Source organism: Streptomyces sp. NPDC020965 (assembly GCF_044333555.1).
Lineage (GTDB): Bacteria > Actinomycetota > Actinomycetes > Streptomycetales > Streptomycetaceae > Streptomyces.
Window position 1 is genome coordinate 113077 of the sequence record NZ_JBIRRE010000002.1, and the last position, 228136, is coordinate 341212.

General features: G+C 70.2%; 207 protein-coding genes, 5 tRNA genes and 3 pseudogenes (2 of these 215 running past the window's edge). 140 read left to right on the forward strand and 75 right to left on the reverse strand.

Translation table 11 applies throughout. The features are described 5' to 3' along the window. The 10 genes and pseudogenes from ACH4S7_RS07360 to ACH4S7_RS07405 all read right to left on the reverse strand — a co-directional run. Positions 1-842: the 5' portion of a cytochrome P450 gene (locus ACH4S7_RS07360; protein WP_398520153.1), read on the reverse strand. The gene continues 367 nt to the left of window position 1, outside the view; only the first 842 of its 1209 coding nucleotides appear in the window; it begins with the start codon at positions 840-842; its stop codon lies beyond the left edge, outside the window. A 215-nt stretch (positions 843-1057) separates the two neighbouring features. Beyond that, positions 1058-1648 (reverse strand): annotated as a pseudogene (locus tag ACH4S7_RS07365) (GTP-binding protein); the annotation flags it as partial. Continuing rightward, positions 1623-2021 (reverse strand): DUF742 domain-containing protein, encoded by a 399-nt coding sequence (locus tag ACH4S7_RS07370; protein WP_398520154.1) that lies wholly within the window; start codon positions 2019-2021, stop codon positions 1623-1625. The pseudogene ACH4S7_RS07365 and the gene ACH4S7_RS07370, both read right to left, overlap by 26 nt. Next, positions 2018-2449 carry a roadblock/LC7 domain-containing protein gene (locus tag ACH4S7_RS07375; RefSeq protein WP_398520155.1) on the reverse strand — a complete coding sequence of 144 codons (432 nt, stop codon included), beginning with the start codon at positions 2447-2449 and terminating at the stop codon, positions 2018-2020. The genes ACH4S7_RS07370 and ACH4S7_RS07375 overlap by 4 nt, the downstream gene beginning before the upstream one ends. Continuing rightward, on the reverse strand, positions 2418-4130 hold the full coding sequence (locus tag ACH4S7_RS07380) for an ATP-binding protein (RefSeq protein WP_398520156.1): 1713 nt from the start codon (positions 4128-4130) through the stop codon (positions 2418-2420). Before ACH4S7_RS07380 ends, ACH4S7_RS07375 begins: the two co-directional genes overlap by 32 nt. A 327-nt stretch (positions 4131-4457) precedes the next feature. Beyond that, a complete protein-coding gene (locus ACH4S7_RS07385) occupies positions 4458-4826 on the reverse strand; it encodes a hypothetical protein (RefSeq protein WP_398520157.1) in 369 nt (122 codons plus the stop codon). A 523-nt stretch (positions 4827-5349) separates the two neighbouring features. After that, positions 5350-5580 (reverse strand): hypothetical protein, encoded by a 231-nt coding sequence (locus ACH4S7_RS07390; protein ID WP_398520158.1) that lies wholly within the window; start codon positions 5578-5580, stop codon positions 5350-5352. Then, complete coding sequence (locus tag ACH4S7_RS07395; RefSeq protein WP_398520159.1) at positions 5580-5753, reverse strand: hypothetical protein; 174 nt, start codon at positions 5751-5753, stop codon at positions 5580-5582. Before ACH4S7_RS07395 ends, ACH4S7_RS07390 begins: the two co-directional genes overlap by 1 nt. After that, positions 5746-5913 carry a hypothetical protein gene (locus ACH4S7_RS07400; RefSeq protein WP_398520160.1) on the reverse strand — a complete coding sequence of 56 codons (168 nt, stop codon included), beginning with the start codon at positions 5911-5913 and terminating at the stop codon, positions 5746-5748. The genes ACH4S7_RS07395 and ACH4S7_RS07400 overlap by 8 nt, the downstream gene beginning before the upstream one ends. A gap of 221 nt (positions 5914-6134) precedes the next feature. Beyond that, the gene (locus ACH4S7_RS07405; RefSeq protein WP_398520161.1) at positions 6135-7340 is read right to left on the reverse strand and encodes a helix-turn-helix domain-containing protein; all 1206 of its coding nucleotides are present in this window, start codon (positions 7338-7340) and stop codon (positions 6135-6137) included. Positions 7341-7422: 82 nt separating this feature from the next. On the opposite strand from ACH4S7_RS07405, the gene ACH4S7_RS07410 reads away from it, so the two are divergent. Then, the gene (locus ACH4S7_RS07410) at positions 7423-7893 is read left to right on the forward strand and encodes an NUDIX domain-containing protein (protein WP_398520162.1); all 471 of its coding nucleotides are present in this window, start codon (positions 7423-7425) and stop codon (positions 7891-7893) included. 40 nt (positions 7894-7933) lie between these two features. After that, positions 7934-8404, forward strand: a complete 471-nt coding sequence (locus ACH4S7_RS07415) for an NUDIX domain-containing protein (protein ID WP_398520163.1) — start codon at positions 7934-7936, stop codon at positions 8402-8404. 31 nt (positions 8405-8435) lie between these two features. On the opposite strand, the gene ACH4S7_RS07420 is transcribed toward ACH4S7_RS07415, so the two are convergent. Together ACH4S7_RS07420 and ACH4S7_RS07425 are read right to left on the reverse strand one after the other, a co-directional pair. Then, positions 8436-11378 (reverse strand): BTAD domain-containing putative transcriptional regulator, encoded by a 2943-nt coding sequence (locus tag ACH4S7_RS07420; RefSeq protein WP_398520164.1) that lies wholly within the window; start codon positions 11376-11378, stop codon positions 8436-8438. A 177-nt stretch (positions 11379-11555) separates the two neighbouring features. Next, positions 11556-12377, reverse strand: a complete 822-nt coding sequence (locus ACH4S7_RS07425) for a polysaccharide deacetylase family protein (protein ID WP_398520165.1) — start codon at positions 12375-12377, stop codon at positions 11556-11558. A gap of 249 nt (positions 12378-12626) precedes the next feature. Between ACH4S7_RS07425 and ACH4S7_RS07430 the strand changes: the two genes are divergently transcribed. The 8 genes from ACH4S7_RS07430 (at position 12627) to ACH4S7_RS07465 (ending at position 22679) form a co-directional block, all read left to right on the forward strand. Next, positions 12627-13847 carry an amidohydrolase family protein gene (locus ACH4S7_RS07430; RefSeq protein ID WP_398520166.1) on the forward strand — a complete coding sequence of 407 codons (1221 nt, stop codon included), beginning with the start codon at positions 12627-12629 and terminating at the stop codon, positions 13845-13847. 50 nt (positions 13848-13897) lie between these two features. Then, positions 13898-14107, forward strand: coding sequence for a pentapeptide repeat-containing protein (locus ACH4S7_RS07435; protein ID WP_398520167.1), 210 nt, complete (start codon positions 13898-13900; stop codon positions 14105-14107). Positions 14108-14321: 214 nt separating this feature from the next. Then, complete coding sequence (locus ACH4S7_RS07440) at positions 14322-15230, forward strand: LLM class F420-dependent oxidoreductase (protein WP_398520693.1); 909 nt, start codon at positions 14322-14324, stop codon at positions 15228-15230. Positions 15231-15283: 53 nt separating this feature from the next. Further along, positions 15284-16069: an SDR family NAD(P)-dependent oxidoreductase gene (locus ACH4S7_RS07445; protein ID WP_398520168.1), complete on the forward strand. Its 786-nt coding sequence runs from the start codon at positions 15284-15286 to the stop codon at positions 16067-16069. Positions 16070-16257: 188 nt separating this feature from the next. Further along, positions 16258-17373, forward strand: a complete 1116-nt coding sequence (locus tag ACH4S7_RS07450; protein ID WP_398520169.1) for an LLM class flavin-dependent oxidoreductase — start codon at positions 16258-16260, stop codon at positions 17371-17373. Positions 17374-17690: 317 nt separating this feature from the next. Next, complete coding sequence (locus ACH4S7_RS07455) at positions 17691-19430, forward strand: amidohydrolase family protein (protein WP_398520170.1); 1740 nt, start codon at positions 17691-17693, stop codon at positions 19428-19430. After that, positions 19427-20878, forward strand: coding sequence for an aldehyde dehydrogenase family protein (locus ACH4S7_RS07460; protein ID WP_398520171.1), 1452 nt, complete (start codon positions 19427-19429; stop codon positions 20876-20878). The genes ACH4S7_RS07455 and ACH4S7_RS07460 overlap by 4 nt, the downstream gene beginning before the upstream one ends. A gap of 247 nt (positions 20879-21125) precedes the next feature. After that, positions 21126-22679: an APC family permease gene (locus ACH4S7_RS07465; RefSeq protein ID WP_398520172.1), complete on the forward strand. Its 1554-nt coding sequence runs from the start codon at positions 21126-21128 to the stop codon at positions 22677-22679. 41 nt (positions 22680-22720) lie between these two features. On the opposite strand, the gene thrC is transcribed toward ACH4S7_RS07465, so the two are convergent. Then, complete coding sequence (gene thrC, locus ACH4S7_RS07470) at positions 22721-23785, reverse strand: threonine synthase (RefSeq protein ID WP_398520173.1); 1065 nt, start codon at positions 23783-23785, stop codon at positions 22721-22723. 65 nt (positions 23786-23850) lie between these two features. Here thrC and ACH4S7_RS07475 point away from each other — a divergent pair, with 65 nt between their 5' ends. After that, entirely contained in the window at positions 23851-24777 is a 927-nt protein-coding gene (locus ACH4S7_RS07475; RefSeq protein WP_398520174.1) for a MurR/RpiR family transcriptional regulator, read from the forward strand. A 236-nt stretch (positions 24778-25013) separates the two neighbouring features. On the opposite strand, the gene ACH4S7_RS07480 is transcribed toward ACH4S7_RS07475, so the two are convergent. Further along, positions 25014-26618, reverse strand: coding sequence for a CehA/McbA family metallohydrolase (locus ACH4S7_RS07480; protein WP_398520694.1), 1605 nt, complete (start codon positions 26616-26618; stop codon positions 25014-25016). Between the two features lie 214 nt (positions 26619-26832). On the opposite strand from ACH4S7_RS07480, the gene ACH4S7_RS07485 reads away from it, so the two are divergent. Continuing rightward, positions 26833-27660, forward strand: coding sequence for a TIGR03619 family F420-dependent LLM class oxidoreductase (locus ACH4S7_RS07485; protein ID WP_398520175.1), 828 nt, complete (start codon positions 26833-26835; stop codon positions 27658-27660). A gap of 126 nt (positions 27661-27786) precedes the next feature. Further along, positions 27787-29109 carry an MFS transporter gene (locus ACH4S7_RS07490; RefSeq protein ID WP_398520176.1) on the forward strand — a complete coding sequence of 441 codons (1323 nt, stop codon included), beginning with the start codon at positions 27787-27789 and terminating at the stop codon, positions 29107-29109. A gap of 146 nt (positions 29110-29255) precedes the next feature. On the opposite strand, the gene ACH4S7_RS07495 is transcribed toward ACH4S7_RS07490, so the two are convergent. Together ACH4S7_RS07495 and ACH4S7_RS07500 are read right to left on the reverse strand one after the other, a co-directional pair. Further along, complete coding sequence (locus tag ACH4S7_RS07495; RefSeq protein WP_398520177.1) at positions 29256-29819, reverse strand: SseB family protein; 564 nt, start codon at positions 29817-29819, stop codon at positions 29256-29258. Positions 29820-29936: 117 nt separating this feature from the next. Beyond that, complete coding sequence (locus ACH4S7_RS07500; protein WP_398520178.1) at positions 29937-30698, reverse strand: hypothetical protein; 762 nt, start codon at positions 30696-30698, stop codon at positions 29937-29939. A gap of 126 nt (positions 30699-30824) precedes the next feature. On the opposite strand from ACH4S7_RS07500, the gene ACH4S7_RS07505 reads away from it, so the two are divergent. The 3 genes from ACH4S7_RS07505 to ACH4S7_RS07515 all read left to right on the forward strand — a co-directional run bounded on the left by ACH4S7_RS07505 (position 30825) and on the right by ACH4S7_RS07515 (position 35737). Continuing rightward, positions 30825-33416, forward strand: a complete 2592-nt coding sequence (locus tag ACH4S7_RS07505; RefSeq protein ID WP_398520179.1) for a bifunctional FO biosynthesis protein CofGH — start codon at positions 30825-30827, stop codon at positions 33414-33416. Positions 33417-34176: 760 nt separating this feature from the next. Then, the gene (locus ACH4S7_RS07510; RefSeq protein ID WP_398520180.1) at positions 34177-35292 is read left to right on the forward strand and encodes an ADP-ribosylglycohydrolase family protein; all 1116 of its coding nucleotides are present in this window, start codon (positions 34177-34179) and stop codon (positions 35290-35292) included. Between the two features lie 76 nt (positions 35293-35368). Continuing rightward, a complete protein-coding gene (locus ACH4S7_RS07515) occupies positions 35369-35737 on the forward strand; it encodes a hypothetical protein (RefSeq protein WP_398520181.1) in 369 nt (122 codons plus the stop codon). Here ACH4S7_RS07515 and ACH4S7_RS07520 read toward each other — a convergent pair. After that, complete coding sequence (locus ACH4S7_RS07520) at positions 35698-36540, reverse strand: SDR family oxidoreductase (RefSeq protein WP_398520182.1); 843 nt, start codon at positions 36538-36540, stop codon at positions 35698-35700. The two genes, ACH4S7_RS07515 and ACH4S7_RS07520, sit on opposite strands and share 40 nt — an antisense overlap. An 84-nt stretch (positions 36541-36624) precedes the next feature. Between ACH4S7_RS07520 and ACH4S7_RS07525 the strand changes: the two genes are divergently transcribed. Further along, entirely contained in the window at positions 36625-37464 is an 840-nt protein-coding gene (locus ACH4S7_RS07525; protein ID WP_398520183.1) for a hypothetical protein, read from the forward strand. Positions 37465-37578: 114 nt separating this feature from the next. Here ACH4S7_RS07525 and ACH4S7_RS07530 read toward each other — a convergent pair whose 3' ends face one another. The 3 genes from ACH4S7_RS07530 to ACH4S7_RS07540 all read right to left on the reverse strand — a co-directional run bounded on the left by ACH4S7_RS07530 (position 37579) and on the right by ACH4S7_RS07540 (position 39912). Next, the gene (locus ACH4S7_RS07530; RefSeq protein ID WP_398520184.1) at positions 37579-37779 is read right to left on the reverse strand and encodes a DUF397 domain-containing protein; all 201 of its coding nucleotides are present in this window, start codon (positions 37777-37779) and stop codon (positions 37579-37581) included. Between the two features lie 212 nt (positions 37780-37991). Continuing rightward, the gene (locus tag ACH4S7_RS07535; protein WP_398520185.1) at positions 37992-38849 is read right to left on the reverse strand and encodes a helix-turn-helix domain-containing protein; all 858 of its coding nucleotides are present in this window, start codon (positions 38847-38849) and stop codon (positions 37992-37994) included. A gap of 334 nt (positions 38850-39183) precedes the next feature. Then, entirely contained in the window at positions 39184-39912 is a 729-nt protein-coding gene (locus tag ACH4S7_RS07540; RefSeq protein WP_398520186.1) for a GPP34 family phosphoprotein, read from the reverse strand. A gap of 212 nt (positions 39913-40124) precedes the next feature. Between ACH4S7_RS07540 and ACH4S7_RS07545 the strand changes: the two genes are divergently transcribed. From ACH4S7_RS07545 to ACH4S7_RS07560, 4 genes are all read left to right on the forward strand, one after another. Next, the gene (locus ACH4S7_RS07545; RefSeq protein ID WP_398520187.1) at positions 40125-42716 is read left to right on the forward strand and encodes a serine hydrolase; all 2592 of its coding nucleotides are present in this window, start codon (positions 40125-40127) and stop codon (positions 42714-42716) included. A 278-nt stretch (positions 42717-42994) separates the two neighbouring features. Then, positions 42995-44926 (forward strand): MFS transporter, encoded by a 1932-nt coding sequence (locus tag ACH4S7_RS07550; RefSeq protein ID WP_398520188.1) that lies wholly within the window; start codon positions 42995-42997, stop codon positions 44924-44926. Between the two features lie 325 nt (positions 44927-45251). Next, a complete protein-coding gene (locus ACH4S7_RS07555; RefSeq protein WP_398520189.1) occupies positions 45252-46379 on the forward strand; it encodes a helix-turn-helix domain-containing protein in 1128 nt (375 codons plus the stop codon). Between the two features lie 40 nt (positions 46380-46419). Further along, complete coding sequence (locus tag ACH4S7_RS07560) at positions 46420-47271, forward strand: hypothetical protein (protein ID WP_398520190.1); 852 nt, start codon at positions 46420-46422, stop codon at positions 47269-47271. Positions 47272-47598: 327 nt separating this feature from the next. Here ACH4S7_RS07560 and ACH4S7_RS07565 read toward each other — a convergent pair whose 3' ends face one another. From ACH4S7_RS07565 to ACH4S7_RS07580, 4 genes and pseudogenes are all read right to left on the reverse strand, one after another. Further along, a complete protein-coding gene (locus tag ACH4S7_RS07565; RefSeq protein ID WP_398520191.1) occupies positions 47599-48480 on the reverse strand; it encodes a geranyl diphosphate 2-C-methyltransferase in 882 nt (293 codons plus the stop codon). A gap of 16 nt (positions 48481-48496) precedes the next feature. Continuing rightward, positions 48497-49704, reverse strand: a pseudogene (locus ACH4S7_RS07570) (family 2 encapsulin nanocompartment cargo protein terpene cyclase); the annotation flags it as partial. 39 nt (positions 49705-49743) lie between these two features. Next, positions 49744-51156, reverse strand: coding sequence for a family 2B encapsulin nanocompartment shell protein (locus ACH4S7_RS07575; protein ID WP_398520192.1), 1413 nt, complete (start codon positions 51154-51156; stop codon positions 49744-49746). A 523-nt stretch (positions 51157-51679) separates the two neighbouring features. Next, complete coding sequence (locus ACH4S7_RS07580) at positions 51680-52204, reverse strand: DUF6879 family protein (protein ID WP_398520193.1); 525 nt, start codon at positions 52202-52204, stop codon at positions 51680-51682. Positions 52205-52442: 238 nt separating this feature from the next. On the opposite strand from ACH4S7_RS07580, the gene ACH4S7_RS07585 reads away from it, so the two are divergent. Beyond that, on the forward strand, positions 52443-52655 hold the full coding sequence (locus tag ACH4S7_RS07585; RefSeq protein ID WP_398520194.1) for a hypothetical protein: 213 nt from the start codon (positions 52443-52445) through the stop codon (positions 52653-52655). Between the two features lie 627 nt (positions 52656-53282). On the opposite strand, the gene ACH4S7_RS07590 is transcribed toward ACH4S7_RS07585, so the two are convergent. From ACH4S7_RS07590 to ACH4S7_RS07605, 4 genes are all read right to left on the reverse strand, one after another. Next, positions 53283-54956, reverse strand: a complete 1674-nt coding sequence (locus tag ACH4S7_RS07590; RefSeq protein ID WP_398520195.1) for an AAA family ATPase — start codon at positions 54954-54956, stop codon at positions 53283-53285. Between the two features lie 49 nt (positions 54957-55005). Further along, entirely contained in the window at positions 55006-55167 is a 162-nt protein-coding gene (locus tag ACH4S7_RS07595) for a hypothetical protein (protein WP_398520196.1), read from the reverse strand. A gap of 128 nt (positions 55168-55295) precedes the next feature. Continuing rightward, positions 55296-55859, reverse strand: coding sequence for a peptide deformylase (locus ACH4S7_RS07600; protein ID WP_398520197.1), 564 nt, complete (start codon positions 55857-55859; stop codon positions 55296-55298). Then, positions 55856-56860 (reverse strand): helix-turn-helix domain-containing protein, encoded by a 1005-nt coding sequence (locus ACH4S7_RS07605; RefSeq protein ID WP_398520198.1) that lies wholly within the window; start codon positions 56858-56860, stop codon positions 55856-55858. The genes ACH4S7_RS07600 and ACH4S7_RS07605 overlap by 4 nt, the downstream gene beginning before the upstream one ends. A 124-nt stretch (positions 56861-56984) precedes the next feature. Between ACH4S7_RS07605 and ACH4S7_RS07610 the strand changes: the two genes are divergently transcribed. From ACH4S7_RS07610 to ACH4S7_RS07630, 5 genes are read left to right on the forward strand one after another with little or no spacing between them, the layout of a single operon-like run. Further along, positions 56985-58142, forward strand: coding sequence for a glycosyltransferase (locus tag ACH4S7_RS07610; protein ID WP_398520199.1), 1158 nt, complete (start codon positions 56985-56987; stop codon positions 58140-58142). Continuing rightward, entirely contained in the window at positions 58139-58840 is a 702-nt protein-coding gene (locus tag ACH4S7_RS07615) for a hypothetical protein (RefSeq protein ID WP_398520200.1), read from the forward strand. The genes ACH4S7_RS07610 and ACH4S7_RS07615 overlap by 4 nt, the downstream gene beginning before the upstream one ends. Continuing rightward, the gene (locus ACH4S7_RS07620; protein WP_398520201.1) at positions 58837-60069 is read left to right on the forward strand and encodes a hypothetical protein; all 1233 of its coding nucleotides are present in this window, start codon (positions 58837-58839) and stop codon (positions 60067-60069) included. Before ACH4S7_RS07615 ends, ACH4S7_RS07620 begins: the two co-directional genes overlap by 4 nt. Next, on the forward strand, positions 60063-60938 hold the full coding sequence (locus tag ACH4S7_RS07625) for a glycosyltransferase family 2 protein (RefSeq protein ID WP_398520202.1): 876 nt from the start codon (positions 60063-60065) through the stop codon (positions 60936-60938). The genes ACH4S7_RS07620 and ACH4S7_RS07625 overlap by 7 nt, the downstream gene beginning before the upstream one ends. A 38-nt stretch (positions 60939-60976) precedes the next feature. After that, positions 60977-61507: an AAA family ATPase gene (locus ACH4S7_RS07630; RefSeq protein WP_398520203.1), complete on the forward strand. Its 531-nt coding sequence runs from the start codon at positions 60977-60979 to the stop codon at positions 61505-61507. Positions 61508-61530: 23 nt separating this feature from the next. Here ACH4S7_RS07630 and ACH4S7_RS07635 read toward each other — a convergent pair whose 3' ends face one another. The 7 genes and pseudogenes from ACH4S7_RS07635 to ACH4S7_RS07665 all read right to left on the reverse strand — a co-directional run bounded on the left by ACH4S7_RS07635 (position 61531) and on the right by ACH4S7_RS07665 (position 69086). After that, positions 61531-63240, reverse strand: coding sequence for a relaxase/mobilization nuclease domain-containing protein (locus ACH4S7_RS07635; RefSeq protein WP_398520204.1), 1710 nt, complete (start codon positions 63238-63240; stop codon positions 61531-61533). Next, a complete protein-coding gene (locus tag ACH4S7_RS07640; RefSeq protein ID WP_398520695.1) occupies positions 63230-63802 on the reverse strand; it encodes a MobC family plasmid mobilization relaxosome protein in 573 nt (190 codons plus the stop codon). The genes ACH4S7_RS07635 and ACH4S7_RS07640 overlap by 11 nt, the downstream gene beginning before the upstream one ends. A gap of 320 nt (positions 63803-64122) precedes the next feature. After that, a pseudogene (locus tag ACH4S7_RS07645) lies at positions 64123-64942 on the reverse strand (DUF3631 domain-containing protein); the annotation flags it as partial. A 6-nt stretch (positions 64943-64948) separates the two neighbouring features. Further along, on the reverse strand, positions 64949-65281 hold the full coding sequence (locus ACH4S7_RS07650) for a hypothetical protein (RefSeq protein WP_398520205.1): 333 nt from the start codon (positions 65279-65281) through the stop codon (positions 64949-64951). 114 nt (positions 65282-65395) lie between these two features. Next, positions 65396-65468, reverse strand: a tRNA-Arg gene (locus tag ACH4S7_RS07655). A gap of 259 nt (positions 65469-65727) precedes the next feature. Next, positions 65728-66954, reverse strand: coding sequence for a fumarylacetoacetase (fahA, locus tag ACH4S7_RS07660; RefSeq protein WP_398520206.1), 1227 nt, complete (start codon positions 66952-66954; stop codon positions 65728-65730). A 71-nt stretch (positions 66955-67025) separates the two neighbouring features. After that, positions 67026-69086 carry a CocE/NonD family hydrolase gene (locus tag ACH4S7_RS07665; protein WP_398520207.1) on the reverse strand — a complete coding sequence of 687 codons (2061 nt, stop codon included), beginning with the start codon at positions 69084-69086 and terminating at the stop codon, positions 67026-67028. Between the two features lie 222 nt (positions 69087-69308). Between ACH4S7_RS07665 and ACH4S7_RS07670 the strand changes: the two genes are divergently transcribed. The 4 genes from ACH4S7_RS07670 to ACH4S7_RS07685 all read left to right on the forward strand — a co-directional run bounded on the left by ACH4S7_RS07670 (position 69309) and on the right by ACH4S7_RS07685 (position 74347). Further along, a complete protein-coding gene (locus ACH4S7_RS07670) occupies positions 69309-70319 on the forward strand; it encodes a polyprenyl synthetase family protein (protein ID WP_398520208.1) in 1011 nt (336 codons plus the stop codon). Positions 70320-70816: 497 nt separating this feature from the next. Further along, complete coding sequence (locus ACH4S7_RS07675; RefSeq protein ID WP_398520209.1) at positions 70817-72073, forward strand: outer membrane lipoprotein carrier protein LolA; 1257 nt, start codon at positions 70817-70819, stop codon at positions 72071-72073. A gap of 425 nt (positions 72074-72498) precedes the next feature. After that, positions 72499-73437 carry an ABC transporter ATP-binding protein gene (locus ACH4S7_RS07680; protein WP_398520210.1) on the forward strand — a complete coding sequence of 313 codons (939 nt, stop codon included), beginning with the start codon at positions 72499-72501 and terminating at the stop codon, positions 73435-73437. Next, complete coding sequence (locus tag ACH4S7_RS07685; protein ID WP_398520211.1) at positions 73424-74347, forward strand: ABC transporter permease; 924 nt, start codon at positions 73424-73426, stop codon at positions 74345-74347. Before ACH4S7_RS07680 ends, ACH4S7_RS07685 begins: the two co-directional genes overlap by 14 nt. Positions 74348-74610: 263 nt before the next feature. Here ACH4S7_RS07685 and ACH4S7_RS07690 read toward each other — a convergent pair whose 3' ends face one another. Both ACH4S7_RS07690 and ACH4S7_RS07695 read right to left on the reverse strand, forming a co-directional pair. Further along, entirely contained in the window at positions 74611-75921 is a 1311-nt protein-coding gene (locus ACH4S7_RS07690) for a M28 family metallopeptidase (RefSeq protein WP_398520212.1), read from the reverse strand. A gap of 371 nt (positions 75922-76292) precedes the next feature. Continuing rightward, on the reverse strand, positions 76293-76742 hold the full coding sequence (locus ACH4S7_RS07695) for a VOC family protein (protein WP_398520213.1): 450 nt from the start codon (positions 76740-76742) through the stop codon (positions 76293-76295). A 21-nt stretch (positions 76743-76763) separates the two neighbouring features. Between ACH4S7_RS07695 and ACH4S7_RS07700 the strand changes: the two genes are divergently transcribed. Next, positions 76764-77477 carry a CGNR zinc finger domain-containing protein gene (locus ACH4S7_RS07700; RefSeq protein WP_398520214.1) on the forward strand — a complete coding sequence of 238 codons (714 nt, stop codon included), beginning with the start codon at positions 76764-76766 and terminating at the stop codon, positions 77475-77477. A gap of 106 nt (positions 77478-77583) precedes the next feature. Here ACH4S7_RS07700 and ACH4S7_RS07705 read toward each other — a convergent pair whose 3' ends face one another. Then, positions 77584-78039 carry a winged helix-turn-helix transcriptional regulator gene (locus ACH4S7_RS07705; protein WP_398520215.1) on the reverse strand — a complete coding sequence of 152 codons (456 nt, stop codon included), beginning with the start codon at positions 78037-78039 and terminating at the stop codon, positions 77584-77586. Positions 78040-78227: 188 nt separating this feature from the next. On the opposite strand from ACH4S7_RS07705, the gene ACH4S7_RS07710 reads away from it, so the two are divergent. After that, a complete protein-coding gene (locus ACH4S7_RS07710; RefSeq protein ID WP_398520216.1) occupies positions 78228-79694 on the forward strand; it encodes an MFS transporter in 1467 nt (488 codons plus the stop codon). Positions 79695-79743: 49 nt separating this feature from the next. Here the strand turns inward: ACH4S7_RS07710 and rarD are convergent, their stop codons facing one another. Further along, positions 79744-80817 (reverse strand): EamA family transporter RarD, encoded by a 1074-nt coding sequence (gene rarD, locus ACH4S7_RS07715; protein ID WP_398520217.1) that lies wholly within the window; start codon positions 80815-80817, stop codon positions 79744-79746. A 295-nt stretch (positions 80818-81112) separates the two neighbouring features. On the opposite strand from rarD, the gene ACH4S7_RS07720 reads away from it, so the two are divergent. From ACH4S7_RS07720 to ACH4S7_RS07735, 4 genes are read left to right on the forward strand one after another with little or no spacing between them, the layout of a single operon-like run. Beyond that, complete coding sequence (locus ACH4S7_RS07720; RefSeq protein ID WP_398520218.1) at positions 81113-81952, forward strand: hypothetical protein; 840 nt, start codon at positions 81113-81115, stop codon at positions 81950-81952. Continuing rightward, positions 81949-84165, forward strand: a complete 2217-nt coding sequence (locus tag ACH4S7_RS07725) for a bifunctional serine/threonine-protein kinase/ABC transporter substrate-binding protein (protein WP_398520219.1) — start codon at positions 81949-81951, stop codon at positions 84163-84165. Before ACH4S7_RS07720 ends, ACH4S7_RS07725 begins: the two co-directional genes overlap by 4 nt. Before the next feature lie 3 nt (positions 84166-84168). Continuing rightward, complete coding sequence (locus tag ACH4S7_RS07730) at positions 84169-84459, forward strand: hypothetical protein (protein WP_398520220.1); 291 nt, start codon at positions 84169-84171, stop codon at positions 84457-84459. Then, on the forward strand, positions 84447-86582 hold the full coding sequence (locus ACH4S7_RS07735; protein ID WP_398520221.1) for a bifunctional serine/threonine-protein kinase/ABC transporter substrate-binding protein: 2136 nt from the start codon (positions 84447-84449) through the stop codon (positions 86580-86582). Before ACH4S7_RS07730 ends, ACH4S7_RS07735 begins: the two co-directional genes overlap by 13 nt. A 157-nt stretch (positions 86583-86739) precedes the next feature. On the opposite strand, the gene ACH4S7_RS07740 is transcribed toward ACH4S7_RS07735, so the two are convergent. The 5 genes from ACH4S7_RS07740 to ACH4S7_RS07760 form a co-directional block, all read right to left on the reverse strand. Further along, positions 86740-87801: a 2-oxoacid:ferredoxin oxidoreductase subunit beta gene (locus ACH4S7_RS07740; RefSeq protein WP_398520222.1), complete on the reverse strand. Its 1062-nt coding sequence runs from the start codon at positions 87799-87801 to the stop codon at positions 86740-86742. Beyond that, positions 87794-89800 carry a 2-oxoacid:acceptor oxidoreductase subunit alpha gene (locus tag ACH4S7_RS07745; protein WP_398520223.1) on the reverse strand — a complete coding sequence of 669 codons (2007 nt, stop codon included), beginning with the start codon at positions 89798-89800 and terminating at the stop codon, positions 87794-87796. Before ACH4S7_RS07745 ends, ACH4S7_RS07740 begins: the two co-directional genes overlap by 8 nt. A gap of 249 nt (positions 89801-90049) precedes the next feature. Further along, entirely contained in the window at positions 90050-90709 is a 660-nt protein-coding gene (locus ACH4S7_RS07750) for a response regulator (protein ID WP_398520696.1), read from the reverse strand. Positions 90710-91247: 538 nt separating this feature from the next. Continuing rightward, a complete protein-coding gene (locus tag ACH4S7_RS07755; protein WP_398520697.1) occupies positions 91248-92579 on the reverse strand; it encodes a sensor histidine kinase in 1332 nt (443 codons plus the stop codon). A 379-nt stretch (positions 92580-92958) separates the two neighbouring features. Continuing rightward, entirely contained in the window at positions 92959-94158 is a 1200-nt protein-coding gene (locus ACH4S7_RS07760) for a sensor histidine kinase (protein ID WP_398520224.1), read from the reverse strand. Between the two features lie 196 nt (positions 94159-94354). On the opposite strand from ACH4S7_RS07760, the gene ACH4S7_RS07765 reads away from it, so the two are divergent. The 13 genes from ACH4S7_RS07765 (at position 94355) to ACH4S7_RS07825 (ending at position 107001) form a co-directional block, all read left to right on the forward strand. Continuing rightward, positions 94355-94753, forward strand: coding sequence for an NADH-quinone oxidoreductase subunit A (locus tag ACH4S7_RS07765; protein ID WP_398520225.1), 399 nt, complete (start codon positions 94355-94357; stop codon positions 94751-94753). Further along, the gene (locus tag ACH4S7_RS07770; protein WP_398520226.1) at positions 94744-95346 is read left to right on the forward strand and encodes an NADH-quinone oxidoreductase subunit B; all 603 of its coding nucleotides are present in this window, start codon (positions 94744-94746) and stop codon (positions 95344-95346) included. Before ACH4S7_RS07765 ends, ACH4S7_RS07770 begins: the two co-directional genes overlap by 10 nt. Next, positions 95343-96866, forward strand: a complete 1524-nt coding sequence (locus ACH4S7_RS07775; RefSeq protein ID WP_398520227.1) for an NADH-quinone oxidoreductase subunit C — start codon at positions 95343-95345, stop codon at positions 96864-96866. The genes ACH4S7_RS07770 and ACH4S7_RS07775 overlap by 4 nt, the downstream gene beginning before the upstream one ends. Next, positions 96863-97831: an NADH-quinone oxidoreductase subunit H gene (locus ACH4S7_RS07780; protein ID WP_398520228.1), complete on the forward strand. Its 969-nt coding sequence runs from the start codon at positions 96863-96865 to the stop codon at positions 97829-97831. Before ACH4S7_RS07775 ends, ACH4S7_RS07780 begins: the two co-directional genes overlap by 4 nt. Continuing rightward, the gene (locus ACH4S7_RS07785) at positions 97831-98436 is read left to right on the forward strand and encodes a NuoI/complex I 23 kDa subunit family protein (RefSeq protein ID WP_398520229.1); all 606 of its coding nucleotides are present in this window, start codon (positions 97831-97833) and stop codon (positions 98434-98436) included. Before ACH4S7_RS07780 ends, ACH4S7_RS07785 begins: the two co-directional genes overlap by 1 nt. After that, positions 98433-99083 (forward strand): NADH-quinone oxidoreductase subunit J, encoded by a 651-nt coding sequence (locus ACH4S7_RS07790; protein ID WP_398520230.1) that lies wholly within the window; start codon positions 98433-98435, stop codon positions 99081-99083. The genes ACH4S7_RS07785 and ACH4S7_RS07790 overlap by 4 nt, the downstream gene beginning before the upstream one ends. After that, positions 99083-99463 (forward strand): NADH-quinone oxidoreductase subunit NuoK, encoded by a 381-nt coding sequence (gene nuoK, locus ACH4S7_RS07795; RefSeq protein ID WP_398520231.1) that lies wholly within the window; start codon positions 99083-99085, stop codon positions 99461-99463. Before ACH4S7_RS07790 ends, nuoK begins: the two co-directional genes overlap by 1 nt. Then, positions 99460-101472, forward strand: a complete 2013-nt coding sequence (locus ACH4S7_RS07800) for an NADH-quinone oxidoreductase subunit L (protein WP_398520232.1) — start codon at positions 99460-99462, stop codon at positions 101470-101472. The genes nuoK and ACH4S7_RS07800 overlap by 4 nt, the downstream gene beginning before the upstream one ends. 3 nt (positions 101473-101475) lie before the next feature. Further along, positions 101476-103071 (forward strand): NuoM family protein, encoded by a 1596-nt coding sequence (locus ACH4S7_RS07805; RefSeq protein WP_398520233.1) that lies wholly within the window; start codon positions 101476-101478, stop codon positions 103069-103071. A gap of 71 nt (positions 103072-103142) precedes the next feature. Next, positions 103143-104753, forward strand: a complete 1611-nt coding sequence (locus tag ACH4S7_RS07810; protein WP_398520698.1) for an NADH-quinone oxidoreductase subunit N — start codon at positions 103143-103145, stop codon at positions 104751-104753. A gap of 147 nt (positions 104754-104900) precedes the next feature. After that, positions 104901-105761: a zinc metalloprotease HtpX gene (gene htpX, locus ACH4S7_RS07815; protein ID WP_398520234.1), complete on the forward strand. Its 861-nt coding sequence runs from the start codon at positions 104901-104903 to the stop codon at positions 105759-105761. After that, positions 105758-106150, forward strand: a complete 393-nt coding sequence (locus tag ACH4S7_RS07820; RefSeq protein ID WP_398520235.1) for a YccF domain-containing protein — start codon at positions 105758-105760, stop codon at positions 106148-106150. Before htpX ends, ACH4S7_RS07820 begins: the two co-directional genes overlap by 4 nt. A gap of 293 nt (positions 106151-106443) precedes the next feature. Further along, positions 106444-107001, forward strand: a complete 558-nt coding sequence (locus ACH4S7_RS07825; protein ID WP_398520236.1) for an SMI1/KNR4 family protein — start codon at positions 106444-106446, stop codon at positions 106999-107001. A 25-nt stretch (positions 107002-107026) separates the two neighbouring features. On the opposite strand, the gene ACH4S7_RS07830 is transcribed toward ACH4S7_RS07825, so the two are convergent. From ACH4S7_RS07830 to ACH4S7_RS07840, 3 genes are all read right to left on the reverse strand, one after another. Next, on the reverse strand, positions 107027-107755 hold the full coding sequence (locus ACH4S7_RS07830) for an alpha-ketoglutarate-dependent dioxygenase AlkB family protein (RefSeq protein WP_398520237.1): 729 nt from the start codon (positions 107753-107755) through the stop codon (positions 107027-107029). Then, positions 107752-108318: a methylated-DNA--[protein]-cysteine S-methyltransferase gene (locus ACH4S7_RS07835; protein ID WP_398520699.1), complete on the reverse strand. Its 567-nt coding sequence runs from the start codon at positions 108316-108318 to the stop codon at positions 107752-107754. Before ACH4S7_RS07835 ends, ACH4S7_RS07830 begins: the two co-directional genes overlap by 4 nt. A gap of 323 nt (positions 108319-108641) precedes the next feature. Then, a complete protein-coding gene (locus tag ACH4S7_RS07840; RefSeq protein ID WP_398520238.1) occupies positions 108642-109130 on the reverse strand; it encodes a YajQ family cyclic di-GMP-binding protein in 489 nt (162 codons plus the stop codon). A 192-nt stretch (positions 109131-109322) separates the two neighbouring features. On the opposite strand from ACH4S7_RS07840, the gene ACH4S7_RS07845 reads away from it, so the two are divergent. Then, positions 109323-109404: transfer RNA gene (locus ACH4S7_RS07845), tRNA-Tyr, on the forward strand. 96 nt (positions 109405-109500) lie between these two features. Here the strand turns inward: ACH4S7_RS07845 and ACH4S7_RS07850 are convergent. The 3 genes from ACH4S7_RS07850 to ACH4S7_RS07860 all read right to left on the reverse strand — a co-directional run bounded on the left by ACH4S7_RS07850 (position 109501) and on the right by ACH4S7_RS07860 (position 112276). Next, positions 109501-110007 (reverse strand): GyrI-like domain-containing protein, encoded by a 507-nt coding sequence (locus ACH4S7_RS07850; RefSeq protein WP_398520239.1) that lies wholly within the window; start codon positions 110005-110007, stop codon positions 109501-109503. Between the two features lie 105 nt (positions 110008-110112). Continuing rightward, positions 110113-110769, reverse strand: a complete 657-nt coding sequence (locus tag ACH4S7_RS07855) for an SDR family oxidoreductase (RefSeq protein WP_398520240.1) — start codon at positions 110767-110769, stop codon at positions 110113-110115. Between the two features lie 286 nt (positions 110770-111055). After that, positions 111056-112276, reverse strand: a complete 1221-nt coding sequence (locus tag ACH4S7_RS07860) for an amidohydrolase family protein (protein WP_398520241.1) — start codon at positions 112274-112276, stop codon at positions 111056-111058. Between the two features lie 323 nt (positions 112277-112599). Here ACH4S7_RS07860 and ACH4S7_RS07865 point away from each other — a divergent pair. From ACH4S7_RS07865 to ACH4S7_RS07890, 6 genes are all read left to right on the forward strand, one after another. Continuing rightward, a tRNA-Thr gene (locus tag ACH4S7_RS07865) sits at positions 112600-112672 on the forward strand. Between the two features lie 46 nt (positions 112673-112718). Beyond that, positions 112719-112791 (forward strand) — tRNA-Met (locus tag ACH4S7_RS07870). A gap of 97 nt (positions 112792-112888) precedes the next feature. Beyond that, complete coding sequence (rpmG, locus tag ACH4S7_RS07875; RefSeq protein ID WP_003956487.1) at positions 112889-113053, forward strand: 50S ribosomal protein L33; 165 nt, start codon at positions 112889-112891, stop codon at positions 113051-113053. 188 nt (positions 113054-113241) lie between these two features. Continuing rightward, complete coding sequence (locus ACH4S7_RS07880) at positions 113242-113694, forward strand: MaoC family dehydratase N-terminal domain-containing protein (protein ID WP_398520242.1); 453 nt, start codon at positions 113242-113244, stop codon at positions 113692-113694. Continuing rightward, complete coding sequence (locus tag ACH4S7_RS07885; protein WP_398520243.1) at positions 113694-114122, forward strand: MaoC family dehydratase; 429 nt, start codon at positions 113694-113696, stop codon at positions 114120-114122. Before ACH4S7_RS07880 ends, ACH4S7_RS07885 begins: the two co-directional genes overlap by 1 nt. Continuing rightward, complete coding sequence (locus ACH4S7_RS07890; RefSeq protein ID WP_398520700.1) at positions 114119-115270, forward strand: UDP-N-acetylmuramate dehydrogenase; 1152 nt, start codon at positions 114119-114121, stop codon at positions 115268-115270. Before ACH4S7_RS07885 ends, ACH4S7_RS07890 begins: the two co-directional genes overlap by 4 nt. Positions 115271-115371: 101 nt before the next feature. On the opposite strand, the gene ACH4S7_RS07895 is transcribed toward ACH4S7_RS07890, so the two are convergent. Further along, positions 115372-116004 (reverse strand): NAD(P)-dependent oxidoreductase, encoded by a 633-nt coding sequence (locus tag ACH4S7_RS07895; RefSeq protein WP_398520244.1) that lies wholly within the window; start codon positions 116002-116004, stop codon positions 115372-115374. A 108-nt stretch (positions 116005-116112) separates the two neighbouring features. Between ACH4S7_RS07895 and ACH4S7_RS07900 the strand changes: the two genes are divergently transcribed. Continuing rightward, entirely contained in the window at positions 116113-116721 is a 609-nt protein-coding gene (locus ACH4S7_RS07900) for a TetR/AcrR family transcriptional regulator (protein ID WP_398520245.1), read from the forward strand. 56 nt (positions 116722-116777) lie between these two features. Here the strand turns inward: ACH4S7_RS07900 and ACH4S7_RS07905 are convergent, their stop codons facing one another. Together ACH4S7_RS07905 and ACH4S7_RS07910 are read right to left on the reverse strand one after the other, a co-directional pair. After that, positions 116778-117797, reverse strand: coding sequence for an adenosine deaminase (locus ACH4S7_RS07905; protein ID WP_398520246.1), 1020 nt, complete (start codon positions 117795-117797; stop codon positions 116778-116780). A gap of 89 nt (positions 117798-117886) precedes the next feature. Beyond that, positions 117887-119113, reverse strand: a complete 1227-nt coding sequence (locus ACH4S7_RS07910) for a pyridoxal phosphate-dependent aminotransferase (RefSeq protein ID WP_398520247.1) — start codon at positions 119111-119113, stop codon at positions 117887-117889. 276 nt (positions 119114-119389) lie between these two features. On the opposite strand from ACH4S7_RS07910, the gene ACH4S7_RS07915 reads away from it, so the two are divergent. The 14 genes from ACH4S7_RS07915 to tuf all read left to right on the forward strand — a co-directional run bounded on the left by ACH4S7_RS07915 (position 119390) and on the right by tuf (position 137589). Next, positions 119390-119462 (forward strand) — tRNA-Trp (locus tag ACH4S7_RS07915). Between the two features lie 107 nt (positions 119463-119569). Beyond that, positions 119570-119851 carry a preprotein translocase subunit SecE gene (gene secE / locus ACH4S7_RS07920; protein WP_398520248.1) on the forward strand — a complete coding sequence of 94 codons (282 nt, stop codon included), beginning with the start codon at positions 119570-119572 and terminating at the stop codon, positions 119849-119851. A gap of 89 nt (positions 119852-119940) precedes the next feature. Beyond that, entirely contained in the window at positions 119941-120876 is a 936-nt protein-coding gene (gene nusG / locus ACH4S7_RS07925) for a transcription termination/antitermination protein NusG (protein ID WP_398520249.1), read from the forward strand. A 186-nt stretch (positions 120877-121062) separates the two neighbouring features. Continuing rightward, entirely contained in the window at positions 121063-121497 is a 435-nt protein-coding gene (gene rplK, locus ACH4S7_RS07930; RefSeq protein ID WP_398520250.1) for a 50S ribosomal protein L11, read from the forward strand. A gap of 81 nt (positions 121498-121578) precedes the next feature. Then, on the forward strand, positions 121579-122301 hold the full coding sequence (gene rplA, locus ACH4S7_RS07935) for a 50S ribosomal protein L1 (RefSeq protein WP_398520251.1): 723 nt from the start codon (positions 121579-121581) through the stop codon (positions 122299-122301). Positions 122302-122465: 164 nt separating this feature from the next. Continuing rightward, positions 122466-123365, forward strand: coding sequence for a hypothetical protein (locus ACH4S7_RS07940; protein ID WP_398520252.1), 900 nt, complete (start codon positions 122466-122468; stop codon positions 123363-123365). Between the two features lie 487 nt (positions 123366-123852). Further along, positions 123853-124383 (forward strand): 50S ribosomal protein L10, encoded by a 531-nt coding sequence (gene rplJ, locus ACH4S7_RS07945; protein WP_398520253.1) that lies wholly within the window; start codon positions 123853-123855, stop codon positions 124381-124383. Between the two features lie 109 nt (positions 124384-124492). Further along, a complete protein-coding gene (gene rplL / locus ACH4S7_RS07950) occupies positions 124493-124876 on the forward strand; it encodes a 50S ribosomal protein L7/L12 (RefSeq protein WP_398520254.1) in 384 nt (127 codons plus the stop codon). Positions 124877-125432: 556 nt separating this feature from the next. After that, entirely contained in the window at positions 125433-128915 is a 3483-nt protein-coding gene (gene rpoB, locus ACH4S7_RS07955) for a DNA-directed RNA polymerase subunit beta (RefSeq protein WP_398520255.1), read from the forward strand. A gap of 97 nt (positions 128916-129012) precedes the next feature. Next, complete coding sequence (locus tag ACH4S7_RS07960; protein WP_398520256.1) at positions 129013-132912, forward strand: DNA-directed RNA polymerase subunit beta'; 3900 nt, start codon at positions 129013-129015, stop codon at positions 132910-132912. A gap of 320 nt (positions 132913-133232) precedes the next feature. Beyond that, positions 133233-133604 carry a 30S ribosomal protein S12 gene (rpsL, locus tag ACH4S7_RS07965; RefSeq protein ID WP_003948652.1) on the forward strand — a complete coding sequence of 124 codons (372 nt, stop codon included), beginning with the start codon at positions 133233-133235 and terminating at the stop codon, positions 133602-133604. A gap of 2 nt (positions 133605-133606) precedes the next feature. Continuing rightward, on the forward strand, positions 133607-134077 hold the full coding sequence (gene rpsG, locus ACH4S7_RS07970; protein WP_398520257.1) for a 30S ribosomal protein S7: 471 nt from the start codon (positions 133607-133609) through the stop codon (positions 134075-134077). A 38-nt stretch (positions 134078-134115) separates the two neighbouring features. Then, positions 134116-136242, forward strand: coding sequence for an elongation factor G (fusA, locus tag ACH4S7_RS07975; RefSeq protein ID WP_398520258.1), 2127 nt, complete (start codon positions 134116-134118; stop codon positions 136240-136242). Positions 136243-136395: 153 nt separating this feature from the next. Beyond that, positions 136396-137589: an elongation factor Tu gene (gene tuf, locus ACH4S7_RS07980; RefSeq protein ID WP_398520259.1), complete on the forward strand. Its 1194-nt coding sequence runs from the start codon at positions 136396-136398 to the stop codon at positions 137587-137589. A gap of 142 nt (positions 137590-137731) precedes the next feature. On the opposite strand, the gene ACH4S7_RS07985 is transcribed toward tuf, so the two are convergent. From ACH4S7_RS07985 to ACH4S7_RS07995, 3 genes are all read right to left on the reverse strand, one after another. Next, complete coding sequence (locus tag ACH4S7_RS07985) at positions 137732-139762, reverse strand: PIG-L family deacetylase (RefSeq protein WP_398520701.1); 2031 nt, start codon at positions 139760-139762, stop codon at positions 137732-137734. A gap of 298 nt (positions 139763-140060) precedes the next feature. Further along, positions 140061-141068, reverse strand: a complete 1008-nt coding sequence (locus ACH4S7_RS07990) for a nuclear transport factor 2 family protein (protein WP_398520260.1) — start codon at positions 141066-141068, stop codon at positions 140061-140063. A gap of 327 nt (positions 141069-141395) precedes the next feature. Continuing rightward, positions 141396-141926, reverse strand: a complete 531-nt coding sequence (locus ACH4S7_RS07995; RefSeq protein WP_398520261.1) for a carbonic anhydrase — start codon at positions 141924-141926, stop codon at positions 141396-141398. Between the two features lie 1273 nt (positions 141927-143199). On the opposite strand from ACH4S7_RS07995, the gene rpsJ reads away from it, so the two are divergent. The 31 genes from rpsJ to truA all read left to right on the forward strand — a co-directional run bounded on the left by rpsJ (position 143200) and on the right by truA (position 161011). Next, positions 143200-143508 carry a 30S ribosomal protein S10 gene (gene rpsJ, locus ACH4S7_RS08000; protein WP_003948644.1) on the forward strand — a complete coding sequence of 103 codons (309 nt, stop codon included), beginning with the start codon at positions 143200-143202 and terminating at the stop codon, positions 143506-143508. 14 nt (positions 143509-143522) lie between these two features. Further along, the gene (gene rplC, locus ACH4S7_RS08005) at positions 143523-144167 is read left to right on the forward strand and encodes a 50S ribosomal protein L3 (RefSeq protein WP_398520262.1); all 645 of its coding nucleotides are present in this window, start codon (positions 143523-143525) and stop codon (positions 144165-144167) included. Between the two features lie 5 nt (positions 144168-144172). Next, positions 144173-144823 (forward strand): 50S ribosomal protein L4, encoded by a 651-nt coding sequence (gene rplD / locus ACH4S7_RS08010; protein WP_398520263.1) that lies wholly within the window; start codon positions 144173-144175, stop codon positions 144821-144823. Beyond that, positions 144823-145161, forward strand: coding sequence for a 50S ribosomal protein L23 (rplW, locus tag ACH4S7_RS08015; protein WP_398520264.1), 339 nt, complete (start codon positions 144823-144825; stop codon positions 145159-145161). The genes rplD and rplW overlap by 1 nt, the downstream gene beginning before the upstream one ends. Before the next feature lie 39 nt (positions 145162-145200). Then, positions 145201-146037: a 50S ribosomal protein L2 gene (gene rplB, locus ACH4S7_RS08020; protein WP_398520265.1), complete on the forward strand. Its 837-nt coding sequence runs from the start codon at positions 145201-145203 to the stop codon at positions 146035-146037. 12 nt (positions 146038-146049) lie between these two features. After that, positions 146050-146331, forward strand: a complete 282-nt coding sequence (gene rpsS / locus ACH4S7_RS08025) for a 30S ribosomal protein S19 (RefSeq protein WP_030351437.1) — start codon at positions 146050-146052, stop codon at positions 146329-146331. Between the two features lie 43 nt (positions 146332-146374). Beyond that, positions 146375-146722, forward strand: coding sequence for a 50S ribosomal protein L22 (rplV, locus tag ACH4S7_RS08030; RefSeq protein WP_398520266.1), 348 nt, complete (start codon positions 146375-146377; stop codon positions 146720-146722). Beyond that, positions 146722-147555, forward strand: coding sequence for a 30S ribosomal protein S3 (gene rpsC, locus ACH4S7_RS08035; RefSeq protein WP_398520267.1), 834 nt, complete (start codon positions 146722-146724; stop codon positions 147553-147555). Before rplV ends, rpsC begins: the two co-directional genes overlap by 1 nt. Before the next feature lie 5 nt (positions 147556-147560). Then, positions 147561-147980, forward strand: coding sequence for a 50S ribosomal protein L16 (gene rplP / locus ACH4S7_RS08040; protein ID WP_072485538.1), 420 nt, complete (start codon positions 147561-147563; stop codon positions 147978-147980). Further along, positions 147980-148204 (forward strand): 50S ribosomal protein L29, encoded by a 225-nt coding sequence (gene rpmC, locus ACH4S7_RS08045; protein WP_323449566.1) that lies wholly within the window; start codon positions 147980-147982, stop codon positions 148202-148204. Before rplP ends, rpmC begins: the two co-directional genes overlap by 1 nt. Further along, on the forward strand, positions 148204-148488 hold the full coding sequence (rpsQ, locus tag ACH4S7_RS08050; RefSeq protein ID WP_398520268.1) for a 30S ribosomal protein S17: 285 nt from the start codon (positions 148204-148206) through the stop codon (positions 148486-148488). Before rpmC ends, rpsQ begins: the two co-directional genes overlap by 1 nt. A 130-nt stretch (positions 148489-148618) precedes the next feature. Then, positions 148619-148987, forward strand: coding sequence for a 50S ribosomal protein L14 (gene rplN, locus ACH4S7_RS08055; RefSeq protein WP_023539336.1), 369 nt, complete (start codon positions 148619-148621; stop codon positions 148985-148987). A gap of 2 nt (positions 148988-148989) precedes the next feature. Then, on the forward strand, positions 148990-149313 hold the full coding sequence (gene rplX / locus ACH4S7_RS08060) for a 50S ribosomal protein L24 (protein ID WP_398520269.1): 324 nt from the start codon (positions 148990-148992) through the stop codon (positions 149311-149313). Continuing rightward, entirely contained in the window at positions 149313-149870 is a 558-nt protein-coding gene (gene rplE, locus ACH4S7_RS08065) for a 50S ribosomal protein L5 (protein ID WP_323449569.1), read from the forward strand. The genes rplX and rplE overlap by 1 nt, the downstream gene beginning before the upstream one ends. Positions 149871-149873: 3 nt before the next feature. Continuing rightward, positions 149874-150059, forward strand: coding sequence for a type Z 30S ribosomal protein S14 (locus ACH4S7_RS08070; protein ID WP_003956452.1), 186 nt, complete (start codon positions 149874-149876; stop codon positions 150057-150059). Positions 150060-150300: 241 nt separating this feature from the next. Beyond that, positions 150301-150699: a 30S ribosomal protein S8 gene (gene rpsH, locus ACH4S7_RS08075; RefSeq protein ID WP_030977958.1), complete on the forward strand. Its 399-nt coding sequence runs from the start codon at positions 150301-150303 to the stop codon at positions 150697-150699. A gap of 21 nt (positions 150700-150720) precedes the next feature. Continuing rightward, positions 150721-151260, forward strand: coding sequence for a 50S ribosomal protein L6 (gene rplF / locus ACH4S7_RS08080; protein ID WP_398520270.1), 540 nt, complete (start codon positions 150721-150723; stop codon positions 151258-151260). Positions 151261-151263: 3 nt separating this feature from the next. Further along, on the forward strand, positions 151264-151647 hold the full coding sequence (rplR, locus tag ACH4S7_RS08085; RefSeq protein ID WP_398520271.1) for a 50S ribosomal protein L18: 384 nt from the start codon (positions 151264-151266) through the stop codon (positions 151645-151647). A 46-nt stretch (positions 151648-151693) separates the two neighbouring features. Next, complete coding sequence (rpsE, locus tag ACH4S7_RS08090) at positions 151694-152299, forward strand: 30S ribosomal protein S5 (protein WP_347727994.1); 606 nt, start codon at positions 151694-151696, stop codon at positions 152297-152299. Next, positions 152299-152481, forward strand: coding sequence for a 50S ribosomal protein L30 (rpmD, locus tag ACH4S7_RS08095; protein ID WP_385309879.1), 183 nt, complete (start codon positions 152299-152301; stop codon positions 152479-152481). The genes rpsE and rpmD overlap by 1 nt, the downstream gene beginning before the upstream one ends. A gap of 1 nt (position 152482) precedes the next feature. Then, the gene (gene rplO, locus ACH4S7_RS08100; RefSeq protein WP_398520272.1) at positions 152483-152938 is read left to right on the forward strand and encodes a 50S ribosomal protein L15; all 456 of its coding nucleotides are present in this window, start codon (positions 152483-152485) and stop codon (positions 152936-152938) included. Between the two features lie 256 nt (positions 152939-153194). Then, positions 153195-154514 carry a preprotein translocase subunit SecY gene (gene secY, locus ACH4S7_RS08105; RefSeq protein ID WP_398520273.1) on the forward strand — a complete coding sequence of 440 codons (1320 nt, stop codon included), beginning with the start codon at positions 153195-153197 and terminating at the stop codon, positions 154512-154514. After that, complete coding sequence (locus ACH4S7_RS08110; RefSeq protein ID WP_398520274.1) at positions 154514-155164, forward strand: adenylate kinase; 651 nt, start codon at positions 154514-154516, stop codon at positions 155162-155164. Before secY ends, ACH4S7_RS08110 begins: the two co-directional genes overlap by 1 nt. 158 nt (positions 155165-155322) lie before the next feature. Then, positions 155323-156165 carry a type I methionyl aminopeptidase gene (map, locus tag ACH4S7_RS08115; protein ID WP_398520702.1) on the forward strand — a complete coding sequence of 281 codons (843 nt, stop codon included), beginning with the start codon at positions 155323-155325 and terminating at the stop codon, positions 156163-156165. A 355-nt stretch (positions 156166-156520) separates the two neighbouring features. Then, a complete protein-coding gene (gene infA, locus ACH4S7_RS08120) occupies positions 156521-156742 on the forward strand; it encodes a translation initiation factor IF-1 (protein WP_003956442.1) in 222 nt (73 codons plus the stop codon). Between the two features lie 56 nt (positions 156743-156798). Then, positions 156799-156912 (forward strand): 50S ribosomal protein L36, encoded by a 114-nt coding sequence (gene rpmJ / locus ACH4S7_RS08125; protein ID WP_003956441.1) that lies wholly within the window; start codon positions 156799-156801, stop codon positions 156910-156912. Between the two features lie 192 nt (positions 156913-157104). Further along, positions 157105-157485 (forward strand): 30S ribosomal protein S13, encoded by a 381-nt coding sequence (gene rpsM / locus ACH4S7_RS08130; protein ID WP_398520275.1) that lies wholly within the window; start codon positions 157105-157107, stop codon positions 157483-157485. A 100-nt stretch (positions 157486-157585) separates the two neighbouring features. Next, positions 157586-157990, forward strand: a complete 405-nt coding sequence (rpsK, locus tag ACH4S7_RS08135; RefSeq protein ID WP_006376016.1) for a 30S ribosomal protein S11 — start codon at positions 157586-157588, stop codon at positions 157988-157990. A gap of 159 nt (positions 157991-158149) precedes the next feature. After that, on the forward strand, positions 158150-159172 hold the full coding sequence (locus ACH4S7_RS08140) for a DNA-directed RNA polymerase subunit alpha (RefSeq protein WP_003956430.1): 1023 nt from the start codon (positions 158150-158152) through the stop codon (positions 159170-159172). A 390-nt stretch (positions 159173-159562) separates the two neighbouring features. Then, complete coding sequence (rplQ, locus tag ACH4S7_RS08145) at positions 159563-160069, forward strand: 50S ribosomal protein L17 (protein ID WP_398520276.1); 507 nt, start codon at positions 159563-159565, stop codon at positions 160067-160069. Between the two features lie 72 nt (positions 160070-160141). Continuing rightward, positions 160142-161011, forward strand: coding sequence for a tRNA pseudouridine(38-40) synthase TruA (truA, locus tag ACH4S7_RS08150; protein WP_398520277.1), 870 nt, complete (start codon positions 160142-160144; stop codon positions 161009-161011). On the opposite strand, the gene ACH4S7_RS08155 is transcribed toward truA, so the two are convergent. Beyond that, positions 160982-161899, reverse strand: a complete 918-nt coding sequence (locus tag ACH4S7_RS08155; RefSeq protein WP_398520278.1) for a hypothetical protein — start codon at positions 161897-161899, stop codon at positions 160982-160984. The genes truA and ACH4S7_RS08155 overlap by 30 nt on opposite strands. 55 nt (positions 161900-161954) lie before the next feature. On the opposite strand from ACH4S7_RS08155, the gene ACH4S7_RS08160 reads away from it, so the two are divergent. The 4 genes from ACH4S7_RS08160 to glmM all read left to right on the forward strand — a co-directional run bounded on the left by ACH4S7_RS08160 (position 161955) and on the right by glmM (position 166650). Beyond that, positions 161955-163577 (forward strand): ABC-F family ATP-binding cassette domain-containing protein, encoded by a 1623-nt coding sequence (locus ACH4S7_RS08160; RefSeq protein ID WP_398520279.1) that lies wholly within the window; start codon positions 161955-161957, stop codon positions 163575-163577. A 469-nt stretch (positions 163578-164046) separates the two neighbouring features. Continuing rightward, complete coding sequence (gene rplM / locus ACH4S7_RS08165) at positions 164047-164490, forward strand: 50S ribosomal protein L13 (RefSeq protein ID WP_398520280.1); 444 nt, start codon at positions 164047-164049, stop codon at positions 164488-164490. A 42-nt stretch (positions 164491-164532) separates the two neighbouring features. Continuing rightward, positions 164533-165051, forward strand: a complete 519-nt coding sequence (gene rpsI / locus ACH4S7_RS08170) for a 30S ribosomal protein S9 (protein ID WP_398520281.1) — start codon at positions 164533-164535, stop codon at positions 165049-165051. Positions 165052-165291: 240 nt separating this feature from the next. Further along, positions 165292-166650 (forward strand): phosphoglucosamine mutase, encoded by a 1359-nt coding sequence (gene glmM, locus ACH4S7_RS08175; RefSeq protein WP_398520282.1) that lies wholly within the window; start codon positions 165292-165294, stop codon positions 166648-166650. Between the two features lie 128 nt (positions 166651-166778). Here the strand turns inward: glmM and ACH4S7_RS08180 are convergent, their stop codons facing one another. Together ACH4S7_RS08180 and coaA are read right to left on the reverse strand one after the other, a co-directional pair. After that, entirely contained in the window at positions 166779-167714 is a 936-nt protein-coding gene (locus ACH4S7_RS08180) for a DUF389 domain-containing protein (protein ID WP_398520283.1), read from the reverse strand. A 71-nt stretch (positions 167715-167785) separates the two neighbouring features. Then, complete coding sequence (coaA, locus tag ACH4S7_RS08185) at positions 167786-168829, reverse strand: type I pantothenate kinase (RefSeq protein ID WP_398520284.1); 1044 nt, start codon at positions 168827-168829, stop codon at positions 167786-167788. 77 nt (positions 168830-168906) lie between these two features. On the opposite strand from coaA, the gene glmS reads away from it, so the two are divergent. After that, positions 168907-170754 carry a glutamine--fructose-6-phosphate transaminase (isomerizing) gene (glmS, locus tag ACH4S7_RS08190; RefSeq protein ID WP_398520285.1) on the forward strand — a complete coding sequence of 616 codons (1848 nt, stop codon included), beginning with the start codon at positions 168907-168909 and terminating at the stop codon, positions 170752-170754. A gap of 206 nt (positions 170755-170960) precedes the next feature. Continuing rightward, on the forward strand, positions 170961-171329 hold the full coding sequence (locus ACH4S7_RS08195) for a holo-ACP synthase (protein ID WP_398520286.1): 369 nt from the start codon (positions 170961-170963) through the stop codon (positions 171327-171329). A 295-nt stretch (positions 171330-171624) separates the two neighbouring features. On the opposite strand, the gene ACH4S7_RS08200 is transcribed toward ACH4S7_RS08195, so the two are convergent. After that, positions 171625-173784, reverse strand: coding sequence for an endoglucanase (locus ACH4S7_RS08200; protein WP_398520287.1), 2160 nt, complete (start codon positions 173782-173784; stop codon positions 171625-171627). 3 nt (positions 173785-173787) lie between these two features. After that, a complete protein-coding gene (locus tag ACH4S7_RS08205) occupies positions 173788-174357 on the reverse strand; it encodes a hypothetical protein (protein WP_398520288.1) in 570 nt (189 codons plus the stop codon). Between the two features lie 229 nt (positions 174358-174586). On the opposite strand from ACH4S7_RS08205, the gene ACH4S7_RS08210 reads away from it, so the two are divergent. The 5 genes from ACH4S7_RS08210 (at position 174587) to ACH4S7_RS08230 (ending at position 179933) form a co-directional block, all read left to right on the forward strand. Continuing rightward, the gene (locus tag ACH4S7_RS08210) at positions 174587-176035 is read left to right on the forward strand and encodes an NAD(P)H-hydrate dehydratase (protein WP_398520289.1); all 1449 of its coding nucleotides are present in this window, start codon (positions 174587-174589) and stop codon (positions 176033-176035) included. A 99-nt stretch (positions 176036-176134) separates the two neighbouring features. Next, a complete protein-coding gene (alr, locus tag ACH4S7_RS08215; RefSeq protein WP_398520290.1) occupies positions 176135-177322 on the forward strand; it encodes an alanine racemase in 1188 nt (395 codons plus the stop codon). A gap of 121 nt (positions 177323-177443) precedes the next feature. Then, positions 177444-178664: an alpha/beta fold hydrolase gene (locus ACH4S7_RS08220; protein ID WP_398520291.1), complete on the forward strand. Its 1221-nt coding sequence runs from the start codon at positions 177444-177446 to the stop codon at positions 178662-178664. Positions 178665-178839: 175 nt separating this feature from the next. Further along, on the forward strand, positions 178840-179385 hold the full coding sequence (gene tsaE, locus ACH4S7_RS08225) for a tRNA (adenosine(37)-N6)-threonylcarbamoyltransferase complex ATPase subunit type 1 TsaE (RefSeq protein WP_398520292.1): 546 nt from the start codon (positions 178840-178842) through the stop codon (positions 179383-179385). A 347-nt stretch (positions 179386-179732) separates the two neighbouring features. Then, positions 179733-179933 (forward strand): hypothetical protein, encoded by a 201-nt coding sequence (locus ACH4S7_RS08230; RefSeq protein WP_398520293.1) that lies wholly within the window; start codon positions 179733-179735, stop codon positions 179931-179933. 282 nt (positions 179934-180215) lie between these two features. On the opposite strand, the gene ACH4S7_RS08235 is transcribed toward ACH4S7_RS08230, so the two are convergent. Beyond that, positions 180216-180767, reverse strand: coding sequence for a hypothetical protein (locus ACH4S7_RS08235; RefSeq protein WP_398520294.1), 552 nt, complete (start codon positions 180765-180767; stop codon positions 180216-180218). A 122-nt stretch (positions 180768-180889) separates the two neighbouring features. Between ACH4S7_RS08235 and tsaB the strand changes: the two genes are divergently transcribed. From tsaB to ACH4S7_RS08255, 4 genes are read left to right on the forward strand one after another with little or no spacing between them, the layout of a single operon-like run. After that, the gene (gene tsaB, locus ACH4S7_RS08240) at positions 180890-181564 is read left to right on the forward strand and encodes a tRNA (adenosine(37)-N6)-threonylcarbamoyltransferase complex dimerization subunit type 1 TsaB (protein ID WP_398520295.1); all 675 of its coding nucleotides are present in this window, start codon (positions 180890-180892) and stop codon (positions 181562-181564) included. A gap of 29 nt (positions 181565-181593) precedes the next feature. Continuing rightward, complete coding sequence (rimI, locus tag ACH4S7_RS08245; RefSeq protein ID WP_398520703.1) at positions 181594-182046, forward strand: ribosomal protein S18-alanine N-acetyltransferase; 453 nt, start codon at positions 181594-181596, stop codon at positions 182044-182046. After that, positions 182046-183197, forward strand: coding sequence for a tRNA (adenosine(37)-N6)-threonylcarbamoyltransferase complex transferase subunit TsaD (gene tsaD, locus ACH4S7_RS08250; RefSeq protein WP_398520296.1), 1152 nt, complete (start codon positions 182046-182048; stop codon positions 183195-183197). The genes rimI and tsaD overlap by 1 nt, the downstream gene beginning before the upstream one ends. Next, on the forward strand, positions 183194-183469 hold the full coding sequence (locus ACH4S7_RS08255; protein WP_398520297.1) for a hypothetical protein: 276 nt from the start codon (positions 183194-183196) through the stop codon (positions 183467-183469). Before tsaD ends, ACH4S7_RS08255 begins: the two co-directional genes overlap by 4 nt. Before the next feature lie 259 nt (positions 183470-183728). Here the strand turns inward: ACH4S7_RS08255 and ACH4S7_RS08260 are convergent, their stop codons facing one another. Then, the gene (locus tag ACH4S7_RS08260) at positions 183729-184451 is read right to left on the reverse strand and encodes a TetR/AcrR family transcriptional regulator (RefSeq protein ID WP_398520298.1); all 723 of its coding nucleotides are present in this window, start codon (positions 184449-184451) and stop codon (positions 183729-183731) included. Between the two features lie 120 nt (positions 184452-184571). Between ACH4S7_RS08260 and ACH4S7_RS08265 the strand changes: the two genes are divergently transcribed. The 3 genes from ACH4S7_RS08265 to ACH4S7_RS08275 all read left to right on the forward strand — a co-directional run bounded on the left by ACH4S7_RS08265 (position 184572) and on the right by ACH4S7_RS08275 (position 187906). Beyond that, on the forward strand, positions 184572-186041 hold the full coding sequence (locus ACH4S7_RS08265; protein WP_398520299.1) for an MFS transporter: 1470 nt from the start codon (positions 184572-184574) through the stop codon (positions 186039-186041). Positions 186042-186089: 48 nt separating this feature from the next. Then, entirely contained in the window at positions 186090-186452 is a 363-nt protein-coding gene (locus tag ACH4S7_RS08270) for a YciI family protein (protein WP_398520300.1), read from the forward strand. 215 nt (positions 186453-186667) lie between these two features. Beyond that, positions 186668-187906, forward strand: a complete 1239-nt coding sequence (locus tag ACH4S7_RS08275; protein ID WP_398520301.1) for an RNA polymerase sigma factor — start codon at positions 186668-186670, stop codon at positions 187904-187906. Positions 187907-187961: 55 nt separating this feature from the next. Here the strand turns inward: ACH4S7_RS08275 and ACH4S7_RS08280 are convergent, their stop codons facing one another. Together ACH4S7_RS08280 and ACH4S7_RS08285 are read right to left on the reverse strand one after the other, a co-directional pair. Beyond that, positions 187962-188240 (reverse strand): hypothetical protein, encoded by a 279-nt coding sequence (locus ACH4S7_RS08280; RefSeq protein WP_398520302.1) that lies wholly within the window; start codon positions 188238-188240, stop codon positions 187962-187964. A 108-nt stretch (positions 188241-188348) separates the two neighbouring features. Then, positions 188349-189566: an SAM-dependent methyltransferase gene (locus tag ACH4S7_RS08285; RefSeq protein WP_398520303.1), complete on the reverse strand. Its 1218-nt coding sequence runs from the start codon at positions 189564-189566 to the stop codon at positions 188349-188351. A 177-nt stretch (positions 189567-189743) separates the two neighbouring features. On the opposite strand from ACH4S7_RS08285, the gene ACH4S7_RS08290 reads away from it, so the two are divergent. From ACH4S7_RS08290 to groL, 3 genes are all read left to right on the forward strand, one after another. Continuing rightward, complete coding sequence (locus ACH4S7_RS08290) at positions 189744-190715, forward strand: polysaccharide deacetylase family protein (protein ID WP_398520304.1); 972 nt, start codon at positions 189744-189746, stop codon at positions 190713-190715. 850 nt (positions 190716-191565) lie between these two features. After that, positions 191566-191874 (forward strand): co-chaperone GroES, encoded by a 309-nt coding sequence (gene groES / locus ACH4S7_RS08295; protein ID WP_398520305.1) that lies wholly within the window; start codon positions 191566-191568, stop codon positions 191872-191874. A gap of 135 nt (positions 191875-192009) precedes the next feature. Further along, positions 192010-193635, forward strand: coding sequence for a chaperonin GroEL (groL, locus tag ACH4S7_RS08300; protein WP_398520306.1), 1626 nt, complete (start codon positions 192010-192012; stop codon positions 193633-193635). Positions 193636-193880: 245 nt separating this feature from the next. On the opposite strand, the gene ACH4S7_RS08305 is transcribed toward groL, so the two are convergent. From ACH4S7_RS08305 to ACH4S7_RS08320, 4 genes are all read right to left on the reverse strand, one after another. After that, positions 193881-194909 (reverse strand): hydroxyacid dehydrogenase, encoded by a 1029-nt coding sequence (locus ACH4S7_RS08305; protein ID WP_398520307.1) that lies wholly within the window; start codon positions 194907-194909, stop codon positions 193881-193883. A 135-nt stretch (positions 194910-195044) separates the two neighbouring features. Then, complete coding sequence (locus tag ACH4S7_RS08310) at positions 195045-195818, reverse strand: SDR family NAD(P)-dependent oxidoreductase (protein ID WP_398520308.1); 774 nt, start codon at positions 195816-195818, stop codon at positions 195045-195047. A 10-nt stretch (positions 195819-195828) separates the two neighbouring features. Then, entirely contained in the window at positions 195829-197340 is a 1512-nt protein-coding gene (locus ACH4S7_RS08315) for a multicopper oxidase family protein (protein ID WP_398520309.1), read from the reverse strand. 93 nt (positions 197341-197433) lie between these two features. Beyond that, positions 197434-198150, reverse strand: a complete 717-nt coding sequence (locus ACH4S7_RS08320) for an MOSC domain-containing protein (RefSeq protein ID WP_398520310.1) — start codon at positions 198148-198150, stop codon at positions 197434-197436. 80 nt (positions 198151-198230) lie between these two features. Between ACH4S7_RS08320 and ACH4S7_RS08325 the strand changes: the two genes are divergently transcribed. Then, positions 198231-199130, forward strand: a complete 900-nt coding sequence (locus tag ACH4S7_RS08325; RefSeq protein ID WP_398520311.1) for a LysR family transcriptional regulator — start codon at positions 198231-198233, stop codon at positions 199128-199130. A gap of 113 nt (positions 199131-199243) precedes the next feature. On the opposite strand, the gene ACH4S7_RS08330 is transcribed toward ACH4S7_RS08325, so the two are convergent. After that, the gene (locus tag ACH4S7_RS08330; protein WP_398520312.1) at positions 199244-199567 is read right to left on the reverse strand and encodes a WhiB family transcriptional regulator; all 324 of its coding nucleotides are present in this window, start codon (positions 199565-199567) and stop codon (positions 199244-199246) included. A 428-nt stretch (positions 199568-199995) separates the two neighbouring features. Between ACH4S7_RS08330 and ACH4S7_RS08335 the strand changes: the two genes are divergently transcribed. The 4 genes from ACH4S7_RS08335 to ACH4S7_RS08350 all read left to right on the forward strand — a co-directional run bounded on the left by ACH4S7_RS08335 (position 199996) and on the right by ACH4S7_RS08350 (position 204682). Beyond that, on the forward strand, positions 199996-200607 hold the full coding sequence (locus tag ACH4S7_RS08335; RefSeq protein WP_003948568.1) for a response regulator transcription factor: 612 nt from the start codon (positions 199996-199998) through the stop codon (positions 200605-200607). A 323-nt stretch (positions 200608-200930) separates the two neighbouring features. Further along, positions 200931-201506: a sigma-70 family RNA polymerase sigma factor gene (locus ACH4S7_RS08340; RefSeq protein ID WP_398520313.1), complete on the forward strand. Its 576-nt coding sequence runs from the start codon at positions 200931-200933 to the stop codon at positions 201504-201506. Positions 201507-201908: 402 nt separating this feature from the next. Next, a complete protein-coding gene (gene guaB / locus ACH4S7_RS08345) occupies positions 201909-203411 on the forward strand; it encodes an IMP dehydrogenase (protein WP_398520314.1) in 1503 nt (500 codons plus the stop codon). 146 nt (positions 203412-203557) lie between these two features. Continuing rightward, positions 203558-204682 (forward strand): GuaB3 family IMP dehydrogenase-related protein, encoded by a 1125-nt coding sequence (locus tag ACH4S7_RS08350; protein ID WP_398520315.1) that lies wholly within the window; start codon positions 203558-203560, stop codon positions 204680-204682. A 121-nt stretch (positions 204683-204803) separates the two neighbouring features. On the opposite strand, the gene ACH4S7_RS08355 is transcribed toward ACH4S7_RS08350, so the two are convergent. Then, a complete protein-coding gene (locus ACH4S7_RS08355) occupies positions 204804-206045 on the reverse strand; it encodes a nucleotide sugar dehydrogenase (protein ID WP_398520316.1) in 1242 nt (413 codons plus the stop codon). 595 nt (positions 206046-206640) lie between these two features. Between ACH4S7_RS08355 and ACH4S7_RS08360 the strand changes: the two genes are divergently transcribed. The 5 genes from ACH4S7_RS08360 (at position 206641) to ACH4S7_RS08380 (ending at position 217966) form a co-directional block, all read left to right on the forward strand. Next, the gene (locus ACH4S7_RS08360; protein ID WP_398520317.1) at positions 206641-208347 is read left to right on the forward strand and encodes a glycerol-3-phosphate dehydrogenase/oxidase; all 1707 of its coding nucleotides are present in this window, start codon (positions 206641-206643) and stop codon (positions 208345-208347) included. A 472-nt stretch (positions 208348-208819) separates the two neighbouring features. After that, on the forward strand, positions 208820-210943 hold the full coding sequence (locus ACH4S7_RS08365) for a serine/threonine-protein kinase (RefSeq protein ID WP_398520318.1): 2124 nt from the start codon (positions 208820-208822) through the stop codon (positions 210941-210943). Positions 210944-211097: 154 nt separating this feature from the next. Next, the gene (locus ACH4S7_RS08370; RefSeq protein ID WP_398520319.1) at positions 211098-213995 is read left to right on the forward strand and encodes a protein kinase; all 2898 of its coding nucleotides are present in this window, start codon (positions 211098-211100) and stop codon (positions 213993-213995) included. A 267-nt stretch (positions 213996-214262) separates the two neighbouring features. After that, complete coding sequence (locus ACH4S7_RS08375) at positions 214263-216002, forward strand: succinic semialdehyde dehydrogenase (RefSeq protein WP_398520320.1); 1740 nt, start codon at positions 214263-214265, stop codon at positions 216000-216002. 119 nt (positions 216003-216121) lie between these two features. Beyond that, positions 216122-217966: a GMC family oxidoreductase N-terminal domain-containing protein gene (locus tag ACH4S7_RS08380; RefSeq protein WP_398520321.1), complete on the forward strand. Its 1845-nt coding sequence runs from the start codon at positions 216122-216124 to the stop codon at positions 217964-217966. An 803-nt stretch (positions 217967-218769) separates the two neighbouring features. On the opposite strand, the gene ACH4S7_RS08385 is transcribed toward ACH4S7_RS08380, so the two are convergent. Beyond that, on the reverse strand, positions 218770-219144 hold the full coding sequence (locus ACH4S7_RS08385) for a chorismate mutase (RefSeq protein WP_398520322.1): 375 nt from the start codon (positions 219142-219144) through the stop codon (positions 218770-218772). Positions 219145-219447: 303 nt separating this feature from the next. On the opposite strand from ACH4S7_RS08385, the gene guaA reads away from it, so the two are divergent. After that, complete coding sequence (guaA, locus tag ACH4S7_RS08390) at positions 219448-221034, forward strand: glutamine-hydrolyzing GMP synthase (RefSeq protein ID WP_398520323.1); 1587 nt, start codon at positions 219448-219450, stop codon at positions 221032-221034. Positions 221035-221310: 276 nt separating this feature from the next. After that, the gene (locus tag ACH4S7_RS08395) at positions 221311-222114 is read left to right on the forward strand and encodes a class II aldolase/adducin family protein (protein ID WP_398520324.1); all 804 of its coding nucleotides are present in this window, start codon (positions 221311-221313) and stop codon (positions 222112-222114) included. A gap of 88 nt (positions 222115-222202) precedes the next feature. On the opposite strand, the gene ACH4S7_RS08400 is transcribed toward ACH4S7_RS08395, so the two are convergent. Beyond that, positions 222203-222508 (reverse strand): hypothetical protein, encoded by a 306-nt coding sequence (locus ACH4S7_RS08400; protein ID WP_398520325.1) that lies wholly within the window; start codon positions 222506-222508, stop codon positions 222203-222205. Then, entirely contained in the window at positions 222495-223712 is a 1218-nt protein-coding gene (locus tag ACH4S7_RS08405) for a PspC domain-containing protein (protein WP_398520326.1), read from the reverse strand. Before ACH4S7_RS08405 ends, ACH4S7_RS08400 begins: the two co-directional genes overlap by 14 nt. Before the next feature lie 453 nt (positions 223713-224165). Here ACH4S7_RS08405 and ACH4S7_RS08410 point away from each other — a divergent pair, with 453 nt between their 5' ends. From ACH4S7_RS08410 to ACH4S7_RS08420, 3 genes are all read left to right on the forward strand, one after another. Next, a complete protein-coding gene (locus ACH4S7_RS08410; protein ID WP_398520327.1) occupies positions 224166-225461 on the forward strand; it encodes a PspC domain-containing protein in 1296 nt (431 codons plus the stop codon). After that, positions 225458-226150, forward strand: a complete 693-nt coding sequence (locus ACH4S7_RS08415) for a LuxR C-terminal-related transcriptional regulator (protein WP_398520328.1) — start codon at positions 225458-225460, stop codon at positions 226148-226150. Before ACH4S7_RS08410 ends, ACH4S7_RS08415 begins: the two co-directional genes overlap by 4 nt. A gap of 227 nt (positions 226151-226377) precedes the next feature. Further along, positions 226378-226638 carry a DUF397 domain-containing protein gene (locus ACH4S7_RS08420; RefSeq protein ID WP_398520329.1) on the forward strand — a complete coding sequence of 87 codons (261 nt, stop codon included), beginning with the start codon at positions 226378-226380 and terminating at the stop codon, positions 226636-226638. 153 nt (positions 226639-226791) lie between these two features. Here ACH4S7_RS08420 and ACH4S7_RS08425 read toward each other — a convergent pair whose 3' ends face one another. Beyond that, on the reverse strand, positions 226792-227841 hold the full coding sequence (locus ACH4S7_RS08425; RefSeq protein ID WP_398520704.1) for an NlpC/P60 family protein: 1050 nt from the start codon (positions 227839-227841) through the stop codon (positions 226792-226794). A gap of 257 nt (positions 227842-228098) precedes the next feature. Between ACH4S7_RS08425 and ACH4S7_RS08430 the strand changes: the two genes are divergently transcribed. Next, on the forward strand, positions 228099-228136 hold the beginning of the coding sequence (locus ACH4S7_RS08430; protein ID WP_398520330.1) for a hypothetical protein. Its footprint extends 316 nt past the window's final position; 38 of the gene's 354 nt are visible here — the first part of the coding sequence; it begins with the start codon at positions 228099-228101; its stop codon lies off the right edge, out of view.

A 228136-nucleotide genomic window follows, 5' to 3' on the forward strand; every position in this document is an offset into this window, starting at 1 on the left:
TACCGCAGCACCTCCACCACCGCCTCCATCACCGGCCGGGCGCCGCGGGTGAGGGTGGAGTAGTAGGACTGGTTGCCGAGGATGCGGGAGAGCGCGTTGGAGACGAGGTTGGCGGTCGGTTCGTGCCCCGCGCCCAGGGTGAGGAAGACCTGCCAGGTCACCTCGTCCGGGGTCAGCTTCAGCGGGTGGTCGAGCAGCCAGCTCGTGAGGTCCGGGCCGCGCCGGGCGGTCTTGGTGGCGATCAGTTCGACCACGTACCTCCCGTACTCGGCCTCGCCGAGCGCCGCCCGCTCACCGCCCTCCATCAGCAGCGCGAGCGCGTCGTCGAGCCGGCCGCTCTCGCTGTCGGGCAGTCCGAACAGATTGTTGAAGATCAGCGCCATCAGCGGGCGGCAGAAGTCGGAGACGAGGTCCGCGTGACCGTGGGGTCCGAACCGGGCCACCAGGATCTCCACGGCGCGGTGCACCCGCTCCCGTAGATCGTGCGGTTCGACCAGGCTGAACGCGTCGACCAGGGTGCGGCGGTAGCGCAGATGGGCCTCGCCGTCGGCGAACAGGGTGTTGGGCCGCCATCGCATCATGCCGAGGATCGGGGGGTCCCCGGCGATCGTCGCCTCCCAGGGGCGCGGATCGTGGGACCAGATCTCCGGATCCTGGAGCAGATCGAGGGCCGCGCGCCGGTCGGTGACGACATACGCGGAGACACCGGGGGCGAGTTCCCCCCAGCCGATCGGGCCCTGGGCCCGCAGGGTGTCGTAGTAGCCGTGCGGGTCGGAGGCGAAGCCGTCCTCCCAGAGCCGGACCGGTTCGGCGAGGGAGTAGACATCCGTGGTGGGGCTCACCGGCCCTCCGCCCCCTGCCGGTCGCCCGGTTCACCGGCCGGTACGTCCACCGGGCTCGCCACCCGACCGCCGTCCACTCGGCCGCCCGACTGGTTGTCCACCCGATCGTCCACCCGATCGTCCGCCCGGCCGTCGACGGGGCCGCCCGACTGGCCGGGAACCCGCTCCTCAGCCGTGGTGGCCGTGGTGCCGGTGGTGGCGGCCGGTACGACGGCCGGGGGCTGCTGGCTGAGCACATGCTGCACCAGCGCGAGCAGCGCGTCGATGGATGCCTGGGTGTCCCGGGCGTCGCAGGCCACCATCGGGGTGCCCGGCTCCAGGTCCAGTGCGGTGCGCAACTGCTCCTCGGTGTAGTCGCGGGCGTCCGGGAAGGTGTTGAGCGCGACGGCGTACGGCAGCCCCGAGTCCTCCACCAGACCGAGGACCTCGAAGGAGTCGTCGATCCGGCGGGTGTCGATCAGTACCAGCGCCCCGAGTGCCCCGTAGGCGATATCCGCCCACAGCGAGCGGAACCGCTCCTGGCCCGGTGTGCCGAACAGATAGAGCACGATCCCCCCGTTCAGGGAGATCCGCCCGAAGTCGATGGCGACGGTGGTCGTGGTCTTCTCCCGCACTCCGGCGAGATCGTCCACGGCCGCTGACGCCTCGGTCAGCTCCTCCTCGGTGTGCAGGGGGCGGATTTCGGACACGGAATCGATCAGAGTGGTCTTGCCGACCCCGAAGGGGCCCGCGACCAGGATCTTCACCAATTCACGGGCGCTGTCCGGCAGGTGCAGGCCGCTAGAGCTTGAGGGCGCGGAGGCCATCGGCGACTCTCTCCAACAGATCGTGATCGGGCTGGACGGCGTACGGAATGGGCGGGCGGGTGCTCACCAGCGCGAGGTCGATCAGTTGCGCGGCGAGCACCCGTACGGCGGAGACGGGCAGTTCCAGCAGGGCCGCCGTCTCCACCACGGTGAGCGAACCGCCGTCCAGGACGCCGAGGACGCACCGCTGGGCGACGGGCAGTTGGGCGGCGGCGTTCAGGGCGTCGGGGGCCCCCGATAAGGAGGGCTCGCTGAGCCCGGTGAGGCCCGTGAGGACCGAGAGCCGCTCCAGGCTGTTGCGGCTCGGCTGTGTCCTGCCGTCCGTGGACACATAGGCGGGGACCAGCGGACGGCCGCCCCGGCTGCCGGTCATGCCGGCGTATGGCCAGCGGCTCCACGAGGCGCCGCCGCCATCGCCTTCTGGCCGAGCCTGGCCACCTGTGAGTGGACTCGATGGGCGAGCAGATCGAGACGTACTTCGGGATCGCCGTAGGCCGCCACACAGGTGCCGTGCGCGGTGGGGGCGACGAGGATGTAGCCGTGGTCGGACTCGATGACCACCTGGCGTACGTCCGCGCAGTCCCGGTCCGCGAAGGCGGCCGCCGCGGTACGGCAGGCACCCTGCACGGTGCTGGCGATGGCGGCGACCCGCTCGGCGGACGGCTGGGAGAGGTGTTCGGAGTACCCGGAGACAAGGCCGTCCCTGGTCAGCAGGACGGCGGCGCGGACGTGGGGGATCTCCAGGATCGGATCGAGCACCCACGCGGTGTCACCGGTGTCGCGGGAGGTGCGGCTGGTCATCGGGGTCGTTCCCTTCGGGGTCGGCGGCGTTGCGTGCGGCTGCGGTCCCGGCCTGCAGCGCGCCGAGCGCTGCGGCGGCTTCTTCGGGGGTGCGTCGCGGGGGGGCCTGGGGCCGGACCTGGACATCAGCGGGATGCGTGGCCGGGCGGACACGGCGACGGCGGCGGGGCAGCGCATCGTCGTCCGGCGCGGACGCGGACTCGTGGGTGATGGTGTCGGAGACGACGGTCGGAGGGACGGGGGTACGGGCGGGGACGGGAGCGCCCTTGGCGGGCGGGGTACGGCGGGCGTCGGCTCCGGGGGAGGGTGTTCCGGAGGGAGACGTCCCGGCGGTGGCCGGGCCCGCGGGGGGCGCTCCCGTACGGGACGACGGGAGGGTCGGCGGCAGGGGCGCCGACCGCGTCGGTTTGCGGGTGGGGAGGGACGGCGTGCGGGTGGGCGCCGGGACAGCGGCCGTACGGGACGGCAGGGTGGGTGCCGTACGGGACGAACGGATCGAGGGAGTACGGGGCGGGGGCGTACGGGACGGGGTGGCCGGGGCCCTCCGGGGGAGCCGGGGCTCCTCCTGCCGTTCCGCCGCCCGTTCCATGAGCGTGGAGCGCGGTGAGGCGGGCGAGGGCGGGTAGGCGGCCGGGTCGAGCCGGGTCAGCAGATGGCTCTTGACCATCAGGACGCCCCGTACACCTCCGTAGGGAGAACGGGAGGACAGGTCCACGGAGAGATCGAACTGCCGGGTGAGCTGTCCGATCGCCGCCAGACCCATCCGCGGGGGGTCGCCCAGCTCGGAGAGGAGGATCGGGTCGGTGCCGGCCACCATCCGCTGGGCGTAGTCGCGTTCCTCCTCGCCCATGCCGACACCCGCGTCGTCCACGGTCACGGTGATGCCGTGGTGCGCGTGGTCCAGGGCGACGCTGACGGTCGCCTCGGCCGCGGAGTGGCGGAGGGCGTTGTCGAGGAGTTCCGCGACGATGATCGCCACCGGTTCGACGGCGTGCGAGATCAGTGCGGTGCCGTCCTCCAGATGGTTGCTGACCTTGACGCGGTGGTAGCCGATCAGGCGTGAACTGCCCCCGACGACGGCGTCCACGACATGGGATTCGTCGCGGGCGAGGCCGACCCATGCACCGCAGACCACTGCGGTGACCTGGGCGCGGCGGAGGGACTGTTCGTTCTCGTGGTCGAGTGCGTAGAGGGTGTGGGACAACTCCGGGTCGTCGTAGCGGTGCTGGAGGCTACGGACGACGTCCTGGAGGCGGTAGAGCCCCGCCTGGATCTCGCGGGTCGCCCCACGCATCCCGGCGCACGCGGCGGCGTCGACGCGGCGGCGTTCACGCACCATCGCCGCGGCGAGGGTGTCGAGCACTCCGTCGAGTGTGGTGTCCAGCGCTCCGTTCACGGCGCCGGGACGCAGCGGGCCCGGTACCTGGAAGTGGGGATGCACGGCGCGGGTCGCCGCGGCGGGCATCCGCTCCCGGGCCAGGTGGATGACCTCCTCGGTGAACATCCGGGAGGCTCGGTCGACTTGTCTGCGGGCGGCCTTGAGCTGGGCCCGCAGGGTGGCGTTCTCCTCGCGCTCGCGCGCCCGCCGTCGCCGCGATCTGAGCAGTCCGCCCCCCATCACGAACGCCGACAGGGTCCCGGCTGCCAGGCCGACGACGGCCGGATCCGGTATATCGATCATCGAATAGACCTCGGGGGAGGGCGGTGGTCGTGGCCGTCCGGGGGACGACCGCCCAAGTACACACCGTCATCAAACGATCGCGGGCTGTTTTGGCCAGAAGGGCTTGTCATATCGGGTCGCCGGTGGATCACATGCGCCCGGCATATCTGATATGCCGTCAGGCGGTGTTTCCGGCGTAGGTGACGTGGTGAGGGGCGCGCGGCGGCCGGACGGTCGGAACGCGCGACGGCCGCGACGGCTCCCCTCCGCGCCGCCGCGGCCGTACCCCTGCGAGTGATGTCCCGATCAGGTCTTCGGGCTCACTTCTCCGTATTCAGGACGTGCGGCTCAGGGCTTGGGAGGCGCCGGAGCGTGATTGTCCTGAGGTGTCGCCACGGCGCTGTCCCGGAGGAACTTCGGCGGCGCGGGCGCGTGATTGTCGTGGGTGACGACCGGGCCATCGCCGAGCAGCCCATTGGGCGGCGGGGCGGGAGCGTGGTTGTCCTGGGTCAGCACGTCCCCGAGGAACCTCGGCGGCGCGGGCGCGTGGTTGTCCGTGGTGCGCACGGCGTCACCGAGAAACCTCGGCGGTGCCGGAGCGTGGTTGTCCTTCGTGATGACAGGGCCGTCGGCGGGGAGACCGTTGGCCTTCGGCGGCAGTGGTACATGGGTGTCCTGGGTCGTGACGTCGGTGTTCGCCGGCTCTGTGTTGTTCATGTTTCCCCCATGAAGTGCGGCTGTGCTGAACTGGTGGAACTCGATGAAACGTGGTGGAACAGAAACGGCCTTCCGCCCGGAGGCTCCCCCGAGGGTCGCCGGACGGAAGGCCGGGGGACCACCACTCGCCCCCCGGAGAGGTGAGGTCCCCATGTGATCCGTCTGCCCCCCGACGCGACGGATCGACTGCATGTGAGAATGCCGAAGAGGCATAAACATTCGATGAACGCGCTGGAAGAATGCCGTCAGTACGGCTCCAGCGTGGCAGAAAACCGCTTCAACGCAACAGATTTGACTCCAGCCCCGCCCGTCCCTCCGCCCTCAGGGGTGCCCCGTGTGGCACGCCAAGCCGAGCCAACCACTGCGGAGGGTGACGCCCTCCGCGACAACGGTCGCCCGCAGTGGATACGTAGCGCGGGCCGCGACGGTTCAGTCCGCTGGCGCGGGGGGCTGGATCTGGTGCATCTGTCCGCTTGCGTCGGGGGGCTCGGGCAGTACGGGCCCCCCGCCGTCGGGGGTTCCGTCAGCCGGGGTGGTGGGTGTCCGGCTCGGGGGTGAGGGCGGCGGTGATTTGGTCGACCGTCTCGGGGCGGAGCATTCCGAGGTCCACGAAGGCGTTTCCGGAGGCGGTGACGACGGGCCGTACCGCCCGCCATACCTGTTCGGGGAGGCCGAGTCCGGCGAGGGCGGTTTGGAGCCCGTCGGCCGATGCCACGGCCCGGGCCCTGCGGTCCTTCCAGATGTGCATTTCCATCAGGCACCGTGTCCGGGGTGTCGGCGGAGCAGGACGTCGCAGTCGGTGACGCGGGACAGGTTTCCGGTACGGGACGCCTGGGTGCGCCGGCGGGCGAGGTCCGCGCAGACCGGGCATCCCGCCACGGGGGTCGGTGGCTCCGGCGGATTCTGAGACGTGGGTACGTCAGTCATGACGCACCTCCGTCGTACGGCACTGGTGGCACGCGCAGGGTGGGTAGGCCAGCGACTCCGGCAGTGTGGTGCCCTCGTCCGGCTCGGTCGTCACTTCCACCGGGACGCCGACGGGGTGTCGTTCCCCGGCCCGGTTCACTCGGTAGACCTTGATGGTCATCAACGGGTCCCCACCCGGCTCCCCGGGGGAAGCGGGTGGGGACACCACCGTAATTCGAGCGCGTGAACGGTAGGGTGACGCATGTCGTCAACTCCAGTCAGTTGATGGCCATACCCCCGGACCGGTCGCACGGTCGCGGGGGACCTACTGACTGTCAGCATGTCGTCATAAAAGGGCCGTGGTGTTCCCGGAAAAGGAACACCACGGCCCTCGGCGGTGATCTACATGCCGACCCACGCCGCGAGCGAAGCCAGCCCCTCGGGGGCTCGGCGCTGGCGGCGGACCAGGATGGCGATGGTCTCCCGCACCATGGGGTGGTATCTCGCCTGCTGCGGGGCGACCTCTCGGGCACGGTGGAGGAACTTCTCTGCCGATTCGGCCCTGCCCATCTGGACGTGGGCCCGGCTCATTTCGATGTAGTAGCGGCCGATCCGTGTCTTGGGGTGGTCGGCGGGGAATCTGAGTCTCCTGGCCGACTTCATCGCGTCGCCCATTCTTCCCAGTTCGACGGAGGCGGCGACATCGAAGTGGGCCACATTCGTCTGACCGAAGGAGGCCCAGTAGATCTGTGGGACATCGCGGCCGATCCGCTCGGCCGTCTTGCCCGCGAGTTCGAGCCGGTCCCGCACATCGTCCGGGTTCTTCGCCTGGGCGGCGGCGATGGCTCCCGCCAGATGCAGCGTCCCAGCCATGGCCAGGGCCGGTACCGATCCCCTGTCGTCGTGCTGGTCGACGAGCTGGTGGGCACGGTCCAGGACCTTCGCGGCCATGAGGCTGTTTCCGCGCCGCAGCAGCATGGCACTCCGGTACCTGAGGCGGAGCGCGAGCAGCAAGGGGTCCTGAGCCTGTTCGGCCATCCAGCCCATGCGTTCCAGCGCGATCGTCGCCAACTGGTGGTAGCCCAATCGGTAGGCGAACTTAAAAGCGACCCAGTAGGCCCAGCTCAGCGAAGCGGTCGCCCGCTGCCGATCCGGTCCTGTCGGCAATAGGTCGTTCAGTGTGATCAGTTCGCTGAGGAGTCCCGGAAGTTTCGTACCGACGCCGTTGTACTCCGTCGCGCAGGTGCTTGCACACAATGCGTCTATATCGGCGGCGATATCGGCGATGGGGCGTGGCGCGATAGCCGGATCGGGTCCGAGATCGTAGAGATCCAGGGCGTCCTGCAAGGGGGTGATCAGTCGATCGAGCCTGTCCTGCCGCATCTCCGACAGATATGGCTGGCCGTTCAGCACGGTCACGTCGACCTCAAGGGCTCGCGCGACGGCCGCCACGACGGCGGGCGAGGCCGGGGAGAGCCCGGCCTCCACCTTGGCGATGGTTCCCCGGGACACGAACGCGCGTTGAGCCAGGCCGGTCTGGGTGAGCTGCCGCAGCTTCCGGTGGTCGGCGATCCTTGCGCCGATGTGGTCATCGTCGTGGTGGGGCATCCTGGGCCTCCATTCTGACCTCGACCCTCAGAACGTACCCTCGGGGCTCGATAATCCGATGGCGAAACGGGAGGGAATGAGCGTGGCACGGACCGAGTTCTACGACGATCCGGACGCTCCCGCGCCGAACAGTCTGGTCGTCGCCGCGTCGGCCGTCGTCACCGACGACCAGGGGCGCGTGCTGCTCCAGCGGCGGCGGGACAACGATCTGTGGGCCCTGCCCGGTGGCGGTATGGACCTCACCGACTCGCTGCCGGGCACCGCCGTGCGCGAGGTCAGGGAGGAGACCGGGCTGCACATCGAGATCACCGGCCTGGTCGGCACGTACACGGACCCGAGGCACATCATCGCCTATACGGACGGCGAGGTACGGCGTCAGTTCAACGTCTGCTTCACCGCCCGTGTCACCGGCGGCGCACTCGCGATCTCCGACGAGTCGACGGAACTCCGCTTCGTGGCCCCGGAGGACATCGACGCGCTGCCGATGCACCACACCCAGCGGCTCCGGCTCCGCCACTACACGGCCCACCGCGCACAGCCATATCTCGGCTGACCTGCACGGTCGCGACCGGATCGGCTCGTAGGCTTGCGCCATGTCTCAGAACGAGCACGAGCGGCGGATGGCCCGGCCGCGCATGGCGGCGGGGGCGGTGTTCTTCGACGCCGGGGGACGCGTGCTGCTGGTCCGTCCTTCGTACAAGCCGCTGTGGGAGATCCCCGGCGGCTATGTCGAGACGGGGGAGTCCCCGCTGGCCGCGTGTTGTCGGGAGACCTGGGAAGAGCTGGGTATCCGGCCGCCCATCGGTCCGCTCCTGGTCGTCGACTGGGCGCCGAGCCCCGCCGAGGGCGACAAGGTGCTGTACGTCTTCGACGGCGGTGAGCTGGGCCCGGAGGTGGTGGCGTCGATCAAGCTCGCGTCCGACGAACTGCTGGCCGCCGAGTTCCATCCGGTGGCGGAGCTCGACCAACTGCTGATCCCCCGGCTCGCCCGTCGCGTGCGGGCGGCCGTCGCGGCGCGGGCGGCCGGGCGGCCCCGGTACCTCGAACACGGCGCGAGGGTCTAGACGGCCGGGACCGTCACCGGTCCCGGCCCGGTCACGCCGCGCTGAGGGGGGCCAGCAGGGCGCGGACCTCGTCCGCCTCGGCGGCGCCGGATGCCTCGTGGAGGGCCAGGGCCTCCAGCCAGCAGGCGCGGGCGCGGCCCGCCTGGCCGAGGGCGGAGAGGGCGCGGCCCAGGGTGATGAGCACGCTCCCCTTCGTACGGTCGCCGCCGATGCAGCCGATCGCCAGGGCCTGTTCGGCGTGCTGGGCGGTGCGGGCCGGGCGGCGGGCCTTCAGATGGGTCTGGGCGATACGGAAGTGGGTGGTGCCCTCCCAGAGCCGCTGACGATTGGCCTCGAAGCCGTCCAGCGCGTCCAGGAGTTGGTCCAGGGCCTCCGTGTGCCGCCCCGCCTCCGTGAGGGCCACTCCGAGGGCGTAGCGGGCGTTGGCGAGGCGGAGGGTGTGTCCGTTGCGGTGGAAGATGTCGAGACCGCGCTGGGCGAAGTCGATCGACTGCTCGGTCCGGCCCATGTTGAGGTTCAGCCGGGAGAGGTTGCAGAGGGCGCTCGCTTCGCCGGGTTCGTTGCCGTCGGCGCGGGAGTCCTCGATGGCCTGCTGGAGGAAGCCCTCGGCCTCGGCGTGACGGCCCTGGAGGAGGGCGATGATGCCCCGGTCGTTGTTGGCCCAGAAGACGGGCGCGCGGTCGTCCGCGGCCGCGGCGAGGAGGGCGGCCTGCTGGGCGTGTTCGTCGGCGTCGTCGTAGCGGCCGGCGACGAGGTGGACATTGGTGAGGGTGGTGTGGGCGCGGCCCTGGGTGCGGGTGTCGCCGACGGCGCGGGCCGCGTCCCGGGCGGTGAGGGCGGCGTACTCGTACTGCTTGGCGTTGGCGCCGGACTCGGCGAGGTCCTTGGCCGCCCACAGCAGGTCGACGGCGCGGTGCAGGCGCTGCCCGGCGGTGGACTGGCGGGCGCAGGCCAGGACGCAGTGGGCCTCGGTGTAGAGCCAGTCGAGGGCTTCCTGGCGGTCGGCGAAGGCGAGGCCCTCGTACTCGGTGCGGGCGAGGTGGTGGGGGAGGCGGTCGCCGGGCCGCTCGATGGCGTACACCCGGGTGGCGGAGGCGAGGTAGAAGTCGAGCAGCCGGGAGAGGGCCGATTCGGTGGCGTCGGGGTGCTCGTCGCGTTCGGCGCAGGCACGCGCGTAGAGCCGGACGAGGTCGTGGTAGCGGTAGCGGCCGGGGGCGGCGGACTCCAGCAGTGAGGTGTCCACGAGGACTTCGAGGAGGTCCTCGGTCGTCTGGAGGGGGAGCGCGAGCGCGGCTGCCGCCGCGTGCAGCGATATGTCGGGCCCGTCGGCGAGGCCGAGCAGCCGGAAGGAGCGGGCCTGCGCGGGCTCCAACTGTCCGTAGCCGAGCTCGAAGGTGGCCTTGACGGCGAGATCGCCCGCCTGGAGCTCGTCCAGTCGGCGGCGCTCGTCGGCGAGCTTCGCGGCGAGGACGGAGACGGTCCAGGTGCGCCGGGCGGCCAGCCGGGAGGCGGCGATCCGGATGGCGAGGGGGAGGAAGCCACAGGCGCCGACGACATCGAGGGCCGACTCGCGCTCGGCGGTGACGCGCTCGACGCCGACGATCCGGGTGAAGAGCTGGAGGGCCTCGTCGGGGGACATCACATCGAGGTCGACCAGATGGGCGCCGGCCAGGTCGACCATCCGGACCCGGCTGGTGACCAGGGCGGCGCAACCGGCGGTGCCGGGGAGCAGTGGGCGGATCTGGGCGGCGTCGCGGGCGTTGTCGAGGAGGACCAGGACCCGGCGCCCGGCCAGGGTGGAGCGGTAGAGCGCGGCCCGCTCGTCCAGTGAGTCCGGGATCGCGGAGTCCGGGGTGCCCAGCGCCCGCAGGAAGGCGCCGAGCACGGCGGCCGGTTCGGCCGAGCGGCTGCCCGCGCCCTGGAGGTCCACGTACAACTGTCCGTCCGGGAAGCGCGGGCAGACCTGGTGGGCGACGTGGACGGCGAGCGTCGTCTTGCCGACCCCGCCGATGCCGGCCAGCGCGGAGACGGCCATCACCGAACCTTCGGCGGCGGCGAGCCGGCCCGCCAGCTCGCGGACGAAGGAGGCCCGGCCGGTGAAGTCGGGGACCGTCGCCGGGAGCTGTGCGGGCTGGGTGACCGGCTGGACGGTGACCTGTTCCTCGCCGGGGTGGGCCAGCTCCTCGTCGGCGCAGAGGATGCGCTGCTGGAGCTGGGAGAGTTCGGCGCGCGGGTCGACACCCAGCTCCTCGGCGAGGAGGCGGCGGGTGTCCGTGTAGACGGCGAGCGCCTCCGCCTGCCGGCCGCTGCGGTACAGCGCCAGCATCAGCAGTTCCCGCAACCGCTCCCGCAGGGGGTGCGCGGCGGTCAGCGCGGTCAGCTCCGAGACCGCCTCCGCGTGGCAGCCCGCCATCAGATCGAGATCGAGGCGGGTCTCCAGCAGTTGGAGCCGCCACTCGTCCAGCCGCGCCCGCTGGGTCTCCGCGTACGGGCCGGGCACATTGGCCAGGGCCTCGCCGTCCCAGAGTCCGAGCGATTTGTTGAGCAGCGCGCGGGCGTGCGGATGGTCGCCGGCCGCCCGCGCCTTCTCGGCCTCGACCGCCAGCTCCTCGGCCACCGCGAGGTCCACGCAGTCGCGCCGGATCCGCATCGCGTAGCCGCCGGACTCGCTGACCAGGGCGTTGGCGCTGAGCGTCTTGCGCAGTCTGGAGGCGTACGTGCGCACCGTGGCCAGCGCCTGGGAGGGCGGGGCCTCGCCCCAGATCGCGTCGATCAGCTCCGATGACGTCGCCGTCCGCCCGTCACGCAACAGCAACGCGGCCAACAGCGCGCGCTGCTGCGGGGAACCGGACGGCAGAGCCTCCCCGTCCCGCCACGCACGCACCGGGCCCAGCACACTGAAACGCAGGTCTACGACGTCACCGGGCACCGGACTTCGCTGCTCCGGTACGCGTGGCCCGCTGTCACGGTCCATTGCTGCCCCCTGCCCGAACTGCCGATTCGCATCCGACAGTCTGCCTTGTGCATGGCGGCCCCGTCAGCAACGGGGCGATTCCTCATCGCCCCTTGCCCCAGCCGGATGGCGGGCTAACCCCGGGTGTCGATCTTCGTCCGACTTCCGCCCACCCCGCACGGGCGGTACGGAGCACGCCTAGGGCTTGTAGACCTCACCCGGGTTGGGCTTTGCGGGTGCGATGAGTTGGGACACAGTAACAAAGGTGTAGCCGCGCTTCTTGAGCTCCGCGACGATGCCCGGGACGGCGGGCACGGTGCCGTCGTAGATGTCATGCAGAAGGATGATGCCGTCGCGGCTCGACTGCTTGAGTATGCGCTTCTTGATCAGTTCGGAGTCGGTGGTCGAGTAGTCCTTGGCGGTGGCGCTCCACAGGATCTGCGCCAGGCCCAGTTCCTTGCTGACCGAGGTGACGTCGTCATTGATCCGGCCCTGCGGCGGGCGCATCAGGGTGGGCTTCTCGCCGGTGATCTTTGCTATGGCGTCCTGGGTGAGCTTCAGTTCCTCGCGTATCTCGGCGCGCTTCAGCTTGTCGAGGCGGGGGTGCGACCAGGTGTGGTTGGCGACCTCGTGGCCCTCGTCGAAGAGACGTTTCACCACGGCCGGGTACTTGACCACATGGTGCTTGCCGAGCAGGAAGAAGGTCGCGGGGACCTTCTCCTTCTGGAGGTGGTCGAGCAGCGCCGGGGTGTCCTTGCCCGGCCCGGCGTCGAAGGTCAGCGCGATGCACTTGGCCTTCTCGCAGTCGACGGGTGGCCCGTCGGGCAGCGCCGAGCGCGCGCCCCCGGGGCGCGGCTGGACGTCGACGAGCTTCTTGCCGGCGGCGATGGCGTCGGCGCGGGCGTCGGCGGGGGCCGTCCGCTCGGGGTAGAGCGCGTAGGCGGCCAGGCCGGCGGTCACCATGACGGCTGCCGTCGCGCTGGCGGCCACGATCTTGGCCTTCCGGGTGAATCTGGGCATGGCGAGGCCCCCCTTACTGATGGCGTGCTGCTGAGCGGATGCCGCGCGGACGCGGACAGGGACGAGGCGCCTGCCCGTGGCCGGTGGGAGGCGCTAGTGACTATACATGCGGTGTATACGCGCTATGCATAGTCGGGTGGAGAGACGCTGGAGGCCGGGTGGAGGTTGCCTGGCGCGGGTGTCGGGTGCGCCGGATTACGTCCCGTACGACTAGCTGACGAACCGTCAGATCAGCGCTACCGTGAACGCATGGAGACCTTCCCGAAGATCATCTCGGTGGACGACCACACGGTGGAGCCCCCTCATGTCTGGCGGGACCGGCTCCCGTCGAAGTACCGGGACGTGGCCCCCCGCGTCGTCCGCGCGCCCCTGCGGGAAATGACCTTCATGGGGGGAAGGTTCGCCCCCGTGATGGGGGCGCCGGGCGATGAGGGCCCCATCGGCGACTGGTGGGTCTACGAGGACCTGCACCGCCCGCTGACCCGGCTGGACACCGCCGTCGGCTACGACCGCGACGAGATCAAGCTGGAGATCATCACCTATGAACAGATGCGGCCCGGCTCCTACAGCGTGCCGGACCGGCTGGCCGATATGGATGTCAACCACGTCCAGTCGGCGCTCTGCTTCCCGACCTTCCCGCGCTTCTGCGGCCAGACCTTCACCGAGGCCAAGGACCGCGAGCTGGGGCTGCTCGGCGTGCGCGCGTACAACGACTGGATGGTCGAGGAGTGGTGCGGCCCCGACGCCCGGGGCCGGCTGATACCCCTCACCCTCGTCCCGCTCTGGGACGCCGGACTCGCCGCCGCCGAGGTGCGCAGGAACGCGGCGCGCGGGGTGCGGGCGGTCGCGTTCTCGGAGATCCCGCCGTTCCTGGGGCTCCCCTCGATCCACGGGGACGAATGGGACCCGTTCCTGCGCGCGTGCGACGAGACGGGGACGGTGATCGCGATGCATATCGGCTCGTCCTCGAAGATGCCCTCCACCTCGGCCGACGCGCCCCCGGCGGTCGGCTCCACCATCACCTTCGCGAACTGCTGCTTCTCGATGGTCGACTGGCTGATGAGCGGCAAGTTCGAGCGCTTCCCGAACCTCCGGATCATGTACGCGGAGGGCCAGATCGGCTGGATCCCGTACATCCTGGAGCGCGCCGACGTGGTCTGGGAGGAGAACCGGGGCTGGGGCGGGGTGGCGGACAAGGTGCTGCGACCCCCGTCGGAGCTGTTCACCGAGCATGTGTACGGCTGCTTCTTCGACGACGCCTTCGGTCTGCGGAACCTGGACGCGATCGGGGTCGGGAACGTGCTGTACGAGACGGACTATCCGCACTCGGACTCCACCTGGCCCAAGTCGCGGGAGGTCGGGGAGGCGCAGATGGGGCATCTCGCGCCGGACGTGGTGGAGCGGATCGTCCGGGGGAACGCGATCGAGTTGCTGGGGCTGACGCCGGACGGGCTCTGGGCGGGGTCCTGACCGGAGGCGACTGGTCGTTCGTCGCGCTCCCGGGCGCCGGCCTGCGGGGCGTGGGCTTCGACGGCGTACGGATGCGGGAGTGCGACCTCACGGCGGCGCGGCTGGAGGGCGCGACGCTGACCGGGGTGGACCTGTCCGGCGCACAGCTCCGCGGCGCCAGGCCCTCCGGCGCGGATCTGTGGGGCGGCGATCTGTCGGCGCTCGACCCGCTGACGGGGAGCTGGCGGGGGCGAGGATCGACCTGGAGCAGGCGGCGGTGATCGCCACGGCGCTGGGGCTCGATGTGACCTGAGGGGCGGGGGTGTGGAGCGGGCGGGGGGCCGGGATCGGACATGAGGCCGTCGGTGGGGGGCGGGACCCCTTGTCTGATGGGGCGTCAGGTATCACCATGAGCCTGCTCTCACCGGTACCACCGACGAGGAGGCCCCCGCCGTGCACACACGGGTACTGCCCGAAGGGCGGCTGTCGTACGGGATGCAACTGCCCGTCCAGTCGCAGAGCACCCTCTACACCGAACCCTGGGAGACCGCCGCCGGGGTCGAGGATCTGGTCGAGGTCGCCAGGGCCGCCGATCGGGGCGGATTCGCCTACATCGCCGTCTGTGATCATGTCGCCATCCCCCGACGGCTCGCCGACACCATGTCCACGGTCTGGTACGACCCCGTCGCCACCCTCTCCTTCCTCGCCGCGGCCACCCGGCGGGTGCGGCTCCTCAGTCATGTCGCCGTTCTCGGGCTGCGGCATCCACTGGTGACCGCCAAGCAGTACGCCACGCTCGACCACCTCTCCGGGGGGCGGCTGATCCTCGGTGTCGGGGCCGGCCATGTGGCGGAGGAGTTCGCCGCCGTCGGGGCCGATTTCACCGGGCGCGGCGGAGTGCTGGACGAGAGCATCGACGCGCTCCGGGCGGCGCTCGGGCCGGACGAGTACCCCGAGTTCGCGGGGGAGCGCTTCACCTTCAGCGGGCTCGGGCAGCGGCCCCGTCCCGCGCAGCACCGGATTCCGGTCTGGGTCGGTGGCTCGTCGCCCGCCGCCGTGCGCCGGGCCGCCGTGCGCGGGGACGGCTGGCTGCCCCAGGGCGACCCGCGCGACAAGCTGCCCGCGCAGATCGCCCGCCTCCAGGCGCTCCGCGAGCGGGCCGGGATCGAAACACCCCTGGAGATCGGCGCCATCGCCGAGCCCCTCTATGTGGGGAAGCCCCGCTGGGAGGTCGGGCGGCGCACCCTGACCGGCCCGGCCGACGCGATCGCCGCCTCCCTCCGGGAGTACACCGGTCTGGGGGTCCACCAGGTCCAGGTGCGCTTCCGCAGCCGGAGCCGTACCGAACTCCTCGATCAGATGGCCGTCTTCGTCACCGATATCGCTCCGCACCTCACCCACTGAGGGCGCCACCCGGACCCGCCCCTCCCGGGGCCCCCGACCAACACGGAGTCACCATGGGAAAGCTCGATGGCCGCGTCGTCCTTGTCACCGGTGCCGCGCGCGGGCAGGGGGAACAGGAGGCCCGGCTCTTTGTCGCCGAGGGCGCCAGGGTCGTCCTCACCGACGTCCTCGACGACCAGGGCGGTGCCCTCGCCAAGGAGCTGGGCGACGACAACGCCCTCTACCGCCGTCTCGATGTGCGCCGTGAGGACGACTGGACCGCGGCCGTGGCCGCCGCGAAGGAGCGCTTCGGGAAGATCGACGGGCTCGTCAACAACGCGGGCATCCTCCGCTTCAACGAGCTGACCGCGACCCCGCTGGAGGAGTTCCAGCTCATCACCCAGATCAACCAGGTCGGCGCCTTCCTCGGCATCCGCACCGTCGCGCCCGAGATCGAGGCGGCGGGTGGCGGCACGATCGTCAACACCGCCTCGTACACCGCCGTGACCGGGATGGCGTACGTCGGCGCCTATGCCGCATCGAAGCACGCCGTCCTCGGGCTCACCCGGGTCGCCGCGGTGGAGCTGGCGTCGAAGGGCATCCGCGTCAACGCCCTCTGCCCCGGCGCGATCGACACCCCGATGACCAACCCCGCCGCGCTCGACCCGGACGCGGACCCGCGGGCGGGGAGGGAGGCCATGGCGGGCCTGTACCGGAAGCTCATACCGCTCGGGCGGGCGGGGGAGCCCGAGGAGGTGGCCAGGCTCGCGCTCTTCCTGAGCTGCGCGGACTCCTCGTACATCACCGGACAGCCGTTCGTCATCGACGGCGGCTGGCTGGCCGGGGTCAATCTGTCCTGAGGGCGGCTCCGGGGGCCCCGGTCCTGCGGGTCGCTCCGGACCGGCCCCGAGGGGCGCGCCGACGTTTTCTGACTGTGCGTCAGCTATTGACGGCGCATCCGCGCGGTGGAACAGTCGTGCGCACCGAGATCTGACGGTGCGTCAGAAAGCCTGTCGGAGACTCAGAGACATAGGGACGGTGACCCCCGGTGGAATTCGGAATCTTCGTGCAGGGATACGTCGGCAAGCGCGCCGAGACCGACCCCCTCGCCGAGCACAAGGCGCTGATGGAGGAGACCGAGTACGTCATCCAGGCGGACAAGTCCGGCTTCAAGTACGCCTGGGCCAGCGAGCACCACTTCCTGGAGGAGTACTCCCACCTCTCCGCCAACGACGTCTTCCTCGGCTACCTCGCGCACGCCACCGACCGCATCCACCTCGGGTCCGGCATCTTCAACCCGCTCGCCCCGGTGAACCACCCCGTCAAGGTCGCCGAGAAGGTCGCCATGCTCGACCACCTCTCCGAGGGCCGCTTCGAATTCGGCTCGGGGCGCGGGGCGGGCAGCCACGAGATCCTCGGGTTCATGCCGGGCGTCACCGATATGAACCACACCAAGGAGATCTGGGAGGAGACCATCGCCGAGTTCCCCAAGATGTGGCTCCAGGACGAGTACGTCGGCTTCCAGGGCAAACACTGGTCGCTGCCGCCGAGGAAGGTCCTGCCGAAGCCGTACGGGAAGTCCCACCCGGCGATGTGGTACGCGGCCGGATCACCGCCGTCGTACGCCATGGCGGGCAAGAAGGGGCTCGGCGTGCTCGGCTTCAGCGTGCAGAAGGTCTCCGACATGGAGTGGGCCGTCGAGGCGTACAAGACGGCGGTGCGGGAGGCCGAGCCGATCGGCGACTTCGTCAACGACAACGTGATGGTGACCTCCACCGCGATCTGCGCGGAGACACATGAGAAGGCGGTCGAGATCGCCGTCGGCGGCGGGCTGAACTACCTCCAGTCGCTGCTCTTCCGCTACCACGACACCTTCCCGCGGCCCGAGGGGATTCCGGAGTGGCCGGAACTGCTGCCCGAGTACAGCGCGGAGATCATCGAACTGCTCATCGCGGAGGAGTTGATGATCTGCGGCGATCCGTCGGAGGTCCTGGCGCAGTGCCGGCGGTGGGAGCGGGCGGGGGCGGATCAGCTCTCGTTCGGGCTGCCGATCGGGATCTCGTACGAGGACACGATGAACTCGATCAGGCTGATCGGGGAGCAGGTGATTCCGGAGATCGACACGGATCCGGTGCATAGGACTTCGCGGTTTCGCGGCGCGTAGCGCCTCCGGCGGGGTTGCGGATGTTGCGGGCCTGGGCCCCCGTCCTGGCGAGCTCCTCCGTTGCGAGGGTCCGTCCTCAAACGCCGGACGGGCTGGTTGGGCTCCTCCGTTGCGGGCTTTGTCCTCAAGCGCCGGACGGGCTGAAATTCAGCCCGTCTGGGGGCACCCCCGGACGGAGTCTGGGGGAGTTTGAGGACGGACCCTTCGGGCGGAGGGGCCGAGGGAGACATGGGGGCTCGGGGCGGAGCAGCCCGTACCGCGCCCAGAAAAGGACCACCGTGGCCACCGTGGCCCGTCGAAGGGAAAGGACCACCCCCATGCTCGACCACCTCATTCGCTCCGCGACCGTCGTGGACGGCACGGGTGCGCCGTCCTATGTCGCCGATGTCGGACTGCGGGACGGGCGGATCGCCGTCATCGGGCCGGCCGGGTCCGTCGCCGAGGAGGCCCGGACGTCGGAGGACGCCCGTGGGCTGATCCTCGCCCCCGGGTTCGTCGATCCGCACACCCACTACGACGCCCAGCTCTTCTGGGACCCGTACGCCACACCGTCCATGAACCACGGCGTCACCACCGTCGCGGGCGGCAACTGCGGGTTCACCCTGGCGCCGCTCAATCCGGCGCGGCCGGAGGACGCCGACTACACCCGGCGGATGATGTCCAAGGTGGAGGGCATGGCGCTGGTGGCCCTTGAGGAGGGCGCCCCCTGGAACTGGCACACCTTCGGCGAGTACCTCGACGCCCTCGAAGGGCGGATCGCCGTCAACGCCGGCTTCATGGTCGGCCACTGTGCCCTCCGCCGCCATGTGATGGGCGCGGAAGCCGTCGGCGGCCGGCCCACCGATGAGCAGCTACGGGGGATGCTCGAACTCTTCCACGACGCCATGCGCGCCGGGGCCTGGGGACTGTCGACCACCCAGTCGTCCACCCACTCCGACGGCGACGGTCAGCCGGTGGCATCCCGGCATGCCGAGCCCGCCGAACTGATCGCGCTCTGCCGTGCGGTCGGCGAACACGAGGGCACCCAGCTCGAAGCGATCGTCGCCGGGTGCCTGGACCAGTTCGACGACGACGAGATCGATCTCCTCGTGGAGATGTCGGCCGCCGCGGGCCGCCCGCTGAACTGGAACGTGCTCACCATCGACGCGGCCGTACCCGAACGGGTGCCCCGCCAACTGCTCGCCAGTGAGCGGGCCCGCGCGGCCGGTGGGCGGATCGTGGCGCTGACGATGCCGATCCTCACCCCCATGAACATGTCCCTGGGCACGTTCTGCGCGCTCAATCTCATCCCCGGCTGGGGCGAGGTCCTCGGGCTTCCGGTGCCGGAGCGGATCGAGCGGCTGCGCGACCCCGCCGTCCGGGCGGAGATGCTGCGCCGCGCCGACTCCAAGGAAGCCGGGGTCTTCCGTCGACTGGCCGACTTCGGCCGCTACGTCATCGGCGACACCTACTCCCCGGAGAACGAAGGTCTCAGCGGCCGGGTGGTGCGGGACATCGCCGCCGGTCGCGGCCAGGACCCCTTCCAGTGCCTGGTCGAGATCTGCTCCAACGACGAGCTGCGTACGGTGCTGTGGCCGATGCCCCCGGACAACGACCCGGCCTCCTGGGAGCTGCGCCGGGCGACCTGGCGGCACGAGGACGTGCTGCTCGGCGGCTCCGACGCGGGCGCTCACCTGGACCGGATGTGCGGCGCCCCGTACACGACCCGGTTCATCGGGGACTGTCTGCGGGGCCGGAAGCTCGTCCCCGTCGAGCAGGCGGTGAAGATGCTCACCGACGATCCGGCCCAGTTGTTCGGGCTGCGGGAGCGGGGCCGGATCGAGCGCGGTTTCCACGCCGACCTGGTCCTCTTCGACCCCGAGCGGATCGAGGCAGGACCGGCCACCCTCGTACACGATCTGCCGGGTGACAGTCCCCGGCTGGACGCGAAGGCGATCGGCGTGGTCTCCGTACGCGTCAATGGAGTGGAGACGATCCGGGACGACGTGGTGACGGGCGCGGTCCCGGGCACGGTGCTGCGGTCCGGCCGGGACACCAGGACGGTGTCGACCAAGTGAAGCGGGGACTCTTCATCGGCGGCGAGTGGGTCGAACCCGACGGCGGCCACTACGAGGTGATCGATCCGGCCACCGAGGAGACCGTCGGCCTCGCGCCCGAGGCGAGCCGCGCGCAGGTGCACGAGGCCGCGTCGGCCGCCCGCGCGGCGTTCGCCGGCTGGTCCCGGACGCGCCCGGAGGAGCGCGCCCGGATCCTGGACGCCGCCGCCGACATCGTCACCCGGAACGCGGAGCCGTACGCCGAGCTGGCGCGCCGGGAGAGCGGCGCGACGGCCGGGACCGCGCGCGGGATGCAGGTCGCGGTCGGCGCCGCGCGGTTCCGGCGGTACGCGAGGGGAGCGCTGGAGCCCGTCGAGCAGCCGCTGCCACCGCAGATCAACGCGGCGGGTCCGATGGGTCGGGCGGGTGTCTTCGGGGCGGTCGCGGTGCGCCGCCCGGTCGGCGTCGTCACCTGTATCACCTCGTACAACAATCCCTGGGCCAATGCGGCGGGCAAGGTCGCCCCCGCGCTCGCGATGGGCAACACGGTCGTGGTGAAGCCCGCCCCGCAGGATCCGCTCTCCGTCTTCCTGATGGCGGAGGCGCTGGCGGAGGCGGGAGTGCCCGCCGGGGTGGTCAATGTGGTGACCGGTGCGGCGCCGGACGTCGGGGCGGCGGCCGTCGACTCGCCGGAGGTCGACATGGTCAGCTTCACCGGTTCGACGGAGGTCGGTCAGCGCATCGCCGAGGTCTGCGGGCGCGGGATGAAACGCCAGCTCATGGAGTTGGGCGGCAAGGGCGCGGCGCTCGTCCTGGACGACGCCGATCTGGACGCGGCCGTCCAGGGCATCGGGACGACGTTCTCCTTCTACAGCGGCCAGATCTGTACGGCACCGACCCGGGTGATCGCCCAGCGCGCCGTCTACGACCGGCTCGTGGCGAAGCTGGCCGCCTATCTGGGGCGGCTCACCATCGGCGATCCGGCCGACCGGCGCACGGTCGTCGGCCCGGTGATCTCCGCCGCCCACCGGGACCGGATCGAGTCGTACGTGGCGCTGGGCCGCGCGGAGGGCGCCCGGCTGGTCGCGGGCGGCGAGCGGCCGGCGTTCGACCGCGGTTTCTATGTCGCTCCCACGCTGTTCGCTGACTGTACGAACGAGATGCGCGTCGTACGGGAGGAGATCTTCGGGCCGGTGGTCGTGGTCGTCCCCTGCGATACGGAGGAGGAGGGGATCGCGCTCGCCAACGACAGCGACTACGGGCTGATCGACTACGTCTGGTCGGGCGATGTGGCCCGCGCCTTCCGGATCGCGGGCGAGCTGCGGGCGGGCGGGGTGGGGGTGAACACGATCGGGCGGAACATGGAGGCGCCGTTCGGCGGGTTCAAGCGGAGTGGGGTGGGGCGGGACGTGGGTTCGTACGCCCTGCACGCGTACAGCGAGACACAGGCGGTGGTCTGGCCCGGCTGACCGCCGGGCTGTCCTCCCGGGGCGTGCTCGACAGCCGGCCGCGGGAAAATTTGAAACGGGTGAAATCGGGCGCTGCTGCGGTTCCCGTACCCGGGGTAAACCGGTTCAGTCCTTGTAAGGAGAGTCGGTGTCGGTCTTCGGTCTTTCATATGTGGGTCATTTTCGAAGCATCTCTGTTGAATCCAAGGTTTCTTGATCGGATGCGACTCCTCCGGATGTGGAAACCGCAGCATTTAACGTCCTGTTCATGACTGAGCTGGACGCGCGGCCCCGGGCCGGAGACACGGCGGGGGGCGCCCCCGGAGCCGGCGTACGCACCAAGGGCCTCGGCGGCGACTCCGTCGGGCTCATGGGCAGCGCGGTCATCGGCATCTCCACCGTCGCCCCCGTTTACTGCCTCACCTCCACGCTCGGCTCCACCGCCGGCGAGGTCGGGCTCCAGATGCCCGCCGTCTTCCTGGCCGGCTTTCTGCCGATGCTGCTGGTGGCGTTCGCCTACCGCGAGCTGAACCGCGCCATGCCGGACTGCGGCACCTCCTTCACCTGGACCGTGAAGGCGTTCGGCCCCCGGCTCGGCTGGATGTGCGGCTGGGGGCTGGTGATCGCCACGATCATCGTGCTCTCCAATCTCGCGGGCGTCGCCACCTCCTTCTTCTGGCTGCTCGCGGGCGAGATCACCGGCAGTGAATCCATCGCCGCGCTGGACGACAACAGAGCCGTCCATATCCTCACCGTCCTCGTGCTGATCGCGGTCGCGACGGCGATCAGCTACCGGGGCATGACCGCGACCAAGGGCGTGCAGTACGCGCTGGTGGGACTCCAGCTCCTGGTCCTCGGCCTCTTCGTGGCCATGGCGCTCGCCAAGGCGGACTCCTTCGAGACCTCGCTCTCCTTCTCGGCGGAGTGGCTGAATCCGTTCGCCGTCCAGTCCTTCGCGGCCTTCACGGCCGGACTGTCGCTCTCGATCTTCATGTACTGGGGCTGGGACGCCTGCCTCACCGCCAACGAGGAGACCACCGGCAGCGACCGGACCCCCGGCCGCGCCGCGCTGATCGCGATGGTCATCCTCGTCGGCGCCTACCTCGCCACCGGCGTCGCCGCGCAGATGGCCGTCGGCTCCGGCGCGGACGGCCTCGGCCTCGCCAACCCCGACACCTCCGGCAATGTCTTCGCCGCGCTGGCCGGTCCGGTGATGGGCCCCGGGCTCGGCGTCCTGCTCTTCGTCGCCGTACTGGCGTCGGCGGCGGCCAGCCTCCAGACGACCTTCATCCCGGTGGCGCGCACGGTGCTCGCGATGTCGGCGTACGAGGCACTGCCCCCCTCGTACGCCAGGGTCCACCCGCGCTTCAAGACCCCCGGCCGCGCCACCGTCGTCGCGGGCGCCGCGACCGGCGCCTTCTACACGGTCATGACCCTGGTCAGCGAGCACGTCCTGATCGACACGATCTACGCGCTCGGTCTGATGATCTGCTTCTACTACTCGCTCACGGCCTTCGCCTGCGCCTGGTACTTCCGCCGCCGGTTGACCCGGTCCGGGCGGGACCTGCTCTTCAAGGGGGTCTTCCCGGTGGTGGGCGGGGCGCTGCTGGCGGCGGTGTTCGCCAAGACGCTGTACGACATGTGGGATCCGGCGTACGGGAGCGGCTCGGCGGTCTTCGGGGTCGGCTCGGTCTTCGTGATCGGGGTGGGGCTGCTGCTGCTCGGTGTGGTGATCATGCTGGTGATGCGGCGGCGCAGCCCGGCGTTCTTCCGGGGCGAGGTGCTGACGCGGGACACCCCGTCGCTGGTGGTCGCCGACTGATCCGGCCCCCGCGCCTGCCGGGGGTCGCGGCGGTCAGGTGGTCAGGCGGTGAGGCGCAGGGCGCGGGCGGCGTCGGCGGTGCGCGCCGAGGTCTCCGTGGTGGTGTGACCGTCGCGCAGTGAGGCATCGAGGTCCTTCAGCCCATTGCCGCTGAGGGTGATCACGATTCGCTGGCCGGGGTCGAGCAGCCCCCTGCGGTGCCGGTCGATGACCCCGGCGACCCCGGCAGCCGACGCCGGTTCGGCGAAGACGCCGTCATGGCGCGCGACGGCGCGGTAGGCGTCGAAGATCTGCTCGTCGGTCACCGCCGCGATCAGTCCGCCGGACTCGTCGCGGGCGGCGACGGCGCCGTCCCAGGTGGCCGGGTTCCCGACCCGGATCGCGGTGGCCGCGGTCTCCGGCACGGCCACGGGCGCGCCGTGGACCAGCGGTGCCGCGCCCGCCGCCTGGAATCCCCAGATCCGCGGCAGCCGGGTGGCCTGGCCGGCTCCGGCGTAGTTCTGGTACCCGCCCCAGGTGGCGGTGATGTTGCCGCCGTTGCCCACGGGCAGGCAGTGGATGTCCGGCGCGTCGCCCAGGGCGTCCACGACCTCGTAGGCGACGGTCCGCTGTCCGGCCAGCCGCAGTTCGTTGCCGACGGAGTTGACCAGGGCGACTGGGTGGTGGTCGGCCAGCTCCCGGGCGATCCGCAGACAGTCGTCGAAGCCCCCGGCGACCTCCACGATCGTCGCCCCGTACCGCACCGCCTGGGCCAGCTTGCCGAGGGCGACCGCCCCCTGGGGGACCAGCACCGCCGCCGTGATGCCCGCGCGGGCCGCGTAGGCGGCGGCCGATGCGCTGGTGTTGCCGGTGGAGGCGCAGATGACGACCTCGGCGCCGTGCTCGGCCGCCTTGCTGAGGGCCACGGTCATCCCGCGGTCCTTGAACGAGCCGGTGGGGTTGGCGCCCTCGACCTTCAGCCGGACATCGCATCCGGTCAGCGCGGAGAGGTGGGCCGAGGGGAGGAGGGGCGTGTTGCCCTCGTGCAGGGAGATGGCGGGGGTGCTGTCGGTGACCGGCAGCCAGCGCCGGTAGTCGCTGTTGATCAGTCCGTGCCAGGTGCTCATATCGGCGAGCGTAACAGTCGTTTCATGGGGAGAGTCAATGGCGATCTGGCGTAACATTCGTCAACATGACGTCCGACCGTGCCGACCATGCCTCGACCGACCATGCCTCGACCGATGCCTCTGTTGACGCCCCCGCCGATGCTTCCGCTGATGCCTCCGCCGCCGACCATGTCGAGGCGCGCCTCGGCCGGCTCTACGCCGAGCTGCCACCCGGCGAACGCGCCGTGGTCCGGGTGCTGCTCGACGATTACCCGTACGCGGCGCTCGGATCGCTGCGCGCCCTCGCCGACCGCGCCGGAGTCAGCCCGCCGACCGCCTCCCGGCTCGTCGGCCGGCTCGGCTTCACCGGCTTCACCGAATTCCAGGAGGCGGTACGGACCACCGGACGCGAACAGGATCGCTCCCGGCTCCACGAGTTCGTCACCCTGCGGCCCGACACCCACCGGGCGGCGGAGGACCTGCGCGCCGGCCTGGAGGGCACCCTCGCCACCGCGACCGATCCGCTGCTCGCCGCCACCGCCGCCCGGCTCGCCGAGGCCCGCACGGTCCGGGCGCTCGGCGGCCCGCTGAGCGAACTCGCCGCCGAGTATCTGATCCGCCAGCTCTCCGGCCTGCGGGCCGGCGCCCACCGGGTCCCCGAGACGGCGCCCGCACGCGCCCGTACCCTGCTCGACCTCGGTGCGTCCGACGTGGTCGTCGCCTACGACTTCCGCCGCTACTCGGCCGATACGGCGCGTTTCGCGCGGGCCGCGCGGGCACGGGGGGCCCGGCTGATCCTGATCACCGACGCCTGGGAATCACCCCTGGCGGAGGGGGCCGAAGTGCTGATCCGGCTCCCGCGCGAGGCGGCCGGGCCGATCGCGCCACTGACCCATGAGATCGCGGTCACGGAGCTGATCCTGGTGGCGACGGCCGCCCATCTCAGCCCGGCCGGCCGGCTCGCGGAGCTGGACGCGCTGACCCACGAACTGCTGCCGCCACCGGGGTCGTAGCCGGTGCGCCGCGCCGCCCCGGGCCCCGGGGTGGCGCGGTCAATGTCCCCGGGGGCTCCGACCGCCCCCCGGCCCCCCAGCCCCCGACCAGCCACCACGTGGCCATCGACCGGCCGGCAGCGGCCATTCCGCGGCCACTGACCGGCCATCCGCACCCCCTGGCTGGAGGCCCCCGGGGGCCCGGGGGCCCCGACCGGGCCATCCGCACCCCCGGCCGCGGGCCCGGCGACGGGTGTTCAGTCCCGCCGCCCCAGGAACACCGGATTGGTGAAGGCGGCCAGCGGCCCCGGCACACCCGGCGTCACCACCGCGCGCCGCACCTCACCCCGTACGTACGTCGCATAGCTCGGAGTCGTACGCCACTCCACCGCCCCCGTCCCGGACGGCGGCAGCGGAGCCGTGTGCAGCACCCCCTGGTCGGTGACGAGCCGGACCGAGCAGTTCGGCGCGCCCCACACCTCCAGCCGGACCACCACCGGAGTGTCGTCGTCCACCCGGAGGCGCTCCCCGATGCCCGCGTACTCCCCGCGCCCGCCCTTCACCGAGAAGGAGAGCGAGACGGCCTTCGACTCGGCGACATAGCTGCGGCCCTTCCGGATGCCCTCCAGGATCGCCTCCCGCGTCAGGTCATCGGCGAGGACGACGGTCTGCGGAGTGCCGACGGGGTCGGGGTGGCGGTGCGCGTCGCTGTTGCCCATCGCGGGGGTCCACCGGCCCCGGGCGATGGCCGAGTCCCACGCCTGGAGGGAGACCTCGTCGTCGGGGGTGTACGGACCGTTCCAGACCTCCACCGCGTCCGCGTCGCCGAGGCCGAACTTCCAGGTGCAGCCGATGCAGGTGGCGTGCGGATGCGCGGGCACGACGAGGCCGTTGGCGCGCCGGATCTCCCGGGCGAAACGGCCGAAGCGGTTCTCCCGGGCCCGGTAGCGCCAGTCGATGAAGGTCCCCGGATCGGTCCCGAGCGCGAGGACGTGTCCGTTGCGGGTGGTGACCTCCTCGCCGGTCAGGATCAGCAGGTCGTCGCCCGCGAGCGGCGCCCAGTGGGCGTGCCCGGCATGGGTGTTGTGCTCGGAGGTGTGGATGAAGTCCAGCCCGGCAGCGCGCGCGAGCGCGGCGATCTCGGCGGGGGTGCGCCGGCCGTCCGAGAACCAGGAGTGCAGATGGCAGTCGCCCCGGTACCAGGCGCGCCCCCGCCCCTTGGCCCGCTCGGGCGGGTACACCGGTTCGGGGGTCGGCGGGGTGGGCCCGTACCGCAGGGTGATGGTCACCTCGTACGGCAGCCCCTGCGGCGCGATGGTGTACGGGCCGAGGGCGATATGCCAGGTCCCCGCGCGGATGGGCCCCGGGTGGTAGCCGGGGGTTGCGTCGTCGGCCCGGATGAAGAACTCGGCGCGGGCGCCGCCGGACCAGCCCCGGAAGCCCTTCCCGCCGAGGTCGGTGCCGCGTTCGTCGAAGACGCCGATGTCGAGGGCGTTGCCGAGGGTGCCGCTGGGGAGGACCGGCCGCACATAGGTGTAGGAGGCATGAAACTCCCGGACCCCGCGCGGGACCTCGACCGGGAGATAGACGTAGTCGGGCGAGCCGGGCGGCAGGGTGTCACGGACGACCCTGGTCTCCTCGCCCTCGTACGACGGTGTGGCGCTGGCGAAGCTCACACCACCCACGGTAAACGCGGCGGCCGCTCCGGTCACGAGCACTCCTCGTCTTCCCGGCCGTGGCACGCCGCGTCCGGCTGGTTCCGTACGCCCGGCGGGCGCTGTCCGTCCAGCGGGCGCGGCGGGCTCGGTGCGCTCGGTGGGTGCGGGGGCGGGTGCTCGATCCGTACGGCCGACTCGATCCATGGGACGGGCTCGATCCATGGGACGGGCTCCTCTCGGTGGAGCGGTGCGTTCAGACCCTGGTACCGACCGGTGAACCGGGGCGCAAGGGCGGGCGTTGGCCAGATGCACGGTGGTGGGCCCTCGTGGGCGGGTGACCTTCCGGTGACGTCCTGTCGCGTACGGGGGCGGGTGGGACGTAGGTTGACGGGGTTCCCCCGACGAGGAGGTTCCCCGTATGCGCGTCGCCACCACGATCTTCCTGACGGACCAGACGATCACCCCGGTACGGATGGCACGGGAGTTGGAGGAACGCGGCTTCGCGGGCCTCTACCTGCCCGAGCACACCCACATCCCGGTCGAACGGCTCACCCCGTCCCCCATGGGTGGTGAACTGCCCGTCGAGTACGGCCGCACGCTGGACGCCTTCGTCGCCCTGGCCCAGGCGGCGGCGGTGACCGAACGGCTGACCATCGGCACCGGCGTCACCCTGCTCGCCCAGCACGACCCGATCGACCTGGCCAAACGGATCGCCACCCTGGACCACCTCTCCGGCGGCCGGTTCACCTTCGGCGTCGGCTACGGCTGGAACCGCGAGGAGGCCGCCGACCACGGCGTCGAGTGGGCGACCCGGCGGGAGCTGACCCGGGACCGGATGGGCCTGATGCGGGCCCTGTGGGCGGCCGAACCGACCGCGTACGAGGGTCCGTACGGGTCGGTGCGGGCCTCCCACGCCCACCCCAAGCCGGCCGGTGGCGCACCCCGCGTCCTGATCGGCGGATCGGCCGGACCCAAACTCTTCGCACATATCGCCGAGTACGCGGACGGCTGGCTGCCGATCGGCGGCGCCGGGCTGACCGAGTCGCTCCCGGTGCTCCGTACGGCCTGGGAGGCGGCGGGCCGCGACCCCGGGGCGCTGCGCGTGGTCCCGTACGCCGTCCGGCCGACACCCGGGAAGCTGGCGCACTACGCGGAGCTGGGGATCGAGGAGGTCGTCCTGCAACTGCCGTCGGCCGGAACGGCTGAAGTACTGCGCGCCCTGGACGCGTACGCCGAACACCTCTGAGCCCGAGGGCCGTACCGGCCGACGCGTCCCCCGCCCGGCCCCGCGCGTGCTCACCGGACAGCGGCCGGATTCAGCCCCTGGAGAATCATGGGTCCGGGGGCGGGGACGCTCGGCACGGTACGGATCATGTCCACAGAGAGTCCCTGGCGAGTACGCGATTTCCGCACGTTGTTCACCGCGACCGTACTCAGCAACCTGGCCGTCAACGTCGGCCAGGTGACCATTCCGCTGCTCGCCGTACTGGCGCTCGACGCCTCCCCCGGAGAGGTGGGGGTGCTGGTCACCCTGATGACCCTGGCGTTCCTGGTGATCGGCCTGCCGGCCGGGGCCTGGGTGGACCGGATGCGCCACCGCCGCGTCCTGATCACCGCCGAGCTGACCCGGGCGGGACTCCTCGCCTCCGTCCCGCTCGCCTGGTGGCTGGACGCGCTGACGATGGGCCAGCTCTACGCCGTGGTCCTGCTGAACGGCTGCGCCACGCTGTTCTTCGACGTCGCCTCGCAGAGCGTGCTGCCGGGGATGGTCGGCCGGGAGGCCCTCGTACGGGCCAACGCGTCCGTGGTGAGCCTCCAGGCGGCCGGCCAGATCGCGGGCCGGGGCGCCGGAGGCGGCATGGTCCAACTGCTGACGGCGCCCGTCGCGGCCGTCTCGCTCGGCATCCTCCATCTGGCGTCGGCACTGCGCCTGATGTCCCTGCGCCGCACCACACCCGCGCCCCCAGAGCGCACGGTGGGCCTGGGAGCCCAGATCGGCGAGGGCGTACGGCACGTACTCGGCAACCCGGAACTGCGGGCACTGGCCCTGGCGGGCGCGCTGACCAACCTCGGCACCCAGCTCATCAACACCCTCCTCCCGGTGCTCTTCGTCCGCGAACTCGGGCTTTCGGCCGGAGTGCTGGGGCTGTACTGGGCGGTCGGCGGCATCGGCATCTTCCTGGGCGCCCGCTGCGCCCGCGCCTTCGCCGCCCGGCTGGGCTACGGGCCCGCGATCGTGGCGACCGGGCTGTGCGCGGCCCCCGCCGCGCTGCTGATCCCCCCGCTGGACCGGGGCGGCTGGCTCTGCCTCGCGGGGGCCGGCTGGCTGCTGATCACCTTCCGTATCGGCGTGGACAACGTCCTCTCGGTGACCCTGCGCCAGCGCCAGACGCCCGATCCGCTGCTCGGCCGTATGAACGCGACCTTCCGTTTCATGCTGACGGGTGCGACGGCGGTGGGCTCGGCGCTCGCGGGGTTGATCGGCGAACTCTCGGGGGTGCGGACGGCGCTCTGGGCGGGGGCGGGGATCCTGGCACTGGCGTGTCTGCCCGCGCTGTTCTCACCGATACGGACGAGATGGGAGCCGCCGCCTCCGCCGCCGCCTCCGACACAGGCACCGGCACAGGCACCGGGGGCGGGGGCGAGGGGGCGGGAGGCCGCACGGCCCGCTGACGCGGCGGAGAGCAGCGCTTAGCGGGCGGTTGGGGTGGGCCGGTGTGGGCCGGGGCGCTGGGGGAGTGGGGGAGGAGTGCGGCGGTGGGCGGTGGGGGAGTAGGGGAGGAGTGCGGCGGTGGTTCGGCTCGCGCCCGCTCCCCGACGGGTGCACCCCGGCTGCCCCTGTTACTCCGGAGTCCCGGAACCGTCCCGGAGATCCACCGCCGCCGAATCCGGCACGATCCCCGCGATCGGCGGGAAGAGGATGCCGTCAGCACTGCCCGCGTCCAGCGCGACCCCGGTCGGGATGCCGAGCGCGGGGACCATGACGTCCAGCAGCCGGGCGCCGAGAATGGTCTGGTACGTCCACTCGCGGTCGGCATCACCCTGTGCGTACGCGAATCGGGCGAGCGCCCTCTCGTCCGAGAACGCGCAGATCCAGCGGACTCCGCCGTGATCGGACGTCCACAGGCTGCCGTGCGGATCGATCGGGACGAGCACCGCCGCGCGCCGGAACTCGCCCAGCAGTGCCGCGAACCGGCCGCGGGCGGCGGCCAATCGGTCGTTCGGCAGCTTCGAAGTGCCCTGAGGTGTGCCGGATGCGTGGTGGTTCGGGTCTTTCGAGGAACCAGGGTGGCGTGGTGGGTCCGGTTCGTCCGGCGACGGTGTCGGCTCCACCGATCGGGTCGCCGGCTCCGTCAGCCGGCCGGCCGGCTCGGGCTCCGGCGCCCCGCCCCCGTCATTGGTCATGCGTCGCATGGTGTCACGCGCCTTTTTTCGAAAGCAACGGAGTTCGAGCCGAACTCGGCCCCGTACGCGGCGGGATCCCCAGGGGACAGGCGGGACCTCAGCGGGACCGACGGGACCTCAGTGGAGGGTGTGCTGGTAACAGCCGGTCCGTACGGTGAACATGACCATCGAGACGTCCGGCGGATTCTTCCGGTTGTCCACCAGCTCGACGTCGAGAGTGAACTTCCCGTCCGCCGATTCCGCGGCGATCCGGGACGGTTCCCCGGCCGTGCCGCCGTCCCCGGCGAGCTTCCAGCCCTTCCCGGGCAGCTCCGTGCGCAGCCGTTCCACCGTCCGCGTCAGCTCCTCGAACGGCACCCCGTACACGCTCCAGGGGTGATCGAACCGGAAGATCCACGACCTGGGGTCGTAACCGTCGCACCACGCCATCTCCGCGATGGAGAGGGTCCGTTTGCCGCGCGGTTTGACGAGCCGCACCAGATCGGCCGAGACCCGTTCGATGTCCTCGCGTACCGAGTCGGTGGTACGGGACTCCAGATCGGCCGGGTCGGGCACGTCGGCCGTGTCCTGCCGCCCGCACCCCGTCAGCAGCAGGGCGCCGACCGTCGTGAGCACGGCCACGGTTGACAGCGCCCGGACCGGCCGGGGCTCCCGCCCACCCGCTCGTTCCCGGGTGTTCCGTGACGCGCGTCCCACCGCGGCGGTCGCGGTGCCGGCGGCTGCTCTGCTGGCTGCTCTGACGGCTGCTCTGATGGCGAATCCGATGGTCCTGAGGAGCGCCGCGCGGGCCGCGGCGCGGACGGTCGTGCGGCCTGCTGTGTGGACGGTCGTGCGGCCCGCCGTGTGGACGGTCGTGCGTTCGGTCACGCGTCTGGTCACATGACGCATCCTAAGAAGGTGATCTACGGCCCTGGATGAGTACGGGTACTCAACCGGACGGGTGGCCGCGGGATCGGTTGTCCACAGGCCGCTCGGCGTTCTCCAGCAGCTCGTATGCTCGGATTCATGACGGATCACAAGCCCGCACCCCCCACCGAGAACGCCATGCGCCGCGCCCTCAAGCGAGCCAGGGACGGGGTCGCCCTCGATGTCACCGAGGCAGCCGTGCTGTTGCAGGCGCGCGGGACCGATCTGGACGATCTGTGTTCGTCGGCGGCGCGGGTGCGTGATGCCGGTCTTGCGGCGGCCGGACGGCCCGGAGTCATCACCTACTCGAAGAGCGTCTTCATTCCGCTGACGCGCCTGTGCCGGGACAAATGCCACTACTGCACCTTCGCCACCGTTCCCGGCAAGCTCCGCCGCGCCGGCCACGGCATGTTCATGTCCCCGGACGAGGTCCTCGCCATCGCCCGGCGCGGCGCCGAGATGGGCTGCAAGGAAGCCCTCATCACCCTCGGCGACAAGCCCGAGGACCGCTGGCCCGAGGCCCGCGAGTGGCTGGAGGCCGAGGGATATGACGACACCATCGCGTATGTGCGCGCCATGGCGATCCGCGTCCTGGAGGAGACCGGGCTGCTGCCCCACCTCAACCCCGGGGTGCTGACCTGGACCGACTTCCAGCGGCTCAAGCCCGTCGCGCCGTCCATGGGCATGATGTTGGAGACCACCGCGACCCGGTTGTGGAGCGAGCCGGGCGGGCCGCACCACGGCTCCCCCGACAAGGAACCCGCCGTGCGGCTGCGGGTGCTGGAGGACGCGGGTCGCAGCTCGGTGCCGTTCACCAGCGGGCTGCTCATCGGCATCGGCGAGAGCTATGAGGAGCGCGCCGACTCACTCTTCGCGCTGCGCCGCGTCTCCCGCGCCTACCACGGCGTCCAGGAGCTCATCATGCAGAATTTCCGCGCCAAGCCGGACACGGCGATGCGCGGGATGCCCGATGCCGAGCTGGACGAGCTCGTGGCCACCATCGCCGTCGCCCGGCACATCATGGGCCCGTCCGGCTGTCTCCAGGCCCCGCCCAATCTCGTGGACGACGAGTACGCCCGCCTCATCGCCGCCGGGATCGACGACTGGGGCGGGGTCTCCCCGCTGACCCCGGACCATGTGAACCCCGAGCGCCCCTGGCCCCAGATCGACGAGCTGGCCGAGCGGTCGGCCGCCGCCGGCTTCCGGCTGGAGGAGCGGCTCTGCGTCTACCCGGAGTTCATCCAGCGCGGCGAACCCTGGCTCGACCCCCGCCTCCTGCCGCATGTGCGGGCGCTCGCCGACCCCGAGACCGGGCTGGCCAACGCGGCGGCGATCCCCACCGGGCTGCCGTGGCAGGAGCCCGACGAGACCTTCTCCGCCACCGGCCGCACCGATCTGCACCGCACCATCGACACCGAGGGGCGCACCCACGACCGCCGTGACGACTTCGACGTGGTCTACGGCGACTGGGACGCCCTCCGGGAGGCCGCCGTGCCCGGCATGGCACCCTCCAGGATCGACACCGATGTCCGGCAGGCGCTGAAGCAGGCCGCCGACGATCCGACCCGGCTCACCGACGACGAAGCCCTCGCCCTCCTCCACGCGGACGGCCCCGCCCTCGACGCGCTCACCCGGATCGCCGACGAGCTGCGGAAGTCGGTGGTCGGCGACGAGGTCACCTATATCGTCACGCGCAATATCAACTTCACCAATGTCTGCTACACCGGCTGCCGCTTCTGCGCCTTCGCCCAGCGGCGTACGGACGCCGACGCGTACACCCTCTCCCTGGACCAGGTCGCCGACCGGGCCGCCCAGGCATGGGACCTCGGTGCGGTCGAGGTCTGTATGCAGGGCGGCATCCACCCCGATCTGCCCGGCACGGCGTATTTCGACATCGCGCGCGCCGTCAAGGAGCGGGTCCCCGGGATGCATGTGCACGCCTTCTCCCCCATGGAGGTCGTCAACGGCGCCTCCCGCACCGGCCTGTCGATCCGCGAGTGGCTCACCGCAGCCAAGGAGGCGGGCCTGGACTCCATGCCGGGCACGGCGGCCGAGATCCTGGACGACGAGGTCCGCTGGATCCTCACCAAGGGCAAGCTCCCCGCCGCCACCTGGATCGAGGTCATCACCACCGCCCACCAGCTCGGCATCCGCTCGTCCTCCACGATGATGTACGGGCATGTGGACCAACCCCGGCACTGGCTCGGCCATCTGCGGACACTCGCCCAGATCCAGCAGGAGACGGGCGGTTTCACGGAGTTCGTCACCCTCCCCTTCATCCACACCAACGCCCCCGTCTATCTCGCGGGGATCGCCCGGCCGGGCCCCACCATCCGGGACAACCGCGCGGTCACCGCGATGGCCCGACTCTTGCTCCACCCGCACATCCCCAACATCCAGACCAGTTGGGTGAAGCTCGGCGCGGACGGCGCGGCCGAGATGCTGCGCTCGGGGGCCAATGACGTCGGCGGCACCCTGATGGAGGAGACCATCTCCCGGATGGCCGGCTCACGGTACGGCTCGTACCGCTCGATCAAGGATCTGATCGATATCGCCGAACGGGCGGGCCGGCCGGCCAAGGCGCGGACGACGCTGTACGGGGAGGTGCCGGAGGAGCGGATGCGGACGGCCACCACATCGGACGGGCATCTGCCCGAGCTGCTGCCCCTGGTGTCGGACCGGGCGGAGTAACCGGCCGGCCCCGGCGCGCCCGTGGGGGCGAGCGGGCTCTGCCTCTGCGGGAGGTGACCGGGCCGGCCCGAGGGCCGGGGCGCACCCGGGCGCCGGGCCCGGACGCGCCGGCTCTGCCTCTGCGCGAGGCGAGCGGGCCGGGGTGCGCCTGGACGACGCGCCGGGGCGCGTCCGGACGCGCCCGGACGACCCGGGGCGAGGGGCGGGCCGGGCCCGGTGACCGCTCTTCTCCGGGGGGCGGTCCGTGTGGGGAGTGTGACTGTTCGGTGTGCCCCCGGCCGAGGACCCGGGAAGCGCCAGGGAGCCGGCGTGGCACCGGTCCCGGGGGCCGGCGCGGTACCGGTCCCGGGAGCCGGACCGGGCATCGCCGGGGGTCCCTCCGGGACGACTCCGGATCGCTCCGGGGCGTCTCCGGGCCGGTCCCGGACTGGTCCCGGGCCGGTCGCGCGGGCCATCTCCGGGCCGTACTCGGGCCGTGCTCGGGCCGTTGCGGGAGTCGGCCGCTCCGGCCCGCGCCCGGACGGAGACCGCCCCCGGACCCCTTTCGGGTTCTGTCGCCCCCGCCCGGCTCCTCCCTGCCCGGCATGGTTTGCCCACCGTCTGAGGCGGGTGAAGGCCGGACGAAAGGCGTCCGCTCCGGGGTGCGGGGCCGGTGAGGGGCCCGCATCGTTCGATTACAGTGCTGCCCCGGCACAGGTTCCACAGCCATGTCCATGGTTGACGGCCATGGCACGGCCCACGTCCAGGGAGGGGGCGCGCGGTGAGCGCAGCAGCCACGGCCGTCTGGGGGCGGGCCGAGCAGCAGGACTTCCGGGCCCGGGTACGCGGCGCGCTGCTCGGAGCGGCCATCGGCGACGCCCTCGGAGCGGGGGTCGGCACGCTCACCCTGGAGGAGATACGGGCGGCCCACGGCCCCGACGGTCTCACCGATCTCGCCGTCGCCCACGGCCGCAGGGGCGCCATCACCGCCGCCACCCAGCTCACCCTCTTCACCGTCGACGGGCTCATCCGCGCCCAGGTCCGCCGCGACACCGGCGCCTGGCATCCGCCCACCGATGTGCACCGGGCCTATCTGCGCTGGGCCGCGACCCAGCGTGACTGGGGCCCCGACGAACGTCGCAAGGACAATGGCTGGCTCGCCTGCGAGGAGTGGCTCTACACGCGTCGCGACCCGCCGAAGGCGAGCCTGCTGGGCCTCGGCGACGACATTCTGGGCACCCTGGACGCCCCCAAGAACCCCACGGCGCGGGATCCCGGCGCGCTCGCCCGCTCGGCGCCGTTCGGGCTGCTGGTCGGCTGGGAGCCCCAGTTGGTGTGCCAGCTCGCCCTGGAGTGCGCGGCGCAGACGCACGGCCACCCCACCGCCTACCTCTCGGCGGGTGCGTTCGCCGTGATCGTGCACGGGCTGGCCCGTGGCGAGACCCTCGACGGTTCGGTGCGGCGGGCCCTGGCGCTGCTCGCGGCCCGCCAGGGGCACCAGCCCGTCACGGACGCGCTCCATCAGGCGCTCGGCGCCGTACGGCAGGGTGTTCCGAGCGCCGAGCGGGTCGCGTCGCTGGGCGAGGGGAGGCACGCGGAGGACGCCCTCGCCATCGCCGTGTACTGCGCGCTCGTCGGCGAGGACATCCGGCAGGGGATGCGGCTCGCCGTCAATCACGACGGACCCTCGGAGACCACCGGCACGGTGACGGGCGCGCTGCTCGGCGCACTGCACGGCGAGACCGCGCTGCCGCCCGCGTGGCTCGCGGAACTGGAGGGCAGGCCCACCGTCCTGGAGCTGGCTGACGACTTCGCGATGGAGATGACGCAGGGACCGGCGCTGCACGGCCCGACTGCGGCCTCTCCCGGCTGGCTGGCCCGCTACCCACGCGGCTGACCTCCAGCCGGGCGCCGCGCCGCCCTCGCCCGTACCCGCGCTCCACTTCACTGCACACAGCGTCGAGGAGCTGCGGGTGCTGCGGACCTTGGGCGGCCGGGCCCGGGTGCAGATCGCCGCCGGGATGTACCGCCCGGAGGAGCTGATCGAGCACATCGCCGCGGACCGGCTCACCCACCGCTGGCTGCGCTTCGGCTACCTCACGGCCGACGGGGAGGAGTGGCTGCACACCTTCCCGAACCTGCGGACCCTGGTCCTGCCGAAGCGGCTCACGGGCGTCCTCCCGAGGCTGCCGGAGCGGCCGACCATCACCCGTGTCGCCGGCCGGGCGGCGATGTGGCGCGCATTCGCCGCGTACGGTCCGGGGCGCACACCCCACCCCGTCACCATCGACTCATCCGCGCCTCACCGCATCAGCTCGCCCGCGTTCACCAGGAGTGACTGACCGGTGATCGCGCGAGCCCGGTCGGAGGCGAGGAAGGCCACGGCGTCCGCGACATCGCCATCGGTGGCCAGCTCGGGCAGTGCCATCCGTTCGGTGAGCCGCCCGAGCACCTCCTCCTCCGGCACGCTCTCGGATGCGGCGGTGAACCGGACGTACGCCTGGACCGGTGGGCCCCACATCCAGCCCGGCAGCACCGTGTTCACCCGGATCCGATCCGGCCCCAGCTCCCGCGCCAGCGAGTACATCGCTGAGGTCAGCGCCCCTTTGGAGGCCGCGTACGCCGTCTGCTGCATCTGTGAAGGCGGCGCCAGCGATGACTGCGTACCGATGATGACGACCGAGCCGCCGCGCTCCCTGAGGGCGGGCAGACAGGCACGGGTCATCCGCAGGGTGCCCAGCAGATTCACATCGATGACGCTCTTCCAGGTGTCGAAGTCGGCGTCCGCCAGCCCACCGAAGTAGCTGTCCCAGGCGGCGACGTGCACCACCGCGTCGATCCGTCCGAAGCGTTCCACGGCGAGCGCGGCCAGCGCCTCGCACTGGGCCTCGTCCGTGATGTCGGTCGGCCGGTGGGCGGTGCGGGTGCCGGCGGGGTCGATCGCCCGGGCCGATGCGGCGAGATTGTCCGCCGTGCGGGCCCCGAGGACCGCGTTCCCTCCGTCCCGTACGACCGTCTCCGCGACCCGGTGCCCCAGCCCGGCGCCCACTCCGGACACGACGACGGTCCTCCCGCGCAGCAGCCCCCACGGCGCGTCCGCCGCCTGCTGCTCAGCCGCTGTCCGTCCTGACGTCCCTGCCGGCATCCCGGTCCCTCCCGACCCTGGCGCTTCATCTGACGGACCGTCAGAGTAGGTCCGTCCCGTCACGGAGGGAAGAGGAGGCGAGGGATGACCGAGAACACCCGCAGCGAGGTGTACGCGGAACTGGCCGCGGTCGGCCCGTACGGAGTGCACCCCGGCCACGCCCTGATCACCATGGTCGAACCGCATCCCGGCCGGGAGCGGGCGTACAACCGCTGGTACGAGGACGACCACTACTACGCGGGCGCGATGGCGATGCCCTGGATCCAGGCGGGGCGCCGCTGGGTCGCCACCCGGGAGCTCCAGTTGCTGCGCCGGCCCGCCCGGTCGGCCGTGGCCCGGCCGGTCACGGCGGGCTGCTACCTCTCCACCTACTGGATCACCGAGGGCCGGTACGCGGACCATATGAAGTGGACCGTGGGCATCAATCGGCGGCTCAACCAGGACGGCCGCGTCCACCACGACCGTACGCATGTGTTCACCGCCTTCCAGGACCACCTGGCGACCGTCTACCGCGACGGCGCGACCGGTCCGCGCGATATCCACGCGCTCGACCACCCGTACGCCGGACTGGTCCTGGAGGTCATCGACGCGGACGGCCCCGAGCGGCGGAACGAACTGCTGGAGTGGCTCCGTACGGAGCGCCTGCCGGGGCTGTTGGCGGGCTCACCGACGGCGCTGGTGACCGTTTTCCGGCCCACCCCGCTGCCGGGTGACCGGATGAGCTATGTGCGGCAGGTGGAAGGCATCGACACCCGGCTGACGCTGCTGTGGTTCCTGGAGGAGGACCCGAGGGAGCGCTGGGACACCGCGTTCGCCGGGATCGGCGCGGCGGTCGACGCGTCGGGTCTCGGGCGGGTCGAGCTGGTGGCCCCCTTCATCCCCACGGTCCCCGGCACCGACCGGTACGTCGACCAACTGCGCTGAGAGCGTGCCCACCGTCCGGGGGGGCCTCCGCAGGGCGGTGGGGGGCGTGTGGACATGGCCGAGCCCCCTCGGCCGGGACGGCGGACCAGTCGAGAGGGCTCTGTCAGTAAGAGGTCAGACGGCGGTACGTCGGACCTCGGCCACGAACGCGTTCCACGAGCCGGGGACAAAGGTGATCATCGGTCCCGCGGGGACTTTGGAGTCCCGTACGGAAATCGCCCGCACGACGGGGGATTTCACTTCCACACAAGCACCGTTTCCCCCGGAGTACGAGGACTTGGTCCACGCCTCCGTGGCTCCCTGAATGATCGCCATGGTTTCTCCTCTGCGGCTCACGATGAGAAGTGGTGCGCCAACGCTTTCGTTGGTGTGATCGACGCTACTCGCCGCAGCCGACTTCTGAGGCAGGCATTCACTCGGTCGGATGGCATGTGCCACTGAACTCTTCCGCCGCACGGCAGCGGGGGTGTATTTTGCCGCCCCCGCGCCGACAACGCCCTTGTCACCAGCTCCGCATCGCTTGCGGCTCAGCGCGCGTAGGACTTGGCGATGTTCTCGATGAAGATCCGGGTCTGGTCCGCATTCAGCGCCTGGGCGCGCAGATGCTCATACATGACGGTGTACTTGTGGACGTCATTGGACTTCTCCAGATACAGATCGCTGGTGACGCCCTCGATATAGACGACACTGGAGTCCGCCGCGTCGGGAAACTCCAGAATCGCGTACTGGCCGTTGATTCCCGGGTGCGCGCCCATCTCGAAGGGCAGCACCTGCACGGTCACATGCGGAAGCTGGGACAGTTCCACCAGATACTCCAACTGCTCCCGCATCAGCGTGGTCCCGCCGACGACCCGGCGCAGCGCCGACTCATCGAGCACCGCCCACAGCCGCAGCGGCCGGTCGAGGTCCGTGACCCGGGCCTGGCGGCGCATCCGCACATTGACGCGCTTGTCGATCTCGGACGGACTGCTCTCCGGCAGCGCGCCCGCGATCAGCGCCTCCGCGTACTGCGGCGTCTGCAACAGACCCGGCACCACCTGCGGTTCGTACACCCGAAGACTCGCCGCGTCGGTCTCCAGACCGATGTAGACGCTGTACGGGATGTCGCCGAAGGCGTGCCACCAGCCCTGCTGGCGGGAGTCCTTGGCCATCTGCATCAGCGAATCCACGATCCGGTGGTCGTCCACCTCGTAGACCCCGCAGAGATCACGGACATCGCGCTGACTGATGGAACGGCGGCCGTTCTCCAGGCGACTGATCTTCGATTGGGAGACCAACAGGCGCTCCGCCACTTCCTCGGCGGTCATGCCTTTCAGCTCGCGGAGCCGGCGCAGCTCCTGCCCCAATCGGCGTCGCCTGACGGTGGGGTTGACGTTGGGCGCCACGGACACTGCACCTCCGACTGCATAGCTGAGCGTATCTACTGCTCAGCAGACTGCCACCACCTGACCTCGCTGGGCTGCGAAATGGCCAGACGTGCCGGATTTCTGGCGCGGGACGCCCTCTTGCTGCTATGGCCGTTGCCCTCGTCGTGCCGGCCCGTGTCGTCGTTCCCTGGAAGTCACCGTCGGGGTACGGGCGGGGGCGGAAGGGGCGCGCGGATGCGCGGGGCGGCGTCGCTGCCGCCCCGCGCGTCCGTCAAGGCTCCCGCACCGGGTCCTGGGCACCTCGGTACGGCGTCCGTGCTGGTGGTGCCGGTGTCACAGCCGCCGCCCCGACTCAGTGCGCGGCCACGCGGGCCATGGTGCCGCGGCGCGGCTGCATCGCCACGGCCGCCGCTGTTCGGTTGCCGCTCGCCGCTGAGGGATTGCGGCGGGGTTGTGCGGCCACACCGTTCTGAACGTCCATCACGGCGTGCGCCACGAGTCCGCCCATGGGGTCGTGCCTGATCAGATCCCGCAGCCGGGATCGTGAGGAACGCCCCTCATTACCGGGGTAGAGATGCTTGCCGAGTCCGACCGCGTGGGCCAGCGCGGCGAGCGCCGCGGTCCGCGGGTCCGGTGGCACACCGGTGCGGATCGCACTGTCCAGCCGGGACCTGATGTCCCGACTGATCGCTGTCTCCGTCGCCTGATAGCGCGTCGTCGGCAGCACACCGCACATCTGGCCCGCCACGGCATGCACCATGCCGCACCGCTCCAGGTGCGCGAGATAAATCTGACGGAGCCCCAGCCGGGGCCCGCCAATCCAGTGAACTGCACGAACCGGGCTGCCACGCCTGCGCAGCAACTCCAGTGCGGAGTCCAGTGTTGGATCTCCTGTCGGCCGTGGCATCACCACGGCGATACGATCCCCGTCAGGGGCTATCCGTCCTGCCAGAGCCAGCTCCACTAGCTGTGCTCCGGCCAGGCCGAGGTCGAGCGACTGCGGCTGCGCTGTGGTACCCGTGGCCGGGTCCAGAGCGAGCAGTAGAAGCTCCTCCGGAAGCGATCTGCGGCTCCTGCCCATCCATGCCTCCCCGCGTGGATGAATGACAGGGTGACCCCTCTCACATTGGTCTGTCGAGGGTGCCTGGGTGCTTTGTAAGGGAACCGATAGGTATGTCGTTCTCGTCTAGGCGCAGGGGCCGTGTTCTCACACAGGACACTGATAGATGGTTCGGACAACACGGGCTGTCGATGTGACGGCACCCCGTACTTGCGTACGTATGGCACAGGCGCATGACCCATGGAGGAGGCACGGTGGCGGGCGAGTCCCCCGACAAGTCGGAGCAGCGGAAGCCGTCGGGGGGTACGACTCCCGGCGAACACGATCCGCGGCTCGCGATGCTCGGGCAGCCGTCGGCGACGGGCGTGGACCAGGCGACGGCGACCTTCAGGCTTCCTCCGGACCGGGAGCGGGAGAAGGGCGACGACACGGACCCGGCGGCACGTCCCGAACCGGGCACGGAGACGGGTTCACTGGAGAGCGACGTCAAGTTGCGCTCGGCGGTGGCGGCTTGGGTGGCCTCCGCGGAGGACACGTCGACGGCTGACGGTTCCGATGGTTCGGGCGATTCCGACGGTTCGGATGAGTCGGATGGTTCGGGCGGGGCGGACGGTTCGGGTGCGCGCGAGCGGCCGTCCGGCGACGCGGCGGCCGAGACCGCGGCGGTTCCGGAGGTGAAGCCGGGCGAGACGGCCGTGCTTCCGGAGGTGAAGGCGGCCCCGGACGACGAGCGTGCCGATGCGGACGCGGAGGCCGATGTCCCCGCGGACGCGGACGCGGCCGACACCGACCCCGATGCCGGCACTGACGACCCTCATGAGGGCGCGGGTGCGGCGGGTGCCGTGTCCGAGGAGGCGGAGTCCGTCGCGGACACCGCCGAGGGTGCGGTGTCCGTGAAGAGCGCCACCCCGAGCGCGGAGACCGCTCAGGAGGCCAAGCCCGACGCGACGGAGGCGGCTGAGGCGCCCGTGACGGAGAGCGCGGACGCCGCGGACGGGCCGGACGCCGATGCGGGCACCGACTCGGACACCGACGCCGACGTTGACTCCAGGCGCGGGACCGATGGCAAGGCCGAGACCGAGACCGGGGCTGGGACCGACTCCGAGGCCGAGGCCGAGGCCGGGACCGGGACCGACTCCGAGACCGGGGCCGGGGCCGGGACCGAGGGCAGGGCCAAGCCCGACGCCGATGCACCCGCGAAGCCCCCCGTGGACCAGCCGACCGCCGTCCTCACGGGACTCCGTAAACAGTCGCAGTCGCAGTCGCAGTCGTCGGCGTCCCCCTCCGCGAAGGCGCCCGCCGCCACCTCGGCGCCCGCCGTCGACACCCCGACCACCTCGCTGAAGCTGCCCCCGGCCCCCCGGGAAGAGGCGACCCCGGCCGACCCCGCGACCGCGAAGCCCGCCGCCCCCACCCCCCGGCCCAGCACCTTCGTACCGCTGCGGACCGACGGCACCAGTCGACCGGCGGCCGAGAGCGCGCCCCAGGTGGTGGTCAGCGCGCCGCCTCCCACGGACGAGGCGACCCGGCAGCAGGCCATGCCGCCGCAGCCCCCGCTGGACCTGCTCGCCCAACTGACGAACACGCCGGACACACCGGTCCGCACCGCGGTGCGCCGGGTCAAGATCTGGACGCCGCTGGTCCTGCTGCTGGTGATCCTCTTTGCGGTCGTACAGCTTCTGCGCCCGCTCCCCGAGGCCCGGCTCACCCTCTCCGCCGACCCCGAGTACACCTTCGCCGGGGGCAAGATCGCACTGCCGCTCCCGACCGAGGGCCAGGGCGCGGTGGAGGTCGAGGGCGTCGGCTCCATGGCGACGTACGGTGCGCAGCAGGCCGCGCCCATCGCGAGCGTCGCCAAGGTGATGACAGCGTACGTGATCCTCAAGGAGCACCCCATCTCCGGGAAGCAGAAGGGGGAGCGGATCACCGTCGATCAGCAGGCGGAGGACGAGTCCAAGAAGAAGGAGGAGTCCACCGCGCCGATCTCCAAGGGGCAGGAGTTCACTCAGCGGCAGATGCTCGAACTGCTGATGATCCCGTCCGGTAACAACGCGGCGCGGCTGCTCGCCCGCTGGGACGCCGGGTCCGAGGCCGAGTTCGTCAAGAAGATGAATGACGCCGCCAAGGACCTCGGTATGAAGGATTCCGTCTACACGGACCCGAGTGGTCTGCTGGCGACGACGGTCTCCACCCCGCAGGACCAGATCAAGCTGGGCAAGGCCGTCATGAAGAACGACATCTTCCGGGAGATCGTCGATACACCGATGATCGACATCCCCGGTATCGACGGCGGTATCCGGAACAACAACGACCGGGCGCTGATAGAGGGCGGTATCAACGGCATCAAGACCGGTTCCTCGACCCCCGCGGGCGGCAATCTGCTCTGGTCGGCCAATACCAAGGTCGACGGCAAGATCCACCGCATCATCGGTGTCACGATGGGTGTCAAGAACGCCAAGGTCCTCAATGACAAGCTGGAGCTGGCGATCACCCAGAGCATTGCGGTGATCAAGGCGGCCCAGTCCGGCGTGACCTCGGCCACCGTCATAAAGAAGGGTCAGGTCGTCGGTCATGTCGATAATGGCTTCGGCGTGCTGACCCCGGTGGTGGCCACCAAGAATCTGAAGGCGCTCGGCTGGCCCGGTCACCAGGTCGAGGTCACGATCGACGACGGTGGCGAGGCCCTGCCCGGCTCCGCCGCGGCGGGTGAGGTCGTCGGCCGGATCTCGGTGGGCACCGGCCCCGGGCGGCTCACCGCACCGGTCGCGCTCCAGCGGGATCTGACGGAGCCCGCGGTCGGCGACAAGCTGACCAGGATCGGCTGATCAGGGTCGGCTGATCAGGGTCGGCTGATTCGGTGGCCGGTCCGCATCGGAAGGGCTGATCCGGTGGCTGGTACACGCCGGCCCGGCTGATCGGGCTGATCCGGTGGCCGGCACGGAGAGAGTGGTACGGCGACCGGCCAGGTCGTCGGCGAGGGGGGCGTCCCGGAAACCCGGGACGCCCCCGTGTTAGCGTCCGGGCAACTCAAAGGCGCCCGGAATGCGTCCTTGACCATGGTGACAACGACGCACACGAACGGGGAGACGGGGAGAGAGCCTCAGTGACTACCGCTGAGCCGGTCCGGACGGACGGCCACAGCACCCGTACGGGGCTGCGAATACGACGCCCCTCGCCCGGCTCCGACCCCGGCACGGGCCCCGCCCCTGAATCCGGCACGGGCTCCGCCCTCGAATCCGGCCGCCGCGCGGACGGCACCGAATCCCCTGCCGACGGCACCGGCCGCTCCCCGAAGAACGGGACCGGTCTCCTCGCCGACGGCTGGGACCGGCTCAGCCGCCGCCCCGTCCTCGTCACGACCGTCCTTGCGGCGCTCGTCCATCTGCTCTGGTTCTTCTTCTTCGCCAACAGCGGGGGCGATCTCGCGGCTCAGGACGCCTGGGCCGAGTTCGTCGGCCGGCACCCCGACTCCGCGTACAACCTCGCTTGGTACGGCGGGATGCATCCGGTCTCGTACAGCGTCGTCTCGCCGTATCTGATGTCCCTGATCGGTGTGCGCTCGACCATGATGCTCGCGGGCACGGTCTCGGCGGCGCTGACCGCCCTGATCCTGGTCCGGCTCCGAGCCGTGCGCAATCCGCTGGTCTGCGCCTTCGCCGGGGTCTTCGCCTTCCTCTGCAACGCGCTCTCCGGCCGGGTGACCTTCGGTCTCGGGATGATGTTCGCGGTCGGTGCGGTGGCCGCCGTCTTCTGCTGGCCGCACCGCTGGCGGCGGAAGCGCTGGGCCAAGGCCGCCGTCGCCGCCCCGCTCGCCGGTCTCGCCACCGCGTCCAGCCCGGTCGCCGGGCTCTTCCTCGGTGTCGTCGCTGCCGCGCTCTTCCTGAACCGGCGTCGGCCCGGGGCGTACGCGCTGGGGCTCGCCCCGGTCGCCGTGGTGGCGCTCTCCTCCTGGCTGTTCCCCTTCTCCGGCACCCAGCCGATGTCGTTCTGGACCACCTCGCTCCCCTTCGTATTCGGGATCGCGGTCCTCGTCCTGGTGCCGAAGGAGTGGCGCACGGTCCGGGTCGCCGCCGCGGTGTACTCGGTCGGCACCCTGCTGACCTGGGCGATCGACTCCCAGATCGGTTCGAATGTGGCGCGGCTGCCGATGCTGTTCGCGGGCGTGGCGCTGCTGGCGGCCCTCCCGTACACCGTCCTGGCCTCCCGCAAGTGGTACGTGATCCTCATCGCCTTCGTCGGGCTGAACGGCTGGATCGGCTTCAAGGCCGTGGACGATATGGTCCGGACGGCGCCGACCGCCTCGTGGAACCGCGAGCTGGCGCCGCTGCTCAACAAGCTGAATCAGGTCGACGCCGAGCGCGGCCGGGTCGAGGTGGTCCCCGCCAGCAGCCACCGGGAGGCGTCGGCGCTCTCGCCGGACTTCAATCTGGCCCGCGGCTGGAACCGCCAGGCCGATATGAAGCGGAATCCGATCTTCTACGACAAGGACAGGACGCTGACCTCGGCGGACTACCGCGCGTGGCTGGACCGCTGGGCGGTCCGTTATGTCGTGCTGCCGGAGGGTTCGCCGGACTCCAGCGGCGCCAAGCAGGAGGCGGAGCTGGTTCGGGCGGGGCAGCCGTATCTGAAGCGGATCTGGGGCGACGCCAACTGGCAGCTCTTCGCCGTGAAGGATCCGGCACCGATGGCCGCGCCGGCGGCGTCCGTGCAGCAGACGGGCCCGGACACGATGCAGATCCAGGTCGAGAAGGCGGGCCGGGTGCTCATCCGGGTGCCCCACTCGCCCTGGCTGAGCATCGTCGACGTGAACGGCAAGAAGGTACAGAGCCCGCAGGAGACGGAAGCGTCCAAGCAGCGCGGCGACGAGCAGGAGAAGTCCTTCCTCAACCCCTTCGGCTGTCTGAGCAAGGTGGAGAAGGACGTGGAGGGGGACGAGTGGACCGAACTGGTCGCGCCCCGGGCCGGCGTCTACCGCCTGGCGGCTCCGTACGGTCTGCCGCGGGGCACCGCGTGCCCGGAGGAACTCCGCCGCTGACCTCGTCCGCGTAGGCGCCGGTGCACCGGCCGGGGGGCTCCGGGGACTCTCCGGCCCTTCCCCCGGCCGGCTCCCCCCGGCCCCCCGGGCCAGTTCCCCCCGGCCGGCTCCCCCCCCAGGCTGGCTGCCGCGGCGGCGCTTCAGGCGGCCATCCGCGGGGGCCCAACTTGCCTGGACGGCCACGTTGCCCGTGGTGCGCAATCTCTTTAATCAGGGAAACTTGCTTCCATCAGCTACTTACCTAGCTCAGGAAAGTTGCCTTTTCAGGAAAGTTTCTCTGGTTTAAGAGACTTTCTCAGAGAATCTCTCATGCGAGGATGCGTCTGTGGACAACGACGATCTGACCTTCGGAGATCTGCTGGAGCGGGGGGTGGCCCACCTGCGTGACCTGCTGGGACCGGGCTGGACCGTCGCGCCGCGGTCCGAGCGGGCTCCCAGCGGCGTCGGCCTCATCATCGAGGTGCGGCCCGAGGGGGGCAACGCCTACACCGAGCTGCTGGTGGACGCGAAGACCTCGGTCACGCCCCGGCTGGCGGAAGAGGTACTGGTCCCCAAGGCGAACCTGCTCCGACATGTGACCGGCCCGACGAACCTCCTGGTCATCGCGCCCTGGATCTCACCGAAGACCCAGGAACTACTGCGGCGGCACGGCATCGGCTATCTGGACCTGACCGGCAATGTCTCGCTCCGGGTCACCCGCCCCGCCATCGTGATCCACACCGAGGGAGCCCCCCGCGCGCCCCGCACCACGGCGCCGGAGCGGAGCAGGACGACCCTGGCCGGGCCGAAGGCCGGCCGACTCGTGCGACTCCTCACCGACGTCCGCCCGCCCTACCGCGCCATGGAACTAGCCCGGGCGTCGGGGCTGAGCCTCGGGTACGTCTCCCGCCTCCTGGACTCCCTGGAGGACCAACTCCTGATCCGCCGGGACGGGCGCGAGATCACGGATGTCGACTGGCCGAATCTGCTGCGCACCCGGGCCGCTCAGGACCGGCTGCTCCGGCCCAACTCGTACATCTCCCTGCTCGCGCCCAACGGCGTCCCCTCCGTACTGGACGGGATCCGCGAACTCTCCTCGGCCCTCCTCCGCCGCCTCGCCCTGACCGGCTCCTACGCCGCTCACCAGGTCGCCCCGCTCTCCGCGGGCGGCCAGCTCATGCTGCACGTCGCCCCGGACGTCGACCTCGACGACCTCACCGACGACCTCGGTCTGCTGCCGGTGTCCGAGAACGCCGACATCGTGCTGCTGCCCGCCCGTGACCGGGTCGTCTTCGAACGCACCGTGACCATGGAGGGCCTGCCGTACGTCGCCCTGAGCCAGCTCGTGCTGGACTGCCTCTCCGGTCCCGGGCGGATGCCGGCCGAGGGCGAGGCCGTCCTGAAGCACATGGCGGATCACGATCGGTGGCGTGCCGACGGCATTGCCGACCTGCGCGACCGGCCACGGTTCTAGGATCGCCTTCTCGGCAAGCTCCAGGAGAACGTGAGGCACTGTGGCACAGGTCCCCGAAGGCGTAGACCCCCATCAGCTCACCGTGGTCGCCCGGCGCGTCCTGCTCGACGGTCTGACGGCGTTGCGGGACCACCTCCCCGCGCTGACGATCGTCGGCGCCCAGGCGGTCTATCTGCGCAGCCCGGACGCGGCGATCAGCAACGCCCCCTTCACCTCCGACGGCGACCTCAGCATCGACCCCCTCCTGCTGGGCGATCAGCCCCACCTGGACACGTCGTTGCGTGAGGCCGGTTTCGATCTGAAGAACAAGGACCAGCCCGGTCTGTGGGAGCGCCCCGAGACCATCGGCGACCGCATCGTCCCGGTGGAACTGGACCTGCTGATCCCCCGGCAGCTCTCGCGCAAGAACGGGAAGCGCAGCGCCAAGGTGCCCCCGCACGGGCCGATGTCGGCCCGCTGGATCGAGGGCCTCGAAGTCGCCGCGGTCGACCGTTCCCCGATGACCGTCGGCAGCCTCGACCCCGCGGACAACCGCCGCGTCACCGTCCATGTCGCGGGCCCGGCCGCTCTCCTGGTGGCCAAGGCGTTCAAAATCAGCGACCGCCTCGCCCAGGCCGCAGCCCGCCCGGACCGACTCACCGACAAGGACGCGGCCGACGTACTGCGCCTCATGATGACCACCCGCGCCCGCGACGTCGCCGCCAGCTTCACCGCCCTCCGCGACGACCCCCGCGTGGGCGAGGTCACCGTCCAGGGCCTGGCGAAACTCCACGAACTCTTCGGCGCAGCCGCCACCCCGGGCGTGGAGATGGCCGTCAACGCCCTCAAGGCCGACGTCCCGGAGCCCCGTATCCGCGCCCTGGCCCCGGCATTCATCTCCCGCCTTCCGTAGCGACCCAGCCGGGGGCACCACCGCGCCCCGTCCACGGCTGGCGCGGCTGGTCTCCCCGGAACCCTCACCCGCCCGGGCCGCCCTTCCGACGGATACCGGGCAGTTCTACGAGAAGCGCGTCCACGACGCGCGTGGGGATGTGGACTCGCCATGGAGCCCAGGCGTGAGGAAGGCCCCCCGTTCGAAGGGAACGAGGGGCCCGGAACTCTCTTACCTGCGATTACCCGCGATGCGGGTGGTGCTCCCGGCAGGATTCGCACCGGCCCGTGCTTCGGCGGGTCGGACGGGGTGTGGCGGCCTGCCGGGACGTCTCCGGCTTCGCGCGGGTCAGACGCGGTCCGCGGCGATCAGCAGATACTGGAAGGAGCCGTCCCGGTAGGAGTTGATGAACGCCTCCTCGATCCCGGTGACGAGCGACGATGTCGCCCTCAGCTCCCAGTACGGCAGGGTCGCCTCCGTCAGGTCGAGGACGGTCTGCGGAACGAGACGGTTGTCGGCCATGGCGCGCAGATACTCGCGGCGGGAGTGGATGTTGCACTCGAAGTGCGCGTTGATCTGCGAGACCCACTTGGAGGGCTGTCCGTAGACGGGGTTCCAGCAGCCGGTGACGGTGACGTACCGCCCGCCGGGGGCGAGGATCCGCGCGTGCTCGGCGAACAGGTCGTGCAGATCCACGTACATGCTGGACTCGTTGTTCCAGGAGGCTCTGGCCTGCCCTTTCGCGAAGGGCATGTCCAGCATGTTGCAGACCTGGGCCCGTACGAACCCGTCGTAGTCGAGCTGCCGGGCGCGCTCGTTGGCGAAGTCGGCCTGCTTGGCCGACAGGGTGACTCCTTCGACCTGGCAGCCGAAGCGCCGGTGCGCCATGACCATGGAGCCGCCCCGGCCGCAGCCGGCGTCGACGACTATGTCGTCCCGCTGGACCGGGCCGAGGTGGTCCAGCAGCAGTTCGGCCTGGGCCGACTCCAGCCGGTGCAGTTCGGCGATCAGACGCTGTTCGTGGCCGGGTGCGCCGGGGTCGCCGAGGGCGGCCCGGTCGACGTCGCCGACGCCGTAGTGGTGGTGGTAGAGGCCGTCGACGTCGCCGAGCCGCAGATTGACGGGTCTGGCCTCGTGGTTCCAGTAGCGGGCGATGTCGCCCTGGTAGGGCGTCGCGGGTGCGTCGACGACGCTCTCACGGGGGGCGGTGGTCAGTTCGGACATGGTCACGAGCGGTTTTCCTTCCTCACCAGAAATCCGGCAGGCTGTAGCGGTAGGTGTTGCTCCGGTGCCAGTCGTGGTTGCCGTCGACCCATACGGCGACGCCGCGCAGGAAGCGGACCAGGACGGACAACGGGCAGGCCGCGGCGAGGGCGGCCGACTCGGCCTCGAACTCGTGCATCAGCTCGTTGTGGATCTCGACCGCCTTGAGGTACGCGTCCTTCTCGGAGCACTTCTCGCGTTCGGCGATCACCACCGGCAGGTTCAAGTGCCGTCCCGGACTGGCGAGTTCCTTGGTGTACGAGTAGAGGTCGTTGACGATCGTGGTGGCGTTGGAGGCGAGCGCGATCACCCGCTGGAGGGCCGGCCGGGCGTGCAGATCGGCCGGGAGTTCATAGCCTCCGACGGTGTCGGTGATGGTCGGGCAGGGGCGGAAGTTGTTGAACTGGCGCATCGCCAGGTACTCCCACACCTCGGGGATGTGGTCGGTCTGGTCCCACGCGCCCTCGGCGAGATATCCGAGGTGCAGTCGGGCCATGTCGTGCCGGAACCGGTCCGCCTGGGAGGGGCTGGCGGCCGCGAGGAAGTGCTCCATCGCGGAGCGGTAGGCGCGCCGGGGGGCGTCGGCTCCGAGCGAGCGCTCCCACTGAGGCGCGTACTCCCGTGCGGTGTGCAGCGGGTCGAGCGCCGTGTGGGCCAGTAGCAGCCGGCCGCCGAGTCCGATCGGCGAGCCTCCGTGGTCCTCGCAGTAGTAGTCGTCGACCGCGTTCTCGGCGACCATCAGCCGGGCCGCGATCAGCACATGGTCGGCGGTGGGTGCGTCGGGGTGGCAGACGGTCATGTAGCGCCCCACCCGGAAGCCGTCGAACTCCTCCTCCCATTCGGGGGGATACAGCTCGATCTCCTCGATCGCCCATTCCTTGACCCGGCGGCTGATCTCGGCCACCCGTCCGGGGTCGGGTTCCAGTACGGGATGGTGGTACAGGCCCGGAACAGCGGGGCCGCCCCCGGCCGGGGCCGCGGGCCGCGCCGGGTAGAGACCCGATGTGCCCAGACCGGTCGGGCCGCGCAGAATCCGGTTCAGGGCATCGGTGTCCATGGTCGTACCACTGCTCCTCTGCGCCTTGCGTGAGTGGTCTGTCGGGAGCACCGGCCGGGTTCTGACTCCGGCGCCGCGACGAAGGGTCCGGCCTCCGGTGGATCCGGGGCGGGAGCGTACGGGTAGGGCCTGGCCCCCCGCCGGCCGGCGGGGGGACGGCCGTCCTGGCGGACTCAGCCGCCGGTACGGGCGATCTGGACGTTCTCCAGCACCCCGAGCGCGTCGGGCACCAGGACGGCGGCGGAGAAGTAGGTGGTGACGAGGTAGGAGATGATCGCCTGCTCGTCGATGCCCATGAACCGCACCGAGACACCGGGTTCGTACTCGTCCGGCAGGCCGGTCTGGTTCAGCCCGATCACGCCCTGGTTGTCCTCCCCGGTCCGCATCACCAGGATCGAGGTGGTGTTCTCCTTGCTGATCGGGATCTTGTTGCACGGCAGGATCGGCACCCCGCGCCAGGCGGGGACCTGCTGCCCGCCGACGTCCACATGGTCGGGGTAGAGGCCGCGGGAGTTGAACTCACGGCCGATCGCGGCGATCGCCCGGGGGTGGGCGAAGAAGTACTTGGAACCCCGGCGGCGGCAGAGCAGCTCATCGAGGTCGTCCGGGGTCGGCGGGCCGGAGAAGGGCTGAATCCGCTGGTCGAAGGCGGCGTTGTGGAGCAGCCCGAACTCGCGGTTGTTGATCAGCTCGTACTCCTGGCGCTCGCGCAGGGCCTCCACCGTGAGCCGTAGCTGCTGCTCGGTCTGGTTCATCGGATGGTTGTAGAGGTCGGCGACGCGGGTGTGGACCTTCAGCACGGTCTGCGCGAGGGAGAGTTCGTACTCACGGGGGTTCAGCTCGTAGTCCACGAAGGCGCCGGGCAGTTCATGCTCTCCGGTGTGACCGGCGGACATGGCGATCTCCGCCTCGCCGCGGCGGTTCTGGCGCTGTTCCGACAGATCGCGGAACTCGCGGAGATGCGCCTCCAGGGAGGGCGACGCCGCGACCACGGAGGCGAAGTCGGAGCGGGAGAGGGTGAGCAGGGTTCCGGCGGTCCTGGCGACGGCGGTGTACTCCCAGACGGCGTCCGGGTCGAGCAGCGCGTCCTGGCCGAACCGGTCGCCGTCCGCAAGCACGCCGACCACGTTCTCGTCGCCGTACGGTCCGGTGGAGATCTTCTCGATCCGGCCGTGGGCGACCAGATGAATCCTTTCCGCAGGGGAGCCGCGCTCGGCCAGTACCTCGCCCTCGTGGAAGTCGCGCTGGATGCACCGGCTCGCGAGGGCGGACAGTGCGTCGTCGTCCTCGAAGCCCCGGAGCAGAGCCAGTTCGCCCAGCTCTCGCGGGATGACGCGGACCTCGGCGCCGTCCTGGATGAACTCGATGCGGCCGTCGCCGACCGTGTACGTCAGACGGCGGTTCACCCGGTAGGCGCCGCCGGCGACCTCGACCCAGGGCAGCGTCCTGAGCAGCCAGCGGGAGGTGATCTCCTGCATCTGCGGGACGGACTTGGTCGTGGTGGCGAGATTGCGGGCCGCAGCGGTACTGAGGCTGTTCTGGGGGCGCGGTTCGTCACGCGCTTCCTGGCTGGTCTCGACAGTCACGGGCAGTGCTCTCCTCCATAGGGGCGGCCATTGCGGCACACGGGCACGGCGCACCGACGGCGCGGCGGAAGCAGGTGTGGGATTGCGGGGGACGAGCCGTCCCCGAGCACCAGAAGCGTAGGCTCAGACTCCCCGTTCGGGCCAACGAGAGGCATGATCCATCCCTCGATGCAGTGAACTTGACACGTGAAACGTTTATTCAGGCGAAAGCCGGGATCGGCCGATGTCGCGCGACGCGCGAGCCCCCAGCCGGGGGGCCCTGGCGCGAGTTGTCCACCGGGGCGGCCCCACCGGAAGAGGCGGGTGACGGGGCGCGCCTCCGGCGGAGGACCAGCTCTTCGAAGGGGTCTTCGCGTTCCCCATCTGGGAGGTCTGCGGGTGGGTCCACCCGCAGAGCAGGGCCAACTCGGTCCCCGTCAGGCCCGCATCGATGCACAACTCGCGCAGGCGTCGCGCCACACGCTGCCGCGCGTCCTGCGCCGCCGATGAGGGTGAAGGGGACATGGGCCGGCCGGGCCCCGTGCTACCGGATCTCGTACTCGCCGTGCGGGGTGGCGCGCTCCCACACCGCCTCGAATGCCTCGGCGCACAGCTTGGCGGCCCCAGGGTCCTCGCTGATCTCCCCACCCTCGGAGGCGCCTTCGCCTGTGAAGTGGTTCCACCTGATGGTGCGCCCGTCGATCAGCCAGAAGTCGTTCGCGGGCAGCGCCAGGCCCGAAGCCCGGCGCCGCGGCAGCCAGCGGACCTGTTCGCCGGACAGGGTGTTCATGAAGGTCTCGCCGTGCTCGTACCGGATGTACTCGGACACCGGCTCCGAGACGATCCGTGCCCTCTGGATGACCACGCCACGGGCCACGGTCCCCGCGATCAGCGTGTGCCAGGGGCTCCACCACGAGGCGCGGTCGGCCGGGTCGATCCGGTGGCCGGCCCGCCAGGCGTCGAAGTCGCCCTGTTCGGAGTCGATCGCGTAGACATCGCGCATCTCCAGGTGGACCGCAGACTTCTGGGCGGATCCGAGAAGCTCATCCCAACTGGGCACTTGGTGCATCACGCGTCTCCTTGAGGACGGAGATCACACTGGCGGGGATCCGGATGATCGTCTCGTGTTCCGTGCGATACGTGAAGCGCTCGCGAGCCATGGTGTGCCCGCGCCGGTGAGGCGATACCCCCGATCGTCACGCGCTTCGGGCGGGTGTACATCGACCCGGGCACCCACCGGTCCGAGCACATCGAGATGCTCGCCGCCGCCCTCCGTACGTCCCTCCCTATCGGCGAGGAGTCATCTGATGAGCGACCGGCCCCAGAGTCTGCGTCTGCCGAGCGGTGAGTTCCGCGTCTTCTGCGACCGGGCCATCACCTCGGGCCGGCCCGCCGAACGCGTCGGCGACGCCGTGTCCATGTCCGGCGCCCGGCCCGACCAGTGGTCACACGAAGGGTGCGGGCCGCGAGCCCGGCACTGGGACCCCTCGTGGGGATACGGGGCGCACCGGGTCCCCTGATCCCCGCGTGTGGGCATGCGCTCGCCTGTGCGCGGCGGCTCCGGCTCGGGCGGCGGGGGGTCTGTACGGACGAGACAAGGGGTTGCGGTAGAAATCGAACACATGTCCACGTTGTTGCATGCACCACGCAGGCGCACCGACTGTGCCGGGCGACGAGGGCGGCACCCTGCCCGCCCGGTACGGGCGGCCTCCGCCTGCTGGGGTCCGTCGCTGTTTCCTTGCGGGTGCGAGCTGCGGCTTCCTCTTGATCGTCTGGGGACGAATTGGGGACGGAGGTCGTGTGCCCAGAGCGAGTGAGAGCGTCTGAGGCTGTACCCAGTACGGGACTTCACAAAGAAGAGCCAGGTCCGGCGTGCGCCCTGACCTGGCTCTTCTTGTCATCTGCCCTAGCAGAAGGTGTGCCCCCGGCAGGATTCGAACCTGCGACACCCGCTTTAGGAGTTTTCCCTGATCAAGGCCGTGACCTGCGTGAACGTCGGTCGTGGTACTTCTGACCTGGGAAATGTCTCCTCTGTAGTTCTCACGTGTTCGCGGGGTTTCCCGGCCTCATGTGTGCTGAATCCGTTCCACAGGGCCCCCTCCGTCTGCGCGGGCTACGTGGAGAGGGTGTCCGATCAGGGGCAACGCTCAACACGGCACGGTCACCGCCAAGAGATTGCCGTCCCCGAGGTGTAGCCATCCCCGACCAGGAATGACTGGGTTGCCGACAACGGAGTCTCCCGTTTTGATGCCGATCCAATCACCGGCTTGCCGCTTTTGAGGAGACAGGAGGAGGCCGCGGTGGGCTTTCTTCACCCCGTCCAACCAGGGAAAGTGCGGCCGGAGCTTATCTTCATCCCCGGCCAGGATCAACGCCGTACCCTCGTCGAAGCCGTGCTCCAGTAGGTTCCGCAGCACACGCCGGGCATCGCATTCGTCCAAGACCTCCGCGTCGTCCATCACGACAACGATCGGCTCCTGAGGAGACGCCCCCGACAATGCCTCCTCAAGCTCGTCGTGCCCGATGTCTTCCTGATCGAAGCAGGCCACCACGCCGTCCCGGTCAGCCAATTCCCGTAGAGGCGACGACCTAGGTGCGGCCAACACAATTTGGGTGCCCGATGCGAGCAGAGAGCGCGCGATGGTCACCAGCGCCGTGGAGCGACCTGACCCTGGGGGGCCGGCCACGGCGAAGGCGGGTACCGTGCCGGAGGCAAGATTGGGGCCATACGCTGTCAGAATCTCGCCTCCGGCACGCCCGACTCCTGCGAGTGCCCATATCCTCGGTGCCGCCGGGTCCCGCAGCGACCACGCCTCGTCGAAGCTGATACTGGGAGGCAGTGCGTCCCAGCGCTTCTGGGCCTCCAAGGCAGCACGGGCCGTGTCCCAAAGGCCGAGCAACAGGACGTGATCCTCTGTTTGGAGCCCTGCCATATGAGAGAACGCGACGAGCGCATCGCGCTCAGGCAGCTCATCGTGGGTGTACCAGCGGATCCACGCATCCGACGAGACGCCCGTCTGGCTCTCCATGTCGGTGAAGGACCACTCGCGCTTCAACCTGTGTTCGTCAAGGCGTCTATGCAGTGTGACCAGCTCCAGTCGTGCTGGAGATTTGGGTACCTCGAACTCTCGGCTCTTCACGCCATAGAACGTCGCGTTCGCTGGCCGTCGCTCCTCCGCGGCGTCGGCCATTCTGGCGAAGCCTTCGCTGCGGCGCACCACTCCAAGAAACACCCTCAACGCGTCCTTGTCGTACCAAAGGGCCTGCGCTGCATTGAGGATCAACCCTTTCAAGGACTCCTCCGCATAGTTGAACTGCGCAGCGGCTTTCTCACGACTGGAAGGCGTCTCCCCGTCAGTCGGCGGCTCTTCCGTTGCCCGCCGGGCCGAGTTCTTCGTGCCCTGCTTCGGCAAGTCCTCGGCCGTGTCCGCAGTGTCGTCCACGTCGTCATTGTCGGCAGATGTGCTATCCGCTGGAGGCTGTACTGACGCTTGGGTGACTGTTTCCCTGACGACTCGCTTCCACATGCCCTTGAAACGGTTGACCTCGCCGTCTGCGTCGTCGTGTCCACCAACCTCGGCCAGAACACGGACGATGACCTCAAGGCGGCCCCACGGCGGGCGATCTGGTTTCTGGAAGGTGTCCAGCACTGCCTGGTGATTCACGATCCAGTAGTCCTGCGCATCCTTTCCGACGCGGTCGCGGATGGTCCGCGCTGATGGCAGCCCTGCGTCCAGCCTCAGATCGTGGAGTTCATCGTTCAGGTTCTTCAGGTCAGGCTGGTCAGCCAGTTCGGGCCTCTTCCACGGCTGAGCGGCCATCGTCTCTTCCCCCTTCTGATGCTTCTGCGTCAGTTCTTGGCCGGTACTGTCAGTGATCGTCTTGAGCCGTCAGGTCCGTCCGCGAGGCGCCGACTCTGGACGCATAACCCAGTCGGTGCCACACGGAAGGTAGATCGTCATGGAACAGATCAGCGTGCGCCTCGTAGTCCTCCTGTTGGTCGGAGTCCTCGTCGTCGCTCTTACTCTGCATGCGCCCGAGGTTGGGGCGGCCTTGTTGGGGGCCACGGCGGTTGTGGCACTTCTCTCCCAACTTATGGGGCGCGAGTGAATCTGCTACGGCGGCACCATTGGCAGGCGCCGACGCCACTGGTTCGGCTCCTACTCGTACGCCCATGCTCGCCCGGCTTGTCGGTACTCCTCCACGGGAATCGGATCGATATCGGGCAGCATGCGGTTCGTGTAGAGAAGCCCGTTGAGATGGTCGATTTCGTGGTGGATGAGCCGGGCCAGGCCGCGCCCGTACATGGTGGCTGAGGTCTCGCCGCTCAGGGTCGTGGTCTCCACCGTGATCTCTAGGGGGCGCGGGACAAGGCCGCGGACGTCGAAGAAGCTTAGGCAGCCCTCGTACTGTTCGTCGGTCTCGTCGGCGTGGCTGGTGATCTGGGGGTTGAGCAGGATGATCGCGGGGGCGTCGCCGGGTGGCTGGGCGATGGCGGCGGCGCGGCCGATGCCGATCTGGGGGGCCGCGATGCCCATGCCCTTGGCGAAGGGGTGGACCTGACCGATGCGGTTGAGGGCGGCGAACAGTTCATCCACGATGCGCTCGGCCTCGTCGCGCTCGGTGGGCAGGTTGAATGGTCGGGCCGGTGTGGTGAGGATGGCGGCACCCTCTTGGACGACGCCGAGGTCTCGCATCTGCTGGCTGGGCCGAACGTCCGTCAACTGAACTCCCCTTGGTCCGTATCGTGTTCGGGTCGTGCTCGGAACCGCCACTCCAAACGGTACCGAGCGTGCAGGTCCGGTGTGGTCGTGATCCATGTGAAGGCGCGCTGTCCACCGTCGTCACGGCGGACGGGTGGGGTGCGGAGCGGGGAGGCTTCAGCGGTCATGGAGGTCTCGGTGCCCCAGACCACGGGGTCGAGGGCGGTGGGGAAGACAAGCTGGACTTCGAGCTGTTCGGTGGGCAGGCGGACGGCACGCTGGAACCAGTTGCCCCATTTATCGTCGCTGACGGTGTAGGCGTACTCGATCCAGACGGATTCGCCGGGGTAGAGGGGGAAGCGGCCGTGTTCGTTGTCGAACAGCAGCCAGATCTCCTTGAAGGCGTCGCGGTCGTGCTTGGCCTGCCAGCGCATTGACTCGCCCCGGCAGGTGGCGGTGAGGTCGAGTTCGTCCCAGGTGAGCGGGTGGGCCCGGTAGTGGGCGTTGGACTGCTCCGGGTCGCCGGGGTAGCGGTCGACCGAGATACGGATCAGATAGCGGGTGACCGGTTCCGTTCCGGTGTTCCGGAGCCGTCGTCGCATCGTGAGCCGGTACGCGCGACCGTCGTAGCGGAGATGGGCGGCGTCGTGTTCGACGACGAGGGCGGAGCCTGCGGCGTACGGCTGCTCGGGCCTGCGCGGGGTCGGCGGGGCTGCGGGTGGGCGCCGTGCTCTGGTCTCTCTGGCCTTCGCCTGTTCGTAGTCGAGCCAGCGCCGCCAGATCGCCTTCCCCGAGTTCATGACCTCGTCGGCGAGCCGGGCGAACTCCGCGCTGGGCTTGTGGCGACCGGATTCCACGTGGCTGACATAGGACGGATCGAAGCCCATGGCCTGCGCTAACGCCCGCTTGGACAGGCCCCTTACCTCCCGCCAGCGTGCCACCTCCGCCGCGAAGTCCTCGGCTGCCTGTTCGGCGGTGATCTCCGCGCCCTGGGTGTCCATCGAACCATCGCCCCGTGTCATCTTCAGTGAGCATGAATGAACCGTGAGTGATCCCAGTTCATCATCCCGTCACGGGCCGCGTCGCCGCTTTCCTTCCCTCAGCAGCCCGGATCGACCCCCGGGCGGATGACGGAGGCGACGCATCATGCGCGTGCTGTACCTGCTGAATATCTCCAACCCCGACCGGCTGTCCTCGGACTCCGGCTGGATCTTCGCCGACCTTCTCGCCTCGGCGCTCGCGGATGCCGGGGCCGAGGTGACCGTCGCTGCGCCGGCACCGGCCGGGGACGCCCGGTGCGGCTTCCACCGGACAAAGCTGCCCGGAACGAAGTACCGCGCCCGGTTCTCGGCGGACATCGACGAGCTGGTGGCACTCATCCAGGCTGAGAAGCCGGACGTGGTGGTGGCCAACCAGATCGAGGAGGCCCCCGCGATCCGTACGGCCCTGCTGGAAGCGGGCTCCGGCGCGCTACTGGCCGGGTACTGCCACTATCTGCCGTACTCCTTCGACGACGGCAGGCGGCTTCTGGTCGACCCATCCCTCGACGACGGCGGGCTCGGGCGACCGGTGCTGCTGGCGTTCGCCGCCGGCCTGGCCGCCTGCGACCGGGTGATGGTGCACTCCTCCACAGCCGCCTCCTGGGTCTCGGCCGCCGCCGAACGGATGACCGTGGATCTGGGCGACAGGCTGCGGGTGGTTCCGGCCCCACGCGACGAACGCCTGGTCCGCGCGCCCGCCACCACCACGAGCGGCGACGGAGCCGAGCCGATCGGCGTCTACAACCACAGGCTGTATGCCCACTACGGCACCCAACAGTTCGTGGACCTGGCCCGTGACCTCGTGTCTACCGGATCGGTGCGGCTTCGGGTGATGGATCTGTTCGGGCAGCGCAGCGCCGCCCGAACCGGGCTGAACGACAGTCCCGAGCGGATGCGGGAGAAACTTGCCGCACTGCCTCACGTGCAGATCGTCTCGGACCGGGGTGACCGCGTCCGCTACCGGGATCTGCTGGCCGGCGCGCGCTTCGGCATCGCCCCGTTCCGGCCGGGCTGCCCGTGGTCAATGAGCGTGATCGACTGCCAGGGCATGGGCCTGCCGGTGATCTCGCCGCGGCTGGGCTGGCTCGCCGAGCACATCGACCCCGAGCTGTGCTTCACCACCACGTCCGAGGCGGTCGCCCTCGCAGAGCGGCTGGTCTCCGACGACGCTTTCCACGCCCTGCACGCCAAGCGCGCCCATGCCTCCACGGCCGACTTCACCCCCGAACTGGTCGCCGCCCGCTACCTGGAGGCGATCTCGTGACCGGGTTCGACGCCGTCTTCCTCTCGTACGACGAACCGATGGCCGACTCCCTCCACTCGCGTCTCCAACGCACCCTCGGGGGCGCTGTGAAGCGTCTGCACGGTGTGCACGGGATGCGCCGGGCCTACCGGCTGTGCGCCGAGGCCGTCGACCGTGAGCAGTTCTTCCTCGCGGACGGCGATTTCGCCATCGACACCGACTTCGACCCGGCTGCCGTGGAACCGCTGGACGAGGACGTTTCCATGCGCGTGTGGCGCGCGGTCAACCCCGTCAACGGCCTGATCTACGGCTACGGAGGGCTCAAGCTGATTCGCCGCAGCGCTCTGCGGGAGATGGGCGAGGCGGTGGATGTCCTCGCCGCACTGCCCGGAAGTGTCGAGTTCGCCGAGCGGGCCGCCGGTGTCACGCGCTTCAACCAGAGCCCCTTTCATTCCTGGAAGGCTGGCTTCAGGGAGTGCGTGATGCTCACCCGAGGCAGCGAGTACGGCATGGCCGACGGCGACGCCCGCTGGCGGGTGGACGCCTGGCAGCGCAGCAGTGACGGTGAGTTCGCCGACTACGCGGCGGCAGGGGCACGGGAAGGTGTCGCCTTCGCTCGCGAAGCCGCCCGCCCGGACCAGTTCGAACGTCTCAATGACCCGTCGTGGCTGCGGGCCAGGTTCACCACGGCCCACGGTGACCAGGCGGTCTCCGGATGACCAGGCCACTCGTCCTGATCGAGCCGTACGCCGATCGCCTGGGCGGGCACCATCAGCGCACTCTGGTGGCGCTCGCCCGGGCCCGGCCCGGCAGCCTGGCCATCGTCCTGAATGGGATCGCCCGGGACGCCTCAACGGCACTGCGGGACACGCGGGCACGTGTGGTGGTCGAACCGGTCGGCCGCATGGCCGCCGGGCTGCTGGCCGCATCCCGTCTGGCGGCCGACGCCGCCGCGATCGGCCGGCGCATCGTGCGCTCGCGTCGCTGGCCCGACCGCCTGCGGCGGCTGCCGCATCAGATCACCCTCGTCGCCCGCTGTCTGGCCGAAGCCTCCGCCCTGCGGACCGCCCGGCTTCAGCCCGACGCCGAAGCGGTCGTCATCCTCACCGCGAGCGAGGCCCTTCACGGAGCGGCGGCCCTCCTCGGTCGTCAACCGCACCTGAGGTTCGTCCACGAGGCCGTCACCAGGGAGGACACCTTCGTACGGCTGCTCGGTCGACTCGCCCGTCGGCACGAGAAGCGGACGATCGCGGTCTACCCGACCCGGGATGTCGCCGATCACTTGGCCGACGACTTCCCCGACCTGCCCGCCGTGATCCGGGCCTTCTCGGTCGATGACGGCTTCCGGCTGACTGACGCCGAACAGGAAAGCGGGCGGACGGCTTTCGGGATTCCGCCCACCGAAGCCGTGGTGTGTCTGGTCGGCGGCTGGTGGCCGTACAAGGACATCGGGGTCATCGACGCCGCCCTGAACCGGCTGAAGGAGCCCCTACACCTCGTGGTCGCGGGCCATCCGCTGGACGAGTCGGTACTCGTCCGCTGGCGGAATCTGCCGCTGCTCAGACTGCACACCGTTCCGGGCCCCGTCGCGGAGTGCGTGCTGCGGCTGGTCTACGGCGCCGCCGATGCCGCCTTGGTCGCCCGGCACCCTGGCGTCGGGAAGGAATCCGGCCTGGTCATGGATGCCGCCCGCCTTGGTGTTCCGCTGATCGTCTCCGACCACGACCCCGCTCTCACCGACCGGCTCCGCGACCAGCCCTGGGCCCTGCCTTTCCCCGCAGGCGATCCGGACGGCCTCGCCCAAGTCCTGCACTCGGTCATCCGCCAGCCACCCGCACGGCCCGGACCCGAAGCCCCTGGGCTGCTCGGCATGTGGCCGGCCGGGGAACAGGCCGAATTCCTCGCCCGAACGTTCACCGCACTCACGGCGAAGGAGTCCCGATGCTGAGCACACCGCCCGCCCTGATCGCGGTCATCGGCCCGGTCGAGCCTCCCCTCCTCACCGCCTGGGTCCGCCACTACCGGCGACTGGGCATCGAACGTTTCCTGATCGCCTTCCACTTTCCCGAGCACGTTCCCGACGCCCAGCGGCACCACCTCCAGGCGGCCATCCGCGAGCTGGGCATCATTCCAGCCGGAACCAGTACCGGCCCGTGGCACGAGCACACCAACACTCAGCTCCGCGACGCCCTGCGGCACAACGCCGGACGCGGCTGGCACCTGATCGCCGACGCCGACGAGTTCCAGCAGTACGCCGCACCGCTGCTCGAGGTGATCGCCCAGGCCGAGAGTTCCAGGCACCGGGTCGTGGGCGGGCTGATGCTCGACCGGGTCGCCGCGACCGGACGTCCGACCGGGTGGAGGCCCGAAGCCGGACTGGACCACGCCTATCCCCTTGGCGGGCACCTCACCCACCGCCTTCTGCACGGTGACCCCCGCAAGATCGTCCTCGTCCACCACGACATCGCCCTCTCCTCCGGTAACCACCGGGCGCCCGGCCACCGGCCGGATCCGGACCGCATCTGCGCCGTTCACCACTTCAAGTGGCGGTCCGGCGTCCTGGACGACCTCCGCCGACGGGTCCAGCACTTCTCCAGGGGCACCTGGCAGGAGCAGAGCTCCGCCGTACGCGACGAGGCCGGTCGGCTCCTCTCACACGTCGGCCGCCACAGCGGCGCGATCAACACCAGCGATCCGCGATTCGCCTTCCGACGGGTGAGCCTGGACCGGATGCCGGACGACTGGGCCGCCGAGGCGCGCGGCATCGTCACCGGATGGCGGCCGTCCACCTCCACGGGCCAGGATCGGGGAGAATGACCGCGCTCGCGCACGTTCGTCGCGGAAGGGATAGCCCTGTGCCCCTCGCCGTTCTCTTGGTCGGCCTCACCGGCTCCGGCAAGACCACCGTCGCCCGGTTCCTCACCGGCCACGGATTCGTCCGGTTGTCCGTGGACGAGGAGGTGCACCGCCTCCACGGCCGGTACGGCGTGGACTACCCCGAGCACACCTACTTCGAGCGCGAGCGGCCCGCGATCGAGACCATCCGGGAACGGTTCGTCAAGGAACTCCAGGCCGGGAACGACGTCGTCCTCGACCATGGCCTGTGGCGCCGCACTGACCGGGACGCCTGGCGACAGGCCGCCCGGGAAGCGGGCGCCCACCCCCTCGTCGTTCACCTCCCCACCGACCGTGAGGAACTGCTACGGCGTCTCGCCGAACGCAACCAGCGCGAGGATGCCAACGCGCTCACCGTCACCCCCGAAGCCCTCGACGACTTCTTCGCCCGCTTCGATCCACCGGCTGGCGACGAGGAAGTCATCGTCCACACCGGAGACCGGGATCAGCTCCTAGCGGCACTGTCCGCCGCCCGGCACCGTACGGGCTGACGCCCTCCACTACGCCGCTTGCCTCATCGGCCATGTCGTGGTCCGTCGTGAGCCTCTGCCGGACGGTGCGGATCGCTGCGCTCATGTGCTGCTGTCGGTCGGGGGAGGACGGACTTGGGTGCCATGGCGCTTCGCCTACGAGCCGCTTCCGTCCGCTTGTTCGGCTGGGACACGATGCGCCATATGAGCACTTGCGCCGGTGAATCTGCGGTGTCGATTTCACGCTCGGCGGCGGCCTCGCTCAGGAGCTCTCGGACATCGTGGCGAGCCGTCTCGGCTCGGGCGAGTGCGGTGGTGAGGGCGGCCCAGGCAGAGTCGGCGAGGATACGGTCGGCGCGGTCGGGAAGGGCCGCGCGGAGGTCGTGCTCGAAGCGGCTGATGGTCGCGGCGCGAGGCGCACGGCGGGTGAGGTCCGCCAGAACCGGGTCCGCGGCCTGTCGATAGCCCGCTCGCAGGTGGTGAAGGGCTTCCTCGGCCGCGGCGGCCTGCTGTTCATGGCCGCGTTGCCGGTGCCACGCGGAAGCGGCGCGGGCCATGTGGACGGCGACGAAGATCAGAGCGATGGCAAGTCCTCCGGGGTCGCGAGACGCGTACGCAAGTTCTTTGGCGGCCTTGCGTAGCGCGGTGGCGGCCTGGTGATCGGACCTGATGACGGAGCGCCGGGCGCGGTTGAACGCCTTGGCCGCCTCGTGCAGATCGGCCTGGTGGGCGCAGTCTGTCACGAGGGCCAGGCTGTGCAGGGTGTCACCGAACGCATCGAGCTGCGCCTGGGCTACGGGGTCCTCGCCCGACTCGACACTCACGCGGGCCTCTCGTAGCGCGGTCTCGGCTCGACGCCACGGCCCGCCCGGCTCGGCGATGTGCTGGGGGCGGCCGGCGGCCTCCTGGTTGGGGAGCCGCTCACGAAGGCGGTTGAGGGAGAGATCGGGTGCCAGCTTGGAGCCTCCGTACCAGATGGGCTCGCCCTGACCGTTGGTGTCGCCGGGCGCGGCCAGGCTGTAGCCGGTCACCTCTCCGGTCTCCGGGCCGATGCGGGTTCTGACCTGAACCCCGAGGGACCGCAGGGCCGTGAAGTATTCGTCGACGCTCCGTACGCCGGCGGCGACGGTGTACGCCCGCTCACGGAGCCACTCCCGCGCGGTGACCGCCTGGCCTTGACGTCCTGCTTTGGCCCGCTCGGCACCGGTCGGTGTGCGAGGCGCGGTGAGATCACCGGACTTCAGACGGCGCAGCCCGAACTCCGCTTCTATCCTGCGGCACTCTCGTTGGGCCCGCTGGCCGTCCCGGTGTGTGCGGGGGCGGCGGCCATCGGCGCGGACAGTGGTGGCCAAGATGTGAATGTGGTCGTCCGCGTGCCGCACCGCGATCCACCGGCATGCCTTCTCGTCGTCTTCGGGCGCGATCCCGGCTGCGGCCACGACGCGGCGGGCGACTTCGGCCCACTCGGCATCGGTGAGATAGCGGTCGCCGGGCGCGGTACGGACCGGGCAGTGCCAGACATGCTGAGGCGGCCTTGCCCCGCCCAGCTCGCGGGTCCGCAGGTCGACATGGTGGTCGAGTCGTTGGGCGAGCTTGGCGTAGGTCGCCCCGGGATCGCGGCCGGGGTCGGGAGCACCGGCCATGTCCCAGGCGGCGACGATATGCGGATCAGTGTGCTCGTCGCGCCGTCCCTCGCCGAAGAGGTAGTTGATCAGGCCGAGGGTGCTGGAGCCGGTGGAGACGTCAGGCACCATGCCCGGCTCCCTCCGCCATGAGCCGGTCGATGAGCTGATAGCTGCTCTCCACCGCCTCCTCGACGCCGGCCAGCACGGCTTCGGCGCGGTCGGGCACGGTTCCTCGGTGGATGGCACCCGTGATCTGGTTGAGGTTGTTGCCGATCCGGTTCAGAGCCCGGATATGCGCTTCCGCGACCTCCACCAGCGGGCGTACGGGATCATCCTCCGGACCTCCGAGGACGGGCGTCTTCCCGAGTGCGACGGCCAGTGCCGCGTCGCCGACGAAGCCGGCGAACCGCTGTCCACGTCGTTCGGCTTCGGCGTTGATGATGCGTACGGCGGTGGCTGTGAAGCGGATGTTCCTGACCTGGTCGCGCTTCTCGGTGGTGCGCTTGCGATTCATCAACGTGGGCAGCACGGGATCGTCGGGTTCGCGCCACGACGGCTGTTCGGGGTACGAAGTGGTCTCGGCGAGCTGAAGGGCACATGAGGTGATCGGGACCGTGATGGTGCTCGACTCGGTGTCCCCCTCCCTCGTTGGCTCGGGCGCCCGCTGGCGCACGGCCTGCTCCTCCGCCACCCCTGGGGCGGGGGCAAGCGCGGACGAAGCCTCGTTAGAGGCTCGTTCGCTCCAGCTTGCTGCTGTCCGTCGGCCCAGTCCGAACACCCTCTTACGGTGCGGGGACGGGGCGTGGCTGGTAGACCGGTCGGCCATGGTGGTGCTCCAAGGTCTCGTGGCAGGAAGGTCTCGCCACGTCCGTCGCATCCGTCCCATGGCTGTTCAGAGCAGGTACGGATACGCGCACAGGTACGGAGCGATCCGTATCGGCGCGGGTATCCGTCCCCGCGCTGACCTGCGCGGGGACGGATGCGACGGACTGTGACGGTCTCAGGGGGCGGTCAGCGCGAGCGCTGGTTGCCGGTAGCGCCACCGGGCATCCCGACCGGCAGCGTTCCGGACGGAGGAGCCGGTGGCCTGCCTCGGGCCGGGCGTGTGGGCGCGACCTCGTGCGAGGGCTCGGGAGGCGCCGGGGCCGGTTCTGGGCAGTAGCGGGCCCAGGCGTCGACGAACTGGTTGCGGGCGTACGCCTTGGCCTGCCTGCCCTGTTCGAAGCGATGGTTCGCCGGACTGATGGCGAAGTCCCGCAGCATGTTCGCCAAGTGGTACGCGTTCAGCCCCTTGGTCCCGTACTCGGCCCATGGTGCCTCAGCGTCCTGAAGGAGGGCGGCGAGCAGATCCTGCGTGCGCAGGGCCTCCGGATCGCCGGACTGCTCGAAGGCGCATCGAACATCCCGCAGCAGCCGTGTCTTCAGGGTCGTCTGCTCGTCCTGGACCACTTCATTGCGCGTCATCGCCAAGCAGGCCGCACGGGCACTCGTCGGCCAGTGGCCGCCAGCCAGATCGGCGACGATGACCAGCGGTTCCCAGGTGTCCGCCGCCCGGTCCTCGACCGGCATCTTCGGCACCAGGGCTGAGGCGGTGCCCCGCAGCGGAGTCAGCCAGGCGGCCAGCCGGGTGCGCAGTGCGTTCAGCTCCGGTACTGAATACCGGGAGCGGAATGGGACGATGCGCTCGCCCGGTTTCCGCTTCTGCATACGGATCACGATCGCCCGGTCCATGATCGTGTCCGGCAGGTCTCCGATTCCGGCCAGCGCGGCCATGGCGAAGGTGGGGAACGCGGTCGGCTTGTGCTTTCGGTCCGGAGATCCGCCAGGCCGGCCCGGCTCAACGGTCCTCCCGCCACACCTGGTCCATCGCCTTGGCCGCCGAGTCACCGGCGCGCTTCTCGATCTCCTCGGGGACCTCGCGATCATCGAGCACGAACAGCCGGCCGCCGACCAGTCTCGTGATCGTCTTCCAGCCCAGTCGGCTCCCGGCCTCACGTGCCGCTCGCCGGACGTCCTGGAGGTCGCCCAGCTCCTTCAGGCGCTCGGCACCGAGGATCAGCTGCCCGTAGTACCCGGCGTACTCCGGCTTCAGGCTTGCCCGCAGGAGCCCTTCCAGGCGGTCGACCAGATGCTCGTAGCGGCGCAGTGCCAGCTCGTCCTTCGCGGTCATGGGACGCAGCTCCCCACACCAGGAGCACACGCGGATGTGTGTTGAATGTGTGCCGCACGCCGGAGGCCCTGCCGCCCTAACGGACGACAGGGCCTCTGACCTGCTGCTTTAGCGTGCCCCCGGCAGGATTCGAACCTGCGACACCCGCTTTAGGAGAGCGGTGCTCTATCCCCTGAGCTACGAAGGCGGGGCCTGTCGGGATCATGCCTGGGCTTCCGGGGAAGATCGGCCTTGATATGACAAACGCCCTGGTCGGACGGCCTGGTCGCGTGTTGGGCGGTGGGCCCTGGTGGGCTTGGTGCCGGGTATGCGGGTGGGAAAGCCGACTGACCGATCACAGCGTAGCGGATCGTGCCGGAGCAGGTCTCCCCCGTTGGACCGGTGGTCACCCCGCCCCGTGCCAGCCCGGCGGGGGTGTCGCGCCGGGCCGGAGGGGGCGCGTCGGATCAGGGTGAAGGAACGATCCGGCCCGTCACCTCGCCCAGGCCCACCCGTACCCCGTCGGGGCCGGGAGCCCAGGCCGTCATCGTCACCACGTCGCCGTCCGCCAGGAACGTCCGTCCGCCGTCGGGCAGTTCGAGCGGGTCGCGGCCGTTCCAGGTGAGTTCGAGGAGGGAGCCGCGCTGGTGAGTCTCGGGGCCGCTGACCGTGCCGGAGCCGTAGAGGTCGCCCGTACGCAGGGACGCGCCGTTCACCGTCATATGGGTGAGCTGCTGCGCCGCCGTCCAGTACATGGTGGCGAAGGGCGGTTCCGCGATCACATGGCCGTTGATCGCCACGGTGATGCGGATGTCGAAGCCGCCCTTCTCCTCGTCGGCCGCGTCGTCGAGGTACGGCAGCAGCTCGACGTCCCGCGCGGGCGGATCGGTGCGGGCCGCGTCCAGGGCCTCCAGGGGGGTCACCCAGGCGGAGACGGAGGTGGCGAACGACTTGCCGAGGAAGGGGCCCAGCGGGACGTACTCCCATGCCTGGATGTCCCGCGCGGACCAGTCGTTGAGGAGGGAGAGGCCGAAGACATGGTCCCGGAAGTCCCCGAGTGGCACCCGGCTGCCGGGGGCCGATGGGGTGCCGACCAGGAAGCCGACCTCCGCCTCGATGTCCAGCTTGATGGACGGGCCGAAGACCGGCGCCGCGTCCGTCGGCGCCTTGCGCTGGCCGTGCGGGCGGGCGATGTCCGTGCCGGAGACCACGATCGTGCCGGAGCGGCCGTGGTATCCGATCGGCAGGTGCTTCCAGTTGGGGGTCAGCGCGTCGCCGTCGGGGCGGAAGATCCGGCCGACGTTGGTCGCGTGGTGCTCGCTCGCGTAGAAGTCGACGTAGTCGCCGACCTCGTACGGCAGGCGCATGGTGACCGCGTCCAGCGGGTGCAACAGTGGCTCTATGTCGGGCCGGTGAGCGGGTACGGTCACCCACGCCGTGAGTGCGCGCCGGACGTCCCGCCACGCCGTGCGGCCCGCCGCCAGCAGGGGGTTGAGGCTCGGGCGGGCCAGCAGGGTCGCGTAGGGGGAGCCGAGGGTGTCGGCCGCCGCTCCGACGTCGAGCACGTGGTTCCCGATCCGGACGCCGAGCCTTCTGCGCTCGGGTTCGTCGGCCGTGGTGAAGACGCCGTACGGGAGGTTGTGCGGGCCGAAGGGATCACCCTCGGCCAGATCGAGCGGGCTCTGCTCGGACATCGGTGCCTGCCTCGCTTTCCACGTGTTGAGGACACGTTACGTCGGCGGTGTCCCCCGTCGGCAGAGTGCGATCAGCCGGTCGGCGCCGGAGTCCTCTTCTCCCACGTCCGATGGAAGACGATCTCCGTTCCTTCCCGGCAGACGACCTCGTCCTGGGTGACGGTGCCGTCCTCGCCGTCCGACACCACGGACGAGCGGGTCTCCACGGTGACGTCCCAGGGCAGCTCCGGCCGGTGCAGCCGTACCGTCCAGGTCGCCCGGGACCAGGCCGAACGGGGATCCCCCGCCCGTACGGTGAAGATCTCCCGCGCCTCCTCGGTGATTTCGAGCCCGTCCGGGTGGAGCTGGGTGACGCCGGGGTGCGGGGTGGTCTCCAGCCGCCATTCGTCCTCGGCGATGTCCCGGACCAGCAGCCGTTCCGGCGGCTGCTCGTCGAAGGTGGCGGGCGCGCTGACCCCGAGGGGCTCGTACTGCTCCGGGGGTTCGAAGTCCGGCCCGCGCCCGGTCCCCCGGTGCACGGGGAGTTCGAGACGGGACCCCTCGGGCAGCAGGCTGAATCCGGCCGAGCCGGCGTCCGGCCGGAGCCACGGCCAGTACGCGGAGGAGACCGCGAGCCGCACCCGGTGCCCCCGGCGGAAGGTGTGGGCGATCGCCATCAGGTCGAACGTCACCTCGGCCGTCGCGCCCGGCGTCCAGCCGGAGACGGGGAAGAGGCCCCGGGTGACGAGCGCCGAAGCGCCGTCCGGCGCGATATCGCAGAGCCGGGCGGCCACCTGGCCCCGGGGGACGTCGAGCCGCAGCCGCAGGGTGACCCGCGGGTTGCCCAGGATCTCGATCGGTTCGCCGGGCACCGGGAACTCGAAACAGGCCGCGTACGCGTCGTCGGCGCGCTGATCGGTGGAGCAGCCGGGGTGGCCGGGGGAGCGGAAGGGGCCCGCTTCCAGGCCGGTCTGCTGGGGGGAGTCGACGATCAGGGGCGCGCCCGTGAGCTCGTACGACAGGGGGGTGATGTGCGGCGACGGCCAGGCGGGTTCGGCGGTCCAGCGGCCGTTGGCGGACTCGGGGACGCCGGGTGCGGTGGGTGCGGTGGGTGCGGTGGACGAGTGGGGCGGGTGGGGTACGGGGGGTACGCGTGGTTCGCCCCGTACCGCGACGCCGTCCGGTAGCCAGGCGCGGAGTGGTGCTACCGCCGTCGGGTCCGTCGCGGGGTCCGTCGCCGGGCCTGTCGATGGGCCTGTCGATGGGCTCGCGCCGTTGAGATGACAGTCCCACCATCGGAGCGTCTCCTGGAGGAACCCGATTGGGGGACCCGGCCGCCCATGGTCCGGGTACTGGTGCGACCACGGCCCGATCAGACCCCGTACCCGGCCGGGAGCCCGTTCCAGCAGCCGCAGCACGGTGTCGCGGTACGGGTCGTACCAGCCGCCCACCGCCAGTACCGGCACCCGTACGTCCGCGAGGTCAGGTTCTCCTACGTCCGCGAGGCCCGGCGTCCGTACGTCCGCGAGGCCCGGCTCCGGGCCCCACCCCGGGTGCCGGCCGGGGTCGACGGCCGCCAACCGCTTCAGCCACAGCTCGCGCCACCCGGCGCCCGCGTAGAGCGGGTCGGGCGGCCGGCAGACGGCGGAGAGCAGGGCTGCCGACGCCGTCCGTACCGATTCGGCCGGGAGCGATCCGCCACCGCCGTCGTACGGGTCGTTCCCGGCGCACACCGCGACGACCGCCCGCAGTGGCTCCGGGGCGAGCGCCGCGACCCGTAGCGCCAGGCCGCCACCCGGGCCGAGACCGAACATGCCGATCCGGCCCGTGCACCAGGCGCGCGCGGCCAGCCAGTCGAGCACCTCCAGCGCATCGTCCGACTCCTGGCCACCGGGGAGGCCCTCGCTGTTGCCGTGGCCGCGCGCGTCGACCCGCACCGAGGCGTAGCCGTGCCCCGCGTACCAGGGATGACGCTGCCAGTCGCGTGAAGCGGTCGAGTCGGTGAGCCGGTCCGACGCATACTCGAGCAGCGCCGGGACAGTGTCTTCGGTGTGTGGCCGCCAGACCCGCGCGTACAGCATCGTGCTGTCCCGCAGCGGGATCCGGATGTCCGCGCGACTGATTCCGTAAGGAAAATGAAGGCGATGACGCATGGCGAGGCCCTCGTTCGCACGGGGTGCGCACTCTTCGCCGGCGGGTCGTTCGGGGATCTCGGCGAAAGGGCTCACCCCTGGTCGTATCTGCTGATCACGAACATACCGGCGGCGGCGGGAAGGCGCTCATGGTGATCGAAACGCGACCGGATACGCTGACTTGAGTGAATCCACCGAGACATCGACAATCCGTGTGATTATCAGCAGACAGGAGACCCCCTCGTGACCGTCGTCGGGCCGTTCGGGCTGAGCGTGCGGGACCAGGCTCTCGAAGCCGATGTCCAGAACGGACTGTCTGCCGTGGAGGCGGGCCTGCTCGATGCCACCAAGAGCGAGGTGCCCTTCATCACGGAGGCCGCACAGCATCTCGTACGGGCCGGAGGCAAGCGGTTCCGGCCCCTGTTGGTGATGCTCGCGGGCCAGTTCGGCGATCCGTACGCGCCGGGCATCGTGCCCTCCGCCGTGGTCGTCGAGCTGACGCATCTCGCGACGCTCTACCACGACGATGTGATGGACGAGGCGGACGTACGGCGCGGAGTGCCCAGCGCCAACGCCCGCTGGGACAACTCCGTGGCCGTCCTGACCGGTGATTTCCTCTTCGCGCGCGCCTCGCACATCCTGGCCGACCTCGGCCCGGAGGCCGTCCGTATCCAGGCCGAGGCGTTCGAGCGGCTGGTCACCGGGCAGATCCTGGAGACCGCCGGTCCGCGCGACGGGCGGGATCCCGTGGAGCACTATCTCGACGTGATCAGGGGCAAGACGGGGTCGCTGATCGCCGTTTCGGGCCGGTTTGGCGCGATGATGTCGGGCGCCGACGAGGGTGTCGTGGACATCCTGACCCAGTACGGGGAGCGGCTCGGTGTCGCCTTCCAGCTCGCCGACGACGTCCTGGACATCGCCAGCGACTCGCATGAATCGGGCAAGACGCCCGGTACGGATCTGCGGGAGGGCATCCCGACGCTGCCGGTGCTGCATCTGCGCGCCCAGGCCGAGGCGCACGGGCGGCCCGAGGACCTGGAGCTCGTCGCCCTCCTCGACGGGGACCTGACGGACGACGCCCGGCACGGCGAGGTGCTGCGGCGGCTGCGTGCGCACCCGGCGCTGGAGCTGGCGCGACGGGAGACCGTGCGGTACGCGGAGGAGGCGCGGGCGATGCTCGCACCCCTGCCGGAGTGTTACGCGAAGGCCGCGCTGGAGGAGCTGTGCGACGCGGTGGTGCACCGCGCGGGCTGAGGCCGACGACTGGCGACTGGGCGAGGGGTTGGCTGCCGCGCCTGATCGCCCGAGCGCCTGATCGCTTGATCGGGCGAGTGGGCGGTGGGCGAGTGGGTGGGTGCGGGGCGTACGGTCGAGCTGGTCGGGTGGGCTGGGCCGTTCGGGTGCGGGCGACGGTGTCCCCTACGGGGCCGATGACATGTCCATCGAGGGCCGATCGCGCGCCGGGCGCTGACCGCGGTGGCCGGGGCGTGAATCGCCCCCGGTACCGGCGCCCCGGCACCTCCCGGTACCGGCATCCCCTGGCACTGGTGTCCCCGGCATTCGGGGACGGTCTCCCCTACTGGATGGGGGAGGCGTCCCGCCCATCCGTCATCCCACAGCAGTACGGGAAGTTGCTCCCGGGGAGTGACGCCTGAGCGCACCCGATTTGGTCAGATGGATAGCAGCGGAACCGACCGGCAGCACCATCCGACCGGCACCACTCCTGAACGACCACGGAGGTAGGGCACACCATGGCACCGAACGACAGCGCACAGACCACCGATGAGGCCACGGACCTCGCAGCGGGCCGGCGCAAGGCGGCTCGCTACTTCGTCCCGGTCGCGGTGGCCGGGGTGGCGGCGGCGACCATCGGGCTCGTCCCGGCACTCGCTGCCTCCGGTGATCCCGATCTGCCGAAGATCAGCGCGCAGGAACTGATCGAGCGGATCGCCGCCTCGGAGACCGAGCGGCTCTCCGGCACGGTCAAGATCAGCACGGATCTCGGGATCCCCTCCTTCGGCGGGCTCGCGGAGGGCTTCCTCTCCGAGGGCGGTGCCGGGGCGGACGGCGCCGGTGCGGGCGAGGGCTCGTCGGCCGACCCCCAGGGCAAGCTGATGGAGCTGGTCTCGGGGTCGCACACGCTCCGGGTCGCGGTCGACGGACCGGACCGTCAGAAGGTCTCCATCCTGGAGAAGAGCGCGGAGTACAGCCTGATACACAACGGCGGCGAGATCTGGGCGTACGACAGCGCCACGAACGCCGCCTTCCACGCGAAGAAGTCCGGAAACGACTCCGGCGCGGCCGATGCCACGCCCAAGGAGCTGCCGGCCACGCCCAAGGACTTCGCCGCCCAGGCGTTGCAGGCGGCCGGTGCCACCACATCGGTGACCGTCGACGGCACCGCGCAGGTGGCCGGGCGGGACGCCTACCAACTCGTCGTCAAGCCCAAGCAGAGCGGCTCCACGATCGGGTCGATCAAGGTCGCGGTGGACGCGAAGACCGGCACACCGCTGAAGTTCACCCTCGTCCCGAGCGGTGGCGGCAAGGCTGTGATCGACGTCGGTTTCACCAAGGTCGACTTCTCCCGGCCCGCCGCGTCCACCTTCGACTTCGACCCGCCGAAGGGCGCGAAGGTCACCGAGGCCGATGAGCTGGAGAAGAAGGCGGGTGGAGAGGCCGAGGGGGTGCCGCGGGCGCTGCCGGGACTGCCGGGGCTGCCCGGTGGTGACGGCTCTCAGGGGCCGGACATCATCGGCGAGGGCTGGAACTCCATCGCGAAGTTCGAGAGCCCCGGTGGCAAGGGCCTCACTCCGCCGAAGGACGGTGAGGTGCCGGCGGAGGCCGAGAGCTTCCTGGACGCGCTGGGCGACCCGGTCAGCGGGAAGTTCGGTACGGGCACGGTCTTCAAGACGCGCCTGGTCAACGCCCTGATGACGGACGACGGCACGGTCTACGTCGGCGCCGTGACCAAGGACGCGCTCGTCAAGGCGGCCAACGCGGCCCGATAGCCGGAGCGGGTGGCCGACGCGACCCGTTGGCCGGACCCCGGGGGCAGGCGACCAGAGTGTGTACGGACGCCGGCATCTGGGCCCGTACGGACAGGCGACCCCGGCCAGTACAGGGGTACGGGTAGGGGTAAGGGGACGAGAACAGAGCCGGTGCCCGGTGCCGAAGCCGGAGCCGGTAGGACGGCGGCGGTCCGATCGGTGCCCACGGTCCCAGCCGGGGGCCGGTCGGCCGCCGGACTTCCAGCCACGGATCTCGGGCCACGGATCTCGGGCCACGCACTTGTGGCCACGCACTTGTGGTGACGCACCTGTGGTGACGGACTTGTGGTGACGGACTTCGGGCGCCGCCGACCGCCCCGCCGTACGCTCCGTACGGCGGGGCGGAAGGCTGAGCACAGCAGAGCGTACGGAACGGGGGAACCGGCATGACAGCCGTGATCGAGACGCGTGGTCTCACCAAGCGGTACCGCGGCGGTCAGCTCGCGGTGGATGGGCTCGATCTCACCGTGCCCGCGGGCAGTGTCTTCGGATTCCTCGGCCCCAATGGATCGGGCAAGACGACCACCATCCGCGTGCTGATGGGCCTGATCGAACCCACGGCGGGCAGCGCCACGGTCCTCGGCGAGCGGATGCCGCGTGCGGCCCGTACCGTACTGCCGCAGGTCGGAGCCCTCATCGAGGGGCCCGCGCTCTACGGATTCCTGAGCGGCCGGGACAATCTCATCCGGTACGACTCCGCCGATCCGACCGCCGACCCCCGCACCCGTCGGACCCGGGTCGCCGGTGCGCTCGACCGGGTCGGGCTGACCTCGGCGGCCGGCAAGAAGGCGAAGGCGTACTCACTGGGGATGAAGCAGCGCCTCGGTCTCGCGGCGGCACTGCTCCAGCCGCGCCGGCTGCTCGTCCTGGACGAGCCGACCAACGGCCTCGATCCGCAGGGTATGCGGGAGATCCGCTCCCTGGTCCGCGAGCTGGCGGCGGACGGCACGACCGTCTTCCTCTCCTCCCATCTCCTCGACGAGATCGAACAGGTCTGCACCCATGCGGCGGTGATGAACCGGGGGAGGCTGCTCACGCAGGGCTCGGTGGCCGATCTCGCGGCCGGGAGCCGGGGGAGGCTGACGGTCCTCACCCCCGACACCGCCGACGCGGCCCGGCTGCTGAAGGAGCTGGGCGTGACGGAGGTGCGCGTCGATGACGACCGGGTGACGGGCGATCCGCCGGGGGCGGACACGGAGTTGGCGGACGTCAATGCCGCGCTGGTCAAGGGCGGCGTACGGGTCCGGGGGTTCGGCGTCGAGCGGGCATCGCTGGAGGACGCGTTCGTCGCACTGACGGGGGAGGGTTTCGATGTCGCGGGCTGAAGTCGTCACGGAGCCGCGTGGTGAGCGGCCGGGGGAGCCGGTAGGTGGCCACCCGGGCGAGCCGCGGGCCGGCCGGGCGTGGTGGACGCTCGGGCTCTTCCGCTCCGAGCTGGTCATCACCCTGCGCCGCTGGCGGACGCTGGCGCTGTTGGGGGTGTTGGCGGCCGTCCCCATACTGATCGGCATCGCCGTGAAGATCGAGACCGGCGACGGCGGATCGGCGGGTGGCGGCGGCGAGGGGCCCGCCTTCATCAGCCAGATCACCAACAACGGCCTCTTCCTGGTCTTCGCCGCGCTCGCCGCGACCCTCCCCGTCTTTCTGCCGATGGCGGTCGGGGTGGTCGCCGGTGACGCCATCGCCGGCGAGGCGAACGCGGGCACCCTGCGCTATCTGCTGGTCGCCCCGGCCGGCCGGACCCGGCTGCTGCTCGCCAAGTACGCCGCGACGCTCGCCTTCTGTCTGATCGCGACCCTGGTGGTGGCGGTGTCCGCCCTCGCGGTGGGGGCGCTGCTCTTCCCGCTGGGAGACGTCACGACGATCTCCGGCACCACGATCTCGTTCGGGGAGGGGCTGCTGCGGGCCGGTCTCGTCGCGGTCGTCGTCGCGGCCTCGCTCGCCGGGATCGCGGCGCTGGGGCTGTTCGTCTCCACGCTCACCGGCAGCGGTGTCGCGGCGATGGCGACCACGGTCGGGCTGCTGATCACCGTGCAGATCCTGGGCACGATTCCGCAGCTTGAGGCGGTCCATCCGTATCTCTTCCCGCACTACTGGATGTCGTTCTCGGATCTGATGCGGGAGCCGCTGTACTGGGACGAGGTGCGGAAGAACCTCGGACTCCAGGCGCTGTACGTGGCGGTCTTCGGGTCGGCGGCGTGGGCGCGCTTCACGGCGAAGGACATCACCGCCTGAGCGGGGCGACGCCCGACCGGGGTTTCGCCTGACCGGGGCGTTGCGCGCCCCGCCGTGTCTGCGCGTCGAGCTGTACGGCGGTCTCTGTACGCGTCCTGCCGTACGGCGGCGTCCGCGTGTCGTGCCGTACGACGGTTTCGCCCGTCGTGCGGCACGGCGGGCGGTGCCCGCGCCCGTCGCGCCGTACGCCCGAGCGAGCCGCATGTGTGTGCGGTGGGGGCACACACATGCGGCCGGTGGGGGGCGGCGGTTGGTCCGTGGGATCAGAAGGTGAGCTTCCAGCTATCGATGAAGCCCGTGTCCTGCGGGCCGACATCCTGGACGCGCAGCTTCCAGGCGCCGTTCGCGGGCTCGCTGGACGCGTTCACGGTGTAGGTGGCGATGACGTTGTCGGCCTGGTCGTTGCTGGAGTTCTTCAGCCGGTACGCGCTCCCGTCGGGCGCCACCAGATCGACGACGAGGTCGCCGCGCCAGGTGTGTTTGATGTCCACCCCGACGGAGAGGGCGGCCGGGGCGTTTCCGGTGCGGCCCGAGACGTTCACGGTGGAGGTGACGGCCGCGCCGTTGTCCGGGATCGCGACGTCGGCGACGTTCTCGTAGACATCGCCGGGCGGCGTGGTCGTACCGGTGGCCAGCGTCCAGATCGCGTGGGCGATGGCGTCGCTGTTGCGGTCCAGCGCGGTGTCGTTGATGTTCGCCGTGGTGTCGCACGACGAGTGGTAGCAGCGGTCGAACGCCTGACCGGCGGTGCCGCCCCACTTCTGGACCTGCGCGGCGGTCTTCGTACGACCCGCCCCGGTGAACAGACCGCCGACCGCTATGCCCACGTTCTTGAAGGAGGCGTGGTCGGAGCGTCCGTCGCCCTCGGTCTCGATCTCGGTGGCGACGCCGAGGCCCGCGAAGTAGTCCTTGAAGACCTTCTCCAGCGCCACATTGTCGTCGTAGACGAAGTAGCCGGGGTTCGGGGAGCCGATCATGTCGAAGTTGAGGTAGCCGGAGACCTTGGCGCGCTCGGCGGCGGGCAGATTGGCGACGTAGTACCTCGACCCGACCAGACCCAGTTCCTCCGCGCCCCACCAGGCGAAGCGCAGGTGCTTGGTGGGCTGGAGCTGGGCGCGGGAGACGGCGAGCGCGGTTTCGAGGACGCCCGCGGAGCCCGAGCCGTTGTCGTTGATACCCGCGCCGGAGGTGACGGAGTCGAGGTGGGCGCCGGCCATGAGGACCTGGTTGGGGTCGCCGCCCGGCCAGTCGGCGATCAGGTTGTAGCCGACGGCGCCGCTGGTCGTGAACTGCTGCACGGTCGTGATGAATCCGGCGGCGTCCAGCTTGGCCTTGAGGTAGTTGACGGAGGCCAGGTAGCCGGGGCGGCCGTGGGCGCGGTTGCCGCCGTTGGCGGTGGCGATCGACTGGAGTTGCGTGAGGTGTGCCTTGACATTGGCGAGCGGTATGTCCGGTGCGGCGACGGCCTGGGGCGTGGATATGGAGGCGTTGGCCGCCGGGGCGACGGGGGCGAGCAGCCCGGCCAGGGCTATGACGGCCGCCGCGGCGGTGCGTCTGGGGAAGGAGAGCGTCATGTGGGGGCTCCGGATTCCGTACGGGGACAGGACGGAACGTGCGAGCGCCCTGGAATGGCGGGTTCCAGGGCGTTGGAGCGGTGGCGCTGTGCTGTGGGACGGGTGGGGCGCGGTGTACGGGGGCACCGAGGGCTCGGTGCGTCCTGAGAGTTCAGCGAGAGTTCGATGGACCGTCAAGGGCGGAATCCGGTCACCCATGTTCGGATAAAGAACATTCGCCGGTCGTCGCATGGCCAAGCTCCCGTCGCCCTTCGTCCACGATGGCGAGGTGAAGGGGCCGGGGGCGGGACCGGCGCGCGGTGCGGTTCACCCACGGCCTGCCGGGCGGGCCGCTGGCCGGAGGGAGGCTCTTACGCGTCGGTCCCGAAGGGTCACGCCACGCAGAATTCGCCGCCTTCCGGGTCGGCCATCACGGTCCAACTGCCCATCGGCTGGTCCTGCCGGTCCAGTACGGTCGCTCCCAGCCCCACCAGCCGCTCGACCTCCGCCTCCCGGCGCTCCGCGCCCACATGCAGATCGAGGTGGAGCCGGTTCTTGACGGTCTTGGGCTCGGGGACCCGCTGGAAGAGCAGCCGACGGCCGAGCCCCACCCCCTGCTCCGGGTCGACGGGGTCGTCCGGATGCCGGACGGCAGCGAAATCCCGCCAAGCGTCACGGCCGTGTGCCTGAACCGTCGAACCGTCCGGCAACTGCCCGTATCCGCGCAGACGTCCGATGAGGGCGCTGTGGTCCTCCACCTCGTAACCGAGCGCCTCGGCCCAGAAGTCGGCCTGTGCGAGCGGGTCCATGGAGTCGATGCAGAGCTTCCAATGCAAGGTCATGAAACTGGTTATAGTGGTTACATGAGCGAGTCTGCAAGAGGACTTACCCTGCGCGCGTCGGATGGGCGCCCCTATCGATTCGACCCCGGGGCGCTCTGCCTTGAACTGCTGGTCACCGGTGGCCCCGGCCCGCTGGCGCGGTTCGAAGTGCTGCACGCGCCCGCGGATCTGGTGCGCTGGGCGGGGGAGAGCAGACTGCCGGCCGGACTCGAACCGATCGTGTCGGACCGCGAGGTGACGGGCGCGCGGGTCCTCCGGGACGCCCTGCACCGGTTGGCCGTCGCCCGGGCGCGCGGCCGGGTGCTGCCGTCCGCCGATCTGATCGTGGTCAGCCATGCGGCCGCGCACCCTCCGCCGGCGCCCCGATTCACCGCCGGGGGTGAGCGCGGCTGGGTCCCCGGCGCCAGCGGTGCGCAGTTGCTGTCGGCGGTGGCGCGCGACGCGGTGGAGCTGTTCACCGGACCGTATGCGTACCGCGTCCGCGCATGCGGTTCGGACGACTGCGCCCTGCTGTTCGTCGACACCTCCCGGCCGGGCCGGCGCCGCTGGTGCGCGATGGAGCGTTGCGGCAACCGTCACAAGGTGCGGGCGCACCGTGCGCGCCGGCCGGAGGCCGAGGCAGCAGCGGCGGCGGTGCGGCCGGTGACGGAGCCCGGAGCCCGGAGCCCGGTGACGGAGCCTGAGCCGGAGCCCGTGGACGGAGCCTGGCAACCGGAGCCCGTGGAGAGAGCCTGACCCGGGAGTGCCCGCGCTCCTGGCCGCTCGGGGAGGGCCCGGCTCCTGGCTCAGGCGGGCCCCGGGTCCCTGGCGCGGGACGGGCCTGACGCGGGACGGGCCCGGCTCAGGTGGTGCTCGGCTCCTGGGCGTCGGCCATCCTGGTGTCGTACGCCGCCCGCGCCGTGGCGATCTCGTTCTGATGCCGCTCGGTCCAGGTGACCAGGGAGCGGATGGTGGTGTGCAGGGTGCAGCCGAGCGCGGTGAGCGCGTAATCGACCCGGGGCGGCACGACCGGGTGCACCGTACGGCTGACGAGCCCGTCGCGCTCTAGCTGGCGCAGGGTGACCGTCAGCATCCGCTGGCTGATGCCGTCGATCTCCCGGCGCAACTCGGTGAAGCGCAGGACACGGCTGTCCAGCAGGGCGATGACCAGCAGCGACCACTTGTCCCCGACCCGGTCGAGGATCTGCCGGACCTCGCAGTCCTCCCGGGTGTCCCACTGGAACGGGTCGGGATCGCCGCTGTCGTCGAAGTCGGTCACCGCGGAGTGCCTCGGTGACTTCAAAGTGCCTTCTTCCATGGAACGCCATGCTGCCGGAGGATCGAGTCGGTTACAAGAGATAACCGACCCCCTGCGCGGTAACCGTTCCTCGCGCGTATCCGCACCTCCTGCGGTGATCCAGTCCTCTCCCGGTGATCAGTCCTCGCGCGGCGATCGGCCCCTGCGCCGTAGCCGGCCCTCCCCTTCCCCCTGCGGAGCCCTCTGCCATGTCTGCCCCGTCCACCCCGCCCGCGGCGCCTACCTCCTCGTCCCTTTCGGGACGGGCCTGGGCCCTCCTGCTCGTCCTCTGCGGCGCGATATTCCTGGAGGGCGTCGACATCGCGATGCTCGCCATCGCCATCCCCACCATCCGCGCCGAACTGGGGCTTTCGACCGGCACCGCCGCATGGGTGGTCAGTGGGTACGTCCTCGGCTACGCGGGCTTCACCCTGCTCGGCGGCCGGGCCGCCGACCTGCTCGGCCGTCGCCGGATGTTCCTGGCGTGGCTCATCGTCTTCATCGTCTTCTCCGCGCTGGGCGGCTTCGCCACCGAGGGCTGGATGCTGGTCGTCTCCCGCTTCGTGACGGGCGTGGCGTCGGCGTTCATGACCCCGGCGTCGATGTCGATCATCACCACGTCGTACGAGGAGGGCCCCCGGCGCAACAAGGCACTACTGATCTTCGCCGGAACCGGGGCCGGTGGCTTCTCCCTCGGACTGGTCATCGGCGGACTGCTCACCCAGTTCGGCTGGCGCTGGGTCTTCTTCGCGCCGGTACTGCTGGCCGGGCTGATCCTGATCGCCGCGCACCGGCTGATCCCGAAGCAGCAGCTCCCCGTGCGGGAGGGCGGCTTCGACCTCGCGGGTGCGGCGTCGGCGGCCGGCGCGATGCTGCTGCTGACCTACGGCATCGTACGGCTGGAGCACGGTCTGGACGGCTGGGCGGTCACCGTCGCCGCCGTCGGTGGCGGGCTGCTGCTCATCGGCCTCTTCGTCGGTATCGAACGGCGATCCCCCGCACCGCTGGTCCGGCTGGGCCTGCTGCGCCGGGGCCAACTGGTCCGGGCGGACCTGGGGGCGCTGCTCTTCCTGGGCGCGTTCATGGGCTTCCAGTTCATGGTGACCCTCTACCTCCAGGAGTTCCGCGACTGGTCCTCGCTGAAGACGTCCTTCGCCCTGCTGCTGACGGGTCTGGACGTGCTCCTCGCGCCGACGGTCACCCCGTACCTGGTGAACCGATTCGGCTATGGGCGGGTCATCCTCAGCGGGTTCGTCATGGCGGCGGTGGGGTATCTGCTGTTCCTGCCGGTCGGCGGCGACTGGTCGTACCTGGCGATGATGCCGACGCTGGCACTCACGGGCACGGCGTTCGCCCTCGCGTACGGGCCGCTGACGATCGCCGCGACGGACGGGGTGGCCCCCGGGGAACAGGGGCTGGCGGGCGGACTGCTACAGACGGCGACACAGTTCGGCGCGGCAGTGGGGGTGTCCTCGGTGACGGCGGTGTACGGGCTGATGGGGTCGGACCTCGGCGCGTTCCGGGCGGCACTGGTGGTGCCGGTGGTCATGGCACTCGTGGGCATCGCCCTCGCACTCCCGGGTGCCCGCCCCTTCGGAGGGCGGGGCCCGCGCTCCTCAACTACTGGTGGTGGGAAGGAGCTCGCGGGGCAGGTCGGGGTCGCCTCCCAGCCGTAACTGTGGTCGGGGCTGTGGCCGGGGTCGGGGTGAGGGGTGCTCCGGCCCCTCAAGACCCAGGCTTCACCGAAGCCGAAGCCGAAGCCGAAGCCGTCTGAGCCGCAGCCGCAGCCGCAGCCGCAGTAGCCGAAGCCGAAGCCGGAGCCGTCTGAGCCGCCGCCGCAGCAGCAGCGGAAGCCGGTGCCGGTGCAGACGTCGGCGTCGGCGTCGGTGTCTGCGCCGCGGCAGCCCGTACCCGCGCTTGCCGACCCGCCCTCAGCGCGTCCCACGTCAGGCACGTCAACGCCAGCCACACCAGCGCGAACCCGGCCCACCGCTCGGCCGGCATCGCCTCGCGGAAGTAGACGACCCCGAGCAGGAACTGGGACACCGGCGCCAGGTATTGGAGCAGCCCCAGCGTCGACAGCGGCACCCTGATCGCCGCCGCGCCGAAGCAGACCAGCGGTACCGCCGTCACCAGCCCGGTGGCGGCCAGCAGCGCCGCGTGGCCCAGCCCCTCCGTACCGAAGCTCGCCTCCCCCCGTACCCCCAGCCAGAGCAGGAACCCCACCGCGGGCAGGAAGAGGATCGCGGTCTCCGCCGCGACCGACTCCACTCCACCGAGGTTGACCTTCTTCTTCGCGAGGCCGTACGTCGCGAACGAGAACGCCAGCGTCAGCGAGACCCACGGCGGCTCCCCGTACCCGATCGCCAGCACCAGCACCGCGGCGAGCCCCGTGCCGACGGCCACCCACTGCGCGGGCCGCAGCCGTTCCTTCAGGAGTAGGACGCCCATGGCGATGGTGACGAGGGGGTTGATGAAGTAGCCGAGGGACGCCTCCACGACGCGGCCGGAGTTGACGGCCCAGATGTAGAAACCCCAGTTGATGGTGATGACGACCGCGGCGACGGTTATCAGCGCCAGCTTCCGGGGGCTGCGTATCAGCTCCCGTATCCAGCGCCACCGCTTCAGCGCGAGCAGCGCGATCCCGACGGCCACCAGCGACCAGGCCATCCGGTGCGCCAGGATCTCGGTCGCGCCGGCGGGTTTGAGGAGGGGCCAGAAGAGGGGGACCAGGCCCCACATCCCGTACGCACCGATTCCGTACAGCAATCCGGTCCGATACTCGCCGTCCGACTTCACTGGCCCTCCCCGCCCCGCGCGCGTCACACCGCCGAAGGTACGGACGGTACGCGCCGGCCGCCCGAACTGTCATGTCCGTATCGACAGACGGTCATGACGCCCGCGACGCCCGCCCGCGATGGCCGCGACGCCCGCCCAGAGCAGCCCGCCCGCGATGGCCCTGACGCCCGCCCGCGATGTCCTGGCTGGCAGAGGTGCCCAATCGCCAAGAAGCTGGGCCTGATTGTCGGTGTGGGGTCGTACGATCGTCGCGATAGCGGGTGAACGTGCGGTTGAACGTGTGGTTGGGGGACCCATGTTGTACGGAAGAGTGGTGCGTGCCGTCTGTTGCGCGGTGGCGTGCGGGCTGCTCTGGACGGGCTGTTCGGGCGCGTCGGCGGGCGGTCCGGACGGCCGTGACGGCGGGAGCGAGCCACCGCGGAGACCGTCCGCCGGGGGGACCGAATCGGGCGGGCCCGGTCCGAAACCGTCCGGCAGCTCCGCCCCGGCGGCCTTCGTCCCCGATCCGGCGCGCATCCCCCGGACGGCCGCCGCCGCCGCGAAGCTGGTCGACGCCGTCCTCGCGGGCCCCGAGCTGTGGGGCCCGGGGTATGTCAGGCGCACCCCGTTCCTGAGCGCCCCGGGGTATTGGCCGGTCCTCGACGAGAAGTGCGTCTGGCAGAGCGGTAGCCGCCCCTCCGACGTGCTCCACACCCGCACCTCCTACAGCGAGCTACCGGCCGCCGCCGGCAAGGGCCCGATCCGGGTCGCCGCCACCGTCACCGTCCACCGCACCGGCCCGGACGCCGAGTGGGAGATGGCGGAGACGCTGGAGGAGGCGCTCCGCTGCCCGGGGCAGAAGCTGCGCGACGGCGAGCGCATCAGCGGCCTGCTGTCGATCGGTAGGGTGTTCGGCTCCGGGGGCAACTTCACCGCCGAGGACTCCATCGGCGAGCTGGGCAGGTACCACAACGACGCCTTCGGGAAGGCCGCCTATGAATACGCCTGGTACCAGTCCCGGATAGGCCAAGTCACCATCGCCACCGTCACCAAGGGCGCCAAGGGCCATTCGGAGGACGAGATCAACAACGCCCGTGCTGAAGCCATGACCGGCATGGTGGTCCGGGCCGAGAAGCAGTTGGAGGCCGCCGAATGAGCCCCACCGCGCAGCCTCCGGGCGCGTCCGGCGCGGGGCCCGGTTCCGTGGCGCGGCTGCTGCCCACCGACCCGTCGTCGATCGCGGGCTACCGGCTGCTCGGCCGGCTCGGCGCGGGCGGCATGGGCGTCGTCTATCTGGGCCGTACGGAGACGGGCGAGCTGGCCGCCGTCAAGGTCACCCACACCGACCGGGACGACGCCGACTTCCGGGCCCGCTTCCGGCGCGAGGTGACGGCCGCGCGGCGGGTCACCAGCCCCTGGGCGGTGCCCGTCACCGCCGCCGACCCGGACGCCCCCGAACCATGGCTGGCCACGGCCTTCGTCCCCGGGCCCTCGCTCGCGGAGGCCGTCGCCGCCCACGGCCCGCTGCCCACCCGCAGCGTGCGCGTCCTGGGGGTGGCGCTCGCCGCGGCGCTCGCCGCGGTCCACCGGGCCGGACTGGTCCACCGGGACGTCAAGCCGGGCAATGTGCTGCTCGCCGTGGACGGCCCCCGGCTGATCGACTTCGGTATCGCGCGGACCACCGAAGAGACGGCGCTCACCGCCACCGACATGGTGGTCGGCACCCCCGGATTCCTCGCCCCCGAACAGGCCGAGGCGCGCGGCGCCGAGATCGGCCCGCCGAGCGATGTCTTCGCCCTCGGCTGTCTGCTCGCCTACGCGGTCACCGGCCGGCTGCCCTTCGGCCGGGGCGCGGTGGACGCCCTGCTCTACCGGACGGTCCACGACGAGCCCGATCTCACTGGTATCGACGGCGCGCTGGCGGCCGTGCTGGGGGAGTGCCTGGCCAAGGCGCCGGGGCGGCGGCCCACGGCCGACGAGGTCGCCGCGCGGCTGGCCGAGGACACCCCCGGCGCAGGCGCGGACTGGCTGCCGCCGGACGTCGTACGGATCATCGCCGAGCGTTCGGCGCGGATGCTGGCCCTGCCCGACATCGAGCCCACCCGGATCGGGGAGACGGCGGAGCCGACGCCGCGCGGCCGGCGGGCGTTCCTGCTCGCCTCGGGCGGTGCGGTGCTCGCGGCGGGCGGCGGCGGGGTCGCCCTCTGGGCGGGTCGCCGGGGCGGGGACGAATCCACCACGGGCGCACCGCGCGGGCGCCGCTGGATCATCGGCGTACAGGCGGATCTGACCGGTCCGCAGCGGCACATCGGGATCGAGCAGGAGCGGGGGGCCCGGCTCGCGGTCGAGGCGTTCAACGACCGTGTGGGCAACGCCTTCACCCTCGAACTGAAGACGGCGGACGACGCCGGGAACACCACCAGGGCGTCCGCTGCCGCCCGGTCGCTCACCGGCGACCGTGACGTGCTCGCCGTCCTCGGCTCGACCGGCGACTACACCACCGAGTCGGCCCTGCCCGTGTACGACGAGGCGTTGCTGCCGCTGATGTCCGACTCGGCCGGACTGAACACCCTGACCACGGGCCAGAACCGCGTCTTCACCCGGGCCTGCCCCACTCATGCCGTCGCCGCGCTCCAGCTCTCCTACGTCCTCCAGATGTACTACCGCCATCTGAAGAGGGCGAGCGCCCGCCCGGGGCTGCTCCAGGACCGCACCGACGACAACTACGCCTGGCAGTACATCGCGATGACGAACCACGCCCTGCGGGTCAACTACGGTCACCGCACGCATCCGAGGGTCGTTCCCGCCTCCGTGCGGTCGTACGACACCGTCATCGGGGAGATGGTCGACGCGGGCATCGACTCCTATGTCCACGGCGGTGGCCCCCGGTCGGCGGCGAAGGCGGCCATCGCGCTGAAGGCCCGGGGCTTCACCGGCCTGACCATCGCCGGCCAGCATGTGCTGAGCCCGGAGTTCCTGAAGCTGGCGGGGGACGCGGCCGAGGGCTGGCTGATCGGGGCGCCGGTCGCGGAGCCGACCCGGGTGGCCACCGCCAAGGGATTCGTGGCCGCCTACCGGAAGAAGTTCGGCACCGGGCCCGGGTTCTACGCGGGCGAGTCCTTCGACTGCGTCAACATGATGATCGAAGAGGTGGTGAAGGGGGCGCGGGGCGGTCGCCGGCCGGCGCGGCAGGATCTCGGCACCGCCCTGCGGCAGAAGAGCTACCAGGGCGTCATGGGCAGCTATCAGTTCCAGCCCAAGGGCGATCTGAAGGGGCTGGGTACCTATCTCTTCAAGGTCGACAAGGGGCGCTTCAGCTATGTGAACGCGGCGCCCACCGACGATCCCGGCCGCCTCGGGAAGGCGTGACCCATGGGCTCACCCGTCGCCAACCTGCGCCCAGTCTCCACCCTGCTCCCCGGGGCCCCGCGCCCTGGCGACCGACCCGCCGTGGCTGCCGTGGCTGCCGTGGCGCGGAGCGAGGCATTCGGCACCGTACGGTGCGAGGCATCGGGTGCCGTGTTCGCCGTACTCGCCGTGTTCGCCCTACTCATGGCGCTTGTGACGCTCATGTCCTCCGTCGCGCTCACGCCTCTCGTCGTGCTCACGTCTCTCGTCGGGTTCGTCGTGCTCGCCGGGGGAGGCGCCGTATGGACCCGCTGACGAGGAGCGACCCGTCGTCGATCGCGGGCTACCGGCTGCTCGGCCGGCTCGGCGCGGGCGGTATGGGCGTCGTCTATCTCGCCCGCTCCGGCCGTGGCGCGCTGGCGGCCCTCAAGGTGATCCGGCGGGAGCACGCGGCCGACCCGGGGTTCCGCGCCCGGTTCCGTCGCGAGACCGAGATCGCCGGCCGGATCACCGGCCGCTGGGTGGTCCGGGTGGTCGGCGCCGACCCGGAGGCGGCCGAACCCTGGCTGGCCACCGAGTTCGTCCCCGGCCCCGCGCTGGCCGAAGCGGTGGCGGCGCACGGCCCGCTGCCCGCACGCACGGTCCGGGCGCTGGGAGGCAGGCTCGCCGAGGCGCTCGCCGGGACCCATGCGGCCGGTCTGGTCCACCGCGACGTCAAGCCGGGCAATGTGCTGCTCGCGCTGGACGGCCCCCGGCTGATCGACTTCGGTATCGCCCGCTCGGCCGGGGCCACCGCGCTGACGGCGACCGATGTCATGATCGGATCGCCCGGTTATCTCTCGCCGGAACAGGCGAGGGCGGCCGGGGCTGGCACGGTCGGCCCGCCGAGCGACATCTTCTCGCTCGGCTGTGTGCTCGCGTACGCGACGACAGGGCGCCGCCCCTTCGGCACGGGAACGGTCGCCGCGATCGTCTTCCGCACCGTCCACGAGGAACCCGACCTCGACGGAGTACCGCCCGCCCTGCTGGAGCCCATCCGAGCCTGTCTCGCCAAAGACCCGGCTGATCGTCCGTCGGCCCAGGACCTCCGGGGCGCCCTCGGTGACGTCCCCGACGCCGACTGGCTCCCGGCCGGGCTGCCCGCGCTGATCGCGGAACGCTCCTCCCGCGTGCTCGATCTGCCCGTGCCGGAGCCGACCGTGGTGGTTGCCCCGGCCCCTGCGGGAGGGCCCTCGCGCCGCCGGTTCCTCGTGCTCGGCTCGGCGGCCGGAGTGGTCACGGCCGGCGGGGTCACGGCGTGGCTGGCGAACCGCCCCTCCGGCAGTTCGGACGGCACCGGCTCCGGACCGCGCCCCCGCCATGTGATCGGCGTCCAGACCGATCTCAGCGGTCCCGGCGCGGCGGACGGGAAGGCCCAGGAGCGCGGGGCCCGGCTCGCGGTCGAGACCTTCAACGCCCGCCGCGACCGCCCCTTCGACCTCGCGCTGAAGGTGCTGGACGACGCGGGCGACCCGAAGCGGGCCCTGGCGGCGGCCGAGACCTTCGGGGCCGACCGGTCCGTCGTGTCGGTGCTCGGGCCGACCACGACCGCCGTCGCCGCCGCCGTGGCCAAGCAGTACCTCACCGATCTGCTGCCGGTGGCGACCGTCTCGGTCGGCGCCACCCCGTTCGCGATCTCCCGGCGCGGCGCCTACTTCGAACTGCGCCCCGCCGACGATCTGCTGCTCACCCCCGTCACCGCGTACTTCGTCACCAGGCGGACCCGACGGCTCGCTGTCGTGGAGGACCGGGCGGGCGGCGACTTCGCCTGGAGCATGGTGAAGACGCTGCGGGAGTCGGGGGCGGGTCCTGACGGCATGACCTTCCACCAGGTAGCCGCGGAGAGCGCGGACTTCGCCACCGTGACCCGCGCCGCGCTGGCCGGCCGGCCCGACGGGGTGATCTATGCGGGTGTCTCGCCCGCCCGCGCGGCACTGCTCGCCCTGGCCCTGCGCGCGAAGGGCTTCACCGGCCCCCGGGGCGCCGTCGAACCCGTCATGGAGGCGGCGTTCCTCACCGGCGCGGGCGCGGCGGCCGACGGGTGGGTCTTCGGCACCTCGTACGCCGATCCGACGCGGCTGCCGGCCGCGAAGACGTTCACCGCCGCGTACCGGAAGCGGTGGCGTACGACGGAGATCGAGCGGCACGCCGTCGAGGCGTACGACGCCGTCCTCTTCCTCGCCCAGGGCATCCGGGAGCTGGACACCGACCGGGTGGACCGGGGGGCGCTGGTGCGGCGGCTGCGTGAGCTGAGGTACCGGGGGATCGCGACCACCATCACCTTCCGCGACGACACCGGGCTCTTCGACCACAAGGAGGGCGGGCTCTACACCTGGCGGGTGGCGGGTGGCCGGCCGCGCTTCCTGGGCGGCTACAAGTCCGTGACGGCCAAGACCTGACCCGTACCCCCTGCCCCGCCCCCGCCCCCTGGCCCCTGCCCCGCCCCCGTACGCGCACGGGACACCGCGTGTACGGGACACCGCGTGTACGGGGGCCAGGAAAACGCGAGGGCGCCCTCCGCCAGGCGGAAGGCGCCCTCGTACGGTCCCGCGTCGATCAGCCGACGACGGTCCAGGTGTCATTGCCCCCGAGCAGACTGGCGAGGTCTCCCTTGCCGTTCTGCTCGATGGCGGTGTCGAGCTGCTCCGCCATCAGCGTGTCGTACACCGGACGCTCCACACTGCGCAGCACCCCGATCGGGGTGTGGTGCAGGGTGTCCGGGTCGGCCAGCCGGGAGAGCGCGAAGGCCGTGGTGGGCGAGGTGGCGTGGGCGTCGTGGACGAGGATGCGCGACTCGTTCTCCGGGGTGACGTCGACGACCAGCAGATCGCCGGTGGCCGGGTCCCGGACGACGCCCTTGGCGTTCTCCACACCGAAGCGGATCGGCTGACCGTGCTCCAGCCGGATGACCGCCTCCTCCGCCCGCTGCTTGTCCTTGAGGGCTTCGAAGGCGCCGTCGTTGAAGATGTTGCAGTTCTGGTAGATCTCCACCAGAGCCGTGCCCTCGTGGTCGGCGGCCTGGCGCAGCACGCTGGTGAGGTGCTTGCGGTCGGAGTCGACCGTACGGGCCACGAAGGTGGCCTCCGCGCCGATCGCCAGCGACACCGGGTTGAAGGGCGCGTCCAGCGAACCCATCGGCGTCGACTTGGTGATCTTCCCGACCTCCGAGGTCGGGCTGTACTGGCCCTTGGTGAGCCCGTAGATCCGGTTGTTGAAGAGCAGGATCTTGAGGTTCACATTGCGGCGCAGGGCGTGGATCAGGTGGTTGCCGCCGATGGACAGCGCGTCGCCGTCACCGGTGACGACCCAGACGCTCAGATCGCGGCGCGAGGAGGCGAGCCCCGTCGCGATGGCGGGCGCGCGGCCGTGGATGGAGTGCATCCCGTACGTGTTCATGTAGTACGGGAAACGCGAGGAACAGCCGATTCCGGAGACGAAGACGATGTTCTCCTTCGCCAGTCCCAGCTCGGGCATGAACCCCTGGACGGCGGCGAGGATCGCGTAGTCGCCGCAGCCGGGGCACCAGCGCACTTCCTGGTCGGACTTGAAGTCCTTCATGGACTGCTTGGCCTCGGCCTTGGGCACCAGGGAGAGCAAACCGGACACGGTCTCAGTCATTGATGGCCTCCTTGAGAGCCGTGGCGAGCTGCTCGGCCTTGAACGGCATTCCGTTGACCTGGTTGTAGCTGCGCGCGTCGATCAGATACTTCGCCCGGATCAGCATGGCGAGCTGGCCGAGGTTCATCTCGGGCACCACGACCTTCTCGTACCGCCCCAGCACCTCGCCGAGGTTCTTCGGGAAGGGGTTGAGGTGGCGCAGATGGGCCTGGGCGATGGGAACGCTCTCCGCCCGCAGTCTGCGGACGGCCGCGGTGATCGGGCCGTAGGTCGATCCCCAGCCCAGCACCAGCGTCGACGCGCCGTCCGGGTCGTCGACCTCAAGGTCCGGGACCACGACGCCGTCGATCTTCGCCTGGCGGGTGCGGACCATGAACTCGTGGTTGGCGGGGTCGTAGGAGATGTTGCCGGTGCCGTCCTGCTTCTCGATACCGCCGATACGGTGTTCGAGGCCGGGGGTGCCGGGCACGGCCCACGGGCGCGCCAGCGTCTCGGGGTCGCGCTTGTAGGGCCAGAACACCTCGGTGCCGTCGGCCAGCTCGTGGTTGGGCCCGGTGGTGAACCGCACCCGCAGATCGGGCAGCTCGTCCACCTCGGGGATGCGCCAGGGCTCGGAGCCATTGGCCAGATATCCGTCGGAGAGCAGGAAGACGGGGGTCCGGTAGGCGAGGGCGATCCGCGCCGCGTCGATGGCCGCGTCGAAACAGTCGGCGGGCGTACGGGGCGCGACCACCGGAACCGGTGCCTCGCCGTTGCGCCCGTACATCGCCTGGAGGAGGTCGGCCTGCTCGGTCTTGGTCGGCAGACCGGTGGACGGGCCACCGCGCTGGATGTCCACGATCAGCAGCGGCAGCTCCAGGGAGACCGCGAGCCCGATGGTCTCCGATTTGAGCGCCACGCCGGGGCCGGAGGTGGTGGTGACGGCGAGCGCGCCGCCGAACGCCGCCCCCAGGGCCGCCCCGATCCCGGCGATCTCGTCCTCGGCCTGGAAGCTCCGCACACCGAAGTTCTTGTGCTTGGACAGCTCGTGCAGGATGTCGGAGGCCGGGGTGATGGGGTACGAGCCCAGGTAGAGCGGCAGGTCCGCCTGGCGGCTCGCGGCGATCAGCCCGTAGGAGAGGGCCAGATTGCCCGAGATGTTGCGGTAGGTGCCGGTGGGGAACGCCTTGGTGGCGGGGGCGACCTCATAGGAGACCGCGAAGTCCTCGGTCGTCTCGCCGAAGTTCCATCCGGCGCGGAAGGCCGCGATGTTCGCCTCGGCGATCTGCGGCTTCTTGGCGAACTTGGTCCGCAGGAACTTCTCGGTGCCGTCGGTCGGCCGGTGGTACATCCAGCTCAGGAGCCCGAGCGCGAACATGTTCTTGGAGCGCTCGGCCTCCTTCCGGGAGAGCCCGAAGTCCTTGAGCGCCTCGATCGTCAGCGTCGTCAGCGGCACGGGGTGGACGTGGTACGCGTCCAGTGAGCCGTCCTCCAGCGGGGAGGTGTCGTAGCCGACCTTGGCCATGGCGCGCTTGGCGAACTCGTCCGTGTTGACGATGATCTCGCCGCCGCGCGGCACATCGGCGATGTTCGCCTTGAGCGCGGCCGGGTTCATGGCGACCAGGACGTTGGGCGCGTCGCCCGGGGTGAGGATGTCGTGGTCGGCGAAGTGGAGCTGGAAGCTGGAGACGCCGGGGAGGGTGCCGGCAGGGGCCCGGATCTCGGCGGGGAAGTTCGGCAGGGTGGAGAGGTCGTTTCCGAAGGTCGCCGTCTCCGAGGTGAACCGGTCTCCGGTGAGCTGCATACCGTCACCGGAGTCTCCCGCGAACCGGATGATCACCCGGTCCAGTCGGCGGACCTCCTTGGCGCGGGGGCTACCGGTGTCGCCACCGGGCTCGGTGCCGGATTCGACACCGGGTTCGCCGCCGGTGACAATGATCCGCTGTCCACCGACAAGAGCCTCATTGGCCTCGTCCGCCTCGTCGGCATGTTCGGCTGGGCTACTGACCTGGCTGGTCACTGAACTGGACCTCCCTTGAGGCGGCTGCTCGGGCCGGCCGTCCCACAGGCCGTTCCACACGCCACCCTACGTGGGTAAGGGTGGGCTTCCCTGGACCGCTCGTATGATGGACGTCCGTGTGAGACGCCCCAATGTGCTGGTTTGTCATATTTTGACCGTCCCTCCGAGTCCTTCCGCTCAGACGCTCCCCGCTCGTTCTTTGGTTGTAGGACCGCCGTCCGGTTCGACAACTGACGGCGTCTCGGCCGACTAGGACTTGAGGTAGGTCAACACCGCCAGCACGCGCCGGTGATCCCCGTCACTCGGGGAAAGCCCGAGCTTCAGGAAGATGTTGCTCACATGCTTCTCGACGGCGCCGTCACTCACCACCAGCTGCCTGGCGACCGCCGAGTTCGTCCGGCCCTCGGCCATCAGACCGAGGACCTCCCGCTCGCGGGGGGTGAGATTGGCCAGCACGTCCTGCTTGCGGCTCCGGCCCAGCAGCTGAGCCACCACCTCGGGGTCCAGAGCCGTACCGCCTCTGGCCACCCGCACCACGGCGTCCACGAACTCGCGGACCTCCGCCACCCGGTCCTTGAGCAGATAGCCCACTCCCCGGCTGCTGCCCGCCAGCAGCTCGGTGGCGTACTGCTCCTCCACGTACTGGGAGAGGACCAGCACCCCGATATCGGGATGGTCCTTGCGCAGCCGCACCGCGGCCCGGACGCCTTCGTCGGTGTGGGTGGGAGGCATCCGTACGTCGGCGACCACCACATCCGGCAGCGCCTGCTGGGCCGCCAGCTCCCCGATCGTCTTGATCAGGGCTTCCCCGTCACCCACCCCGGCCACCACGTCGTGCCCACGGTCGGTCAGCAGCCGGGTCAGGCCCTCCCGAAGTAGTACCGAATCCTCGGCGATGACGACCCGCACTCTGTCCTTCACTGCCCCGTAGCCCCCAAGTCGATCCTGCGCTGCGCTGTTTCCCCTCAGCATCCCAGTATGCGGAGGTGACTGCGGCCAGCGGGAGGGAACGAGTGCGGATCGGGGGTGTTTCGGCAGGCTTGTGTCGGGGTGTCTTGTTGCCGGCCGGTGTCTGGTGTAGACGACATCCGGACGACATGTGGCCAAGGGATTCCGAGCGATTCCCAGGGAGCCGAGGGGGCTGGGGGAGTGGCGCTCGGAGAACCTCGGCGGCGGTGGGGTGCGGGTGGGGTACGGCTGAGTGGGGTGGGTGGGGTGGGGTGGCGAGGGGGGAGAGAGACGGCTAGGGCGTGTTGCGAAAGTAGCGCCGTCCGCCCGCAGGGCGGGGCCCGCGGCGTCCGGTGCGTGCAATCGCAAGGCGGAGGATCGTCCTCGTACTGGACGTACTTGGGCGACTCCGACAACACAGCGAGTGTGCGTGCCGGGGGTCGTGGGCCAGGCGGGACTTTTGCAACACGCCCTAGGAGCGGAGGGGCCGGCCCGGGGGTCAGGCGCGCCAGGGCAGTTCCGCGGTGATGGTGGTCGGGCCGCCGGTCGGGGAGTCGATGGCGAGGATTCCGTCCACCGCGTCCAGCCGCTCCGTCAGGCCCGCCAGACCACTGCCGGAGGCCAGGTTCGCCCCGCCCTTCCCATCATCGATGACCTGGAGCATCAGCCTGCCGTCGGAGACCCAGACATCCACCGACGCCTTGGTCGCCCGCGCGTGCTTGCTGATGTTCTGGAGCAGTTCGGAGACGGTGAAGTAGGCGATGCCCTCGATCGCGGCGGCGGGCCGTTCCCTGAGATCCACCTCCACGCTCACCGGGACCGCGCAGCGTGAGGCCACGGCGGACAGAGCCGCGTTGAGCCCGCGGTCGGTGAGGATGGCGGGGTGGATGCCCCGGGCGAGGTCCCGCAGCTCCCGGAGGGCGAGCTTGACCTCGCCGTGGGCCTCGTCGACCATGGCCGCCGCCGCGTCCGGGTCCTCCAGCAGCTTCTCCTTCGCGAGACCGAGGTCCATGGCGAGGGCGACCAGTCGGGCCTGGGCGCCGTCGTGGAGGTCGCGCTCGATGCGTCGGAGGTCGGCGGCGGCGGTGTCGACCACGACCCCCCGGTCCGACTCCAGCTCCACGACCCGGGTGGCGAGGCTGGAGGGCCCGAGGAGACCGCTGACCATCAGCCGGTCCACGTAGGCGAAGCCCCGGATCAGCCAGCCCGCCATCAGAACGGTCGCGAGGCCCGCGACCGAGGTCCCGACTATCTCGAAGGGGGTGTCGAGGTAGAAGGCGTCCCCGTGGGAGTTTCCGTAGACCTGGATGCCCGGCTGGTCGAGGTAGGCGGGGAAGGTCCACTTCCAGAGCGGGTAGAGCAGCATGGCCCAGCCGGTGACCCAGCCGGTGAGGGTGATCATGAACGCCGCCACCGCCCACGGGAAGTGCAGCAGCGTGTAGAGCAGGTGCCGCCAGGACGGGCCGCTCTTGAGGACCGCGCCCACCCAGCCCAGCAGCCCGCTCGTTCGGGGGCGGATCGGCTCGGGGTTCTCCACTTCGAGGTGGAGGAACGTACGGGCGCGCATCCGCTCCAGGGCCCCGAAGCCCCGGCAGGCCGCCAGCGCCGCCGCCAGGAGGGGGATGCCGACGAAGGTGATCAGCAGTCCGGCACTGAGCGAGACGGCGGTCACCGAGAAGGTGAAGAGCACGATGCTGATCGGCATGCTCAGCATCAGATAGGCGAACTCGCGCCAGGTACGGACCTCGAACGGCGCGCGCAGAACCGAAGGGATGAGGTGACTCCGGTCCCCATACCGGTCCTGTCGCTTCGGCTGGTGCTCCGTGGCCATCGGCGTCGTCCGTTCTGCGATGCGGGCTGTCATGACATCAAGGGTGCGGTCTGGGTCGGTGGCGCACCATGAGGACGGTCTCCGTCTTGGGGCGGGGGTTTTCCCCACCATGGGGGTGGTGTGGGGCGGAGGGCGAGGCTGTGGCCGGCCGGGTCCGATCAAGCCGCGGACTGGGGCGAGGGAGGACTGGGCGAGGGAGGACTGGGGCGAGGGACACGCGAGACGCGAGAGAGGTACCGGCGCGTCGGGGGTTATGAGCCGCACCGGCGCGTTGGTGTCATGAGGCCCGCGGGCGCGCGTTGGTGCGTCGGCGTGGGCACTGCCCGGATACGGTACGGAATGAGGCCCGCGGGCGCGCGTTGGTGCGAGGTGGTGGCGGTCAGTGCTGAGCTGTGCGCTCCCGCCAGGGGACTTCCACCGTGACCGTCGTCGGTCCGCCCTGCGGTGACTCCAGGACGAACAGGCCGTCCACCGCGCCGAGCCGCTCCGCGAGTCCCGCCATCCCCGTACCGCCGTCGAGCCGTGCCCCGCCCATCCCGTCGTCGCTGACCTGGATCAGCAGCCGGTCCTTCATCCGCCACACCTCCACCGCCGCGCTCTTCGCCCGCGCGTGCTTGCTGATGTTCTGGAGCAGTTCGGAGACGGTGAAGTAGGCGATGCCCTCGATCGCCTGGGCCGGCCGCTCCGTCAGATCGACGGACACCCGCACCGGCGCCGTGCAGCGGGAGGCGATCGAGGAGAGCGCGGCGTTGAGTCCGCGGTCGGTGAGGATGGCGGGGTGGATGCCCCGGGCGAGGTCCCGCAGCTCCTGGAGGGCGAGCTTGACCTCGCCGTGGGCCTCGTCGACCATGACCGCCGCCGCGTCCGGGTCCTCCAGTAGCTTCTCCTTGGCCAGCCCCAGCCCCATGGCGAGGGCGACCAGTCGGGCCTGGGCGCCGTCGTGGAGGTCGCGCTCGATGCGTCGGAGGTCGGCGGCGGCGGTGTCGACCACGACCCCCCGGTCCGACTCCAGCTCGACGATGCGTCGCTCCAGTTCGCTGGAGGGCGAGAGCAGCGCGCGCGCCATGGCCCGGTCGACGTTGGTCAGTCCGCGCGCGATGTAGGGGAGAACCGGCCACAGCACGAACAGGCCGACCGCCATGATGGCGAACGTGGCCACGCCCCAGGGCAGTCGGACGAACGAGTACAGCACCGTCCGCCAGGCGACCGGATCCTTCAGGCTCGACCACAGCCAGGGGAAGAACCCCTCGCCCCGCCGCGCGGCGCGCAACGGACTCGGCTCGTCGATCCGCAGGCCGAGAAGGACCCGGGCCCGCCAGCGCTCCGACTTGCCGATCAGACGTGCGCCGGCCAGTCCGGCGGCGAGAAAGGGCAGGCCGACCACGGTCACGGACAGGCCCGCCCCCACGGAAATTGTGAACGCGACGTAAACAAAACCGATGATCGACACCGGCATATTGGCGAGAAGATGTGCGATCTCTTTCCAGGTGTGCCGGCCGAAGGCGAACCTCACGGGCGGCGGCCGATCGTCGTCGGACGCGCGGGGGGCGGTGTCGAAGGCGGATTCGCTCACGGTCATGGGTGCCAGCCTGCCCGGCCGATCCGTCGCGCGCCATGGGGTACCTGGGGGGATGGAAGTAGGGCTAACCCCACCCGATGCGTGACGCGGCTGCTTACCGTCCCCTTAGCAGGGCCTAGACTCCCGTGCGTACAGAACACAGATCGTCGAACAGATCGTCACCAGGATCTGCGAGGTCAGGGAGCGAGGGGCGGACGTGCCGGAACCCACCGTAGCCGTGCTCGCGGCGGATTACTTCGCCAGTTACTCGGTTGTCGGACTGCTTGCGGTGATCGGCGTGCTGTTCGTCGCCGTGGCCTTCGGGGCCGGGCGGCTGCTGCGGCCCGTCGTCCCCACGCCGGAGAAACTCCTGACGTACGAGTGCGGCGTCGACCCCGTCGGCGAGGGCTGGGCACACACCCAGGTCCGCTACTACGTCTACGGGTTTCTGTACGTGATCTTCGCCGTCGACTCGATCTTCCTCTTCCCGTGGGCGACCGTCTTCGCCGCCCCGGGATACGGCGCGACGACGCTCGTGGAGATGTTCATCTTCCTCGGCTTCCTGGCCGTGGGACTGCTCTACGCATGGAAGAAGGGCGTCCTGGCATGGACGTGACCCCGACACCGGAGTTCCTGCCCGAGCCGAAGCGGCTCGGCGTTCTCTCCCGGCTCGCCCCCGAGCCGATGAAGGTGGTCCTCAACTGGGGGCGCCGCTACAGCCTCTGGGTCTTCAACTTCGGGCTCGCCTGCTGCGCGATCGAGTTCATCGCCGCTTCGATGGCGCGCCACGACTTCATCAGGCTCGGGGTGATCCCCTTCGCCCCCGGCCCGCGCCAGGCGGACCTGATGATCGTCTCGGGCACGGTGACCGACAAGATGGCGCCCGCCGTCAAACGTCTGTACGAGCAGATGCCCGAGCCCAAGTACGTGATCTCCTTCGGCGCCTGCTCCAACTGCGGCGGCCCCTACTGGGACTCCTACTCGGTGACCAAGGGCGTCGACCAGATCATCCCTGTCGACGTCTACGTCCCGGGCTGCCCGCCGCGGCCCGAGGCGCTGCTCCAGGGAATCCTCAAGCTTCAGGAGAAGATCGCGCGCGAGTCGCTGGCCGAGCGGTACGGATCGGGCCGGGCCTCCGTGGGCGAACTGCGGAGCGGTCTGGTGACCCCGCCCGCCGAGTCCGCCGCGGCGGCCGGGGAGGGGAAGTGAGCGCGTACGACCGCCTCCCGGACGCCGTCACCGAGATCTTCGGCGCGGCGGCCACCGCCGAACACGCCTACGACCTCCTCACGGTCGACGTTCCGGCCGACTCCTGGATCACCGCGCTGGAGACCGCGCGGACCGAGTTGTCCTGCACTTACTTCGACTGGTTGAGCGCCGTCGACGAGCCGGGCACCGGCTTCCGGATCTGTGCGCACGTCGTCTCCCTGGCGGACGGCGGCGTCCGCCGACTGCTGGTGCGTACGACGGTGCCGCACGAGGCTCCCGTACTCCCCTCGGCCATCACGGTCTACAAGGGCGCGGGCTGGCACGAGCGGGAGACGCACGAGATGTTCGGCGTCACCTTCACCGGCCATCCGCACCTCGTACCACTGCTCCTCCCGGAGAACTTCGAAGGCCATCCGCTGCGGAAGGACTTCGTCCTGGCGGCCCGGGTCGCGAAGGCGTGGCCCGGCGCGAAGGAGCCGGGCGAGTCCGAGCACGGCGGTCCGAAGCGGCGCCAGATGCTGCCGCCGGGCGTTCCCGACCCGAACGACTGGGGGCCCCTCAAGGGGCAGCTCCCTCCCGCCCCGGCCCGGCCGGCCCGCACCCCGCGGGCGGCGGGCGCGGCAGGCGAGCGTCCTCCGCGTCGCGCCCGTACGGCGGGCGAGGGCTCGGCGAGCCAGTCCCCGGCCGCGCAGACCTCTGCCGCACAGGCCCCGACCGCGCAGACCCCGACCGCACAGCCCCCGGCCGTGCCGCCGCGTCGAACGCGCAGCGCCGCCGAAGGCTCCGCGAGTCAGTCACCGGCGACGGCCCCCGCCCCCGAGGCGGCTCCGACGCCCGAGGCCCCGGCTGTCCCGACGTCGGCCGACGCACCGCCCGCTCCACCCACCTCCGCGTCGGACGCTCCCTGGCACCAGGCCCGCCCCGCGTTCGGAGAGAAGGACGCGGGCGACGGCGGAAGCCAAGGCACGGACAAGGGCACGGGTCGCACGGGCCCCGCAAACTCGGACTCGGTTCCCGGTACGGGGTCGGGGAATGAGCCGGGCACGGACACGAGGCCGGTCGTCGACCGGAGTGCTCAGCCGGCGCCGCCGGCCACACCGCCCGCAGCCCCTGCGGCCGAGCCGGAACCGACCGTTCCCGACGCCGCAGCGGTCCCGGTGCCGCCGTCCCCCGCGGCCGGCCCGGAACCCACGCCGTCCGCCCCCGAGGTTGAGCCGGAACCGAAGCCGACATCGGAACCAGAGCCGAAGCCGGAACCGAAGCCGAGGCCAGAAGCAGAACCAACGCCAGAACCGCAGCCGGAGGCGAAACCGCAACCGGACCCCGACGCGGACCCCGACGCGGACGCGGATGCGTCCGCGCGGCCCCGGCGCGACGCGGCGGCGCAATCCCCGCCGCCCGGTTCCCCGCCCCCCGGCGCCGGCCCGACCGCACCCCCGACCACCCGGCCCCCGTCCGGGTCCACCGACGGACCCCAGGACGACCGGCCCACTGACAACGCCGGAGGCGACCCCGCGTGAACGACGCTCTCGACGTCGCCATCCGGCTGCTCGTCGTCTTCGCCGTGTTCCTCATCCTCCCCCTGGTCGTCGGGCAGGCCGAACACAAGGTGATGGCCCATATGCAGGGCCGCCTCGGCCCCATGTACGCGGGCGGTTTCCACGGCTGGGCGCAGCTCGTCGCGGACGGTGTGAAGTTCGCGCAGAAGGAGGACGTGGTCCCGGCCGGCGCCGACCGCCGCATCTTCCAGCTCGCTCCCGCCGTCGCCCTGCTCCCGTACCTCCTCGTCCTGGTCGCGATCCCGATCGGCCCGAGCGAGGGCGCGGTCGGCCAGGTCGTGGACGCGGGCATCTTCTTCGTGCTCGCGATCATGGGTGTCGGTGTCCTCGGCTCGCTCATGGCGGGCTGGGCATCGGCCAATAAGTTCTCCCTCCTCGGCGGTCTGCGGACCGCCGCCCAGCTACTGGCGTACGAGCTGCCGATGCTGCTCACCGCCGCCTCGGTCGCGATGGCGGCGGGTACCGTCTCGCTGCCCGGCATCCTGAACGCCTGGGAGTGGTGGTGGCTGCCCTGGCAGATCGTGGGCGCCCTGGTCTTCTTCGTCGCGGGGCTCGCCGAACTCCAGCGGCCCCCGTTCGATATGCCGGTCGCCGACTCCGAGATCATCTTCGGCGCGTACACCGAGTACACGGGGCTGCGGTTCGCGCTGTTCCTGCTCGCGGAGTACGCGGGCATCGTCGTGATCTGCGGTCTCACCACCGTCCTCTTCCTCGGGGGCTGGCACGGCCCGATGGGCGCCGACGGACTCGGCTGGGTCTGGACCCTGCTCAAGACGGGCGTACTCGCCTTCATCGTCATCTGGCTGCGGGTGAGCTACCCGCGCATGCGCGAGGACCAGTTGCAGAAGCTCGCCTGGACCGTCCTCATCCCGCTCGCCCTCGCCCAGATCGCTCTCACCGGCATCGTGAAGGTGGTGATCCAGTAATGTCGCCGATCCCGGGATCCGGCCTCGCCAAGGGCTTGGCCGTCACCCTCCGCACGATGACCAAGAAGACGGTCACCGCGCAGTACCCGGAGACCCAGCCCGACCTGCCGCCCCGTACCCGGGGCGTGATCGGGCTGTTCGAGGAGAACTGCACGGTCTGCATGCTCTGCGCCCGTGAGTGCCCCGACTGGTGCATCTACATCGACTCGCACAAGGAGACGGTCCCGGCCGCCGTCCCCGGTGGCCGGGAGCGCAGCCGTAACGTCCTCGACCGGTTCGCCATCGACTTCTCGCTCTGTATGTACTGCGGTATCTGCATCGAGGTCTGTCCTTTCGACGCGTTGTTCTGGTCGCCCGAGTTCGAGTACGCGGAGACGGACATCCGCGAACTCACCCACGAGCGGGACAAGCTCCGCGAGTGGATGTGGACGGTGCCCGCGCCACCCGCCCTCGATCCGGGCGCCGAGGAGCCGAAGGAGATCGCCGTGGCTCGCAAGGCGGCCGACAAGCTCGCCGCCGCTGAGGCCGCTGCCCGGGCCGAGACCGACCAGGCGGAGAACCAGGCCGAGACCGCCCCGCCGGCCGGCGAGGGAGGTCCGGCATGATGCTCGCCGCCACTCAGGGCTTCCTCTCACCGACCGGTGTCGAGATCGCCTTCCTGCTCGTCGGCCTCGCCACCCTCGGTGCGGCCGTCATGACCGTCACCACCAAACAACTGGTGCACGCCGCGCTCTGGCTGGTGGTGGCCCTCGGCGGGCTCGCCGTCGAGTACCTCCTGCTGACGGCGGAGTTCATCGCCTGGGTGCAGGTGCTGATCTACGTCGGTTCCGTGGTCGTCCTCCTGCTCTTCGGGTTGATGCTCACCAAGGCCCCGATAGGCCGTTCACCGGACGCGGACTCCGGCAATCGCTGGGTCGCCCTCGCGGTGGCCGTCACTGCCGCCGCCGCCCTGGTCTGGGTGGTCGTGGACGCCTTCCGCACCACCTGGATCGATCTGGACGGGCCCGCCCAGGGCTCCACCGATGTGATCGGCTCGATCCTCTTCCGGCACTGGGTGCTGCCCTTCGAGGCGCTCTCGGTCCTCCTGCTCTCCGCGCTGGTCGGCGCGATCGTCCTGTCCCGTAAGCGCGGCGCGGACTCCGGCGCGGACTCCGCGAAGGGCTCTGCCAGGGACTCCGCGAAGGGTTCTGGCACGGACTCCGCCCAGGGCCGCGGTGCGGACCCCGCGACGGACCCCGAGGGGAAGAGCTGATGCATCTCGCCTATCCCGCCGTCCTCTCCGTCCTCCTCTTCTGCGTCGGCATCTACGGTGTGCTCGCCCGGCGCAACGCGATCCTGGTCCTGATGTCCGTCGAGCTGATGCTCAACGCGGTCAACCTCAACCTCGTCGCCTTCGACGTCTGGCTCCGCGACGCCCTCCACTCCGGCCAGGCGCTCACTCTCTTCACCATCGCCATCGCCGCCGCCGAGATCGGCATCGGTCTGGCCATCGTGCTGATGGTCTACCGCAACCGCGGCACCTCGGACGTGGACCGGCTCCGCGACACCGCCGAAGGCCCCGACGGCACCCCCGACGACCCCGACACGACCGCCGCGGTACTGCGGGCGCAGAAGGCTGAGGCCACCGCGTGACCACGACGACCCTCGCCGTCCTCGTACCTCTCCTTCCGTTCCTGGGCGCGGTCGCCGGACTGCTGCTCGGCAGGACCGCCCCCGGCCTCGTCCGCCCCCTGGCCGTCCTGCCGACCCTGACCGCCGCCGTCATCGCGGTCGTCGTCGCCGTGCGCCAGGGCGGCGGGAAGCCGATCGACGCCGCCACCCAGCTCACCCCGACCGGCTCGGTCCCCATCGACCTCGCCCTGCGCCTGGACGGCTTCGCCGTCCTCGTCGCCGTCCTCGTCGGGGTCGTCGCGACCTGTGTGCAGATCTATTCGACGGCCTATCTGCGCGACGACCCGCGCTACCCGTCGTACGCCGCTCTCGTCTCCCTCTTCACCTCCGCGATGCTGCTGGTCGTCTACTCCGGCGACCTGATGGTGCTCCTGGTCGGCTGGGAGATCATGGGCATCTGCTCGTACTTCCTGGTGGGCCACTACTGGGAGACGGCCGAGGCGCGTGCCGCCTCCCTGAAGGCGTTCCTGGTCACCAAGCTCGGCGACGTCCCCTTCCTGATCGGTCTGTTCGCGCTCGCCACCGACGCCGGGACCTTCCGGATCACCGGAATCCTCGACGCCGTCGCCGCGGGCTCCCTCGATCACCCGACCCTGGTGGCGCTGCTCCTCCTCGCCGGTGTGGCGGGCAAGTCGGCGCAGTTCCCGCTCCACACCTGGCTGCCCGATGCGATGGCGGGCCCCACGCCCGTCTCCGCGCTGATCCACGCCGCGACGATGGTCGCGGCCGGCATCTACTTCGTGGCCCGGCTCCTCCCCGTCTTCGCCGCCTCCGCGGCGGCGCTCGTCGTGCTCGCCGTGATGGCCGCGATCACCATGATCGGATCGGGGCTCGCGGCCCTCGCCCAGGACGACATCAAACGGGTCCTCGCCTACTCGACCATCGGCCAGCTCGGCTATCTGGCGGGCGCCCTCGCGGTCGGTGACCGTGGGGCCGCCGTCTTCCACCTCCTCTCGCACGGCGCGTTCAAGGCCCTGCTCTTCCTCGCCGCGGGCGTGGTCATCCACGCGGCCGGCACCAACTCGCTGGCAGCCATGGACCGGATGGGCGGGCTGGCCAAGCGCATTCCCGACGCGTACTGGACGATGACCGTCGCCCTGTTCGCGCTCGCCGCCATCCCTCCCTTCGCCGGGTTCTTCTCCAAGGAGGCCGTGCTGGTCGCCGCCGAGCACACCGCGCTCGGCGAGTCCGGCATCGCCCCCGTCGCGGCGGGCTGGATCGTGCTGATCGCCGGTCTGCTGGCCGCCCTCCTCACCGCCGCGTACGCGACCCGGTTGTGGCTGCTGGTCTTCCGGGGCCGGGGCGCCGAGGCCCCCGACCACGGCCGTGAACCCCTCGCCATGACCTCAGTGCTCTGGGTGCTCGCCATCCCCTCCCTTGGCTTCGGCATGACTTACGGCTACCTCGACGACTGGTTCGACGGCCACAGCCTCGCGCCCACCGTCACCACCGCCGTCCTCGGCACCGGTGTCGCCCTCGCGGGCGGACTGATCACCTACGGCGCGTGGCGCACGCTGGGCCGCCGCCCGGCCGCGCAGGTCGCCGCGCCGCCGGTCGCCGCCGTCGCCGCCCACCCGGGCGCCGCGCCGTCGGTGGCCGAGGCCGAAGCGGTGGCGACCCACACCGCCGCCTACGGCGATATCGCGTCCGCCCCCAACCCGGCCGACCCCGGCCGGGTCCTCCTCGGCCCACTGCACCGCCACGCGGCCTCCGGATTCCACCTGGACGCCGTCTACCACGCGCTGTTCGTGCGTCCGGTGCGCGCCGGGGCCGAACTGGTCCGCTTCCTCGACCGCGAGGTCGTGGACACCTACGTACGCGGCGCCGGCACCGGCAGCAACTGGCTGGGCGTACTCGTCCGGCGCGCCCAGACCGGCAATGTGCAGACCTACCTGAGCGCGCTGCTGGCCGGCTCCGTCGTCCTGGTGATCGCCGCCGTCGTCCTTTCCACCGTCAACGCGGGATCGTGAGCCGTGATCGATATCAGCGAGTCCGTGATGCAGTTCCTTCTCGCGTTCATCGTCGCCGGCCCGCTCCTCGGAGCCGCCGCCGCGCTGCTGCCCGCCCCGCCCGGACTGCGCGGGACCGGCCCCGACCAGGCGGTCCTGCGCCACGGCGTGACCGTCACCGGCGTCGTCCTGGCCGCCGCGATCGCCCTGCTCATCGGCTTCGACCACGACCAGCCGTCGAGGATGCAGGCCACGACGGACATCAGTTGGATCCCCGCGCTCGACGTGCGGATCCACCTCGGTGTCGACGGCATTTCCCTCCCCCTCCTGGTCCTGACCGCGCTGCTGACCTTCCTCTGCGCGCTCTACAGCTACTTCAAGCCCCCCACGGGCCCCTCCGCCAAGGCGTTCGTCGCCCTGGTGCTGGTGCTCGAATCGGGGACGCTGGCGACGTTCGCCGTCCTCGACCTGCTGCTCTTCTTCCTGGCGTTCGAGATGGTGCTCATCCCGATGTACTTCCTCATCGCCCGCTGGGGCGGTGAGGCGCGGCAGCCCGCCGCCTGGAAGTTCATCCTCTACACCCTGCTCGGTTCCGTGATCATGCTGCTCGGCCTGCTGCTGATCGGCCTGCAGAGCGGCACTTTCGACATGGTGGCACTCGCCACTGACAACGGCCGGGGGCTGACCGCGTCCACGCAGGTCATCGCCGTTCTGGCGATCGGTGTCGGCCTCGCCGTGAAGACGCCGATGTGGCCGGTGCACAGTTGGCTCCCGGACGCGCACACCGCCGCGCCGACCGTCGGCTCCGTCCTGCTGGCCGGCGTCATGCTGAAGATGGGTACCTACGGGTTCGTCCGTATCCTCCTCCCGATCGCCCCGGACGGGATGCGGACCTTCGCGCCCTACCTCGCGGCCTTCGCGGTCGTCGGCATCATCTACGGATCCCTCGCCTGTCTGGCCCTCGTCAGGGAAGGCGCGGGGGGCGACCTCAAGCGGCTGATCGCGTACTCCTCCGTCGGACACATGGGCTTCGTCCTGCTCGGCATCGCGACGATGACCCCCACCGGCGTGAACGGCGCACTCTTCGCTAACATCGCCCACGGCCTCATCACCGGCCTGCTGTTCTTCCTGGTCGGAGCCTTGAAGGACCGCTACGGCACCGCCGACCTCGACACCCTCGCAGGCGCCACGGGCGCCGCTCTCTACGGCCACGCGCCCCGGCTCGGCGCCCTGCTCGCCTTCGCCGCCGTCGCCTCCCTCGGACTGCCCGGCCTGGCCGGATTCTGGGGCGAGATGCTGGCGCTGTTCGGCGCCTTCGACCCGGCGCCCGGTCTGAACCGTCCCGCCTTCCTCGTCTTCATGGCGATCGGAGGCGTCGGCACCCTGCTCACCGCCGCCTACCTCCTGATCGTCGTACGGCGGGTCTGCATGGGCGTGCCGCGTCCCGCTGGAGGGGGCGCCGGGCGGGAGACGGAGCCGTTCGCCGATGTCCAGAAGTACGAGCTGGCCACCTGGAGCCCGCTCGTCGCCCTCACCGTCCTCGCCGGACTGTGGCCCGCGGTCCTCCTCGGCCTCACCGACCCGGCCGTGCAGAAGCTCCTCGCGGGAGGCAAGTCGTGACCGTGGCAACCGGAAGCACCGTGGCCGTCGACGGCGGCACGGCGCTGGACAGCGCGGTGGCGGCCGGCGGGATTGCCTTCGACGGCGCCGCGGGGATCACCACCGCCTCCGGCGTGACCAGCCTCGTCCAGTCGGTCGACTGGCTGGCCATCGCGCCGCCGACCATCGCCGCGGCCGTCGCGCTGCTCGTCCTGGTCGCCGATCTGTTCGTCCCCGAGAAGCACAAGCGGCTGCTGGGCGTCGGCGCGATCACCGGTCTGGTCGTCGCGATCCTCGCCCTCGTACCACTGCGCTCGGGCGACCGCGAGACATTCTGTCTGCGCACCGACGCAAACACCTGTAGCTACACCGCGGACCACTTCACCCTGGCGATCCAGCTTCTGGTGCTCGGTGGCGCGCTGCTGACCGCGCTCCTCTCCCTGCACGAGACGCGGAACAGACTCCCGGCCGGGGAGTTCTGGTTCCTGCTGCTCTCCTCGGCGGCCGGGGCCGCCCTGCTGCCCGCCTCGCGGGACCTCGCCACCCTCGTCGTCGCCCTCGAAGTGGCTTCGCTTCCCGCTTTCGCGCTCGTGGGCCTCCGGCGCGGCGACCGTCTCTCCAGCGAGGCGGCGCTGAAGTTCTTCCTCTCCTCCGTCACCGCGACGGCCGTGACCCTGCTCGGCGTCAGTTTCGTGTACGCGACGACCGGCACCCTGCACCTCACCCGGATCGCGGCCGAGATGGGTACGGTCCCCGGCCAACTGGAGACCCTCGCCAGACTGGGCGTCGCGCTGACTCTCATCGGCTTCGCCTTCAAGACGGCCGCCGTCCCCTTCCACTTCTGGGTTCCCGACACCTATGTGGGCGCACCGCTGCCCATCGCCGGCTATCTGTCCGTCGTCGGGAAGGCGGTCGGATTCTCCGGCCTCATCCTGGTGACCGTCATCGCCTTCCCCGGGTACGCCGATGTCTGGGGCCCGGTCATCGCCGTACTGGCGGCACTGACCATGACCGCGGGCAATGTCGCGGCCCTGCGCCAGTCCACCACCCGCGCGTGGAGCGCGGTACGGCTGCTCGCCTGGTCCTCGGTGGGGCAGGCGGGCTACATCCTGGTGCCGATCGCCGCCGCCGCGTACTCCAGCGACGACCAGATCGGCGCGACCGTCGCGTACGCCCTCATGTACGCCGTGGTGAACCTGGGCGCCTTCGCGGTGGTGGCCCTCGTCGCCCGGACCCGGCCGCTGAACCGGATCTCAGACTTCCGGGGCCTGTACGCCACCCATCCGGTCACCGCCCTCACCATGGGGTTCTTCCTGCTCTGCCTGGCCGGGCTGCCGCCGGGCATCATCGGGCTCTTCGCCAAGGTGACCGTCTTCTCGTCGGCCGTCGACGCCGGGCTCGGCTGGCTGGCCGTCGTCATGGCCATCAACGTGGTGATCGCGCTCTACTACTACCTGCGGTGGACGGCGATCCTCTTCCGCAGCCCGGAGACCGCCCCGGCATCGACCCTGGAGAGCACCCAGGACACCGCGTCGGAAGCAGCCCCGGAGACCGCCCAGGAGGCCGTTGTGGCGGTCCGCCCGCCCCACGGGCGGACCCCCGTCGCCGTCACCCTGGCCATCGTCCTGACCGCCTCAGCCGCGGTCGTTCTCTCCGGCTATCCGCAACTGGTTCTCCGCTTCGCGGCCACCAGCCTGTTCTGAGCGTCACCCGTACGGCCGAGCCCGAGGCCCGGAGCACAAGGGAACTAGCGTCCTTCGCCTGGCGTTGACCAGTACAGAAGGGTCCACTGAACAGTGGAGCAACACCACGCAAAGGGTTCCCCTGCCGCACCACTTGGAGGGCGTACCGTGCACCGCCGGCACAACGGGCTGAAGACCGCCGTACTCCTCGGGGGACTGTCCGCACTCATCCTCGTCATCGGTAGTTTCTTCGGCCGTACGGGGCTGGTCGTGGCGTTCCTCGTGGCGCTCGGCACCAACGCGTACGCCTACTGGAACAGCGACAAGCTGGCGCTGCGGGCCATGCGGGCGCGTCCGGTGAGCGAGTTCGAGGCCCCCGGGCTCTACCGCATCGTCCGGGAGCTGTCCACGGCCGCCCGCCAGCCGATGCCACGCCTGTACATCTCGCCGACCCAGGCACCCAATGCCTTCGCCACCGGGCGCAATCCGCGCAACGCCGCGGTCTGCTGCACCGAGGGAATCCTCCAGATACTCGACGAGCGCGAGCTGCGCGGTGTCATCGGCCACGAGCTGTCGCATGTCTACAACCGGGACATCCTGATCTCGTCGGTCGCGGGAGCCCTCGCGTCGGTGGTGATGTTCCTGGTGAATTTCGCCTGGCTGATCCCGTTCGGCCGGTCCGACGACGACGGACCGGGACTCGCCGGGATGCTCATGATCATGATTCTGGGTCCGGTCGCGGCGGCCATCATCCAGCTCGCCGTCAGCCGCTCCCGGGAGTACGAGGCGGACGCTTCCGGCGCCCAGCTCACCGGCGACCCGCTGGCCCTCGCGAGCGCACTGCGCAAGCTCGAAGCCGGCACGAAGCAGTTGCCGCTGCCCGCCGAGCCCCGGTTGGAGACCGCGAGCCACATGATGATCGTGAATCCCTTCCGGCCGGGTAGGAGCATCTCCAAGATGTTCTCCACACACCCACCCATGGCGGAACGCATCGCCCGACTCGAACAGATGGCAGGTCGTCGCCCATGAAGACAATTCTGAACGTCATATGGCTCGTCCTGTGCGGCTTCTGGATGTTCCTGGGCTACATGCTCGCGGGCGTCCTGCTCTGCATCACGATCATCGGCATACCCTTCGGCCTCGCGGCGTTCCGCATAGGTGTCTACGCCCTCTGGCCCTTCGGGTACACGGTGGTCGACCGCCGGGACTCCGGTGCGCCCTCGTGCATCGGCAACGTCCTCTGGTTGATCCTCGCCGGCTGGTGGCTCGCCCTCGGGCACATCGTCACCGGAGTCGTCCTGTGCGTCACCATCATCGGCATCCCGCTGGGCATCGCGAACTTCAAGCTGATCCCGGTCTCCCTGATGCCGCTGGGCAAGGAGATCGTCCCCTCGGACCAGCCCTTCGCCACCCGCTGACCCGCGAGACGTACTGACTCGCTGACCTGCCGCCGTACGAGGCCCGCGAGCCGCACGAGCCGCACGAGCCCGCACGAGCCGCACGAGCCCGCACGAGGCCCGCGAGCCGCCCGAGCCGCGCTGACCTGGTCACCCGCTGCCCCTGCACCACGCGTAACCGGCACGACGGGTGAGACGAGGTTGACTCAGCGCGTGTTGAAGGGCGGGTAACGCGCTCCCGCCGGGGGGCCGAGTCCGGGACGAGACCCGCGTCACGCGGGCCGGCTGTCAGTGCCGTGGTCCACCATGAGCGCATGAACGAGATCGAGCAGTTGCTGGACCGGGTGGCCGCCAAGGCGCGGGAGACCCGTCCGTGGGGCTGGGACTCGCTCCCCGAGCCGGTGGGCGCGGAGACCGTCGCCCGCGCCGAGGCCATGCTCGGCTTCCGGCTGCCCCCGCTGCTCGCCGCCCTCTACTCCCGGGTGGGCGACGGCGGCTTCGGCCCGGAGTACGGTCTGCTGCCCCTGCTGGACGGACCGCCCCGGGGCGAGCCCGCGGCCGTCGAGCAGTACCTCGCCAACCGGGGGAGCGGCGAGAAGGATCCCGACTGGCCCTGGCCCGCCGGAGTGCTGCCGATATCCCACTGGGGCTGTGGGATGTACGCCTGCGTGGACTGCCACAGCGCGGATGCCACGGTCCTGCTGTTCGAGCCGAACGCAGGCGAAGCGGCACACGCCTGGTACGTGGACGCGCCCTCCCTCCCCGACTGGCTGCGGGGCTGGCTCGACGGCACCGGCTGGTACGAGGAGAGCAACGGCGAGACCGAGCCCGCGCCCTGGCCCGACTTCACGGCCCGGACCGCCCCCCGCTGACGTCGCGCCGCTCGTGCGCCCGTTCTCACCGCTCCAGGCCGGTCTCGCGCAGCGTGATGTTCAGCCGCCCACCCCGTATCCCCGTCGCCGGGTCGGCGGTGTTCGGGTACACCTTCGGCACTCCGTGGTACGCGAATCGCGAGGCCCCGCCGAAGACGAACAGGTCCCCGGAGACCAGCTCCACATCCGTGTAGGGCCGTCCCCGCGTATGGGTGTTGCCGAACCGGAAGACACAGGTGTCGCCGATGCTCAGCGACACCACCGGCGCCCCCGAGCGCTCCTCCTTGTCCTGGTGCATCCCCATCCGCGCCGTGCCGTCATAGAAGTTGATCAGAGCCGCGTCAGGGGTGTACGCCACACCCGACTCACTCACCCCACCCAGACTGTCCACCCCACCCACCCCACCCAGACTGCCCGACCCGCCCGGATCGCTCACGCTGCTCGCCGCCGCCGCCGCCGACCGGCCCAGCTCCACCAGCCAGTGCGGGAAGTCCGCGACCCGGGCGCCGTTCACATCGTCGGCCGTCCGGCTGTAGCGGTACGGCTGCCAGTGCCAGCCCACGCACACGGTCCGTACGGACATCACGCCGCCACCGGGCAGCAGGGTCCGCCGGATCGGTACCGGGCCGCGCGCCCAGTCGCGGCAGGCATCGACCAGCTCGCGCCCGCGCTCGTCGGAGAGCCAGCCCGGCAGATGCACCGCTCCCGGGGCGATCACGGCCGGTTCTCTCGGGAAGAGGGCCTCGCCGCTCATCGCACCGGCGCGCCCTCAAGCCCCAGGAGATGTTCCTTGCGGTCAACACCGGCCGCATAGCCGCGAAGGGCTCCGTCCGAGCCGATGACGCGGTGGCAGGGCCGCACCACCAGCAGCGGATTGCGCCCGATCGCGGTGCCCACCGCCCGTACGCCGGCCCCCGAGACACCGATCAGCCGGGCGATCTCGCCGTAGGTCGTCGTCGTCCCGTACGGAATCCCGTCCAGTGCCTGCCAGACCCGTCGCTGGAAGTCCGTACCGGAGTCGGCGTACGCGATGTCGAAGCGGGTCAGCGAGCCCGCGAAGTAGGCGGTCAGTTGCGCGCAGATCTCCACGAAGGCGGTGGAATCCCGGCGCCAACCGTCCTGCACGGTGGCGGCGCCCTTCTGGTCGGGCAGGGAGAGGGAGACGAGCGCCGTGCCGCCCGGGGCGGTGGCGGACTCCGTGCCGACCAGCAGCAGCTCCCCCAAGGGGCTGTCGAGGATCGTGTACACCGTGGCACCGGTCGTCGCACCGGTGCCCTCGCCGGTGGCCTTGCCGGTCACCGGCGTCGTGGCGGCCATGATGCCGGTGATGCCCATGGCCCCTGCGGTGCCCGCCCCAACGCCGGTCGTCGCCTGGGTCGTGGTGATCGTCATGGCTCGGTCCTCTCCTCACGCTTTCACGGCGTACCGCCGCGCCGTACGCCTCCGAGTCTGCGCCGCCAGCCCCGCCGATGCTGGCGGTATTCGGACACCACACCCGGCCCGGGAGGGCCTCCCGGGGCCCGCGCCGGCCGGAGGTCACTCCCCGGCTCGGGGCCGCTCCGAGAGCCGTTCGCCATGGGCGCGGCGCGGGTGTGCCCGCGCCCGCGCCCAGCGGTCTGCCGGTCAGCCGAGAAGGCAGGTCAGCGGTAGTTGACGTACTGCAGGGCGAAGTCGAAGTCCTGGCCCTTGAGCAGCGCCTGCACGGCCTGCAGGTCGTCCCGGCTCTTCGAGCTGACCCGCAGCTCCTCGCCCTGGACCTGCGCCTTGACGCCCTTCGGCCCCTCGTCGCGGATGATCTTCGCGACCTTCTTGGCGTTCTCCTGGGAGATCCCTTCCTCGATCGACGCGAAGATCTTGTACTCCTTGCCGGACAGTTGCGGCTCGCCCGCGTCCAGCGCCTTCAGGGAGATGCCACGCTTGATCAGCTTGGACTGGAACACATCGAGGATCGCGGTGACCCGCTCCTCGGAGTTCGCCTGCATGAGGATCTTCTCGCCGGACCAGGCGATCGACGCCCCAACGTTCTTGAAGTCGTAGCGCTGGGAGATCTCCTTCGCGGCCTGGTTGAGGGCGTTGTCGACCTCCTGCCGCTCGACCTTCGAGACGATGTCGAAACTGGAGTCGGCCATGTCCTGTGGCTCCTTGTATCGGGTGCGTGGCGGAGCGGCCGGAGTCCCCGAACCGCGTACCAAGCCTAGCCACCCGCGCCCGCCCCGAGGGCTGATCAATCCGGTGGCGGACCACCGTCGGGGATCGGGTATCGTTTACGTCGTTGCCACGGAGCGCCGCTCACAGCGGTTCTGTCGAAGGCGATATCCCATGGCGGTGTGCCCGAGTGGCCAATGGGAGCGGACTGTAAATCCGTCGGCTTAGCCTACCCAGGTTCGAATCCTGGCGCCGCCACGCGATAGGAATGGCCCCTGATCTGCGGAAACGCAGGCCAGGGGCCATTCTCGTGATCAAGCCCGGTCGTGATCAGGCCCGGTTCCGGGGCTCCGGTCAGTCGGCGAGCCGGAACGACAGCTCGATCTCCCACTTGCCCATGTCCGGTTCCGTCGCCGGGTCCGTCAGATAGGACTCCAGCCGGCACCCCCAGCGCTCCACGCCCCCGTCCTCCTCTCGCATGTCCCACTCCAGGCCCTCCCGAACCGCCCACTCCCGCAGCGCCGTGATCACATCGAACATCTGGTCCGGGTGGCCGAGATGGCGCACCGTCGCATAGCGGCCCGGGGGCAGCACGCCGACCCGGATATCGCCTTCGGGCTCCGGCAGGGACACCACCGGAATGCCCGCCTCGACCTCCGACTCGCCCGCCATGTCGACGGTGTTGAAGCGGAAGAAGGGCGCCCCGGCGAACCCCGCTCCCTGGCCGGACAGCCAGCCGATCAGTTCGCCCAGACGGTCCGCGATCGCAGCGAAGCCGTCCATCCGGACCGAGCCGCGGATGTACGCGTACGGCTGCTCGCCGCGCTCCTCGACCGTGGGTTCTCCAGCGGGACCAGACATCTCGTTCCTCCCGACAGGCCAGGTGGCAGATCTCATGACGGACGTCGTGGCCGACGTCACGAAGGAAAGCAGGATAAGAAGAGGGAGGGAGCAGGACGGGACACATCAGTCCCCGGCGACGGCCTTCACCGCGACCGACACCGGAATCGAACCGGTGATCAGCTCCAGGGTCAGCCCCGCCGTGGCCGGTGTCTCGACCAACTCCGCCAACACCGCGGCCACATCGTCCCGAGGCACCGTCCCCCGGCCCGTAGCGGCCCTCAGTTCCACGAGCCCGGTCCCCGCGTCGCTGGTCAGTCCGCCGGGGCGCAGCACCGTCCAGTCGAGGCCCGGCCGCGACCGTACGTCGTCGTCCGCCGCGCCCTTCGCCCGCAGATAGGCGTCGAAGACCTCGCTGCCCTCGTGCCCCGCGTCCGCTCCCATGGCCGACACGATGAGATACCGCCGTACCCCGGCCAGCTCGGCCGCCTCCGCGAACAGCACCGCGGCGCCCCGATCCACCGTGTCCTTGCGTGCCACGGTGGAGCCTGGCCCCGCGCCCGCCGCGAAGACCACCGCGTCCGCGCCCCGCAGGACCGTCGCCACGTCGTCCACCGACGCCGACTCCAGGTCCAGTACGACGGGTTCCGCGCCGGCGTCGCGCAGATCCGCGCGCTGCCCCGGGTCCCGGATGACGCCCACCACCTCGTGTCCGCCCGCCGAGAGCAGCCGCTCCAGGCGGAGTGCGATCTGACCGTGTCCTCCAGCGATGACAATGCGCATGTCTCCGACCGTACGTCCGCGGCGCCCGCGTCGCCTCACACCCGCGCGCACCCGGGTCGAACGTGCCCCCACCGGCAGCAGCCCGAGGCCGCGCACCGGGACCAGGCGTACAGGACCAGGGACACGGGACCAGGGACACGGCGCCAGGCGTACAGGCACAGGACCAGGGGCACGGGACCAGGCGTACAGGACCAGGGGCACGGCGCCAGGCGCAACCGAAGCCAGGGCAACCGAAGCCAGAAGCAGTCAAAGCCAGAAGCAGTCGAAGCCCAGCACGCCAGGGGCGTCAGGCGCGGCCCTGGCGGGGCAGTTCGAGCGCCACCCCGGCCGCCGAGTCGCAGTACTCCCGTACGGCGCTCGTCCGCGCCACCACCCGACCCCGGTGGACGACGATCCTGCTGTACGCGAGGGAGAGCACCCCCGAGATCCGTTCGCCGCGCACCGCCAGCAACTCGGCCGGGAACCCCGCCTCCACCCGTACCTCCGGCAGTCCCATTGCCTCCCGCGCGGCCGCCGCGACCGTCTCGTACGCCTCCTGCGCCCGCAGACCGCTCTGCGAGGCCAGCAGGTACGCCGCCTCCAGTGGATCGCCCCGGCCCACCGGGTTGGACACGTCCCGTAGCGCCCCACTGCCCGCCGCGACCCGTACCCCGGCCGCCCGCAGCAGCCGTACGGGCGCGACGCCCCGCTGTTCCACGGCGCCGCAGCCGCCCTGCGGCTGGCAGACCACGGTCACCCCGGCCGCCGCGAGCCGGTCCACCGCGCGGGCGGCGATCTCGCGCGGCAGCAGGGTGAGCCCGGCGCACGGCCCGATCGTCACCCCGGGCCGCAGCCCGCCCGCCATCGCCGCCAGCCGGGCGAGCCTGGCCGGGTCGGCGCCGTGTGTGTGCAGATCCACCGGGCAGCCGTGCTCGGCCGCCGTCTCCAGTACCGCCTCCGCGTAGCCGGTCGGGTCGGGGTCGTCGTCCGGACAGCCGCCGACCACCGCCGCGCCCATCTTCACCGCGTCCCGCAGCATCGCAAGACCGTCCGCCCCGGCCACCCCCGTGAGCAGCCGGGGCACCGCGACGGCCGTCAGGTCGGTGAGCCCGCGCAGCGAGCGCCGGGCTTGGAGGACGGCCTCCAACGGGTCCAGCCCGTGCACACCGCCGATCCGTACGTGCGAACGCAGGGCCGTCGCCCCGTGTCCGAGCTGGAGCAGCGCGGCCTCGGTGGCCCGCCGCTGGACGTCGTCCCGGGCGTACGAGACGGGGCCGGGGGAGTCGGCGGTGAGCGCCGTGTCGCCGTGGCCGTGCGGTTCGGCGGGCGCGGGCAGCAGCAGATAGCCGGTGAGGTCCAGCCGGGCGGAGTGCGGGGCGAGGCTGCCCGCCGTGCCGACGGCTTCGATCCGTCCGCCGCCGATCCGTACGTCGACGGTGCGTCCGTCCGTCAGCCGGGCGCCGCGGAGCAGCAGCGCGGTGCTGTCCGCGGTCGCGCCGTCGGAGGGCTGCGGCTGGCTGTCGGGCATCGCGCTCCTGCGGGGGGAGGTCGGGCTCGGGCCGCGTGGTCGATGGTGGCGAAGATCACGCAGCGTCAGCCGAGCCTAGGGGCGCTCCGGGCAGGCTTCGAGGAAGAGCGGAATAGTCGTACCGGCGTGGCCGCGTGTGGTGCCCGACGGAGACGGTTGCGGCTGACCTCCGCAGCAAGCGCGAGTGGCGTACGGGGCGGCTGTGGCCGGGCCCCATAAGGGCGTCCGGCCCTGCCGCGTCAGGGCCGGGGGCGATGCCGGACAGGGGGCGACGAAACGGATTTGGGCGATCGGCGGCCGACCGTGTAATGTCTTCATCGCTCGCCCCAATAGCTCAGTCGGTAGAGCGTCTCCATGGTAAGGAGAAGGTCTACGGTTCGATTCCGTATTGGGGCTCTGATGTCGGAGATCCTCGTCTTCGGGCGAGGAGATTCGGTATCGCAGCGGTGTAGCTCAGTCGGTAGAGCAAGCGGCTCATAATCGCTGTGTCACCGGTTCAAGTCCGGTCACCGCTACACACAGTAGCCGATTGTGGGGTCGGTCCTCCGATCGGCTACTCTTTTATGCGTTTGTCTTATTCAAAGCCCATCCGTCCGTCCAAGGAGCACTCACGTGGCTGCCACCGACGTCCGCCCGAAGATCACGCTGGCCTGCGTGGAGTGCAAGGAGCGGAACTACATCACCAAGAAGAACCGGCGTAACAACCCGGACCGACTGGAGATGAAGAAGCACTGCCCGCGCTGCAACTCGCACACGGCGCACCGCGAAACGCGCTAAAACAGGCTCGTACACGAGGCCGTCCCCACCTGGGGGCGGCCTCGTGTCGTTTCCCGTGTGACACGGATTCCCCGACCCACCCGCCATCGGTCAGCGATCGATGGGCGGCCGGCTCGCGGCCTTCCCCGTGCCATCGGGTCATTCGATCATCAGGTCCATTCGTGAGGTTCGTCAGGAGGAGCCAGCCCATGGCGCTCGACCAGTCCTTCGTGGGGCGTAGTTATCCCCCCACCTCGCCCTATGAGGTCGGCCGGGAGAAGATCCGCGAGTTCGCGGAGGCGGTGGGCGACGGTAATCCCGCCTATCTCGATCCCGAGGCCGCCAAGGCGCTCGGACACCCCGAGGTGATCGCTCCACCGACTTTCGCCTTCGTGATCACATTCCAGGCCGCCGGTGTGGTCATCCAGGACCCGCTGCTGGGCCTGGACTACGACCGGGTGGTGCACCGCGAGCAGAAATTCGCCTACACCCGGCCGCTGCGCGCGGGGGACCGGCTGACGGTCGTTTCCACGATCGAGAGCATCAAATTCCTCGCGGGCAATGACGTCGTGGACATCCGTGGCGAGGTGCACGACGAATCCGGTGAACACGTGGTGACCGCGTGGACCAGGCTGGTGGCGCGCGCCGCCGAGGAGGCGTGATGACGGCGAAGATCTCTTACGGTGATGTCGAGGTCGGCACCGAGCTGCCGGCCCAGGACTTCACGGTGACCCGCGCCACGCTGGTCCGGTACGCGGGTGCGTCGGGCGACTTCAACCCGATCCACTGGAACGAGAGGTTCGCCCGGGAGGTCGGCCTCCCCGATGTGATCGCCCACGGCATGTTCACCATGGCCGAGGCGATCCGGGTCGTGACGGACTGGGTCGGGGACCCGGGCGCTGTCGTTGAGTACGGCGTCAAGTTCACCAAGCCGGTCGTGGTGCCGGACGACGAGAAGGGCGCGTCGATCGCGGTCACCGGCAAGGTCGCCGCGCTGCTGGACGACAACCGGGTACGGGTCGATCTGACGGCGATCAGCGGCACGGACAAGGTACTGGGCATGGCCCGCGCGGTCGTCCGGCTCGCCTGAGCCCGGAACCCTCACCTCCACGTACGCGGACGGTCCGTGGCCCCCGCCCGAAACGCGGGGCCACGGACCGTACCCTTATTGCCGTGCAGGAACTCCAGGACGCCCCCCTCGCCCCCCTGACCACCTTCCGGCTCGGCGGCCCCGCCACTCGGCTCGTCACCGCCACCACCGACGACGAGGTGATCGCCGCAGTGCGCGCGGCGGACGACGCCGGGACCCCGCTGCTGATCGTCGGCGGCGGCAGCAATCTGGTCATCGGCGACAAGGGCTTCGACGGAACGGCCCTGCGCGTCGCCACCCGCGGTTTCCGGCTCGACGGCACCGGACTGGAGCTGGCGGCCGGCGAGGTCTGGACGGACGCCGTCGCCCGCACCGTCGAAGCCGGGCTCGCGGGCATCGAGTGCCTGGCCGGCATCCCCGGCTCCGCGGGCGCGACCCCCATCCAGAACGTCGGCGCGTACGGCCAGGAGGTCTCCGCGACGATCACCGAGGTCGTCGCCTACGACCGCCGCACCGGGGAGACGGTCACCCTCTCCAACGCCGAGTGCGACTTCTCGTACCGCCACAGCCGCTTCAAGCGGGAGCCCGACCGCCATGTCGTCCTCCGGGTCCGCTTCGGACTGGAGGACGCGGACGGACTCTCCGCGCCCATCAAGTACGCCGAGACCGCTCGGGTGCTCGGTGTCGCCCCCGGTGACCGCCAGGAGCTGGCCACGGTCCGCCGGGCGGTGCTGGCACTGCGCGCGGGCAAGGGCATGGTGCTGGACCCGGAGGACCACGACACGTGGTCGGCCGGTTCCTTCTTCACCAACCCGATCCTGGATGCCGGGGAGTACGCGGCCTTCGTCGACCGCGTCCACGCCCGTCTCGGCGCCGAGACCGTGCCGCCCGCCTACCCGGCCGGCGACGGACGGACCAAGACGTCGGCGGCCTGGCTCATCGACAGGGCGGGCTTCACCAAGGGATACGGCGCCGGCCCCGCCCGTATCTCCACCAAGCACACGCTCGCGCTCACCAATAGGGGCGAGGCCACCACCGAGGATCTGCTCGCGCTCGCCCGTGAGGTCGTGGCGGGCGTGCGCGAGGCGTTCGGGATCACCCTGGTCAACGAGCCGGTCACGGTCGGCGTCAGCCTCCAGGACGGCTGACCCCCCCTCTCCCGGCGCGGCTGATCCACCCCGGCCCCACCCTCCGGAGCGCCCGGAGCCGGAGGCGGCCGGCAAGGCAGGGGCAGGGCACGGCAGGAGTGTCAGTACGCCACGCCCACGGCCTGCCGCACCGTCGCCGGGTCGTCCACCATCGCGAGCATCGCGTGGGCCACATCGGCGCGGCCGATGATCCGGGCGCCGCGCGGATTGCCCCCGACGGCCGTCCGGTAGACGCCGGTCAGCGGCCTGTTCAGCAGCCGGGGAGGGCGTACGGACGTCCAGTCGACGGCGCTGCGGGCGAGTTCCGCCTCGGTCACCCGGAGGTCGTCGTACAGCCGCCGCAGCACCCGGGAGACCACCGCGGTCATCGCCCGGTCGAGCAGCGGTTCGCCCGCGGGCGAACCGGCCAGCGGGGAAGCGGAGACCACCAGCAGCCGGCGGCTGTCCGCCGCCTCCATCGCGGTGAGCACCGAGCGGGTCAGTCGGGACGCGATCCCGGCGTCCGAGGTCCTCCGCGGCCCCAGGCCCGAGAGCACCGCGTCCCGCCCCTCGACCGCCCCGCGGAGGGTCTCGGGCCGGGACAGATCGGCCGGGAACACCGTGAGGCCGGGGCCGGTGACGGTGAGCCGCGCGGGGTCCCGCACCACCGCCGTCACTTCGTGTCCCGCCGTCAGCGCCTGTTGGACGATCTCCTGACCGACACCACCGGTCGCGCCGAAAACCGTGATTCTCATGGGTCGCATCTCCAAGGTGGGTGAGTGTTCACTTACCTCTATGGTGGGTAAACACTCACCCACCCGTCAACCCATATCGCGCGCCCCGGGGCCGCCGTCGGAGGAACCATGCAGAAACCGGCCCGCGCGCGCATCCTCGACGCCGCGCACGCCCTCATGCTCAGCCTCGGTCTCGCCCGGACCACCACCAAGGAGATCGCCCGGGCGGCCGGCTGCTCGGAGGCGGCGCTCTACAAGAGCTTCGCGAGCAAGGAGGAGTTGTTCATCGCCGTACTCGACGAACGGCTGCCGAAGCTGGGCCCCCTGTTGAGCCGGCTCACCGCCAGTCCCGGCGAGGGCGACCTGGAGGAGAACCTCACCGACGTCGTGCGCCGGGCCGCGCTCTTCTACGCCGAGACCTTCCCGATCGCCGCCGCGCTCTACGCGGACCCCCCGCTCAAGGCCCGCCACGAGGCCGCCCTGCGCGCGATGGGCACCGGGCCGCACCGGCCGATCCAGGGTCTGGACGCCTATCTCCGCGCCGAGCGGCACGCGGGCCGGATCGCGGCGGACGCGGACACCGCCGCCGCCGCCGCGCTCCTGCTGGGCGCCTGCACCCACCGGGCCTTCGCCTACGACGACAGTGAGGGCGGTGTGCCGGCGCCGCCGCTCGACGCGTTCGCGGCGGGACTGGTCCGTACGGTCCTGGCCGGCATCGGCCGACCCGCGCCGAGCTGAGGCGGCTCAAGGCAGCCCAAGGCGGCCCGGTCCGGTCCGTACGGATCAGACCCGGATCAGCCGGCCAGCCAGTCGTCGATCCCGGCCAGCAGTTCCTTCCTGACGTTCTCCGGCGCCGCGGAGCCGCGCACCGACTGCCGCGCCAGCTCGGCCAGCTCCGGGTCGGTGAAGCCGTGGTGGACCCGCGCGAACTCGTACTGGGCGGCCAGCCGCGACCCGAAGAGCAGCGGATCGTCCGCGCCGAGCGCCATCGGCACCCCGGCCTCGAACAGCGTCCGCAGCGGTACGTCCGCGGGCTTCTCGTAGACGCCCAGTGCCACATTGGACGCCGGGCACACCTCACAGGTCACCCCGCGGTCGGCGAGCTCGCGCAGCAGCCGCGGGTCCTCGGCCGCCCGGACGCCGTGACCGATCCGCGAGGCGCTCAGATCGTCCAGACAGTCCCGTACGGACGCGGGGCCGGACAGCTCGCCACCGTGCGGCGCCGCGAGGAGTCCACCGTCCCGCGCGATGGCGAAGGCACGGTCGAAATCGCGCGCCATGCCACGGCGTTCGTCGTTGGAGAGGCCGAAACCGACGATGCCCCGGTCCGCGTACCGGACCGCGAGCCGCGCCAGCGTGCGGGCGTCCAGCGGATGCTTCATCCGGTTGGCCGCGACCAGCACCCGGATCCCGAGCCCGGTCTCCCGGCCCGCGCTCTCCGCCGCGTCCAGGATGACCTCGAGCGCCGGGATCAGACCCCCGAGCATCGGCGAGTACGAGGTGGGGTCGACCTGTATCTCCAGCCAGCCGGAGCCGTCCCGGACATCCTCCTCGGCGGCCTCCCTGACCAGCCGCTGGATGTCCTCGGGGGAGCGCAGACAGGACCGTGCGATGTCATAGAGACGCTGGAACCGGAACCAGCCGCGCTCGTCGGTGGCGCGGAGCTTGGGGGGTTCGCCGCTGGTCAGCGCGTCAGGAAGATGAACGCCGTATTTGTCGGCCAGTTCGAGGAGGGTGGCGGGGCGCATCGACCCGGTGAAGTGCAGATGCAGATGGGCCTTGGGTAGCCGGCTTACGTCGCGTACGTGCTCCATCCCAGGATCTTGCCGTACGGCTCCGCCAGGGAACAGCCCGATTCCCTGATCGGGGGTGGCCCGAACGCAGAAACGGGCCCGGACAGGACCTAGTCGGTCGCCTCGGCCAGCAGCTTCTGGATCCGGGCGACGCCCTCCGCCAGATCCTCGTCACCCAGCGCGTACGACAACCGCAGATAGCCCGGCGTGCCGAACGCCTCACCCGGGACCACGGCCACCTCGACCTCGTCCAGGATCAGCGCGGCCAGCTCCACCGACGTCGCCGGGCGGGTGCCCCGGATCTCCTTGCCCAGCAGCGCCTTCACCGACGGGTACACATAGAACGCACCCTCCGGCTCCGGGCAGACCACGCCGTCGATCTCATTGAGCATCCGCACGATCGTGTGGCGACGGCGGTCGAAGGCCGTCCGCATCTCGGCGACCGCGGCCAGATCGCCCGAGACCGCGGCGAGCGCCGCGACCTGGGCGACGTTGGAGACGTTGGACGTGGCGTGCGACTGCAGGTTGGTCGCGGCCTTCACCACGTCCTTGGGGCCGACGATCCACCCCACCCGCCAGCCGGTCATCGCGTAGGTCTTGGCGACGCCGTTGACGACGATGCACTTGTCACGCAGCTCGGGCACGACAGCCGGGAGCGAGGTGAAGACGGCGTCGCCGTAGACCAGGTGCTCGTAGATCTCGTCGGTCAGCACCCACAGCCCGTGCTCGACGGCCCAGCGGCCGATCGCCTCGGTGTCCTCGCGGTTGTAGACCGCGCCGGTCGGGTTGGACGGGGAGACGAAGAGCACCACCTTCGTACGGTCGGTGCGCGCGGCCTCCAACTGCTCGACCGAGACCCGGTAGCCGGTCGTCTCGTCGGCCACCACCTCGACCGGGACACCGCCGGCGAGCCGGATCGACTCCGGGTAGGTGGTCCAGTACGGGGCGGGGACGATGACCTCGTCGCCCGGGTCCAGGATCGCCGCGAACGCCTCGTAGATCGCCTGCTTGCCACCGTTGGTGACCAGGATCTGCGCGGGGTCGACCGGGTACCCCGAGTCCCGCAGCGTCTTCTCGGCGATGGCCTTCTTCAGCTCGGGGAGGCCACCGGCCGGGGTGTAGCGGTGGTACTTCGGGTTGCGGCACGCCTCGATCGCGGCCTCGACGATGTAATCGGGCGTGGGGAAGTCGGGCTCCCCGGCACCGAAGCCGATCACCGGGCGACCGGCGGCCTTGAGGGCCTTGGCCTTGGCGTCGACGGCGAGGGTCGCGGACTCGGAGATCGCACCGACGCGGGCGGAGACCCGGCGCTCGGTGGGAGGGGTTGCAGCGCTCATACGATCCATCGTCCCAGACGGCCCAGGACCCCGGCACAGGTGTTTCGCCCCCCGGGACGCTCCCCGTACGGCGCGCGGACGGCGGCCGTCGGGAGACCCTGCGGGGGAGGGCGGACAAAGGGGTCAAGATCATCCAGTGAATCGGCCACGCGGTGGCGCACAGGAGCCGGTCGGGAGCTTTCTGTTCGACGCCGGGCCCATGACCACGTACACTCACTCGTCGTTGGCCCACGCACCAACCACATCCCCGGATGCGGTAGGTTGGGGAAGCCACAAAGGGTCGTAGCTCAATTGGTAGAGCACTGGTCTCCAAAACCAGCGGTTGGGGGTTCAAGTCCCTCCGGCCCTGCTACACACACCTTCGCCAGGTTGTGTGCGCATGTACGTACTTCAATGAACCGCCGTGCGGCTCCACCGGGCGCGGCATGGCCACGACCCGGAATCAGGTGAAAGAACGTGACGGACGCCGTCGGCTCCATCGACACGCCTGATGCGGAAGACGAAGCTCCCCAGACGAAGTCCCGCAAGGGCGGGAAGCGCGGGAAGAAGGGCCCCTTCGGCCGTCTCGCGCTCTTCTATCGGCAGATCGTCGCCGAACTGCGCAAGGTCGTCTGGCCTTCTCGTAACCAGCTGACGACCTACACCACAGTGGTGATTATCTTCGTCGTCATCATGATCGGTCTGGTTACCGTGATTGACTATGGATTCCAGGAAGCCGTCAAGTACGTCTTTGGCTGACCCCGCGGTGGGCGCGGCCAGAGTCTTCTCGGCATGGCGGCGGCCGTTCGCATGTTCCACCCATCTGTATCCAGGAAGAAGCAGCCACCGTGTCTGACCCGAACCTGAACGAAGCCGTTGAGCCAGGCGACGACGAGAGCTTCGCGTCCGCCGCCGAGTCCGCTGAGGACGAGCTCGACATCGTTGAGGCGGCCGACGAGGACCAGGCGGATGCTGCTGACGTCGCGGCTGAGGAGCCGGCCGAAGAGGCTGCGCTCCCCTCCGATGACGATGCCGAGGCTGACGCCGAGGACGTGACGGCCGAGGACGCTGACGACGAGGCCGAGGTCGACTCCGACGAGGAGTCCGAGGCCGAGGTGTCCGACGAGGCTGAGGAAGCCGCCGAGGACGAGGCCGAGGTCGAGGTCGTCGACCCGAGGGCCGCGCTCCGCGAGGAGCTGCGCCTGCTGCCCGGCGAGTGGTACGTCATCCACACCTACGCCGGTTACGAGAAGCGGGTCAAGGCCAACCTGGAGCAGCGCGCCGTCTCGCTCAACGTCGAGGACTTCATCTACCAGGCCGAAGTGCCCGAGGAAGAGATCGTCCAGATCAAGAACGGCGAGCGCAAGAACGTCCGCCAGAACAAGCTCCCCGGTTACGTCCTGGTCCGGATGGACCTCACCAACGAGTCCTGGGGCGTCGTCCGCAACACCCCCGGCGTCACCGGCTTCGTGGGCAACGCCTACGACCCGTACCCGCTGACCCTGGACGAGATCGTCAAGATGCTCGCCCCGGAGGCCGAGGAGAAGGCCGCCCGTGAGGCAGCCGAGGCCGAGGGCCGGCCGGCGCCGGCCCGCAAGGTCGAGGTCCAGGTGCTGGACTTCGAGGTCGGCGACTCGGTCACCGTCACCGACGGCCCCTTCGCCACCCTCCAGGCGACGATCAACGAGATCAACGCGGACTCGAAGAAGGTCAAGGGCCTGGTCGAGATCTTCGGTCGCGAGACCCCGGTCGAGCTGAGCTTCGACCAGATCCAGAAGAACTAGCTCGTCACGGCCCGGCCCCGGCCGGGTTCGTACACAGGTTTCCGATCAGGTCAGAACAGCCTTCACGGCTGTTCTGACCTGTCGGTTTTTCACCGCACAGCTATACCCGTTATCGTGGTGCGGTATGCCTCCATCCGGATGACCGGACGGAGTGCTCAAAACTCTCACTAGGACCCGGAGAGAGCAATGCCTCCCAAGAAGAAGAAGGTCACGGGGCTTATCAAGCTCCAGATCAAGGCCGGCGCGGCCAACCCGGCTCCGCCGGTCGGCCCCGCGCTGGGTCAGCACGGCGTCAACATCATGGAGTTCTGCAAGGCGTACAACGCCGCGACCGAGTCGCAGCGTGGCATGGTCGTGCCGGTGGAGATCACGGTCTACGACGACCGTTCCTTCACCTTCATCACCAAGACTCCGCCGGCCGCCAAGCTGATCCTCAAGGCCGCGGGTGTGGACAAGGGCTCCGGCGAGCCGCACAAGACGAAGGTCGCCAAGCTCACGCGCGACCAGGTCCGTGACATCGCCACCACGAAGATGCCCGACCTGAACGCCAACGACCTGGACGCCGCCGAGAAGATCATCGCCGGCACCGCCCGCTCCATGGGCATCACGGTCGAGGGCTGACAGCCCCCTCCCGACCTCTGTGGCAGGACCACGCGCTGGTCCGCACCACGACTCCACACCTGAACCAACGCAGGAGCTGAAGTGAAGCGCAGCAAGAATCTCCGCGCTGCGGACGCCAAGATCGACCGGGACCGTAACTACGCCCCGCTCGAAGCCGTCCGCCTCGCCAAGGACACCGCCTCCAAGAAGTTCGACGCCACCGTCGAGGTCGCCTTCCGCCTGGGTGTAGACCCGCGCAAGGCCGACCAGATGGTCCGTGGCACCGTGAACCTTCCGCACGGCACCGGTAAGACCGCCCGGGTCCTGGTCTTCGCGACCGGTGACCGTGCCGAGGCCGCGCGTGCCGCGGGAGCCGACATCGTCGGCTCCGACGAGCTGATCGACGAGGTGTCGAAGGGCCGTCTGGACTTCGACGCCGTCGTCGCCACCCCGGACCTCATGGGCAAGGTCGGCCGCCTCGGCCGCGTGCTCGGTCCGCGTGGTCTGATGCCCAACCCGAAGACCGGCACCGTCACCCCCGATGTCACCAAGGCCGTGACCGACATCAAGGGTGGCAAGATCGAGTTCCGCGTCGACAAGCACTCGAACCTCCACTTCATCATCGGCAAGGCTTCTTTCGATGAGACGAAGCTGGTCGAGAACTACGCCGCGGCGCTGGAGGAGATCCTCCGTCTGAAGCCGTCCGCCGCGAAGGGCCGCTACATCAAGAAGGCGACCCTGAGCACCACGGTCGGCGCCGGCATCCCCCTGGACGCCAACCGCACCCGTAACCTCCTCGTCGAGGAGGACCCGGCCTCCGTCTGATCCTGACGGCGGTCGCGGGTTCGCGCGTTACTGAACGCGCACTCAGCGGCACGAAACCGGCTCCCACGCCTCTCACGAGGCACGGGAGCCGGTTTTTTCATTGTCCCGGTGTCAGTGGGGTGGGTTACGGTGCGTGAGTTGACTGAAGATTCAAGGGGTGGGGCATGAGCAGGACCGCATGGAAGCGCGCGGGCGTGTCGTTGACGGCGCTGGCCGTGACCGTCGGAGTGGCGGGCTGTGGCAGTGAGACGGGTAACAGCGAGCGGAGCGTGAGCCAGGTACTCACCGCCGCGTACAAGAACACCGCGAAGGCCAAGTCGGCCAAGGTCAAGATGACCGTGGTCACGCCGAGCGGGATGGCGGACAGCGGCACCATGGAGATCTCCGGCCTCATGGGCTGGGATCCCACGGTGATGGACATGACCGTGTCCGGTGCGGCGCTCCAGGCGGACCCGGAGATGCCCAAGGAGATCCGCATGATGTGGCAGAACAACATCATGTACATGGACATGGGCACGAAGACCGCCAAGGAGCTGGGCGGCAAGCGCTGGATGAAGATCGACCTGGGCGCCGCGGCGAAGCTGGCGGGGGACAGCGCGCTGCAGAAGCAGATGACCGGTGGCCTGGAGAGCATGGACCAGGACCCGGCCGACCAGCTCGCCCTGCTGCTCTCCTCGCCCAACGTCAAGCAGGTGGGCAAGGAGAAGATCGACGGCGCTGAGACCCGGCACTACAAGGGCACGCTGACGGTCGACGAGGTCATCGCCGCGGACAGCAAGGCGCTGAAGGTGCTTGACGAGGCCCAGAAGAAGGCCCTGATCGCCACCATCAAGAAGCAGGGGATCAAGGGGTACGACATCGAGACCTGGGTCAATGAGGACGACTACCCGGTGAAGACCGATGTCACCCTGCAGACGCCCGAGGGCAAGATCGAGATGAACGGCACCTACTCGGACTACGGCTCCAAGGCCACGGTGACACCGCCGCCCGCCGCGGAAACCACGGATCTGATGAAGATGCTGAAGGAGCTCAGCGCGGGCCTGGAGTCCGCCAAGAAGGCTTGAGACAGCTCCTTGCCCCACTCGGGGTTCCCGGGGCCCGCTGGGGTCGCCTCCAGCGGGCCCCGGCTCGCGTCGGCCCCCTCGGCGAAGGGGGCGCCCGGTCGGTCGCCCCGGAGCTGTTCCCGTACTCCGTCGCCGGTCTCCTCCGGGGTCTCCCGTACCTGGTCAGACCGTGCGTACGAGCAGTCGGGCACCGTTCGTCGCCAGGGTCCGCGAGGTCCCGTACGACCGGATTTGCCTCAGCGGCGCCGGCTCGCGTACGCTGCGACAGAAGCCAAAGACCGCTGGTCGTTGTCGCTTCCTCGCAAGAGGTGGTGACAACCGAAGGATCCGCTAGCTGCGGACGTCCTGCGCAGGTGACTGTGGAAAGTTCCCGGAATTCATTCCGGTTGAGCTACGCCCCGTGCGCCTGCGCCGGGGCGTTTCGTTTTGCCCAGCCTCCTCCTTCGGGTCCGCGCGGTCGTCATCACCCGGAAGGAGGCCGACGCTCATGGCAAGGCCCGACAAGGCTGCCGCGGTAGCCGAGCTGGCGGATCAGTTCCGTAGCTCGAACGCCGCTGTGCTGACCGAGTACCGGGGTCTCACCGTGGCCCAGCTCAAGCAGCTGCGCCGTTCGCTCGGTGAGAACGCCCAGTACGCCGTGGTGAAGAACACGCTGACCAAGATTGCGGCCAACGAGGCCGGGATCAACACGCTGGACGACCTGTTCAATGGTCCGACGGCGGTTGCCTTCGTCACCGGTGACCCGGTGGAGTCGGCGAAGGGTCTTCGTGACTTCGCCAAGGACAACCCGAACCTGATCATCAAGGGCGGTGTCCTTGATGGTAAGGCGCTGTCCGCCGATGAGATCAAGAAGCTCGCGGACCTTGAGTCCCGCGAGGTTCTGCTCGCCAAGCTGGCGGGCGCCATGAAGAGCAAGCAGTCCTCGGCTGCCGCGCTCTTCCAGGCGCTTCCCTCGAAGTTCGTCCGCACCGCGGAGGCGCTTCGTGCCAAGCAGGCCGAGCAGGGCGGTGCCGAGTAACTCGGCTCGCGCATTGATCGGCGCCCGATGAGGGCGCTGGTCGCAGCGGGCCGCACGCCCGCCGTCATATACATCCGGCACCAGCCGAATTAGTGGAAGGACCGCCATCATGGCGAAGCTCAGCCAGGACGACCTGCTCGCGCAGTTCGAGGACATGACCCTCCTTGAGCTCTCCGGGTTCGTGAAGGCGTTCGAGGAGAAGTTCGACGTCACCGCCGCCGCCCCGGCCGCGATCGCCGTCGCGGGCCCGGGTGCCCCGGCCGCCGACGCCGCCGAGGAGCAGGACGAGTTCGACGTCATCCTCACGGGTGCCGGCGAGAAGAAGATCCAGGTCATCAAGGTCGTGCGTGAGCTGACCTCGCTGGGTCTGAAGGAGGCCAAGGACCTCGTCGACGGCGCTCCGAAGCCGGTCCTCGAGAAGGTCGCCAAGGAGGCCGCCGAGAAGGCTGCCGAGTCCCTCAAGGGCGCCGGCGCTTCCGTCGAGGTCAAGTGACCCACTGAGTCCTCCGGGGCTCTCTGAGCCCCGCTGAGGGCTCTCGCCAAGGGCGATCACCCATCCGGGTGGTCGCCCTTCGGCGTTCCGTGAGGGCTGCGTTGCGCTTCCCGCTCCGACGAGTATGGTGATCATCGCCGTGCGCTTCCGGACCTGGTCAGCCCTGGTCAGTGACGGCCCCGGCAGACAGTCTTCACAGGGGGGCCTTGACGAACCGCACGCAGCGCGCAATTCTCAGGACGCGTCGTCACACCGATCCGTATCCGAGGCATGGATCGACGACCGAATGGGCAGTAACGAGGTGCGCCACATGGCGCGGGGCAAGCGCGGAGTTGAGAACAACGAGGGTTGAGAGAACCCGCACTGGACATCAGTGTGCCAAGTGGCTACACTGACCCTTTGCGCTGCCTGTTAACTGCCCCCTGCCCGTCACCAGGGGCATCCCCTCGCATGAGCACTGTGGATTGATCCGTCCCTGAACTGGGACTTCTCTCCCTGTGCACCGCTTGGGACCGGTACGCGCGTAGTGAGTCCGAGCCCTCGGAAGGACCCCCTCTTGGCCGCCTCGCGCAACGCCTCGACCGCGAATACGAACAACGGCGCCAGCACCGCCCCGCTGCGCATTTCCTTTGCAAAGATCAAGGAGCCCCTAGAGGTTCCGAACCTCCTCGCGCTGCAGACCGAGAGCTTCGACTGGCTGCTCGGTAACGCCGCATGGAAGGCGCGGGTCGAGGCCGCTCTGGAGAGCGGACAGGACGTCCCCACCAAGTCCGGTCTGGAAGAGATCTTCGAGGAGATCTCGCCGATCGAGGACTTCAGCGGGTCGATGTCCCTGACCTTCCGCGACCACCGCTTCGAGCCGCCGAAGAACTCCATCGACGAGTGCAAGGAGCGCGACTTCACCTTCGCCGCTCCGCTCTTCGTGACCGCCGAGTTCACCAACAACGAGACCGGCGAGATCAAGTCCCAGACCGTCTTCATGGGCGATTTCCCGCTCATGACCGGCAAGGGCACCTTCGTCATCAACGGCACCGAGCGTGTCGTCGTGTCGCAGCTCGTCCGCTCGCCGGGTGTCTACTTCGACTCCTCCATCGACAAGACGTCCGACAAGGACATCTTCACCGCCAAGATCATCCCGTCCCGGGGTGCCTGGCTGGAGATGGAGATCGACAAGCGCGACATGGTCGGTGTCCGCATCGACCGCAAGCGCAAGCAGTCCGTGACCGTCCTGCTCAAGGCCCTCGGTTGGACGACCGAGCAGATCCTTGAGGAGTTCGGCGAGTACGAGTCGATGCGCGCCACCCTGGAGAAGGACCACACCCAGGGCCAGGACGACGCGCTGCTCGACATCTACCGCAAGCTGCGTCCTGGCGAGCCGCCGACCCGTGAGGCCGCTCAGACGCTGCTGGAGAACCTCTACTTCAACCCGAAGCGCTACGACCTCGCCAAGGTCGGCCGCTACAAGGTGAACAAGAAGCTCGGCGCGGATGAGCCGCTGGACGCCGGCGTGCTCACCACCGACGACGTCATCGCGACCATCAAGTACCTGGTCAAGCTGCACGCCGGTGAGACCGAGACGGTCGGCGAGTCCGGTTCCCAGATCGTGGTCGAGACGGATGACATCGACCACTTCGGCAACCGTCGTCTGCGCAATGTCGGCGAGCTGATCCAGAACCAGGTCCGTACGGGTCTCGCCCGTATGGAGCGCGTCGTGCGTGAGCGCATGACGACCCAGGACGTCGAGGCGATCACGCCGCAGACCCTGATCAACATCCGGCCGGTCGTCGCCTCCATCAAGGAGTTCTTCGGCACCAGCCAGCTGTCGCAGTTCATGGACCAGAACAACCCGCTGTCGGGTCTCACCCACAAGCGCCGTCTGTCGGCGCTTGGCCCGGGTGGTCTCTCCCGTGAGCGGGCCGGCTTCGAGGTCCGTGACGTGCACCCCTCGCACTACGGCCGCATGTGCCCGATCGAGACGCCCGAAGGCCCGAACATCGGTCTGATCGGCTCGCTCGCCTCCTACGGCCGGGTCAACGCCTTCGGCTTCGTCGAGACTCCGTACCGCAAGGTCACCGACGGACAGGTCACCGACGATGTCGACTACCTGACCGCCGATGAGGAGGACCGCTTCGTCATCGCCCAGGCGAACGCGACCATCTCCGACGACATGCACTTCACCGAGCCCCGCGTGCTGGTCCGCCGCCGTGGTGGCGAGGTCGACTACGTGCCGCCGGCCGAGGTCGACTACATGGACGTCTCGCCGCGCCAGATGGTGTCGGTCGCGACCGCCATGATCCCGTTCCTGGAGCACGACGACGCCAACCGTGCCCTCATGGGCGCGAACATGATGCGTCAGGCCGTTCCGCTGATCACGGCCGAGGCGCCGCTGGTCGGCACCGGCATGGAGTACCGCTGCGCGGTCGACGCCGGTGACGTCATCAAGGCGGAGAAGGACGGTGTGGTCCAGGAGGTCTCCGCGGACTACATCACCGTCGCCAACGACGACGGCACCTACACCACGTACCGCGTGGCCAAGTTCTCCCGCTCCAACCAGGGCACCTCGGTCAACCAGAAGGTCATCGTCTCCGAGGGCGACCGGGTCGTGGAGGCCCAGGTCCTCGCCGACGGCCCGGCGACCGAGCAGGGCGAGATGGCGCTCGGCAAGAACCTGCTGGTCGCGTTCATGCCGTGGGAGGGTCACAACTACGAGGACGCGATCATCCTGTCGCAGCGCCTCGTGCAGGACGACGTCCTCTCCTCGATCCACATCGAGGAGCACGAGGTCGACGCCCGTGACACCAAGCTCGGCCCCGAGGAGATCACCCGGGACATCCCGAACGTCTCCGAGGAGGTCCTCGCCGACCTCGACGAGCGCGGCATCATCCGCATCGGTGCCGAGGTCGTCGCCGGTGACATCCTCGTCGGCAAGGTCACGCCCAAGGGTGAGACCGAGCTGACCCCCGAGGAGCGCCTGCTCCGCGCGATCTTCGGTGAGAAGGCGCGCGAGGTGCGCGACACCTCGCTGAAGGTGCCGCACGGCGAGATCGGCAAGGTCATCGGCGTCCGCGTCTTCGACCGCGAGGAGGGCGACGAGCTGCCGCCCGGCGTGAACCAGCTGGTCCGCGTCTACGTCGCGCAGAAGCGCAAGATCACCGATGGTGACAAGCTCGCCGGCCGTCACGGCAACAAGGGCGTCATCTCCAAGATCCTGCCGATCGAGGACATGCCGTTCCTGGAGGACGGCACCCCGGTCGACATCATCCTCAACCCGCTCGGCGTCCCGTCCCGAATGAACCCGGGACAGGTCCTGGAGATCCACCTCGGCTGGCTCGCCAGCCAGGGCTGGAAGGTCGAGGGCAACGAAGAGTGGATGGAGCGCCTCAAGTCGATCGGCGCCGACGAGGTCGCCGCTGGCACCAACGTCGCGACCCCGGTCTTCGACGGCGCCCGCGAGGACGAGATCTCCGGTCTCTTCGAGTCCACCATCCCGAACCGCGACGGTGACCGCATGGTCCTCCCGTCCGGCAAGGCGCGGATGTTCGACGGCCGCTCCGGCGAGCCGTTCCCGGACCCGATCTCGATCGGGTACATGTACATCCTCAAGCTCCACCACCTGGTCGACGACAAGCTCCACGCCCGTTCGACCGGCCCGTACTCGATGATCACCCAGCAGCCGCTGGGCGGTAAGGCCCAGTTCGGTGGCCAGCGGTTCGGCGAGATGGAGGTGTGGGCGCTGGAGGCTTATGGCGCCGCGTACGCCCTCCAGGAGCTGCTGACCATCAAGTCCGATGACGTCACCGGCCGCGTGAAGGTCTACGAGGCCATCGTCAAGGGCGAGAACATCCCCGAGCCCGGCATCCCCGAGTCCTTCAAGGTGCTCATCAAGGAGATGCAGTCCCTGTGCCTCAACGTGGAGGTGCTGTCCTCGGACGGCATGTCCATCGAGATGCGCGACACCGACGAGGACGTCTTCCGCGCTGCGGAAGAGCTCGGCATCGACCTGTCCCGGCGCGAGCCGAGCAGCGTCGAAGAGGTCTGACGGGTCCGGCCGGGATCACCTTCTGGTGATCCCGGCCGCTGCCCCGGACCCCGTACAGACCACCTTGAGACACAACCCTGAGAGGGATTGACGCATAGTGCTCGACGTCAACTTCTTCGACGAGCTTCGGATCGGCCTGGCCACCGCTGACGACATTCGCCAGTGGTCCCACGGCGAGGTCAAGAAGCCCGAGACGATCAACTACCGCACGCTCAAGCCCGAGAAGGACGGACTCTTCTGCGAGAAGATCTTCGGCCCCACCCGGGACTGGGAGTGCTACTGCGGTAAGTACAAGCGTGTCCGCTTCAAGGGCATCATCTGTGAGCGCTGTGGCGTCGAGGTCACTCGCGCCAAGGTGCGCCGTGAGCGGATGGGCCACATTGAGCTGGCCGCGCCCGTCACCCACATCTGGTACTTCAAGGGTGTTCCCTCGCGCCTCGGCTATCTGCTGGACCTGGCGCCGAAGGACCTTGAGAAGGTCATCTACTTCGCCGCGTACATGATTACGTTCGTGGACGAGGAGCGCCGTACGCGTGACCTGCCCTCGCTGGAGGCGCATGTCTCCGTCGAGCGTCAGCAGGTCGAGAACCGTCGCGACTCCGACCTTGAGGCCCGCGCCAAGAAGCTCGAGACCGACCTGGCCGAGCTGGAGGCCGAGGGCGCCAAGGCCGACGTGCGCCGCAAGGTGCGCGAAGGCGCCGAGCGTGAGATGAAGCAGCTGCGCGACCGTGCGCAGCGCGAGATCGACCGCCTCGACGAGGTGTGGAGCCGCTTCAAGAACCTCAAGGTCCAGGACCTGGAGGGCGACGAGCTGCTCTACCGCGAGCTGCGCGACCGCTTCGGCACCTACTTCGACGGTTCGATGGGCGCCGCGGCGCTGCAGAAGCGCCTCGAGTCCTTCGATCTGGACGAAGAGGCCGAGCGCCTCCGCGAGATCATCCGCACCGGCAAGGGCCAGAAGAAGACCCGTGCGCTCAAGCGCCTCAAGGTCGTCTCCGCGTTCCTGCAGACCAGCAACAGCCCCAAGGGCATGGTGCTGGACTGCGTGCCGGTCATCCCGCCGGACCTGCGTCCGATGGTGCAGCTGGACGGTGGCCGCTTCGCGACCTCCGACCTGAACGACCTGTACCGCCGTGTGATCAACCGGAACAACCGGCTGAAGCGTCTGCTCGACCTCGGTGCCCCCGAGATCATCGTGAACAACGAGAAGCGGATGCTCCAGGAGGCCGTCGACGCGCTGTTCGACAACGGTCGTCGTGGTCGCCCGGTCACGGGCCCCGGCAACCGCCCCCTGAAGTCCCTCAGCGACATGCTGAAGGGCAAGCAGGGTCGTTTCCGTCAGAACCTCCTCGGCAAGCGCGTGGACTACTCCGCGCGTTCCGTGATCGTCGTCGGTCCGCAGCTCAAGCTGCACCAGTGCGGTCTGCCGAAGGCGATGGCGCTGGAGCTCTTCAAGCCGTTCGTGATGAAGCGCCTGGTCGACCTGAACCACGCGCAGAACATCAAGTCGGCCAAGCGCATGGTCGAGCGTGGCCGCACCGTGGTGTACGACGTCCTCGAAGAGGTCATCGCCGAGCACCCGGTGCTGCTGAACCGTGCGCCCACGCTGCACCGCCTCGGTATCCAGGCGTTCGAGCCGCAGCTCGTCGAGGGCAAGGCCATCCAGATCCACCCGCTCGTCTGCACCGCGTTCAACGCGGACTTCGACGGTGACCAGATGGCCGTTCACCTGCCGCTCTCCGCGGAGGCGCAGGCCGAGGCCCGCATCCTGATGCTGTCCTCGAACAACATCCTGAAGCCGGCTGACGGCCGTCCGGTCACCATGCCGACCCAGGACATGGTGCTGGGCCTCTTCTTCCTCACCACGGACGAGGAGGAGCGCAAGACCAAGGGCGAAGGCCGGTCCTTCGGCTCCACCGCCGAGGCGATCATGGCGTTCGACGCCCGTGAGCTGACCCTCCAGGCGAAGGTCGACATCCGCTTCCCGGTGGGCACCATCCCGCCGCGCGGCTGGACCCCGCCCGCCCGCGAAGAGGGCGAGCCGGAGTGGCAGCAGGGTGACACCTTCCGGCTGCGTACGACTCTGGGCCGCGCGCTCTTCAACGAGCTGCTGCCCGAGGACTACCCCTTCGTCGACTACTCGGTCGGCAAGAAGCAGCTCTCGGAGATCGTCAACGACCTCGCCGAGCGCTACCCCAAGGTCATCGTGGCGGCGACGCTCGACAACCTGAAGGCTTCCGGCTTCTTCTGGGCGACCCGTTCCGGCGTCACCGTCGCCGTCTCGGACATCGTCGTCCCGGAGGCGAAGAAGGCGATCGTCGCGTCGTACGAGGCTCAGGACGAGAAGGTCCAGAAGCAGTACGAGCGCGGTCTGATCACCAAGGAAGAGCGCACCAACGAGCTCATCAAGATCTGGACCCGCGCGACCAACGAGGTCGCCGACGCGATGAACGCGAACTTCCCGAAGACGAACCCCATCTTCATGATGGTCGACTCGGGTGCTCGTGGAAACATGATGCAGATGCGTCAGATCGCCGGTATGCGTGGTCTGGTGTCGAACGCCAAGAACGAGACCATCCCGCGTCCGATCAAGGCGTCCTTCCGCGAGGGCCTGTCCGTGCTGGAGTACTTCATCTCCACGCACGGTGCCCGTAAGGGTCTGGCGGACACCGCCCTGCGTACCGCCGACTCGGGTTACCTCACCCGTCGTCTGGTGGACGTCTCGCAGGACGTCATCATCCGCGAGGAGGACTGTGGCACCGACCGCGGCCTCAAGCTGCGGATCGCCGAGAAGGACTCCGAGGGCAGGCTCCGCAAGGCCGACGACGTCGAGACGTCGGTGTACGCGCGGATGCTGGCCGAGGACGTCGTCATCGACGGCAAGGTCATCGCGCCCGCCAATGTCGACCTCGGCGATGTGCTGATCGACGCGCTCGTCGCCGCTGGCGTCGAGGAGGTCAAGACCCGCTCGGTCCTGACCTGTGAGTCGGCGGTCGGCACCTGTGCGTTCTGCTACGGCCGTTCGCTCGCCACCGGCAAGCTGGTCGACATCGGTGAGGCGGTCGGCATCATCGCCGCCCAGTCCATCGGTGAGCCCGGTACCCAGCTGACGATGCGTACCTTCCACACCGGTGGTGTGGCCGGTGACGACATCACCCAGGGTCTGCCGCGTGTCGTCGAGCTGTTCGAGGCGCGTACGCCCAAGGGTGTCGCCCCGATCTCGGAGGCGGCCGGCCGCGTCCGGATCGAGGAGACCGAGAAGACCAAGAAGCTCGTGGTCACCCCCGACGACGGCAGCGACGAGACGGCGTTCCCGATCTCGAAGCGTGCCCGTCTGCTGGTGGGCGAGAACGACCACGTCGAGGTGGGCCAGAAGCTCACCGTGGGTGCCACCAACCCGCACGACGTGCTGCGCATCCTCGGTCAGCGGGCCGTCCAGGTCCACCTGGTCGGCGAAGTCCAGCGGGTCTACAACTCGCAGGGTGTGTCGATCCACGACAAGCACATCGAGATCATCATCCGGCAGATGCTCCGCCGGGTGACGATCATCGAGTCCGGCGACGCGGAGCTGCTGCCGGGCGAGCTGGTCGAGCGCTCGAAGTTCGAGACGGAGAACCGTCGTGTGGTCACCGAGGGCGGTCACCCCGCCTCCGGCCGTCCGCAGCTGATGGGTATCACCAAGGCGTCGCTGGCCACCGAGTCGTGGCTGTCGGCGGCGTCCTTCCAGGAGACGACCAGGGTTCTGACCGACGCGGCGATCAACGCCAAGTCGGACTCCCTGATCGGCCTCAAGGAGAACGTCATCATCGGTAAGCTCATCCCGGCTGGTACGGGTCTGTCCCGTTACCGCAACATCCGGGTGGAGCCCACCGAGGAGGCCAAGGCCGCGATGTACTCGGCCGTCGGCTACGACGACATCGACTACTCGCCGTTCGGCACCGGCTCCGGCCAGGCCGTTCCGCTGGAGGACTACGACTACGGTCCGTACAACCAGTAGGCGATAGCGCGTCCCACGGGGCGGTCACCTCTCGCGAGGTGGCCGCCCCGTCGGCTATGTTGCGAGCTGGTGATCTGTGTGCGTGGGCATTTGTTTTGACCGCAGGCGATGCGGTAGGTACGCTCTGACCTTGTGCCTGGGGTGTGCCTGGGCTCCTGTGCGTGTCCTCAACCGCACGGCGAGTCCGCTGAATGGCCACCGTGATCTGCGCCCCCTTCCGTCGTTACGGCGGGAGCCCTGCAGTTCCGACACACCCGACCGCGTGGGTCGGCGACGTTCCAGGTTAGTTTCACGAACGGCACACAGAAACCGGAGAAGTAGTGCCTACGATCCAGCAGCTGGTCCGGAAGGGCCGGCAGGACAAGGTCGAGAAGAACAAGACGCCCGCTCTTGAGGGCTCCCCTCAGCGTCGTGGCGTCTGCACGCGTGTGTTCACGACCACCCCGAAGAAGCCGAACTCGGCCCTGCGTAAGGTCGCGCGTGTGCGTCTGACCTCCGGCATCGAGGTCACGGCCTACATCCCGGGTGAGGGACACAACCTGCAGGAGCACTCCATCGTGCTCGTGCGTGGTGGCCGTGTGAAGGACCTGCCGGGTGTTCGTTACAAGATCATCCGCGGTTCGCTCGACACCCAGGGTGTCAAGAACCGCAAGCAGGCCCGCAGCCGCTACGGCGCCAAGAAGGAGAAGTAAGAATGCCTCGTAAGGGCCCCGCCCCGAAGCGCCCGGTCATCATCGACCCGGTCTATGGTTCTCCTCTGGTGACGTCGCTCATCAACAAGCTGCTGCTCAACGGCAAGCGTTCCACCGCTGAGCGGATCGTCTACGGCGCCATGGAAGGTCTTCGCGAGAAGACCGGTGCCGACCCCGTCATCACCCTGAAGCGCGCGCTTGAGAACGTCAAGCCCTCGCTTGAGGTCAAGTCTCGCCGTGTTGGTGGCGCCACCTACCAGGTGCCGATCGAGGTCAAGCCCGGTCGTGCGGGCACCCTCGCGCTCCGCTGGGTCGTGGGTTACTCCCGCGCCCGCCGCGAGAAGACCATGACCGAGCGCCTCATGAACGAACTGCTCGACGCCTCGAACGGCCTCGGCGCTTCGGTCAAGAAGCGTGAGGACACCCACAAGATGGCCGAGTCCAACAAGGCCTTCGCGCACTACCGCTGGTAGTCGCTACCCACATCGAGACCGAGAGAAGACTGAGCCATATGGCCACCACTTCGCTTGACCTGGCCAAGGTCCGCAATATCGGGATCATGGCCCACATCGACGCGGGCAAGACGACGACCACCGAGCGCATCCTGTTCTACACCGGTGTGAGCTACAAGATCGGTGAGGTCCACGACGGCGCTGCCACGATGGACTGGATGGAGCAGGAGCAGGAGCGCGGCATCACGATCACGTCTGCCGCGACGACCTGCCACTGGCCGCTCGAAGATGTTGACCACACGATCAACATCATCGACACCCCGGGTCACGTCGACTTCACCGTCGAGGTGGAGCGTTCGCTCCGCGTCCTCGACGGCGCTGTCACCGTGTTCGACGGTGTCGCGGGCGTCGAGCCCCAGTCCGAGACTGTCTGGCGTCAGGCGGACCGCTACGGCGTGCCGCGTATCTGCTTCGTCAACAAGCTCGACCGCACCGGTGCCGAGTTCCACCGCTGTGTCGACATGATCAGCGACCGCCTGGGCGCGGTGCCGATCGTGATGCAGCTCCCCATCGGCGCCGAGATGGACTTCAAGGGTGTCGTTGACCTCGTCACCATGAAGGCGTTCGTCTGGTCCGCCGAGGCGACCAAGGGTGAGATGTACGACGTCGTCGACATCCCGGCCACGCACACCGAGGCTGCCGAGGAGTACCGCGGCAAGCTGCTGGAGACCGTCGCCGAGAACGACGAAGAGCTGATGGAGCTGTACCTGGAGGGCCAGGAGCCCACCGAGGAGCAGCTCTACGCCGCGATCCGTCGTATCACCATCGCCTCCGGCAAGTCCGACGGCGTGACGATCACCCCCGTGTTCTGCGGTACCGCGTTCAAGAACAAGGGCGTCCAGCCCCTGCTCGACGCGGTCGTGCGTTACCTCCCCTCCCCCCTGGACGTCGAGGCCATCGAGGGCCACGACGTCAAGGACCCGGAGGTCGTGGTCACGCGTCGCCCCTCGGACGACGAGCCGCTGTCGGCGCTCGCGTTCAAGATCGCGAGCGACCCGCACCTGGGCAAGCTGACCTTCATCCGGATCTACTCCGGTCGTCTGGACGCCGGCACCGCGGTGCTGAACTCCGTGAAGGGACGCAAGGAGCGCATCGGCAAGATCTACCGTATGCACGCGAACAAGCGTGAGGAGATCGCGTCGGTGGGCGCCGGTGACATCGTCGCCGTCATGGGCCTCAAGCAGACCACCACCGGTGAGACGCTGAGCGACGAGAAGAACCCGGTGATCCTGGAGTCCATGGACTTCCCGGCGCCGGTCATTCAGGTCGCGATCGAGCCCAAGTCCAAGGGTGACCAGGAGAAGCTGGGTGTAGCCATCCAGCGTCTCGCGGAGGAGGACCCCTCCTTCCAGGTGCACACCAACGAGGAGACCGGCCAGACCATCATCGGTGGTATGGGCGAGCTTCACCTTGAGGTGCTGGTCGACCGGATGCGCCGTGAGTTCCGCGTCGAGGCCAATGTCGGCAAGCCGCAGGTCGCGTACCGTGAGACGATCCGCAAGGCCGTCGACCGCGTGGACTACACCCACAAGAAGCAGACCGGTGGTACCGGTCAGTTCGCGAAGGTGCAGATCGCGATCGAGCCCATCGAGGGCGGCGACACGGCCTACGAGTTCGTGAACAAGGTCACCGGTGGCCGCATCCCCAAGGAGTACATCCCCTCGGTGGACGCGGGCGCGCAGGAGGCCATGCAGTTCGGCATCCTGGCCGGCTACGAGATGACGGGCGTCCGTCTGACGCTCCTCGACGGTGGCTACCACGAGGTCGACTCCTCCGAGCTCGCCTTCAAGATCGCCGGTTCGCAGGCGTTCAAGGAGGCCGCTCGCAAGGCGAGCCCCGTGCTTCTTGAGCCGATGATGGCCGTCGAGGTCACCACGCCCGAGGACTACATGGGCGATGTCATCGGTGACATCAACTCCCGCCGTGGCCAGATCCAGGCCATGGAGGAGCGGGCCGGTGCCCGGGTCGTCAAGGGCCTGGTGCCGCTCTCGGAGATGTTCGGCTACGTCGGAGACCTCCGCAGCAAGACCTCGGGTCGCGCAAGCTACTCGATGCAGTTCGACTCCTACGCCGAGGTTCCCCGGAACGTCGCCGAGGAGATCATCGCGAAGGCCAAGGGCGAGTAACTCACCCGAGTACACGCTTTAGGCTTGTCACCGGAGCCCGCTGGGGCATTCCACTCGTATACGGATGGAATGCCCCGGGGCACCGGCATCCCAGCAAAGATCACCTGGCGCCGATGAGTAAGGCGTACCAGAACCACTCCCAGGAGGACCCCAGTGGCGAAGGCGAAGTTCGAGCGGACTAAGCCGCACGTCAACATCGGCACCATCGGTCACATTGACCACGGTAAGACGACCCTTACGGCCGCCATTACCAAGGTGCTGCACGACGCGTACCCGGACATCAACGAGGCCTCGGCCTTCGACCAGATCGACAAGGCTCCCGAGGAGCGCCAGCGCGGTATCACCATCTCGATCGCGCACGTCGAGTACCAGACGGAGTCGCGTCACTACGCGCACGTCGACTGCCCTGGTCACGCTGACTACATCAAGAACATGATCACGGGTGCGGCGCAGATGGACGGCGCCATCCTCGTGGTCGCGGCCACCGACGGCCCGATGCCGCAGACCAAGGAGCACGTGCTCCTGGCCCGCCAGGTCGGCGTTCCGTACATCGTCGTCGCCCTGAACAAGGCCGACATGGTGGACGACGAGGAGATCCTGGAGCTCGTCGAGCTCGAGGTTCGTGAGCTCCTCTCCGAGTACGAGTTCCCGGGCGACGACCTGCCGGTCGTCAAGGTCTCGGCGCTCAAGGCTCTTGAGGGCGATGAGGAGTGGGGCAAGTCTGTCCTGAACCTCATGAAGGCCGTGGATGAGTCCATCCCGCAGCCCGAGCGTGACGTCGACAAGCCGTTCCTGATGCCGATCGAGGACGTTTTCACGATCACCGGTCGTGGCACCGTCGTCACCGGCCGTATCGAGCGTGGTGTCCTCAAGGTCAACGAGACCGTCGACATCGTCGGTATCAAGACCGAGAAGACCACCACCACGGTCACCGGCATCGAGATGTTCCGCAAGCTGCTCGACGAGGGCCAGGCCGGTGAGAACGTCGGTCTGCTCCTCCGTGGCATCAAGCGCGAGGACGTCGAGCGCGGCCAGGTCATCATCAAGCCCGGTTCGGTCACGCCGCACACCGAGTTCGAGGCCCAGGCGTACATCCTGTCGAAGGACGAGGGTGGCCGTCACACCCCGTTCTTCAACAACTACCGCCCGCAGTTCTACTTCCGTACCACGGACGTGACCGGCGTGGTGACCCTCCCCGAGGGCACCGAGATGGTCATGCCGGGTGACAACACCGTCATGACGGTGAACCTCATCCAGCCCGTCGCCATGGAAGAGGGCCTGAAGTTCGCCATCCGTGAGGGTGGCCGGACCGTGGGCGCCGGCCAGGTCACCAAGATCGTCAAGTAACTCTGACGGTTCGACCTGGTAGCTCCTGACGAGCACCATGGGAGAGGCCCCGCACCGATCGGTGCGGGGCCTCTTCGCTGTCTCCGAGCAATTGGGGCGGTACGGTCCTCAGACCGTCCGGGCGCCCCCCGGCGGGGGGGCCTCAGACCGTACGGGCGCCCGGCCGCCAGAGCCACGGGTGCGCGTCCACGCCCATCCCGACCACGGTCACGCCCCGCCCGTCCAGCAGCGGTGTGGGGGAGTCCAGCGACTCGGCCCCCTCGGTGCGGACCGCCAGCCGGCCCGGCGTTCGCAGGCGGAACCGGCCCCGCGGGTCCCGCCCGAGCAACAGGGACCCGTTCTTCAGGGCGGCGGCGGAGAGCGGCCCGTACCCCGCCAGCTCGGTTCGCTCCGGGGCGGTGCCGTCCGGCCGTACGGAGACGATCGCGTCGGACGCCGGCGCCCGGTAGTGGATCCGTACCCCGCCGTCCGGCGTCGCGACCGCCGCGATCGGTCCACCGGGCACCGGGCTCCGGTCCTCCCGGCGGAAGACGAGGTCCCCACCGCCGGGGGCGGTCTGCGACCAGTGGTGCGCGGTCTCCCGGCCCGCCGCGAAGACATGGACCCGGCCGCGGCCGTCCACGATCGCCGACAGACCGTCCTGGATGTCCCCGCCGCCGAGGTCCCGCCAGTCGTCCCAGGTGCCGTCCGTGGACCGGATCCGGGTGCTGAGCCGTTTCGCCGCGTTCCGTACGAAGAGGTGCACCCGGCCGTCGGGGGCGGTCACCGCGACCGGCACACCGATACGCCGACCCCGGTCGTCGTCGTGCTCCGGGTTGCCGAGGCCGTGCCAGGCCAGGAACCCGGCGCCGGGGGCACGCTGCTCCAGCAGCACGATCTCCCGGCGATTGCCGGCCCGGCGGCCCCCGAGGGCGGCGAACCGCAGCCCGAACAGCAACTGCCGGCCGTCCCCCAGGGTGGCCGAGCCCAGTACGGGCGCGAGCGGCCCGCCGCCCAGGTCGTCCGGCGGGCTCCAGCCGCCGGCCGGGCGCTCCCGCCAGCGGACCGCGCGCATCCCGAGCACCCCGTACGCCACCAGCCGTCCGTCGGGGCCGGTGGTCACGGCGGGTCGGGGACCCGGATAGCGGTGGTGGGTGGCGCGCACCCACCCCTTCTTGTTGGTGAGCGGCCGGACGCCGCCGACGCTGTAGTCGCCGCAGCCGGAGTCGTTGCCGCACTGCCAGGCGGGGTCGCCACCGTACGGGACGAGATGGCCGGCCTTCTCCCGTACGGTCGCGGGGGGCAGGTTCTTCGGCCAGTGCCGGTTGTAGTAGCCCCGGAACGCAGTGGCGACGAAGGCGGGCACCGCGCCGCCGTCCCTGGTCGCGTCGGCGACCCAGCGGATCATCGCGGCCCAACTGAAGCAGGCGACGGCGGTGTGGTCGGCGTGGTCCGAGTAGCCGGGCTGTTCGGAGTCCTTCTTGCGGGTGGCCTCGTCGCTGTGCTGGATGTCGGGGTCCGGGTCCAGGGTCTGGACGACGGTGGGCCGGTACTGCTCCAGGAGCCCGGCGACGACGTCGATGAGTCCCTCGTAGTCGTACGACACGCTCTGCCGCAGCGGTGAATCCGTGGCGATGACGGTCCGCACGTCGAGGTGGCGGTCCTGCCACAGGGCGGGCAGCGCCATCCAGCGGCGGTGGGTGTGCATCGGCAGATTGAGGAAGATCAGCTCAACCCTGCGGTGACCATTGGTGAGGGTGTTGATCTCGGCGAGGCGGTCTCCCCGGAGCGAGGCGACACCCCGGCTCCAGGGGGTGAACTTGTCCAGCCCGATGAGGGTCGCGTACGCCTGCCGGAGGCCCTGGTGCCGGGCGGAGGAGTATCCGGGGCGGTCGGCGTGGGTGCCGGGGCGGCCCGGTATGTGGTTCTTGCCGTTGTGCTCGCCCGCGGAGACATAGACACAGACCAGGGGGGTTCCGGAGTCCAGCATCCGCCGGGTGTCCGGGTTCATGAAGTACAGGTCGTCGTCGGGGTGGGCGAGTATCTGCATCAGCTGGGCCCGGCGCGAACCGGTGATGGGCATCCCCGGCGCCGGGTCGGCGGCCGGTACGGACCGGGTCGGCTCGGGGAGCGAGCAGCCGCCGATGACCGCGGCGCCGATGGTCGCGCCGAGGGCGGATATCGCGGCCAGCATGGAGCGGCGGCGGGGGCGGCGGCGTCCGCCGAGCGGAGTGTGGGTGTGCCCGGCCGCGCCGGGGCCGGCCGGTATCCGGGCAGGGCCGAGTCCGTCGTTCACGTGGGTGGGTGCTCCGTCCGCTTCCCCCCGCAGCGGGGCGGGCGGATGTTCGCCGGCCGGGCGCGGTGCTGAGTGATGAGCGCGAACGGGGTGGTCAGTCCCGTTCGCGCTCATCTAGACGGATAATCCGCGCCGAGGGTTGCCTGTGGGCGGGCGGTGAGCCCCGATCTCTCCGGAAGGAGAGCCCAGGGCGCCGTCAGCCGAAGAGCCGGGCGCGCAGGGTGCTGATCTGCTGTTCGGTGGCGACCAGGTCCAGGGTGTCGAAGGACAGGTCCCAGTCGGTGACGCCGGAGCGGTCGCGGGTGAGGCGTTCGACGATCCCGTAGGTCACGCGCCGCCGCTCGGGGCCGACCACGGCCGTGCCGGACCACTCCCGGTAGGTGGTGGGGCCGCGCCGCACGGTGTGGCCGGGCGCCAGCTCGGCGCCGTGCAGTTCGCCGAAGAACCGGTCGAGGTAGGCGCGGGCCGCGGTCCGGCCCTTGAGCGGGGCGGTCAGCCCTGGACCGGTGAGCCGGACCCGCTCGCCCACGGTCGCGACCAGCGCGTCCGTGTCCCGGTCGTTCCAGGCCCGCTGCCGCTCCCGGATGCCGTCGCCCGGCCGCGAGGCGGTTCCGCTCGCCGGCTCCTCCGCTGCCGTGGCGGTGCCGCCGATCCCCGCGAACAGATCGCGCAGTCCGGGGTCGAGGGGGCGGAACAGCTCGGTCTGGTCCCAGAAGCGGTGACCGCGCTCGACCCGATCGCCCCGCAGCACCAGCCGGTGGGTGGTGAGGTAGTCGACCTTCGTGGCGCGGCCGTCCACCGTGACCGTGCCGGTGTTGCGGGCCTTGACGAAGACGACACGGCCGTCCGGCGACGCGGTCGCCGAGAACGGGTCGAAGCGGTAGTCGGGGACCACGGTGAGGACGCGTTCGATCTGCTTCCGGATGGCCTCATGGCCGATCGGGGCGGCGAGACCGGTGTCCATCAGGGTGCCGTCCGGTGTGAACAGGTCCATGTACGCGCAGACGGTCGGCGCGGCTCCCCACGCCCGGTACGCCGCCATGAACGCGGCGGCCGACGGCGGCAGCGCCTCCCGCACGGGTGCCGGAGCCCCGGCCCGTGGCGGGCAGTCGGGCGGGGTGGTGGTGGCCGCGGCCTGGCCCGATCCGATGGGCAGCAGGACGGCGGCGGTCGCGAGGACGACCAGGGAACGGCTGAACGGCATGGGGATACTCCGGTGTCGTCGGACACGGTCCCGTACGAACCCACGGGACCGCTGGGGTAGTTGGGGCTGTTGGTGCGCCCCGATCCGGAGTCTTTCCAACGCCGCCGCCGATGGCGATGACGTCGGAGGTAATGCCGCCCGAGCCGCGAGCCGTCCCCGCCTGGACCCGGCCGTGCCCCCGCACCGGACGCCGACGTTCGGCGTCCGGTGCGGGGGTGATGACCGTACGGGTCCTGGGCGGGAGGCCGGTCCGCCCGGGGCCCCCGCCCGTCGCGCGTGCGGCTCGACGGGACGGGCGGGGGTACGGCACTACTTTCGCGACCCTCCCTAGATGACCTTGGTGGCGACCCAGGTGTCCAGCTCGTACCGGGCGCCGATCACGCCCAGCGTGCCCGCGGTCACCCGCGAGGAGATCCCCGGCTCCACCAGGATCTCGTCCCGTATGTGGCGGATGTTCGCGTCTATCGTCGCGTTCAACCGGTTCGGGGTACTGGGCGGCGGGACGACCGGGACGATCTTGTTGACGAGCGTCTTGATACGGGCCGACAACGGATACGCCGGGTTGTCACGGAGCGAGATGGCCGCCGAGGCCGCGCCGCAATTCTGGTGCCCCAGCACGACCACGAGCTTCACATGCAGGTGCTCCACGGCATAAAGAATGCTGCCCCACACCGCGCTGTCCAGGACCTGTCCGGCGGTCCGGGCGACGGCCAGATCGCCGAGGCCCTGGTCGAATATCAGCTCAGGCGGTACGCGTGAGTCGATACAGCTCACGATCATCGCCCAGGGGGCCTGGCTGGTCGCCAGGCTCGTCCGGGTCCCCGCGTCCTCGCGGTTGTGCTCCTGTGCGTTGAGCATCCACCGGGCATTGGTACGGAACAGTTCGAATTCCGCCGCGGCCGGGGTAGCCGGCGGTGGGGTGCCTGGTGGGCGCCGGACCCCCGGGGGTGTGAGGGCTGCGGCCGGTACGGCTCCGATGGTCATTCCCGCACCGGCGACCAATCCGCCCACGGCGGCGGTCCGGATAAGGGTGCGCCTACTCGACCCCGTCTCCGAATTTGCGATTGCTTTGGATCCCGTTGACTCTTTGCTGGCTTCCCTTTTCATAATTCGGGACTGTAGGCCCGATGCATTCAAGCGGGTAAGCGAATAATCACGCCAAAGCGATTTGTGACTTATAAGTTGATTAAATGGTTTTGGTGAATCGTCTGTCCGTTCGGCATCATCCGCCCCACGGGTGTCCCCCCGCCCGCCGCCCGGCCGCGGGGCCTCGACTGCCCCGGCTTTCCGTCCGTGAAGATCGAATGATCGGTCGTCGCAGTTGGGTGCCGGTGGGGGATGGCGTTCGAAGTTCCGGCGCGGGGTGTTCGACGGTACTGATCCACCCTTGTCATATGACAAGAAGCCGAATGGTGGCGGCAGGCGGACCCCAAGGTCATTTGCGCGGCCGAAAAGTATCTGATTGATTTCTGGAATGTCGGTTCGGCAGGTATTCGCGCACCCATACCGACCGGTCCGACCAGGTGTTTCCTGCCATCAAAGGGCCTGATGTGATTTCACGGCGTGCGAGGGGTGGGGCTTGAAGTCACCCCACAACGGTCGCCGCGCGCCCCGCCGCGACCCGCGTCGATACAGCGGCGGGCGCGTGCCCGCCGCCGTATCGACGCGTTCGGGTGTGGGGTCCGGCCGGGGGAGGGGCGGGGGCGGTGTGGTGGATCCGCCGCCGGCCGTGGTCATCCGCTTCGGCCTACGTGACCTGGGGTACTCTCTACGGCTCGATTGGCCAGTACGTGCCCCGGTATGGCAGACTAACCGGGTTGCTCGGTTGAGTGCCAATGCTGCGCGCCTCCCGCCGGGAGGACCGGAAGCGAGTCCCACAGTACTCGTCGACCCCACGCGGGTCGGACGTACGGGAATCTTCCGGGAAGTGTCAGTGGGGTACCAGCCAGGCACTCGGTGGGTGTTCTACCCCCGACGCGCGGCTCAGGCCCGCACCCCCTTGGTTGGGAAATCCTTCGGGATATCTGCGTAGAGGGAGTGCGACACGCCCGACCGCGTGGGTCGGAGGAGATCGAAGTTGCCCATCCGGGTACCAGAGCGTTTTCACTAGAGACAGGACTACTAGGTAGCCATGGCGGGACAGAAGATCCGCATCCGGCTCAAGGCCTACGACCACGAGGTCATCGACTCTTCGGCGAAGAAGATCGTCGAGACGGTGACTCGCACTGGTGCGTCGGTCGCGGGCCCGGTGCCGCTGCCCACTGAGAAGAACGTGTACTGCGTCATCAAGTCGCCGCACAAGTACAAGGACTCGCGCGAGCACTTCGAGATGCGCACGCACAAGCGCCTGATCGACATTCTCGACCCGACGCCCAAGACCGTTGACTCGCTGATGCGCCTGGACCTTCCGGCCGGCGTTGACATCGAGATCAAGCTCTGAGAGGCGCGGAAGAGATGGCAAAGCAGATCAAGGGCGTCCTGGGCGAGAAGCTCGGCATGACCCAGGTCTGGGACGAGAACAACCGTGTCGTCCCGGTCACCGTGGTCAAGGCCGGGCCCTGTGTTGTCACCCAGGTCCGTAAGAACGACATCGACGGCTACGAGTCGGTCCAGATCGCCTTCGGCGAGATCGACCCTCGCAAGGTGAACAAGCCCCTCAAGGGTCACTTCGCCAAGGCCGACGTGACCCCGCGCCGCCACCTGGTGGAGCTCCGTACCTCCGACGCCAGCGAGTACACGCTCGGCCAGGAGATCACTGCCGAGGTGTTCGAGTCCGGCGTCAAGGTTGACGTCACGGGCAAGAGCAAGGGCAAGGGCTTCGCCGGTGTCATGAAGCGTCACAACTTCAAGGGCCTCGGCGCCGGTCACGGCACCCAGCGCAAGCACCGCTCCCCCGGCTCCATCGGTGGCTGTGCCACCCCGGGCCGTGTGTTCAAGGGCATGCGCATGGCGGGCCGTATGGGCAATGAGCGGGTCACCACCCAGAACCTGACCATCCACGCCGTTGACGCGGAGAAGGGCCTGCTGCTCATCAAGGGCGCGGTTCCCGGTCCCAACGGTGGCCTGGTCCTGGTCCGCACTGCGGCCAAGGGGGCCTGAGGACTATGAGCACCATTGACATTCTGTCGCCCGCAGGCGACAAGACCGGGACCGTAGAGCTCCCGGCCGAGATCTTCGACGCCAAGGTCAGCATCCCGCTGATCCACCAGGTCGTCGTCGCGCAGCTGGCCGCTGCCCGTCAGGGCACGCACAAGACCAAGACGCGTGGCGAGGTCCGTGGTGGTGGCAAGAAGCCGTACCGCCAGAAGGGCACCGGCCGCGCCCGTCAGGGTTCGACCCGCGCCCCGCAGTTCGCCGGCGGTGGCGTTGTCCACGGCCCGCAGCCGCGTGACTACTCGCAGCGGACGCCCAAGAAGATGAAGGCCGCCGCCCTGCGCGGTGCCCTCACCGACCGGGCCCGCAACTCCCGCATCCACGTCGTCACCGGCGTGGTCGAGGGTGGCATCTCCACCAAGGCCGCCAAGACGCTGATCGGCAAGATCTCGGAGCGCAAGAACACGCTCCTGATCGTCGACCGCGCCGACGAGGCCGCGTGGCTGTCCGCCCGCAACCTGCCCCAGGTGCACATCCTGGAGCCGGGCCAGCTGAACACGTACGACGTGATCCGTTCCGAGGATGTGGTCTTCACTCAGGCCGCCTTCGAGTCCTTCGTGTCTGGCCCCAAGGCCGCTGAGACCGAAGGGAGCGACGCCTGATGTCCGAGACTGAGACCGTCACGGCCACCGTTACCAGCAAGACCTACTCGGACCCGCGTGACATCCTCGTCAAGCCGGTCGTATCCGAGAAGAGCTACGCGCTGCTGGACGAGAACAAGTACACGTTCATCGTCGACCCGCGTGCCAACAAGACCCAGATCAGGCAGGCCGTCGAGGCGGTCTTCTCGGTCAAGGTCACCGGGGTCAACACGATCAACCGGCAGGGCAAGCGCAAGCGCACCCGCACCGGTTTCGGCAAGCGCGCCAACACCAAGCGCGCCATCGTGACCCTTGCCGAGGGCAACCGTATCGACATCTTCGGCGGCCCGACCGCCTAACGGCGGTCGAGTCGTCCGGAATCGGACGAGGACTGAGAAATGGGTATCCGCAAGTACAAGCCGACGACCCCGGGCCGTCGTGGCTCCAGCGTCGCCGACTTTGTCGAGATCACGCGGTCCACGCCGGAGAAGTCGCTGGTCCGCCCTCTGCACAGCAAGGGTGGCCGTAACAACACCGGTCGTGTGACCGTCCGTCACCAGGGCGGTGGCCACAAGCGCGCCTACCGCGTGATCGACTTCCGTCGTCACGACAAGGACGGCGTGCCGGCCAAGGTCGCTCACATCGAGTACGACCCGAACCGCACCGCGCGTATCGCGCTGCTGCACTACGCCGACGGCGAGAAGCGCTACATCATCGCCCCGCGCAACCTGTCGCAGGGCGACCGTGTCGAGAACGGTCCGGCCGCCGACATCAAGCCCGGTAACAACCTGGCGCTGCGCAACATCCCGGTCGGTACGACCATCCACGCCATCGAGCTGCGGCCCGGCGGCGGCGCGAAGTTCGCCCGCTCCGCGGGTGCCTCCGTGCAGCTGCTGGCGAAGGAGGGCACGATGGCCCACCTTCGTATGCCGTCCGGTGAGATCCGGCTGGTCGACGTCCGCTGCCGCGCCACCATCGGCGAGGTCGGCAACGCCGAGCAGTCGAACATCAACTGGGGCAAGGCCGGCCGCCTGCGCTGGAAGGGCGTTCGCCCGACCGTCCGCGGTGTCGCGATGAACCCGGTCGACCACCCGCACGGTGGTGGTGAGGGCAAGACCTCCGGTGGTCGCCACCCGGTCAGCCCGTGGGGTCAGAAGGAGGGTCGTACTCGTTCTCCCAAGAAGGCGAGCAGCAAGTACATCGTCCGCCGCCGCAAGACGAACAAGAAGCGCTAGGAGCGGGTTTAGATGCCGCGCAGTCTCAAGAAGGGGCCCTTCGTCGACGACCACCTGATCAAGAAGGTGGACGTACAGAACGAAGCAGGCACCAAGAACGTCATCAAGACCTGGTCCCGTCGCTCGATGATCGTCCCGGCCATGCTGGGCCACACGATCGCGGTGCACAACGGCAAGATCCACGTCCCGGTGTTCGTCACCGAGTCGATGGTCGGCCACAAGCTCGGCGAGTTCTCGCCGACTCGCACCTTCCGCGGCCATGTCAAGGACGACCGGAAGTCGAAGCGCCGCTAGCAGCGGGGTGGTAACGACTATGACTTACACCGAAGGGACAACCATGGAAGCCAGGGCCCAGGCGCGGTACATCCGCGTCACGCCCATGAAGGCCCGCCGCGTGGTGGACCTCATCCGTGGCATGGATGCCACGGAGGCTCAGGCGGTCCTGCGTTTCGCCCCGCAGGCCGCGAGCGTGCCGGTCGGCAAGGTGCTGGACAGCGCCATTGCCAACGCCGCGCACAACTATGACCACAGTGACGCCAATTCGCTGTTCATCAGCGAGGCGTACGTGGACGAGGGTCCGACCCTGAAGCGGTTCCGGCCGCGCGCCCAGGGCCGGGCCTACCGGATCCGTAAGCGGACCAGCCACATCACCGTGGTCCTCAGCAGCAAGGAAGGAACCCGGTAATGGGCCAGAAGGTTAACCCGCATGGGTTCCGGCTCGGCATCACCACGGACTTCAAGTCCCGTTGGTACGCCGACAAGCTGTACAAGGACTACGTCAAGGAAGACGTCGCCATCCGTCGGATGATGACGTCCGGCATGGAGCGCGCCGGCATCTCGAAGGTTGAGATCGAGCGCACCCGTGACCGTGTGCGGGTGGACATCCACACCGCGCGTCCGGGCATCGTCATCGGCCGCCGTGGCGCCGAGGCCGACCGCATCCGCGGCGACCTCGAGAAGCTCACGGGCAAGCAGGTCCAGCTGAACATCCTCGAGGTCAAGAACCCCGAGGTTGACGCTCAGCTGGTGGCGCAGGCCGTTGCCGAGCAGCTGTCCTCCCGCGTCTCCTTCCGTCGCGCCATGCGTAAGAGCATGCAGTCGGCGATGAAGGCCGGCGCCAAGGGCATCAAGATCCAGTGTGGTGGCCGTCTCGGCGGCGCCGAGATGTCCCGCTCGGAGTTCTACCGCGAGGGTCGTGTGCCGCTGCACACGCTCCGTGCGAACGTCGAGTACGGCTTCTTCGAGGCCAAGACGACCTTCGGCCGCATCGGCGTGAAGGTCTGGATCTACAAGGGCGATGTCAAGAACATCGCCGAGGTCCGCGCCGAGAACGCCGCTGCCCGTGCCGGCAACCGCCCGGCCCGTGGCGGCGCCGACCGTCCGGCCGGCCGTGGTGGCCGCGGTGGCGGCGAGCGTGGCGGTCGCGGTCGCAAGCCGCAGCAGAACGCCGCTGCCGAGGCCCCCAAGGCCGACGCCGCTGCCGCTGCTCCGGCTGAGAGCACCGGAACGGAGGCCTGACCGACATGCTGATCCCCCGTAGGGTCAAGCACCGCAAGCAGCACCACCCCAAGCGCAGCGGTATGTCCAAGGGTGGTACTCAGGTTGCGTTCGGCGAGTACGGCATTCAGGCCCTCACGCCGGCATACGTGACCAACCGCCAGATCGAGGCGGCCCGTATCGCGATGACCCGCCACATCAAGCGTGGCGGCAAGGTCTGGATCAACATTTACCCGGACCGTCCGCTCACCAAGAAGCCTGCCGAGACCCGCATGGGTTCCGGTAAGGGTTCCCCCGAGTGGTGGATCGCGAACGTCAAGCCCGGTCGGGTTATGTTCGAGTTGTCCTACCCGAACGAGAAGATTGCTCGTGAGGCGCTCACCCGCGCTGCTCACAAGCTTCCGATGAAGTGCCGCATCGTTCGGCGCGAGGCAGGTGAGGCGTGATGTCGGCCGGAACCAAGGCGTCCGAGCTGCGCGAGCTGGGCAGCGAGGAGCTTGTCGACAAGCTCCGCGAGGCCAAGGAAGAGCTGTTCAACCTCCGCTTCCAGGCGGCGACCGGACAGCTTGAGAACCACGGCCGGCTCAAGGCCGTCCGTAAGGACATCGCGCGGATCTACACCCTGATGCGTGAGCGCGAGCTGGGCATCGAGACGGTGGAGAGCGCCTGATGAGCGAGAACAACGTGACCGAGAGCAACGACGCGCGCGGTTTCCGCAAGACCCGTGAGGGTCTCGTCGTCAGCGACAAGATGGACAAGACCGTCGTCGTCGCTGTCGAGGACCGCGTGAAGCACGCGCTGTACGGCAAGGTCATCCGCCGTACGAACAAGCTCAAGGCGCACGATGAGCAGAACGCCGCGGGCGTCGGCGACCGTGTCCTCCTGATGGAGACCCGGCCGCTGTCCGCGACGAAGCGCTGGCGCATCGTCGAAATCCTTGAGAAGGCCAAGTAAGGCGATTCCCGTCAGGGAGTCCCACTAGACACAGCTTGTAGGGGTAACCCTTCAAGTCAGTTCCGCCAGGCTCGGTGGGGACCACACACGTGGTCCCCACCGGGAACCGGCAGACACACAGGAGATAGACGTGATCCAGCAGGAGTCGCGGCTTCGTGTCGCCGACAACACTGGTGCCAAGGAAATCCTTTGCATCCGTGTTCTCGGTGGCTCCGGTCGCCGCTACGCGGGCATCGGCGACGTCATCGTCGCCACCGTCAAGGACGCGATCCCCGGCGGCAACGTGAAGAAGGGTGACGTCATCAAGGCGGTCATCGTTCGCACCGTCAAGGAGCGCCGCCGCCAGGACGGCTCGTACATCCGCTTCGACGAGAACGCCGCCGTCATTCTGAAGAACGACGGCGACCCTCGTGGCACCCGTATCTTCGGCCCGGTGGGCCGTGAGCTGCGCGAGAAGAAGTTCATGAAGATCATCTCGCTCGCGCCGGAGGTGCTGTAAGCATGAAGATCAAGAAGGGTGATCTGGTACAGGTCATCACCGGCAAGGACAAGGGCAAGCAGGGCAAGGTCATCGCGTCCTTCCCCCGTGAGGACCGTGTCCTGGTCGAGGGTGTCAACCGGGTCAAGAAGCACACCAAGGCCGGTCAGACCGCTCGTGGGTCGCAGACCGGTGGCATTGTCACCACCGAGGCCCCGATTCACGTGAGCAACGTTCAGCTCGTCGTGGAGAAGGATGGCAACAAGGTCGTGACTCGCGTCGGTTACCGCTTCGACGACGAGGGCAACAAGATCCGCGTTGCCAAGCGGACGGGTGAGGACATCTGATGGCTACCACCACCACTCCGCGTCTCAAGACGAAGTACCGCGAGGAGATCAAGGGCAAGCTGCTTGAGGAGTTCTCTTACGAGAACGTCATGCAGGTTCCCGGCCTCGTCAAGATCGTGGTCAACATGGGTGTGGGCGACGCCGCCCGCGACTCCAAGCTGATCGACGGTGCCATCAAGGACCTCACCACGATCACCGGTCAGAAGCCGGCCGTCACCAAGGCCCGCAAGTCCATCGCGCAGTTCAAGCTGCGTGAGGGTCAGCCGATCGGTGCCCACGTCACACTCCGTGGCGACCGCATGTGGGAGTTCCTGGACCGCACCCTGTCGCTCGCGCTTCCGCGCATCCGCGACTTCCGTGGTCTGTCCCCCAAGCAGTTCGACGGGCGTGGCAACTACACCTTCGGTCTCACGGAGCAGGTCATGTTCCACGAGATCGACCAGGACAAGATCGACCGCGTCCGGGGTATGGACATCACCGTGGTTACCACGGCGACCAACGACGCTGAGGGCCGCGCGCTCCTTCGTCACCTCGGCTTCCCGTTCAAGGAGGCGTGAGCCGTGGCGAAGAAGGCTCTCATTGCCAAGGCCGCCCGCAAGCCCAAGTTCGGCGTGCGCGCGTACACGCGCTGCCAGCGTTGCGGTCGTCCCCACTCCGTGTACCGCAAGTTCGGCCTGTGCCGCGTGTGCCTTCGTGAGATGGCTCACCGTGGCGAGCTGCCGGGCGTGACCAAGAGCTCCTGGTAGTCCTTTTCCCGCAGGCCGCCCCCGGGTGGCCCGTGCAGGACCAAGGATTCCCGGAGTCTCTCGGTAAGCAGAGGGTTGGCGGGAGCCCACCCCTCCATGGCGTAGGCTTGGAGGGTTGGGCGCCCGTCGCCCGTACGACTTACTACGCCGTAGGTCCCCGCGCCGCACCCGTCCCGCCCCTGTGTGGGGAGAGGGATGGCGCATACAGGAAACCCCGGCGAGAGAGGCCGAAGGCCAATTCATGACCATGACTGATCCCATCGCAGACATGCTGACGCGTCTGCGTAACGCGAACTCGGCGTACCACGACGACGTCGTGATGCCGCACAGCAAGATCAAGTCGCACATCGCGGAGATCCTCCAGCAGGAGGGCTTCATCACGGGCTGGAAGGTCGAGGACGCCGAGGTCGGCAAGAACCTCGTCCTGGAGCTCAAGTTCGGCCCGAACCGTGAGCGCTCCATTGCGGGCATCAAGCGGATCTCGAAGCCGGGTCTCCGTGTATACGCGAAGTCCACCAACCTGCCCAAGGTTCTCGGTGGCCTCGGCGTGGCGATCATCTCCACGTCGCACGGCCTCCTGACCGGCCAGCAGGCACAGAAGAAGGGCGTGGGTGGGGAAGTCCTCGCCTACGTCTGGTAGTCGGGAACGGAGGAATAGCCAATGTCGCGTATCGGCAAGCTCCCCATTCAGGTTCCCGCTGGTGTGGACGTCACCATCGATGGCCGCACGGTCGCGGTTAAGGGTCCCAAGGGCACCCTTTCCCACACCGTTGCCGCGCCGATCGAGATCGCCAAGGGCGAGGACGGCGTGCTCAACGTCGCCCGTCCCAACGACGAGCGTCAGAACAAGGCCCTCCACGGCCTGTCCCGCACGCTGGTGGCGAACATGATCACCGGCGTGACCCAGGGGTACACGAAGGCGCTCGAAATCAGCGGTGTCGGTTACCGCGTCGCCGCGAAGGGCTCCAACCTGGAGTTCCAGCTCGGTTACAGCCACTCGATCCTGGTGGAGGCGCCCGAGGGCATCTCCTTCAAGGTCGAGTCGCCGACCAAGTTCTCGGTCGAGGGCATCGACAAGCAGAAGGTCGGCGAAGTCGCCGCTAACATCCGCAAGCTGCGGAAGCCCGACCCGTACAAGGCCAAGGGCGTCAAGTACGCGGGCGAGGTCATCCGCCGCAAGGTCGGAAAGGCGGGTAAGTAAGCCATGGCATTCGGAGTGAAGATCGCCAAGGGTGACGCGTACAAGCGCGCCGCCATCAAGCGCCGTCACATTCGCGTCCGCAAGCGGGTCTCCGGCACGCCGGAGCGTCCGCGCCTGGTCGTGACGCGTTCCAACCGCCACATCGTGGCGCAGGTCATCGACGACATCGCGGGCCGCACGCTCGCTTCGGCGTCGACCCTGGACACTTCGATCCGCGGTGGCGAGGGCGACAAGAGCGCCCACGCCCAGCAGGTCGGCGCCCTGGTCGCTGAGCGCGCCAAGGCCGCTGGCGTCGAGGCTGTCGTTTTCGACCGTGGTGGCAACCAGTACGCCGGGCGGATTGCCGCTCTGGCTGACGCCGCCCGTGAGGCCGGGCTGAAGTTCTAGGCCCCGGTTCCGGAGCTAGCGGACGTAACAGAGAGAGGTAATTCCAATGGCTGGACCCCAGCGCCGCGGAAGCGGTGCCGGTGGCGGCGAGCGGCGGGACCGGAAGGGCCGTGACGGCGGCGCAGCTGCTGCCGAGAAGACCGCGTACGTCGAGCGCGTCGTCGCGATCAACCGTGTTGCCAAGGTCGTGAAGGGTGGTCGTCGCTTCAGCTTCACCGCGCTGGTCGTGGTGGGCGATGGTGACGGCACCGTCGGTGTCGGTTACGGCAAGGCCAAGGAGGTGCCGGCCGCCATCGCCAAGGGTGTTGAGGAGGCCAAGAAGGCATTCTTCAAGGTTCCCCGTATCCAGGGCACCATCCCGCACCCCATCCAGGGTGAGAAGGCTGCGGGCGTCGTCCTGCTGAAGCCTGCTTCCCCCGGTACCGGCGTTATCGCCGGTGGCCCGGTGCGCGCCGTTCTGGAGTGCGCCGGCGTTCACGACATCCTGTCGAAGTCGCTCGGCTCCGACAACGCGATCAACATCGTGCACGCGACCGTGGCGGCCCTCAAGGGCCTGCAGCGTCCCGAGGAGATCGCGGCTCGCCGTGGTCTGCCCCTTGAGGACGTCGCCCCCGCGGCTCTGCTGCGGGCACGTGCGGGAGCGGGTGCGTAATGGCCCGCCTCAAGATCACGCAGACGAAGTCGTACATCGGTAGCAAGCAGAACCACCGTGACACGCTGCGTTCGCTGGGCCTCAAGCGGCTCAACGACGTAGTCGTCAAGGATGATCGTCCCGAGTTCCGCGGCATGGTGCACACCGTCCGCCACCTCGTGACGGTTGAGGAGGTCGACTGACATGGCGGAGAACAACCCGCTGAGGGTCCACAACCTCCGTCCTGCCCCGGGCGCCAAGACCGCCAAGACCCGTGTGGGTCGTGGCGAGGCGTCCAAGGGTAAGACCGCTGGTCGTGGAACCAAGGGCACCAAGGCCCGTTACCAGGTTCCGGAGCGCTTCGAGGGCGGGCAGATGCCCCTCCACATGCGTCTCCCGAAGCTCAAGGGCTTCAAGAACCCCTTCCGTACCGAGTACCAGGTGGTCAACCTGGACAGGCTCGCTTCGCTCTACCCCGAGGGTGGCGAAGTCACGGTGGCCGATCTGGTCGCCAAGGGTGCGGTTCGCAAGAACGAGCTCGTCAAGGTCCTGGGCCAGGGCGAGATCTCCGTGGCGCTGCAGGTGACGGTGGACTCCGTCTCCGGCTCTGCCAAGGAGAAGATCACCGCCGCTGGCGGTACCGTCACCGAACTGGTCTGAGACTCGTTCAGTGGCTGAAAGCTGAAACATCCGACCGGGGATGCCCTCTCAAATGGGGCATCCCCGGTTGGTCGTTCCTAGGGGGGCACTGTCGCCGGTAAGGTGGCGTGCACTGTTGCTGTAAAGAAGCGGGGGTTCTGCCCCCGTACCGTACGGCCTGCGTCGATCGGGGCCGTACGGACTTGTCTGATACGTATCCGTCGATCCTCAAGACCGTCACCTCTGACGCAGTAGCGCGGGGGTCGCAGGAGGCACCGTGCTCACCGCGTTCGCCCGGGCGTTCAAGACGCCCGACCTGCGCAAGAAGCTGCTCTTCACGCTCGCCATCATCGTGCTGTACCGGCTTGGGTCGCACATCCCCGTGCCGGGCATCGATTATCAGAACGTACAGATCTGTGTCGAGCAGGCCCAACAGAACAACAACAGCCTGTTCGGCCTGGTGAATATGTTCAGTGGCGGCGCGCTGCTGCAGATCACCATCTTCGCGCTGGGCATCATGCCGTACATCACGGCGAGCATTATTCTTCAGCTGCTGACCGTGGTCATTCCGCGACTGGAGGCCCTCAAGAAGGAGGGTCAGTCCGGAACCGCGAAGATTACGCAGTACACCCGTTATCTGACGGTCGCCCTCGCTGTGCTCCAGGGCACCGGCCTGGTGGCGACGGCTCGAAGTGGTGCCCTGTTCAGCGGCTGCAATGTGGCCAGTCAGATCGTCCCCGACCGTTCGATCTACACGACCGTCGTCATGGTCATCACCATGACCGCGGGTACCGCGGCCGTGATGTGGCTCGGCGAGCTGATCACCGATCGCGGTGTCGGCAACGGCATGTCGATCCTGATGTTCATCTCGATCGCGGCCGGCTTCCCCGGTGCCCTCTGGGCCATCAAGGAGAGCGGCAAGCTCGCCAAGGGCTGGATCGAGTTCGGCACCGTCATTCTGATCGGCTTCGTGATGGTGGCGCTCGTCGTCTTCGTCGAACAGGCCCAGCGCCGTATCCCGGTGCAGTACGCGAAGCGGATGATCGGTCGACGTTCCTACGGCGGTACGTCCACGTACATCCCGCTCAAGGTGAACCAGGCGGGTGTGATTCCGGTCATCTTCGCCTCTTCGCTTCTCTATATCCCGGCGTTGGTGGCACAGTTCTCCAGCGGCACCTCAGGGTGGAAGACCTGGATCGAGGCGTACTTCGTCAAGGGTGACCATCCGTACTACATCACCGCGTACTTCCTGCTGATTGTGTTCTTCGCGTTCTTCTACGTGGCCATCACGTTCAACCCCGAAGAAGTCGCTGACAACATGAAGAAGTATGGTGGCTTCATCCCGGGCATCCGGGCTGGTCGACCTACTGCCGAGTATCTGAGCTACGTGCTCAACAGGATTACTTGGCCGGGCTCGCTGTACCTGGGTCTGATTGCTCTTGTACCGACGATGGCGTTGGCGGGCTTCGGAGGCGCGAACCAGAACTTCCCGTTCGGCGGGACAAGCATCCTCATCATCGTGGGTGTGGGTCTGGAGACCGTGAAGCAGATCGAGAGCCAGCTCCAGCAGCGCAATTACGAAGGGTTCCTCCGCTGATGAGAATCGTCCTCGTCGGACCACCCGGTGCCGGCAAGGGAACGCAAGCCGCGTACCTTGCCGAGAACCTGTCGATCCCGCACATTTCCACGGGCGATCTCTTCCGCGCCAATATCAGCAAAGGCACCGACCTCGGTCGGAAAGCCAAGTCCTTCATGGACGCGGGAGAACTGGTGCCCGATGAGGTCACCATCGGCATGGCCAAGGACCGGATGGAGCGGCCGGACGCCGTCAACGGCTTCCTGCTCGACGGCTTCCCGCGCAACGTCTCGCAGGCCGAGGCGCTCGACGCGATGCTGAAGTCCGAGGGCATGACGCTGGACGCGGTGCTCGACCTGGAGGTCCCCGAGGACGAGGTCGTGAAGCGGATCGCGGGTCGCCGCATCTGCCGCAACGACTCCAGTCACGTCTTCCATGTGACGTACTCACCGCCCGCGAAGGACGGTGTCTGCGACACCTGCGGCGGCGATCTGTACCAGCGCGACGACGACTCCGAGTCGACGGTGCGCAAGCGCCTTGAGGTCTACCACACCCAGACCGAGCCGATCATCGACTACTACCGGTCCCAGGGCCTCGTGGTGACGATCTCGGCGCTGGGCAAGGTCACCGAGGTGACGGAGCGCGCGATGGGCGCCCTGAAGAAGTCCTAGCAGTTCCCAGCAGTACTGAGTGAGCCCGCGAGGGCTGCCGTACGGCCGCGGTGTCCGATGGACACCGCGGCCGTACTGTTGAGCAAGAGGCTCAGCGGCCGTCCGACGCTCCCAGCCGGACGGTGTCGTCGGACGTGACAGAGGTGGAAGGCAAGGCCATGGTGCAGATCAAGACCCCGGAACAGATCGCGAAGATGCGCGAGGCGGGGCTGGTCGTCGCCGCGATCCACGCGGCGACCCGCGAGGCCGCCGTGCCCGGCGCCACCACCAAGGACCTGGACGAGGTCGCCCGCAAGGTGATCGCCGACCACGGAGCCAAGTCGAACTTCCTCGGCTACGGCGGATTCCCCGCCACCATCTGCACCTCGGTCAACGAGGTCGTCGTCCACGGCATCCCGGACGACAAGACCGTCCTCAAGGACGGCGACATCATCTCCGTCGACGCCGGCGCGATCATCGACGGCTGGCACGGCGACGCCGCGTACACCGTCTTCGTCGGTGGCGGTCACGCACCGGAGCTGATCGAACTCTCCCGGGTGACCGAGGAGTCCATGTGGGCCGGTATCGCCGCCATGAAGCTGGGCAACCGGCTGGTGGATGTCTCCCGGGCCATCGAGACCTACATCCGCCGCCAGCCGAAGCCCGGCGGCGGCCGTTACGGGATCATCGAGGACTACGGCGGCCACGGCATCGGCACCGAGATGCACATGGACCCGCATCTGCTGAACTACGTCTCGCGCAAGCGCGGCAAGGGTCCGAAGCTGGTGCCCGGATTCTGTCTGGCGATCGAGCCGATGGTGTCACTGGGTACGCCGAGCACCGAGGTGCTCGCCGACGACTGGACCGTCATCACGACGGACGGCACCTGGTCCTCGCACTGGGAGCACTCGGTGGCGCTGACCGAGGAGGGGCCGCTGGTGCTCACCTCCCCGGACGGCGGCAAGGCGCGGCTGGCCGAGCTGGGCATCACGGCGGCGCCCGACCCGCTCGCCTCCTCCTGAACCGTTCCGTCCCCCGCGCGAGCCGGCCGGCCCTCGTCCGTCGCTGACGGTGCGGGCGCGCTTCACCCCGTGATGGCCTCGGTCGATGTCGTACGGGGGCCTCCGGAGCCGTTTCCGGTACGGGGCGCGGGCGCATCAGGCCCCGTACCGCACGCCGGTCCCCGTGCCCCGCTCGCATCGGGCGCTCCGTGTGTCGGCCGGTCGTTGCGCGTAATGATCTCCGCCAATGGGCACACTTGGTGGATTCGTCTTTTCGGATGGCCTGACGTAGACTGATGCGTCGGCTCTCGTGTACCCGTGTGTCCGCATACGGCGTACGAGAATCGATCAAGGTAGCCGATTCGAAGGGCGAAGCGTGGCCAAGAAGCAAGGTGCCATCGAAATCGAGGGCACCGTGATCGAGTCCCTCCCGAACGCGATGTTCAAGGTGGAGCTTCAGAACGGTCACAAGGTCCTCGCGCACATCTCCGGCAAGATGCGGATGCACTACATCCGTATCCTTCCGGACGACCGGGTCGTGGTGGAGCTGTCTCCGTACGACCTGACGCGTGGACGGATCGTCTACCGCTACAAGTAGATCTTGTCGCGCCCTCTCATCGGGGCGTTGGCACTGACCCGGAGAACCTCACACCCATGAAGGTCAAGCCGAGCGTCAAGAAGATCTGCGACAAGTGCAAGGTGATCCGCCGTCACGGCCGGGTCATGGTCATCTGCGACAACCTGCGCCACAAGCAGCGCCAGGGCTGACGCACGACCTGCACCTCGTAGTTCTTCGCGCGACGCAAGCAAACGTACATACGCAGAGCCCGCCCAGCCCGTAGGCAAGGGCCGGCGACACCTCCGGCGGGGGCCGGAGACCCGGTCGTACCACTCCATGCACTGGAGTCGGCGGTCGGGATTGGTTCTGCGGAAGACCCCCGAACACACAGGAGCCATTGAATGGCACGCGTTTCCGGTGTCGACATCCCGCGTGAAAAGCGTGTGGAGATCGCACTCACCTACGTCTTCGGTATCGGGCGCACCCGGTCCAAGGAGATCCTGGACTCGACCGGTGTGAACCCGAACACCCGCGTTCGTGACCTGGCCGAAGAGGACCTCGTCAAGATCCGCGAGTACGTGGACGCCAACCTCCGCACCGAGGGTGACCTCCGCCGTGAGGTCCAGGCCGACATCCGCCGCAAGGTCGAGATCGGCTGCTACCAGGGTCTGCGGCACCGCCGTGGCCTGCCGGTCCACGGTCAGCGCACCAGCACGAACGCCCGCACCCGCAAGGGCCCGCGTCGCGCCATCGCCGGTAAGAAGAAGCCGGGCAAGAAGTAGTCCTCAGCGGACGCTGCGGAAATCGGGGGGCGACCCCCGTGCCCCCGCACAGCCAAGCGGTCTTCGCTGTAGGACCGACCACCTCCCGTAGGAGATTTAGATGCCCCCCAAGGGTCGTCAGGGCGCTGCCAAGAAGGTGCGCCGCAAGGAAAAGAAGAACGTCGCTCACGGCCACGCGCACATCAAGAGCACGTTCAACAACACGATCGTCTCGATCACGGACCCCGCGGGCAACGTGATCTCCTGGGCCTCCGCCGGCCACGTCGGCTTCAAGGGCTCGCGCAAGTCCACCCCCTTCGCCGCGCAGATGGCCGCTGAGTCGGCCGCCCGTCGCGCGCAGGAGCACGGCATGCGCAAGGTTGACGTCTTCGTCAAGGGTCCCGGCTCCGGCCGTGAGACCGCGATCCGTTCGCTCCAGGCCACTGGCCTGGAGGTCGGCTCGATCCAGGACGTCACCCCCACGCCGCACAACGGCTGCCGTCCGCCCAAGCGTCGCCGCGTCTGACGCAGGCACGCAGTAGGCGTCGAGCGTCGTCACTCCGGTGGCGGTCGCTTGAATGAGTGTTCGGGCGGTACAGCTCCATTCGGGGCGTACCGCCCGTACCCTTGTAAGACATCTGTCGGGCGTCAAATAGCGGGCGCCCCCGACTGAAGGATTTTTCGCATGTTGATCGCTCAGCGTCCCTCGCTGACCGAAGAGGTCGTCGACGAGTACCGCTCGCGGTTCGTGATCGAGCCGCTGGAGCCGGGCTTCGGCTACACCCTCGGCAACTCGCTCCGCCGTACCCTCCTCTCCTCGATTCCGGGTGCGGCCGTCACGTCCATCCGTATCGACGGCGTCCTGCACGAGTTCACCACCGTGCCGGGTGTCAAGGAGGACGTCACCGACCTGATCCTCAACATCAAGCAGCTCGTCGTCTCCAGCGAGCACGACGAGCCGGTCGTGATGTACCTGCGCAAGCAGGGCCCCGGCCTGGTGACCGCCGCCGACATCGCGCCCCCGGCCGGTGTCGAGGTGCACAACCCGGACCTCGTCCTCGCCACGCTCAACGGCAAGGGCAAGCTGGAGATGGAGCTGACCGTCGAGCGCGGTCGCGGCTACGTCTCCGCCGTGCAGAACAAGCAGGTCGGCCAGGAGATCGGCCGTATCCCGGTCGACTCCATCTACTCGCCGGTGCTCAAGGTCACGTACAAGGTCGAGGCGACCCGTGTCGAGCAGCGCACCGACTTCGACAAGCTGATCGTCGACGTCGAGACCAAGCAGGCGATGCGTCCCCGTGACGCCATGGCCTCCGCCGGTAAGACCCTGGTCGAGCTGTTCGGTCTCGCGCGCGAGCTGAACATCGACGCCGAGGGCATCGACATGGGTCCGTCCCCGACGGACGCCGCGCTCGCCGCCGATCTGGCGCTGCCGATCGAGGAGCTGGAGCTGACGGTCCGCTCCTACAACTGCCTCAAGCGTGAGGGCATCCACTCCGTGGGCGAGCTCGTCGCCCGCTCCGAGGCGGACCTCCTCGACATCCGCAACTTCGGCGCCAAGTCGATCGACGAGGTCAAGGCGAAGCTGGCCGGCATGGGCCTGGCGCTCAAGGACAGCCCGCCCGGATTCGACCCGACGGCCGCGGCGGACGCGTTCGGCGCGGACGATGACGCGGACGCGGGCTTCGTGGAGACCGAGCAGTACTGAGGCGCCTTCGGCGGGGGTGCGGGTGGTCTCGGCTCTGAGCTGAGGTTTCCGGCCTGCTCCCGCCGTGGGGGTTGAGGTTCTGTCCTCAATCGCCGGACGGGCTGATTCAGCTCGGGCGGGCTGAGGGGTTGTCCTCAATCGCCGGACGGGCTGGATTTAGCTCGGGCGGGTTGGTTTGGCTCGCACGGGCTGGATTGGCTCGGACCGGGTTGGAGTCGGCTCGGGCGGGCTGATTTCAGCTCGCACGGGCTGGATTTAGCTCGGGCGGGTTGGGGTTGCGGACGGGCCGGTTCTGGGCCGTACGCTGGATTGACTTTCCTCGGGCAGCCGCCCGAGGGGAACTGACACCGGTACCTGGTACGGCCGGTGCAGCACACAAGGAGAAACACCATGCCGAAGCCCGCCAAGGGTGCCCGTCTGGGCGGCAGCGCTGCGCACGAGCGTCTGCTCCTCGCGAACCTCGCGAAGCAGCTCTTCGAGCACGGCCGGATCAAGACGACCGAGGCCAAGGCCCGTCGCCTGCGTCCGGTCGCCGAGCGCCTGATCACCAAGGCGAAGAGGGGCGACATCCACAACCGTCGCCTGGTTCTTCAGACGATCACGGACAAGAGCATCGTGCACACGCTGTTCACCGAGATCGCTCCGCGGTACGCCGAGCGCCCGGGTGGCTACACCCGTATCACCAAGGTGGGCAACCGCCGCGGTGACAACGCTCGTATGGCCGTGATCGAGCTGGTCGAGGGCGAGATCGCCAAGAAGGCCACCGTCGCCGAGGCCGAGGCCGCCGCCAAGCGCGCGGTCAAGGAAGACGCCCTCAAGAAGGAGGACGCGCCCGCCGAGGACGCGCCCGCCGCCGAGGTCGTCGAGGACGCCAAGCCGGAGTCCAAGGACGCCTGAGCGTTCTGACGCCAGAACGGGCCCGCTTCCCCCTGGGGAGCGGGCCCGTTCCGTTTTGAGAGGATCTCTCGCGTGAGCGATGAGGTGGAGCCCGGCTTCGTCCGGGTGCGGCTGGATCTGTCGTACGACGGCAAGGACTTCTCCGGCTGGGCCAAGCAGGCCGGTGGGCGGCGCACCGTCCAGGGGGAGATCGAGGACGCGCTGCGGACGGTGACGCGGTCCTCCCGGACGTATGAGCTGACCGTCGCCGGGCGGACCGACGCCGGTGTGCACGCGCGCGGACAGGTGGCCCATGTGGACCTGCCGGACGCCCTGTGGACCGAGCACCGGGAGAAGCTGCTGAAGCGGCTCGCGGGGCGGCTCGGGCGCGATGTGCGGATCTGGCGGGTGGCCGAGGCGCCCGCGGGGTTCAACGCGCGGTTCTCGGCGGTCTGGCGGCGGTACGCCTACCGGGTGACCGATCACCCCGGTGGGGTCGATCCGCTGCTGCGGGGCCATGTGCTCTGGCACGACTGGCCGCTGGACGTGGACGCCATGAACGCCGCGGCCGAACGGCTGCTGGGCGAGCACGACTTCGCCGCGTACTGCAAGAAGAGGGAGGGTGCCACGACCATCAGGACGCTCCAGCGGCTGTCCTGGGAGCGGGACGCGGCCGGTGTCATCACCGGGACCGTGCGGGCGGACGCCTTCTGCCACAACATGGTGCGTTCGCTGGTCGGCGCGCTGCTGTTCGTCGGCGACGGACACCGGCCGGTGGAGTGGCCCGCGAAGGTGCTCGCGGCGGGCGTCCGCGACTCGGCCGTCCATGTCGTGCGCCCGCACGGGCTCACGCTGGAGGAAGTCGGCTATCCCGCCGACGCGTTGCTGGCCGCGCGGAACCGGGAGGCCCGCAACAGGCGGTCGCTGCCGGGGTCAGTCGATGGGGGCGTCGGCTGCTGCTGACGCCTGGGTCTCACCGCGGCGGACGATCTGACGGAAGGTGAATTCCGCGAGGTCGTCGCCGGTACGGAACGCCTTGGTGTCGCCCTGGGTGACCGAGGTGCCCCCGGTGTGGCCGGTGGCGGTGAAGTAGGCGTAGCGGCCGTAGGAGTTGGCGGTGAAGCGGCAGACGGGTCCGCCCTTGCAGAAGGTGGGCACGCCCGCGCCGGCGAGCGGGACGACGCTGCCGTCCGCCTGGGCGACCGCGCGCTTCGCCTCCCGCTCCAGGCCGAAGACGGCGACGCCGACCGTGACCGCGATGCCGTCCTTGCGGTAGGTGGCGCGGAAGACCTGGTCGCAGCCGTTGCGTCGGAGGACCGGGCCGAGCCCGCCCTGGACGGCGGATGAGCAGGTGTCGGTACGGGCGGTCGCGCCCTTCGCGTAGACGCGGCCGCCCATCGTCAGCTTCTTGCCGGGGAAGAGGGTGTCGGCGCTGAGCGGCGCGGTGTCCTTCCGTTCGCTGGAGATGAAGTCCTTCGGGTTCGGCGGGGGTGGCGGGGCGACCGACGAGAAGGACGGTTCGGGCCCGGACCCCCCGTCGGGCGGGCCGGGCAACTGGCTGGAACCGGTCGGTGACGTTCGGTCTCTTCGGTTGTCGGCCGAGGTGACGATGGCGGTCGCCACGATGCCGGCGACGGCGACCGTCGCGAGCGCGCCGCCCCCGATGATCAGCCGGCGCCTGCGGCGGGTGCGGGCCGCGGAGGCGTCGGCGAGCGCGGCCCAGTCCGGGGTTCCGGTGCCCGGGGCGGTCTGCGGGGCGCCGAAGGGATCCGGGTTCCCCTGCCGGGAGTTGTACGGATCCTGCCCCTGTCCGCCGGACCCCCACTGAGGTCCCCCCTGACCAAAGCTCATGCCGCGCATCCTAAACCGGTTGGGTGAGGCGGGGGTCGGCCGTCATCATCGAAGGATGGGACATCTCGAAGCAGCACATCTGGAGTACTACCTGCCCGACGGGCGGGTGCTGCTCGGCGACGTCTCGTTCCGGGTGGGTGAGGGTGCGGTCGTCGCCCTGGTGGGGGCCAACGGCGCGGGCAAGACGACGCTGCTGAAGCTGATCGCCGGAGAGCTACAGCCGCACGGCGGCTCGGTGGCGGTCAGTGGCGGGCTCGGGGTGATGAGCCAGTTCATCGGTTCGGTACGGGACGAGCGGACCGTACGGGATCTGCTGGTGTCACTGGCCCAGCCCCGGCTGCGGGATGCCGCGCGGGCCGTGGACGAGGCCGAGCACCTGATCATGACCGTGGACGACGAGGCCGCGCAGATGCGGTACGCGCAGGCGCTGAGCGACTGGTCGGAGGCGCGCGGTTACGAGGCGGAGACGCTCTGGGACATGTGCACGATGGCCGCACTGGGCGTTCCGTACGAGACGGCGCAATGGCGTGAGCTGCGCACCCTGTCCGGCGGTGAGCAGAAGCGGCTGGCGCTGGAGGCACTGTTGCGCGGCCCGGACGAGGTGCTGCTGCTGGACGAGCCGGACAACTATCTGGACGTGCCGGGCAAGCGGTGGCTGGAGGAGCGGCTCAAGGAGACCCGTAAGACGGTGCTCTTTGTCTCCCACGACCGGGAGCTGCTGGCGCGGGCGGCCGAGAAGATCGTCAGTGCGGAGCCGAGCCCGGCCGGGTCGGACGTCTGGGTGCACGGTGCCGGATTCGACACGTACCACGCGGCGCGCGCGGAGCGTTTCGAGCGCTTCGAGGAGTTGCGGCGGCGGTGGGACGAGAAGCGGGCCCAGCTCAAGCGGCTGGTGCTGGACATGCAGCAGTACGCGTCACGGAGCGATGAGATGGCCTCGCGCTACCAGGCGGCGAAGACCCGACTGCGGAAGTTCGACGAGGTGGGGCCGCCCCCGGAGCCGCCCCGTAAGCAGGAGATCCGGATGCGGCTGCGCGGCGGCCGGACCGGGTTGCGGGCGGTGACCTGTGTGGGGCTGGAGCTGACCGGGCTGATGAAACCGTTCGATCTGGAGGTCTTCTACGGGGAGCGGGTCGCGGTCCTCGGGTCGAACGGCTCGGGCAAGTCGCACTTCCTGCGGCTGCTGGCCGGTGACACGTCGGTGGCGCACACGGGGGAGTGGCGGCTCGGTGCGCGGGTGGTGCCCGGCCATTTCGCGCAGACGCACGCCCACCCGGAGCTGGAGGGGCGGACGCTCGTCGACATCCTGTGGACGGAGCACGCCAAGGACCGGGGCGGTGCGATGTCGGTGCTGCGCCGGTACGAGATGGAGCGGCAGGGGGACCAGGCATTCGACCGGCTGTCGGGCGGGCAGCAGGCGCGGTTCCAGATTCTGCTGCTGGAGCTGCGGGGGACGACGGCGCTCCTGCTGGACGAGCCGACGGACAACCTGGACCTGGAGTCGGCGGAGGCCCTACAGGAGGGGCTTGAGGCGTACGAGGGGACGGTGCTCGCGGTGACGCACGACCGGTGGTTCGCCCGTACGTTCGACCGCTATCTGATCTTCGGCGCGGACGGGGTGGTCCGGGAGTCCGCGGGGCCGGTGTGGGACGAGGGACGGGTGCAGCGAGTGCGATAGATCACTTTCTGCGTCCCCGGTCGCCTCGGGTGCCGTCTTCGGGTGACCGGTGCCCTCCGGTGGGGGCGCCGGTGCGGGGCTGTGGGCGCCCCCGGGGTGCTCCGGGTGGGATTCTCGGGGGCGGGGCCATCGGGGGACTCTCCGGGGCGCTGGGGGCTTCCAGGGGCCCCGGTCGGCGTCAGGGGGTGCCGTCCGGGACCCTCAGGGGTGGTGGGAGCGGCGACGTTTTGACCCTTCCGGCCGTGCGCGGGTAAGCTGCTGCTTCGTTATGCGTATTGGCTTGCTCTATCTCACGTGAGGGGCCCTTACGCCGGTCCACCGGGCCGATGAACCAGCGACAGGCACACGGGTTGCGTCCCCGGCGTGCCGTCATGGCTGTTGTAATCGTCCGGGTGGCCTTGTCAGGACCCGCTCCTCGGGCCTTCGGGCCCAGGGAGTCCCACTCACTGAAGAAGCGAAGGCTACGACCGTGCGTACGTACAGCCCCAAGCCCGGCGATGTGACGCGCCAGTGGCACATCATCGACGCGCAGGACATCGTCCTGGGCCGTCTGGCGACAACGGCAGCGAACCTCCTCCGGGGCAAGCACAAGCCGACCTATGCCCCGCACATGGACATGGGTGACTTCGTCATCATCATCAACGCCGACAAGGTTCACCTTTCCGGCAACAAGAAGACCCAGAAGATGGCGTACCGCCACTCCGGTTACCCGGGCGGTCTGCGCTCCGTGCGTTACGACGAGCTGCTGGCCAAGAACCCCGAGAAGGCCGTCGAGAAGGCCATCAAGGGCATGATCCCGAAGAACACCCTGGGCCGTCAGATGATCTCGAAGCTGAAGGTCTACGCGGGTGAGAACCACCCGCACGCTGCGCAGCAGCCGGTCCCGTTCGAGATCACCCAGGTCGCGCAGTAGTTCCGGCCATCCCCTAAGACGAAAAGAAATCTGAGGAATATCGTGGCCGAGACCACCGCTGAGACCCCCGTCGAGGGCGAAGAGACCTACGCCGAGGTCACCACCTTCGAGTCGGAGGTGCCCGTCGAGGGCGAGTACACCTCCGAGTCCCTCGCGTCCCGCTTTGGCGACCCGCAGCCGGCCGCCGGCCTGGGCCGTCGCAAGAACGCCATCGCCCGCGTCCGGATCGTTCCGGGCACCGGCAAGTGGAAGATCAACGGTCGCACCCTTGAGGACTACTTCCCCAACAAGGTGCACCAGCAGGAAGTCAACGAGCCCTTCAAGGTGCTCGAGCTCGACGACCGCTACGACGTGGTCGCCCGTATCTCGGGTGGCGGCGTCTCCGGCCAGGCCGGCGCGCTGCGCCTCGGTGTGGCCCGTGCGCTGAACGAGGCGGACGTGGACAACAACCGCGCCCCGCTGAAGAAGGCTGGCTTCCTGAAGCGCGACGACCGTGCGGTCGAGCGCAAGAAGGCCGGTCTGAAGAAGGCCCGTAAGGCCCCGCAGTACAGCAAGCGCTAAATCGCCTGCTCGGCCCGGATCGTACGTACGCCCCGGCGGCACCTCTGTGCTGCCGGGGCGTACGTCTTTCCCGCGCCCCGCGTGCGTCGCGGTGTCCTGTCGCGGTGTCTTCGGGGGCGCCGAGTGCCGCCGGGGGGCGCGTTGCGCGTCCGCGGTACGACCCTCGGGCGTAGAACGGGCATGAGCGGTTCATAGGCTTGCGTTTTCGGAGCATCACCGAGCAAATTTCGGAGGACAGCTGTGGGACGACTCTTCGGCACGGACGGCGTGCGCGGTGTAGCCAACGCGGACCTGACGGCAGAGCTGGCGCTCGGCCTCTCGGTCGCTGCGGCGCATGTGCTCGCCGAGGCGGGGACCTTTGAGGGGCATCGGCCCACCGCCGTGGTCGGGCGCGATCCCCGCGCGTCGGGAGAGTTCCTGGAGGCCGCCGTCGTGGCGGGCCTCGCGAGTGCCGGGGTGGACGTGCTGCGCGTCGGCGTGCTGCCCACCCCCGCCGTCGCCCATCTCACCGGTGTGCTCGGCGCCGATCTCGGGGTGATGCTCTCCGCCAGCCACAACGCCATGCCGGACAACGGCATCAAGTTCTTCGCGCGCGGTGGGCACAAGCTCGCCGACGAGCTGGAGGACCGCATCGAGACGGTCTACGAGCAGCACCGGACCGGCGCCCCCTGGGAGCGGCCGACCGGGGCGGGCGTGGGCCGGGTCACCGACTACAACGAGGGCTTCGACACCTACATCGCGCACCTCATCGCCGTACTGCCGAACCGGCTCGACGGGCTGAGGATCGTCCTGGACGAGGCGCACGGCGCGGCGGCCCGGGTCTCCCCGGAGGCGTTCGCGCGGGCCGGGGCCGAGGTCATCACCCTCGGCGCGGCGCCCGACGGACTCAACATCAACGACGGCTGCGGATCGACCCACCTGGGACAGCTCAAGGCCGCCGTCGTGGAGCACGGCGCGGACTTCGGCATCGCCCACGACGGTGACGCCGACCGCTGCCTCGCCGTCGACGGGACGGGCGCGGAGGTCGACGGGGACCAGATCCTCGCGGTCCTCGCCCTCGCCATGCGCGAGGCGGGCACGCTGCGCGGGAACGCCGTGGTCGCCACCGTCATGTCCAACCTCGGCTTCAAGCTCGCCATGGAGCGGGAGGGCCTGGAGCTGGTGCAGACCGCCGTCGGCGACCGGTACGTCCTGGAGTCGATGAAGGAGCACGGGTACGCGCTCGGCGGCGAGCAGTCCGGGCACGTGATCGTGCTCGACCACGCGACCACCGGCGACGGCACCCTCACCGGCCTGATGCTGGCGGCCCGGGTGGCCGCGACCGGTCGCTCCCTCGCGGAGCTGGCCGCCGTGATGGACCGGCTGCCGCAGGTACTGATCAATGTGCCCGACGTCGACAAGGCGCGGGTGCGCACATCGGCCGAGCTGGCGAACGCGGTCACCGAGGCGGAGCGCGAGCTGGGGGCGACCGGCCGGGTGCTGCTGCGCCCGTCGGGGACCGAGCCGCTGGTACGCGTGATGGTGGAGGCCGCCGACATCGAGCAGGCGCGGGCGGTGGCCGAGCGGCTGGCGGACGTGGTGAAGTCGGCCCTGGGGTGAGTCGGGGGTGAGCCCGGGGGCCGCGCGGGATCGCGCGGGGGATGGCCCCCGTACTCCGTCCTCTTCCCGATGATCCGACCGTGTGACGCGTGTGACCGCGTCGTCCGACTGCGGCCGGGCCGGGCCCGCTATGAGCGACCGGTTGATGCCCGACGGGACCAGAGGAGCCGCTGGACCAGGAGGGTCGCCGAGCCCGCCAGGACGATGGCCAGCAGATTCAGCAGGAGCTGTTCCGTCGACCCCCACGCCTGGCGGTACTGCTGGAAGCTGAACGCCACCGCCGCGTTCGCCGCGGCCGGCACCGTGGTGACCGAGATCGCCACCCCCACCATCGCCCCCGAGCGGGCCGAGGTCAGGGAGAGCATCCCCGCCACGCCCGCCAGCACAGCGACCACGAACGAGAACCAGTCCGGGCGGTAGATGAAGCCCGTGTTGGGCCGGTCGGCCTGGAGCTGGTCGACGGTGAACAGATCCAGCAGGGCCATGACGGCGCTGAAGCCCACGGTGATCACTATCGCGGCGGCGAACCCCACGATCAGCGCCAGGAACGAGCGCCAGGCCAGCCGGGACGAGCGGCGCACCAGCCCCGTACAGACGCCGGCGAGCGGGCCGAACTCCGGACCCACCGCCATGGCGCCCACGATCAGGATCGCGTTGTCCAGCACCACGCCGCACGCCGCGATCATCGTCGCCAGGGTCAGGAACGCGATGTAGGTGACGGAGAGGGTCGACTCCTCGTGGGTGGCGTCGGCGAGCTGCTCCCACAGCACCGCGTCCGCGCCCTCGCCCGGGGCGTCCTGCTCGGCCTTGGTGGCGCGGGTGGAGAGCGACAGATCGATGTTCTCGACGGCGATGGAGCCGCAGTCGTCGATGCCCAGCGCCCGCAGTCCGCTGATCAGCTCGTCGCCGGCCTCGCGCGCCACGTCGCACATCACCAGATCGCCCTGCGGATCGCGGGCCGCGCCCGGGACGACCGCCACATGGGCGGTGCCGACGGTGCTCTGGACGAGATCGACCACCTCGGCGGTGCGGTCGGCCGGGGTGATCAGACGCAGATGCAGCACGCCGGGGTCTCCTCGGAGCGTCGAAGTGGTCGAAGTGGTCGGATGACGCGCGGGGTGTTCTCAGGGGCGGGTCAGAGCTTGCGCAAGGACAGGCGCTGGACCTTGTGGTCCGGGCCCTTGCGGAGCACCAGGGTGGCACGGCCCCGGGTGGGAGCCACGTTCTCCAGCAGGTTCGGCTTGTTGATGGTGCGCCAGGTCGTACGGGCGTACTCCATGGCCTCCGCCTCGGAGACCTGGGTGTACTTGCGGAAGTACGAGAACGGGTCCCGGAACGCCGTGGCGCGGAGCTGGCGGAACCGGTCGAGGTACCAGCGCTCGATGTCCTCCGGCCGGGCGTCCACATAGACGGAGAAGTCGAAGTAGTCGGCGAGTCCCACCCGGGTCCGGCCGTCCTTGCCGGGCAGCGCGGGCTGGAGGACGTTGAGGCCCTCCACGATCAGGATGTCCGGGCGGCGGACCGTGAGGCGCTCGCCGGGGAGGATGTCGTAGATCAGATGGGAGTAGACGGGTGCGGTCACCTCGTCCTTGCCCGCCTTGATGTCGGCGACGAAACGGGTCAGGGCGCGCCGGTCGTAGGACTCGGGGAAACCCTTCCGTGACATCAGGCCGCGGTCCAGCAGCTCCTTCATCGGCAGCAGGAAGCCGTCGGTGGTGACCAGCTCGACGCGGGGGTGCTCCGGCCAGCGGGCCAGCAGTGCCTGGAGCAGCCGGGCGACGGTGGACTTGCCCACGGCGACCGAGCCGGCGACCCCTATGACGAAGGGCGTGCCGCGCTGGGCGCCCTGGCCGCGCCCCGCGTCCCCGAGGAAGGTGTTGAGCGCGCCGCGCAGCTCGGCGGTGGCCTGGACATACAGATTGAGCAGCCGGGAGAGCGGCAGATAGACGTCCCGTACCTCGTCCAGGTCGATGACGTCCCCGAGTCCGCGCAGCCGTTCGACCTCGTCGGCGGTGAGGGGGAGCGGGGTCTTGTCCCGCAGCGCCTTCCACTCCGCGCGGGTGAGATCGACGTACGGGGTCGACGCGTGGTCGGCGCGGCGCTGGGCGCCGCGGTGCGCGCTCTGGTCCGCGCCATGGGGGGCGCCGTGGGGCGAGCTCTGTGCGGGCGAAGAGATCACCTTCACATTGTCGGGGGTGTGCGGCTGTTCCGGGTGGTGTGCTCGGTCACGCGACGGTACGCCCTTAGGCTGCCGACATGTGTGGAATCGTGGGATATGTCGGCGGACAGTCGGCGCTTGAAGTGGTCATCGCGGGCCTACGTCGGCTGGAGTACCGCGGCTATGACTCGGCCGGTGTCGCCGTCCTCGCCGACGGCGGTCTCGCCGCCGCGAAGAAGTCCGGCAAGCTCATCAATCTGGAGAAGGAGCTGAAGGAGCGTCCACTGCCCAGTGGCGCCACCGGCATCGGGCACACCCGGTGGGCGACCCACGGCGGGCCCACCGACGCCAACGCCCATCCGCACCTCGACAACGCGGGCCGGGTCGCCGTCGTCCACAACGGGATCATCGAGAACTTCGCCGTGCTCCGGGCCGAGCTGGCGGGGCGGGGGCACGATCTGGCGTCCGAGACCGACACGGAGGTCGTCGGGCACCTGCTGGCCGAGGCGTTCTCGTCCTGCGGGGACCTCGCGGAATCGATGCGGCAGGTGTGCCGGCGGCTGGAGGGCGCGTTCACGCTGGTGGCCGTGCACGCGGACGAGCCGGATGTGGTGGTGGGCGCACGGCGGAACTCGCCCTTGGTGGTGGGCGTTGGAGAGGGAGAGTCCTTCCTCGCGTCGGACGTGGCCGCGTTCATCGCCCATACGCGGTCCGCGATCGAGCTGGGGCAGGACCAGGTGGTGGAGCTGCGTCGGGGCGGTGTGACCGTCACCGGTTTCGACGGCGCTCCGGGGGACGTGCGGGCGTACCACGTGGACTGGGACGCCTCGGCCGCGGAAAAGGGGGGTTATGACTACTTCATGCTCAAGGAGATCGCCGAGCAGCCCAAGGCCGTGGCCGATACCCTCCTCGGCCGGATCGACAGCGCGGGGTCGCTGACCCTCGACGAGGTGCGCATTCCGGTCTCCGTGCTGCGGGAGGCCACCAAGGTCGTCATCGTCGCCTGCGGTACCGCCTTCCACGCCGGACTGATCGCGAAGTACGCCATCGAGCACTGGACCCGGATTCCGTGTGAGGTGGAGCTGGCCAGCGAGTTCCGGTACCGGGATCCGATCCTGGACCAGCGCACGCTGGTCATCGCGATCTCGCAGTCGGGCGAGACCATGGACACCCTGATGGCGCTGCGGCACGCGCGGGAGCAGGGTGCGCGGGTGCTGGCCGTCTGCAACACCAACGGGTCGACCATTCCCCGTGAGTCGGACGCGGTGCTCTACACGCACGCGGGTCCGGAGGTCGCGGTCGCGTCCACCAAGGCGTTTCTGACCCAGTTGGTGGCCTGCTACCTGCTCGCCCTCTATCTGGGGCAGGTGCGCGGCACCAAGTGGGGTGACGAGATCCAGGACGTCATCCGGGACCTGGCGAAGATCTCGGGCGAGGTCGAGCAGGTGCTGGAGACCATGGAGCCGGTGCGGGCACTGGCGCGTTCGCTCGCGGGGAAGAACACCGTGCTCTTCCTCGGGCGGCACGTCGGCTATCCGGTGGCGCTGGAGGGCGCGCTGAAGCTCAAGGAGTTGGCGTATATGCATGCGGAGGGCTTCGCGGCGGGGGAGTTGAAGCACGGTCCGATCGCGCTGATCGAGGAGGACATGCCGGTGGTGGTCGTGGTGCCGTCGCCACGCGGGCGCTCGGTGCTCTACGACAAGATCGTCTCCAATATTCAGGAGATCCGGGCGCGGGGGGCGCGGACGATCGTGATTGCGGAGGAGGGGGACGAGGCGGTCGTGCCGTACGCGGACCATTTGATCCGGATCCCGGTCACGCCGACGCTGTTGCAGCCGCTGGTGGCGACGGTGCCGTTGCAGGTGTTCGCGTGCGAGTTGGCGACGGCGCGTGGCAATGAGGTCGATCAGCCGCGCAATCTCGCCAAGTCGGTGACCGTGGAGTGATGTGTGCCGTGACGCGTGCCGAGACTCGTGCCGAGACTCGTGGAGTGGCGCGTGGGGTGGGTGATCAGTGGTGGGCGGCCTGTGGTGGGGTGGTGGCGAGCCGCTTGCGGTGTCATGTGGCGGTGGGCGGCGCAGTGGAGCGCTGTGCGTGCTGGTGAGTGATCGAGTGATGGGTGGAGCGACCAGGTGATCGGAGGAGTGACCGGGTGATCATTGGGGTGGGGATCGACGTCGCCGAGATCGACCGGTTCGCGGCGTCGCTGCGGCGGACGCCGGGGCTGGCCCGACGGCTCTTTCTGGAGCGCGAGTTGCTGCTGCCCAGCGGGGAGCGGCGCGGCTCCGCCTCGCTGGCGGCGCGCTTCGCGGCGAAGGAGGCCGTGGCGAAGGCGCTCGGCGCGCCCGGCGGACTGCACTGGACGGACGCCGAGGTGTACGTGGAGGAGAGCGGCCGGCCACGGCTGCGGGTGCGGGGGACCGTCGCGGCGCGGGCCGAGGCGCTCGGGGTGCAGTCGTGGCATATCTCGCTGAGCCATGACGCGGGGGTGGCGTCGGCGGTGGTGATCGCGGAGGGGTAGCCGAGGCGGGCGGTGGCTGGGCGGGCGTGGGCCCCGGTCCGGATATGAGGCACGGCCCCCTCCCGGCCGATGAGCGGGAGGGGACCGTGCCGGTCTGTCGGGCGCTGAGGTGTCCGCAGCGCGTTGTGTCATGTCCGGGTGTCAAGAACCGGACCTGAGCCCGGAGTCGGACTTGAGCCCGGAGTCGGACTTGAGCCCGGAGCCGGACCTGAGCCCGGAGCTGGACTTGAGCCCGGAGTCGGACTTGAGCGCGGAGCCGGACCTGAGCCCGGAACTGGACTTGAGCCCGGGCCCGTCACGTTCTGCATCTGCGCCGGGTGAACAGCGCCGCCGTGCCCAGGGCCGTCAGCGCCCCCGCCGCGATCGCGAGGGGCAGCACCGCCGATCCGGTGGCGGCGAGACCGCCGCCCCCGCTCTCGCCGCTGCCGGAGCCGTCGCCGGATGTAGTGCCCCCGGCCGTACCGCCGCCGACCGTCCCGGCTCCGCCCGCGGTGTCCCCACCCGCCGTATGACCGCCTGCCGTGCCTCCGCCCGCGGTGCCGCCGCCGGATGCGGAACCGCCACCGGACGTGCTGCCGCCGCCGGGGTCCGGGCCGGGGCCACCCGTACCGCCCCCGGTGGCGCCGCCGCTCCCGGACGGGTCGGGCACCGGGGTGACCGTCAGTTCGGCGGCCTTCGAGCGGGTGCTGCCGACCGGGTTGGTGAAGACCGCCCGGTAGCGGTTGCCGCTGTGCTCCGCGGTCGCCCTGAAGCCGAGTGTCCTCCCCGTCGCGCCCGCGATCGGCTGCCAGGTGGTGCCCGCGTCGGTGCTCACCTCCCAGCCGGCCCCCGGTGCGGGATCCGCCGTGGCCGAGGCCCTGAACTCCGCCCGCCGCCCGGCCTGGACGGACACCTTCTTCGGCCCGGTGGTGACCGTCGGCGAGACCAGCCGCCGGGTCTGGACGACCTTCCCCGACGCCACCGTGAACAGGGTGTGCGTCCGGCCGTCGAGCGTCAGTTCCTCCGGCCCGTCACCGGTCTCCAGCGTCCCGATGACCTTGTTCTTCACCGGGTCCACCGCGGCGACCGTGCCCGCCGTGGTCTGCGCCGCGTAGAGCGTGCGGCTCCCGGAGTCGTACGCCAGGGCCCTCGGGTTGGCCCCCACGGTCAGCGTGCCGGAGACCTTGTTGGCCCTGAGGTCGATGGTGAAGACCGTGCCGGCCGCCAGGTTGGCGACATAGCCCGTACGGGACTTCGGGTCGGTGCCGGGGTCGACCGTCACGCCCATGCTGCCCAGCGCGGTGCTGCCCAGGTCGAGGCTGCGGACGAGCCGGCCGGTGGCGCCGTCGACGGCGTTGAGGACATTGCGGAAGACGATGCCGCCCCCGGGCAGCGGAACGCCGCCGACATAGGTGGCGTAGCCGGTGTGCGTGGTGGTGTCGACGGCGAGCCCGGCCGGCAGGAAGGGCAGGACGACGGGTGCGCCGACGGGCTTCCAGGTGCGGGTGTCGTACACGGTGACCGACTTGCCCTCCTGGTTGGCCAGGTAGAGCCGGTCCGCGCCCGGGTCGACGGCGAGCAGCTTGATGTTGCCCGTCGCCTGCGGTGCCCGGTTGTCGGTGAGCGCGCCGGTCCTGGTGTTGTACGTGGCGACGCGGTCGCTGAGTCCGAGGTGCAGCGCGTACGAGTCGGGGTCGAGGGCCATGACGCCCGCAGCGGACGGCAGTTCGACGGGTGTGCCGACGACGTTCCCGGTGGCGGTGGAGTAGGTGGTGAGCCGTGCCGTGGTGCCGTCGTGGCTGCTGACGTAGAGGCGTCCCCGCGCCGGGTCCACCTCGGCGTCCAGCGCGCCGCCGGGGGGCGTGATCCTGCGTATCTCGTCGTGGCGGACCGTGCCCGGGGGCACCTCGGGACCGGGCGGGCCGCCGCCGCTGCCGAAGGTGATCGGGACGATGACGTCCTGTTCGCGGTCGCCCGAGTGGGTGTGGTCGGCGCGGGTGACGACGGCGCACGCCAGCCGGGTGCAGTCGGCGCCGCTGTCCTTGACCTTGAGGGTCAGTTCGAAGGTGAAGCCGCCCTTGCCGTCGCTCTGTCGGACGAAGGGTTTGACCAGGTCCTTGGCGTAGTCCGGCGGGTTGTCGGAGATCCAGTACGAGGATCCCGAGGTCCCGGACATATCGGTGCCGCCGAGGCAGGGGCTGGGTGCCTGGCCGGGTTTCGGCAGGACGCAGACGGCGAGGTAGACGCCCTTGTCGCGGGCGTAGCCCGAGCCGGTCACGGTGACCTTCTGGCCGCGGGGGTCGATGTTCCGGGTGTCGGAGACGGTGAGCTTCTGCCCGGTGGGGCCGGTGGCCTCGCCGGGGTCGGCCGCGCGCGCCGGGCTCGCGGCGGTGAGTCCCGCCACGAGCAGCAGCGCGGCGGCGGCGCCCGCGGGGATCCGCCGTCCTCGCCGGTGGCTTCCGATGCTGTTCGGCATGGTTTAGGAGAACGTCACCGGTACATAGACGTCGTACTTGCGGTCGTTGGTGTCGAAGTGGTCGGCGCGGGTGAGGATCGCGCAGGTGACACCGGACTGACCGCAGGTGACCGACGCGGAGATCTGCGCCTTCACATGGATGGAGACGGAGAAGCCGCCCCGGCCGTTGGCGACGGTGTAGGGCGAGGAGTTGTTGGGCGACATCCACCACCAGTCCTTGTTGACCCAGTGGGAGGCGCCGGTGGTGCCGGCCTGGTCCTGGCCGCCGAGGCACGGGGTCGGCTTGCTGTTCCAGGTGGTCTGGTCCTTGACGTCGACACCGGCGGGTATCGCGCAGAGGCCGACGTAGACGCCCTGCGCGGGGTTGTAGCCGGTGCCCTTGACGGTGACGTTGGTGCCGGCCGCGGGTGCGGTGCCCGGCGCGGTCAGCGAGAGGGCGTAGACCGTGCCGGAGTCGGTGACCGTCCGGTTCACCGTTGCGGCGGATGCGCTGGAGGCGAGGCCCAGGGTGAGCGCGGCGGCTCCGAGTGCGGCGACGGTGGCGCGGGCGGCGGTGCGGGCGGCAGGGCGCATGGGAAGGACACCTTTCGGAGTGGGACCACGGAGTGTGGCCACGGCAGCCGTGTCACTTAGGTAAGGCAAACCTAAGTTTCACTTGAGGGTTCGTCAACCCTGGGTAGTGCCCCGACTCCGGTCCGGTGCGCCGGATCCGCCGTACGGGGCAAGTGCGCACCGCGCGCGCGTATTTGAGCGCCCGGCTCCCATGAGGCGGCGCGGCGGGCGCTGGGGCAGACTCGATGACATGCGTACCGCTTACCGCGTGGAGACCATCAGGACCGCCGAGGCCGAGCTGACGGCACGGCTCCCCGAGGACGCGCTCATGCGCCACGCCGCCGCCGGACTCGCCGCGGCCTGCGCCGATCTGCTCGGGCGGGTGTACGGGGCGCGGGTCGTCCTCCTCGTCGGCAGCGGCGCCAACGGCGGGGACGCGCTGTACGCGGGCGCCCGGCTCGCGCGCCGGGGCGCCGGGGTCGGCGCCGTACTGCTCGCCCCGGACCGTACGCACCCCGGCGGACTCGCCGCCTTCACCGGCGCGGGCGGGCGGATCGCCGACGATCCGTTCGAGGTGCTGGCCGGGGCCGATCTGGTGCTCGACGGGATCACCGGCATCGGTGGCCGGGGCGGACTGCGACCGGACGCCGTACCGGTCGCCCGCGCCGCGCGCGGCTCCAACGCCGTCGTACTCGCCGTCGATCTGCCCAGCGGAGTCGAGGCTGACAGCGGCGAGGTGCGCGGCGAGGCCCTCCGCGCGGACGCGACCGTCACCTTCGGCACCTACAAACCGGGTCTGCTGATCGACCCGGCGCGCGAGTACGGCGGGACCGTACGCCTGGTGGACATCGGGCTCGAACCCCATCTGCCGTCCGTGCCCGACGTGGAGGCGCTCCAACACGCCGACCTGGCGCTGCTGCTGCCCGAACCCGCCGGCGAGAGCGACAAGTACCGGCGCGGCGTCGTCGGCGTCGTCGCCGGGTCCGCGCGCTACCCCGGCGCGGCGGTGCTCGCCGTGGCGGGCGCGCTGCGCGGCGGCGCGGGGGCGGTCCGGTACGTCGGCCATGCGGCCGACGCGGTGATCGCCCGCTTCCCGGAGACCCTGGTCCACGCCGGGCCGCCCGCGAAGGCGGGCCGGGTGCAGGCGTGGGTCGTCGGCCCCGGCCTGGGCGACGACACCGACGCCGTGGGCGAGGTCCTCGCATCCGACGTCCCGGTCCTGGTCGACGCGGACGGACTGCGACCGCTGACCCCGGATGCGGTACGGGGCCGGCGCGCGCCGACCCTGCTCACGCCGCACGCCGGGGAGGCGGCGGCGCTGCTCGGCGTCGCGCGCGACGAGGTGGAGTCGGCGCGGCTGGCGTCCGTACGGGAACTCGCGATGCGGTACGGGGCGACGGCCCTGCTCAAGGGCTCGACGACGCTGGTCGCCGCGCCGGACGCGAACGTCCCCGTACGGGTGAATCCGATGGGCACGCCGTGGCTGGCGACGGCGGGCAGCGGGGATGTCCTCTCCGGACTCGCGGGCTCCCTGCTGGCGGCCGGTCTGGAGGCGCGGGACGCGGGCTCGGTGGCGGCCTATCTCCATGGCCTCGCGGCTCGGCACGCGGCGGTGGAGGGGACGCCGATCACGTCGTACGAGGTGGCGGAGGCGTTGGGGCGGGCGTGGCGGGACGTCCGGACGGCGACTGAGAGCTGAGGGGGGGGGGAAGGGCCGTGATCAACCGCACACCCGCCCGTGGGGGAAGCGGGACCCGTCGCCACGGGGCTGTCGCACCCCTCTGAGAGACTGGGCCCGATGACCCAGACACCGCCGCTCATGAGAACCCGGGCCGAGATCGACCTCGCCGCGCTCCGCGCCAATGTGCGCTCCCTGCGTGAGCGTGCCCCCGGCGCCGCCCTCATGGCCGTCGTCAAATCGGATGGTTACGGACACGGCGCGGTGCCCTGCGCGCTCGCGGCCATCGAGGCCGGGGCGACCTGGGTCGGCACGGCCACGCCTCAGGAGGCGCTCGCCCTGCGCGCGGCCGGTGTCCCCGGGCGGATCATGTGCTGGCTGTGGACGCCCGGAGACCCCTGGCGGGAGGGGATCGAGGCCGATCTCGACATGTCGGTGAGCGGTCTGTGGGCCCTCGCCGAGGTCACCGCCGCCGCTCGCGCCCTGGGCCGCCCGGCCCGTATCCAGCTCAAGGCCGACACCGGCCTCGGGCGCAACGGCTGCCAGCCCACCGACTGGCCCCAGTTGGTCTTCGCCGCCCTCGCCGCCCAGGCCGAGGGGGCCGTGCAGATCACCGGGATCTGGTCCCACTTCGCCTGCGCCGACGAGCCGGGGCACCCCTCGATCGCCGCCCAGCTCGCCGTCTTCCGCGAGATGCTCGCCCACGCCGAGAAGGCGGGCGTCGAGCCCGAGGTCCGGCACATGGCCAACTCCCCGGCCACCCTCACGCTCCCCGAGGCCCACTTCGACCTCGTACGGACCGGCGTAGCGATGTACGGCATCTCGCCCGCTCCCGAGCTGGGCACGTCCGACGAGTTGGGGCTGCGGCCCGTGATGACGCTCGCCGCCTCCGTGGCCCTCGTCAAGCACGTCCCGGCGGGCCACGGCGTCAGCTACGGACACCACTACGTCACCGACGCGGAGACGACCCTGGGACTGATCCCCGTCGGCTACGGCGACGGCATTCCGCGCCATGCGTCGGGCCGGGGCCCGGTCCTGGTCGGCGGCGAGTGGCGGCGCGCCGCCGGGCGGATCGCGATGGACCAGTTCGTGGTGGATCTCGGTGGGCAGGAGATCCAGGAGGGCGCCGAAGCCCTGCTCTTCGGCCCCGGCACCCGGGGCGAGCCCAACGCCGAGGACTGGGCGCGGGCGGCGGGCACGATCGCGTACGAGATCGTCACCCGCATCGGCTCACGGGTGCCGCGTGTCTACCTGAACGAGCGGGCTGAGCAGGCCGAGCAGGCCGACGCGCGGAATTCGTCGAGCTGACCCGACCTGACCGCGCCGGGGCGTACGGGCCGGTCGTACGGGCCGCGATCCCGGCCGGCCGCTCCGTACGGGCCGATCACTGAGCTGGACCAGGACTCCGACGACGACGAGGAGCTGCACGGTGAGCGAGACCAGCACGGGGGACGCCGTGACGGCGGTGGCGACCGTCGCGTCGGCGGCCACGGCGGGCAACTGGCGCAAGGCCGGTATCGCCGGTGCCGCGATCGGCGTCATCGCCGCGGGCGCGGCCGCCGGTGTCGCGATCGAGCGGCTCACCGTCGGCCGGGGCATACGGAAGAAGGCCCGGTTGGCGCTGGACGCCTCGGGCCCGTACGGCTCCCTGCGCGGGATGCCCGGCAAGGCCGTCGCCGACGACGGCACCCAGCTCTACTACGAGTCCGACGAACTCGACCCCGAGATCGGCGGCCCGCGCCGCCGCCGGCTCTTCGGCCGCAAGGCCCCCGCGCCGGTCACCGTCGTCTTCAGCCACGGCTACTGCCTCAGCCAGGACTCCTGGCACTTCCAGCGCGCCGCCCTGCGCGGTCTGGTGCGCACCGTGTACTGGGACCAGCGCAGCCACGGCCGCTCCGCCCGCGGCGCCGCGCAGACCGGCCCGGACCGGGTGCCCGTCTCCATTGACCAGCTCGGCCGCGACCTCAGGGCGGTCATCGACGCGGCGGCCCCCGAGGGACCGCTGGTGCTGGTGGGGCACTCGATGGGTGGGATGACGATGATGGCGATGGCTGACCAGTTCCCCGAGACCGTACGGGAACGGGTGGTCGGCATCGCCCTCGTCGGCACATCGAGCGGAAAGCTCGGTGAGGTCAATTACGGCCTGCCGGTCGCGGGCGTCAACGCCGTGCGCCGGGTGCTGCCGGGGGTGCTGCGCGCCCTGGGCTCCCAGACAGAGCTGGTGGAACGCGGCCGGCGGGCCACCGCCGACCTCTTCGCCGGCCTGATCAAGAGGTACTCGTTCTCGTCCAAGGACGTGGACCCGGCGGTCGCCAGGTTCGCCGAGCGGCTGATCGAGAGCACGCCCATCGACGTGGTCGCCGAGTTCTACCCCGCCTTCGACGAACACGACAAGGCCGCCGCGCTCCCGGTCTTCGCCGGGGTGCCGGTGCTGGTGCTCGCCGGGGACAAGGACTTGGTCACCCCGAGTGCCCACAGCGAGGCCATCGCCGATCTGCTGCCGGACGCGGAGCTGGTGATCGTGCCGGACGCCGGGCACCTGGTGATGCTGGAGCATCCGGAGGTCGTCACGGACCGGCTGGCGGATCTGCTCGTCCGGGTCGGCGCGGTACCGGAGACGGCCGACGCGGAGCCGTCGGGCACGGGCTGACACCACCGGTCCGGTGCCGCCGAGGGGGGCCGGTGGGCCCCGGCCCGTGCCCGTACGGGTGGTACCCGGCCCGGCCGGCGGGGCGTGCCTGTACGTGAGTCGGCGGGCCCCTGCCCGCGCCCGTACGTGTGGTGTCCGGCCCCGGTCCGTCCGGCAGCGGCTAACGTTGGCCCGTATGGAAGCACCGCACCCCTCGGCGGCCGAGCGCGCCGTCGCCCCCACCGCCGCGTACCCCCCGGAGACGTCGGTCGCCCGCGCCGCCGTCGAGTCCCCCGAGCGGATGCGGGAGCTGGGACAGCGCCTCGCCGGACTGCTGCGCCCCGGCGATCTGGTGATGCTCACCGGCGAGCTGGGCGCGGGCAAGACGACGCTGACCCGGGGCCTCGGGGCGGGCCTCGGCGTGCGGGGCGCGGTCACCTCGCCGACCTTCGTCATCGCCCGGGTCCACCCTTCGCTGACGGGCGGGCCCGCCCTGGTCCATGTGGACGCGTACCGGCTCGGCGGCGGTCTGGACGAGATGGAGGACCTGGACCTCGACATCTCACTGCCGGAGTCGGTGGTGGTCGTGGAGTGGGGTGACGGGAAGGTCGAGGACCTCTCGGACGACCGGCTGCATGTGGTGATCCACCGGGTGGTCGGCGACACGGACGACGACCGGCGCGATGTGACCCTGACGGGGTTCGGAGCGCGCTGGGCCGGGGTGGATCTGACGGTGGTCTGACCGCGACCGGATCCGCAGCTCGGATCCCGGTCCGATCCCGGTCCGATCCCGGTCCGATCTAGATCCGCTGCGGATCCGATTCAGATCCCCGGATCCGCAGCGGATTCGATCGTGGGCGCGGCTACGCGCCATGGGTCGTACGTCCCGAGTGCGGACAAATCTGGTCGATATATGCCTCACGGGCACGCGCCGTGCTCGTCCGGCTCCGGAGGCGAAGCCTCGATTCCAGATATTCCGACAAGCTGTCGGGAAAATGTTGCGCGGGCCGTGTCGGGCGTGTTCACATGGTACGGAGATTTGGTTAGGTGTACCTAACCAAGCCTGCCCCCGCGAGCCAGGAGGCATTCATGGCAGCGTCCGAGCGCGAATTCCAGCCACGGCGGCAGTCGGCCGAGCCGACGCCCACGCAGACCCTTCCCGTCGTGTCCGCCCTGCCCGCTGTTCCGTCCATGCGAGATCTGCTGGCGTCCTGCGTGGCGGCCAGCGCGGTCTCCACTCCGCCGCGCGCCGAGATCTACCCCGAGGGCGAGACCCGCGACGCGGCCTGACGCCGGGCCGTGCCTGACGGACCGGGCCGGTTCTGGCGCGGCCCAAGCCCGCGGACCCGGTTCGAGTGTCGTTGCGCGGCCCGTTCCGTACGGGTGGATTCGTACTGCTTCACGCGTACGGGTATGGGTGTGGTGGCCTGTGGGGCCTTCGCTCCGACCTCACCCGAAGCGTCCGATGTGCCCCGGTCCCATCCGCGGTCGACCGCTTTCACCTGTTGGCGGTCGCCGGGAGGAGTCGGGGTTCGCCGGGGGCGTGCGCGGACCGGAAGGCCCCGGCGTGCCCTACGGCACCACGACGATTTTCGTCTCCACCGTCGCGAACCGCCACATCGCAGTGCCGTCGGCACGGGTCATCCGCACGCCGCCGGTCTTCTTCTTCGGGTCCGGGCTGGCCATTGAGCCGTCCGTGGCGGCGCTGAAACCGATCGGCACGTCACCGACCTTCGTGAACCGCACCACGTGCTCGATCGTCACCCCGTCCGAGCCGGACACCTGCCCTGACCTGGAGGTCACCGCGTACGTGCCGGGTGCGGGGTTCACCGTCGACGGCATCACCGCGAAGGTGCGCGCGACCCGGTTCTTGCCGCCGACCAGCCAGACCCGCCGGTCCTCAAGGCTGTAGACGACCCGCACGCCGACACCCGACGACGCGGGCAGCGCCAGCGGATTCTCCGGCTTGCCCTGGCCGTTGTTCTTCGCCGACGGCGAAGCATTCGGGGTCCGGGCCTTGGCCTGGTCCGGGACGCTCGCCGACGCCTGGTAGGCGAGGAAACAGACGCCCGCCAGAGCGGCGGCCGTGAGCCCCGCCACCAGTCCCGAGCTGCTCCGTGACACCGTGCCCCACCTTTCGAAACCTTCGAAGCCTTTCGAATACCATGCCTGGGCGACGGTAGCAGCCGCCGCCCCTCCGCGACGGGCCGCCGTGCCCCCGGGCCCGGGAGCCGTAGGCTGTTCGCGTGCTCTTGCTCGCCGTGGATACCGCCACCCCCGCCGTCACCGCCGCCCTTCACGACGGTGCGTCCGTCGTCGCCGAGTCCAGCAGTGTGGACGCGCGCAGGCACGGCGAACTGCTGCTGCCCACCGTCGACCGGGTGCTCGCCGACGCCGGGGTGCGGCTGGACGCCGTCACCGCCGTGGTGGCCGGGGTCGGCCCCGGCCCGTACACCGGACTGCGGGTCGGTCTGGTGACGGCCGCGACCTTCGGTTCGGCCCTGGGCGTCCCGGTGTACGGGCTCTGCACGCTGGACGGGCTCGCCTACGCCAGCGGTCTCGACGGGCCCTTCGTGGTGGCGACGGACGCCCGCCGCAAGGAGGTCTACTGGGCGAGATACGACTCCCCCCGCTCCCGGGTGGAGGGGCCGTTCGTGGACCGGCCCGCCGATATCGCCGAACGCGTCGCGGGACTGCCGGTCGTCGGTGCCGGCGCACTGCTCTACCCCGACACCTTCCCCGACGCCCGCGCCCCGGAGCATGTCTCGGCCGCCGCGCTGGCGTCGCTGGCCGCCGAGAAGCTGGCCGCCGGTGCGGTCGGCGCCTTCGAGAACGAACCGGGTGTGCCGCCGCAGCCGATGTACCTGCGCAGGCCGGACGCCCAGGTGCCGAAGAACTACAAGGTGGTCACCCCGAAGTGACCAGCGCACCGGACCCCGTACTGCGCGAGATGCGCTGGTGGGACCTCGGCCCCGTACTCGATCTCGAACACGCGCTCTTCCCCGAGGACGCCTGGTCGCCCGGGATGTTCTGGTCCGAACTCGCGCATGCGCGCGGACCGGGTGCCACCCGTCGCTATGTGGTCGCGGAGACCGACGGGAAGATCGTCGGATACGCGGGTCTCGCGGCGGCCGGTGGCCTCGGGGACGTCCAGACCATAGCCGCGGCGCGGGAGCAGTGGGGCACCGGACTCGGTGCCCGGCTGCTCACCGATCTGCTGCGGCACGCCACCGCCTTCGAGTGCGAGGAAGTGCTGCTCGAAGTGCGGGTGGACAACCTCAGGGCGCAGAAGCTCTACGAGCGCTTCGGCTTCGAGCCCATCGGATTCCGCCGCGGTTACTACCAGCCCGGCAACGTCGACGCGCTCGTCATGCGGCTCCATGTGCAAGGGAATGTTTACTGATGGCTGACGAACCTCTCGTACTCGGTATCGAGACCTCCTGCGACGAGACCGGCGTCGGCGTCGTCCGTGGCACGACCCTGCTCGCCGACGCCGTCGCGTCGAGTGTGGACACCCACGCGCGGTTCGGCGGCGTGGTGCCCGAGATCGCCTCACGGGCGCATCTGGAGGCGATGGTTCCGACGATCGAGCGCGCGTTGCGGGAGGCGGGCGTCAGCGCCCGCGATCTCGACGGCATCGCGGTGACCGCCGGACCCGGGCTCGCCGGGGCCCTGCTGGTGGGGGTGTCGGCCGCCAAGGCGTACGCGTACGCGCTGGGCAAGCCGCTCTACGGGGTGAACCATCTGGCCTCCCACATCTGTGTGGACCAGTTGGAGCACGGCAAGCTGCCCGAGCCCACGATGGCGCTGCTGGTCTCCGGCGGACACTCCTCACTGCTGCTCGCGCCGGACATCACCAGCGACGTACGGCCGCTGGGGGCGACGATCGACGATGCGGCGGGCGAGGCGTTCGACAAGATCGCCCGGGTGCTGCAGCTCGGCTTCCCCGGGGGGCCGGTGATCGACCGGCTGGCACGGGAGGGCGACCCGAAGGCCATCGCGTTCCCGCGTGGGCTGAGCGGCTCGCGCGACCCGGCGTATGACTTCTCCTTCTCCGGCCTGAAGACCTCGGTGGCCCGCTGGATCGAGGCCAAGCGGGCGGCGGGCGAGGAGGTGCCCGTACGGGATGTGGCGGCCTCCTTCCAGGAGGCGGTCGTGGACGTGCTGACCCGCAAGGCCGTCCGGGCCTGTCTGGACGAGGGCGTCGATCATCTGATGATCGGCGGCGGGGTGGCGGCCAACTCACGGCTGCGGGCGCTGGCCCTGGAGCGCTGCGAGCGGGCGGGTATCCGGCTGCGGGTGCCGCGGCCGAAGCTCTGCACGGACAACGGTGCGATGGTGGCGGCGCTGGGGGCGGAGATGGTGGCGCGCGGGCGGGCGCCGTCGGACCTGGAGCTGTCGGCGGACTCCTCGCTGCCGGTGACGGAGACTCATGTGCCGGGCCTCGCGCACGGCGAGGGTGCGGGCGAAGGCCACGGGCACGGGCACGGGCATGGGCACGGTCACGACCACGACCATGTGCACGAGATCAGCAAGGACAACCTGTACTCATGAGCGCCGGAGCGACCGTCGTCGCGCTGATGTGGGAGGCCCGCGCGGTCCAGGGGCGGGGCGCGGAGCTGCTGGAGTGGGCCCGCGCCCACGAACTGGCCCGGGAGCCGCTGCGCCGGGAGTCCTTCCGCGCGGCGGGGGACCGGGTGTTGGTCATCACCTGGTGGGAGGTGGCGGACGCGGGGGCGGAGCTGCCGGAACTGCCGGAGCCGACGGCGGACCTGATCACGCGGGCGGTGCACCGCTGGCGGTTCGAGTCGCTCGGCACCGACTGACACGCGCCGGCTCACCGACCCACCAGCGGACCGACACCGGCTCACTGACCCGCCAGCGGACCGGAGCGCCGGCTCACCGGCCGACCGGTCCACTGGGGCGCCGGTTCGCTGACCCGGCCGACGGGCCAGCCGGCCGACCGGCCGGCCGGTCCACTGAGGCGCCGGCGCACTGCCACGCCACTGCCATCCCACCGCCACTGCCACCGCCACACCAATCCGGCCGGCCGGCCGGTTGTCGCTTCCTGCGTGCGGGTAATCGCTACATGTGAGGTTCCTGCGCGCCGGGCTCCCGCTCCGCGGCCCGCCCGGCCCCTCCCGCCCGGCTCAGCAGTCCGTCGACGATCGCCGCCAGCTGCTCGGCGATGTCGTACCGCTGCAGTTCCTCCCAGCGCGGCGCCAGCGCCGTCAGCCGCGGCAGCTCGGCCGCGTCCTCCTCGGTGAGCATCGCGGGCCAGTGCTGTTTGCGGTCCGGCTCCGCCGCGCGCCGGGCCGCCGAGGCCCGGAAGACCAGATCCCCGTAGACGAAGTACCAGATGGTGCGGTAGGTGGCCACCGCCTGCCCGGCGCTCAGCCCGCAGGCCATCGCCGAATCGATGATCTCCTCGGCGATCCACAGGGCCTGCTTGTCGGTGAGACCACCCAGCTCCAGCACCTTCAGCACCCATGGCACCTGCGCCAGGACCTGGTGCATATGGACGGCGGCCGTGATCAGCCGGGCGCGCGGGTCGGCCGGCAGCTCGGGGCGCGGAAACTGCGCCGAGACGCCCGCGAGTGTGAGCAGCAGCAGTTCGTCCTTGTCCCGTACGTAGTGGTAGAGCGCCATCGGCGTACTGCCGACCTCCTTGGCCACCCGCCGCATGGAGAGGGCGGCCACCCCCTCCTCCTCGATGATGCGGCGCGCGGTGGCGACGATCGTCTCGGGGTCCAGCCTGCGCGGGCGCCCAGCGCCCCGCTTGGTCTTCTTCTCTTCTCCCTCAGCCACTCGGGCATTCTCCGCAACTTCTGGGGACTTCTGGGGACTTCTCGGGTGTCGAATTTCTATACGCGTATAGTAACGTCGCATCCCAGGGGACCGAACGGGCAGTTTCGGAGGGGAAGAACGATGAACGACCAAGCTCGGAACGGGCGTTGGGTGCTGACGGTGGTCCTCACCGTGCAGTTCTTGGTGGCGCTCGATATGTCCGTCGTCAATGTGGCACTGCCGGACATGCGCGACGACCTCGGCTTCACCGCCGACGGGCTGCAATGGGTCGTGGGCGCCTATGCGCTCACTTTCGGCGGGCTGCTCATGCTCGGCGGCCGGCTCGCCGACCTCGTCGGCAGCCGCCGCGTCCTCGGCGCCGGTCTGGCGCTCTTCGGTCTGGCCAGCCTGATCGGCGGCCTCGTGCAGACCCCGGGCGCGCTGATCGCGGCCCGCGCGGCCCAGGGCGTCGGCGCGGCGGCGCTCGCCCCCGTCGCCTTCACCCTGATCACCCTCACCTACCCGGCCGGGCCGGCGCGCTCCAAGGCGTTCGGCCTGTGGGGCATGGCGGGCGCGGCCGGAGGCGCCTTCGGCGTCCTCGCCGGCGGTCTGCTCACGGACGCGGCCGGCTGGCGGGCCGTGATGCTGGTCAATGTGCCCATCGTGGTGTTCGCGCTCATCGCGACCGCGCGCACCGGCCTCACCGCCACCAGGGACCGGTCCGCCGCGCCCCGGCTCGATATCGCCGGGGCCCTGCTGGTCACCGCCGGGACATCGCTGCTGGTCCTCGGAGTTGTCCGGACGGAGACGCAGTCGTGGGGGTCGACCACCACCGTGCTGACGCTCGGCGCGGCGGTCCTGCTGCTGGCCGCCTTCGCCGTGGTGGAGGGGCGGGTACGACAGCCGCTGCTGCGGATCGGGCTGCTGGGCATCCGTCCCGTACTCGGTGCCAACATCTTCTCGCTGCTGCTCAGCTCCGCGCAGTTCGCCGCGTTCTACTTCTGCTCGCTCTATATGCAGCAGGTGCTGGGCTACGAGGCGTCCGTGACGGGTGCGGCGTTCCTGCCCTTCTGCGTCGGCGTGGTGGCGGGATCGATCATCGCCACCAAGGTGGTCGCCACCCTCGGCATCCGCAATCTGCTGGCGCTGGGCGGAACGCTGGGCGCGGCCGGACTCGTCTGGTTCGCGATCGCCGCGACGCCCGACGGAAGCTTCGCGTACTCGATCCTCGGGCCGTCCCTGCTCGGCAGCCTCGGTATCGGCCTGAGCTTCATACCGCTCGGCACGGCGGCGACCACGGGCGTGACCCCCGCCGAGACGGGCATGGCCTCCGGGCTGCTGAATAGCTGCCGGCAGATCGGCGGCTCGCTGGGCCTCGCCGTCCTGGTCACCGTGGCCGCGACCGCCACCGGGGACGGCCGCGACGCCGCCGCCCTGGCCGATGGGTACAGCGCGGCGTACTGGGTGTGTTCGGGGCTGCTCGCCGTGGGCGTTCTGGTGGCGCTGCTCCTGCTGCCGGGGCAGTCCGGGACGCCTGCGGTGGCCGGCTCGGAAAATTCTCAGAAGAATTTCGGGGACGGTGTCGATTCCGCCGTCTCCCGTTCGACATAGGGGTGAGAGGCGGGGAACGGTCCCGCCTCCGGTATCGAGGGAGTCACCATGCCGCGCTTTCTGACGCTCGTCCGTGTCGATGAGCGGAACGCCCCGGAGCAGGGGCCCAGCCCGGAGATGATGCAGCGGATGGGTGAACTGCTGGAGGAGATCACCAAGGCCGGGGTCATGCTGGACACGGCCGGGCTCACCCCCACCTCCGAGGCGACCCGGGTCACCTGGGCGGACGGCAAGATCAGCTACACCGACGGACCGTTCACCGAGACCAAGGAGGTCATCGGTGGCTACTCGATCGTTCAGGCCAAGGACAAGGCCGAGGCGATCGAGTGGACCAGGCGCTTCCTTCAGGTGCACGACGACTACTGGACGGTCACCTGTGAGGTCCGCGAGATCGCCGAGCACACGGCCTGACCGCCTGGGGCCGCTCGGACCGGCCCGCCGAGAGGCTGATCGGCGCGGGGGGCTGATCAGCCACGGGGTCCGCTCACGAGTCCGCTCACGAGTCCGCTCACGAGTCCGCTCACCGGGCCGCTCACCGGGTCGCTCACCGGGCTGGGAGGCTGATCGGCACGGGGTCGGATCCACCGGCGCTTGCCCGCCCTTCGCGCGCCTGTTCTGATGAGGCCGTGACGGCAGCGAGCGCGGTGGAAGCGGTATTTCGGATCGAGTCGGCGCGGATCATCGCCGGTGTCACCCGGATCGTACGAGACGTGGGCATCGCCGAGGAGATCGCGCAGGACGCTCTGGTCGCCGCGCTGGAGCAGTGGCCGGAGTCGGGCGTACCGGATAGACCGGGCGCCTGGCTCATGGCCACGGCCAAACACCGGGCGATCGACCTCGTCCGCCGCAAGGAGACCTACGCGCGGAAACTCGCCGAGGTCGGGCGGACGCTGGAGGACGCGCCACCGCCGGCCGAACCCTCCGAAGCCGACGACATCGACGACGATCTACTGCGGCTGATCTTCACCGCCTGCCATCCGGTGCTGTCGACCGACGCCCGGATCGCGCTCACCCTGCGGCTGCTCGGCGGACTGACCACCGATGAGATCGCCCGCGCCTTCCTGGCGGCCGAGCCGACGATCGCCCAGCGCGTCGTCCGGGCGAAACGGTCCCTCGCGAAGGCCGGGGCCGCCTTCGAGGTGCCGTACGGACCGGATCGGGCCGAACGCCTCGGCTCCGTACTCGAAGTCATCTACCTCGTCTTCAACGAGGGCTACTCCGCGACCGCGGGCGATGATTGGCTGCGCCCGGCCCTGTGCGAGGACGCGCTACGACTGGCCCGGGTGCTCGCCGGGCTGATGCCCAAGGAAGCCGAAGTGCACGGTCTGGTCGCGCTGCTGGAGATCCAGGCGTCCCGGACGGTGGCACGGACCGGGGCGGACGGTACGCCGGTGCTGCTCGCGGACCAGAACCGGACCCGCTGGGACCAACTCCTGATCCGCCGCGGCTTCGCGGCCCTCGCCCGCGCCAACGCGGCTGGCGGGGCCCCCGGTCCGTACACCCTCCAGGCGGCCATCGCCGCGTGCCATGCGCGGGCGGTCCGCTACCCGGACACGGACTGGCGGACGATCGCCACCCTGTACGCCCGACTGGCGGCGCTGGTCCCCTCCCCGGTGATCGAACTGAACCGCGCGGTCGCGATCTCGATGGCGGACGGCCCGGAGGCCGGCCTCGCCCGGGTGGACGCGCTGGCGTCCGAGCCCGCGCTGAAGGACTACCACCTGCTGCCGAGCGTACGGGGCGATCTGCTGGCCCGGCTCGGTAGAACGACGGAGGCGCGGGCCGAGTTCGAACGCGCCGCCTCCCTGACCCGCAACGAACGCGAACGGACCCTGCTGCGGGCCCGGGCCGCCGGCACGGACTGAGGCGGCGCGCCGGGGGACCCCGCACGCGGGTTCGGGGGCGCCGTCCTCCAGGGGGTCAGCGGCCCCCCGGCCGGAGCCGCACCTCCAGTCCGGTCAGCCAGCCGCCGGGGGGAGTACGGCTCGGGAGCCTCCCGGATCCGGACCGCGTCCGCCGCCGCCCCCGGTGCAGCGCGCGGCACGGCTTCGCCGTCCCGCCCTTCCCGCCCGCCTCGATGCGGTCGACGACGGCGTCCATCCGGCGCACCTGACTGTCCAGATGGCGCTGCATGGAATCCAGATCTCCCGCGAGCCGCGTCAGATCGTCATCCGGCACGTCCAGATCCGCGTTGTCCACCGTGGATCCCCCTCCGTCGTGGCCCTTCGGACCCTAGCAACCGGGTCTGACAGCAGGGAGGTTGACCGGTGCGGCCCCCAGGCGGGGGCCCCGGCCTACGCGGGATGCCTACGCGGGTCGGCCGATCAGGACCGTCGGAGCGCCGGCCACCCTGGTCAGGAACACGGTCGCCGCGTTCGGGCCCCGGGGCTTCACCTTGCGGCGCAGTTCCTCCGGTTCCACCGCCGAGCCGCGCTTCTTCACCGTCAGGATGCCGACCTCGCGCTCCCGCAGCAGGGCTTTCAGCTTCTTGAGGCTGAAGGGGAGCACGTCGGTGATCTCGTAGGCGGTCGCGTACGGCGTCGGGCGGTGCTCGTCGGCGGTGATGTACGCGATCGTCTCGTCGATCAGGCCGCCGTCCAGTTCCCGCGCGACCTCCGCGACCAGATGGGCGCGGACCACCGCCCCGTCCGGCTCGTACAGATAGCGGCCGACCGGACGGACCGAGGGGTTCGGCAGGCCCAGGCCCACCAGGGAGCGCGCGCCGGGGAGGAGGGTGGCGGTGACCGTGCCCGGCCGCTTCCCGGGGGCGCCGGCGCCGGTCGCCGCCGGGCCGGTCGGGGGCTGTGCGCCGTACCAGAGCACCGCCTCCTTCACATCACCCTCGTCCGAGATCCACTCCGCCGTGAAATCGCCGGGGACCAGCTCGTGCGGAATGCCGGGAGCGATCTTGAGGGCGGCGTACGGGCGGGTGCGGGCCGCGTCGATCGCCCAGGACAGCGGCGGGGAGTACGCCTCCGGGTCGAAGACGCGCCCGCGGCCCCCTCTGCGGGCGGGATCCACGAAGACCGCGTCGTACGCCGCCGTGTCGATCTCCATGACGTCCGCGCACCGGACCTCGATCAGCCCGGACAGGCCGAGGGCCGCGGCGTTGGCGCGGACGACGTCGGCGGTCAGCGGGTCGCGGTCCACCGCCAGCACCCGGATGCCCGCGCGGGCGAGTGCGATGGCGTCCCCGCCGATGCCGCTGCACAGATCCGCGACGGTGCGTACCCCGAGATCGGCGAAACGCCGGGCGCGGTACTCGGCGACGGACTTCCGGGTCGCCTGTTCCACGCCGTTCGGCGTGAAGTACATCCGGTAGGCGTCCGCCGCACCGAACTTCGCCACCGCACGCTGCCGCAGCCGTGCCTGTCCCAGTGCCGCCGAGACCAGCTCGGCGGGGTGGTCGCGGCGCAGTCGGGTGGCGATGGCCAGCTCTTGGGCGGGGGAGTGGTCCCGCAGGGCGGTGAGCAGGGCCTGGCCCTCGTCGGTGAGAAGCGCGGAGAGGTCGTTCACCCGGTCCATTGTGAGCCAGCGGCCGGGGTGCGGGGGTCGCGGGCGGGGGGCCCGGAGGCGCGGGGGTGTCGCGGGGCGCTGGGGCGGGGCGGTGGGGTGGTGGGGTGGGCCAGGCGGGGGACGGTTCGCCCGGGACGGCGGTGTCGCCCCCCGGCTGGCCGGTCCGTGCTGACAAGATCCAGCGCCATGCAGCTAGTAAGACAAAAAGGAAAGATGACGACAGAAGGTGTCATGCCCGGCCGTGGTCGGGCACGGCACCCCCGGGCCGTCGCGACGGCCCTGCTCGTGGCCCTCCTCGGCACCGCCTGCGCGGCCCAGGACAGCGACGGCCGGGACGGCGCCAGGCCCAACCCGCCGAACCAACCCAAATCGGGGCAACAGATCAATGGTCAGGACGGGCCGGCCAGCGCCGTCTCCCGTGCCGAGAAGGTCAGGCGCGCCCAGGCCGCACGGGCCGTGGCCGCCAAGAAGTGGGGGCTCGCCAAGACCCCCCTGGCTGCGCCCCTGCCGCCGGCCACCAAACCGGCGCTCACCACCCGCAAGGGCTTCGAGGTGGCGGGCGGCGAGTCGCTGCCACCGGTCTTCACCACGGTGCCGGTCACGGAGCGAGTCGTCTTCCTGACCATCGACGACGGCACGGAGAAGGACCCCGAGCTGCTCCGCATGATGTCCGAACTTCAGATCCCGTACAGCGCCTTCCTCAGCGACTACGTGATCAACGACAACTACGGGTACTTCCGCGAGATGCGGGACCGGGGCGTCGCGCTCCACAACCACACTCTCAACCACCGCTACATGCCCGGCCTCTCGTACACCGCGCAGAAGCGGGAGATCTGCGGCCAGCAGGACAAGCTCCATAAGCTGTACGGGAAACGCCCTCCGATCTTCCGCCCGCCGTACGGCAACTACAACGACGACACGCTGCGCGCCGCCCAGGCATGCGGTGTCAAAGCGGTGCCGCTGTGGGCCGCCGAGGCGTTCCCCGACCGCATGGAGTGGCGGGAATGGGACCGGGACCTGCACCCCGGCGACATCATCCTCACGCACTTCCGGGGGCCCGGGGACTGGGAGGGCACCATGCCCGACATGATCCGGCAGGTCATGAAGACCGTGACGGACAAGGGGTACGCGGTGGCGAGGCTGGAAGACTACGTATGAGCCGAGCGCGCCGGCCGTCGGCTCCGTGGGCGGCACCGCTCGCGGTCGTGGCCGGTGCGCTGCTCGTCTGCGCCGGGTGCGTGCCGTCGTCCGCGGTGGTCGCCGAGAACCCGGTGGCGCGGCTCGGCCGCAAGGCCGCCCCCCGGCACGATCCGGTACGGGAAGGCTGGGGAGCCCCGGGGCGACACCCGTCGGGCGCCCACTCGGGCACCTGCTCGGGCGCCCCGAGCGCCTCCGGAGCCCCAAGCGCCTCCGGAGCCCCAAGCGCCTCCGGGGCGGCTAGAACCTCCGGAGCCCCGAGCACCTCCGGAGCGGTCAGAACCTCCGGCGCCCCGGGAACCTCCGGAGCGGTCAGAACCTCCGGGGTGTCGAGAGTCCCTGGAGTGCCGGGGGTCTTGGGAGCCCCGGGGGCGGTGCCCGGGGCCTCAGGTGCCCCCGCCGCGCGCCGTCCGTCCGCCTTTGCGCCGGATGCCGCGCTTCCGCGCCGTGGCGGGTTCCGGCCGGGCCCGTACGGGCTCCGCTCCCGTTCGTACGGGCTCCGGGTGCCGGGCCCCGGTCTCGTGGAACCGGCCGCGCGGCTGCTGGAGCGGATCCGCCGCGGCGCCGGGGCGGCGCGCTGAGTGCCCTCAGATGGCAGCCCCGGGCGGACGGCGTATCCACGCCATACGGGCACTGAATTGGCACTCCGCTTGACCGAGTGCTAATCGCGGTCATAGTCTCGGGTCTGGCACTCCCCACTGGAGAGTGCCAATACAGCGACAGGCAGGTCCGGCACCCGCGACGACGGATCGACCTGGTCGCCACCCCAGACAGTTAAGCCCGTGAGATCTCCGAAGGGGGAGGTCGGATCGTGACGACCGCCAGCTCCAAGGTTGCCATCAAGCCGCTCGAGGACCGCATTGTGGTCCAGCCGCTCGACGCCGAGCAGACCACGGCCTCTGGCCTGGTCATCCCGGACACCGCGAAGGAGAAGCCCCAGGAGGGCGTCGTCCTCGCTGTTGGTCCGGGCCGTTTTGAGAACGGCGAGCGCCTGCCGCTCGACGTCCAGACCGGTGACGTTGTGCTCTACAGCAAGTACGGCGGCACCGAGGTGAAGTACAACGGCGAGGAGTACCTCGTCCTCTCGGCCCGCGACGTGCTCGCGATCATCGAGAAGTAGGTCGGGTTCCCGGGGGCTCGTCCCCCGGAAGCTCCTACCCCGTTTGTTCCTGATCTGCGCCCCCGGCTCCCGCTGACACTCAACAATCGGGCGCTGGGGGCGCATTTCGTCTCAGAAGAGGACTGAAACGCTCCCATGGCGAAGATCCTGAAGTTCGACGAGGACGCCCGTCGCGCCCTTGAGCGCGGCGTCAACAAGCTTGCCGACACGGTCAAGGTGACGATCGGCCCCCGTGGCCGCAATGTCGTCATCGACAAGAAGTTCGGCGCCCCCACCATCACCAACGACGGTGTCACGATCGCCCGCGAGGTCGAGCTCGACGACCCGTACGAGAACCTCGGCGCCCAGCTCGTGAAGGAGGTGGCGACCAAGACCAACGACATCGCGGGTGACGGCACCACCACCGCCACCGTGCTGGCCCAGGCCCTGGTCCGCGAGGGCCTGCGCAACGTCGCAGCCGGCGCCTCCCCGGCCTCCCTGAAGAAGGGAATCGACGCCGCCGTCAAGGCCATCTCCGACGAGCTGCTCGCGACCGCGCGTCCGATCGAGGACAAGTCCGACATCGCCGCCGTCGCCGGTCTCTCCGCCCAGGACCCCCAGGTCGGCGAGCTCATCGGCGAGGCCATGGACAAGGTCGGCAAGGACGGTGTCATCACCGTCGAGGAGTCCAACACCTTCGGCCTGGAGCTCGACTTCACCGAGGGCATGGCCTTCGACAAGGGCTACCTCTCCCCGTACATGGTCAGCGACCAGGAGCGTATGGAGGCCGTCCTTGAGGACCCGTACATCCTGATCAACCAGGGCAAGATCTCCTCGATCCAGGACCTGCTGCCGCTGCTGGAGAAGGTCATCCAGGCGGGTGGCTCCAAGCCGCTGCTGATCATCGCCGAGGATGTCGAGGGCGAGGCGCTCTCCACCCTGGTCGTCAACAAGATCCGTGGCACGTTCAACGCGGTCGCCGTCAAGGCCCCCGGCTTCGGTGACCGTCGCAAGGCGATGCTCCAGGACATGGCCACCCTCACCGGTGCCACCGTCATCGCCGAAGAGGTCGGCCTCAAGCTCGACCAGGCCGGTCTGGACGTACTGGGCAGCGCCCGCCGCGTCACGATCACCAAGGACGACACCACCATCGTCGACGGTGGGGGCAACTCCGCCGACGTCGCGGGCCGGGTCAACCAGATCAAGGCCGAGATCGAGTCCACGGACTCCGACTGGGACCGCGAGAAGCTCCAGGAGCGCCTCGCGAAGCTGGCCGGTGGCGTGTGCGTGATCCGTGTCGGTGCCGCCACCGAGGTGGAGCTGAAGGAGAAGAAGCACCGTCTGGAGGACGCCATCTCCGCGACCCGCGCCGCGGTCGAGGAGGGCATCGTCTCCGGTGGTGGCTCCGCGCTCATCCACGCCTCCAAGGTGCTGGAGGGCAACCTCGGCAAGGAGGGTGACGAGGCCACTGGTGTCGCCGTCGTCCGCCGCGCCGTCGTCGAGCCGCTGCGCTGGATCGCCGAGAACGCCGGCCTGGAGGGCTACGTCATCGTCTCCAAGGTCGCCGAGCTGGGCGTCGGCCAGGGCTACAACGCCGCCACCGCCGAGTACGGCGACCTGGTGAAGGCCGGTCTCATCGACCCGGTCAAGGTCACCCGCTCCGCGCTGGAGAACGCCGCTTCCATCGCCTCCCTGCTGCTCACGACCGAGACCCTGGTCGTCGAGAAGCCGGCCGAGGACGAGGGCGACGCCGGTCACGGTGGCCACGGTCACTCCCACTGACGTCCCAACACGTCAGCGTTACGGACGGGGCGAGTAGGCCCCTCCGGAACCAGTAGGCGCACAGCCGGGCCCGGTGCTCCCGTCGCGGGAGCATCGGGCCCGGTGCTGTCTCGGCACCGCCCTGGCCGCCGACCGCCTGAGCCGCCGACCGCCAGGGGCTTGAGCCGTCAGAAGCCCGAGCCGTGGCCGGGGCCGCTGCCACGCCGGGCCACCGCCGCCGTCCGGTGCGGTCCGGACCGGTGAGATCACGCGGACCGGTCCCGGGCCTCCGCCGACACCGGCTCGGCGAACGGCCGTCCCGTCGCGAACCGCTCCAACTCGTCGAGGGCCAGATCCGCCAGCCGGTGCAGCTCATTGCCGAGCGAGCCCGCGATATGCGGGGTCAGCAGCACCTGGGGGAGCGTGTACAGCGGGGAGTCGGCGGGCGGAACGTCCGGCTCGGTCACATCGAGCACCGCGCGCAGTCGGCCGGAGACCAGTTCCGCCAGCAGCGCCTCCCCGTCGACCAGCGAACCGCGCGAGGTATTGATCAGCGTCGCCCCGTCGGGCATCAGCGACAGACGGCGGGCATCGATCATCCGACGGGTCGCCGGCAGCTCCGGCGCGTGGATCGAGACGATGTCACTGCCACCGCACAGCTCGTCCAGGCCGACGCATACGACACCCAGCGCCTCGGCCTCGGCTTCGGTGACATACGGGTCGTGCAGCAGGACGTGGATGTCGAAGGGGCGCAGCAGACCGATCACCCGGCGCCCGATCCGGGAGGCGCCGACGATCCCCACCGTACGGCGGTAGTTGCCCGCGCCCGCGAGTTCGCCGAGCCAGTCGTGCGGGGCGCGCAGTTCCCCGTACCGGTGGGCCGATTCCCGCACCCGTTTGCCGGCGAAGAGGATGGCGGCGAGCGTGTACTCGGCGACGGGCAGTGCATTGGCGGCGGCGGCGGAGGACACGGCGAGGCCGCGCTCCCAGCAGGCGTCGGTGATGTGGTGTCGGACCGAGCCCGCCGCGTGGACGACCGCCCGCAGCCGGGGCGCGGCCGTGAGGACCTCCGCGCTGAGCGGGGGCGCTCCCCAGCAGGTCAGCAACACATCGGCGGTGGCGAGCGCGGCGGCGACAGGGGGTGTCGGTGTGGCCAGATCATGGGCGATCAGCCAGGGATCGGTACGGGCGAGGGTGGTGAGCCGGTCACGGTGCCGGTCGGTGAGGAGCCGTTCGGCCACGCCGGGGCCCATGGCGAGCAGTACGTCGGGCCGGTGATCGATGTCATGGCGCATGGGATTCCCCTCGGTGGCCGCGGGCCCGGGGCGCTCCCCGGATGCCCTCGCTCGGTTCCTACCCCCGGCCGATGTCACCGACCGCCCGCTTCCCGGCGCCCCGGGCCTTCCGCCCCCACCGGCGGGGGGTGGCCGTTACTGGGGGCCGTACTTCCGGCCCGTCTTGGAGGTCATGCCACCGAGCAGACCGCGCGGCGCCAGCTTCACCAGTCCCATCAGCGCCTTGTACCGAGGATCCGGGACCGAGACCGTCTTCCCGCGTGCCAGATCCGCCAACGCCGTCTCCACCAGCTTGTCCGCGTCCAGCCACATCCAGCCGGGGATGTTGTCCGTGCCCATTCCCGCCCGCTGGTGGAACTCGGTCCGTACGAAACCGGGGCAGAGCGCCATCAGCCGCACCCCCGACCCGGCGAGATCCCGCGCGGCCCCCTGGGAGAACTGGACGACCCACGCCTTCGACGCGCCATAGGTTCCCCGGGGCACGAAGGCCGCCACCGAGGCCACATTGATCACACCGCCCCGGCCGCGCTCCCGCATCGGTCCACTGGCCGCGGCGGTGAGCCGGAGCACCGCCTCGCAGTGCACCTTCAGCATGGTCAGCTCATCGGCCATGGACACTTCCAGGAAGCGTCCCTTGTTTCCGAATCCGGCGTTGTTGACCAGCAGATCCACCGGGTCCTTCCGGTCCGCCAGCCGCTTCTCGACCGCCTCGATGCCCTGGTCCGTCGAGAGATCGGCGGTCAGCACCTCGGCCTCGATGCCGTGCCGGTCATGCAGTTCGGTGGCCTGTTCCCGCAGCCTCTTGGTGTCGCGGGCCACCAACACCAGGTTGTGTCCCTCGGCAGCGAGCCGCCGCGCGAACGCGGCGCCGATGCCCGCGGTCGCTCCCGTGATCAGTGCACTCGTCATAGACGGCACGTTAGTGCCCCGCGTGGGATGCCGGTGCACGCACCGGGCCTGCCCGCTGTCCCTTCTCGACCACCACGAACTGCCCCATCATCCCTTGGTCCTCATGGAACAGGAGGTGACAGTGGTACATGTACGGGCTGTGTGGATCGGCCGGCCCGGTGAAGCGCATCGCGATCCGCACCGTCGTGTTGGGCGGCACGAACACCGTGTCCTTCGCCCCGCGCAGCTCCGGTGGCGGCTCCCGGCCGTCGACCGCCAGCACCCGGAACTGGACGTCGTGCACATGGAAGTTGTGTGGAACACCGTGGTCGTTGCGGACGATCCAGGTCTCGGCCGTGCCCCGGACGACGACCTCGTCTATTCGGTCCAGCCGCATCTCCTTGCCGTTGATGCCGGGGGTGACCAGTGTGAACCTCCGCTCGCGCACCGAGTCCGAACCGTCCGGTACTTCCGGCTCGCTCAGCTCGGCCGGCAGCTCGGGGGAGGGGCGCAGGGTGGCGGCGGCCCGCAGCTCCAGGACGTCGAAGGTGTCGTCGCCCCCACCGAACCGCTGTTCCCAGCCGGATCCGTAGCTGTTGTGCGGGAAGCTGCGCAGCACGGTCCGCCCGCCGGGCTCCATCCGCACCACTATCTCGGCGCGCTCGCCGGGCGAGAGCTGCACGCGGTCCAGCCGAACCCCCTTCGCGAGCAGCCCGCCGTCGGAACCGATCAGGGTGAACGGGCGGTCGTCGGAGAAGCCGAAGTCGTAGATCCGGGCGGTGGAGGCGTTGAGCAGCCGCAGCCGGACCAGTTCGTCACCGACGGTCCGGTACGGATCGAGGGTGCCGTTGACCATCGTGCGCTCGCCGAGGAATCCGGTGTTCCGCAGGAATCCCCTGTCGAAGTCGAACTTCGCCCCGTCGAACGTCACATCCTGGACGATGACCGGCAGATCGTCGACGCCGTACCTCTTCGGCAGCGGGAGCCGTGCCGATCCGTCGTCGTCCAGGAGGAACATCCCCGCGAGCCCGCGCTGGACGTGCCGCTCCGTCCGGCCGTGCGGATGCGGGTGGTACCAGAGCGATGCGGCGGGCTGATTCACCGTCCAGTGCGGGCTCCAGCTCGCGCCGGATGCCACCATCTGGTGCGGGCCACCGTCCATCCGGGCGGGCAGTCGCATCCCGTGCCAGTGCACGGTGGACGCCTCGCCCAGGGTGTTCCTGATCCGCACCCGGACCTTGTCGCCCCGCTTGGCGCGCAGCGTCGGCCCGAGGTGGTCGCCGTTGAACCCCCAGGTGGGGGTCGCCCCGCCGGGCTTCAACTCCTTCCGCCCTGACTGCATCGTCAGGTCGAAGACCCGGGTCCCGTCCTTCTCCACCGTCGGTTTCGCCAGCGGCGGTATGGCCAACTCGCGGTCGAACCGGGTGCCCTCGGTCGACATATCGGCACCGGTGTAGAGCCAGAGCGCGCCGCCGCCCAGCGACATGGCCAGGACGGCCAGCACGGTGGCGAGGATGATGAGGACACGCTTGGGTCGGGACATACGACAAGCGTTCCGGGGGCGGTTCGCGCGGGCATCGGGGACGGCCCTCAGCCGTCCCCGAATCAAGTGCCGGGCGCCCTCAGGGCTTTCCCCTTACACGTAATCGGCCGACCCGGTGGCCCCGTGCTTCCTCATGTACACGTGGGCTTTTCCGCGCAGTTCGGGGTGGAGCGCATCGCCCGCGGCGAGCACCCTCGGCAGGAGCGAGCGCTCGGCGGTCGCCGCCCGGAAGGCCAGCTCGACCGTGACGTCGTGAGCCGGCCGGTGCACGATGCCGATCGCATCGCCGGCGCGGATCTCGCCGGGCTCGACGACCCTGAGATACGCCCCTGACCGGGCGGTCCTGGTGAACCGCTTGACCCACCCCTTCTCGCTCGCCCAGCCGTTCTCGCCCAGCCAGCCCGCGAAGGTGCGGCAGGGGATACGACCGCTGGTGATCTCCAGCACCAGTCGGTCCCCGATCCGCCAGCGCTCGCCGATCAGCGCGCCGTTCACATCGATGCCGATCGTGGTCAGGTTCTCGCCGAACGCTCCGTTGGGGAGGGAGCTGTCGAGTTCCCGCCCCCAGTGGTCCAGGTCCTCGCGGGCGAACGCGTACACCGCCTGATGCGTGCCGCCGTGCTGCCGTAGATCGGCGATGGTGTCCCCGGCGAGACCCGAGCCCCCCTCGCCCTCCGGCCGCTCCGGGCCGGGACACGTCACCCGTACGGCCCCGTCGACCGGCTGTTTGTCGATGCCGGTCAGACCACCCGGGCTGTCGGTGTACTCCACGATCCGGGGGCGGCTCACATTCACCGTCAGAAGCTTCATGGCAGCACGCTAGTCGTCGCTACCTGAAAGGTTCCAGCCAAAAATTTCAGCGATATCCAAGAGTCGCTTATGCTCGAAGGGTGATTGAGGCCCGTCATCTCCGAGTCCTGCGCGCCGTGGCCGGTACCGGCTCCTTCTCCGCCGCCGCGCGTGCCCTGGGGTGCACCCAGCCGGCCGTCAGCCAGCAGATGAAGGCGCTGGAGACGTCAGCCGGCACCCCCCTGCTGATCCGTACGGGCCGTGAGATGCGGCTGACCCAGGCCGGCGAGGTGCTTGTGCGCCACGCGTCCGGCATCCTCGCCGGGCTCACGGCGGCGGAGGAGGAGGTCGCGGCCATCGCCGGGCTGCGGGCGGGCCGGGTCCGGCTGGTCTCCTTCCCCAGTGGCAGCTCCACCCTGGTGCCCACCGCCCTGGCCGCGCTGCGGGCCGCCCACCCCGGCACCCGGGTCTCCCTCGTGGAGTCCGAGCCGCCGCGTTCGGTGGAGATGCTGCGCGAGGGCGACTGTGATGTGGCCCTGGCCTTCCGCTACGGGGGATCCGACGAGCGGGGCGCCGAATGGGAAGACCTGATCGTCCGCCCCCTGCTCACCGATCGGCTCGTGGGCCTGGTCCCCGAGGGGCACCGGCTCGCCACCGCGGGCCGCGTCACCATCGGCGATCTCGCCGACGAGCCCTGGATCGCGGGGTGCCCGCGCTGCCGCCGCCAGCTTGTGGACGTCTGCGAGGAAGCCGGTTTCACCCCCCGTATCGACTTCGCCACCGATGACTACCCGACGGTGATCGGGCTGGTCGGCGCGGGGCTGGGGGTCGCGGTGCTGCCGGAGCTGGCCATGGAGTCGGTGCGGCTCAAGGGCATACGCACGGTGACGGTGGATCCCCCGGTGGTCCGCGAGATCGTCGCCCTCACCCTGCCGGACCTCTCGCAGGTCCCCGCGGTGGCGGTCACCCTCGACCAGCTTTCCCGCGCGGCCTCCCGCTGAGCCGGGGCCGACGGTCCGTGGTGGGCTTTCGTCACGTGTGGTGACGCCGTGGTGCCGAGTTCGGCACCCGCTTGTGCAGGAACGTTTCTGCGTTGATGTGCGGGGCGTGGGCGTCAGCCCTGGCCCGTTCCCTGGGTACTCGTCGCCGGGACTAGTCGGTGGCGTGCGCGCCCCATCAGTTCCTCGCGTTCGTCCTCTGTTAGTCCGCCCCAGACGCCGTAGGGCTCGCGCACGGCCAGTGCGTGCGCCGCGCACTCCGCGCGCACCGGGCACCTCATGCACACCTCTTTCGCCGAGTTCTCGCGAGCACTGCGTGCCGCGCCCCGCTCGCCCTCGGGATGGAAGAAGAGCGAACTGTCCACCCCACGGCAGGCCGCGAGGAGCTGCCAGTCCCACAAGTCGGCGTTGGGTCCGGGAAGGCGGGAGAAATCAGCCATAGCGCTAGCCCCTTGAAACCGTACTGAGCGGATCGGTCAGGTCGGCGCGCGAGCGGGATACGAGCCGCATCCGGCACCCGCACTGCCTCACGACCGTACATCTCCTGTGTAAGTAGATGTAAATATGACTCATTGCGAATCTAGCCACAGACACCACTAAAAGTGAAGAAAAGAAGCTAAATGGGGCATATCTAAGGAGTGAAGAACCGTTCTCCCGCAGCGCTCACCGCTGTACTCGCCCCGTCACATGGAGTGCCGAAGATGCCGGACCGGCCCGTAACTCTTTCGAGTGACCGTCGTTGGTAGGGCGGAGGCGGTTGAAGGAACTGATGCTTGGGCACATGCCCGGGCGCGTTCAACCGCACAGGTGACGAAATGTACCCAGCCTGGAGGCTCAAGGTGACGCGCATCAGCTGCGGAGGGCGGCCATGACATCCGTCCTCGTCTGCGACGACTCCCCGCTTGCCCGAGAGGCGCTCCGCCGCGCGGTCGCGACCGTGCCCGGCGTAGAGCGCGTGACGACCGCGGCCAACGGCGAGGAAGTGCTCCGCCGCTGGGGCGCCGACCGCTCGGACCTGATTCTGATGGACGTACGCATGCCCGGTCTGGGCGGCGTCGAGACCGTCCGCCGGCTTCTGTCCGCCGACCCCGGCGCCCGGATCATCATGCTCACCGTCGCCGAGGATCTCGACGGTGTGGCGCTCGCGGTCGCCGCGGGGGCCCGCGGCTATCTGCACAAGGACGCCTCGCGCGCCGAGCTGCGCGCGACCGTCACCCAGGCGCTCGCGGACCCGACCTGGCGGCTCGCCCCCCGACGACTGCGCTCGGCCGAGATGGGCGCGGCGCCCACCCTCACCGCGCGTGAGATCCAGGTGCTGGAGGGCATGAGCCACGGCCGGTCCAACGCCGAGATCGGCCGTGAGCTGTTCCTCTCCGAGGACACGGTGAAAACACACGCGCGCCGACTCTTCAAGAAGCTCGGTGCCTCGGACCGGGCCCATGCGGTCGCGCTCGGATTCCGCTGGGGTCTGGTGCGCTGACCGCTTCTCTCCGGCCCGCCGAAGGGCCCTCCTTCCCGGCCGGATCCCGGTCGATCGGGAAGGCGGGCCCTTCGCGGATCGGGCCGCCCCGGGGGCGCGGCGAACCCCGCCCGCCGTACGGTGGACGGGGAGACGGGCGACCGTGGGCGTCCGTTTCCCCCGCGATGCCGCATCCTTGAGATGTGGAGTTCCTCGGGAACGAGTCCGGCGAGCGGAAGGGGAGGGCGCAGGCCATGAGTTCCGGCGCACCTGCTCATAACGCTTCGGTGCACAACATGGGACGCGGTGCCACGAATCAGTGGCCGCCAAGGCACCATGGACCGATGCGTGACGACCAGACCACGGTGATCGGGGCGCTCGTCCACCGTGCTGTCGACGGAGACGAGCAAGCCACGCACGATCTGCTCGCGCATGTCCATCCCCTCGCGCTGCGCTTCTGTCGCACCCGGCTCAACCGGCTGCCCGGCGACGCGCGTCACTTCGTGGAGGACCTCGCCCAGGAGGTCTGCGTCGCGGTGCTGATGGCCCTGCCGCGGTACCGGGACACCGGGAGACCCTTCGAGGCGTTCGTCTTCGCGATCGCCTCGCACAAGGTCGCTGACCTGCAGCGGGCGGCCATGCGCCACCCGGGATCAACGGCCGTGCCGTCCGACGAGATGCCCGAACGCCCCGACGATTCCCTCGGTCCCGAGGAGCGTGCGCTGCTCAGCGACGACGCCGAGTGGGCCAAGAGACTCCTCGCCAATCTCCCGGACAACCAGCGCGAGCTGCTGGTGCTGCGGGTCGCGGTCGGGCTGACCGCCGAGGAGACGGGACAGATGCTGGGCATGTCGCCCGGCGCTGTACGGGTCGCCCAGCACCGCGCGCTGAGCCGCCTCCGGGCGCTCGCCGAACAGTAAGTACTCGCCGAGCGGTAAGCGACAGCCTCCGGCCCCCGCCCGGTGCGGTGATTCCCGCTCCGGGCGGCGGCCACGGTCCGGGCGCGATCCCCGGGCCCGGGCCCGTCACCACACCGGGGTTCCGCGGGAAGGCCCCGTACGACAGAGGTACGACATACGTACGACAGGCGTATGACCGGCTGTGACGCATCTCCGTACGACGGTCCCGGTATCGCCTCCAGGGGGCGCCCGGCCGTGGGTGAGGTCCAGGTCGTGGGCCAGATGACGGGCCCGTACGATCCGTCCCGGCGACTGTGTACCAACGCACAAACCCGCTGAGTGATCTTGATCGTGGAATGAGACGGTGTCCCGGGCCGTTAGCATGGACATCCGCACCGATCAAGGCCATTTGGGGAAGGTGTCATGACCAACGTCGACGGAGTGCCCGAGAAATTCGCGACACTCGGGCTGACCTACGACGATGTGCTGCTGCTGCCGGGCTCCTCCGACATGGCGCCCGACCAGATCGACACCTCCTCGTACATTTCCAAGAACGTGCGGGTGAACATCCCGCTCCTGTCCGCCGCGATGGACAAGGTCACCGAGGCCCGGATGGCCATCGCCATGGCCCGGCAGGGCGGCGCCGGTGTGCTGCACCGCAATCTCTCCATCGCCGACCAGGCCAACCAGGTCGATCTGGTCAAGCGCTCCGAGTCCGGCATGGTCACCGACCCGATCACGGTGCACCCCGACGCGACGCTCGCCGAGGCGGACCAGCTCTGCGCGAAGTTCCGTATCAGCGGTGTCCCGGTAACCGACCGCGGCGGCAAGCTGCTCGGCATCGTCACCAACCGCGATATGGCCTTCGAATCGGACCGCAGCCGTCAGGTCCGCGAGGTCATGACCCCGATGCCGCTGGTCACGGGCAAGGTCGGCATCTCCGGCGTGGACGCCATGGAGCTGCTGCGCCGCCACAAGATCGAGAAGCTTCCGCTGGTCGACGACGGCGGTGTGCTCAAGGGTCTGATCACGGTCAAGGACTTCGTCAAGGCCGAGAAGTACCCGATGGCCGCCAAGGACAAGGACGGCCGGCTGCTCGTCGGCGCGGCCGTCGGTGTCGCGGGTGACGCCTTCGAGCGGGCCCAGGCCCTGGTCGAGGCGGGCGTCGACTTCATCGTCGTCGACACCGCGCACGGCCACTCCCGCCTGGTGGGCGACATGGTCGCCAAGATCAAGTCGAATGCGGGCGGTGTCGACGTCATCGGCGGCAACATCGCCACCCGCGACGGCGCCCAGGCGCTGATCGACGCCGGTGTCGACGGCATCAAGGTCGGCGTCGGACCGGGCTCCATCTGTACGACCCGAGTGGTCGCCGGCATCGGCGTGCCGCAGGTCACCGCGATCTACGAGGCATCGCAGGCCGCCGCCGCTGCCGGGGTCCCGGTCATCGGTGACGGTGGCCTCCAGTACTCCGGAGACATCGCGAAGGCGCTGGTCGCGGGCGCGGACGCAGTGATGCTCGGCTCGCTGCTCGCGGGTTGCGAGGAGTCGCCCGGCGAGCTGCTCTTCATCAACGGCAAGCAGTTCAAGTCCTACCGGGGCATGGGCTCGCTCGGCGCCATGCAGTCCCGCGGTGAGCAGCGTTCCTTCTCCAAGGACCGCTACTTCCAGGAGGGCGTGGCCTCCGACGAGAAGCTGGTGCCCGAGGGCATCGAGGGCCAGGTGCCCTACCGCGGCCCGCTCTCCGCCGTCGTCCACCAGCTCGTGGGCGGTCTGCGGCAGTCGATGTTCTACGTCGGCGGCCGTACGGTGCCCGAGCTGCAGTCCAACGGCCGCTTCGTCCGGATCACCTCGGCGGGACTCAAGGAGAGCCACCCGCACGACATCCAGATGACGGTCGAGGCGCCGAACTACAGCAGGAAATAGCACGACGTAGCAGGACCGTAGCGAAAAGTAGCCAGCAGCGGCCTCACCTACGCGCGGAGGGGCGGTACCGGGTATTCCGGCACCGCCCCTCCCGTGTGCGTCGGGGATACTGATAGGCGCAGACGTAGAGGGAAAGGCCACACAAGGTGACTGAGATCGAGATCGGGCGCGGCAAGCGCGGCCGCCGGGCGTACGCGTTCGATGACATCGCCGTCGTACCGAGCAGGCGCACGCGGGACCCGAAGGAGGTCTCGATCGCCTGGCAGATCGACGCCTACCGCTTCGACCTGCCCTTCCTGGCCGCCCCGATGGACTCGGTGGTCTCTCCGGAGACCGCCATCCGCATCGGCGAGATGGGTGGGCTGGGCGTCCTCAACCTCGAAGGGCTGTGGACCCGGTACGACGACCCGCAGCCGCTGCTCGACGAGATCGCGGAGCTGCCGGCAGAGACCGCGACCCGCCGCCTCCAGGAGATCTACGAGGCCCCGATCAAGGAAGAGCTGATCGGTCGGCGCATCAAGGAGGTGCGCGACGCGGGTGTGGTGACGGCCGCCGCGCTCTCCCCGCAGCGGACGGCGGAATTCTCGAAGGCCGTGGTGGACGCGGGTGTCGACATCTTCGTCATCCGGGGCACGACCGTCTCCGCCGAGCACGTCTCGGGCGCGGCCGAGCCGCTCAACCTCAAGCAGTTCATCTACGAACTGGACGTTCCGGTCATCGTCGGCGGCTGTGCCACGTACACCGCCGCGCTGCACCTGATGCGCACGGGTGCGGCCGGTGTCCTCGTCGGCTTCGGCGGTGGCGCCGCGCACACCACGCGCAATGTGCTGGGCATCCAGGTGCCGATGGCGACGGCGGTGGCTGATGTCGCCGCCGCCCGCCGTGACTACATGGACGAGTCCGGTGGTCGCTATGTCCACGTCATCGCCGACGGCGGGGTGGGCTGGTCCGGCGATCTGCCCAAGGCCGTCGCGTGCGGCGCCGACGCGGTCATGATCGGCTCCCCGCTGGCGCGCGCGACGGACGCGCCGGGCCGGGGCCGCCACTGGGGCATGGAGGCCGTCCACGAGGACGTGCCGCGCGGCAAGCTGGTGGACCTGGGCATCGTCGGCACCACGGAGGAGGTCCTCACCGGCCCCTCGCACATCCCGGACGGTTCGATGAACTTCTTCGGGGCGCTGCGCCGGGCGATGGCCACCACCGGTTACAGCGAGCTGAAGGAGTTCCAGCGCGTCGAGGTGACGGTGGCGGACTCGCAGCACAAGCGCTGACGTCTCACGCTTTTTCGGTTCATCTGGTTTTTTCGGATTTATCCGGGCGACGGCCCGGCACCGTCCCACGGCGGTGCCGGGCCGTCGTGCTGTTTCGCCCCTGTGCCGATGGGGCGCCTGTTCACAGCCGGTGCGCCGCGCCGGCCGGGGTGGCCCCCCGGGTGTCGAGGAGGAGCTGCGCCTTCACGGCGAGGCCCTGGAGGTCGTACGTACGGTGGTGCTGGAGCAGCACCGTCAGATCCGCGGCGGCGGCGGCCTCGTAGAGCGAGTCCGCGCGCGGGACGGGCTGCGCGTTGACCCGCCAGTCGGGCACATACGGGTCGTGGTAGCTGACCGTCGAGCCCAGATCGAGCAGCCGGCGGGCGATCTCGGTGGCCGGGGATGCCTGGAGGTCGGCGAGATCGGGCTTGTAGGTGATGCCGAGGAGTAGCACCCGCGCGCCGCGCGCCGACTTCCCGTGCTCGTTCAGCAGGGTGGCGCAGCGCTGGATCACATACTGCGGCATCCGCTCGTTGATCTCCTGGGCGAGGCCCACCATCCGCAGGGGGTGGCCTGGGGTGCGCCCGCTCTGCGGGAGGACGCTCGGGTCCAGGGGGACGCCGTGGCCGCCGACGCCGGGGCCCGGACGGAATGCCTGGAAGCCGTACGGTTTGGTCTCGGCGCAGCGGATGACGTCCCAGAGGTCGACGCCGAGGTTGTGGCAGAGCACCGCCATCTCGTTGACCAGGGCGATGTTCACATGGCGGAAGTTGGTCTCCAGCACCTGGACGGTTTCGGCCTCGCGGAGGCCGCGGGCGCGGACCACCTTGTCGGTGAGGCGCCCGTAGAACGCCGCCGCGGATTCGGTGCAGGCGGGGGTGAGGCCGCCGATGACCTTGGGGGTGTTGGCGTAGTCGTGGGTGCGGCTGCCGGGGTCCACCCGACCGGGGGAGTACGCGAGGTGGAAGTCGCGGCCGGCGCAGAGCCCTGAGCCCTCTTCGAGGATCGGGCGCAGGAAGGACTCCGTGGTGCCGGGCTGTACGGCGGATTCGAGCAGCACGGTGGTGTGCGGGCGGAGTCGCGCGGCCAGGGCGTGCGCGGCCTCGGCGAGGGCGGTGAGGTCGAGGTTGCCGTCCGGGCCGAGGGGGGTGGGGACGCAGATGGCGGCGGTGCGTACGCGGCCGAGTTCGGCCGGGTCGACGACGGTGCGGAACCCTCCGGAGACCATGCGGCGGATGTCGGCGGGGGTCCGGCCCGCCGCGGGTTCATTGAGCTGCCGTGGATCGGTGTCGTAGCCGATGGTCTCGACACCGGCGGCGACGGCGGCCTGGGCGAGGGGCAGGCCGTGGTGACCGAGTCCGATGACGGCGAGATCTGCGGGCATGGGGTTGGCCTTCCCTTAACCGGAGGGGAGCGTTGGCGCAAGCCCTGTGGGCAGAACGGGCGGGCGCAATGTCAGACTAGGCGTAAATATGACCGTTATGCGGCATTGTGCGCTCGTGGCTCCCCGAGTGTTATCCACAGGCGGTGGCTGAAGTCGGCGACTGCGGACAGAATCGATGTTGTGAGTCCGGTCGCCGGGTGTGGAGCCCGGTGACGGGTGCGCGGTTCCGGGGCGGATGAGCCCCGGTCCGGGCATGGACAGCACGGACGGCGACGGATGTGCGGCGCTCGAACGGGAGGGCGTGCGCGTGACACGTCCGGCCGCGACGGCGGGCGTACGGCGTCTGACCGGGGCGGTCGGGTGTGTCGACCGGCCCGGACCGGGCAGGCGCACCGGGACCGGACGGTCCGGACCAGCCGCGAGGTGGCCGGCCGGGACGGGCCCGGTCGTACGGAGGCCGGCCCGCTCGGTGGCCGTTCGCGCGGGGTCCGATCACGGGGTGACCGCTCGCGCGGGCATCCGGGCAGAGGCGGGTCCGACCCCCGGGTCACAGGGCCCGGACAGGGGTACACGGGGGCGACGGGAGGCAACCGCAGTGAAAACAGCGACACTGGGACCCGAGGAGCGTGCTCAAGCACTGGCCGCCATGGCCGAGCGTGAGCTCGACCTCTTGGTGGTCGGCGCGGGCGTGGTCGGCGCCGGGACCGCGCTGGACGCGGCGACGCGAGGGCTCGCCACCGGTCTGGTCGAGGCCCGGGACTGGGCGTCGGGCACATCGAGCCGGTCCAGCAAGCTCATCCACGGCGGCCTGCGCTATCTGGAGATGCTGGATTTCGCGCTCGTCCGTGAGGCGCTGAAGGAGCGCGGGCTGCTGCTGGAGCGGCTGGCACCGCATCTGGTGAAGCCGGTGCCGTTCCTCTACCCGCTCCAACACAAGGGTTGGGAGCGGTTCTACGCGGGATCGGGTGTCGCGCTCTACGACGCGATGTCCCTGTCGTCCGGCCATGGCCGCGGACTGCCGGTGCACCGTCATCTGTCCCGGCGCCACGCGCTGCGGGTGGCGCCCTGCCTGAAGAAGGACGCGCTGGTCGGGGCGTTGCAGTACTACGACGCCCAGATGGACGACGCCCGCTATGTCGCGACCCTGGTCCGCACCGCCGCGAGTTACGGCGCCCAGGTCGCCAGCCGCGCCCGGGTCATCGGATTCCTGCGCGAGGGCGAGCGGGTGGTCGGGGCCCGCGTCCAGGACGTCGAGGGTGGCGGGGAGTACGAGATCCGTGCCAAGCAGGTCGTGAACGCCACCGGGGTGTGGACGGACGACACCCAGGCGCTGATCGCCGAGCGCGGCCAGTTCCATGTGCGTGCCTCCAAGGGCATCCACCTGGTGGTGCCCAAGGACCGCATCCACTCCACGACCGGGCTGATCCTGCGCACCGAGAAGTCGGTCCTCTTCGTCATCCCCTGGGGGCGACACTGGATCGTCGGGACGACCGACACCGACTGGGACCTCGACAAGGCGCACCCCGCGGCGTCCAGCGCCGACATCGACTATCTGCTGGAACACGTCAATTCGGTGCTCGCCGTGCCGCTCACCCGGGACGACGTCCAAGGGGTGTACGCGGGGCTGCGACCACTGCTCGCCGGGGAGTCGGACGCCACCAGCAAGCTCTCCCGGGAGCACACGGTGGCGCACCCGGTGCCGGGGCTCGTCGTCGTCGCGGGCGGCAAGTACACGACGTACCGCGTGATGGCGAAGGACGCGGTGGACGAGGCGGTGCACGGCTTGGACCAGCGGGTCGCCGCCTGTGTCACGGAGGACGTGCCGTTGGTCGGCGCCGAGGGATACACCGCGCTGTGGAATGCGCGGGCGAGGATCGCGGCGCGGACGGGCCTCCACGTGGTGCGCGTGGAGCATCTGCTCAACCGCTACGGGTCGTTGACCGAGGAGTTGCTCACCCTCATCGCGGCGGACCCGACGCTCGGTGAACCGCTCGGTGGTGCGGACGACTATCTGCGGGCCGAAGTCGTCTACGCCGCGTCACACGAAGGTGCACGCCATCTCGATGACGTACTGACCCGGCGGACCCGGATCTCCATCGAGACCTTCGACCGGGGCACCCGCAGCGCCCGGGAGTGCGCGGAGCTGATGGCACCGGTGCTGGGATGGGAGAAGGAACAGATCGAGAAGGAAGTGGCGCACTACGAGAAGCGGGTGGAGGCGGAGCGCGAGTCGCAGCGGCAGCCGGACGATCTGACGGCCGACGCGGCACGGCTGGGAGCGCCGGACATCGTGCCCCTCTGATCCCTGGTATCCGTAGTCCTGGCAGGGTCGTGACCGGTGGGCGGTGAGCCGCGCGCCGAGTAGTGGCATGGTGGGCGGGTCCCGTACTCCGGACCGGCCCCGGGCTCCCCGCCGAGGGACCCGGGAGAAGTGCCGGCCCCGGAGTGAGGGACAATGAAGGCTCTGCCAGGGTGTGTTACCGCATCGCGCGGGAGCGGCAGGTGCGGGCGAAATCCAGGGATCGCAGAGGGGACGCATGTCGGAGGCGGAGCAGTCGCGGGAGCCCCAGCGGGACAAGTCCGAGGAGCCCAAGGCACGTAAGCCGGAAGAGTCCGGTAAGGGATCCGGGGAGCCCGAGGGAAACGCGGAGGCCGAGGTGCGGCCGTGGGTCGGGGGCCGGTCCCGTTCTGACGCCGGTACAGACGCGGTACCTCGCGGCGAGGTTGAGGCCGGTTCCGGCACCGGCCAGAAGGATTCGGTTGCCACCTCCGCCATGAGCGTGCGGGCTGACGAACCGGCGGACGGCGCCGATCGTGCGGCGGCCCCGGTGAACGGCGCGGAAGCGGGCCCGGAGGCCGGCACGCGGACGGGTGCGGAGGGCGGGGTGAAGGCCGGGGCCGGAACCGCCCGGCAGGACGGCGGTGCCGGCGAGGCGGTCAAGGTGCCGCGTCAGACGACCGGCCGGGAATCCGTGACCACGCGGGCCGCCGAGCGGGGCGGTGCGGCGGCGCGGGGCGGCAAGGGTGCCGCGAGTAGACAGGGTTCTGGGCAGGATTCCGAGGGGCGGTTGCTCTCCGGGCGGTACCGGCTGGGCGGCGTGCTCGGACGGGGCGGCATGGGCACGGTCTGGCGGGCGGTCGACGAGACCCTCAGCCGTACCGTCGCGGTGAAGGAGCTCCGCTTCCCGAACAGCATTGACGACGAGGAGAAGCGCCGCCTCATCACCCGTACGCTCCGCGAGGCCAAGGCCATCGCCCGGATCCGCAACAACAGCGCGGTGACGGTCTACGACGTCGTCGAGGAGGACGACCGGCCGTGGATCGTGATGGAGCTGGTCGAGGGCAAGTCCCTCGCCGAAGTCATCCGTGAGGACGGCACGCTGACGCCGCGCCGGGCCGGCGAGGTCGGGCTCGCGATCCTCGACGTCCTGCGGTCCGCGCACCGCCAGGGCATTCTGCACCGCGATGTGAAGCCGTCCAATGTGCTGATCTCCGACGACGGCCGTGTCGTGCTCACCGACTTCGGCATCGCCCAGGTCGAGGGCGACCCGTCGATCACCTCCACCGGGATGCTCGTCGGCGCGCCCTCGTACATCTCACCCGAGCGGGCCCGTGGCCACCGTCCCGGCCCCGCCGCCGACCTGTGGTCACTGGGCGGCCTGCTCTACGCGAGCGTCGAGGGCTGCCCGCCGTACGACAAGGGCTCCGCCATCGCGACCCTGACCGCGGTGATGACCGAGCCCCTCGACCCCCCGAAGAACGCGGGACCGCTACTGGAGGAGGTCATCTACGGCCTGCTCGCCAAGGACCCCGCCCAGCGGCTCGATGACTCCGCCGCGCGGGCCCTGTTGACCAAGGTGGTGCGCGAGCCGGAGCGTCCGGCCGAGCCGGATCCACCGCATGACGTCACCCGGGCGATGACCCTGCCGACGATCCCGCCGCCCACCCGGCCGACGACCGCGGCGGACGCCGCGGCGGCCGAGCGGCGGCGCGGTGCCCCCCGCCCGGCGCGGAACACCGCGCCAGTGGCGCCGCCGCAGTCCGCGTCACACCGGCCCGGCACTCCACAGCGCTCCTCCGCGCCGCCGCAGCCGCCGGTCCAGCGGGCCGCGCGGGTGCGGGCGCCGTTGACCGATGTGGTCTCCCGCCGCACCCTGTCGATCATCGTGATCGTCATCGTGCTCGCCGTCCTCGGTACCGCGCTGTATCTGTGGCAGAGCGGGAACGACGAGGGCGACAAGGCCAAGGACGACACGACCACGTCGGCCGGGGCGTCCTCCGGAGGCGGTGACCCGAAGGCAGACGGTGGTGCGGGCAAGACCGCCGACACTCCCACCGGCGGCACGGACGACAAGGGCACGACGGGTGACAAGGGCGACAAGGCCGGCGACGGGAAGTCGCCCGGGGCGGACAAGTCCGGCCCGCCCGCGGCAGGAGGAGTGCCGGCCGGGTACACAGCCGTCTCCAACGACCGGTTCCGTTTCACCATGGCGATGCCCAAGGGATTCACCATGACCGACATAGCCGGTAAGAACTCCGGGGGCATCTTCAGCCGCGACGGGGGATTCCCCCAGGTGCAGGTCGACTTCAACTCCCGCCCGGGGAACGACGCGGCCCGAGCCTGGAAGAACGCCCGCCCCGGAGTCAGCGCGTCCAGCCCCGGGTACAAGCACCTGGGGATAGGAGAGGTCCAGTACAACGGCTACCCGACCGTCGCCGACTGGAAGTTCGAGCGCGATCAGAAGGGCGAGCGGGTGCGCATACTCAACAGGGGTTTCAAGGTGGATTCCGGGCGCGGCTACTCGATCATGGTCACTTGTAAGGCGGACGAATGGGACGCGGCCGAGTGTGTGACCCTGCGCGATACGGCGTTCGCGACGTTCAAGCCCAAGGACTGACCCGGGGACGTATCGTGAGAGTTCGTGGTGGCTGCGCGGCCACAACCGCCCGTGCTTCGACCGGAATTGACGCGTAATGACGTGACGACGTATCGGCGTTCCGCCGCGGTCCCGACGACCGGCTGAACGAGCGGCGTGCTGGAGGGGAGGCGACGTGGACGACTATGCGGGAAGGGTGCTCGCGGACCGCTACCGTCTGCCGCTGCCTCCGTCCGACGCGTACGAACTGGCGGAGACCCGGGCGTTCGACACCTACAGTGGCCAGGAGGTCCTGGTCCGGCAGGTGCCGCTGCCGGAGATCGTGGAGGCCGAGGTCGTCGAGTCCGACGGTCCGGCGACGGGCACGGTGCCGAGGAGGGCCCAGGGCCGTGCGGTGCGGCCCCCCACCGACCCCGCGGTGCTCCGGGCGGTCGAGGCCGCCCAGGCCGCCGCGCGGATTCCCGATCACCCCAGGCTGGACCAGGTCTTCGACGTCTTCGCGGAGGCCGGGTCGCTATGGATAGTGAGCGAGCGGGTCGCGGCGCGGCCGCTGGCCGCGCTGCTCGCGGAACGCCCGCTCACCCCCTACCGGGCCGCCGAGGTCGCCTCCGACGTACTGACCGCCCTGCGGGTACTGCACGCGCACGGCTGGACCCATCGGAACATCACCTCCCGTACGGTCCTCGTCTGTGATGACGGGCGGGTCGTTCTGACCGGTCTCGCCTCCGGCGCGGCGGAAGAGGCGCTCTGCGGATACGCGCCCGTGCCGCAGGAGGTGCTGGAGCCACTCGCCGACGACGCCGGCGATGTCGACGAGTACGGCGACGCCGACGCGTACGGATCGGACGACGGCTTCGACGCCGACTCCGGTGTCGACTTCGATGACGATGGCGACGACGGCTTCGGTGCGGGCGAATCCACTCAGGCGGAGTTCGCTGAGGACGAGGACGGGGCCCAAGACGCCGACGAGTACGGCCTGGTGGAGTACCGGGAGGTGGCGTACGGGGAGTACGACCCGTACGGCGGCCGGGGCCGGGACGAGCTCCCGCTGGAGCACCAGCCCGGTCTCGTACGGCCGTACGCGCCCCCGCCGCCCGCTCTCGGCGCTGGCCAGGAAGCCGACGGCGGGGCGCCGGACGTACGGGCCGCGCGAGCGGGTGCCATCGCCGCGTACCGTGCGGGCGCCCGCGCCGCCGCCCGGACCGGCGAGGGGCAGCGCGGGACCGGCGACCCGGTGCAGTCCGGTCACGACCCCGACTGGTGGGCCAAGAAGCCCGCCGCGCCCGGTCAGGGACCCTCCCCGCGCCAGCAGGAGCGGGGCCCGGCGAGCGGCCGTGCGCCGGCACGAGCCTCCGACGATGACGACGCGGGCGACGAGTACGACAACCTCGATGACCTCGACAACGACGCCGACTACGGCCCCTCGGGAAGCCAGGGGCACGGCCACGCCCGGCTCGCGGGCACCTGGCACGACGGCGGCCTCCCCGGACGGGACGGCTCCCGGACGCTCTCGGCCGGCGGCGGCTCCGGGGATTCCCGCCCCAATCCCCACCGTGACACCGACCCCTACGGCGTTCGGCGCGAGCCGTCCGCCTCGCGTACGGCTGCTCCGGCCGGCGACCCGTACCGCGACCGCCCCGCCCTGCCCGCGAGCCGATCCGGTGCGGGCGCGCCCACCACCGGTGGCGGTGCCGGACGGGACGCCCTGCGGGCCGACGCCCAGCGACTGCCCGAACCCGCCGCCCCGCACGCCCCGGTCGGCCGCTGGGACGAGGTCGTCGCGAGCGGCGAGACCCCCGTCTACCGCGGCCCGGCCACGCCGCTCGCCGCCGAGCGGGCCCGGCAGACGCGGATCGCCGTGGTCGGCGCCGTCACTGAGCGCTGGGCCCCCGAGCAGGCCGGCCCCGTCCATGAGAACTGGCGGCTCGCGCCCCCCGTCGGCCCGGCCACCGACCTCTGGGCGCTCGGTGCGCTGCTCTACCGCTCGGTCCAGGGCCACGCCCCCTACCCCGAGGACCACGCCGCCGAGCTGGTCCAGCTCGTCTGTGCCGAGCCACCCGCCTTCGCCGAGGAGTGCGGGGCGCTCCGCCCGGTCGTGGAGTCGCTGCTGCGCCAGGACCCGACCGAGCGCCCGGACTTCGAGGAGCTGAGCGGGTGGGTGCGCTCGCTGGTGCGGTCGGCGCCCGAGCCCGAGGCCGGCATGGACGTCGTCCAGCTACCGTCCGCCCCGGCGACCAGTAGCCGACTCCCCGTCGTACGGCGCCGGGGCGAACTGGTCCGCTGGCGCCGGACGAAGTCGACCGAAGTCGTCCACGGCCGCCACCGCCACAAGAAGCCACGGGGCGAGGGCCGCGGACCGCGGGCCCTCGGCCGCATTCTGGTGACGCTGGTTCTTGTGCTGCTGCTCGCGGCCATCGCGTACGCCATGCTCTTCCTGCCGAAGGCCGACAGCGAGGACGGCACCAGGACCCAGGGCGACGCGGGCCCCCGCCCGACGGCCTCACAGAGCCCCGACCCCGACGGCAAGGCCGCGAACCCGCCGCCGAAGGCGTCCGGCAAGCCCGGTTCCGACCGGCCGGGTTCCGAGCAGCCGCAGACCTCGGCGCCGGCCGGGGACCTTCCGTCCGGATTCGTCTCACGACAGGACCCCGAGGGATTCCGGACCGCCGTCGACAAGAACTGGCAGCGGCGCCCGATCAACGACGTCGGCCAGATCCGTTACAGCAATGGCGATTTCACCCTGATCGTCGTCCCCGGTCGCGACAGCGTCCAGGCCAACGGTGACGATCCGCTGGTCTACCAGCGGGACAAGCAGCGCGAGCTACAGCCGTTCCGGGACTCCTCCTGGGCCGAGGCCACCGGGCTGCGCCGAATAGAGGTCGGGCAGCGGGTCATGGCCGAGGGCCAGTTCAGCTGGCAGGACAGCAACGGCCAGCAGGTCTACGTACGGAATCTCGTGATGATTCTCGACGGCCGGTACCACATCGTGCAGGTGATCGGCCCGAGCGATCAGCGTGACCGGGTGACGGAGGCGTTCCGCGCGGCGGCCGACTCCTACCGGCTGACCGGCTGACCGGCTGACGGGCCGACGGGCCGACCGGCTGACCCGTGCTCGGCGGGGTGGTGGTCGGGTCGCCCCGCGCGCGCTGGCTGGGGTGTCTCCCGGTGCTGTCCCCGCCTCCTTCGGCTGCCCTTGCCGCCCACAAGCCGCTGATCAGGGCTTATGTGCCAGTAATCACTGGCGTCGTCAATCCTTCACTGACGGCGCTCCCCGGAGCCCCCGCCAAAAGCTGTTACCCGCGGGTATCGCATGTGTCTCCGGGGACATACGCTCGGTCGTATGACGGAGTCGAAGGCAGCGAAGGCAGCGAAGGCGGAATCGGTGGCCCCCGCCGCCGCCCCCGGGACCGACCACACCGGCGGCGAGCCCGTGGACAGCGGCCCGGTGACCCCCGAGCCGGTGACCCCCGAGCCGGTGGGCACCAACCCCACCAACCCCACCAACCCCACCGCCCCCGCACCGCCGGGCGCCCGTACCGCCGCCGATGTGGTCACGCCCGAGGTGGTCGCCCAGCTCATCCGTGGCGTCATCGGCTCCCGCCGTACCGCCAACCACACGCCCTTCACCGGCGAGAAGCTGGCCGATCTGCCCGAGTCCACGCCCGAGGACGTGGCGTTGGCGTACGAGCGCGCCCGCGCCGCCCAGCCCGTCTGGGCCGCGACCCCGGTCCGGGTCCGCGCCGCCGTCCTGCTGCGCTTCCACGATCTGCTGCTGGAACGCCAGGCGGAGGTTCTCGACCTGGTCCAACTGGAGACCGGCAAGGCCCGACTGCACGCCCATGAGGAGGTGCAGGCCGTCGCGCTCGCCGCCCGCCACTACGGCCGCCGCGCGCCCGCCTATCTGCGCCCCCGCCGCCACACGGGTGTCGTCCCGGTGCTCACCAGGACGACCGAACTGCGCCACCCGCGCGGCGTCATCGGCCAGATCGCCCCCTGGAACTACCCGCTGGAGCTGTCCGTCGGCGATGCGCTGCCCGCGTTCGTCGCTGGTAACGCGGTGGTGATGAAGCCCGACACCGAGACCGCGCTGACCGCGCTCTGGGCCCGTGACCTGCTGATCGAGGCGGGGCTGCCCGCCGAGGTCTTTCAGGTGGTACTCGGCGACGGCCCGGTCGTCGGCCCCGAGGTCGTCAGGCACGCCGACTACGTCTCCTTCACCGGCTCCACCCGCACCGGCCGCGAGGTCGCGCGGGGCGCGGCGGACCGGCTGATCGGGGTCTCCCTCGAACTCGGCGGCAAGAACGCCATGCTCGTCCTGGCCGACGCGGACATCGAGAAGGCCGCGTACGGCGCGATCCGCTCCTGTTTCTCGTCGGCCGGACAGCTCTGCATCTCCATCGAGCGGCTGTATGTGCACGAGTCGGTGGCCGACCGTTTCGTGGAGCGGTTCGCGGCCCGTACCCGGGCGATGCGCCTCGGCGCCTCCCTCTCGTACGGGGCGGACATGGGTTCCCTCGTCGGTGAGCGCCAGTTGGAGACCGTCACCCGTCATGTGGACGAGGCGGTGGCGAAGGGCGCCACCGTGATCACGGGCGGTGTGCCGCGCCCCGACATCGGCCCGCTGTTCTACGAGCCGACCATTCTCGACGGCGTCGAGCCGCCGATGGCGGTCTGCACGGAGGAGACCTTCGGTCCGGTGGTCTCGATCTACCGTTTCACCGACGAGGACGAGGCCGTCGAGCGGGCCAACGCCACCGCGTACGGGCTGAACGCGAGCGTCTGGACGCGCGACGGCCGGCGCGGGCATGAGATCGCCGCCCGGCTGCGGGCGGGCACGGTCAACATCAACGAGGCGTATGCGGCGGCGTACGGCAGTGTCCAGTCACCCATGGGCGGAATGAAGGATTCCGGTCTGGGGCGGCGGCACGGCTCGGAGGGCATCCTCAAGTACACCGAGGCGCAGACGGTCGCCGAGCAGCGGCTGGTCCCACTCGCACCGGCGTTCGGCATGGACGATGAGAAGTACGCGGCCTTCATGAGCCGTTCGCTGCGAGTGATGAAGGCGCTGCGGCTGCGCTGATCCCCGCCGTCGCTGATCCCCCCTTTTTCTGCTCCCCGTTTCCGCTTCCCTCGTCGACGATCCTCCGTCGACGCGTCGCCGATCCCCGTTCGACACGTTTCCACCTGGTGAGGAGAGCGATGTCCGAGGTGTCCGGGTCCGCCCGGCGTGGTGCCACGTACGACTACGACGTGATCGTCATCGGTTCGGGGTTCGGCGGCTCGGTCGCCGCGCTGCGGCTCACCGAGAAGGGCTACCGGGTCGGCGTGCTGGAGGCGGGCCGCCGCTTCACCCGCGAGACCCTGCCCAGGAACTCATGGGACCTGCGGAACTTCCTGTGGGCCCCGTCGCTCGGACTCTTCGGCATCCAGCGGATCCATCTGCTGGGCAAGGTGATGGTGCTGGCGGGCGCGGGCGTCGGCGGCGGTTCGCTGAACTACGCCAACACCCTCTACGTACCGCCGACGGCGTTCTTCCAGGATCCGCAGTGGAAGGACATCACCGACTGGCAGGAGGAGCTGAAGCCGTACTACGACCAGGCGCGGCGGATGCTCGGCGTCCGACTCAACCCGACGATGACACCGTCCGACGTGCACCTCCGGGCGACGGCGCGGGCGATGGGCGTCGGTGACACCTTCCACCGCGCGCCGGTGGGGGTGTTCTTCGGCGACGGCGGCGACGCCGACGGCGCCGTGTCGGCGGCCCCCGGCGAAGAGGTGGCCGACCCGTACTTCGGGGGAGCGGGTCCGGCGCGGCGGGCGTGCCGGGAGTGCGGCGAGTGCATGACGGGTTGCCGCCACGGCGCGAAGAACACCCTCAACGAGAACTATCTCCATCTCGCCGAGCGGGCGGGCGCGGTGGTCCATCCGATGACGACGGTCGTCACCCTCACCGAGGACGCCCGGGGCGGCTTCGCGGTGGGCACACTGCCCAGCGACCGGCGGCGGAAGGGGAAGGGGCGGACGTTCACGGCGGGCCGGGTGGTCGTCGCCGCGGGTACGTACGGGACACAGAGCCTGCTGCACCGGATGAAGGACACCGGGCTGCTGCCGAGGATCTCGGCCCGGCTGGGCGAGCTGACGCGCACCAACTCGGAGGCGCTGGTCGGCGCGCAGACGGACGACCGGCGCTACCGTCGGCGCCACGGCGGGGAGCGGGTGGACTTCACCCGGGGGGTCGCCATCACCTCCTCCATCCACCCCGACGCCAACACCCACATCGAACCGGTGCGCTACGGCAAGGGCTCCAACGCGATGGGTGGACTGACGATCCTCCAGGTGCCGTACCGGGTACGGGGGCGAGCGGCCGGCTGGCTCGGGAACATGGCCAGGCATCCGGTGCTGGCGGTGCGGTCGCTCTCGGTCCGCCGCTGGTCCGAGCGGACGATCATCGGTCTGGTGATGCAGTCCCTGGACAACTCCCTGACGACTTACCGCAAACCGGGCGGACTGGGTAAGGGGCTCCTCACGGCCCGGCAGGGGCACGGCGCGCCGAACCCGACCCAGATCCCGGAGGCGACCCGGGCGGCGTCGCTGCTCGCGGAGGAGATCAACGGCTTCGCCGGCTCCAACGTCGGCGAGTTGATGGGCACCCCGCTGACCGCCCACTTCCTGGGCGGCTGCCCGATCGGCGCGACAGCCGAGTCGGGCGTGATCGACCCGTACCACCGGCTCTTCGGCCATCCGGGGGTGTCGGTGGTGGACGGCGCCTCGGTGTCGGCGAACCTCGGGGTGAACCCGTCCCTGACGATCACGGCCCAGGCGGAGCGGGCGATGTCCCTGTGGCCGAACAAGGGCGAGAGCGATACCCGTCCGACGCCGGGAGCGGAGTACGTACGGTTGACTCCGGTGCGGCCCGTGTCGCCGGTGGTGCCGGAGGGGGCGTTCGGGGAGTTGCGGCTGCCGTTCCTGGGGATGCCGACGTTTCCGCCCGCAGCGGGTCCGCCCCCGACGAGTCCACCTCCGACGTTTCCGCCTCCGAACTGAGGACCGGCCGCCGTGCGAGCCGGGGCGCACGCGGAGCCGCACAGACGGAGCCGTACGCCTGGAGTCGCCCGCAGGGCCGCACACGCAGAGGGGTCGTACACACAGGAGGGCCGCTGCACCCCCCTCCGAGTGCAGCGGCCCCACTGAGCCTTGTCGTGCGTGAGTGCCCTGGGGCCGTTCCGAGATGGAGACGCACGGGTGAGGCTGTCGGTACGCATGGTTGACCCGTGGATGGGTGCAAGGGTTGCGCCCGGCAGGACGGGAACTTGATGTGGCATGGGTCACACCGCCCTGTGGGTGCCTGATCGACGGCGGCGGGCGCCCGGTCGACGGTGCCGCGGGCCGAGCGTGCCGAGAGTGCCGAGCGTGCCGAGCCGCGACCGTCCTGGTCGGCGCCGTACGAGACGGGCTCGCGGACACGCGGAAGCGGGATGCATGACGGAAGCGGCATGCATGACGGGAGCGGGCCGCGTGGCGGGAGCGGTGCGCCGCCCCGAGGATCCGGCGAGTCCCCAGCGGTGAGGAGCGGGATCGCGGTCGGCGGCCGTAGCGGGCCGGATCGCGGTCGGCTCCGGGCGTCCCCGGAGCCGACCGCGTGGAGTGACCGGGCTGCTGTCCCCTGCCGACCGGTCACATGCGCCGGAGCGAGGTCCCACGACGCACCAGTAGGTACGTCACACGCTCCGGCGGGGAGCCACGCGTGGTTTCCTTCCAGGCCCCGCGCCTGGCTGGCACGGACATCGGTACCAACGAAGTCCTGCGGTGGGCGGTCACGCGCCGTACGAGTGAGAGCGCGTCCGAACTCAGATCCGCCCCCGGCACAGCTCCAGCAGCGTCATCGCCAGCGGCGTACCCGGCTTGCCGAGGGCATCGCGGAAATGACTGAGGACCTCCATCTCGCGCGACAGGTTCACGCGTCGGCCTCCGGAGGAGATACGCGCCTCCTGGATCACCGCCGACACCGCCATCCGTTCCTGTACGAGTCCGATGATCCGGTCGTCCAGCGCGTCGATCCGGTCACGGGCGCCTGCGATCAGTTGCGCGGCGTCCTCGGTGCGGGCCCCGGTCTTCTCCACCACCGTCTTCTCCGTGCCGGTCCTCGTGCCGGTCTTCGCCGGTGCCGTCGCCCGGGTCGGCTGCGCTGTCTGGGTCGTCTGGGTCGTCTGGGGGGTGGTCATGTCTCTGGGCTCCTGTGTGTCACGTCACCCCGGAGTCGACCGGCCCGGAAACAGCAGAACGCCCCGGGCCTGTCGGCCCGGGGCGCCTGGGAAGTCGCTTGTCAGTTGCTCAAGCAGCACGACCATGGCAGCCGGACGGGCCGGGTGCCATAGGTAAAGACGGAGGTTAGCTGCGTGAACATGGGCACATTATGGCCCCGGCCCCCGCCCCGAACCAACGGGCGGCCCGGATGATGAGACAAGAAGCCCTCCCACACCTCGGTAGAATTGGTCGAACCGAACCCCATCGCCGGAAGGCCGCCAGTGTCATCAGCGCCCCCCGCTGCCGCGCCCGATGTCGTACTCGTCGTCGACTTCGGCGCGCAGTACGCCCAGCTCATCGCCCGTCGCGTCCGTGAGGCCCGGGTCTACAGCGAGATCGTCCCGGCCACGATGCCGGTGGCCGAGATGCTGGCCAAGAACCCCAAGGCGATCATCCTCTCCGGCGGGCCGTCCTCCGTCTACGCCGAGGCCGCTCCGCGCCTCGACCGGGCGATCTTCGAGGCCGGGGTCCCCGTCTTCGGCATGTGCTACGGCTTCCAGCTGATGGCGACCACGCTCGGCGGCACCGTCGACAACACCGGCGCGCGGGAGTACGGACGTACCCCCCTGCATGTCACCAAGGCCGGCTCGACCCTCTTCGAGGGCACCCCGACCGAGCAGCCGGTGTGGATGTCACACGGCGACGCCTGCTCCGCCGCGCCCGAGGGCTTCACCGTCACCGCGTCCACCGACGTCGTGCCGGTCGCCGCCTTCGAGAACGACGAGAAGAAGCTGTACGGCGTCCAGTACCACCCCGAGGTGATGCACTCCACCCACGGGCAGCAGATCCTGGAGCACTTCCTGTACCGGGGCGCGGGCATCGAACCGACCTGGACCACCGGAAATGTCATCGATGAGCAGATGGCGATCATCCGTGAGCAGGTCGGCACCAAGCGCGCGATCTGCGGCCTCTCCGGTGGGGTGGACTCCGCCGTCGCCGCCGCGCTCGTGCAGAAGGCCATCGGTTCGCAGCTCACCTGCGTCTATGTCGACCACGGGCTGATGCGCAAGGGCGAGACCGAGCAGGTCGAGAAGGACTTCGTCGCGGCCACCGGTGTCCAGCTCAAGGTCGTCGACGCACAGGAGCGATTCCTGAGCGCGCTCGCCGGGGTCTCCGACCCCGAGGAGAAGCGGAAGATCATCGGGCGCGAGTTCATCCGCGTCTTCGAGCAGGCGCAGGCCGAGATCGTGGCCGAGGGCGCGGCCGACGGCGAGGACGTCGCGTTCCTCGTCCAGGGCACCCTCTACCCGGACGTGGTCGAGTCCGGCGGCGGCACCGGCACCGCCAACATCAAGTCGCACCACAATGTGGGCGGGCTCCCCGAGGACCTGGAGTTCGAGCTCGTCGAACCGCTGCGCCAGCTCTTCAAGGACGAGGTCCGCATGGTCGGACAGGAGCTGGGCCTGCCGGAGGAGATCGTCCAGCGACAGCCCTTCCCGGGCCCCGGCCTCGGCATCCGGATCGTCGGCGAGGTCACCCGCGACCGTCTTGACCTGCTGCGCGAGGCCGACGCTATTGCCCGGGAGGAACTGACAGCGGCCGGTCTCGACCGTGAGATCTGGCAGTGCCCGGTGGTACTCCTCGCCGATGTCCGCAGTGTCGGCGTCCAGGGTGACGGCCGCACCTACGGACACCCGATCGTGCTGCGCCCCGTCTCCTCCGAGGACGCCATGACGGCGGACTGGACGCGGATGCCGTACGACGTGCTCGCGAAGATCTCGACCCGCATCACCAATGAGGTCGCCGACGTCAACCGGGTGGTGCTGGATGTGACCAGCAAGCCCCCGGGCACCATCGAGTGGGAGTGACTCCCAGCCGCTGAAGCCGTCCGGCAGAGCCGCCACCGTCTCCGGTGGCGGCTCTGCCGCGTCCCGCCACCGGCCTTCAGCCGGTCTCCCACCGGCCTTTCGCTTGGACCCCGCGCCGGTCTCCCACCGGCCTTTCGCTTGGACCCCGCGCCGGTCTCCCACCGGTCTCTCGTCCGATCCGTGCCGATCTTTCGGCAGCTTCTCGCCGGGCCCGCATCGATCTTTCGCCGGGCCGCGCTCTGGTCAGTTGTGATGTCCGGCGCTACCTTCCGCCCCATGACCGAGATGTCGCTGAGTGGTTCGCCCGCGCCGATCCCCGTCGACCGGCTGCGCTTCGCCCTCCCCCCGGTGCACGACTCCCCGGCCGCGGAGCGCGCCCACCGCAAGTCCCGGCTCGCCGGAGCGCTGCGCCTCTTCGGCCGGTTCGGGTACGAGGAAGGGGTGTCTGGCCACATCACCGCACGGGATCCGGAATTCGCCGACTGCTTCTGGGTCAACCCGTTCGGGATGCCGTTTACGCGGATCACCGCCGATGATCTGGTGCTGGTGAACGAGCGCGGGCAGGTGGTCGCCGGGCGGTACCACGTCAATCAGGCCGCCTTCGTGGTCCACGCCCAGGTGCACCGCGCCCGGCCCGATGTCGTCGCCGTCGCCCACACCCACTCCGTCCATGGGCGGGCCCTCGCCGCGCTCGGCGAGCTGATTGAGCCGATCACCCAGGAGGCGTGTGCCTTCTACGAGGACCACGCGCTGGTCGACCGGTACACCGGAGTGATCGTCGACGAGGAGGAGGGACAGCAGATCGCCACCGCTCTGGGGCCGTACAAAGGTGTCGTCCTGCGCAATCACGGGCTGCTGACCGTCGGCGACTCGGTCGACGCCGCCGCCTGGTGGTTCATCTCCATGGAACGCTGCGCCCAGGTCCAGCTCACCGCCCGGGCCGCGGGCAAACCGCTGCTGATCGACCACCGGGACGCGGTCGCCACCCGGGAGCAGCTCGGCACCGATCTGGTCGCCTGGATCAACTACCAGCCACTGTGGCGGCAGGTGGACGACACGGGGCCCGGACGGGCCGGCTAGGCCCCGGTCCACCGCCCCGGGGGCAGCGCTGCTCCGGCCATACGCCCTGGGCGACGGGCCCCGGGGCCGGGGCCGGACCTCCCTCGGCCTACGGGACGGCCTGGCCGCCGCTGGTGCTCGCCGGGGACTCCGGCCCCTCACTCGGCGCCCGGGTCGCGGCGCGGCGGCGCCGTACGTCCTGGTGTGCGAAGGTCACCGCCCCGGCCAGGGCCAGACCACCGAAGACGACCGGGAGGACCACGAACCACGGGATCTGCCAGAGGTCGCCCGCGTCACCCGCGTACAGCAGGGTCGCGGTTAGGGCGGCCACACCCTGGACGGCGCGGCCCGGACTGAACTCGTGCGCGATCGCCGGGCGGCTCTTCCGTGAGTCCTCGGACTCATGTCGTGGCACGGCTGACCTCCACCTGTCCGACGCCGACTTCAAGACTCAACTCAAGCGTGCCCGACGGCTTCGCGCCCTTGGGCGCGGGCAGCGTTAGCTGCCGCTTCTGGTCGGGGGAGATGTCGATGTCGTTCTTCTTCGCCTCGCCCGGCAGCTTGATATCGCCGAAACCGGCCTCCACCTGCAACTTCACCGAGGCGTCCTTGGGTATGAGGACCTTGAGTCGGCCGGCGCCGACCTCGGCCCCGGTGGAAACCGTCTGTCCGCCGGGGACCGTGAGGGTGGAGAGGTCGAGGGTGGCTATCCCCGCCCCCAGCTCGTACCGCGGCTGGACCGTGGTGATGGAGGACGGATTCCACTCGGTGCGCGCCCACTCCGTGGTGATCTGCTTCGGAAGCGCTGCCGCGCCCGCCAGCAGGACCGCCGTGATCGCCGTCATCAGTGTCGTGCCGAAGCCCGTACGGCCCAGGAAGGAACTGATCACCATCCCGAGGCCGAACACACCCAGCGCGCAGACCAGCCCGATCTGGATGCTGGTGCCCAGCGGACCGGTCTCCCAGCTCAGCCGGATGCCGAGGAAGCCCGCGACCATCGCCAGGGTGAAGACCGTGCCGCCGATGCAGCGCGGACCTGGGGTGCCCGCCGACGACGGGCCCTTCTCCTGTGCCGCGCCCGTCGGGTCCGCTCCGTCGTCCGGGCCCCAGAGATAGCCGGTCGGAGGGCCCGTCGTGCCGTCCTTGGTGACCGGGTCCCGCCACCACGACGGGCTGTCGGGCGCGGGCGGCGCCTTGGTCTCCGGCGGCGCCTCGGCGACCGCGTGGGCCGTCGCCGCGTCGAGCGGGCCGCTGTCAGGGGTGACGGAACGGCGCCGCAGGGACCACACCGCGGCGCCGGACACGGCGAGACCCAGCATCGCGGCGAAGGTGAGGGTGCCGCCGCTGTTCAACATGGTGAGGAAGAGTCCACAGCCGATGAGGGCCAGGAACAGCGCGGTGAGGGCCGCCCCCTCGACCCGCCCGGTCAGCAGGCGGCGGGCCTCGTTCTCCTCCTCGTCCTCCAGGGGGATCAGCAGCCAGGCGAAGCCGTAGAAGATCAGGCCGACACCACCGGTCACTCCGAGGACACCGATCACGATCCGGAAGATCACCGGGTCGATGTCGAAGTACCTGCCGAGGCCGCCGCAGACACCGCCCAGCATCTTCTGGCGGGACATCCGGCGCAGGGGGCGGGTCTCGGGCGGCCCGCCAGGCGGCGGCGGCTCCGGACGAGGGCCCGACGGCGCGCCCGGATCAGCTCCGCGGCGCTCCGAGGGAGCCCCCAGAGACGCGGACGGTCCGGCCGGCCGGGCGTGGGTCGGGCCCGGCTCGGCGCCGGCCGGCTTCCGCCGTGCGTCGGTCCGCGCCGGCTCCGGGCCGGACGGTCCTTCCGGCATCGCGCCCCGCGGAGTGGTCGGGCCGTTCATACGTCCATCTCCCGGCACGCCGTGGTGGTCGGCTGAGTCATACGTCCATGGTGACGGGCCGAGGTCGTGGATGGCACCCGAGTCGACCCTGGCCCTTCCCTGATATCCATCCCTGATTCCCGATCGGTTCACGGGGGTGTCTAGGGGTCGGTTTCGGGGTCGCCCCTGATGTCGCCGCGCCGCAGCCCGTGTGACGATCGAACCATGCCCGCCGCCATGCCTCGACCCGCCACATCCTCGCGCGCCGCCGCGCCCGAGGAAGCACCGCCGCGCAAGCTCTACCGCAGCGCCGACGGCCGCCTCCTCGGCGGTGTGGCCCGGGGGCTCGCCGGCCATCTCGGTCTGCCCGTCATCTGGGTCCGGCTGGTCTTCCTCGGCCTCTTCATGGCCGACGGCCTCGGCGTGCTGTTGTACGCGGTCTTCTGGATCGTCGTTCCGCTCGGCGTCGGCGGCAAGGTGACCGAGCCGCGCTCCGTCTTCGAGGTCACCGCCGACGGCCGGCGCCGGCTCCGCAAGCCCGACGCGGGGCAGCTGTTCGCGATGGTGGCACTGATCGTCGGTGCCGCGATATTCGTCGGCAATCTCGACTCCGGCCGTGGGACCAACCGCTATGTCTGGCCCACGCTGCTGATAGGCGCCGGTGTGGTCCTGGTGTGGCGGCAGGCGGACAACGCCCGGCGGGCCCGCTGGACCGAGACCGGGCGCCGGCGCGGGTTGTTGCGGCTCGCCCGCGCGCTCGCCGGCGTGGCCCTCGTCGGTATGGGCATCACCGTCTTCATGGTGGTCCGTGGCTCGGCCGCCCAACTCGGCAATGTGCTGACCGCCGCCATCGCCGTGATCGCCGGTGTCGCGCTGCTCGCCGGACCCTGGCTGGTGCGGATGACACAGGACCTCTCGGAGGAGCGGACCATGCGTATCCGCGCCCAGGAGCGGGCGGAAGTCGCCGCCCACGTCCACGACTCGGTGCTGCACACCCTCACCCTCATACAGCGCAACGCGGACGACGCGGGCGAGGTCCGCCGCCTCGCCCGCGCCCAGGAGCGTGAGCTGCGCAACTGGCTCTACAAGCCCGAGGGGACGGGCAAGGACGAGGACGAGGAGCCGGACACCCTCGCGGAGGCGGTGAAGAAGGCCGCCGCCGAGGTCGAGGACAAGCACGGCGTCCCGCTGGAGGTCGTGGTCGTCGGTGACTGCCCGCTCGACGACCGGCTGGTGGCGCAGATGCAAGCAGCGCGCGAGGCGATGGTGAACGCGGCCAAGTACGGTGGCGAGGGCGGCGCGGTCCAGGTCTTCGCCGAAGTCGACGGTCGTACCGTCTATGTGTCGGTACGGGACCGGGGGCCGGGTTTCGATCTGGACTCCGTGCCTGACGACAGAATGGGCGTCAGGGAATCGATCATCGGCCGGATGCAGCGCAACGGCGGTACGGCTCGACTCCGTCCGGCACCCGGTGGTGGCACGGAAGTGGAGCTGGAGATGGAGAGGGCGGCGGACGAATGACGACCGATGCGACGGAGGAGAGCGTGGAGCGGCGGGTGCGGGTGGTGCTCGTCGACGACCACCGGATGTTCCGTACGGGAGTGCAGGCGGAGATCGGCCAGACCGATCGGACGGGCGTGGAGGTCATCGGCGAGGCCGCCGATGTGGACCAGGCCGTCACCGTGATCACGGCGACCCGCCCCGAGGTCGTCCTGCTGGACGTCCATCTGCCGGGCGGCGGCGGGGTGGAAGTGCTGCGGCGCTGTGCCTCGATGATGGCGGCGGTGGAGGATCCGGTGCGGTTCCTCGCGCTCTCCGTCTCGGACGCGGCGGAGGACGTCATCGGGGTGATCCGCGGTGGCGCCCGCGGCTATGTCACCAAGACGATCACCGGCACGGATCTGGTGGACTCGATCTTCCGGGTCCAGGAGGGCGATGCGGTCTTCTCCCCGAGGCTGGCCGGCTTCGTCCTCGACGCCTTCGCCTCGACGGACGCGCCCCCGATCGACGAGGACCTCGACCGGCTCACCCAGCGAGAGCGCGAGGTGCTGCGACTGATCGCCCGGGGTTACGCCTACAAGGAGATCGCCAAACAGCTCTTCATCTCGGTGAAGACGGTCGAGTCGCATGTCTCCGCCGTGCTGCGCAAGCTTCAGTTGTCGAACCGTCACGAGCTGACGAGGTGGGCGACGGCCCGTCGGCTGGTCTGACCCGGGCTGACATCCGCGCCCGCCACGAGGGCGCGAGCGCGGATGCCGCTTGCGAGCGGCTGAGCGGGGGAGTCGACTTCCGGCCGTCCGGTGCTGCGGAACGCCCTGCCGTCTTAAGGGGACCCGGCTAAGGTCGGTGTGTTCTTTGAGCGTCATGGCACGGTCCGCGCCCAGGCCCTCAGCGCCGAGGAGCCCGCGCGGCTCATCGAAGACTTGGCGGAGGGGCTATGAGCGGCCTGTTGCACGGGATCACATCGAGCTGTGCCGACACCGGCGGTGGCGGCACGAGCGGCGGTGGAGGCGCGGGGGCCGTCCGCTGGCGCAAGTCCAGTCATAGTGCGAGCGGCGCCGGCCAGTGCGTCGAGGTCGCCGCCCACGCCCGTACGGTCCGGGTCCGCGACTCCAAGAACGCTTGCGGCCCGCAGTTGGGGCTCGGCCCCCGCGCCTGGACGGTCTTCGTCGCGTACGCGGCGCTCCAGGGGGACTGAGCGACCGACCGGCCCCCCGCTCGCCGGGGGGCACCCCCGTCCCGTCCCCGTACGCCGGTCTGCCAAAAACGCGCCAGACATGGACCGAGGCCGCGTCGGGTCGGGCATCAGGCAGGCCGGGTCGGGTCGGTCAGGCAGGCCGGGGCGGGTTGGTCAGGCTGGGCGGGTCGCCCCGGCGAAGGGCATCTGGTCGACCGGCGCGATCCGGATGGGCGCCCCGGGACGCGGTGCGTGGATCATCCTGCCGTCGCCGATGTAGAGGCCGACATGGCTGACGCCCTCGAAGAAGAAGACCAGGTCACCGGGGGCGAGTTCGGATCGCCCCACCCGCTGCCCCGCGTTGATCTGTGCGTACGAGGTGCGGGGGAGCGAGACTCCGGCTGCCTTCCAGGCCGCCTGGGTCAGCCCCGAGCAGTCGTACGCCCCCGGCCCCGTCGCGCCCCAGACGTACGGCTTCCCGATCGCCCCGTGCGCGTACGAGACGGCCTGCGCGGCCCGCGCGTTGGGGGCCTGGACCCGGTGCGCCGAGGGTGACCCGCCCCTGTCCGTGCCGGCCGCCCGGTAGTCGGCTCGCTGAGCGGCCGTCAGCCTCCTCAGCAGTCCTTCGGCGGACGTCAGCTTCCGGCTGATCGTGGCGCGGTGGCGTGCCAATTCGGCCCGCTGGTCCCCGAGGTCCGCCATGCGTTCCTCGGCCCGCGCCCTGACCTGCGCGATCTCCACCAACTGGCGGCGCACTCCGGAGACGGCGGCGGACTGCCGGTCGCCGACGCGTTCGGCGACCGAGGCGCGGTTCAGATACTCGTCCGGCGCGGAGGTGAGGGCGAGCCGTACCGCCGGATCCATGGTCCCGGCCCGGTACTGGGCGGTGGCGATGGACCCCAGCGCGTTGCGGGAGGCGTTGAGCCGGTCGGTGCGGCGGGCGGCCTCGTCCCGCAGCCGGTTGAGCGACTCCTGCTCGCGCGCGCTCTCTTCCTTGGTCTCGTTGTACCGCTCCGTCGTCGCCTCGGCCTCCTGGTACAGCTTGTCGACCTTGGCCTTGATCTGCGCGGGGGTGAGCGTGGGCTCGGCCTGCCCGGTGCCGTTGAACGCGGTGGCGGTGGCCGCACCGGCGAGCGCGATGGTGGTCGCGGTCCGGGCGGCCTGCCCGGTGAACGGATACTGCCTGGGTTTCCTGGGCTTCCGATGCTTCCGGTGCGCAGCCACGAGGCCGTCCACGTCCTTCCGTCTTGCTTCCGTCTTGCCGTTTTTGTCTGTCACGGGGTCCTCGGCAGGACGCTAAGCCTCGACGTCACGGGTATGCGGCGTAAGGACGGATTCTGGTCAAAGGTGGACATCATGCTCCGCTTTATGTGAGCGCGATGGCCGGAGTGGATCTCTTTGTCGCACCACTGTGACCGATGCGGCAGATGAGGCTTACCTGCCTCAAGGGCGGTGATACGGGCAGGGCTAGGCTCCGCGCCATGGATGTACTCATCAATGTCTTCGTCGCCCTGCACAT

Bases quoted from the DNA above. Each gene is read 5' to 3' on its own strand.
- ACH4S7_RS07370 (WP_398520154.1), bottom strand. From the start codon at position 2,021: ATGACCGGCAGCCGGGGCGGCCGTCCGCTGGTCCCCGCCTATGTGTCC.
- ACH4S7_RS07375 (WP_398520155.1), bottom strand. From the start codon at position 2,449: ATGACCAGCCGCACCTCCCGCGACACCGGTGACACCGCGTGGGTGCTC.
- ACH4S7_RS07380 (WP_398520156.1), bottom strand. From the start codon at position 4,130: ATGATCGATATACCGGATCCGGCCGTCGTCGGCCTGGCAGCCGGGACC.
- ACH4S7_RS07385 (WP_398520157.1), bottom strand. From the start codon at position 4,826: ATGAACAACACAGAGCCGGCGAACACCGACGTCACGACCCAGGACACC.
- ACH4S7_RS07390 (WP_398520158.1), bottom strand. From the start codon at position 5,580: ATGGAAATGCACATCTGGAAGGACCGCAGGGCCCGGGCCGTGGCATCG.
- ACH4S7_RS07395 (WP_398520159.1), bottom strand. From the start codon at position 5,753: ATGACTGACGTACCCACGTCTCAGAATCCGCCGGAGCCACCGACCCCC.
- ACH4S7_RS07400 (WP_398520160.1), bottom strand. From the start codon at position 5,913: ATGACCATCAAGGTCTACCGAGTGAACCGGGCCGGGGAACGACACCCC.
- ACH4S7_RS07405 (WP_398520161.1), bottom strand. From the start codon at position 7,340: ATGCCCCACCACGACGATGACCACATCGGCGCAAGGATCGCCGACCAC.
- ACH4S7_RS07415 (WP_398520163.1), top strand. From the start codon at position 7,934: ATGTCTCAGAACGAGCACGAGCGGCGGATGGCCCGGCCGCGCATGGCG.
- ACH4S7_RS07420 (WP_398520164.1), bottom strand. From the start codon at position 11,378: ATGGACCGTGACAGCGGGCCACGCGTACCGGAGCAGCGAAGTCCGGTG.
- ACH4S7_RS07425 (WP_398520165.1), bottom strand. From the start codon at position 12,377: ATGCCCAGATTCACCCGGAAGGCCAAGATCGTGGCCGCCAGCGCGACG.
- ACH4S7_RS07430 (WP_398520166.1), top strand. From the start codon at position 12,627: ATGGAGACCTTCCCGAAGATCATCTCGGTGGACGACCACACGGTGGAG.
- ACH4S7_RS07440 (WP_398520693.1), top strand. From the start codon at position 14,322: ATGCAACTGCCCGTCCAGTCGCAGAGCACCCTCTACACCGAACCCTGG.
- ACH4S7_RS07445 (WP_398520168.1), top strand. From the start codon at position 15,284: ATGGGAAAGCTCGATGGCCGCGTCGTCCTTGTCACCGGTGCCGCGCGC.
- ACH4S7_RS07455 (WP_398520170.1), top strand. From the start codon at position 17,691: ATGCTCGACCACCTCATTCGCTCCGCGACCGTCGTGGACGGCACGGGT.
- ACH4S7_RS07465 (WP_398520172.1), top strand. From the start codon at position 21,126: ATGACTGAGCTGGACGCGCGGCCCCGGGCCGGAGACACGGCGGGGGGC.
- thrC (WP_398520173.1), bottom strand. From the start codon at position 23,785: ATGAGCACCTGGCACGGACTGATCAACAGCGACTACCGGCGCTGGCTG.
- ACH4S7_RS07475 (WP_398520174.1), top strand. From the start codon at position 23,851: ATGACGTCCGACCGTGCCGACCATGCCTCGACCGACCATGCCTCGACC.
- ACH4S7_RS07480 (WP_398520694.1), bottom strand. From the start codon at position 26,618: ATGGATCGAGTCGGCCGTACGGATCGAGCACCCGCCCCCGCACCCACC.
- ACH4S7_RS07485 (WP_398520175.1), top strand. From the start codon at position 26,833: ATGCGCGTCGCCACCACGATCTTCCTGACGGACCAGACGATCACCCCG.
- ACH4S7_RS07490 (WP_398520176.1), top strand. From the start codon at position 27,787: ATGTCCACAGAGAGTCCCTGGCGAGTACGCGATTTCCGCACGTTGTTC.
- ACH4S7_RS07495 (WP_398520177.1), bottom strand. From the start codon at position 29,819: ATGACCAATGACGGGGGCGGGGCGCCGGAGCCCGAGCCGGCCGGCCGG.
- ACH4S7_RS07505 (WP_398520179.1), top strand. From the start codon at position 30,825: ATGACGGATCACAAGCCCGCACCCCCCACCGAGAACGCCATGCGCCGC.
- ACH4S7_RS07520 (WP_398520182.1), bottom strand. From the start codon at position 36,540: ATGCCGGCAGGGACGTCAGGACGGACAGCGGCTGAGCAGCAGGCGGCG.
- ACH4S7_RS07525 (WP_398520183.1), top strand. From the start codon at position 36,625: ATGACCGAGAACACCCGCAGCGAGGTGTACGCGGAACTGGCCGCGGTC.
- ACH4S7_RS07530 (WP_398520184.1), bottom strand. From the start codon at position 37,779: ATGGCGATCATTCAGGGAGCCACGGAGGCGTGGACCAAGTCCTCGTAC.
- ACH4S7_RS07540 (WP_398520186.1), bottom strand. From the start codon at position 39,912: ATGGGCAGGAGCCGCAGATCGCTTCCGGAGGAGCTTCTACTGCTCGCT.
- ACH4S7_RS07545 (WP_398520187.1), top strand. From the start codon at position 40,125: ATGACCCATGGAGGAGGCACGGTGGCGGGCGAGTCCCCCGACAAGTCG.
- ACH4S7_RS07580 (WP_398520193.1), bottom strand. From the start codon at position 52,204: ATGCACCAAGTGCCCAGTTGGGATGAGCTTCTCGGATCCGCCCAGAAG.
- ACH4S7_RS07585 (WP_398520194.1), top strand. From the start codon at position 52,443: ATGAGCGACCGGCCCCAGAGTCTGCGTCTGCCGAGCGGTGAGTTCCGC.
- ACH4S7_RS07590 (WP_398520195.1), bottom strand. From the start codon at position 54,956: ATGGCCGCTCAGCCGTGGAAGAGGCCCGAACTGGCTGACCAGCCTGAC.
- ACH4S7_RS07595 (WP_398520196.1), bottom strand. From the start codon at position 55,167: ATGCAGAGTAAGAGCGACGACGAGGACTCCGACCAACAGGAGGACTAC.
- ACH4S7_RS07605 (WP_398520198.1), bottom strand. From the start codon at position 56,860: ATGACACGGGGCGATGGTTCGATGGACACCCAGGGCGCGGAGATCACC.
- ACH4S7_RS07610 (WP_398520199.1), top strand. From the start codon at position 56,985: ATGCGCGTGCTGTACCTGCTGAATATCTCCAACCCCGACCGGCTGTCC.
- ACH4S7_RS07620 (WP_398520201.1), top strand. From the start codon at position 58,837: ATGACCAGGCCACTCGTCCTGATCGAGCCGTACGCCGATCGCCTGGGC.
- ACH4S7_RS07625 (WP_398520202.1), top strand. From the start codon at position 60,063: ATGCTGAGCACACCGCCCGCCCTGATCGCGGTCATCGGCCCGGTCGAG.
- ACH4S7_RS07635 (WP_398520204.1), bottom strand. From the start codon at position 63,240: ATGGTGCCTGACGTCTCCACCGGCTCCAGCACCCTCGGCCTGATCAAC.
- ACH4S7_RS07650 (WP_398520205.1), bottom strand. From the start codon at position 65,281: ATGACCGCGAAGGACGAGCTGGCACTGCGCCGCTACGAGCATCTGGTC.
- fahA (WP_398520206.1), bottom strand. From the start codon at position 66,954: ATGTCCGAGCAGAGCCCGCTCGATCTGGCCGAGGGTGATCCCTTCGGC.
- ACH4S7_RS07665 (WP_398520207.1), bottom strand. From the start codon at position 69,086: ATGCGTCATCGCCTTCATTTTCCTTACGGAATCAGTCGCGCGGACATC.
- ACH4S7_RS07675 (WP_398520209.1), top strand. From the start codon at position 70,817: ATGGCACCGAACGACAGCGCACAGACCACCGATGAGGCCACGGACCTC.
- ACH4S7_RS07680 (WP_398520210.1), top strand. From the start codon at position 72,499: ATGACAGCCGTGATCGAGACGCGTGGTCTCACCAAGCGGTACCGCGGC.
- ACH4S7_RS07685 (WP_398520211.1), top strand. From the start codon at position 73,424: ATGTCGCGGGCTGAAGTCGTCACGGAGCCGCGTGGTGAGCGGCCGGGG.
- ACH4S7_RS07690 (WP_398520212.1), bottom strand. From the start codon at position 75,921: ATGACGCTCTCCTTCCCCAGACGCACCGCCGCGGCGGCCGTCATAGCC.
- ACH4S7_RS07695 (WP_398520213.1), bottom strand. From the start codon at position 76,742: ATGACCTTGCATTGGAAGCTCTGCATCGACTCCATGGACCCGCTCGCA.
- ACH4S7_RS07700 (WP_398520214.1), top strand. From the start codon at position 76,764: ATGAGCGAGTCTGCAAGAGGACTTACCCTGCGCGCGTCGGATGGGCGC.
- ACH4S7_RS07705 (WP_398520215.1), bottom strand. From the start codon at position 78,039: ATGGAAGAAGGCACTTTGAAGTCACCGAGGCACTCCGCGGTGACCGAC.
- ACH4S7_RS07710 (WP_398520216.1), top strand. From the start codon at position 78,228: ATGTCTGCCCCGTCCACCCCGCCCGCGGCGCCTACCTCCTCGTCCCTT.
- ACH4S7_RS07720 (WP_398520218.1), top strand. From the start codon at position 81,113: ATGTTGTACGGAAGAGTGGTGCGTGCCGTCTGTTGCGCGGTGGCGTGC.
- ACH4S7_RS07725 (WP_398520219.1), top strand. From the start codon at position 81,949: ATGAGCCCCACCGCGCAGCCTCCGGGCGCGTCCGGCGCGGGGCCCGGT.
- ACH4S7_RS07730 (WP_398520220.1), top strand. From the start codon at position 84,169: ATGGGCTCACCCGTCGCCAACCTGCGCCCAGTCTCCACCCTGCTCCCC.
- ACH4S7_RS07735 (WP_398520221.1), top strand. From the start codon at position 84,447: ATGGACCCGCTGACGAGGAGCGACCCGTCGTCGATCGCGGGCTACCGG.
- ACH4S7_RS07740 (WP_398520222.1), bottom strand. From the start codon at position 87,801: ATGACTGAGACCGTGTCCGGTTTGCTCTCCCTGGTGCCCAAGGCCGAG.
- ACH4S7_RS07755 (WP_398520697.1), bottom strand. From the start codon at position 92,579: ATGGCCACGGAGCACCAGCCGAAGCGACAGGACCGGTATGGGGACCGG.
- ACH4S7_RS07760 (WP_398520224.1), bottom strand. From the start codon at position 94,158: ATGACCGTGAGCGAATCCGCCTTCGACACCGCCCCCCGCGCGTCCGAC.
- ACH4S7_RS07770 (WP_398520226.1), top strand. From the start codon at position 94,744: ATGGACGTGACCCCGACACCGGAGTTCCTGCCCGAGCCGAAGCGGCTC.
- ACH4S7_RS07785 (WP_398520229.1), top strand. From the start codon at position 97,831: ATGTCGCCGATCCCGGGATCCGGCCTCGCCAAGGGCTTGGCCGTCACC.
- ACH4S7_RS07790 (WP_398520230.1), top strand. From the start codon at position 98,433: ATGATGCTCGCCGCCACTCAGGGCTTCCTCTCACCGACCGGTGTCGAG.
- nuoK (WP_398520231.1), top strand. From the start codon at position 99,083: ATGCATCTCGCCTATCCCGCCGTCCTCTCCGTCCTCCTCTTCTGCGTC.
- ACH4S7_RS07820 (WP_398520235.1), top strand. From the start codon at position 105,758: ATGAAGACAATTCTGAACGTCATATGGCTCGTCCTGTGCGGCTTCTGG.
- ACH4S7_RS07825 (WP_398520236.1), top strand. From the start codon at position 106,444: ATGAACGAGATCGAGCAGTTGCTGGACCGGGTGGCCGCCAAGGCGCGG.
- ACH4S7_RS07830 (WP_398520237.1), bottom strand. From the start codon at position 107,755: ATGAGCGGCGAGGCCCTCTTCCCGAGAGAACCGGCCGTGATCGCCCCG.
- ACH4S7_RS07835 (WP_398520699.1), bottom strand. From the start codon at position 108,318: ATGGCCGCCACGACGCCGGTGACCGGCAAGGCCACCGGCGAGGGCACC.
- ACH4S7_RS07840 (WP_398520238.1), bottom strand. From the start codon at position 109,130: ATGGCCGACTCCAGTTTCGACATCGTCTCGAAGGTCGAGCGGCAGGAG.
- ACH4S7_RS07850 (WP_398520239.1), bottom strand. From the start codon at position 110,007: ATGTCTGGTCCCGCTGGAGAACCCACGGTCGAGGAGCGCGGCGAGCAG.
- ACH4S7_RS07855 (WP_398520240.1), bottom strand. From the start codon at position 110,769: ATGCGCATTGTCATCGCTGGAGGACACGGTCAGATCGCACTCCGCCTG.
- ACH4S7_RS07860 (WP_398520241.1), bottom strand. From the start codon at position 112,276: ATGCCCGACAGCCAGCCGCAGCCCTCCGACGGCGCGACCGCGGACAGC.
- ACH4S7_RS07880 (WP_398520242.1), top strand. From the start codon at position 113,242: ATGGCGCTCGACCAGTCCTTCGTGGGGCGTAGTTATCCCCCCACCTCG.
- ACH4S7_RS07885 (WP_398520243.1), top strand. From the start codon at position 113,694: ATGACGGCGAAGATCTCTTACGGTGATGTCGAGGTCGGCACCGAGCTG.
- ACH4S7_RS07895 (WP_398520244.1), bottom strand. From the start codon at position 116,004: ATGAGAATCACGGTTTTCGGCGCGACCGGTGGTGTCGGTCAGGAGATC.
- ACH4S7_RS07900 (WP_398520245.1), top strand. From the start codon at position 116,113: ATGCAGAAACCGGCCCGCGCGCGCATCCTCGACGCCGCGCACGCCCTC.
- ACH4S7_RS07905 (WP_398520246.1), bottom strand. From the start codon at position 117,797: ATGGAGCACGTACGCGACGTAAGCCGGCTACCCAAGGCCCATCTGCAT.
- ACH4S7_RS07910 (WP_398520247.1), bottom strand. From the start codon at position 119,113: ATGAGCGCTGCAACCCCTCCCACCGAGCGCCGGGTCTCCGCCCGCGTC.
- rplK (WP_398520250.1), top strand. From the start codon at position 121,063: ATGCCTCCCAAGAAGAAGAAGGTCACGGGGCTTATCAAGCTCCAGATC.
- ACH4S7_RS07940 (WP_398520252.1), top strand. From the start codon at position 122,466: ATGAGCAGGACCGCATGGAAGCGCGCGGGCGTGTCGTTGACGGCGCTG.
- rplJ (WP_398520253.1), top strand. From the start codon at position 123,853: ATGGCAAGGCCCGACAAGGCTGCCGCGGTAGCCGAGCTGGCGGATCAG.
- rplL (WP_398520254.1), top strand. From the start codon at position 124,493: ATGGCGAAGCTCAGCCAGGACGACCTGCTCGCGCAGTTCGAGGACATG.
- rpsG (WP_398520257.1), top strand. From the start codon at position 133,607: ATGCCTCGTAAGGGCCCCGCCCCGAAGCGCCCGGTCATCATCGACCCG.
- fusA (WP_398520258.1), top strand. From the start codon at position 134,116: ATGGCCACCACTTCGCTTGACCTGGCCAAGGTCCGCAATATCGGGATC.
- ACH4S7_RS07985 (WP_398520701.1), bottom strand. From the start codon at position 139,762: ATGCTGGCCGCGATATCCGCCCTCGGCGCGACCATCGGCGCCGCGGTC.
- ACH4S7_RS07990 (WP_398520260.1), bottom strand. From the start codon at position 141,068: ATGCCGTTCAGCCGTTCCCTGGTCGTCCTCGCGACCGCCGCCGTCCTG.
- ACH4S7_RS07995 (WP_398520261.1), bottom strand. From the start codon at position 141,926: ATGCTCAACGCACAGGAGCACAACCGCGAGGACGCGGGGACCCGGACG.
- rpsJ (WP_003948644.1), top strand. From the start codon at position 143,200: ATGGCGGGACAGAAGATCCGCATCCGGCTCAAGGCCTACGACCACGAG.
- rplC (WP_398520262.1), top strand. From the start codon at position 143,523: ATGGCAAAGCAGATCAAGGGCGTCCTGGGCGAGAAGCTCGGCATGACC.
- rplD (WP_398520263.1), top strand. From the start codon at position 144,173: ATGAGCACCATTGACATTCTGTCGCCCGCAGGCGACAAGACCGGGACC.
- rplW (WP_398520264.1), top strand. From the start codon at position 144,823: ATGTCCGAGACTGAGACCGTCACGGCCACCGTTACCAGCAAGACCTAC.
- rplB (WP_398520265.1), top strand. From the start codon at position 145,201: ATGGGTATCCGCAAGTACAAGCCGACGACCCCGGGCCGTCGTGGCTCC.
- rpsS (WP_030351437.1), top strand. From the start codon at position 146,050: ATGCCGCGCAGTCTCAAGAAGGGGCCCTTCGTCGACGACCACCTGATC.
- rplV (WP_398520266.1), top strand. From the start codon at position 146,375: ATGGAAGCCAGGGCCCAGGCGCGGTACATCCGCGTCACGCCCATGAAG.
- rpsC (WP_398520267.1), top strand. From the start codon at position 146,722: ATGGGCCAGAAGGTTAACCCGCATGGGTTCCGGCTCGGCATCACCACG.
- rplP (WP_072485538.1), top strand. From the start codon at position 147,561: ATGCTGATCCCCCGTAGGGTCAAGCACCGCAAGCAGCACCACCCCAAG.
- rpmC (WP_323449566.1), top strand. From the start codon at position 147,980: ATGTCGGCCGGAACCAAGGCGTCCGAGCTGCGCGAGCTGGGCAGCGAG.
- rpsQ (WP_398520268.1), top strand. From the start codon at position 148,204: ATGAGCGAGAACAACGTGACCGAGAGCAACGACGCGCGCGGTTTCCGC.
- rplX (WP_398520269.1), top strand. From the start codon at position 148,990: ATGAAGATCAAGAAGGGTGATCTGGTACAGGTCATCACCGGCAAGGAC.
- rplE (WP_323449569.1), top strand. From the start codon at position 149,313: ATGGCTACCACCACCACTCCGCGTCTCAAGACGAAGTACCGCGAGGAG.
- rpsH (WP_030977958.1), top strand. From the start codon at position 150,301: ATGACCATGACTGATCCCATCGCAGACATGCTGACGCGTCTGCGTAAC.
- rplF (WP_398520270.1), top strand. From the start codon at position 150,721: ATGTCGCGTATCGGCAAGCTCCCCATTCAGGTTCCCGCTGGTGTGGAC.
- rplR (WP_398520271.1), top strand. From the start codon at position 151,264: ATGGCATTCGGAGTGAAGATCGCCAAGGGTGACGCGTACAAGCGCGCC.
- rpsE (WP_347727994.1), top strand. From the start codon at position 151,694: ATGGCTGGACCCCAGCGCCGCGGAAGCGGTGCCGGTGGCGGCGAGCGG.
- rpmD (WP_385309879.1), top strand. From the start codon at position 152,299: ATGGCCCGCCTCAAGATCACGCAGACGAAGTCGTACATCGGTAGCAAG.
- rplO (WP_398520272.1), top strand. From the start codon at position 152,483: ATGGCGGAGAACAACCCGCTGAGGGTCCACAACCTCCGTCCTGCCCCG.
- ACH4S7_RS08110 (WP_398520274.1), top strand. From the start codon at position 154,514: ATGAGAATCGTCCTCGTCGGACCACCCGGTGCCGGCAAGGGAACGCAA.
- map (WP_398520702.1), top strand. From the start codon at position 155,323: ATGGTGCAGATCAAGACCCCGGAACAGATCGCGAAGATGCGCGAGGCG.
- rpmJ (WP_003956441.1), top strand. From the start codon at position 156,799: ATGAAGGTCAAGCCGAGCGTCAAGAAGATCTGCGACAAGTGCAAGGTG.
- rpsM (WP_398520275.1), top strand. From the start codon at position 157,105: ATGGCACGCGTTTCCGGTGTCGACATCCCGCGTGAAAAGCGTGTGGAG.
- rpsK (WP_006376016.1), top strand. From the start codon at position 157,586: ATGCCCCCCAAGGGTCGTCAGGGCGCTGCCAAGAAGGTGCGCCGCAAG.
- ACH4S7_RS08140 (WP_003956430.1), top strand. From the start codon at position 158,150: ATGTTGATCGCTCAGCGTCCCTCGCTGACCGAAGAGGTCGTCGACGAG.
- rplQ (WP_398520276.1), top strand. From the start codon at position 159,563: ATGCCGAAGCCCGCCAAGGGTGCCCGTCTGGGCGGCAGCGCTGCGCAC.
- ACH4S7_RS08155 (WP_398520278.1), bottom strand. From the start codon at position 161,899: ATGAGCTTTGGTCAGGGGGGACCTCAGTGGGGGTCCGGCGGACAGGGG.
- ACH4S7_RS08160 (WP_398520279.1), top strand. From the start codon at position 161,955: ATGGGACATCTCGAAGCAGCACATCTGGAGTACTACCTGCCCGACGGG.
- glmS (WP_398520285.1), top strand. From the start codon at position 168,907: ATGTGTGGAATCGTGGGATATGTCGGCGGACAGTCGGCGCTTGAAGTG.
- ACH4S7_RS08200 (WP_398520287.1), bottom strand. From the start codon at position 173,784: ATGCCGAACAGCATCGGAAGCCACCGGCGAGGACGGCGGATCCCCGCG.
- ACH4S7_RS08205 (WP_398520288.1), bottom strand. From the start codon at position 174,357: ATGCGCCCTGCCGCCCGCACCGCCGCCCGCGCCACCGTCGCCGCACTC.
- ACH4S7_RS08210 (WP_398520289.1), top strand. From the start codon at position 174,587: ATGCGTACCGCTTACCGCGTGGAGACCATCAGGACCGCCGAGGCCGAG.
- alr (WP_398520290.1), top strand. From the start codon at position 176,135: ATGACCCAGACACCGCCGCTCATGAGAACCCGGGCCGAGATCGACCTC.
- tsaE (WP_398520292.1), top strand. From the start codon at position 178,840: ATGGAAGCACCGCACCCCTCGGCGGCCGAGCGCGCCGTCGCCCCCACC.
- ACH4S7_RS08230 (WP_398520293.1), top strand. From the start codon at position 179,733: ATGGCAGCGTCCGAGCGCGAATTCCAGCCACGGCGGCAGTCGGCCGAG.
- rimI (WP_398520703.1), top strand. From the start codon at position 181,594: ATGCGCTGGTGGGACCTCGGCCCCGTACTCGATCTCGAACACGCGCTC.
- tsaD (WP_398520296.1), top strand. From the start codon at position 182,046: ATGGCTGACGAACCTCTCGTACTCGGTATCGAGACCTCCTGCGACGAG.
- ACH4S7_RS08255 (WP_398520297.1), top strand. From the start codon at position 183,194: ATGAGCGCCGGAGCGACCGTCGTCGCGCTGATGTGGGAGGCCCGCGCG.
- ACH4S7_RS08265 (WP_398520299.1), top strand. From the start codon at position 184,572: ATGAACGACCAAGCTCGGAACGGGCGTTGGGTGCTGACGGTGGTCCTC.
- ACH4S7_RS08270 (WP_398520300.1), top strand. From the start codon at position 186,090: ATGCCGCGCTTTCTGACGCTCGTCCGTGTCGATGAGCGGAACGCCCCG.
- ACH4S7_RS08285 (WP_398520303.1), bottom strand. From the start codon at position 189,566: ATGGACCGGGTGAACGACCTCTCCGCGCTTCTCACCGACGAGGGCCAG.
- ACH4S7_RS08290 (WP_398520304.1), top strand. From the start codon at position 189,744: ATGCAGCTAGTAAGACAAAAAGGAAAGATGACGACAGAAGGTGTCATG.
- groL (WP_398520306.1), top strand. From the start codon at position 192,010: ATGGCGAAGATCCTGAAGTTCGACGAGGACGCCCGTCGCGCCCTTGAG.
- ACH4S7_RS08305 (WP_398520307.1), bottom strand. From the start codon at position 194,909: ATGCGCCATGACATCGATCACCGGCCCGACGTACTGCTCGCCATGGGC.
- ACH4S7_RS08310 (WP_398520308.1), bottom strand. From the start codon at position 195,818: ATGACGAGTGCACTGATCACGGGAGCGACCGCGGGCATCGGCGCCGCG.
- ACH4S7_RS08315 (WP_398520309.1), bottom strand. From the start codon at position 197,340: ATGTCCCGACCCAAGCGTGTCCTCATCATCCTCGCCACCGTGCTGGCC.
- ACH4S7_RS08320 (WP_398520310.1), bottom strand. From the start codon at position 198,150: ATGAAGCTTCTGACGGTGAATGTGAGCCGCCCCCGGATCGTGGAGTAC.
- ACH4S7_RS08330 (WP_398520312.1), bottom strand. From the start codon at position 199,567: ATGGCTGATTTCTCCCGCCTTCCCGGACCCAACGCCGACTTGTGGGAC.
- ACH4S7_RS08335 (WP_003948568.1), top strand. From the start codon at position 199,996: ATGACATCCGTCCTCGTCTGCGACGACTCCCCGCTTGCCCGAGAGGCG.
- ACH4S7_RS08340 (WP_398520313.1), top strand. From the start codon at position 200,931: ATGCGTGACGACCAGACCACGGTGATCGGGGCGCTCGTCCACCGTGCT.
- guaB (WP_398520314.1), top strand. From the start codon at position 201,909: ATGACCAACGTCGACGGAGTGCCCGAGAAATTCGCGACACTCGGGCTG.
- ACH4S7_RS08355 (WP_398520316.1), bottom strand. From the start codon at position 206,045: ATGCCCGCAGATCTCGCCGTCATCGGACTCGGTCACCACGGCCTGCCC.
- ACH4S7_RS08365 (WP_398520318.1), top strand. From the start codon at position 208,820: ATGAGCGTGCGGGCTGACGAACCGGCGGACGGCGCCGATCGTGCGGCG.
- ACH4S7_RS08375 (WP_398520320.1), top strand. From the start codon at position 214,263: ATGACGGAGTCGAAGGCAGCGAAGGCAGCGAAGGCGGAATCGGTGGCC.
- ACH4S7_RS08380 (WP_398520321.1), top strand. From the start codon at position 216,122: ATGTCCGAGGTGTCCGGGTCCGCCCGGCGTGGTGCCACGTACGACTAC.
- ACH4S7_RS08385 (WP_398520322.1), bottom strand. From the start codon at position 219,144: ATGACCACCCCCCAGACGACCCAGACGACCCAGACAGCGCAGCCGACC.
- ACH4S7_RS08395 (WP_398520324.1), top strand. From the start codon at position 221,311: ATGACCGAGATGTCGCTGAGTGGTTCGCCCGCGCCGATCCCCGTCGAC.
- ACH4S7_RS08405 (WP_398520326.1), bottom strand. From the start codon at position 223,712: ATGTCCCGCCAGAAGATGCTGGGCGGTGTCTGCGGCGGCCTCGGCAGG.
- ACH4S7_RS08410 (WP_398520327.1), top strand. From the start codon at position 224,166: ATGCCCGCCGCCATGCCTCGACCCGCCACATCCTCGCGCGCCGCCGCG.
- ACH4S7_RS08415 (WP_398520328.1), top strand. From the start codon at position 225,458: ATGACGACCGATGCGACGGAGGAGAGCGTGGAGCGGCGGGTGCGGGTG.
- ACH4S7_RS08420 (WP_398520329.1), top strand. From the start codon at position 226,378: ATGAGCGGCCTGTTGCACGGGATCACATCGAGCTGTGCCGACACCGGC.